This is a genomic window from Pantoea agglomerans (genome assembly GCF_021397715.1).
Lineage (GTDB): Bacteria > Pseudomonadota > Gammaproteobacteria > Enterobacterales > Enterobacteriaceae > Pantoea > Pantoea astica.
On the sequence record NZ_CP090207.1, the window covers coordinates 3,316,879 to 3,547,564 of the forward strand.

Genomic DNA, 230,686 nt, shown 5'->3' on the forward strand with positions numbered 1-230,686 from the left:
GCGCTCTACGTGATCCATCACATCCTCTTTCAGCAACTGCGGAACCTCACTGATATCCATTTTGCCGGAGGGAACAAATTTGGTTAGCGTCGTGCGATCGTAAGGGGCATCCTGCTCACGTTCGACCAGCACCACGCGGCCCTTAAAGCCGTCATGACGCAGACGCCACAGCGCGGCGCTGCCCGCCGCGCCGCCGCCCAGCACCACGAAGACCGGCGCGCTCGCCCCACTGCCGATCGGCGCGGCAGGCGACATCGCCTTAGGGTTAACCAGCACGTTGCCGTTTTCAATTCGCAGCGGATACTGCTTCAGATCGGCTAACGCCAGCGGCTCGCGCATTTTGCCATCCGCCAGGTTAAACGCTGCCTTATGCCACGGACAGACCAGACGGTCGCCGCAGATAGCGCCCTGTTCAAGCGGTGCGCCAGCGTGAGGACACTTCGCCTGGAAGGCACGTACGCTTTCACCGTCACGGATCAGCAACACTTCTGTCTCACCCAGCTTTTTTTTAACCGGCTGACGCTGCGGCAACTCATTCAGGGCTACGGTAAATTGATAGTTCACGACATGGCTCCTTTTGCGTTCTGGTTTTCGGATGCGCAGCAAAAAACGACCTGCCGCGCAAACCCCTACAAACAGTAAGTGTGGCAAAGGAATCGAGATGCTCATGTCGGAATGTTAACGAGGCGGTTAGTTGCCTGTTTTATCGGATATTTTAATCGGCAGGAACGGAGAGGAAAAGGCGGCCACCCAGGTGGCCGGCAGGCATCAGCTTTTTTTCAGGCACTGGCTCATAAAGGTCTTACGGGCATCGCCCGCCAGCTTCTTATTCCCGGCTTCGCTGTTACAGGTTTTCATTTTCATCTGCTGAGGCGACATGCCCGCCATTTTGCTGTCTTTCTTCAGGCAGTCGCTCATAAAACTTTTACGGGCGTCGCCTTTAAGGTCTTGTGAGGTGGCATGTTGATTACACATGGTCATTTTTTGCTGCTGCGGCGTTTTTTCCGCCGCATGGGGCATTCCGCTGACCAGCAGGCCCGCCATGACCATTGCCATTAAACCGATCTTCATTGCATCTTCTCCACAGTGAGTTACCCATCTTAATTCTGGCAGTGAATAAGCAAAGCGGGGGAATTTCAGGCTGAAGTGCCGCCAGGATCGCAAATGATGCCACCCCACCTTGCGCCGCCGCCATTATACGCGGGGATGTTTGAGCAGTTTATTGATGTAGTTACGCAGCAACAGAGCATTTTCATCGCTGGCGTCGGCAGCGTTGTCCATCGCCGTTTCAATCCCGGTGGTTATCGCCTGATGCTGTTGCGGGTCCAGCTTACGCACCAGCGCAGTCACGACGATCTCCAGCGCCTCAATCTGAGCGACCTGTTCTTTTGACGCTTCCTCTTTTTCAGCCAGTTTAACCAATAGTTCAGCAATCAGGTTTTTCATGCTGTCATCTCTGCAGAGAAGAAAAGCAGAAATTAGCACTGGTACAACAAAAAAAACAGAGGGTAATACCGCTTTTGTCACGCCACTAACCCTCTGATTACGCCTCGCTATTAACCGGCTTCCGGCTGTGGGTGCAGGCGAAACGTTTTGCCGGCAAAAAGTGACGCTGCGTAACGTTTCGCGCGCCTGAAATTGGCCGCTACGCCTTAACGCGGATCGACAAACCCGCGACCCGGTCCACCACCATGTCCACCGCCGTGTCCGCCCCAGCCGCCGCCCGGTGGAGGAAAAATACATCCGCTCAGCGCGGTAACCACTGCCACAACGGCCGCCAGCTTAATCATTCGAACCATATCAACCTCAGGATAAAGAAATCGCGCTGAGTGTAGGGAGCCGCCTGCAGGCCGACAAGTGAGAATCCTCCGTATCGGGCCGCTATTCATCTTTGCTGACCAGGCTTAACGTTTTACGGGCAGTACGACGTCACAATCTCAACATCCGCTGGCTTTTCGCCCTACCCTGATCCGCTTATTTTGTTCAAAACGTTAAGGCGGACTCTTTACAGCCTGGCTTTTTTTGCGCATTGTGAGCGCATTACATTTTAAGGATACCCTTATGACTCAGGCTGCTTTTCATGACATTCTTTCCCGCCGCGACTGGGAAAATCCGGTGATCACCGCACTGCATCGGCTCGATACGCATCCGCCGTTCGCCAGCTGGCGCGACGAAATCTCGGCGCGCGACGATCGCCCTTCACCTTCGCAAAAGAGCCTCAACGGGCAGTGGAAATTCAGTTATTTTTCGCAGCCTGAAGCGGTTCCGGCCAGCTGGCTATTGCAGGATCTGCCGGAGGCGGCCACGCTGCCGGTGCCGTCGAACTGGCAGATGCACGGCTATGACGCGCCGATCTATACCAATGTGCAATACCCGATCCCGGTCAATCCACCCTACGTGCCGCAGGAGAATCCAACCGGTTGTTACTCGCTCACATTCACCACCGACGCACAGTGGCAGGCCAGCGGCCAGACCCGCATTATCTTTGACGGGGTTAACTCGGCCTTTCATCTGTGGTGCAACGGCCACTGGATCGGCTATTCGCAGGATAGCCGTTTACCGGCGGAGTTCGACTTAACGCCGCATCTGCTGCCCGGCAATAACCGTCTGGCGGTGATGGTGCTGCGCTGGAGCGATGGCAGCTATCTGGAAGATCAGGACATGTGGCGAATGAGCGGTATTTTCCGCGACGTCACCCTGCTGCATAAACCCGCAGTACAACTGGCTGACGTGCTGCTGGAAACCCGACTGAGTCCGGAGTTCTCCAGTGCCGAGCTGCGGGCGGAAGTGAAGGTCACGCTGCCCGCCGTCACGCCGGCTGAATATCAGCTGCGCCTGACGCTGTGGCAGGGTGAACAGCAGATAGGCCAGTGCCAGCAGCCGCTCGGCAGCGCGATTATTGACGAACGCGGCCACTACCCGGAACGCGCGCTGTTGCATCTGCGGGTGGAGCAGCCCAGCTTGTGGAGTGCTGAAACGCCTCATCTCTACCGCGCCACGCTGGCGCTGCTGGATGAACACCAGCAGCTAATTGAGGTGGAAGCCTGGGACGTCGGCTTCCGTCAGGTCACTATCGATAATGGCCTGCTGTGCCTGAACGGCAAACCACTGTTAATCCGCGGCGTTAACCGTCATGAGCACCATCCTGAGCGAGGTCAGGTGATGGATGAGGCGACGATGCGGCGCGACATCATGCTGATGAAGCAGCACAATTTTAATGCGGTGCGCTGTTCACACTACCCAAACCATCCGCTGTGGTACCGGTTATGCGATCGCTACGGCCTCTATGTGGTGGATGAAGCCAATATCGAAACTCACGGTATGCAGCCGATGAACCGGCTTGCGGACGATCCCCGCTGGTTTGCCGCCTTTAGCGAACGCGTCACCCGGATGGTGCAGCGCGATCGCAATCATTGCAGCATCATCATCTGGTCGCTGGGTAACGAGTCTGGGCACGGCAGCACCCATGATGCGCTCTATCGCTGGATCAAAAGTGTCGATCCGACCCGCCCGGTGCAGTATGAAGGCGGCGGTGCCGATAGCGCCGCGACCGACATTATCTGTCCGATGTATGCCAGGGTGGATCAGGATCAACCCTTCCCTGCCGTGCCGAAATGGTCACTGAAAAAGTGGATTGGTCTGCCGGGCGAAACCCGCCCGCTGATCCTGTGCGAATACGCCCATGCGATGGGCAACAGTTTTGGTGGTTTCGCGAAATACTGGCAGGCCTTTCGTCAGTTTCCCCGCTTGCAGGGCGGCTTTGTCTGGGACTGGGTCGATCAGAGCCTGACCCGCTATGACCCGCAGGGCGAGCCGTGGCAGGCTTACGGCGGTGACTTTGGCGATAAACCCAACGACCGCCAGTTCTGCATGAACGGGCTGGTGTTTGCCGATCGCACACCGCATCCGGCGCTGTCTGAAGCACAGTGCGCTCAGCAGTTTTATCAGTTTGAAGCCGATGCAAACGATCCGTTTAGCTTTACCGTCAGCAGCGATTATCTGTTCCGCCGCAGCGACAATGAAGTGCTGCGCTGGCGCATCGAGCAGGCAGGCGAGGCCGTGGCAGAAGGTGAAGTGCGGCTGGACCTCGCTGCGCAGGGCCAGCAGCGCATCAGCCTGACCCCGCCCGCTGCGCTTCAGGGCGAGTGCTGGCTCAATCTGGCGGTACATCAGATTGAAGCCACCGACTGGAGTCCGGCAGACTGGCGCGTCGCCTGGCAGCAATGGCCACTGCCGTCAGCGCTGCTTCTGCCGACGCAGCCCGCCGCGGCAGCGACGCCTGTGATGAATGAGAATGACGATGAGATTATCGTGACCCATCAACAACAGCGCTGGTGCTTCTCACGCCAGAGCGGTGAACTGGTGCAGTGGTACACAGAAGATCAGCCGACGCTGCTGTCACCGCTGCGTGACTGCTTTATCCGGGCACCGCTGGATAATGATATCGGTACCAGCGAAGCCGAACGCATCGATCCCAACGCCTGGGCTGAGCGCTGGAAGGCCGCGGGTTATGATCAGATGCGCAGCAGCCTGATCGCCCTGGAAACCAGTGAACTGCCGCAGGCGGTAGAGATCGGGACGCTGCATGGCTGGTACGCCAATGACCAGCTGGCCTTTATCAGCCGCAAGCGCTATCGGTTTACGCCGCAGGGCGAGCTGCAGATCACGCTGTCGGTTGAACAGTCACGTGGCTTACCGCCGCCAGCGCGTATCGGTTTACGCTGTCAGCTGGCAACGGTACCGCAGCAGGTCAGCTGGCTGGGGCTGGGGCCACACGAAAACTACCCCGATCGTCAGCTCGCCGCGCAGTTCTCGCGCTGGCAACTGCCGCTGGCGCAGCTCTTTACGCCGTATGTCTTTCCAGGTGAAAACGGATTGCGTGGCGGTACCCGCCAGCTCGACAGCGGCAGCTGGCAGGTGAAGGGGGATTTCGCCTTCTCCCTCAGCCGCTTCAGCCTGGAGCAGTTGCGTGAGACCTCGCATCGTCACCTGCTGCAGCCCGAAGCGGGCTGCTGGCTGCATCTGGACCTGCATCATATGGGCGTGGGCGGTGATGATTCCTGGAGTCCGAGCGTCAGTCCTGAGTTTTTACTGACTCAGCAGCGCTGGCAGGCGGAGCTGACGCTTTGCCTACCGACGCCGGCAGCGGCGTTTTCGGACGCCGGTAAAAGCGCTTCAGAAATACCACGTTAATCAGCACCACCACGGCGGTGGCGAAGAAGACCCAGCGGAAGCCCGCCACCGCCGACACCGCTGCGCCAAGCAGCGGACCGGCAACGTTGCCCAGGTACATAAACGACTGGTTATAACCAAAGATACGGCCGGTGATGTTGTCGCGTGAGTGGCGCACCAGCAGCGTCTGCACCGCCGGCATCATCGCCCCATCGGCGAATCCCAGCAGAAAACGCAACACCCCAAGCTGGGTGGCGCTAGTAACAAACGACATGGCAACAAACAGCAGCAGCGAGATCACCATCGTGGCCAGCAGGATACGCTGGGTACCGATGCGATCGCCTAACCGCCCCAGCCGGGGTGCGGCCAGCAGCGCTGACACCCCAGGCAATGCGGCGATCACCCCGCTAAGGAAAGCGATATTTTCTGCGGTCGGTGCCAGTTCGCGCACAAACAGCGTCAGGATCGGGTTCACCGATCCGTTGCACATCTGAATCACCATGGTGGTGAAAAACAGACAGATCATCAGCTTCGGGTTGTCCAGCGAACGGAACACCTCGCGCCCGCTGAGCTTATCTTTCTTGCTGACCGGGGTATACCCGGTCTCTTTAATCAGAAACAGCGTGACCAGGAAACTGACCATCAGCAGTACGGCAGTAACGATAAAAACCGTGCGTAACCCGACCCAGTCCGCCAGCAGTCCGCCCAGCATCGGACCGAGGATCACCCCGCCAATCTGGCCGGTCGAGACGCAGCTCAGCGCCCAGCCGCTGCGTTCACGCGGCACCTGCGCCGCCACCAGCGCCATCGCATTGGGAATGTAGCCGGAGGTCAGCCCCATCAGCGCGCGCAGCAGTAGCAGTTGCCACGCTTCGGTGACAAACGCCTGCAGCAGGATCACCACGCCCATGCCAAAAGCGGCACGCAGCAGCATCAGTTTACGGCCTTTACGATCCGCCAGGCTGCCCCACAGCGGTGCGACTGCCGCCGAGATCACGAAGGTAATACTGAAGGTCAGACCCGACCAGAGGCTGAGCGACTCACCGCCGCTGACGCCAAGCTGTTCAAGGTAGAGCGGCAGAAACGGAATGATCTGGCTGATCGCCAGGCCAGTAAAAAAACAGCCAAACCAGACCGAAATCAGGTTAATTTTCCAGGGTTCTATTACGCGTGGCATGAGCGGATGGCTTGCAGGAGACAGAGGCTAAAGTCTACCGCGTGGTTGCTGTGGCTGACCGGCAAAACATGTTACAGCCGGTAAAACGCGGTTTTACGCTGCGATTCCGGCTGTAACCCGGCACAAATTTTCTCTGAACAGGCGTTCGCAGCAGCTTGCTGCGGCTGAACCGGCAGCGAAGCGAAGCGGTAAATCTCAGTATGAAAAAATATTTCAGCCTGTTACTGACAATCATCGCGCCCGGTTCTATGTTTAAAAAATCGCCAGTTGCGTGCGGTGCGCCGAGCCTTCTGCCAGCCGCAATAGCCTCACAATGAGGGTACCCACCCTTTGTGAGATGTGAGGTGACCCGACTCAATCGATAAACCGAGCCCTTATGCCTGTGCGTAAGGGATGTGTTGTTGTTTTAGCGGAGGTAGTGAATGAGAGTGCAACCTAACAGCGCCAGCCGAGCTATCACCGACTATTTCAATAGCCCGGACTGGCGGGTGCCGCCCGAGTCTGACCTGCTGGCGGTGATCCTGCGTGAACTGATGGAGACAGGTCAGCCCGCCACCACGAAAGCGATTGTCGCGCGGGTGATTGATAAACTGGAAGTTGAAGGCGATGAGACGCGACTACAGAACTACCGCACCCTGCTGGCTCAGCTGATCGAAACCCAGCCTGAGGAGTAGCGCGTTACCTGACCCAGCGCAGTCGATCCGCCTCGCTGACGCTGGCGCGTCCGCTGCTGCGCTGAAACAGGCAGAGCTCCCGTCCACGCTTATTTTTCATCTGCGGCTGCGGATAGCGGCCTTCCAGCAGCAGTGCGCTGTAGCCGACGCTGTCGTCATACGCTATCGGTTCACCCAGTACCCTGACTTTGCTCAGGGTACTGGCGTTAATGCAGGCCTGCGTCATGACCTGACGGCTCTGTTGCCAGGCCTCATCACTGGCGGCCTGCGCCAGCGTGGTGCTGAGTAATAAAGCGGGCAGCAATGCCCTTATCGTCCGTTTCATCTCTGCTCCTCTGCCGATTCTGAACAACGCAAAAAAAATTCCCGCCGCAGCGGGAATAAATAAGACGAGCATTGTCTATCGGGAGTGACGAGGAAGTCTCTTAAACGCCGCACTATCCTCGCCTGCCGTTGTGACAACGCTATGACAACACGCCTGATTTTCCGCTATCCGCAATAAACCTGACTGATATTGCCGCTTTTGTCGGCCAGGAAGTTAAGCCGGCTGAGGTTGAAATCCATCGTGACGGCCGAGTTATACGGAATAGCCCGCACCTTCTGATCGAAATGCTGACCCTGAAGTGACGTTAACGGTTTGCCGACATAATTCTGATACTGAGAAGCGCCACAGCGGTCCGCTTCCGGGTCCTTCGGCGCGCTGGCGGTGTCAGGTTTGCTGGCAGACTGACAGGCCGTGAGGGTCAACAGACCCAGCATAAGTAGCGCTTTTCCATAATGTTTCACGTTTGATCTCCTGTTGAACGGGGTAAACCCTGCTGCAAGAGTAGCAAAGCGGGCGCACTGAACTGAACCCAAAAAAAGTAAAGTTATCTTCGATGACCGGAAACCCACGCCGGAACGCCTGCCGTTTTTTAAGATTAATCGCACGTAGTGCGCAAAATTAACCCATTCAGACGCTACAATATTTTAAGAGCATTCCTAGCTACTGAGAGAGGTAACCATGGAACTTATTATCTTTATCGTCTGTGCCATGCTGATGACCGCCGTGGCTGTCAAAGTTCGTTAAGTCTGATCGGGCGGACTTTGCGTGGTTCTTTCCAGAAGCGTGCTGAATGCGGCCAGCGGCATCGGTTTACCGAGGAAGTAGCCTTGCCCTTCTTCACACGATAGCAGCTTGAGCTGATTCAGTTGCGCTTCTGTCTCAATGCCCTCGGCGGTAATGGTCAGCGCAAAGGCGCGCGCCAGGGCGATAATCCCGGCGACCACCGATTGTGCCTGTTGCGACTCCGGAAAATCTTTCATCCACGAGCGATCGATCTTCAGGCCGTTGAACGGGAAAGTTTTGAGATAACCGAGCGCGGCATAGCCAGTACCAAAGTCATCCACCGTCAGCCTCACCCCCAGCGAACGCAAGCCCTGCATCACTTCCAGCGCATGCTGCGGATGTTCAAAGGTCACGTTTTCGGTAATTTCCAGCTCCAGCCGCGTGGCGGGCAAGCCACTTTTTGCCAGCGTATCCGCCACCCGCTTCACCAGGTCACTGGTGCGAAACTCCATCGGGGAAATATTAACCGAGACGTAGCGGTCGCCGCCCCACGCCAGCGCATCTTCACAGGCGCGCATCAATACCCAGTCGCTGATGGTGGCAATCAGTCCGCTCTCTTCCGCCAGCGGAATAAAACGATCCGGCGTGATCCACTGATCGGGCGCGATCTGCCAGCGGATCAGCGCTTCAGCACCGGCCAGCTGACCGCTCAGCAGCTGATAACGCGGCTGATAGTGCAGACGAAACTCATTGTTCTTCAGCGCCTTCTCAATGCGTTGTGCCATATCACGTTTGCTGTTGCGCTGGCTGGCCATCTCATTGGCGTACCACACCCACTGATTGCGCCCGGCTTCCCGCGCCTCATTCAGCGCGATGTCTGACATGCGCAGCAGCGCTTCCGGATGGCAGGCATCCTGCGGCGCACAGGCGATACCGAGGCTGGCCGTCAGATAGTGAACGTGCTGGCCGGTAGTAACGGGCTGCTGAACGTCGTGCACCAGCTGGGCGCAGCGCTCATCGACCTTGTCACGGTTGCCTTCACGCAGCACCAGCACGAACTCATCGCCGCCCAGCCGGGCCGCCAGCTCATGCGGCCCGATGCAGCGTTTCAGCCGCTGCGCCATCTGATTCAGCACCCCATCGCCCGCCGCATGGCCCCAGGTTTCGTTGATTGGCCGGAACTGATCGAGGTCGAGGCTGATAATGGTCAGCGGGTGACTGTCGTCGGCCAGCTCAAGATGATGGGTAAGGAACTCCTGTAGCTGAACGCGGTTGGGTAACCCGGTTAATACGTCGTGACGTGACAGGAACTGAATACGCGCTTCCGCTTCCATGCCCTGGGTGATGTCGGAGACCGTGCCGCGAAAACCGATACAGCGCCGATCGTGCCAGACGGTTTTCGCCACCAGCTGGCCAATGCGGCGGTCACCGTGCGCCGACATAAACTGGCAGCGCAGCGGCATCTGTTGCGGCTCCTGCTCCTGGCGCAGCAGCCAGGTAACCAGCGAATGGCTGGGATGCGTCAGTAAGTGATCGATGTGACGTCCGAGCCACTGTGAGATTTCATGGCCGGTCACGGTGTGAAAACGCGCCGACAAATAGATCAGCCGGCCCTCTTCATCGGTCTCCCAGATCCAGTCCGACGCGGCTTCAGCCAGATCGCGGAAGCGGGCCTCGCTGTTTGCCAGCTCCTGCTGACTGATCGCCAGCATGGCAAAGCGTCGGTCGGAGAGAATGGCGTTATAGAGCGCATGGCGGCTGACGCGACGGGTAATTAAGGCGATGATAATCGCCATGATCACCAGCAGCGGCAGCAGAAACCAGATCAGCCCCATGCCCGGCATTTTGGGGGTCCAGCGCAGCACCAGCGGCGCGCTGCCGCTGATCGGCTGCAACATGCGCGGTTCACGTTCGGCATCCAGCGCGCTGTTGGCCATTCGCGGCCCGCGCACATCCAGCGCCGCACCCAACTCTTCCAGCTTGGCAGGAGTAAACAGGTTCACAAACACCATGATCGACGGCGGGCCCGCTTTCAGCGGCAGCGTAGCCACTTTACCCCGACTGATCGGCGCAGCCACCACAATCGCGGGCTGCCGATTAATGATGGCGTTACGGGCCAGAGCGGCGTTATTGAGCTGACGTGCTGCCGCGATCATCCCGTGGGTCTGGCTGCCCAGCCAGGCTTCCAGCGGCGTATCGGTCAGCTGACCGTTAATCACCGCATAGCTGGTGCGTCCCTGACCGTCGACGACGAAGACACCTTCGTAGTGATACTCCTCATACAGCCCCGGCCCGAAGTTCTCTTCGTCATAGGCCCAGACTTTATTCACTGTCAGATGCAGATTACGCCAGGCTTCGCCCCAGAACGCGTAGTCCCGGATATCAGTCACCATCGCGTCCTGACGGGTTTTCCACGTCTGTTGCATCAGCAACTGATCGTGCTCAATCGACGCGCTGTTCTGACGTTGCGCGATGGTCAGTACCATCAGCATCGACAGAAACAGCACGCCGAACAGCAGCAGCGAAAGCGTGCGCAGGCTGCGCCGCGTAAAGCGGACAGTGCGGTCTTCGGCGGCGTGCGCAAAAGAAGGTGACGGCGGTGCCGGAGGGTCAAAAGTCATTAAGCCTACTCACTACACGACATAAAGTCCGTTAGGAACAGCCGGTCCGTGACATAAAGCGTCGGGCCAGCCAGATTAGTTTCCTCAGTTATCGGCCCGTGACGTCGGGTGTTTAGCCTGCGGTTAAAATTTAGCGCTTAAATATTGTGTTATTGGCTGACTCGACAGCGATCAGGCGCATTGCTACTATGCGCTAACCTTCGCTGGCTGGGTCGTCTATGAATACCAATTCCGACAGAGTGACACTGACGCTGTTCTACGTCGGCAGCTTTGTGGTCTATTACCTTGTCACCATGCTGATCACCCTGTTCCCGAATTACGGCGTGCTGCGTAATGACGGCCTGCTGGTGCCGGTGCTCTGTCTGTTTGAATTTGCCGTGATCTATCCACTTTATCGCTTCTACTGTCAGCGCCGGACCGATTTGCCGCTGGGTGAACTGCGTCCGCTACAGACCCTGCTGTACACCGGCGGGCTGTTTGTGCTGATGGCGGCACAGATGCAGTTTATGCAGCCGGAAGGCTGGCTGGTGATGCAGGCGCAGCAGGGACGTAATTCGTTGCTGATTTTGCTGCTGACGGCGGTGCTGCTGGCACCGGTATTTGAAGAAGTCCTGTTTCGCGGCTTTCTGCTACAGGCTTTTTTGCTGTGGGCGCCACGCAGCCGCTTCGCCTGTATGCTGCTGACCTCGCTGCTGTTCGCGGTGATGCATACCCAATATGTTCACTGGCAGACCATCATCGCCCTGACGCTGTTTTCGCTGCTGCTCTGCTACGCGCGCCTACGCAGCAATAGCCTGGCGCTGCCGATCTTTCTGCACACTCTCAACAACCTGATCGCCCTGCTGCCTGCCTGGTATTTCGCGGGCTGATCGGCCCCTGTTGCCTGCCCGGCTCAGGGCGATAGCTCGGGCGGGTAATGCCGCCCCGACGCGTTTGACTATACTGGATCAAAAAAAGGGATAAAAAGCACTGCCGTCCGGACCACCAGACCGTGCAAAGGAGTCGATCTATGTTGATAGGATTTGTGTTATTAGTGAGCGCGTGCGGCTACGATGCCTGTGAGGCATTGCCGGTTTCTGAGCACATTTTTCCGACCAAAAGCGCCTGTGAAACCATGGCAAACCGTATTCATAAAGTCAGGCCCAACGTGGTCCTGCTGTGTGGTGAAGTGCATCGTTAAATCAGGGCCAGCAGCAATAAACCCGGCTGTAACGTTGCAAGCTGACGCATTAGCGTACAAAATATGAGCTGTTGTTGACCAATACCGTTGTGAATCCCATGAAAACATCACGTCCCCGTCGTCCAAACGGACGCTGGGTTTATTACATTTTGTATGATGGCATTCTGTGGCCCTGCCCCGTTCGCTGGGAATGGGAAAGCGGCTACGGCGGCTGGCTGCCATTTTACTATACGCCTACCTTTGAGTTCGTGGTCGGCGACCCACGCAAGGCGTATCGCATTGCGCGCAGCGACGTGCGTGCCCGGCGGCGTGAGGATGTCTGTGTCTGAAGGACATTACTGCCACGGCAGCCATGAAGCCGTCAGTAAGAAGTGAATCGCTTCCAGTACCAGTATCACCATTAATAAAATGCCCAGCGTATGGCGACCAATTCTGTTCATCCGGTCAGGCCCAAATCATTGCAGCCCAGCGTATCAGCAGCAGTGCGCCACAAATGCAAAACAGAACCAGCACCATTTTCCAGTGCTTTTTGGCCGCCCGATACCTCGTCACATCGAATCCCTCCCCGCCAGAATGCGAAGATGCGCCACAAGGCGCATCTGTTCCGGTCAACTGCAGGACCGGTACTGCGTAGCATAACGCCCAGGCCGCGAAAAGGCGACCTGTCGTCGGCCTCAGTTATTCAGGGTGTAATCCAGCGTGATTTCCGCATTCAGCACCTGAGAAACCGGGCAGCCCGCTTTCGCTTTATTGATGATTTCATCAAAGGTGGACGCATCAATGCCAGGCAGAGAGATGGTGCTGGTCAGCGCCACTTTCGTAATGGCAAAGCCATCGCCTTTCTTATCCAGCGAGACGTCTGCCGTGGTGTCGATGCTTTCTGGCGGATGGCCCGCCTGACCCAGCATCAGCGACAACGCCATGGAGAAACAGGCCGCATGCGCCGCACCAATCAGCTCTTCCGGGTTGGTGCCCTTCTCGCCTTCAAAGCGGGTGTTGAAACCGTAAGGCTGCTGGCTCAGCACGCCGCTCTCGGTGCTGACGGTGCCTTTGCCCTTGATATCGCCTTCCCAGTGCGCCGAACCTTTCTTATGAATGGTCATGTTATTCCTCCTGTTGGTAAAGAAGCTAAGTATAGACAACGCCTCCGTTTTCGCCGGTTAACTTACCGCGCGCGGCCGTGACGGGTTGCTCTGCGGACTGAGCACCGCCTCGGCCTGTACCAGCGAATCGCGGGTGATCTCGCTGATAGACTTCGCCCCGGTCAGAGTCATCGCAACCCGCATCTCTTTCTCGATCAGGGTCAGCAGGTTTTCTACGCCTCGCTGACCGTGGGTCGCCAGCGCATAGATAAAGGCCCGTCCCAGCAACACGCTGTCAGCGCCAAGTGCAATCATCCGCACCACATCCAGCCCGTTGCGAATGCCGCTGTCGGCCAGAATGGTGATGTCGCCTTTCACCGCATCGGCAATCGCTGGCAGCGCGCGCGCCGACGACAGCACGCCATCCAGCTGGCGTCCGCCATGATTGGAAACCACGATGCCGTCAGCACCAAAACGCACCGCGTCCCGTGCATCCTCCGGATCGAGAATCCCTTTGATCACCATCGGGCCGTCCCAGAATTCACGTATCCACTCCAGATCTTTCCAGCTGATAGAGGGATCGAAGTTGTTCGCCAGCCAGCCGATGTAATCTTCCAGGCCGGTCGGTTTACCCAGATAGGTCGAGATATTGCCCAGATCGTGTGGCCGTCCCTGCAACCCGACATCCAGCGCCCATTGCGGATGGGTGACCGCCTGCCAGTAGCGGCGCAGCGCCGCATGATTGCCGCTCATGCCGGAATGCGCATCGCGGTAGCGCGCCCCAGGCGTCGGCATATCCACGGTAAACACCAGCGTGGAGCAGCCCGCCGCTTTGGCGCGCTCCAGCGCATTGCGCATAAAACCGCGGTCGCGCAGCACGTAGAGCTGGAACCACATCGGGCGATTGATCTGCGGCGCGACCTCTTCTATCGGGCAGACTGACACCGTCGACAGCGTAAACGGAATGCCTTTCAGCGCCGCCGCGCGCGCCGCCTGCACTTCGCCACGGCGGGCATACATGCCGCACAAACCAACCGGTGCCAGCGCCACCGGCATCGACAGCGTCTCATTGAATAATGTCGTTTCCAGGCTCAGCTCAGACATGTTTTTCAGAATGCGCTGGCGCAGCGCCACATCAGAGAGATCCTCGACGTTGCGGCGCAGCGTGTGCTCGACATAGGCCCCGCCATCGAGATAGTGGAACAGGAAAGGTGGCAGGATGCGTTGCGCGGCGGCGCGATAGTCACTGGCAGCAGAGATAATCATCAATCAGATTCCTTACGGTTACGTGATTCAGTGTCCGGTAAGCGGGTGATACGCGCCTGACGCGCCTCATCCTCATGCAGATTTTTCATCGTGGTGTGAACAAAGCCGAGATGCTGCATCGCGGCCTGGCGTGCGCCTTCGGCATCCCCGGCCAGAATGGCGTCCAGCAGCGCCCGGTGCTGTTCGGTCAGCCGGGCGAAAATCGCGGGCTGGGTGTACATCCGCTGACGGCTCTGCATCACCGAGGATTGCAGCAGTTCGAAAAAACCGCGCATGGTTTGCAGCAGCACCAGATTGTGAGATGCCTCGGCAATTGCCAGGTGAAAGCGCACGTCAGCCTGTGCGGCAAGGTCAGGATCGTCACTCTCTTTCAGCTTCAGCGTGGCGTCAAAGGCGTACTGCAGCCGCTCGCGATCCGCCTCCGTGGCGCGCAGCGCGGCGTGCCAGGCGGTGCTGGCTTCAATCGCATGTCGCGCCTCCAGAATGTCGTAGCGGTAGTCCGGATCGTCGCGCAGTAACTGTCGAATCGGTTCAACGATGCGCTGTTCCGACCAGGGGCCCAGCTGCTGCCGGACCCAGGTGCCGCCGCCGCGACGGCTGATCAGCATACCGCCGCTGATCAGTTGCTGTAACGCTTCACGCAGCGACGAGCGCGATACGCCGAGTTCAGCCGCGAGTGTTCGCTCGGCAGGCAGGCGCATACCCGGCGTCAGTTGGTGTTCGGTGATATACGCCCTAAGGCGCGTCACCAGCGGATCGGAAACGGTGTTCATGGGATCATCCAGGGGAAGACGTATGCCTGCAGCGTGGTAATCACGCCGACCATACAGGTGAAAATCAGGCTGTGTTTAACGGTAAAGCGGAACAGGTCAGACTCTTTGCCAACCAGGCCGACCGCCGCACAGGCGATGGCGATCGACTGCGGCGAGATCATCTTGCCGGTAACGCCGCCGGTGGTGTTGGCCGCCACCAGCAGCACGTCCGACACGCCAATCTGTTGCGCGGTGGTAGCCTGCAACGCGGCAAACAGGGCATTCGAGGAGGTGTCCGAGCCGGTCAGGAACACCCCGAGCCAGCCGAGGAACGGCGAGAAAAAGGTGAAGGCGTGACCGGTGTGCGCCAGCGCTAACGCCAGCGTCGCTGACAGGCCGGAATAGTTAGAGATAAAGGCGAAGGCCAGCACCATGCCAATCGAGTAGATCGGCAGCGCCAGCTCTTTCAGCGTTTCACCAAAGGTCTGCAGCGCCGCCCTGGGCTTCATCTTCAGGTAAACGACGGCGACGATCGCCGCAATCAAAATCGCGGTGCCGGTGGCGGAGAAGAGATCGAACTTAAAGATGGCCGGATAAGGCGTGGCGCTGCTGACCACCGGCGGCATACGCGCCACCCCTTCGTTCAGCAACGGCACCGGCAGGTTAAGCACCCACTCCGCCAGCGCGCCGCCTTTAGCGAACAGCGCTTTAAACGGCGGGATGCTCCACAGCGTTACGGTGGCGGTGAGAAACAGGAACGGCATCCAGGCGCGCACCACCTGTCCCAGCCGATATTTTTGCCGGGGTACGGAGGGATCGACCGGCGCGGCATCGCCATTCTCAAAGCGGAAAATGCGCACCGGCTTCCAGACGCGCAGAAACAGCGTCAGCGAAATCAGCGAGGCGAGTGACGAGATGATATCCGGCAGTTCCGGGCCGAGAAAGTTGGAGCTGAGGAACTGGGCGATGGCAAATGACCCGCCCGCCACCAGCACCGCCGGCCAGGTCTCTTTGACGCCGCGCCAGCCATCCATGATCGCCATAATCCAGAACAGCACAATCAGGGTCAGCAAGGGTAACTGTCGTCCGGCCATCTGCCCGATAGCGAAACTGTCGAGCCCGGTCACCTGCCCGGCGACAATAATCGGAATACCCATTGCGCCAAAGGCGACCGGCGCAGTATTAACAATCAGGCAGAGTCCGGCGGCATACAGCGGGTTAAAACCCAGACCGACCAGCAGCGCGGCGGTGATCGCCACCGGCGCGCCAAAGCCAGCCGCTCCCTCAAGAAATGCGCCAAATGAGAAGCCGACGATCAGCATCTGCAGCCGCTGATCGGGGGTGATCGACAGAATCGAGGCGCGGATAATGTCGAACTGACCGGTTTTGACTGAAATTTTATAGACGAAAACGGCCGCGACAATGATCCAGGCGATGGGCCACAAGCCATAGAGAAAGCCGTAAACCACCGACGCTACTGCCTGCGCCACCGGCATCTGATAGAGAAACAGCGCCACCAGCAGCGCCAGTACCACGGTGACGCTGGCGGCCAGATACCCTTTCATCCTGAGCTTAATCAGCGCAAAGAAGAAAAACAGAATCGGGATCAGCGCCACCAGGCTTGAAAGCCAGATATTGCCTAACGGATCGTAATTTTGTTGCCACACCTGCATGCCGCTATCTCCAGAAGAAGAGGAAACGTGGTGCGCGTCCAGCCGTGTGCCGCGCACCATCAACCCGGCCGATGAGTGGTCTGACCAAAAATCGAATTATCGGGCTTTATGGCAACAGATAGTTAATTCTTTGTTAATCAGAGGCAACAAAAGCGGCGAAAATTTTCCCGATGTGTGAACTACAGAAAAATTTTGCCGCAATTGGTAGGACCAGATTCAGCCCTGCTGCTGCGGAAATGCCCGCGGATAGCTGCATGGATGAAACCGCAGGTTCAGCACGATCAACACCAGGGTCACCGTGGTCTGTAACAGCCAGACGCTGGTGAAATGATGAGTCAGCGCGTGAAGCTGTCCGGCGATAAACGGCATACTGCCGGCAATGATAAAACCGATACCCTGCATAAACGCCACCAGCCGCGCGCCCGCCTGCGGCTGCGCCAGATGATCCAGCGCCAGCACCAGGGCCAGCGGAAACGCGCCGCCGAGCCCGACACCGGCGATGCCCGCCCAGAGCCACGGCGCCGCCTGGGGTGCCAGCAGGAAACCGAGCATCCCGCACAGCTGCAGTGCCAGCGTCAGCAACAGCAGCGGCCGGCGATCGCTGCCGCGTGCCAGCAGCGGCAGCAGCAGTGCGCCCGCCACCTGACAACCGATCATCATGCCCAGCAGCGAGCCACCCGCCTGCGCGCTCCAGCCCAGCTGGTGATAGAAATCGGGCAGCCAGGCGACACAGATCGCATAGCCGCCGTTCACCAGCCCGAAGCTCAGCGCCAGCGTCCAGGCGCGGGTTTTACGCCATAACGCAGGCTGCGCCACCGCCGCCGCTTTTGCCGGCGCAGCGGTCGGAATAAACAGCCACAGCAGCAGTGCCAGCACCACCGGCAGCGTCCAGCTGCTCAGCGCGCCCTGCCAGCCGAAATGCGTATTAAGCCACGGCGTCAGCGCCGCGCCGATCCCGCCACCGCCCATCAGCGCGCCAGCCCACAGGCCGGTCACCGGCGCGCTGCGACGGCTGAAGCGCTGACGGATCAGACCCGGCATCGCCATCTGCACCACGCCAATCCCCGCTCCGCCCGGTATCGTGCTGAGCACCAGCCAGCGACCGTTGCTGATAAACAGCCGGCTCACCAGCGCCAGCAGCAGCAGAAACAATCCGCCCAGCAAAAGGTTACGCACCGAAAAGCGCTGCATCAGCCGGGCGCTGGTCAGCGCAATCGCGCCCATCATCATCATCGGCAGCGCGGGCAGCAGCGATGCCGCCAGCGGCGACAGGCCAATACTCTGTCGCAGCTGCTCCAGCAGCGGGCTGACCGAGGTCATCAGCGGGCGCATGTTCAGCCCGGCCAGCACCAGCGCCGCCAGCAGCAGCTTATTTTCTCTGTTCATCTGAAATCCGCAGAATTAAAAGTTGCCAGCCTGACACTCATCGCTACTATCTGGAAATGAAATATTACTCTGTCAGGTAGTGGGAAAATGAATCGTCAGCCGATGTTTACGCCGCAGCAACTGCTGAGCTTTGTGGCTGTGTGTGAAACGGCCAGCTTTACCCGCGCCGCTGAGCGGGTGCATCTGTCGCAATCCACCGTCAGTCAACAGGTGCGACGGCTGGAAGAGATGGTGGGTAAAGATTTGCTGGTGCGCTCGTCACATCAGGTTCAGATCACCGAAGAGGGTGAAAAATTGCTGGGCTATGCCCGCCGGATTATCGCCCTGAACGCTGAAGCGCACGACGTGCTGAGCGATCAGTGGCGCGAGGGCGTGCTGCGTCTCGGCGTGCCGGAAGATTTCGCCGCGCCGACCGCGGGCCTGCTGGCGAATTTCAGTCGTGCCCATCCTCAGCTGCGGCTGGATGTGATGAGCGGAATGCAGGTGGAGCTGCGGCGGGCCTGGCAGCGTGAAGAGCTGGATATCATGCTGATCAAACAGACCTATGGCGAGCGGCCGCTGGCGTCGCGTCCGGAACCGCTGCTGTGGCTCGACAGCGCCGCGTCACCCTGCTTTGAGCAGACGCCGGTGCCGCTGGTGCTGTTTCCGCAACAGGGATTGTACCGCGATGAGGTCTGCCAGACGCTCGACGCGCTGGGCCGTAGCTGGCGTATCAGCTACAGCAGCGCCAGTCTGGTGGCGCTTGCTGCCGCCAGCGCCGGGGGGCTCGGTCTGACGCTGCTGCCTGCCAGCTGTCGCCTGCCGCAGCATCGGGTATTGGGCAGCGAACAGGGACTGCCGGTGATTGATAGTTTCGAGCTGGCGCTGTTCTGCCGTCAGCCGCAGGATCCGTTGCAGCGTGAACTGGCTGAGGCGCTGGTAACATTTGGTCAGTTGCGCTGGCAGTGACATTTCGAATAGCCAGCAGTGGAAAATAGCGCAGCAAGCCGGGCTGCCGTTTGTCAGATTAGGGTCTTGTTCATTTTGCAGGAGCCTCTGATGCCCACTTCCCCTTCTCCGAGCCGTCGTGACTTCCTCGGCCAGAGCGTACGCTGGACCGCAGCCGGTGGTTTACTGGCCGCAGGCCTGAGCCAGGCCAGCGTGGCGACCCGCGTCGTATCCCCTGTTGCCGACCGCGCCGCTGCCCTGCCGCAAAAGGATCACTACCTGCTGCGTAATGTGCGGCTGGAAGAAGGATTTGAACGCGAGGGCGATGAGATTATTGCCACCCGGACTGCGCTGTATGACATCAGCGTGCGGAACGGAAAAATCGATCGACTGCAACCCGCAGGCCAGGGCGACGGCACGTTACCGGCGTGGGATGCAGAGGGCGCGCTGCTGCTGCCTTCGACCCAGGATATGCATATCCATCTTGATAAGACCTTTTATGGCGGCCCGTGGCAGGCACCGCGTCCGCGTCAGGGCAAAACCATCATGGATATGATCGCCCGGGAACAGGCGCTGATCCCGCAGTTGCTGCCACATTCTCAGGCTCGTGCCGAGGCCCTGATTGCGCTGCTACACGCCAAAGGCACCACCCGCGCCCGCAGCCACTGCAATATCGATCCGGTCAGTGGTCTGCAAAGCCTCGATCATCTGCAGGCCGCGCTGGCGAATCACCCCAATTTTCCCTGCGAAATCGTGGCGTTTCCGCAGCATGGATTGCTGCATTCTCAGGTCGATGGCCTGATGCGCGAAGCGATGCAGCGCGGCGTTCAGTATGTCGGCGGCCTCGATCCCACTAATGTGGATGGCGCAATGGAAAAGTCACTGGATGCGATGTTCCTGATAGCACTCGACTATCAGCGCGGCGTCGATATTCACCTGCATGAAACGTCCGCGGCCGGCGTGGCCGCGATTCAGTACATGATCGATACCGTGGCCCGCAACCCGGCGCTGAAGGGCAAAGTGACGCTGAGCCACGGTTTTGCGCTGGCCACGCTGGAGGGCAGCGCGCTGGACAGGATGATAGAGGGGCTGGCTGAGCAGCAGTTCAGCGTCGCCTCGACTTTGCCGATCGGTAAACTCACCATGCCGATTCCGCAGTTACAGGCAGCTGGCATTCACGTCATGACCGGGACCGACAGCGTGATCGATCACTGGTCGCCGTTTGGCACCGGCAGCATGCTGGAGAAAGCGAATCTGTACGCGCAGCTTTATCGGGGATCGGATGAGTTTTCGCTGTCACGGGCGCTGTCCATTGCCACCGGTAATCAACTGCCATTGTCAGCGACCGGCGAACGTCAGTGGCCGAAATCGGGTGATGAAGCCAGCATGATGCTGGTTGCAGCGAGCTGTTCTGCTGAAGCGGTGGCCCGCATTTCACCGGTAGTGGCGACCTTTTCGCGCGGCAAGCCGGTCTTTGCGCTGGCCTCTGCCTGAAACAACAGAGCCTCCGAATCGGAGGCTCTGCATTTACCTGAATGGACCAAACCGTCAGGCGGTTTTAGCCCATTTATCATTCGACATTAATTCCATTGCCAGCGCATATAAGCGACGATCTTCCTGATCACAGGGCTCATCTTCCGCATAACAGCCGATCATTGAAGCGATCTTATCGGCTGATAAGCTCTCTCCATGAACGTGCAGTGTCAGTACGGCGCGGCCTACTATTTTAAGCACATTCTCATGTGGTCCCTGGATGCTATTACTCAATGAAAATACCCTCTACCGGTCGTTGTACCAGGAATATGGCGCGCTAAATATAAAGCAATTAGCGCCAGATTTTTATCGGCATTAAGGGTGATATTTTTTAATGATTAATTCTTTTACTGGAGTCACTATTAAGGAGTTATCTGATTAACAATGAAATAAAGTTTTAAAAACGGTGAGTTATAAACTAATAACTGGCCTTGATGGATAACCGTAACGGCAGGTCGTTCTTTCACCAGCGATAAAGGATTAAAAAAAACCACCAATTTCAGCCCCACTTCGGCTAATTTTTAGTCGTTCCGCCATAAATTGTTTCATACTGCTAACCTCAAGGTTCCCGTTGCCGTCAGCCCGGCTTTCTGCCAGACTTGCGCGCGCAATACTGCCCTTCACTATTAGCCTCAGAGGCCGCGCCCGTGACCGCTTTTTCTACCCTCAATACCCTTCCCGACAGCCAGCTCGATAACCTGCGCGAGATGGGCTATACCAGCATGACGCCGGTTCAGGCCGCCACGCTGCCCGCCATTTTGCAGGGTCGTGACGTGCGCGCGCAGGCAAAAACCGGCAGCGGAAAAACCGCCGCCTTTGGTATTGGTTTACTGCACCATATCGACAGCGCCCGGTTTCAGACCCAGGCGCTGATTCTCTGCCCGACCCGTGAACTGGCGGATCAGGTCGGCAACGTGCTGCGTCAGCTGGCACGCTTCACCCGTAACATTAAAGTTCTGACCCTGTGTGGCGGCCAGCCGATGAGCGCCCAGCGTGATTCGCTGGTGCATCCGCCGCATATTGTGGTCGGTACGCCGGGTCGTATTCTGGACCACATCAAGCGTGAAAACCTGAAGCTGGAACAGCTGCGTACGCTGGTGCTGGATGAAGCTGACCGGATGCTGGAGATGGGTTTCCGCGACGACATGGAAACCATTATTGAGGCGACGCCAGCGTCACGCCAGACGCTGCTGTTTTCCGCCACCTGGCCCGAGGGCATTGCCGCCATCAGCAGCCGCTTCCAGCGCGATGCGCTGAGCGTGGTGACGGAAGAAGTCAGCGAACTGCCGTCGATTGAACAGCAGTTCATCGAGGCCAGTCACGGTGAAAAATTAGCGCTGCTGATCGCCCTGCTGAGCGAGCGCCAGCCCGCCTCATGCGTCGTCTTCTGTAACACCCGTCGTGAATGCGATGAGATTGCTGCAGCGCTGAACGCGCGTGATATCAGCGCCCTGCCGCTGCATGGCGATCTTGAGCAGCGCGATCGTGAGCGGGTGCTGATCCGCTTCGCCAACGGCAGCGGCCGGGTACTGGTCGCCACCGACGTGGCCGCCCGTGGTCTCGACATCAAATCGCTGGCGATGGTGGTGAACTATCAGCTGGCCTGGGACCCGGAAGTGCATCTGCACCGCATTGGCCGTACCGCCCGCGCCGGCGAGCACGGCGTCGCGGTGAGCCTGGTTGCGGCCGATGAGATGGCACGCGCCCATGCGCTGGAAGATTTCCTGCAGCAGAAACTGCCGTGGATCGCCGCCAGCACCCTGAAAAAGGGCAACAGCAAACCCTTGCCTGCCGCGATGATGACCCTGTGCATTGATGGTGGCCGCAAAGCCAAGATCCGTCCGGGGGATATCCTCGGCGCACTGACCGGTGAAGCGGGCTATCGCGCTGAGCAGATCGGTAAGATTGTGCTGACGCCGACTCACGCCTACGTCGCGATTGATGCCGCGCAGGCGAAAGGCGCACTGGTGAAGCTGAAGCAGGGGAAAATCAAAGGCAAAACCTGCCGGGCGATTCTGCTGAAGGATTAATATTCAGGGCGAGGCTGGCGCCTCGCCCGGTTTATTATGGCTCGTCAATCTGCGTGACGTGCAGCGTGGTTTTGTCCCCTTTACCCTGCACCTTGCCGCTGACGCGTACTTTGTCCTCAGCGCTGTAGGTTTTACCATCAAAGGTTTTCTTCGGCGCAATGATCGGTAATGTGCCGGTATTATCGCGGAACTGATAGGTATCACCCTGCTGTTTCTTTACGATATAACCTTCCAGCGTCACGTATCCGCCCTGACGGAAATCGCGAATCTGGTTGATATGAGTCTGCCCGGTATCTTCCGATCCCTTATAGCCTGCATCCTCTTTGTGCTGCGGCGGCGGTGCTTCACCCGCTTTGTATCCCCCCTCTTCGGCATACACGCCAGCACTCATTACCACCAACAGCGACGCTAAAATTACTTTTTTCATTTCACACTCCTGTATTGGAAAGGTGTCCATGTCGAACCTTCACCGATAAGCCTGGCACAATAATTGGCGTCCGTTTTATTTCACCCTTCTGTTCTCACCTTTTTCCTTTTGCTGCCGATAACCTGTTCACACCCTATTTCACCAGCTGCGTTAATGCAGAGGCAACGATGGATAATTTTCAAAAAGAGATTGATGAGAGAGCAAACCTCGCGTTATCGAACAAATTTGAACTGCTGCTGTTTCGCTTAGGCTCCGACCAGCTGAAAGGCAAGTCAGAACTGTTTGGCATTAACGTCTTCAAGCTGCGTGAAATTGTGCCGATGCCCGCCATCACCAAAGCCGCCGGGATGCGTTCACCGCTGCTGGGTATGGCCAGCATTCGCGGTCAGTTCATTCCGGTTATCGATCTGCCGGCGGTTGCCGGCTGCGTGCCGGAGACCGGCCTGAATCTGCTGCTGGTCACCGAGTATGCGCGTAACACGCAGGCCTTCGCGGTGGAGTCGGTGGAAAACATCGTGCGCCTCGACTGGAGCCAGGTACATACCGCAGAAGCCGGTATCGGTGGTCGCAACATCACCAGTATTGCCTGTCTCGACAGTGACAAACAGAGTAACGATCTGGCGATGGTGCTGGATGTTGAACAGATTCTGTATGACATCATTCCTTCTGTTCGCGGTGTGGAACCGGAAGCAACCAAAGCGCGTGAATTTAACTATCGCCCTGGCGCCGTCGCCATTGTGGCGGAAGATTCCAAAGTGGCGCGTCAGCTGCTGGAACAGGGCCTGAAGAGCATGGGCATCCCGTCGCTGATGTTCAATACCGGCCTGGAAGCATGGGAAAAACTCAAGCTGATGAGTCAGGAAGCGCAGGCAGCGGGCGAGTCGATTCACGACAAAATTGCCTTTGTGCTGACCGACCTGGAAATGCCAGAGATGGATGGCTTCACCCTGACCCGCAACATTAAGCGTGACGAAGTAATGAAGCGTCTGCCGGTGGTGATCCACTCTTCACTGTCAGGCAGCGCCAATGAAGACCACGTGCGCAAAGTGGGTGCCGACGGATATGTCGCTAAATTCGAATTAAACGAACTCTCTGATGTGATTTTTAACGTTCTCGAAGCAGCCCGCTAAGCAAAAGGCAGATTGAGGCGTTTCAGCATCGGTCTGCCGCTCTGGTCTGTTTCGTACTGCGTCTTTACTCTTTAGCCAGGAATTTACCCATGCACAGCGAAACCTTACCTGTTACCTCCCGTCAAAACGTGCTGCGTGGCCGTTTACGTCAGTTTGCCTGGATCAGCGCAGTGACCCTTAGCATTCTGTTCTGGGTCGGCCTCTATTTTTTAGTTTTCTAATCTTTCATCTCCCTGACGGTTCAGGCTGCCAGTGTCATGGCTGTCAGCCCAGCCGATCCCATCCGGCTTTCCTCTTTTATCGGGACGGTTTTGTTAAACACGATTAATCCAGGCGATTAATGGTGCGCTTTTCCCTGCCTGTTACTTCAAAAAAATTAAAGGTAAAGCTTAACGCTCCGATAACAGTGTGCGCGGGATCACCTTTTTTTCGGCGCCACGACGCCGGGCACAGCAGTGGAATCGCGCACAGCAGCAAGGAATCTGATTGCTGATAACAGAGTGATAAATAATAAAACGGGGAAAAGAACATGGTCAGTATCAGGAATATGAAGGTGGGTATGCGGCTCGGCGCAGCCTTCGGTATTGTTGTGACGTTACTGATAGTTATTGGTGTGACATCCATAACCAAAATTAACAGCATTAACACCGCCATTGCCTCGATCGTTGACGATCGGTACGTAAAAGTGCGACTGGCATTTGATGTGCGCGATGGTGTCAACGATCAGATCAAATACCTGCGCGGCATCGTGATCGACACCAACCGTCCGGAAATGAACGTTAAACGTTATGGTCAGCTGGATGAAGCCACTCAGCGGACTAACGCCGCGATGAAAAAGATCGCTGATATTCAGGTTACCGCGGTCGGTAAGAAAAAAATTGCCGGTTTGCTGGCTTCTGCTGAAGCGTTTGAAAAGGTTAAAGCGGAGTTGATTACTCTGGTGAAAAGCGGCAATTTCGATGCGGCCAGCGCCTATGTGCTGAAATCGATGACCGCGACCCAGAACAAATTCCTTGATGATGCTGTCGCTTTTGCCAATTCTCAGGATTCTCAGCTGCGCGGTGAAGGTCAGAGCATTGTGGCGAATGGTGAGTCGGCTATCACCATCACGCTGATTTTCTCTGCGCTGGCGATTCTGGCCTCCATCATGCTGGGTATTTTCCTGACGCGTTCGATCGTGCGCCCGCTGGTGGCCGCGGTGGATGTGGCCGAACGCGTTGCTGCTGGCGATCTGAGCTCAAAAATTCAGGTGACGTCACGCGACGAAACCGGCGTGCTGATGCAGGCGCTGCATCGGATGAACGATAACCTGCTCTCCATCGTGACGGAAGTGCGTACCGGTTCCGATACCATTGCGGTGGCATCAAACCAGATCTCCAGCGGCAACCTGGATCTCTCGACCCGCACCGAGCAGCAGGCCAGTTCGCTGGAAGAGACCGCATCTGCGATGGAGCAGATGACTTCAACCGTGAAGCACAACGCCGATAACGCCCGTGAAGCTAATCAGCTGGTGGCGAGTACCTCCAGCGTCGCGCGCGAAGGTGGCGTGGTGATGGAGCAGGTGATCGAGAAGATGGAGGCCATTGCCCTGTCGTCGAAGAAAATTGTCGATATTATCAGCGTGATCGATTCCATCGCCTTCCAGACCAACATTCTGTCACTCAACGCTGCCGTCGAAGCAGCGCGTGCCGGTGAACAGGGACGGGGTTTTGCGGTAGTTGCCTCTGAAGTGCGCAATCTGGCGCAGCGTTCGGCCTCTGCCGCCAAAGAGATTAAAGTGCTGATTGAAGATTCAGTGGCGAAAGTGGATGAAGGCAGCAAACTGGTGACTCACGCTGGCTCAACTATCGGCGAAGTGGTCAACAGCGTACAGAGCGTGGCAAACATCATGAGTGAAATCACCATCGCCAGCAGCGAGCAGAGCAGCGGCATCAGTGAGATCAACATGGCGATTACCCAGATGGAAGCGGTGACGCAGCAAAATGCCGCGCTGGTGCAGGAAGCGTCCGCGGCCTCACAGGCGTTGCAGGATCAGGCTGAGCGGATGGCGCAGGCGATGAGCGTGTTTAAAGTAGGACAGCTCTCGCTGAATGCTGCGCACACAGCATGATAGTCGGTTTCTGATCACCATCCAGCGGCCTGCTTCGGCGGGCCGTGACGATGTTATCCCGCCGCGTTGTGGCCGGATGAGTGCCTGAACTGGCGTTAATATCGGTGGCATTGAGAAACGATGACGTCAGGGCTTTCGCCAGCAACCCGCGGAGCCATGAGTAAGAAACGGAATAGCGGGAACATCAGAGGAAGAAGCAGAAGCAGAAGCAGAAGCAGAAGCAGAAGCAGAAGCAGAAGCAGAAGCAGAAGCAGAAGCAGAAGCAGAAGCAGAAGCAGAAGCAGAATGACAGAAACAAAAAAGGCTGCCAGTGGCAGCCTTTCATTACAGTCAATGCAACAACGCTATAAAGCTCAGTTAGCCTTAAATCAGAAAGCGCGAGGCTGGTTCTGAAGTGCAATCCTCGCCGCGTTCACCTGAACAACGACAGATTTGCAGAAAATGCATTTCGCTCCATGCGGATTGGCTCTTGTAACATCAAAGTGTGATGTACGAAACTGTGAGCCATTACAGTGAGGACATTTAAATGTAATTTTCAGTCCTTAGAGACCAACAACGTTCGCAGCAGCTGGGCCTTTGGCGCCATTTTCTACTGTAAACTCAACTTGTTGACCTTCATCTAATGAACGGAAATCAGTGCCCTGGATTGCAGAGAAATGTACGAATACATCTTTGCTGCCGTCCTGAGGAGAGATGAAACCGAAGCCTTTCTCTGCGTTAAACCACTTAACGGTACCGCGAATTTTGTTAGACATGCTTAAATCCTTAATATATCGAGCCTTCCGGCATAATGGCCTGAGAACAGATTTTAATCAGAACGTAAGAGAAGACTCAAAAAGAAGGGATGTCTCGCGACAAACTTAGAGATGAGAACTGCTTTGGATACTTACTTTGATAGTGTCTGTTAATCAAACCGACGATTCATTAGGCCACACTTCGCCGGGTGACGCAAGCAGCAATTCAAATTAATCGTCAGTAACCCTTAATTGAATCGCCGCCAGCGTAGTCTGAATGGCCCCGCAGGCGCCTCAGTGTGAAGCGCCACCATTCAATCGGTTAAACAGAATGCTGCGCATCTCTGCAGAGTCGGTCGGATTAAGGTTCATCCAGTTGAGCGTCTGGCGGTCGCTTTTCATATCGTACTCAGAGAAGAGACCATGAATAACCCCGTTATCAGGTGAATAAAGGATGGCGATAGATTGCACCGGGCAGTGATGAGGCTTACAACCTGAAAGAACCTGATACTTCACGCCTTTCATCACGACCTCATCGGCCGGAAAGCTGGTCCCGCCATTTCTGACCCATGCGGGCAACCTGTAGCGCTCAACCAGCCTGTTATAAGCCGCCCCACTCTCTTTAGCCTGAATAAAATCAAACAGGTAAGGCTTGTCAGCTGCATTCGCAAGAAATGACCCCATCGTCAGGGCAGCAGCCAGCAGAATTTTTTTCATCTCCGTTTCCTCGTTCAGGATGCTTCAGACGTCGGCCGATGGTCGTCCGGTACATCACTGCATCACTCCATCAGCGCCACGGGCTGAGAGCCAGCACGGGCGGTCAGGCTGAATATTACATCTGGCTGCAATTTTTATGGCCTCCTTAATAGAAGCAGGAGAACGGCTGTTGACGATCGGTTGTAGGGGATAAAAGTGAAGATACGGCTGGAAGGTAACTGACTGATATAACTGGTGCCGGTAAGAGGAGTCGAACCTCCGACCTTCGCATTACGAATGCGCTGCTCTACCAACTGAGCTATACCGGCAAACGGGTGGGATTAGCGGGGAAATACCTTAGAAAAAAAGCGGAAATGCGTCAAGAGAGCGGCCATTCAACTGCGGATTTTCGCACCACCTCATGCCAGAATGGGACCGCGGTGGGCGGGTTTCAGACAAAAAAGGGCGAGGCCGCCGCCTCGCCCAAAAAGTGCCGATCATCAATCGTAGTAAGGAACCTTGCGGTCAACACCGTTGATATTGATCAGCACAAACCCGGTTGGTGCCGTTTTGTTCGCCGGGGTTCCCGCCGCCGTGGCGAGCGTCACTACCCCTTTTTCATTGGCACCAATACCCGCCAGTCCGTTATGCATACCAAAGCGTGCCGCCGGTTTCAGCGTCCCGACTTTAGTGATATCGGTGACCACCGACATATCGGACTGGAACAGCGAACAGGAACCGGTATCGAAGCGGGTCGGCCCGGTGGTTTTGAGGTTGAACATGGTTTCGCCACTGTTGGCCCGCAGCTTAACCCAGACCACCGCATAGGTAGTGCCGACCCGGTTGTAACGGATATCCATCACCGACGGCTGGCCCATGTGATAGGCATCCGCCCACACCGTCTCCAGTCGCTGCAGATTAATCAGCGTTCTGCCGGTTCCCGGCAGGTTTACCGGCGATCCCGCCGTGCCGGAGGGCGTCGTGGTATCCGCTTTCCCGATCAGTTCCATAACCCACGCCTGATTAGGTGCCGGGAAATAGAGCTGCCCCAGCCGATACCAGTTATCAGTATCGGTATTGTTCACCACCTTATATCCGCTGAAATAGCCGACACGCAGCGAACCGGTTAAATAGCTGCCGTGGTTTTCATCACGACGATAACCATATTCAAAGGTCGACAGCCATTTACCGGCGGCCAGGTCATTACTGATTTTCGCCCCGGCCTGCAGGTTGATCTGACGCATGATGACGCGGGCATTGTTGAGATTGAGCGGCGTACCGCAATCTTCAATGTTCAGCGTATCGATGGTCCAGCCGCCATCCGACAGATCGCCGGGATTACGGGTATGCTCAATCCAGACATTACGCAGGATGCCCTGGGTCATACGCGGCATATAGAGCGTGGCGTCGCCATAACCCGACTGGAAGTTGGCATTGCTTAACTCAATAGCGGTGGAGTGATCCCAGACGCCATTCGGCGAGTTAGACCAGCCAACATCAAACACCCGTGAGAAGGTGCTGGTGGTGTAGATCTGGTCGAACTTGCTGTCGAGCGTATCCTGCAGTTTAAATACCGTGCCGCCGGTGCTTTGCGCCCGGAAGCAGCTGATATTGACGGTTTGCCCTTCGATACAGGTATTTTCGAAGAATGGCTGATTGTTGCTGCACTGCTCGGGTAAAATGGTGACTTTGGCAGTGGTATCGGCGCTGGCCTGCCCGTTCCAGACGATCCCTTTGATCGCGGTACGGCGGGCCTTTACTTTAAACACAGTATTGGCGCTTTTATCGGAAACAATGGTGGTGCGCGGCAGCGAGCCCAGCTCCAGATCGTCGCCTAACAGGCCAAAGAACGGGATTTCCGTGTCGCTGAGATCAATGGGTGAAATCAGGAAGCGGCCACCGGGAAAACGTACCGGCAATGCTTTGACGTAGGTGTTGTAGGTCTGGGTCCACGCCAGCATCCGCTTAAACGCGTCGGTATCATCGGTGACGCCATCCCCTTTCGCGCCAAAGTGCAGAATATTCACTTCAGTGGGATCGTTAATGGTGCGTTTCCAGTAAAAACCGTTGCCAATCGCCACCGTACCGCCATCATCCTTCAGGACGGTGGTGCTGAGAAAGCCGACAAAATCCGCGCCGCCACGAAAACTGGAATCTTTATCGTAATAGCGTTTCAGAATCGCAACTTCACCTGATTTTGACGGGACTGTGGTGCGCAGTTCAGCAAAAGAGTTAACTTCGATCATAGAATCCTCCTCAGGATTACTTAGATAAAACACTGATTATCAGCAGGTTACTTAGCAGTGGCCGGATGGCCGCAGAGGGTGTCCCACATGTCGTTGTGGGTGTTGATAGCGCGCACGGTGCGAACGTCCATCTTTTGTGCGTCATCGCCGTAGGTATAAAGAGGGGAAAACAGCACGCAGGCTGAATCGGTTATCGCTACCGGCTCAGGGTTTGTGGTATTTCGACTGCTGCAGCTTGTCGCGAGCAGCAGCGTCATCAAGGTTGTGATTGTCAGTCGCCACACGGTTGGCCTCCTCACGGTTACGTTGTTGTTGCTGCGCGACCGCTTCGACGCGGGACGCCTGTTGTTGCGCGTTATCGACGTCAGAACGGGCTTTTTGCTGCACTTTGCCGATTTTCTTTCCGCCAAAATAACTGGCGCCCAGTGCCGCAATCACCGCAGCCAGCGCCGCGATCCAGTGCCAGCCGCCGCCGAGTAAAGTGGTTAACAGGGTCATGATTTGGTTACCTCCGCCTGCTGCTTCTCATTCAGCAGGTTTTTCTGACGAACAAACTGGGCAATGACCCCCATCGCCACCATGAAGGCGCCGACCAGTCCGAGGTAGTTGTGCGGCAGTATTGATTTGACGTCTTCCGGCAACACGTTCCAGGCATCCACCGCCGCTGAGGGAAAGGATTGCGCCCAGGCGCTGAGCATTGACCCCAGCGACGCAAGCCAGACTGACCAGGTTTTGAATAACAGACGGGCATGGGAGACAAACTGCAGCGTGGTAAAGCGCTGAAGCAGCAGGAGAATAATGATCGCCGTCAGCACGGCGATGAGAAACATGAGCCATCTCATAGCAGCCCCCGATAAACGGCATAGGTGCCGCTGCGCATGACTTCGGCATGACGTCTGGCCCGGCCCGGCGTCTGACGCGCCCACAGGCTGTTCATCATGGCGTCAGCCGCCTCGTTGAAATTTTCACTGGTGATGGCGCTGAGCATGTTTCTGAACTGCAAGACGCCATCGACGCCCAGCTGATAAGCCATGCTCAGCAGCACATCGGTGCGGGCGTCATTACATTTCGCCAGCGCATTGCGCAGCAGCTCGCGGCTCTGCATCTCCTGCACCTTGCCTTCCACGATGCACTGCTTCCAGACATCTCCGACGCGTCGCGGCACCCGAAACGCATAGTTACTCAGCGAAGCCCCTTTCGGGCCGATGCGGATGCCGCCCGCGACGGTCGGGAAGCCCAGCGTGTCGAGATAAGGCACGTCGGCATACCCCTCTTCAAAGTTCAGCATTGCAATGATCTGGCTCATAACGATTCCTCAATGACGGGTCAGAGCGACTCAGCCCTGTGAAAAAAATACATAACGCCCGCTGATCAATACCCACCACCACGCCCGCCGCAGAGAGGGATAACCCTGCAGCAAAACTGAACAGTAATTAACCGGATTGCGGCCAGTTAAAAATGGAGGTGGCGGACGAAGAACGGAGGGTAAAACGGGGGATTTCTGACGCTATTCAGCGCACTGCGTAGAGATGCACATGCGGCAGACAGCAGTTGTCGAAACTGGGCGTTTCCTGATTTTTAGCGCGTGGCGCGGTGATAGCGCGATCCACGCGCGGAGTGACCTGACGCTGGCAGATTTGTTCCGCTCGCCGCAGGGTGGGTGTTTCCGGTGGGAAGTTCAGGGCCTGGTCAATGCTCTGTTTCAGGCTGCTGAGAGGTTGGCGCCGCCGATGGCGACGAGTACGTGCGTTGCCCATAAAAACGCTTTTGCCATAGTGAATTATCGCCATAACTCCTCCTGTGAATGAGTCTTTGGCGATGGGGTGGCAGGCGCGAGCTTTCGGCGAACCGAACGGGCCCGAATGTCGCGATTCACGCTCACACACTCACCGCCCGGCTGCGTGAGCAGCCAGGTGGAAAGTAGGCGAAGGGGAATAAACGGCATCTGACGACGCTGCATTTTGCGCATCCACCCCATCCCAAAGTTCACTGACTTTTGGGTGGTTTGATTCGCGCTTGTGCAGCGCCTCAATTGTTTAAGAGCGGCTCATCCCTGATAGAACTGCTTCGTTCATCCATGTTCAAATTATTAACAGGTTCTTATGCTTTATCAAACACTGTTGGTTAATTTTTTATTTACCGCTGGTTAAATTTTTGAATTTATGTCGATTATTTTTTTGCAGGCAATCGGATCCGGACCGCTGACAACGGGCTTAGCCGAGGATCTGATAGTCTCGCGCCTGGCTCATGATGACTTTGGCGAGTACCTTGAGGCTGGCCACGTCATCGTGGTTGAGATACCAGGTTTCGTAGCGCTTATTGTCTGATATAACAGCTATTTTCTTATGCTGAAGCTGCAGGCGTTTCAGGTAGAGCTGCTCGTCCAGCGTGAAAATGTAGATGCCGTCACCGTCAAACATCCGCACGCTGATGTCGACAAACAGCTGATCGCGGGGCGCGAAGGTGTCCGCCATCGAATCGCTGTTGATGGCAATTAAGCGGATATTTTCTGCCGGGCGGCCATTGAATAGCACCCGCGCCTCATCCTGACCATATTCGATCGCGTGGATGGTTTCGACAAACTCATCGCGCGCAGGCACGCCTGCCGCGCTTTTCTGGCCGATATCGAGGCTATCAACGCGAAACACGTTTTTATGGCTGGTCAGCGCGCTGAACGTCACCGGTTCAGCCGGATGATCCATACCGTACTGCAACCACTCGACCCGGACGCCCAGCAGCTGGCTGAGGGCCAGCAGGTTACCTCCATCGGGCACTGACTGGGCGTTAAACCACTTCCACACCCCCGGCGTTGAAATCTTACAGCCTTGCTGTTGCAGGGCCTTAGCAACCTGTTTGTTTCGTCCATGTCCGACAATGCCGGCACTCTCACAGGCCGCGATCAGCCTGGCGGTGAAAGCTTGTCTTGTACTTTCTTTTTTAACCATTAGTTAATAATCAGCCATAGAGGAGGTACTGGATGTTATTTTCATTATTGCTACCAGTTCATTTTATATTACCGTCCGTTTACTACCTAACCGCTTTATCAAGCATTTCTAATTATCATTATCCTCTGCCGTTTGCGCCTGAACAAAAAATATTGCCTCAGGCCGCGTATAGCACCGGCTTTCAGGAATCTTCCGTAAGGAATTGCGTGAAATTCAGTCAGCTTTTTCCGCTGAAGCGACCCGACAGCGGCAGAAAATTATCTTACAGGCGAGAAACTCTAACTTTGAATGGACCGGAATTGGTCGATAAAAAAAACGGGAGTCTGTAAAAAGACTCCCGTTTTGTTAAAGAAAAGAGGGGGATTATGCCCGCAGGGTGTCGTCGCCCCAGGCAATCCATTTGTAGGTGGTCAGCGCCTCTAATCCCATCGGGCCACGCGCGTGCAGCTTCTGGGTACTGACGGCAACTTCCGCTCCCAGCCCAAACTGTCCGCCATCAGTAAAGCGGGTGCTGGCGTTAACGTAGACCGCTGAAGAATCCACCTGACGAACAAAGCGGGTAGCATTGCGGGTGCTGCGGGTCAGAATGGCATCGGAATGCTGAGTGCCGTGTGTGCGGATGTGATCGATCGCCTCATCCATATTCGCCACCCGCTTCACATTGAGATCCAATGACAGCCATTCATCATCATACTGAGACGGATTAACCGGTTTAACCTGCGCCGGCCCCGGTTGCAGCTGCGCCAGCACGTTGCTGTCAGCGTGCAGCACAATATTTTCCTGCGCCATGCGAGCGCTGAAGGCGGGCAGAAAACGGTCGGCAATCGCCTGATCCACCAGCAAGGTCTCCAGCGAATTACAGGCGCTGGGACGCTGTTTCTTGGCGTTTACAATCACCTCAAGCGCCGGTTCGATCTCCATGGTTTCATCAATGTAGATGTGGCAGACGCCGATGCCGCCGGTGATCACCGGAATGGTGGAGTTTTCACGACACAGCTTGTGCAGCGCCGCGCCGCCGCGCGGGATCAGCATATCAACGTAACGATCCAGCCTGAGCAGCTGATTCACCAGTTCACGATCGGGATTTTCAATCGCCTGGATAATCGCCGCCGGTAAGCCGTGCTGCTGCAGGGCGTTCTGGATAACGCGCACCGTGGCGGCGTTGGTGCGCCACGTCTCTTTCCCGCCGCGCAAAATCGCCGCGTTGCCGGTTTTCAGGCACAGGCTGGCGACATCCACCGTCACATTGGGGCGCGCTTCATAAATCACCGCCACCACGCCGAGCGGCACACGGCGGCGCTCGATACGCAGCCCGCTGTCGAGCAGACCGCCATCAATCAGCTGCCCGACCGGATCGGCCAGCTGACAGACCTGACGGACGTCGCTGGCGATGCCGCTCAGCCGCTGCGGATTCAGCGTCAGCCGATCTAACAGGGCTGCGCTCATGCCGTTCTGGCGCGCATCGGCTAAATCCAGTTCATTAGCGGCCAGGATATCGGCACTTTCGTTTTCCAGACGATCGGCAATGGTCATCAGGACCTGGTTTTTCTCTGCGGTCGACAGATCGGCCACGCGATAGGCTGCTGCGCGGGCCGCTTTTCCCATCTCTTCAAGCATTGTTTGCTCCTTAACTGACGATCATGTCGTCGCGGTGAACCGCCACCGGGCCATATTCATAGCCGAGGATTTCACTGATCTGCTGACTGTGGTGTCCGGCAATCATCCGCATGGCGTCGCTGTTATAGCGCGATACGCCGTGGGCGATATCCCGTCCCTGCAGGCTGCGAATGCGGATCACTTCACCGCGGGAAAAATTACCCTGGATAGCGCGGATGCCTTTCGGCAGCAGCGAACTGCCCCGTTCGATAATCGCCGCCAGCGCGCCGTCATCCACCGTCAGTTCACCGGCAGGCGGTGCACCAAAAATCCAGCGTTTGCGGTTTTCCAGCGGCGACTGCTGAGCGTGAAACAGCGTCCCTACCGGCTTGCCATCAATCACATCACCGATCACGCCGCTGCGGCTGCCTGAAGCGATGATCACATCGATACCGGCACGACAGGCGACATCCGCCGCCTGCAGCTTGGTCGACATTCCACCGGTGCCCAGTCCCGAAACGCTGCCGCCTGCTAATGAGCGTAACGCATCGTCAATCACATGCACGTCGCTGATCAGCTCAGCGTCGGGATTACTGCGCGGATCGGCGGTAAACAGGCCCTGCTGATCGGTCAGCAGCAGCAGTTTGTCCGCGCCGCCGAGCATCGCCGCCAGCGCCGACAGGTTGTCATTGTCGCCCACCTTAATCTCGGCGGTTGCCACCGCATCGTTCTCATTGATCACCGGCACAATGTGGTTATCGAGCAGTGCGCGCAGCGTGTCGCGGGCATTCAGAAAACGCTCGCGATCTTCCATGTCGGCGCGGGTCAGTAACATCTGACCGATGTGAATGCCATAGATGGAGAATAACTGCTCCCACAGCTGGATCAGACGGCTCTGCCCCACCGCAGCCAGCAGCTGCTTTGAGGCGATGGTCGGCGGCAGTTCGGGGTAACCCAGATGTTCGCGTCCGGCCGCCATCGCGCCGGAGGTGACGATCACAATGCGGTGGCCTGCAGCATGCTGCTGAGCACACTGACGAACCAGCTCCACCATGTGCGCCCGATTCAGCCGGCGTGACCCGCCGGTGAGAACGCTGGTACCCAATTTGACCACTAAGGTCTGACTGCCACTCATATTTCCTGCCGTAGTGAAAAATTTTTACGAAAGGACGTTTTAACAGGAGTCGATAAGGAAGCCAACAGCCAGCGGGGGAAAAGCACGATTTTACGCGGACAAGGGCGTAGACCAAAAGTTCACGGTTAACAAGAAATCACGAAAAGTGTCATAAAAAGTTCATCGCCGACCGGTAAAAAGTCGGTGTTTTACAAAAACTTTCACAACTTTTTGACGTACACATTGGGATTGATAGCAAATGAAGAAAAGCACACTGGCAATGATCATCTCCGCTCTGGCGCTGGCGTCTACCGCACAGGCTGCCGAAGTCTATAACAAAGATGGCAACAAACTGGACTTTTACGGCAAAGTGAAAGCTGAACATTACTTCAGCGATAATGCCGGCTCAGATGGCGACAAATCCTACGTGCGTATCGGCTTCAAAGGCCAGACGCAGATCAACGACCTGATGACCGGTTACGGTCAGTGGGAATATCAGTACAACGTCAACAACTCCGAAGGCAGCGATGCCAACAACGGTAACAAAACCCGCCTCGGTTTTGCCGGTCTGAAATTCTCACAGTATGGATCTGTCGACTACGGCCGTAACTATGGCGTGCTGTATGACGTTGAATCCTGGACCGACGTGTTCCCGGAATTTGGCGGTGACGGCACCGCGCGTTCTGATAACTTTATGACCCAGCGCGCCACCGGCGTAGCGACGTACCGCAACAACAACTTCTTCGGCCTGGTGGATGGTCTGAAATTTGCACTGCAGTATCAGGGCAAAAATGACGCCAGCAGCGCCAACAGCCGTACCGACATCAACCGCCAGAACGGCGATGGTTACGGTGCGTCACTCGGCTATGCCCTGGGCGATAGCGGCGTGAGTCTGATGAGTGCCATTACCTCCTCTGACCGCACCAACCAGCAGCAGGCGCGTGCCTATGGCGGCGGTGACCGTGCAGATTCATGGGGCGCAGGCGTGAAGTATGATGCCAACAGCGTTTACCTGGCGGCTATCTATACCGACACCCGCAACATGACGCCAATCAGCGGCACCAACCGCAACACCGGTGCTGCCGTAGCCGGTGCCGCCAACAAAGCCCAGAACATCGAGCTGGTGGCGCAGTATCAGTTTGATTTCGGCCTGCGTCCGTCTATCGGCTATGTCCAGACCAAAGGCAAAGACATCGAGAACGGCATCGGCGATGCGGATCTGGTGAAATATATCGATGTGGGTGCCACCTACTACTTCAACAAAAACATGTCCGCTTTTGTGGATTACAAAATCAACCAGCTGGATGACGATAACGCCCTGTCAATCAACAACGATGACGTGGTTGCCGTGGGTATGACTTACCAGTTCTGATATCTGTCGCACCCGCGCCGTCCCTGTTGATTGCTGTGGCGGACGCGGGTACGCAGTGCGTTACCCTTAATCTGAATGTGTCTGCATAAAAAAAGGGGCGAGTGTTTAACTCGCCCCTTTTCTGTTATTAAACCCGCCGATCAGGCACTGAGCTTAACCGGTTTCTCATCGAAATCGCTGGCCGGAATCAGCCCAAGCTCAAATTCCTGCAGCATCGCTTTCAGGCGGGTGTGGAAATTCCGTAAGGTTTCTTCCACGCGCGCCGTGTTCTCTTTGCCTTTTACGGTTGCCACCGACCAGTCGCCCTCTTTATCGAACAAACCGATATGGTAGACGTAGGTAAAGTGATCGGCCTGCGCTTCCAGCTCCATCCACCAGCCCCAGAACTCACGCAGTTCCGGTGCCGGTTTCACATTGACGCAGGCAGCCAGGCAGTCGAAAAAGAAACGGGTTTCACCACATTTCCCATCGCGAATATACGGCCCCAGCTCAGTGAAGCGCTTAAGCAGGCGACTGCGGGGATGACCACTCGGTAACGTCATGCTAATTCTCCATAGGTTTTGACCGATATCGATCCTCAATCATCCGGACTGCCGCCGTCTGCTCCACGTCATGTCGCTGGCATCACAGCCTGAGGTGAGTGAAGTGCGGCACCGCAGTCGGAATAATTCAGGTAATAGTTGTAGCAAATACTGTAAATTTTGCCAGTTACCTTTTTAAACGCTTCTCCAGCCAGTCGCAAATTTCATTTAGCGCCCGGTCAAAACTGGCCATCATCGGTTTCACCGGGATCAGCAACGCTTTGCCCTCTGCCGAGGAGTTGGCAATCAGCTTGCTCTCCTCTTCCGGGCTGAACAGGTCGTTCTGCCAGTAGCCGGACAGCATCGGCGTCGGCGTGCGGCGGCCCAGCAGTCCCTGAGTTTTCAGCGAATAGCGGTTAAGTTCGGTTCGCAGGGAGCGGTCAGACGAGGAAGCCATTCCCAGCCGGCTCGCCAGCATATCCATGTACATATCCGGAATCTCATCCTGCAGCGCCGTCTGGGTCAGCAGCGCATGCACAATCGGGCCGAGACAGGCCACCGCGCGCAGCCGCTGTGATTCGAGGTAAGCCAGCCGCACCGCCACGTTAGCACCAAAGCGATAGCCAAAGGCCGCCACGCGAGTGTGATCGATCCACGGCACGGTTTCCAGCTGGCGCAGCACCTGCTGGTGCAAAAAGCTGGTGTCCTGATTCAGGGTCCACTTCACCGAGTTGCCAACGGACGGCACATCAATGGTCAGCATCGCGATACCGCGCGGCGCCAGATAGTCATGAAACAGACGATAGTGGTCACTCTGGAGTGAATCGAGCGCGCCGCAGAACAGCACGGTGGGATAAGGCGCCTCGACGCCAGCGGGCATATGCAGGAAACCGCTGACCGGGCTGCCGCCGCTGATGGCAAATGTCAGCGGCTTCAGCTCACCCGGCAGCCGCTGCGTCGCCTCTTCATAAGCGCGATTCGCCAGCGTCTGCGCCTGATCGGCCAGCTCATCGCCTTTAATATAGGGATAGGCGGCCACGCTATAGAGCTGCGCCGCGTGCAGCCAGTATTCGCCCGCTTCACTGTCGTCGCTGCACTCCAGCGCTTTCTGCTGCCAGATACCCGCCTGGCGACACCATTCAAAGTTCCAGTTGCCGCCACGGAAACCAATCACCGTGTCCAGCAACGTCTCGTCAGTATGCTCTACGTTGCTGATGGCGATGCGCGCCAGCACTTCGCTGATCTCCTGCGGCGTGAGGCCGCGCCAGGTCCACATCAGCTTGTTCAGCATACGATACCAGCCGCGCTGGCTGTCGCCATCCAGGGCGGAGTGCAGCTCGGGCGTCGTGTGATGCTGGCGACGAACTAAAGAAGAGGTTTCAGGATGTTTAAAGCGGGGTTTGAACAACTCCTCGCTGAGATTTTTGCTCGACATACTCACTTCTCCTGCGGCAGAAACGGCGATGGCTAAGTCTACTGTACGCCAGTTCAGGGTGCGAGGTGCAGAAAGCACAACGCCCGGAAAACCGGGCGTTGTTTGAGGCGCATCAATCAGCTTTTAACGATTGGCGGAATGTAAACCACGCCCATGTCCCACGGCTGCTCGATCCAGGTATTCTGCGGAATGTCGACGATGTAATCATCCACCAGCTGGCGTCCGGCCGGCTTGGCAAAAATGGTGCAGAAACGGGCTTTCGGGTACATCTCGCGGATCGCCTGCGCGGTGCCGCCGGTATCGACGAGGTCATCGATCACGATAAAGCCTTCGCCATCGCCTTCTGCGCGCTTCAGTACTTTCATTTCGCGCTGATGATCGTGGTCGTAGCTGGAGATGCAGACGGTATCGACATAGCGAATCCCCAGTTCACGCGCCAGCAGCGAAGCCGGTACCAGACCGCCGCGGCTGACCGCGATAATGCCTTTCCACTGTTCAACAGGAAGCAGGCGCTGAGCCAGTTTACGGGCATGAATCTGTAGCATGTCCCAGGTAACGACGTATTTTTCGCTCATAGAATAGGAATCCCAGCCAACCGGAGTGGCTTAAAAATGTGCAACGGGGAAAAGGTTGCGCGAGATTATAAGGAGTTGACGCGCTAAAAACCAGCACCCGCGCGTCGGTTGCGGCTTTTTAGCGCGTCTGAGTGCACACCCGACGAAAAACAGTGATATTCTCAGGCCATCTCGCCAGATTCTCTGGCGGCGATCTTTCACTGGAAACTCGCGATGTCCGGCTGGTCCGGCGCACTGACACAGGAGACTTGTCGTGTCTGAATTGTCTCAACTCTCTCCACAGCCACTGTGGGATATTTTCGCTAAGATTTGCTCTATTCCTCATCCCTCTTTTCATGAAGAAGCGCTGGCGAGTTACATCGTCGGCTGGGCCAAAGAGCAAGGCTTCTGGTGTGAGCGCGATCAGGTCGGCAATATCCTGATTCGTAAACCCGCCACTGCCGGGATGGAAAACCGCAAGCCCGTTGCGCTGCAGGCGCACCTCGATATGGTGCCGCAGAAGAATAACGATACCGTACACGACTTCACCAAAGATCCGATTCAGCCGTGGATTGATGGCGAATGGGTGAAAGCGCGCGGCACCACACTGGGCGCAGACAACGGCATCGGTATGGCCTCGGCGCTGGCGGTGCTGGCTGACAGCAGCCTGACTCACGGTCCGCTGGAAGTGCTGCTGACCATGACCGAAGAAACCGGCATGGATGGGGCTTTTGGTCTGCAACCGAACTGGCTGCAGGCTGACATCCTGATCAACACCGATTCGGAAGAAGAAGGTGAGATCTACATGGGCTGCGCGGGTGGTATTGACTTCGTCACTACCCTGCCACTGACCCGTGAAGCGGTGCCTGCTGCGTTCGAGACCCTGAAGCTGACGCTGAAAGGGCTGCGCGGCGGTCACTCCGGTGCCGATATTCATATGGGCCTCGGCAACGCCAACAAACTGCTGGCGCGTTTCCTGGCGGCGCACGCTGCCGAACTGGACCTGCGTCTGCTGGCGTTTAGCGGCGGTACGCTGCGTAACGCCATTCCGCGTGAAGCCTTTGCGACCGTTGCCGTCGAGAGCCACAAGGCCGATGCGCTGAAATCTGCTGCGGCGCATTTCCTGACCGCCATCCAGAACGAGCACGGCATTAAAGAGCCGAACATCGCGCTGGTCACCGAACCGCTGGCCCATCAGGGTGAAGCATTAACCACTGACAGCCGCGATCGCTTCCTGAATCTGCTGAACAGCACGCCAAACGGTGTGATCCGTAATTCAGATGTGGCGAAAGGCGTGGTCGAAACTTCGCTGAATATCGGCGTAGTGACGATGGACGCGGATAAAGCCGAAATCAACTGCCTGATCCGCTCGCTGATCGACACCGGACGCGATTATGTGGTGCAGATGCTGACCTCGCTGGGCCAACTGGCAGGCGCGCAGACCAAAGCGAAAGGCGGCTACCCAGGCTGGCAGCCGGACGCGGACTCGCCGATCATGGCGCTGACCCGTCAGACCTATATCGCGCTGTTCGACAAAACGCCCAACATTCAGGTGATTCATGCCGGTCTGGAGTGCGGTCTGTTCAAAAAACCTTATCCGCAGATGGATATGGTGTCGATCGGTCCGACCATCACCGGTCCACACTCACCGGATGAGCAGGTGCATATTGAAAGCGTCGGCCTTTACTGGAAATTGCTGACCACCTTGCTGAATGCGGTGCCAGAAAAGTAATCTCACCGCAAAAAGTTTAACCAGGCTCCGGCCTGGTTTTTTTATGCCTGCCGTGCCGCAATAGCATAATTCACCACCCTGAACGCCCTTCCCCACCTGAAACCGCCACGCTTTCGCGCTTCGCTGGTTATAGCCACCATTATGTCCAGATGTCTGGATGGCTAAGACCGTTTCGTGCTAGCTTATGCGCTTTCGGTCGTTGCCGCGCCTGAAGCTTCAGGAAAAAATGCGGCCAGTGATTCTTCAGGAGAATGGTGACATGGCTGCGTTAAACCGCCTTGAGATGCGTAACATCTCCATCGCTTTTGGCGGGTTCGCCGCGCTCACGTCGGTCGATTTTGTCAGCGAAGGCCACTCTGTTCACGCGCTGACCGGCGCGAATGGCGCAGGCAAATCGACCCTGATGGCGATACTGTCCGGTGCGCACAGCCACTACAGCGGCGAGATCCTGCTGGATGGTGAGCCGGTCTCCATCCGCACGCCGCGTGATGCTAAACAGCTCGGTATCCATCTGGTTCAGCAGGAAGTAGACGTGGCACTGGTGCCGCAGCTCAGCGTGGCGGAAAACATTCTGCTGGATCGGCTGGCGGAGCCGGGTCACGGCTATCACTGGGGCGAGATCCGTCGCCAGGCGCGCACTCTGCTGGCACAGCTGGAGGTGACGCTGGACGTTAACCGGCTGGTTGAGCGCTGCACTCTGGCTGAAAAGCAACAGATTCTGCTGGCGCGTGCGCTGTCGCATCATTGCCGCTTTCTGATTCTGGATGAGCCGACCGCCCCGCTGGATCAGCATGAGAGCGAACGCTTGTTCACCGTGGTGCGTCGCCTGCAGGCCAGCGGCATCGGCGTGATTTTTATCTCGCACCGTATTCACGAACTGAAAGCGATCTGCGATCGCCTGACGGTACTGCGCGACGGCCGGCTGATTGAGAGCGGGCCGATGGCGGCGCTGAGTGGCGAGCAGATCGTGGAAAAAATGCTTGGGCATCAGCTCACCGATATCTATCCCGCCCGACGTGAACCGCAACCGCAGCCGCTGCTGCTGGCGGTTGACGGGCTGCATGATGAACATCTGTTGCAGGATATCTCGCTGCGGCTGCACAAAGGGGAAATTCTCGGCATCGCCGGACTGGCCGGTGCCGGCAAAACCGAACTGTGTAAAGCGCTGTTTGGCGCCAGTAAAAGCCGCATCACTAAAGGCGAGCTGCACGGCCAGCCGTGGCGGCCGAAATCCCCGCACGATTCAGTCAGCCGGCGCATGGCGCTGGTGCCGGAAGAACGGCGTAAAGAAGGCATTTTTATTGATGAGTCGGTAGCGATGAACCTCAGCGTCAGTGCGGACGACAGTTTCTCTCGCTGGAGCCTGTTCGGGCATCGCCAGGCGTGGCGCTGGGCAGAACAGGTGATTCAGCGGCTTCAGGTGCGCACCACCGGCCCGGCCCAGCCGCTTCGTCGCCTCTCTGGCGGTAACCAGCAGAAAGTGGCGATTGGTAAATGGCTGCGCAACAACGCCGATGTCCTGATTTTCGATGAGCCGACCAAAGGCGTCGATATCAAAGCCAAAACCGAACTCTTCACCCTGATCGACAGCCTGGCGCGCGAAGGTAAAGGCATTATCTACGCGTCAGGTGAATTTTCTGAACTGGTCGGCTTATGCGACCGGATTTGCGTGCTGTGGGATGGACGCATCGTAGCCGAACTGGCCGCGCGCGACGTTACCGAAGAGACGCTTTTGCTTTATTCCACCGGAGGAACCCCTGCGTGAGCAGCAAAGAAACCAGCCTGAATCTGCCGTCCACGTCGTGGCGTCATCAACTGTTCGATTTCCTCTATAAATGGGGCATGTTACTGACGGTGGTGATCCTGATCGCTGCCTTTGGTCTGGCCTCAGACAGTTTTCTCGAACCCAATAACATCATCAATATTCTGCGATCGATTGCGATTGTCACGGTCATCGCGGTTGGCGTATCGATTTCACTCACCGTCGGCGGCTTTGATCTGTCGGTTGGCTCAACCGCTTCGCTGGCCAACGCGCTGGTGATATCGCTGTTTGTCTGGTACGGCATGGATACCACTCAGGCGATCCTGATCACCCTGGCGCTCTGCACCCTGGTCGGGCTGTGTAACGCCTTTCTGATTGTGATCCTGCGCATCCCCGACATGCTGGCGACGCTGGCAACGCTGTTTGTGATTCAGGGCGTGGCGATGACCTACAGCTTTGGCGGTTCCATCACCGAAAACATGGTGCTGCCAGGCGGCGATATGGCGGAAGGCACCATTCCGGCAGCGTTTGGCCTGCTGGGCCAGGTGCCGACCATCGTCATTATTATGCTGGTGGTCACGGTGGTGGCGCAGCTGGCGCTGTCGCTGACCAAACATGGCCGCCGGATGTATGCGCTGGGCGGCAATCCCGAAGCGGCGCGGCTCTCCGGTATCCGCACTACCCGCTATCGCGTGCTGGCCTATGTGATCGCCTCGCTGCTGGCCGGACTGGGCGGCATTCTGCTCGCCTCGCGTATCGGCTCATCGCAGGTTAACGCCGGCGGCGGCTATCTGATGGACGCGGTGGCGGCAGCGTGGATCGGCTTCTCGCTGGCGGGATCGGGCAAACCGAATGCGCTCGGCACGCTGGTCGGTGCGGTGATCCTCGGGGTGCTGCAGAACGGGCTGGTGATGCTCTCCGTCCCCTACTACGCCATGGACATTATTAAAGGACTGGTGCTGGCTCTGGCACTGGCCATGACCTATATTCAGCGCCGCTAAGGCGCATTACCCGGAGTTGATAATAATGCAAAAAATAACGCTCTCGCTGCTGGCACTGAGCCTGCTGAACGCCAGCGCCGCTTTCGCGGATACCGTCACCCCGGTACCGGCTGCCATCGCCAGCCATGACGGCCCGATCCGCATCGCGGTGATCCGTAACCTCGGTTCTGACGATAACACCACCCAGTTTGTCGCCGGTGCCATTCAGCAGGGTCGCCAGCTGGGCTTTAAGGTCAGCACCTTTCTGAGCAACGGCGACGATGCGCGTTTCCAGGATTTCGTTAACCAGGCGATCAGCCAGAAGTATGACGGTATCGTGCTGTCGCACGGCAAAGCGCCTTACGCCAGCGGCCTGGTCAAACGCATCGCCGACGCGGGCATTAAAGTGTCGGTGTTTGATACCCCGGTTGATAGCCCGATTGACGGTGTCACCGTCACCGCGCAGGATGACGCCTCTCTGGCGCAGCTGTCGCTGGGTCAGTTAATTAAAGATTTCAACGGCAAAGCCAATATCGTCAAACTGTGGGTCGCCGGTTTCCCGCCTATGGAACGCCGTCAGGTGGTGTACGAGAAACTGCTGAAGGAGAATCCAGGCATTCATCAGCTGGAGTCGATTGGCGCCGTCTCCACCGATGTTCAGGGCGATACCGCCAACAAGATTGGCGCCATTCTGGCTAAATACCCGAAAGGCAAAATCGATGCGATCTGGGGCGCGTGGGATGCGTTCAGCCAGGGCTCCTATAAAGCGCTACAGGAGAATGGCCGTACCGAGATCAAGCTCTACAGCATTGATGTCTCGAACCAGGATCTGCAACTGATGCGTGAGAAGAACAGCCCGTGGGTCCAGACCGTGGCGGTCGATCCTAAAACCATCGGCGCGGTGAACATGCGTCTGGTAGCGAAAAAGATTGCCGGTGAAGCGACGCCAGCCACGTATCAGTTTAAGGCGGCGTCGATCTCTCAGCAGCAGCTCAACAGCCAGCCCGGCGCGGTGAACGTTGCCTCGCTGAATAAAATCGTGCCTGGATGGGGCGGTAATGATGATTTCGTCGCGCCGTGGTTTGCCACGCTGGCGGCGAAATATAAGAAGTAATTGGATGTCAGCCTTACCGGTCGGTGAGGCTGACGGTTACAACCCCAGCAGCAGCTGCCGTTCCAGCTGCGGATCGAGCAGGGTGACGTGCAGCCCCACCAGCCTGACGCCCCGTCCGGCCCGGCGCTCATCCCAGGTTTTTCTGGCAATCGCGATCATGTCCTCTTTATTCAGCACCGGCCAGATATGCTCCTGGGTGGTCTGCTGAAAGTCGCTGAACTTGAGTTTCACCCCCTGACGCGCGACCTGCTTATCGGGTCGGATCTGGCCCAGCCGGCGATCCAGCTCGGCGTAGAGAAAATCGATGATCTCCAGGCAGGCGTCCCAGTCGTTAATGTCTTCTGCCAACGTACGCTCCACGCCGAGTGATTTACGTTCCCGCTCAACCACCACGTCACGCTCGTCGATGCCGTTGCTGCGCTCCCACAGCACCCGACCAAATTTACCAAAGCGCTTCAGCAGCTGGGCTAAATCTGCCTTCTGGACATCACCGCAGGTGACCAGCCCCATCTCTTCCAGCTTTTTTGCCGAGACCTTGCCGACGCCAGGGATTTTTGCCAGCGGCAGCGTCAGTAAAAATCCGGACATCTCCGCTGGCGTGATAACAAACTGCCCGTCCGGCTTATTCAGGTCGGAGGCGATTTTTGCCAGGAATTTAATCGGGGCGATACCGGCCGAGGCGGTGAGCCGGGTCTCACGCAGGATGGTGGCGCGAATATCCTGGGCGATCAGGGTGGCGGAGCCGTGACAGTGTGGACTGTCTGTCACATCCAGATAGGCTTCATCCAGCGACAGCGGTTCAATCAGCGGTGTGTAGCGCGAGAAGATCTCGCGGATCTGCGCCGAGGCTTCTTTATAGGCGTCAAAGCGTCCGGGCAGCAGCCGCAGATGGGGACATAACTTCAGCGCCATCCCGGTCGGCATGGCGCTGCGCACGCCATATTTGCGCGCCGGATAGTTAGCGGTACTGATGACGCCGCGACGTTCGCGGCTGCCACCGATGGCAATCGGGATGTCACGCAACAGGGGATTATCGCGCATCTCCACCGCAGCATAGAAGCAGTCCATATCGACATGAATGATTTTACGCATACCCCCTCCAGCACTGGATAAGTATACAGTTGGCGAAGGTAACTGCAATATTTGTCGCGACCGGCATTAAAGTTTACAAATTTCTGGCCGTATTCTGTTCAGGAAATTGCGAATTTCTGGCGTGCTGTCTTGCTAAAAAAACAGACAGTGTTTAATGTTGCGCTGCGGTAGCGGATAGTTCCGATAATGCAAGCAGAGACGCACGATGGCGTCATTGTTCTCTTCACCTCAAGGTACACACAGCATGGGCAAAATCGCACTCCTGTTTGCGATGATTTTACTGCCAGCCCTCAGCATGGCAATGACCCCCGAACCCGCGCAGCAAGCGGCACCGGTCAGTAAAGAATTAAAGAAACAGTTACTCGGCACGCCGGTCTATATTCAGATTTTCAAGGAAGAGCGTACCCTCGAACTGTACGGCAAAATTGGTAACGAATACCGCCTGCTGGATACCTACCGCATCTGTAATTTTTCTGGTGGCCTCGGCCCGAAACGTCGTGAAGGCGATTTCAAAAGCCCGGAAGGATTTTATAACGTCAGGCTGAACCAGCTGAAACCGGATAGCCGGTTTTATCGCGCGATCAACATCGGCTTTCCGAATCAGTACGATCGCAATCAGGGCTACAGCGGTAACTACCTGATGATCCATGGCGACTGCAAATCGATTGGCTGCTACGCCATGACTAACGCCTATATGGATGAGATTTTTACTTATGTGAATGCGGCGCTGCGTAACGGCCAGCAGGATATCAGCATCAGTATCTATCCGTTCCGCATGACCGACAGCAATATGCAGCGTCACCGTTACTCCACCTACGCCAGTTTCTGGCAGCAGTTGCAGCCGGGTTACGCTTATTTTGCGAAGTATCACCAGCCGCCGACGGTGAATGTCACCAGCGGTAAGTATGTGATGAACAGCAGCCCGGTCGTGACCAATCCCGATGCTGCTTCACGCTCATTCCTGGCGCTCTCCAAGGCAGAATAACGCCCACTCACCTGGCACAATCCGCTGCCAGGTTTCATTGGCCGTCAGCGGCTGCGTGGCAATCACCGTCACCACGTCGTGCGGCGTGGTGTGCTGCTGGAAATCAACTTCGACATCCTGATCGAGCAGCTGCGCGCGGCCAAACGGCGCGCGCCGGGTGATCCAGAACAGGTTGGTGGAGCAGAAAGCCATCAGATAACGCCCATCCGACAGCAGCATGTTAAACACCCCTTTCTGCCGCAGGCTGCCCGCCAGCTCGCCGATAAAGCGAAACACCGCGGGCCAGTTGCCCGGCGTGCGCGGATAACGCGTCGCCAGCTGATGCAGAATCCAGCAGAACGCTTTCTCGCTGTCGGTCTCACCGACCGGGCGAAAGGTGCCGGTCTCAAGCTGCCGGTAGCCTTTTAACTGTCCGTTATGGGCATAGGTCCAGTTGCGGCCCCACAATTCGCGGGTAAACGGATGGGTATTTTCCAGCGAGACCTGACCACGATTCGCCTGGCGGATGTGCGCCACCACCGAATGCGATTTGATCGGATACTCCTGCACCAGCCGCGCTATCGGTGAGTTGAAGCTCGGCAGCGGATCTTTAAAGGTACGACAGCCCTTATCTTCGTAAAAGGTAATGCCCCAGCCATCTTTATGTGGGCCGGTTCCGCCACCACGCTGCACCAGGCCGGTAAAGCTGAAACAGATATCCGTGGGAACATTGGCGCTCATCCCGAGCAATTCGCACATAGCCACCGCCTTAGAGTCAGACGCCTCCCGCCAGGCGAGAGGCTAACGAGTTACTTCACCATCTCTTTTTCAATCAGCAGCATCAGGATATGGATCACTTTAATGTGGATCTCCTGAATGCGATCGGCATAGCCAAAGTGCGGCACCCGGATTTCAATATCGGCACTGCCCGCCATCTTACCGCCATCTTTGCCGGTCAGGGTGATCACTTTCATCCCCTGCGCCCGTGCCGCCTCAATCGCCTTGATAATGTTGGCAGAGTTACCGGAGGTGGAGAGCCCCAGCAGCACGTCGCCCGGACGGCCTACCGCTTCAATGTAGCGTGAGAACACATAATCGTAGCCGAAGTCATTACTGACGCAGGAGAGATGGCTGACGTCTGAAATGGCGATCGCCGGATAGCCAGGACGATTTTCACGATAGCGGCCGGTCAGCTCTTCAGCAAAATGCATCGCGTCGCAGTGCGACCCACCGTTGCCGCAGGAGAGCACCTTGCCGCCCGCCTTAAAGCTGTCTGCCAGCAGCACCGCAGCACGCTGGATCGCATGGATATTGGCGTCATCGCTAAGGAATTTATTTAGCGTATCAGCGGCTTCGTTAAGCTCAGAGCGGATGATGTCCTGGTACATAGGCGTGTCCTTTTTTAGGAGAGGTTAATCGCAGCAAGTTTAACGGAATGGCCGGGCAGCGCAAAGCATCACGCCATCCCCACCCGACTGCCGCTGGCATTATCTCTGCACAGCCGGAAGCGAAACGGGTCGAAAAATTGATTTTGTGAGTCAGGTTGTAATTGCGATGTAAACGAATTGATAAAAACAGCCAACTATTCTAAACCTCTATGCATAACAGGTCAGACCTCTTACTTCTTATGGAGTGGTTCATTATGATGGTTGTTTCGATACTTGCCACGGTGGTGCTGATTGGCGCCCTGTTCTATCACCGCCTGTCATTGCGGCTGAGCAGCCTGATTCTGCTGCTGTGGACCGCAGCGATGGCGGCCGCACATCTCTGGACGCCGTGGCTGCTGCTGCCGCTGGCAATTATTCTGCTGCCGTTTAACCTGCCGTCGCTGCGCCGCAACCTGTTCTCAAAACCGATGTTGCAGCGTTTTCAGCAGGTGATGCCGCCGATGTCACGCACCGAGAAAGAGGCGATCGATGCCGGTACCACCTGGTGGGAAGGCGATCTGTTTCAGGGCAAACCGGACTGGCAGAAGCTGCACAACTATCCGCAGCCTCGCCTGACGCCAGATGAGCAGGCCTTCCTGGATGGTCCGGTTGAAGAAGCGTGCCGGATGGCGAATGATTTCCAGATTACCCATGAATTGGCCGATCTGCCGCCGGAACTGTGGGCTTATCTGAAACAGCATCGCTTCTTCGCCATGATCATCAAAAAAGAGTATGGCGGGCTGGAGTTTTCCGCCTACGCTCAGGCGCGCGTGTTGCAGAAACTGGCGGGCGTATCGGGCATTCTGGCGATTACCGTTGGCGTACCGAACTCACTCGGTCCGGGCGAACTGCTGCAGCACTACGGTACTGAAAAACAGAAAAACCACTATTTACCGCGTCTGGCGCGAGGTGAAGAGATCCCCTGCTTCGCCCTGACCAGCCCGGAAGCGGGTTCAGATGCCGGTGCGATTCCCGATACCGGCGTGGTCTGCATGGGTGAATGGCAGGGTCAGCAGGTGCTGGGTATGCGGCTGACCTGGAACAAACGCTACATTACGCTGGCACCGATCGCCACCGTGCTGGGGCTGGCATTTAAACTCTCCGATCCCGACCATCTGCTCAGCGACAACGCCAGTCCGGGCATTACCTGCGCGCTGATCCCGACTAACACCCCCGGCGTCGAGATCGGTCATCGTCACTTCCCGCTGAACGTGCCGTTCCAGAACGGTCCGACGCGCGGCAAGGATATTTTCGTGCCGATCGATTACATCATCGGCGGACCGGAAATGGCCGGACAGGGCTGGCGTATGCTGGTTGAATGTCTGTCAGTGGGTCGCGGCATCACTCTGCCATCCAACTCGACCGGCAGCCTGAAAAGCGCGGCGCTGGCGATTGGGGCCTATGCCCATATCCGCCGTCAGTTCAGACTGTCGATCGGTAAAATGGAAGGGATTGAAGAGCCGCTGGCGCGTATCGCCGGTAACGCCTACGTGATGGATGCGGCGGCGACGCTGATCACCGCGGGCATTATGCAGGGCGAAAAACCGGCGGTGCTGTCGGCGATTGTGAAATATCACTGCACCCATCGTGGTCAGCGGGCGATCATCGACGCGATGGATATTGCCGGGGGTAAAGGCATTATGCTCGGCAACAGCAACTTCCTGGCACGCACCTATCAGGGTGCACCGATCGCCATTACCGTTGAAGGGGCCAACATCTTAACCCGCAGCATGATCATCTTCGGTCAGGGCGCTATTCGTTGCCATCCTTATATTCTGCAGGAGATGGCGGCCGCGGCGAGTAACGACGTTAACGCCTTTGATCGGGCGCTGTTCAGCCATATCGGCCACGTCGGCAGTAATCAGGTACGCAGCCTGTGGCTCGGTTTAACTGGCGGACGCACCAGCGCGACCCCAACCCGCGATGCCACGCGCCGCTATTATCAGCAGCTCAACCGCATCAGCGCTAACCTCGCGTTGCTGTCGGATGTCTCAATGGCGGTGCTGGGCGGCAGCCTGAAACGCCGTGAACGCATTTCGGCGCGACTGGGTGATGTTCTGAGCCAGCTCTATCTGGCCTCTGCCACCCTGAAACGCTACGATGACGAAGGCCGCAATGAAGCGGACCTGCCGCTGGTGCACTGGGGCGTTCAGGATGCGCTGCATCAGGCGGAAGTGGCGATCGATGACCTGCTGCGCAACTTCCCTAACCGGATGGTGGCAGGCGCATTACGGCTGGTGATTTTTGCCGGTGGCCACCACTGCCCGGCCCCGTCCGATCGTCTGGATCATCAGCTGGCAAAAATACTGCAGCTGCCGTCTGCCACCCGTACCCGTCTGGGACGCGGACAGTATCTGGCGTCGGTGGAAAATAATCCGGCCGGTCAGCTGGAACAGGCGTTGCAGGATGTGATGGCCGCAGAAGTGATTCACGACAGACTGAGCAAACAGCACAAGCAGCATCTCTCCTTTACCCGGCTGGATGAGCTGGCAAAACGGGCGCTGGAGCAGGGCTGGATTGACGATAAAGAAGCAGAGATATTGCGCCGCGCTGAAACCAGCCGCCTGCGTTCTATCAATGTGGATGAGTTTGAAGCGGATGCGCTGGCAGTGCCGGTGCCGGAGAAGAAACCACAATCCGCTTCGCCACGCGCCAGCGAGGCGGCATAAGGTTGCGGGCCGATGTGATGTCGGCCCGTTAATTCAGCGACGCCCTCCGTAAAGAGGCAAAAAAGCCATCCCTGGCACGCTCAGCGCGAGCCAGGGATGGCTTTAACGTTTAATCTGATGGTGTTTCCGGCGCGGGCACACCCTCATCGCCGACAATCTTTGTTTTATCTCAAGGCCGACATCACGTCGGTCTTTTTTATCCTGCCTGACGGATGCGGGCAATCAGCGCATCGGCATCTTCAACGTGATCGGCCGCCAGAATCAGCGTGCGTCCAAGGTTAATCGCGTTACGGATGCAGTCAGTGCGCATCGCCGGATCGGCAATCAGCTTCATATCCGCCACGTGTGACATGCCTACCGTGCGGCGAATCAGTTCGGTTCCGCAGTAGCCGATAGTATCCGCCCATACTTTGCGCAGAAACGCCCCGACATAGCCGGGATAGGCCAGCGCCACGTCAGCCGTTTTCTCGGCAGCCAGCGCCTGGAAACGGCTGGAGAAGGTTGTCCAGACGCGATGCACATCGCTGAGGCGTTGTTCGCGCCCATCAGCCGCTTCACGCGGTGGCAGCAGGCCAGGCAAGCCACAGTAATTGATCAGCAGGTTGCCAAGCGCGGTGCCGACGTCAAAGCCTATCGGTCCGAAATAGCCAAATTCCGCATCAATCGCCTTCAGGCTGCCGTCTGCGACGAAAATCGATCCGCTGTGAATATCGCCATGCAGCAGAGCTTCGGCGTGGGCGAAGAAGCGGTGCTTGAGACCGGCCACCGCAATACGCAGCGCATCATCGTGACGCAGGCTGTCAACCAGCGGCTCCAGCGCTGCCGGATAGCTGTTGCGCGGATGATCGGTGTAGGGATCGTTAAAGAAGAGATCTTCGGTGATTTCGCACATTTCCGGATTAATAAAGCGCGCCACTTCCGCTTTCTTGTGATGCGGATGCAGCACGAAATCGGAGGTGTGAAACAGGGTCTGCGCCAGATACTCGCCCAGCTGCCGTGGCGCGTCAGGGTAGTGAACGCCCTTCACCAGCTCGCTGCGCCAGATATGATGGCTGGAGAGATCTTCCATTACCATCACCGCCAGATCCGCGTCGTAATGGGTAATCTGCACCGTGTGCTGCGGACAATATTTGTAATGCTCGACCAGGGTCTGCGCTTCAAGCCGCGCCCGATCCAGCGTCAGAGGCCAGGACTCACCGACACAGCGCACGTACGGCAGTGCCTGCTTGACCACCACCCGGCTGTTGCCCTGGTTATCATAAATTTTAAACACCAGGTTGAGGTTGCCGTCGCCAATCTCTTCGGCACGGCTCAGGACGGAGGGATCGTCCAGCCCGCCAAATTGTCGGGCATAGTCCACCGCGTCAGCAGCGGTGAAGGTACGGTATTGCGACATTGCCTGTTCCTCATCATTCGAAGGCGGAATAATCCCGGTGTAAAAGCCGTTCAGACGTCTATACATCCGCCGAGCATGTTGGCACAATAACCGACATTAACGCAACAGGGATTTAACCCACCATGCAGACTCTTCAGACCACCAGCTTACAGGTTCGTGACAATCAGCTCTGGATACTCGATCAGCAGGCATTACCGCAGCAAAAAAACTGGCTGCCGGCGCACAGCGTCGCGCAGCTGGTTGAGCATATTCACGCGTTGCGGGTACGCGGTGCGCCGCTGATTGGCCTTTCCGCCTCATTGCTGCTGGCGTTGCTGGCAGAACAGGGTCAGAGCCAGACGCAACTGGCAGAGTCGCTGGCGATCCTGCGTGCCGCCCGCCCTACCGCCGTCAATCTGATGAACAACCTCGATCGGATGAAACAGGCGCTGGCGCAGCCGGCGTTCGCGACCGCGCTGGCAGAAGAAGCCTGGCGGCTGGTCGAAGAAGATAAGCAACTGTGCGAAGCGATTGCCACCGCAGGCAGCGCGCTGGTGAAACCTGGCAGCCAGTTGCTGACCCACTGCAACACCGGCGGGCTGGCAACGGCGGGCGTCGGCACCGCGCTGGGAGTGATTGTTCGCGCTCATCAGCAGGGCCGGGTTAATAATGTCTGGGTGGATGAAACCCGCCCGCTGTTACAGGGTGGTCGGTTAACCGCGTGGGAGCTGGGCGAACTGGCGGTTCCTTATACCCTGATTACCGACAGCATGGCCGCCAGCCTGATGGCCACTAAACAGGTGGATGCAGTGTGGGTCGGCGCGGACCGGATTGCCGCCAACGGCGACGTTGCCAATAAGATCGGCACTTACAGCCTCGCGGTGCTGGCACACTACCATCAGATCCCGTTTTACGTTGCCGCGCCGCACACCACCCTAGATCGCGGATGCCCGAACGGCGCAGCGATCCCGATCGAGCAGCGCGCCGCCAGCGAAGTGACCGGCGTGGCTGGCAGTTTTGGTAGCGTGCAGTGGGCGCCTGAAGCGGCGAACGTCTATAACCCGGCGTTTGATGTGACGCCAGCCGCCCTGATCAGCGGCTGGGTGCTGGACACCGGCGTGGTGACACCTGAGCAGGTTCAGGCCGGGATTTTCCAGCCACAGTAAGTCAGCCGGTGATCCCGCTGCGCTCAGCGGGATCACCGATAGGATCTGACCGATTACGCCAGACGCGGATAAGCATCCGCAATCTTATCGCCGGTAAAGTTCGCCACCCAGCCTTCCTGATTATCAAAAATCCGGATGGCGGTGAAATGCGGTGACGATCCCATATCAAACCAGTGTGGCGTGCCGGCCGGCACTGAGATCAGATCGTTCTTTTCGCACAGGATCTGCAGGATTTCGCCATCCAGATGCAGGCAAAAGAGTCCGGCACCCTCAACAAAGAAACGCACCTCATCTTCGCCGTGGGTATGCTCGGAAAGAAACTTTTCGCGCAGCACGGTTTTCTGCGGATTATCGGCGCGCATGCTGATCACGTCCCAGCTCTGATAGCCCTTCTCCGCCACCAGCCGATCGATAGCGTGCTGATAGGCGTTGATCACCGTTTCGGGGTCCGGATTTTCACCCAAATCGCGATCGGCTTCCCAGCGCTCAAAACGAACGCCTTTGGCATTCAGTCGCTCACGAATCGCTTCTGCCTCGGTGCTGTGCCATATCGGCTGGCTGGCTTCGCTGTCGGTAAAAATAGTCAGTGCACTCATTCTAAATCGACTCCGGTTTAATCTCAGAAAAATCAGTGACCTGACGGTGGCGGCTTTCGCCATCCGCCTCACCGCGTATCAACTGCAGGGTATGCCAGCCGGCCTGAGCAGCCGCATCCAGTTCCTGATGGATATCCGACAGGAACAGCAGCTGTTCGGCTGGCAGGCCAATCTGTGCGGCAATGGTGTGATACGCTGTGACGTCACGTTTCGCGCCGACATGAGTATCGAAGTAGCCGCTAAATAAGCCAGTAATATCACCTTCGTCGCTGTAGCCAAATAACAATTTCTGCGCCGCCACCGAGCCTGAGGAATATACATAGAGTTTAAGGCCTTGCGCCTGCCAGGCGGTCAGCGCAGGCAGCACATCGGGATAGAGATGTCCGGTAAAACTGCCGTTGAGATAGCCGTCGCGCCAGATCATCCCCTGCAGCGCTTTCAGGCCGGTAGATTTGCGATCCTGATCCATAAAGCTGAACAGGATCTGCGTCAGGGTGGCGAGATCGGCCTGCGGCTGATCGACCTCATCCCGCACCGCCTGAAGCGCAGCCTGCACTTCTGGTTGCTGCTGCTGGTCACGCAGGAAAGTCGCCAGATGCTGACGCGCGTACGGAAACAGGATGTTATGGACAAAGCGGATATCGCTGGTGGTGCCTTCAATATCGGTAACAATGGCGCGGATCATGCGTTCTCCAGCAGGCGACGTTGACGTTCACATTCAAATAAAAATTCCAGCCCTTCCAGCTGGCGACGCGCTTCGCTGACATCACGGCCCCAGCAGGTTAAGCCGTGACCGCGCAGCAGGAAGCCATAGCGCAGCGGAAACCGGGCGGCGTAATCTTCAATTTCCGACGCCAGCGCCGGAATATCCTGACAGTTGTCGAACACCGGAATGGCCACAGTATCCAGATGATTATGCTGACCGGTGAGGGTTTTCTGCATCTCATAGCCGTGCAGCAGCAGCGCAGCGCCCTGCTCGACCCGCGATAACACCGTCGCATTGACGGTGTGGGTGTGCAGCACCGCGCCCGCCTCGGGGAAGAGCCGATAGATCAGCGTATGCAGGCCGGTTTCCGCCGACGGCTTACGGCCTGACAGCGCCTGGCTGGTAGCAATATCAACCTGAATAAAGTCATCGCGGGTCAGCGTGCCTTTATCTTTACCCGATTCGCTCAGCAGGCAGATCTGCGCATCCTGACGCACAGACATATTACCGCCGGTCGCGGGTGCCCAGCCCTTCGCGCCAATCCAGTGACAGGCGGCGACCAGTTGATCTAACGGGTGAATATCCGACATAGAGTTTCCTTGCGGTGGAATGTGATGTCTGGTGACTCAGATAACGGTAACGGCCTCTAAAATACAACAGGTTATGTTTGCTACATTCTTAATGAATAAGACTCACGCCCCTGCCAAATATTTCCTTGCGGTGGAATGTGATGCCTGGTGACTCAGATAACGGTAACGGCCTCTAAAATACAACAGGTTATGTTTGCTACATTCTTAAGGAGTAAGACTCACGCTCCTGCCAAATGATCCGTGTGTCAGCAAGGCGGTAAGTGCGCTTATCCCCGCGAGCTGACATCAGTCAGTGACCGGGGTAAGCAAGCGCAACCAACGCCGCTGACGCGCGGAGCATGACGGCAGGAGCAAACGCAGCCAACGCCGCTGAGGTGCGTAGCATGACGCATTTAGCCGTCTAAGCGTCTCGATTGCCAAATACTACCATCCTGTTTATAGTGGCACAAACACCGGGTGACTCCGCATCGACATTCGCGCTGAAGGCCAGATAACCATGACGCAGCACAACCTGATTCCCGAGAGCAAACTTCCGGCGCTTGGGACCACTATTTTTAGCCAGATGAGTGCGCTGGCGCAGCAGCACAACGCCATCAACCTTTCTCAGGGCTTCCCTGATTTTAACGGACCGGACTATTTGCAGCAGCGGCTGGCGTATCACGTTAGCCAGGGCGCGAACCAGTATGCGCCGATGACCGGTGCGTTGCCGTTACGCGAGGCGATTGCGGAGAAGACCGCGGCGCTTTATGACTATCGTCCGGATGTGGATCAGGAGATTACGGTCACGGCCGGGGCGACGGAAGCGCTGTATGCGGCGATTACCGCGCTGATCAGGCCGGGCGATGAGGTGATCTGTTTCGACCCCAGCTATGACAGTTATGCGCCGGCGGTTGAACTGTCGGGTGGCGTGCTGAAGCGCATCCCCCTGCAGCCACCGGCTTTTCGCGTTGACTGGACGGCTTTTAGTGCACTGCTGAGTGACAAAACCCGGCTGGTAATCCTGAATACGCCGCACAATCCGTCGGCCACCGTCTGGCAGCGCGAGGATTATGCCGCGCTGTGGCAGGCTATTGCCGGGCTGCCAGTCTATGTGCTGAGCGACGAAGTGTATGAGCATATCTGCTTCGATCCGGCCGGTCACGCCAGCGTGCTGGCCCATCCTGAACTGCGTCAGCGCGCCATTGCCGTCTCATCGTTTGGTAAAACCTTCCATATGACCGGCTGGAAAGTGGGTTACTGCATTGCGCCTGCGGCAATCAGCGCTGAAGTACGCAAGGTGCATCAGTATCTGACCTTTTCGGTGAATACCCCGGCGCAGCTGGCGATTGCCGATATGCTGCGCCACCAGCCGGAACATTATCGCGAGCTGCCAGCGTTTTATCAGGCACGGCGCGACCAGCTGATCGCCGGATTGCAGCACAGCCGCTTCAACGTGCTGCCGTGCGAAGGCACCTATTTTTTACTGGTGGATTACAGCGCGATCTCCGATCTGGACGATGTCAGTTTCTGCCAGTGGCTGACCAAAGAGGTGGGTGTGGCGGCGATACCGCTGTCGGTGTTCTGCGCCGATCCCTTTCCTCATAAACTGATTCGCCTCTGTTTCGCTAAACAGCCGGCGACGCTGGATGCCGCCGCGGAGCGCCTATGTCAGCTTTAAACATCACCCTATTGCAGGAAACACTGAGCTGGATGGATGGCGAAGCCAATCTGCGCCATTTTGATCAGCAACTGGCTGGCATCACCGGACGCGATTTAATTCTGCTGCCGGAGATGTTTACCACCGGCTTTGCGATGGAGGCGGCAAAAAATTCGCTGCCGCAGGCACAGGTAGTGGAGTGGCTGCAGCAGCACGCCCGGCAGACTGACGCCCTGATCGGCGGCAGTGCCGCGATCCAGACCGAAAACGGCGCGGTAAATCGCTTTTTACTGGTCGAGCCGGACGGCACGCTGCATCAGTATGACAAGCGGCATCTGTTTCGCATGGCGGACGAGCATCATCACTATCTGCCCGGCGAGCAGCGTCAGATTGTGGAATGGCGCGGCTGGCGCATTCTGCCGCAAATCTGTTACGACCTGCGTTTCCCGGTCTTTTCGCGTAATCGCAACGACTACGATCTGGCGCTGTACGTCGCCAACTGGCCTGCGCCGCGTGCGTTGCACTGGCAGGCGCTGCTGTTGGCGCGCGCGATTGAAAATCAGGCTTACGTGGCGGGCTGTAACCGGGTCGGCAGTGACGGCAACCAGCATCAGTACCGCGGCGACAGCCAGATTATTTCGCCGCAGGGTGAGATCCTCAGTGCCGCCGAGCCGTTCCAGCGCGCCCGGCTGGATGCGGAGCTGTCGCTGGAGGCGCTCAATGCCTATCGTGAACGCTTCCCGGCGTGGCAGGATGCGGATCGTTTTTCATTGTAAACGACCCGGCTGAGGTTCAGGGGAGACGATCAGCTGCCGCGATAGGTTGACCACGACCACGGCGAGATCAGGAACGGCAGATGGAAATGGCTGCCCGCCTCGGCAATGACAAAATCGATCTGGGCGCTGACGTAGAGCGCATCCCGACCGGCGGCGGCAAAATAGTCGCCAATCTCCGCCGTTAAGCGATAGTGGCCTGGCGCCAGAGGTTCCGGGGTTAAGGTTTTCAGACGACCGTCGCTGTCGGTCTCGCCCTGAGAAATCGGAAACCATCCTTCCGGGCTGTTTTGCTCCAGCGAAATCGCCACGCCGCTGGCCGGTTTGCCTAGCGCCGTATCAAGAATATGGGTGGTGACGGTGCTCATTCAATACTCTCCTCCAGGCGTAACAGGGTAATTTCCCGCAGCTGATCCAGCGCTTCCTGCTGCTCAGCCTGTTGATCATTCTGTAACCGACGCTGCAATTCCGCCAGCATCTGCTCTGCACTCCGTCCTTTGGCGCGGATTAAAAACACCCGGCCAAAACGCGCCTCATAAGCCTGATTGCCCTGCTGCATCGCCTGCTGCAGCGACCGATCGGCCTGCTGCATGGCGGACTGTTCACCGCGCGACAGGGTGGCCTGTTTGTCGCTGCCGCTGGCCCGCTCGCCGATACGCGGATGGGCAGCCAGCGCCGCCTGTAAATCATCGCTCTGCCACTGACGCGCCAGACTGTCGCCGGTGGCGAGCAGCGCCGCCACTGAAGGATAGGGCCGCGCCGCCACCAGCGCCTGCTGCCAGTGTGGGATCGCCACACAGTGGGCAATCGCCGCCAGCGCCTGCTCCGCCGGTAACTGATTAAAGAGGGTTAATTCCATGCTCAGCTCCGTTCAGCTATCAGACAAACCGCCTGCAGATAGGCCTGCAGCGCCGGGGCGACGTCGTTCACCGCTACCGACTCCGCCGGATGGTGGCTGATGCCGCGGTGATTACGCACAAACAGCATCCCGACCGGCCAGCGTTCGGCAATCGCGATCGCATCATGGCCCGCGCCGCTTGGCAGCGACAGGCTGCGTCCCTGTACCGTTTCCACCGCATGACTCAGCGCCTGTTGCAGCGCGGAGTCACAGGCGGTGGCCCCGATGCGGTAATATTCGTTCGCCTCAAAGTGGAGTCCGCGACGCAGCGCAATCGCCTCTGCCTGGGTTAACAGGCTGGAGAGCAGCGCTTCCAGCGGATTGTCCTGCGGCCCGCGCACGTCCAGCGACAGCGATACCTCGCCAGGGATGACGTTCACCGCACCCGGCGCGCAGTTAATTGTACCGACGGTGGCGACCAGCTGCGGGTCCTGCTCACGGGTCGCCTGCTCAATAAACACCATCCATTCGGCAGCGGCGGCCAGCGCATCTTTGCGGTGGGCCATCGGTACCGTGCCCGCATGACCGGCTTCGCCGATGAAACGGCAGTTGAGCCGACGCGCACCGTTGATCGCCGTCACCACACCCAATGGCAGATCCGCCTGCTCCAGGCAGGGTCCCTGCTCAATGTGCAATTCAAGGTAGCCGACAATATCCTCAACCCGACGCGCCGCTGAGGCGATTTCACGGCTGTCGAGCCCGACATCCGCCATCGCCTGCGCCACGGTAATGCCGTTGCCGTCAGGATGGGTTACCCAGCTCTGCGGCCAGCTGCCGGTAATGCCGCGACTGCCGAGCAGCGTAATGCCAAAGCGCGTACCCTCTTCATCGCAAAAACCGATCACCTCAATCGCCAGCGGCAAACGCTGCTGGTGCTGATGCAGCCACTGCACGGTTTCGATGGCGCTCAGCACGCCCAGCATCCCGTCGTAGCGACCGGCGTTACGCACCGTGTCGAGATGCGAGCCCAGCAGCAAGGCGGGCGCGCCGGCTTGCGCGGCTTCATAGCGACCACAGATATTGCCGACCGCATCCTGCCATACCTGCATTCCGGCGGCGGCCATCCACTCGCCTACGCAGGCGTTGGCGCGCAGATGCTCTGGCGACAGATAGACGCGCGTCAGTCCCTGCGCCGTTTCGCTGATCGCTGCCAGCGCATCACAGCGCGCCATGACGCGCTGCGCGGCGGCGTGGGCTTCGCTGGCATTCATCATCATGCCTGGCTCCCGTAGTAGTCCCAGGCCGCCTGCGGGGCAGCGCCCTGCGGCGTGCGATAGCCCAGATAGGTCAGCACCGTTTCCAGCGCCGCCAGCGTCTGCATCACGCAATCTTTACGCGCGTTATAACCCATGGTGCCGATGCGCCACACCTTACCGTGCAGCGGGCCAAACGAGGTGCCAATCTCAATGCCGAAATCTTCCAGCATCAGCTTGCGCACCTGGTCGCCGTTCACGCCGGACGGGATCATCACGCCCAGCACGTTATTCATTTTGTGTTGCAGATCGCCAAAGGTCTCCAGGCCCATGCCCTGAATCCCTTTCAGCAGCGCCTCTCCGTGCAGTTTGTGGCGGGCGATGCCGTTATCCAGCCCTTCCTGCAGGATCAGACGGGCACATTCGCGGGCGCCAAACAGCGCACTGGTCGCCTCTGTATGATGATTAAGCCGCTCCGGTCCCCAGTAATCCATGATCATGCCGAGATCAAAATAGTTGGAGTAGATCATCTCCTCTTCGCCATCCTGATGCGCGGCGGTGCGGATCCCCTGCTCGACGCACTTCCGCTTGCGGATCACCGCTTCCATCTGTTCGCTCAGGGTGATCGGCGAGGTGCCGGATGGCCCGCCGAGGCACTTCTGCATCCCGGCTGAGACCGCATCCAGCCCCCAGGCATCGGTTTCCAGCGCATTACCCGCCAGCGACGCGGTGGCATCGGTGTAGAACAGCACGCCATACTGTTTGCAAATCGCGCCCAGCTGCGCCAGCGGTTGCAGCATGGTGGTAGAGGTGTCGCCCTGCACCGTCAGCAGCAGCCGTGGCCGCACCTTTTTGATCGCATCTTCAATCTGATCCGGAGTAAAAACTTCGCCCCACGGCACCTCAATGGTGTGGACCTCGGCGCGGCAGCGGCGGGCGATTTCACACAGCAGATGACCAAAGCGGCCAAACACCGGCACCAGCACTTTGTCACCGGGCCGGATGGCGGAGAGCAGAATCGCCTCGATCCCGGCGCGTGAGGTGCCATCAATCAGCAGCGTCCAGCGGTTTTCAGTGCGAAACACGCCGCGATAGAGCGCCATTACCTCATTCATATAGTGGGTCATGGCGGGATCGTACTGGCCGAGCAGCTGGCTCGACATGGCGCGCAGCACGCGCGGATCGGCGTTGATCGGTCCAGGCCCCATCAGCAGACGTTGCGGTGGATTGAGTTGCGGGTAGCGAGTGATATCCATGATAAATTCCTTGTTGAAGACCTACAGGCGGACCGAGGAGATAAACTGTTTCAGCTCTGGCGATTGCGGCTGTGCAAACAGCGTTTTGCTGTCGCCCTGCTCCCAGACGCGCCCCTGATGCATAAAGACCACGCGATCGCCCACGTCGCGGGCGAAGTTCATTTCATGGGTGACGAGGATCAGCGTCATTCCTTCTGCTGCCAGCTGCTCCAGCACTTTGAGCACTTCGCCGACCAGCTCAGGATCGAGCGCAGAGGTGATCTCATCACAGAGTAAAACTTTCGGCGTCATCGCCAGCGCCCGGGCGATTGCTACCCGCTGCTGCTGGCCGCCAGAGAGGCTGGCGGGATAGTAATCGAGGCGTTCGCCCAGGCCGACCTTCTCCAGCATCTGCGTCGCCAGCGCCCGGCACTCCGCCTCGCTCTTTTTCAGTACCCGACGCGGTGCCAGCATCACGTTTTCCAGCGCGGTCATGTGCGGGAACAGATTGAAACTCTGAAACACCATGCCGACTGAACGGCTGATCTCGCGGGCCTGCGAATCGCGATCGGTAATGGTCATGCCGCCCAGTTTGATGCTGCCTTCCTGATAACCCTCCAGCCCATTGATGCAGCGCAGCAAGGTACTTTTGCCTGAGCCGCTGCGACCGATAATCGAGATCACCTCGCCCATGTCGATATCCAGATCCACGCCTTTCAACACATGGTTGTCGCCGTAATATTTTTGTACCTGATTAATGGTGATGAGCGGCATTGAATTTTTTCTCCAGATACTGGCTGTAGCGAGACAGCGGATAACACATCAGGAAGTAACCGAGCGCCACCAGCCCAAAGACTTTAAATGGCTGGTAGGTCACGTTGTTCAGAATGGTGCCGGCTTTGGTCAGCTCGATAAAACCGATAATCGACGCCAGCGCCGTGCCTTTGATCACCTGCACAGCGAAGCCCACGGTCGGGGCGATGCCGATGCGGATCGCCTGCGGCGCAATCACCCGCGCCAGGGTCTGACCGAAGCTCAGGCCAAGACAGCGTGACGCTTCCCACTGCCCTTTCGGCAACGCACGAATACTGCCGTACCAGATATCGACCAGAAAGGCGCTGGTGTAGAAGGTCAGCGCCAGCGAGGCCGCCGTCCAGGGCGCGACGTCAATCCCGAACAGGCCGACGCCAAAAAAGGCGAGAAACAGCTGCATCAGCAGCGGCGTGCCCTGGAACAGCGCGGTATAGCCGCGCACCCAGCGCGTCAGCCATTTACGCTGCAGCAGCCGCATAAACAGCAGCGGCAGCGTCACCAGCGTGCCGCCGACAAACGCCACCAGAGAGAGCAGCAGGGTCCAGCGCGCCGCCAGCAGCAGGTTGCGCACGATGTCCCAGTCGGTGAAGGTTGTCATCATGCCTGCACTCCAAACCATTTACGGCCAATGGCCAGCAGCAGCTGACGCATCGCAATCGACAACGCCAGGTAGATCAACGTGGTCACCAGATAGACCTCAAAACTTAAAAAGGTGCGCGACTGGATCAGGTTAGCGGCGAAGGTGAGCTCCTCGTAGGAGACCTGCGACACCACCGACGATCCGAGCATCACAATGATGCACTGACTCACCAGCGCCGGATAAATGCGCTGCAATGATGGTGGCAGCACCACCCGCAAAAAGGTCTGGCTACGGGTTAAGCCCAGCACCCGGCCCGCTTCCCACTGCCCTTTTGGCGTCACCTGAATACCGGCGCGGATGATCTCGGTGCTGTAGGCGCCGAGGTTGATCAGCATCGCCAGCAGCGCCGCTTCGCCAGCGGTGAGTTTCAGGCCCAGGTTAGGCAGACCAAACACGATGAAGAACAGTTGCACCACGAACGGCGTATTGCGGATCAGCTCGACGTAGACGCCCCACAGACGGCTCATCCAGCTCGGTTTGCCGCTGCGCAATGCTGCGCCGACAATGCCGAGGCTGACGCCGCCGACGGTGGCCAGCAGCGTCAACTGGATGGTGACCCACAGGCCGGAGAGCAGCTCCGGCCAGTAAGGCCACAGGGCGGGAAAGTTAAGTTGCCCGATCATTATCCGTTCCTCAGGCGCCGAGGCTGGCGGGCAGCGGGGCTTTCAGCCACTGTTCTGACAGGCTATTCAGGGTGCCATCTTTGATACCCTGCTCAATCAGCGCATCAATCTTCGCTTTCAGTGCCGGCTGGTCTTTCTTCAGGCCAATAAAGCAGGGCGAATCTTTCAGCATAAACTGCGCCACCGGGGCTTTGGCCGGGTTCTGGCGGGCAATCGCGGCCACGACCAGGTTACCGGTCGCCACATACTGCACCTGACCGGAGAGGTAGGCTGACAGCGTGGTGTTGTTATCTTCGTAGCGTTTTACCTGGGCGTCCTTCGGTGCCACCTCACTCAGCACCATATCCTCCACCGCACCGCGCGTGACGCCAATCGACTTGCCGCTGAGTGCCGCCGCCGATTTGATCTCTTCGCCCTTCGGCCCAAAGACGCCAAGGAAGAACGGCGCGTAGGCGCGGGTGAAATCGATCACTTTTTCACGTTCAGCATTTTTGCCCATGCTGGAGATCACCAGATCGACCTTGTCGGTTTGCAGATAAGGCACCCGGTTAGCACTGCTGACCGGCACCAGCTGTAACTTAAGTTTCATCTGCTTCGCCAGGTACTTCGCCATGTCGATGTCGTAACCCTGCGGTTGCAGATCCGTGCCGACTGATCCAAACGGCGGGAAATCCTGGGGCACAGCCACGCGGATCACGCCACGCTGCTGGATATCCTGCAGTTGATCGGCCAGCGCGCTGCCTGCCTGTGCCATCAGTAATGCCGCTGCGGCAACCGCCATCAAAACTTTTTTCATTATGCACCCCGGTGAGATTGTGTGAAACAAAAGATTCTTTAGCTTCCAATCTGCAACTAATGTGCCAATCAGCGCAGCGGGAGAAAAAAGGTGGAGTGGCAATGAGATGGTGAGAAAAGCGGCGTTATCCGCCGCGATACGCCGTCGGGAAAGGTTGTACTAAAATGGGGCAAGGCACCAAAACGGTGCCTGTTAGCGGTGCTCCAGCTCGTCAAACTGCTGGTAAAGGTCGGCAATCTGATGAATGCGCTGGCGGCCCTGCGCCAGCATTTCATGCAGCAGCGCGTTGGCGATCAGGTTGATCAGGCTCATTGCCGAGGCGTAGCTATCAAAGGCCGAGACGCTGTCGAGCGGCGCACAGAGCTGCCAGCGTGCCAGCGCAATCACCGTTTGCGCCTGCGGCTCACACAGCGCCAGCAGCGGGATGCCGGCGGTTTGTAGCTGCTGCATCAGCGGGCGAATCATCCGGGTGCGACGGCGGAACGCCATCACCACCACCATATCGTCCGGCGTAATATCCACCAGCTCCTCGGCCAGCGTCTGGCCTGGCTGCGGCAGAATATGCACCTGCGGCCGCGCCTGCATCAGCTGCTGACGCAGGTGCAGCGCCACCGGATAAGCGTTGCGCATCCCAATGATAAACACCCGTTTTGCCTGCGCCAGCTGCTGGATCACCTCGCCGAAATGCTGCGCGTCCAGGCTATTGACCCATTGCGTCAGGTTAGCCATCTCCTGCTTATAGTGGCGCGACAGCAAGGTGTTGCCCTGCACCGCATCGCGGTTATCGGTCAGCGGCATACCGCTCTGTCGCAGGGTACGCAGCTCATCGCGCATCTCTTTATACTTTTCATAGCCCAGCCGTTTGAACAACCGGCTGACGGTGGCTTTCGACACGCCGCTGAGCCGCGCCAGCTCGGCGCTGTTGTAGCTGATCAGATCGTCAAAATGGTCAAAAACAAAGTCAGCAATACGCTGCTCTTGCGGTGAGAGCTGGGAATAGTGGCTTCTGAGTCGTTCATCAAGCTGTTGCATAACAGGTCCTGTAACTTTTGTTTCAGCTGAAGCTAGCATAATTTGCGCCAGGTTAACGCGGCTGTCATAACGGCCGGAATGAAAACTGGAACAGCTCTTGCTTTGTATACCGTTCTGTCACCCGATAACAGAACGAGAAAAGCATGAATCAAAGCAATATGGCCCCGCAGGGGATGGCGGTGACGCCGCACCATCTGGCCAGTGAAAGTGCGCTGGCGGTGCTGCGTGACGGCGGCAACGCCATTGAAGCGATGGTGGCGGCGGCCTCAACCATCGCCGTGGTCTATCCGCACATGAATGGCCTTGGCGGCGACGGCTTCTGGCTGATTATGCCGCCGGGCGGCGATCCTGTCGCGATTGATGCCAGCGGCGCCGCCGGATCGCTGGCCCACTTCGACTTTTACGCCGATCATCAACAGATCCCGCATCGCGGTCCGAAAGCCGCATTAACCGTTGCCGGCACGGTCAGCGGCTGGCAGGAAGCGTTACAGCTGGGCGCGGAGCTGGGCGGTACGCCGCTGCCGCTGGCGCGTCTGTTGCGCGATGCCATTCGTTATGCCGCCGATGGCATTCCGGTCACCGCTTCGCAGACCGCCGCCACGACGACATTCCGCCACGAGTTGCAGCATCAGCCCGGCTTTGCCGCCACGTTTATGCCCGATGGCGATGTGCCGCAACCGGGCAGCCGCTTTACTCAGCCAGCGCTGGCGCAAACGCTGTGTCAGCTGACGGAACAGGGACTCGACAGTTTCTATCGCGGTCCGCTGGCGCGCCATCTCGCCAGTGAGCTGTCAGCGCTGGGTATGCCGATCACCCTTGAGGATCTGCAACAGCAGCGCGCCCGCCGCTGTACGCCGCTGCATCTGTCACACAGCGAAGGCGATATCTGGAATATGACGCCGCCGACCCAGGGCATGGTGTCGCTGGCGATCCTGGGCATCACCGACGTGCTGGAGATGGGCGACGCCACTGAAGCGCAGACTATCCACCGCATCGTTGAGGCGACCAAAAAAGCCTTTGCGCTGCGTGACAAACACATCACCGATCCGCGTCACGTTACCGAAGATTTGCAGGCGCTGCTCGACAGCGATCATCTTCGCACGCTCGCCAGCCAGATTGACGATCGCCAGGCGGCGCCCTGGGGCAACGGCCGCGGGCCGGGCGATACGGTCTGGATGGGCGTGATGGACAGCAGCGGCCTCGCGGTATCGTTTATTCAGAGTATCTATCACGAATTTGGCAGCGGCGTGGTGCTGCCCGGCACCGGTATCACCTGGCAGAACCGCGGTGCGGCCTTCAGTCTCGATCCCGATCATCTACTGGCGCTAGCCCCTGGCAAGCAGCCGTTCCATACCCTGAATCCGGCGGCTGCGCGGCTGAAAGATGGCCGCACGCTGGTTTATGGCTCGATGGGAGGCGACGGCCAGCCACAGACCCAGGCGGCGATTTTTACCCGTCATGTGATTCAGGGCCTGCCGCTGCAGCAGGCGGTGAGCGCGCCACGCTGGCTGCTGGGCCGCACCTGGGGCCAGTCTTCCGACTCGCTCAAACTGGAGAGCCGCCTGGCACCGGAAACGGTGGAGCAGCTGCGCCAGTGGGGACATCAGGTCGAACTGCTGCCGGCCTTCAGTGAATTTGTCGGCCATGCGGGCGCAATTGTGCGTCACAGCAATGGCATGTTTGAAGGCGCCAGCGATCCGCGCAGCAACGGCAGCGCCGCCGGTTTTTAACAGGAGCCCACCATGAACTCACCAGACTGGACCCACTACATCGCTCATATGGAGCAGATACTGCAACTGGAGCTGGATGACGCCCGGCGCGCAGAGTTATTAATCCAGCTCACGCGAATTGCGCAGATGGCGGAGCCGCTGATGGCTTATCCGCTCGACGATCGGCTGGACGTCGCGGGAGTGTATCAGGCATGAAATTGAGCGACGTTTCGATTCAGGCATTACGGCTGGCGATCCACAGCGGTGAGATCAGTGCCAGAGAGGTGGCTGAAACCACACTGCAGGCGATTGAGCAGCACAATCCACAGCTCAATGCATGGACTGAGGTGACCGGGCAGCGGATGCTGAAAGAGGCAGAGAGTATTGATGCAAAGCGGCAGCGCGGTGAAGATCTGCCGCCGCTGGCGGGCATTCCCTACGCGGTAAAAAACCTGTTTGACGTTGCAGGCTACAGTACGCTGGCCGGTGCCAGCCTGTTCAGCCAGCGGCCCGCGGCGCGTGCCGATGCCTTTGCCATCGACCGGCTGCGGCAGGCGGGCGCGACGCTGTCGGGTATGCTGAATATGGACGCCTACGCCTACGGCTTTACCACCGAAAACAGCCACTACGGCGCGACCCGTAATCCACGCGACCTGAGCCGCGTAGCTGGTGGCTCATCGGGCGGTTCAGCCGCGGCGGTGGCGGCCGGTCTGGTCCATTTTTCACTTGGCACTGACACCAACGGCTCGATCCGGGTTCCCGCCTCGTTGTGCGGCACCTTTGGCCTGAAGCCCACCTTTGGCCGCCTGTCGCGTAGCGGCAGCCATCCGTTTGTCGCCAGCCTTGACCACATCGGTCCCTTCGCCCGTCGGGTCGACGATCTGGCGCTGGTCTATGACCAGCTACAGGCCGCAGACAGCGCCGATGCGTTTCAGGCCAGTCGTCCTGCTGCCGCGACGCTGCCAGGCTTGTCCCGGGGTCTGGAAGGGCTACGCTGCGGCGTACTGGGCGGCTTTTTCAGTGAATGGTGTGATGAGGAGGCGCGGGCTGCGGTGGCCGTTGTTGCCGCCGCGCTCAACGCGCAGGACGAGGTGATGATGCCGGAAGCCGAGCTGGCACGCTCTGCGGCCTTTATCATGACGGCGGCGGAAGGCGGCACGCCTTATCTGCCCGCCTTGCGCCAGATGCCGGAACAGTTTGAGCCCAACTCGCGCGAGCGTTTACTGGCGGGAGCGATGATGCCCGCCGCCTGGTATCTGCAGGCGCAGCGTTTCCGCCGCCATTTCCAGCAGCAGGTGCTGCCGCTGTTCAGCAAGTTTGATCTGCTGATTGCCCCGGCGACGCCGTGCAGCGCGATCACCATTGGACAGCAAACGATCACCATTAATGGGGAGGAACTGCCCGCCAAAGCCAGCATGGGTATGCTGACGCAGCCGATCTCGTTCCTGGGATTGCCGGTCTGTACCGTGCCGCTGGCGACCCGAAGCGGTCTGCCGATTGGCCTGCAGTTAATCGCCCGTCCCTTTAATGAAGCCGCGGTGCTGCGGGCTGCCTGGGTACTGGAGCAGCAAGGGTTCACCGTGGCGCAAATCAACATGGCAGGAGCCTGATGGACATTCAACAGATCAATTTACCGCAGATAGTCAGTGAAGTGACGGCGCAGTTTACCCGCTACGAGCAGGCGCTGATCGGCAACGATATCGCCGAACTGGATGCGCTGTTCTGGCATGATCCCCGTACCGTGCGGCTGGGTGCCGGTGAGAATTTGTATGGCATTGATGAGATCCGCGCATTCCGGGCGGCCCGCCCTTCCGCCGGGCTGGACCGGACGCTGCGCAACACGGTGATCACCACCTTTGGCGAAGATTACGCGGTGTGCAGCACCGAATTTACCCGCGCCGGCAGCGATAAAATCGGCCGCCAGCAGCAAACCTGGGTGCGGTTGCCGCACGGCTGGTGCATCGTTGCGGCGCAGGTAAGCCTGATGAGTTAAGCGGGCTGGCGAGGCGTTTCATCCGGCCTGACGGCTGAATGAAACGCCTTGCAGTCATCAGGACGCGTCGGGTGCCGGATGCGTTTTGATCCAGTGATCGGCAATCTGCTGACGGCTGCAAATCCAGACGTCATCGTGCTGCTGGATATGGTCGAGGAAATTCTGTAAGGCACGGAATTTTCCCGGACGGCCCAGCAGGCGGCAATGCATCCCCACCGACATCATTTTCGGTGCGGTTTCGCCCTCTTCATACAGCACGTCAAAGGTATCACGCAGATAAGTGAAGAACTGTTCAGCGGTGTTGAAGCCCTGTGGCGAGGCAAAGCGCATGTCGTTGCACTCCAGGGTATAAGGGATGATCAGATGCGGTTTGACCGTACCATCCTGGCAGGTGACCTGGGTCCAGAACGGCAGGTCGTCGCCATAGTAATCACTGTCGTAGCTGAAACCGCCCTGCTCCACCACCAGACGTCGGGTATTCGGGCTGTCGCGCCCGGTATACCAGCCGGTCGGCGCTTTACCAAACAGGTCGAGCAAAACGTCCACCGCCTGCTGCATGTGCTGGCGTTCGGTTTTTGCGTCCATGCCCTGATAGTGGATCCAGCGCCAGCCGTGGCTCACTACGTCGTAATCCGCCTGTTTGATCGCCTCAACGATTTCCGGATGACGCGCCAGCGCCATCGCCACGCCAAAGACGGTTAATGGCAGACCGCGCTTCTGAAATTCGTTATGGATGCGCCAGAAACCCGCGCGTGAGCCGTACTCATACAGCGACTCCATCGACATGTGGCGATCCGGATAACTGGCCGCGCCAATGATGTCGGAAAGGAATTGCTCTGAGCCGGCATCGCCGTGCAGCACGCTATTTTCCGCCCCTTCTTCGTAATTCAGGACAAACTGCACCGCCACGCGGGCGTTGTTAGGCCAGGCGGCGTGCGGCGGGTTAGCGCCATAACCGATTAAATCGCGCGGATAGTTTTTGTTAAAGCTGTACTCTTTTTTCTCTGCAGCGTCAGTCATTACTCGCTTCCTGTGATCAATCGGGAGAGTTCCGTTAGTTTAGATGCTGAAACGCACCTGAGAGAGGTTTCTGCAAAGGCCAGGCCAGATCGCCATGTTTACTGGTGCCAAAGCCCAGCGCCACCAGCGACTCCACCATTTTGACCGCCGCACCCACGCCATCAATCACCGGCAAACCGAGTTCCTGCGTCAGCGAAGCGGCCAGCGTTGCCATGCCGCCACAGCCCAGCACAATCGCCCCGCTGCCATCTTCACGCTTCGCCTGAATGCAGCGCTGACGTACCTTCTCCTGCGCAACACCGCTGCCATCTTCCAGCGCCAGTACCGGCAGATCGATGGCGTGCAGCGCCGCGCAGTGATGGGTAAAGCCATATTGCTGCAGCAGATGACGCGCAATGACCAGGGTGCGTGGCAGCGTGGTGACAATCGAGAAACGCGTCGCCAGCAGCGTCGCGGTGTGCATCGCTGCTTCCGCTATCCCCACCACCGGCCCGCTGGCCAACTCCCGCGCCGCCAGTAAGCCCGGATCGCCGAAGCAGGCAATGACATGACCGCTGACACCCTGCGCTTTACCCAGTTTGATCTGCTCCAGCACGCCGATAGCGGCTATCGCTTCATCGAAGTGCCCCTCAATCGACGGTACGCCGTGTGCCGGACAGACGGCCAGAATGTCGGTGCCGGGTGCCGCCACGGCGCGGGCCGCCTGACCGATGGTTTCGGTCATTGCCAGGCTGGTATTCGGGTTGATGACCTGAATCAGGCTCATGATGCGTTTCCTTTGTCGCTGCCAAACAGCCGGCTGAAATCGGGCAGCGTCTCGCCACTGCGCTCAAAGTGCAGGCTGGAGACGATATGATCAAAATGGTGTTGCAGGGCCTGGGTCAGCGGCGCTAAGGCGCGTTCCCGCAGCAGGCTGAGCAACCGGCTGTGATCGTCGCAGCGACAGCCGTGCTGCCACGGCGCGCCATAGGCGGCAATCACCAGCGATGAGCGCTGCGTCAGGCGGGTTACGATCCCGGTCAGCACCTGGTTACCTGAGATCGCCTGCAGCTGTATATGAAAGGCCGCCGATAACCGAATCGCGGCCGCGCCGTCACGATCGGCGTGCGCCTGATTCTCCTGCTCAATCAGTTGTGCCAGCGCCGCCAGATGCGGGGCCTGCAGATGCGCCAGCACCGCAGGCAGATTGGCGCACTCCAATAAGCTGCGGGTACGAAAAATATCGCGCGCCTCATCGACGCCTGGGGTGGTGACCTGTGCACCGCGTTTGGGCGTCAGCGTGACCATTTGCACCGCGGCGAGGCGTTGCAGCACTTTACGAATCCCGGTCCGACTGACGCCAAACACCGCAGAAAGGGCCTCTTCCGGCAACTTACTGCCGGGCGGCAACTGATGTTCAACGATGGCGTTCATCAACGCCTGGTAGATAACCTCATCTTTATCATGCCGTTCGGTAGCCTGTCTCTGGCCTGTTTCACTCTTCATTACCCGCTCCGGTAGGTGACTGTGCGCACTCATATCGTATACGTGAACAATAATTTTTGTATACAAGAAATCAAATCTGGCCTGAATCCTGCAGTAGCGTTTCACGCAATTATTCATTCCATTCCCGGGTAGAGGAGCAGGTTTCATGCCAAATCATTCAACGGTGGCCAGCAAGGCCTCTGAAGCCAACGCCAGCTACAGCCCAAGGCTGTGTAACGACGACCTGGCACCGACCCGCGATCAGAACTGGTCGTGGTACAACATCTTTTCGTTCTGGATGTCAGATGTGCACAGCATGGGCGGATATGTGGTGGCTGCCAGCTTCTTTACGCTGGGGTTAGCCAGCTGGCAGGTGCTGCTGTGTCTGCTGGTCGGCATCTGTATTGTGCAGCTCTGCGCCAATCTGGTGGCGAAACCGAGTCAGATGGCGGGCGTACCTTACGCGGTGATCTGCCGCCAGGCGTTTGGCGTGTTTGGCGCCAATATTCCGGCGGTGATTCGCGGCCTGATCGCCTTTGCGTGGTATGGCATTCAGACCTATTTAGCCGCCAACGCCCTGATGCTGGTGCTGCTGAAGTTTGTGCCGTCGCTGTCATCCATGACTGAAAGCAGCTGGCTGGGCCTGTCGCTGCTGGGCTGGTGCTGCTTCGGTACGATGTGGCTGCTGCAGGCGATGGTGTTCTGGCACGGCATGAGCGCCATTAAGCGTTTTATTGATGTTGCCGGACCGGCAGTTTATGTCGTGATGGTGGCGCTGGCGGGCTGGATTGTATACAAGACCGGTTTTGATGGTATCTCATTCACCCTTGCCAGCAAGTCGCTGTCGGCGGGTGAGCAGACCTGGCAGATGATTACCGCCACCGCATTGGTGGTCTCTTACTTCTCCGGTCCGCTGCTGAACTTTGGTGATTTCTCTCGCTACGGTAAAAGCATGTCGGAGATCCGTCGCGGCAACCGCTGGGGTTTACCGTTCAACTTCCTGCTGTTTTCGATTGTGACGGTGGTGATTGTCTCAGGTACGCAGTCCCTGTTCGGCAAAATGATCACCGACCCGATCGAAACGGTCAGCCGGGTCGGCAACGATCTGGCGGTGGCGATTGGCCTGCTGACCATGATCATCGCCACCATCGGCATCAACATCGTTGCCAACTTTGTTTCACCCGCCTTTGACTTCTCTAACTGTTCGCCGCAGAAGATCAGCTTCCGGACGGGCGGGATGATCGCCGCGGTGGGTTCGGTGCTGCTGACGCCGTGGAACCTGTTCCAGTCACCGGAACTGATTCACTACACGCTCGACGTGCTGGGCTCCTTTATCGGGCCACTGTTCGGCATCCTGCTGACTGATTTTTATCTGATTAAACGTGGCCGGATCGATGTCGACGATCTCTTCAATGATACTCCGGCAGGCCGTTACTGGTATCGCGGCGGCTTTAACCCGAAAGCCATTGGCGCCCTGCTGCCGTCGGTGGCGATCTGTCTGGTGATCAGTTTTATTCCGTCACTGCATGAGGTTGCGAACTTTAGCTGGTTTATCGGTGCAGGTCTGGCAGCCGGCTGTTATCGCTTTATTGCCCGTGACGAGCGTGAAGGAGAAGACGTTGCAGCCTGGCGCAGTGATGTGGCGGTGCAGAAGGATTAAGCACGCCTAAAGGCCTGGCGCGCAGACAGCAAAAAGCCGATTCATTTCTGAATCGGCTTCTTTAAAGAGATTGGCGGAACGGACGGGGCTCGAACCCGCGACCCCCTGCGTGACAGGCAGGTATTCTAACCAACTGAACTACCGCTCCGCGCTTTGTTCCCCGTCGAGAACGAGGCGAATATTAATGGCAGGCTGTTAACACGTCAACGCTTTTTCCGGCAGCAGAAATCGTTTGCTGGTTTTTTCACCTTCTCGTTGATTTTACCCGCAAAATCATCGATCTCAGCCGCGCCACAGGCAGCTACCGCCCTTCTTCATTACTAAATCGAGACGCGATTCATGCGCAACGATCTCCTCATCGCTGGCGGTCACTACCCGTAAGGCGGATGCCGGACGCACGATACGCTGAATGCTTTCGCCCTGCGCCTGGCGTGCGCTTTCACTCTCCGATAAAAATGAGAGTGAAGTCTGCCCGCCGGTCATGGTCAGAAAGACGTCAGCCAGGATCTCAGCATCGAGCAGTGCGCCGTGCAGGGTTCGTTTGCTGTTGTCGATCTCATAGCGTGAGCAGAGCGCGTCAAGGCTGTTGCGCTTGCCCGGGAACATCCGGCGCGCCAGCGCCAGGCTGTCGGTAATTTTGCAGAAGGTTTCGGTTTTTTCGATGCCGCGCTGCAGTTTGGCAAATTCGTAATCCATGAAGCCGATATCAAACGGCGCGTTGTGAATTACCAGCTCAGCGCCGCGGATGTAGTCGAGAAACTCATCGGCGATCTCGCTGAACGTCGGTTTGTCAGCAAGGAACTCATCCGCAATGCCGTGCACGCCAAAGGCTTCCGGATCCACCAGCCGATCGGGCTTCAGATACATATGAAAGTTGTTACCGGTCAGGCGGCGGTTAATCACTTCGACCGCACCAATCTCAATGATGCGGTGACCCTCATAATGCACCCCGATCATGTTCATGCCGGTGGTTTCAGTATCGAGTACGATCTGGCGGTTATTTGCAGTGCTCATAAGACCCGTTTTATGTCAGACTTAGCGTTTTTGAGAGGAAGTCTACCAGAGATGCGCAAACAGGTAGAAATATTCACCGATGGATCCTGTCTTGGAAATCCCGGCCCCGGTGGTTACGGTGCCATTTTACGTTACGGCCAGCATGAGAAAACCTTCAGCGCCGGTTATCACCTTACCACTAATAACCGGATGGAACTGATGGCGGCGATTGTCTCGCTGGAGGCGCTGAAACAGCCGTGCGACGTGGTGCTCAGCACCGACAGTCAGTATGTCCGTCAGGGTATTACCAGTTGGATCCACAACTGGAAGAAACGCGGCTGGAAAACGGCCGACAAAAAACCGGTGAAGAATGTCGATCTCTGGCAGCGTCTCGATTTGGCGCTCAGCACCCATAAAATCCAGTGGGAGTGGGTTAAAGGCCATGCCGGTCACCCGGAAAATGAGCGCTGTGATGAACTGGCGCGCAGTGCCGCTGAGAATCCCGCCTTTGATGACATCGGTTATAAAACCGAATCCTGATCCTCTTTCTGCCGGAACTGGCGCGTGGCGTTGACCGTCTGACGAATTTTACTGGTGCTGAGGCTTTTCTTCGCCCGGGTCGGAATCAGCGGGAAGGTGCGTTTACGCGCCACCACAATATTCAGACATCCCAGCGCCGGCAGATGGGCGCTGATCAATTTCCCGCCCTGCCGGTGCCACGGCAGCACCTGAAAGCGGGTGCGGTAGACCACTTCGTAATTGAGCAATCCCAGCCAGTCCAGTAGCCGCATCTGGCTGAACATCCTGCCGCTCCACGGCGCTTTGCGCGGTAAACCCGGCACGATTTTACTGACGCCGAGCAGGCTGAATGGGTTAAAGCCACTGATGATCATCCAGCCATCGTCAATTAACACCCGATCGACTTCACGTAATACCCGATGCGGGTCCTGACTCCATGCCAGAGTGTGCGCCAGTAAACAGGCATCAATGGATTTCGATTCAAACGGCAGCTGCATCGGATTGGCCAGCACCTGTAACAGCTCGCCCTCACTGCCGACGTTGACCTGATGTGAAATAGCGCAGTTTTCGGTGTTGATTTCTGCGCTCAGGTTGCCAAGCTTAAGCATATGAAAGCCATATAGCTTTCCGAGGTAAGGCTGAAGCTGCTGCGTCAGCGCGTCACGAAAATAGTCTCCCCATGGCATATCGCGCCATGAGAGCGGCGCATTCAGAATCTGGCGTGTTTTAGCGGGCTTCATGCGTTACCCTCTTCCTTTTCCTTCGGCCTGCGAGAGGTGATGATGAATCTTACCAGTATTCCTGCGTTGCAGGATAACTACATCTGGACACTGACAGATGATGACGGGAAATGCCTGATTGTCGATCCCGGCGAGGCACAGCCGGTGTTGGAAAAAATGGCCGCCAACGGCTGGCAACCGGTCGCCATTCTGTTAACCCATCACCATAACGATCACACCGGTGGGGTAAAAGCGCTGTGTGAGCAGTTCCCGCAGCTTGAGGTTTTCGGTCCAGAGGAAACCGTCAGTAAAGGGGCAAAAACCCGGGTTCGCGAAGGTGATCGGGTCGAGGTAATGGGTTTGTCCTTTGAGGTGATCGCCACGCCAGGACACACTTTAGGACATATCTCATATTACAGCGCACCTTATCTTTTTTGTGGTGATACGCTGTTTTCAGGCGGCTGTGGACGTCTTTTTGAAGGGACCGCCGAGCAAATGTACCATTCCTTTCAAAAGCTTAATCAGTTACCGGGCGAAACACTGGTCTGCTGCGCACATGAATATACTTTATCCAATTTGAAGTTTGCTGCGGCTATTCTGCCCCATGACCCGCAAATAACGGCTGAATATCAGAAAATTAAGGACTTACGCGCCGAAAATGGCATTAGTTTGCCAACAAAACTGGCGCACGAACGGTCAATAAATTTATTTCTTCGTACGCAAGATCCTGATTTGCAAAGGGCTTTAAGCGTTAATTCGCCTGCAGAGCCGGTATGGCAAACATTTGCCGTTCTACGCGAGAAGAAAGACGCTTTTTGATTTTTCGGGTTGTGTTGTGAAAAGTCGTCACGTATAGTTGCTCGTCTTTTAAGCGAACTATTGACACACACATGAAGGCTAAAGCGATATTACTCGCCTCGGTCTTGCTGGTGGGATGTCAGGCATCACGGAATGACGCCAATATCCCCGAACAGCATGCCCAGAGTCTGTCTTCAGCTGGTCAAGGTGAAAATGGAAAGTACGGAGACGAGTTTTTGTCGCCGCGTTGGCAGGAAGATGGAACTGGCCTCGCAGCAGACGCAGATCTCTGGAGTTTCATTAGTGACGAGTTGAAGATGGGGATTCCGGAAAACCCGGCAATCCGCGAACAAAAAAGAAAATTTTTAAAAAATAAGAGCTATCTCCACGATGTAACATTACGGGCAGAGCCGTACATGTACTGGATAGTCGAGCAGATACAGAAACGTAAAATGCCGATGGAACTGGTACTGCTACCCATAGTGGAGAGCGCTTTTGATCCTCATGCAACCTCATCCGCCAATGCCGCTGGTATCTGGCAGATTGTTGCGGCAACGGGTCGAAACTATGGTTTGAAACAGAACCAATATTACGATGGGCGACGCGATGTGGTCGCATCCACCAAAGTTGCGCTGGATATGATGCAGCGTCTTAACACCATGTTTGACGGTGACTGGTTACTGACCATTGCCGCCTACAACAGTGGTGAAGGGCGGGTGCTCAAGGCGATTAAGCAGAATAAGGCGCGCGGTAAGCCGACGGACTTCTGGCACTTATCGCTGCCACGCGAAACGACGGTGTATGTGCCGAAAATGTTAGCCCTGAGTGAGCTGCTCAAGAATAACAAGCGTTACGGTATCAAACTGCCGACACCGAACGAAAGCCGTGCTCTGGCACGGGTGGAAGTGGGTCAGCAGATTAAACTGACGCAGGCTGCCGAAATGGCGGGTATGTCGCTCACTAAGTTAAAGAGCTTCAATACTGGCTACAAAGGCGGTGCAACAGCGCCAAACGGACCGCACTATATTATGGTGCCCAAGTCCAACGTCGCGAAGTTGCGTAACTCACTGGCATCGGGTGATATCGCAGCCGTGCAACCGACCCAGTTGGCGAAAGCCAGCGCCAGTGGCGGTTACAAAGTGCGACGGGGTGATACCCTGTCAGGGATTGCCTCGAAACTTGGCGTTAGCGTGAGCACACTGAAGCAGGATAACAACCTGCGCGGTGCTGATATCCGACCGGGTCAGACTCTGACTATCGGTTCGAATGGCACCCGACTGGCTGATAACGGCAACAGCATCACCTATCGTGTTCGTAAGGGTGATTCTCTTGCCAGTATTGCACGGCATCACGGCGTCAATATCAAAGACGTGATGCGCTGGAACAGTGTGCTGGACAATGCGAAAGATATTCAGCCCGGCGATAACTTAACGCTGTTTGTGAATAATAACGCGAATCCTGATACCTGATACGTTGAAAAGGCTGACAATTGTCAGCCTTTTTCTTTTATTTGCCCCGCTTGTTCACCCTTCCTGCCCTGCCGCGACAGCCGGATTAACTTACGCCATCCGCACCGATTAGCCTCTTGGGTTAAACTCCACCAGTAACGGATTATGGTCAGACGCACGCGTGACCAGCACCGAGGCTTCACTCACCGCCAGATCGCGATAAAAGACGAAGTCCAGCGGACGGCCAAACGCTTTACGACGATGATCGGCGGTAAACATTACCTCCTCCAGCTTCATCCGATGGGCAAAGCGATAGAGCGCATTAATGCGCTGGCGGCTCCAGGCATTGAAATCCCCTGCCATAATCACCGGTCCGCGATGGTGCATGATCTGTTCGCCAATCGGTCCCAGCTGCTTGCTATAGACATCGATGCCTAAACTAAAGTTGACCGCATGGATGTTCACCACCATCAGCATATCGCCGGTGGGTAACGGGTAGGCGGTGACCAGCGCCGATTTTGCCAGCCTGAGAAGCGGCTCACGCTCGCGCAGTGGACAACAGTAGACTGGGTGAGCCGAAGCCAGCGTCATCACGCCTGAGGGGTGCTGAGGCAGCACAAAGGCGGGCACCTGATCGGCAGCCAGATAATTGCTGGTGGCGAACTGCACCAGCTCCGGAGTGGTCTGCGCCTCCTGCAACAGCACCAGATGAGCGTCTTTGCCGAATCCTTCCAGTACTGACATCCAGTCGGCACGCTGCTGTTTGAAGATATTCCATACCAGAACTTTCAGGTTGGGATGAGCGGGCAATGGCGCGCCGGGTGGCAGTCCCTGACCGAGATGTAGCATCGCGCCCGGCGGAAAAATCTGTTCCGCTGGTTGTCCCGCAACATATCGCATTGCATAAGTTTTTTTGCGCACTTTCCCGCCTGGCTGATGATTCAAAAACAGATAACACTGATCTGTTATAGGGATTTTAGACCGGGGTTTCAATGGATGCTGATCAATGTCGGAATCCATGCCGCTTTTCGTCAGCAAATCCGCCTTTTTTGTCCGGTCTGGCTCTGTTACCCCGCTAAAAGGCACCGCGCTATTCGGCCAGAGGTTGAACAAGCCCCTATAATGATGACAAATAATGGCCTCACACCCCAGTCTATCGGTCCGGTAACCGATTTTACGTCACTATACGGAGAGGAGTCATGAAGGCGTCTTCCGACGAGCTGAAAGTGTTTGTCAGTGTAGTAGAAAGTGGCAGCTTCAGTCGTGCTGCTGAGCAGATGCAGATGGCGAACTCTGCTGTCAGCCGGACGATAAAAAAGCTTGAGGGCAAGCTGGGCATTGCGTTACTGACCCGGACTACTCGTCAACTGGCGCTGACTCAGGAGGGCGAGCGCTATTTCCGTCATGTGCAACGCTTTTTGCAAGAGATGACCCGTGCGGAGAGCGAGTTGATTGAGAGCCTGCAGGCACCTAAAGGGTTGTTGCGTATCGATGCCGCGACGCCGGTGATCCTGCATTTACTGATGCCGATGATCAAACCGTTCCGTGCGCGCTATCCGGAAATTACGCTCTCTCTGATCTCTTCAGAGAGCTTTATCAACCTTATTGAACGCAAAGTTGATGTGGCCATTCGCGCAGGCAGCCTGACGGATTCTACGCTGCGCGCACGACTGCTGTTTAATAGCTACCGCAAGCTGGTTGCGTCGCCAGCCTATCTGGCTGAATACGGCATGCCGAAAACAGTCGCGGATCTGGCTCAACATCGCTGTCTCGGCTTCGCTGACCCGTCACGTCTCAACCGCTGGCCTGTCGCCCAGGAAAATGGCGAACTTTACGATATCAGGTGGGAAATTGCGTCTAACAGCGGTGAAACCATCAAGCAGTTGAGCCTGAACGGTAACGGCATTGCCTGCCTGTCTGACTATATGATCGATCGCGAAATTGCTGAGGGGGAACTGATTGAGGTGCTGGCAGAGCAGCGTTTGCCGGTTGAGATGCCCTTTAATGCCGTTTATTACAGTGACACTGGTCTGAGTCAGCGGGTACGCGCCTTTATCGATTTTCTCAGTGAGTGGACCGCCGATCAACCCTGGCGGATCGAGGATCGTTCGGCGACAGAATCACCTTAACTGGCCCGATTGTACGTGCGATTGCAGATTTTCGCAGCGCTGCCGTAAGACCACGCCAGCTTTCTTCGCCGCAATGGAAAAAGCCCTGACCGTTAAGTCAGGGCTTTCCAATTAAGTGGCGGAACGGACGGGGCTCGAACCCGCGACCCCCTGCGTGACAGGCAGGTATTCTAACCAACTGAACTACCGCTCCACCGATTCTTTCACAGCTGTCAGCAACTGGCTGATGGCCGTCTGTTCCTGTTTTTTCCTTGTCAGGGGAAAAGGAACGAATTTGATGCCTGGCAGTTCCCTACTCTCGCATGGGGAGACCCCACACTACCATCGGCGCTACGGCGTTTCACTTCTGAGTTCGGCATGGGGTCAGGTGGGACCACCGCGCTACAGCCGCCAGGCAAATTCTTTGTGCATGAAACGAACCTTTTCCGCCGTGACCGCGCTGCCATCGCTCAGCCGCACCGGTCACATACTTCCGTATGCTCCCGCTGACGTCATCGCTCTGCGCCCTGTCTCGCCGCAAAATCTTTCGTTTCCGCAAATAATTATCCGGAAAACAAGCTGAAAATCGTGTCTCTTAAAAACGCCTCTGGCGTTGTAAGGTTAAGCCTCACGGGTCATTAGTACCGGTTAGCTCAACGCATCGCTGCGCTTACACACCCGGCCTATCAACGTCGTCGTCTTCAACGTCCCTTCAGGACTCTCAAGGAGTCAGGGAGAACTCATCTCGGGGCAAGTTTCGTGCTTAGATGCTTTCAGCACTTATCTTTTCCGCACTTAGCTACCGGGCAATGCCATTGGCATGACAACCCGAACACCAGTGGTGCGTTCACTCCGGTCCTCTCGTACTAGGAGCAACCCCCCTCAATTCTCCAGCGCCCACGGCAGATAGGGACCGAACTGTCTCACGACGTTCTAAACCCAGCTCGCGTACCACTTTAAACGGCGAACAGCCGTACCCTTGGGACCTACTTCAGCCCCAGGATGTGATGAGCCGACATCGAGGTGCCAAACACCGCCGTCGATATGAACTCTTGGGCGGTATCAGCCTGTTATCCCCGGAGTACCTTTTATCCGTTGAGCGATGGCCCTTCCATTCAGAACCACCGGATCACTATGACCTGCTTTCGCACCTGCTCGAGCCGTCACTCTCGCAGTCAAGCCAGCTTATGCCATTGCACTAACCTCACGATGTCCGACCGTGATTAGCTGACCTTCGTGCTCCTCCGTTACGCTTTAGGAGGAGACCGCCCCAGTCAAACTACCCACCAGACACTGTCCGCACCCCGGATCACGGGGCCACGTTAGAACATCAAACATTAAAGGGTGGTATTTCAAGGTTGGCTCCACGCAGACTGGCGTCTGCGCTTCAAAGCCTCCCACCTATCCTACACATCAAGGCTCAATGTTCAGTGTCAAGCTGTAGTAAAGGTTCACGGGGTCTTTCCGTCTTGCCGCGGGTACACTGCATCTTCACAGCGAGTTCAATTTCACTGAGTCTCGGGTGGAGACAGCCTGGCCATCATTACGCCATTCGTGCAGGTCGGAACTTACCCGACAAGGAATTTCGCTACCTTAGGACCGTTATAGTTACGGCCGCCGTTTACCGGGGCTTCGATCAAGAGCTTCTCCTTGCGGATAACCCCATCAATTAACCTTCCGGCACCGGGCAGGCGTCACACCGTATACGTCCACTTTCGTGTTTGCACAGTGCTGTGTTTTTAATAAACAGTTGCAGCCAGCTGGTATCTTCGACTGGCTTCGGCTCGGGGAGCGAGTCCCTCCACCTACGCGCCAGCGTGCCTTCTCCCGAAGTTACGGCACCATTTTGCCTAGTTCCTTCACCCGAGTTCTCTCAAGCGCCTTGGTATTCTCTACCTGACCACCTGTGTCGGTTTGGGGTACGATTTTGTGTTACCTGATGCTTAGAGGCTTTTCCTGGAAGCAGGGCATTTATCACTTCAGCACCGTAGTGCCTCGTCGTCACGCCTCAGTGTAAAGTGAACCGGATTTGCCTGGAACACACACCTACACGCTTAAACCGGGACAACCGTCGCCCGGCCGATATAGCCTTCTCCGTCCCCCCTTCGCAGTAACACCAAGTACAGGAATATTAACCTGTTTCCCATCGACTACGCCTTTCGGCCTCGCCTTAGGGGTCGACTCACCCTGCTCCGATTAACGTTGAACAGGAACCCTTGGTCTTCCGGCGAGCGGGCTTTTCACCCGCTTTATCGTTACTTATGTCAGCATTCGCACTTCTGATACCTCCAGCATGCCTCACAGCACACCTTCGACGGCTTACAGAACGCTCCCCTACCCAACAACGCATAAGCGTCGCTGCCGCAGCTTCGGTGCATGGTTTAGCCCCGTTACATCTTCCGCGCAGGCCGACTCGACCAGTGAGCTATTACGCTTTCTTTAAATGATGGCTGCTTCTAAGCCAACATCCTGGCTGTCTGTGCCTTCCCACATCGTTTCCCACTTAACCATGACTTTGGGACCTTAGCTGGCGGTCTGGGTTGTTTCCCTCTTCACGACGGACGTTAGCACCCGCCGTGTGTCTCCCGTGATAACATTCTTCGGTATTCGCAGTTTGCATCGGGTTGGTAAGCCGGGATGGCCCCCTAGCCGAAACAGTGCTCTACCCCCGAAGATGAGTTCACGAGGCGCTACCTAAATAGCTTTCGGGGAGAACCAGCTATCTCCCGGTTTGATTGGCCTTTCACCCCCAGCCACAGGTCATCCGCTAATTTTTCAACATTAGTCGGTTCGGTCCTCCAGTTAGTGTTACCCAACCTTCAACCTGCCCATGGCTAGATCACCGGGTTTCGGGTCTATACCCTGCAACTTAACGCCCAGTTAAGACTCGGTTTCCCTGCGGCTCCCCTATACGGTTAACCTTGCTACAGAATATAAGTCGCTGACCCATTATACAAAAGGTACGCAGTCACCCCATAAAGAGGCTCCCACTGCTTGTACGTACACGGTTTCAGGTTCTGTTTCACTCCCCTCGCCGGGGTTCTTTTCGCCTTTCCCTCACGGTACTGGTTCACTATCGGTCAGTCAGGAGTATTTAGCCTTGGAGGATGGTCCCCCCATATTCAGACAGGATACCACGTGTCCCGCCTTACTCATCGAGCTCACAGCATGTGTGTTTTTGTGTACGGGAGTATCACCCTGTACCCTGCGACTTTCCAGACGCTTCCACTAACACACAAGCTGATTCAGGCTCTGGGCTGCTCCCCGTTCGCTCGCCGCTACTGGGGGAATCTCGGTTGATTTCTTTTCCTCGGGGTACTTAGATGTTTCAGTTCCCCCGGTTCGCCTTGCAGCACTATGTATTCATGCTGCAATGATGCACTGAGTGCACCGGGTTTCCCCATTCGGACATCGACGGCTGTAGCGGTTCATATCACCTTACCGTCGCTTTACGCAGATTAGCACGTCCTTCATCGCCTCTGACTGCCAGGGCATCCACCGTGTACGCTTAGTCGCTTAACCTCACAACCCACAGGCGTTTTTCAACGCTGCGTGTTGCAAGCATTTGAGAGACTCGAACATATCGTGTTTTTCATTCTTATTACGGAGAATGAAAACGACATGTCGTTTCAATTTTCAGCTTGTTCCGGATTGTTAAAGAGCAAATATCTCAAACGCGGCTCCGCTGCTTACGCAGCCGAATCGGTTTTGAGATACTTCGTGGAGACACCTTTCACCTGTCACCAAGCAAGTGGCGTCCCCTAGGGGATTCGAACCCCTGTTGCCGCCGTGAAAGGGCGGAGTCCTAACCGCTAGACGAAGGGGACACGATAGTGTCACGACTTCGCAGCCGTCTTGCTCATTACTTTTCTATCAGACAATCTGTGTGGACACTGCGCGGGAAGGTATCTTCAGGTAAGGAGGTGATCCAACCGCAGGTTCCCCTACGGTTACCTTGTTACGACTTCACCCCAGTCATGAATCACAAAGTGGTAAGCGCCCTCCCGAAGGTTAAGCTACCTACTTCTTTTGCAACCCACTCCCATGGTGTGACGGGCGGTGTGTACAAGGCCCGGGAACGTATTCACCGTGGCATTCTGATCCACGATTACTAGCGATTCCGACTTCACGGAGTCGAGTTGCAGACTCCGATCCGGACTACGACGCACTTTGTGAGGTCCGCTTGCTCTCGCGAGGTCGCTTCTCTTTGTATGCGCCATTGTAGCACGTGTGTAGCCCTACTCGTAAGGGCCATGATGACTTGACGTCATCCCCACCTTCCTCCGGTTTATCACCGGCAGTCTCCTTTGAGTTCCCGACCGAATCGCTGGCAACAAAGGATAAGGGTTGCGCTCGTTGCGGGACTTAACCCAACATTTCACAACACGAGCTGACGACAGCCATGCAGCACCTGTCTCAGCGTTCCCGAAGGCACCAATCCATCTCTGGAAAGTTCGCTGGATGTCAAGAGTAGGTAAGGTTCTTCGCGTTGCATCGAATTAAACCACATGCTCCACCGCTTGTGCGGGCCCCCGTCAATTCATTTGAGTTTTAACCTTGCGGCCGTACTCCCCAGGCGGTCGACTTAACGCGTTAGCTCCGGAAGCCACTCCTCAAGGGAACAACCTCCAAGTCGACATCGTTTACGGCGTGGACTACCAGGGTATCTAATCCTGTTTGCTCCCCACGCTTTCGCACCTGAGCGTCAGTCTTTGTCCAGGGGGCCGCCTTCGCCACCGGTATTCCTCCAGATCTCTACGCATTTCACCGCTACACCTGGAATTCTACCCCCCTCTACAAGACTCAAGCCTGCCAGTTTCAAATGCAGTTCCCAGGTTAAGCCCGGGGATTTCACATCTGACTTAACAGACCGCCTGCGTGCGCTTTACGCCCAGTAATTCCGATTAACGCTTGCACCCTCCGTATTACCGCGGCTGCTGGCACGGAGTTAGCCGGTGCTTCTTCTGCGGGTAACGTCAATCGACGCGGTTATTAACCACATCGCCTTCCTCCCCGCTGAAAGTACTTTACAACCCGAAGGCCTTCTTCATACACGCGGCATGGCTGCATCAGGCTTGCGCCCATTGTGCAATATTCCCCACTGCTGCCTCCCGTAGGAGTCTGGACCGTGTCTCAGTTCCAGTGTGGCTGGTCATCCTCTCAGACCAGCTAGGGATCGTCGCCTAGGTGGGCCATTACCCCGCCTACTAGCTAATCCCATCTGGGTTCATCCGATAGTGAGAGGCCCGAAGGTCCCCCTCTTTGGTCTTGCGACGTTATGCGGTATTAGCCACCGTTTCCAGTGGTTATCCCCCTCTATCGGGCAGATCCCCAGACATTACTCACCCGTCCGCCACTCGTCACCCAAGGAGCAAGCTCCTCTGTGCTACCGTCCGACTTGCATGTGTTAGGCCTGCCGCCAGCGTTCAATCTGAGCCATGATCAAACTCTTCAATTTAAGTTTGATTTGCTTAAACAAGTTAAGCGGTGCTCATCTGTAAAACGTCATAATGAATTTCATTATGTGTTCACTCGTGAGGCTTGATATTTTTTACGTCCGGAGACGCTGATATCAATCCTGCGAGTGCCCACACAGATTGTCTGATAAATTGTTAAAGAGCAGTGCGAGCAGCGGGTTAACCGTCTGTCGCGAGGTGGCGTATATTACGCTTTCCTCCTTCAGAGTCAACCTCTATTTCAGAAGTTTTTCTCCGGCGGCGCAGTCTCCTGTGCCTGCTGACCCGTTACTCCGTAAGCCGGTGTTCCGTGTCAGTGGAGGCGCATTATAGGGGACGCTTCAGATAGCGCAAGTGCAAATTTAAACTTTTTTGCTGTTCGTCTGAAATTTGCACAAAAGCGCCGTTTTAGCCCTGTTTGATGCGTGCTGGCAGCGCGGCGAGGCTATCAATCACCCAGTCTGCTGCAGCTTCGCCTTCAGCGGTGACCGGCTTACCACTACGGACCAGTACTTTCTTACCCACGCCTGCAGCCTGACCCGCCAGCATATCTTCCAGCTTATCGCCCACCATATAAGAAGCCGCCATATCAATGTGCAGTTCCAGCTGCGCCGTTAACAACATCCCCGGCTGTGGTTTGCGGCAATCACACACCTGGCGAAACTCTTCAACAGTCGCCTCAGGATGATGCGGACAGAAATAGATGCCATCGAGATCCACATCACGATCGGCTAATGACCAGTCCATCCATTCGGTCAGCCGCATAAAGGTATCTTCGGTAAACATGCCGCGCGCAATACCAGACTGATTGGTCACTACGACCAAAGCAAAACCCATCTGCTTCAGTTGTTGTAGCGCCTCAATCGTGCCGTCAATGAACTGGAAGTTATCAATTTCATGGACATAGCCATGGTCGACGTTGAGGGTGCCATCGCGATCAAGAAAAATGGCTGGGACTTTATTCGCCACGTAGAAACTCCTGCTGTAAAAATTGCCGATCAGTATCGCATGATTGCTATAAAAGGGAGAATGCCAGATTGAATCACTTCCATTGATTTAGACGTCTGGATGCCTTACCATCCATCCAGCTTTGACAGCATATCAGGCTTAACCGCCTGCCACACCACGGACAACGCAACACGATAATAAATAACGTAATGATTAAATTAGAAAATATCACTAAGGTGTTCCAGCAAGGCAACCGCACCATTCAGGCGTTATCTGACGTCAGTCTGCACGTGCCTGCCGGACAAATTTATGGCGTCATCGGGGCTTCCGGTGCCGGCAAAAGTACATTGATCCGTTGCGTTAATCTGCTTGAGCGCCCGACTTCAGGCCGGGTACTGGTAGATGGTGCTGACCTGACTGCACTTAGTGAACGCCAGTTAACCCAGGCGCGTCGTCAGATCGGTATGATCTTTCAGCACTTTAACCTGATGAACTCCCGTACCGTCGCCGGCAACGTTTCACTGCCGCTGGAGCTGGGTAACCTGTCACGCGAGCAGATTAAGGCGCGGGTCGCTGAATTGCTGGAGCTGGTCGGCCTGTCCGATAAGCATGATGCCTGGCCCGCAAACCTTTCAGGCGGCCAGAAGCAGCGCGTCGCCATTGCCCGCGCTCTGGCCAGTAATCCTAAGGTGCTGTTGTGCGATGAAGCCACCAGCGCGCTCGATCCGGCCACGACCCGCTCGATTCTGGAGCTGCTGAAAGACATTAACCGCCGTCTCGGCCTGACCATCCTGCTGATCACTCATGAAATGGATGTGGTGAAACGCATCTGTGACCAGGTCGCGGTTATCAGTCAGGGCGAACTGATCGAGAAAGACAGCGTCAGTGAAGTCTTCTCGCATCCGAAAACGCCGCTGGCGCAGCAGTTCATTCAGTCAACGTTGCATCTGGATATCCCGGATGACTATCAACAGCGTCTTTCCGCCGTCGCCAGCCATGACAGTGTGCCGCTGCTGCGTCTGGAGTTCACCGGTAAATCGGTCGATGCGCCACTGTTGTCGGAAGCGGCCCGCCGTTACAACGTCAATAACAACATTATCAGTGCCCAGATGGATTATGCCGGCGGTGTGAAGTTCGGCATTATGCTGGCCGAAATGCACGGCACAGAAAGCGATACCCGTCAGGCCATCGCCTGGCTGCAGGAGAATCACGTGAAAGTAGAGGTGTTAGGTTATGTCTGAGGCGATGATGTGGTTGCTGGGGCGCGGCGTATGGGAAACGCTGATGATGACCTTTGTCTCGGGCTTCTTTGGCTTTGTGCTGGGGCTGCCGGTCGGCGTGCTGCTGTATGTCACCCGTCCAGGCCAGATTCTGCAGAATCAGGGACTCTACCGGGTGCTCTCGGCGCTGGTGAATATTTTCCGTTCGATTCCCTTCATTATTCTGCTGGTCTGGATGATTCCGTTCACCCGCGTCATCGTCGGCACTTCAATTGGCTTACAGGCCGCCATCGTGCCGTTAACCGTCGGTGCCGCACCTTTTATTGCGCGTATGGTGGAAAACGCCCTGCTGGAGCTGCCAACCGGACTGATTGAAGCGTCACGCGCGATGGGCGCCACGCCAATGCAGATCGTCCGTAAGGTTCTGCTGCCGGAAGCGATGCCAGGCCTGGTCAACGCCGCGACGATTACCCTGATTACGCTGGTCGGTTACTCAGCAATGGGTGGTGCAGTCGGCGCTGGCGGTCTGGGTCAGATCGGTTATCAGTACGGTTATATCGGCTACAACGCCACCGTGATGAATACGGTATTGGTGTTGTTAGTGGTTTTGGTGTATCTCATTCAATTCTGTGGCGACCGCATCGTACGTGCGGTGTCCCATAAGTAAGCCAGCAATAACACTATTAAGGAAAGGATATGTCTTTCAGATTTAAAAAAATTGCCGCTGTGGGTGCACTGATTGGCGCGATTGCGCTGGCAGGATGCGATCAAAAAGAGAAAGATCCCAATCATATCAAAGTGGGCGTGATTGTCGGTGCTGAGCAGCAGGTAGCTGAAGCGGCACAGAAAGTCGCGAAAGAGAAGTATGGCCTCGACGTTGAGCTGGTGACGTTTAACGATTACGTGCTGCCTAACGAAGCGCTGAGCAAAGGCGATATCGACGCGAATGCCTTCCAGCATAAACCGTATCTGGATCAGCAGATCAAAGATCGTGGTTATAAGCTGGTCTCCGTCGGTAACTCCTTCGTCTACCCAATCGCGGGCTATTCGAAAAAGATTAAATCACTGGATGAGCTGCAGGACGGCGCTCAGGTGGCGATTCCCAACGATCCGACCAACCTGGGCCGTACCCTGCTGCTGCTGCAGAAAGTGGGTCTGATCAAACTGAAAGATGGCGTGGGCCTGCTGCCGACCTCGCTGGACATCACCGAGAACCCTAAGCATCTGAAAATTGTTGAGCTGGAAGCACCGCAGCTGCCGCGTTCACTCGACGATCAGCAGATTGCGCTGGCGGTCATCAACACCACCTACGCCAGCCAGATTGGTCTGACACCAGCCAAAGACGGTATCTTTGTCGAAGATAAAGATTCCCCTTACGTGAACCTGATTGTGGCGCGTGAAGACAATAAAGATGCGGAAAACGTGAAGAAATTCGTTGAGGCTTATCAGTCTGACGAAGTCAGCGAAGCCGCGAATAAAGTCTTCAACGGCGGCGCCGTTAAAGGCTGGTAATACGGTTACTCATTTCTACCAGGGCGGCGCGATGCCGCCCTTTCTGTTATTGGGTCTCCTGCCCGACTTGTTATTTATTCTGGTCCTTGTTTCAATAACGCCACTTTTTGAAACCTGAGGATGTTGCCATGCGTTTTTTACCGCTCTGCTTGTTAGCATTGATGCTGACCGGGTGTGTCCATGAATATCACCCGATAAGCAGCGCACCTTCTCGTCCGCAGCAATCCAGCGAACCGGCCCGCAAACCTGCGTCGCGTCCTGCACCGGTTAAGCTCTACACCGATGCGGCTGACCTGGTCAGCAAACCGTTCCGCGATTTGGGCGAAGTCTCGGCTGAAGATTGCCAGATCAGTAACCAGAACTCGCCGGCTAACATCGCCACCGCGCGTAAACGCCTGCAGATCCGCGCCTCGCAGATGAAAGCCAACGCGGTGCTGCTGCATAAATGTGAAATTGTGACCGGAACGCCAGGCTGCTACCGCCAGGCGGTATGCCAGGGTTCGGCGCTGAAAGTCAGTAATCAATGAGTGAATTCGCCTTTGCGCAAATTGGGGTAATCCGCTCACCGTGGAAAGAGAAGTTTGCCGTACCGCGCCAGCCCGGTCTGGTGCAGGACGGCGGCGGCGAGCTGCACCTGCTGGCACCCTATAACCAGCCGGAAGCGGTACGCGGGCTGGAAGCCTTCAGTCATCTCTGGCTGCTGTTCGTGTTTCATCAGACCATGGCCGGTGGCTGGCGACCGACGGTCCGTCCGCCCCGGCTCGGCGGCAATGCGCGCATCGGGGTGTTCGCGACCCGCTCAACCTTCCGCCCTAATCCGATTGGCATGTCGCTGGTTGAGCTCAAGGGCATTCATGTCGACAAACAGCAGGTGATCCTGCAGCTTGGCAGTCTGGATCTGGTCGACGGAACGCCGGTGGTTGATATCAAACCCTATCTGCCGTTTGCGGAAGCGATACCGCACGCCGAGGCTGGTTTTGCTCAGGCCGCACCGGCGGCTGATATGCCGGTCCGCTTCTCGGCTCAGGCGCAGCAGCAACTGCAACAGCAGCAGGTGCGCTACCCGCATCTGGCGCGCTTTATCAGTGAGGTGCTGGCGCAGGACCCTCGTCCCGCTTACCGTAAAGGTGAAGTGGAGCAACGGGAATATGCCGCCTGGCTGATCGATTTTAATGTGCGCTGGCGCATCGACGAGGCCGGAACGGAAGTGATCGCCATCGACCCGCGTTAAAACCCGCTTTTGAGCCGGTGATCTCACTGGTACACTAGCCGCCAGCAAAATTCTGTCTGTGACTTTCCGATCAACTGGAATCGTAATCAATGCGTACTACTCAATATCTGCTCTCTACTCAGAAAGAGACGCCTTCCGACGCTGAAGTGATCAGCCATCAGCTGATGCTGCGCGCCGGAATGATCCGCAAACTGGCTTCTGGCTTGTACACCTGGTTGCCGACCGGGGTGCGCGTGCTGAAAAAAGTCGAAAACATCGTGCGTGAAGAGATGAACAACGCCGGCGCGATTGAGATTTCAATGCCGGTGGTGCAGCCTGCCGACCTGTGGCAAGAGAGCGGTCGCTGGGAAGAGTATGGCCCGGAACTGTTACGTATTGCCGATCGCCACGATCGTCCATTCGTGCTGGGTCCGACGCATGAAGAAGTGGTCACTGATCTGATCCGCAACGAGCTGAGCTCTTATAAGCAGTTGCCGCTGAATCTGTATCAGATTCAGACCAAATTCCGTGATGAAGTGCGCCCGCGTTTTGGCGTGATGCGTTCACGTGAATTCATCATGAAAGATGCTTACTCGTTCCACGTTTCGCAGGAGTCACTGCAGGAAACGTACGAGGCGATGTATCGCGCTTACAGCCAGAGCTTCACCCGCATGGGACTCGATTTCCGTGCGGTGCAGGCGGATACCGGCTCGATCGGCGGCAGCGCGTCACATGAGTTCCAGGTGCTGGCGCAGAGCGGCGAAGATGATGTGATCTTCTCTACTGACTCTGACTATGCGGCTAACATTGAACTGGCCGAAGCCGTTGCCCCAGCTGGCGAACGCGCCGCGCCGACCCAGGAAATGCGCATCGTTGATACCCCAGATGCCAAAACCATCGCCGAACTGGTTGAGCAATTCCAGCTGCCGATTGAGCAGACGGTGAAGACGCTGATCGTCAAAGGTGCGGAAGAGAGCGGCCATCCGCTGGTTGCCCTGCTGGTCCGCGGCGATCATCAGTTGAATGAGATCAAAGCGGAAAAAGCGGAGATCGTCGCTGCGCCGCTGGTGTTCGCCACCGAAGAAGAGATCCGGGCTGCCGTCGGTGCGGGTCCGGGTTCTATCGGTCCGGTCGGGCTGAAGATGCCAATCATCGCCGACCGTACCGTGGCGAAGATGAGTGATTTCAGCGCTGGCGCAAACGTCGACGGTAAACACTATTTTGGCATCAACTGGGAGCGCGATCTGCCGCTGGCCAGCGTGGCGGATATCCGTAACGTGGTCGAAGGCGATCTCAGCCCGGATGGCAAAGGCACGCTGCAGATTAAACGCGGCATCGAAGTGGGTCACATCTTCCAGCTCGGCACCAAATATTCTGACGCGATGAAAGCCTCGGTTCAGGGTGAAGATGGCCGCAATCAGGTGATGAGCATGGGCTGCTACGGCATCGGCATCACCCGTGTCGTCGCGGCGGCGATTGAACAGAACCATGATGAACGCGGCATTATCTGGCCTGCGGCGCTGGCACCGTTCGAAGTGGCGATTCTGCCAATGAACATGCAGAAATCGTTCCGGGTTAAAGAGCTGGCGGAAGAGCTCTACGCGACGCTACGCGCCAAAGGTGTGGATGTCATTCTGGATGACCGTAAAGAGCGTCCGGGCGTGATGTTTGCCGACATGGAACTGATTGGTGTGCCGCACACCATCGTGATTGGCGATCGCAATCTCGACAATCAGGAGATTGAATATAAAGCGCGCCGTGCCGGTGAGAAGCAGATGATTAAGCAGGATGAGATCGTCGACTTCCTGCTGAAGGCTCTGAATAAGTAAGTTCTTAGCGATAGTCAAAGCGGGCTGAATCTGGCCGCAACGGATGAACTCAACGCGAAGGAAACCGGATCAGAATAGGAAAGCGTCCCGCCGCCCGGATAAAAACGCCGGGAGCGTTTTGAACAACGCATAGCGTTGGCCCGTCTATGGGCGCACCTCAGGGATGAGGTGCGTAATTGTGCGGGCCGAGCGGCCATAGATGGCTTTAGCGACTTTCCGATCTGACCTTGTTCTCTGAGCAGGCTCGATTTCATCGCCGCACGAACCTGACTTTTTCAGCTCTCAAACGCCCCGCTTGCGGGGCGTTTTTTATTGTACTTTGCCGCGCATCGACTTAGTGGTACTGCGCCGTGCTTTCCCCTCCAGCCGTCGCTCTTTAGAAGCGCGGGTCGGCCGCGTCGCGCGTCGGGCCTTTTCCACCGTACTCAGTTCCCGAATCAGATTCACCAGACGCTGAAGCGCGGCTTCACGGTTCATCTCCTGACTGCGATGCTCCTGCGACTTAATCACCACGATTCCTTCGCGGGTAATCAAATGATGACTGGCGCTCAGCAATCGCTGTTTATAAAAGTCCGGCAACGAGGACGCGGCGATATCGAACCGCAAATGTATCGCCGTGCTGGCTTTATTGACATGTTGTCCTCCGTTGCCTTGCGCACGAATCGCGGTCAGCTCAATTTCACTTTCCGGGATTTCAACACTGCGTGACAGCATAATCATCTGCCACCTTCCCCTGCGCTTATGGCGCTTACTGCCGATAACCTGTTCATCAACTTAACCTTTTGTGCTTTGACTCTTTCCGCGTCAGACAGCGGAATCTGTCACTTTAGCAGTGATTTGCGCGCTGTTCCTGCTTTAAGCGGGCTGATTTCCTGCAAATGGCTGTGATATAGTCGCCAGTTAACCAGAGTATTGACGCTCTGCTGAGGAGGGCCACGTGCAAAATTATTGTGAGTTAGTTCGCCGAAAATATGCCGAAATCGGCAGCGGGGATTTAGGTTACATACCCGATGCGATTGGCTGCGCATTGAAGGCGCTTAATGATATTGCCGCAAATACTGCGCTAAACTCTTCTGTCAGGGAACAGGCGGCCTACGCCGCTGCTAACTTATTGGTGAGCGACTATGTTGATAAATGAAGCGTACCAACCCATCAATTGCGATGATTACGACAATCTGGAACTCGCCTGCCAAAATAACTGGATGCTGTCGCTGGAGATGAAAAATGGCGAGCAGCTCAAGGCGAAGGCCGGCGAGATATTTTCACGCAAGAATGTGGAATATCTGTCCATTGATCTTGCCGGTGAAACCCGCGAGTTACGCCTCGACCATATCGCCAGCTTCAGTCACCCTGAACTGGGAACGGTCGTTGTCAGCGCAGAATAATCCACGTTTTCCGGGCGGGACTTTCCCGCCCTCTTCCGTTTCAGGGTTGTAACGACCCGTAGTAGGCCGCCAAATCTGCCATATCGGCATCACTTAATCCCGCGACGAACGCTTTCATCACTTCAGCCTGCCCCCCGTTACGCTCACCTTTCTTATAAGCCTGCAGGGCATGTTCAAGATATTCAGCGTGTTGCCCGGCCAGATTGGGATAGAGCGGCACCGTGGCTTTTCCTGCTGCACCGTGACAGGCCATGCAGCTGGCTGCCTTCTGCGCCCCACTCTGCGCATCACCCGCCGCCCAGGCCGGTAGCGCGGCGGCCACTAAACACGCCGCGATCCACGTTTTCATCATTGCTCTCCTGCGTTTCTATTTCGAATGCCAGACAACCTGCCAGCCATCCGAATCGATGGCCGCGCCCTCACGGGTAATGAAAAGATCCGGCGCGCAGATCAGCGTCTGGTTGTAAAAAATTAATGGAATCCGTTCGCGTTGCCACGGCGGAATGTGCAACGCCTGCCACAGCTTCTTCATTTCCCGTCCGCCGCTACGCCCTGCCAGATGAACCTGGCCCTGCGCATGGAACCGCACGCTGATCTGCTCATCCGGCTGGGGAAGACGTAACGGGCGCTGGGCCTGGCTGGCCTGCAGCAGGCCAAGATTGTCCGGCAACGCCAGCGGCTGGCTAATATCGGGCCACGCCAGCTGGATATCGCGTAGTGAGCTGAGCCGCGGCAGCCAGTAGAGCTGCTGGCGATAGCGTCGCAGTTCAGCCTGACCAGACTGCAGCCGCGGCTGGGCATCTTCGCGACTCGCCATCACTTCATGACGGATACGGTTCAGCGCATCGCGTGACGGCATCGATCCACCCTGCCCGGCAATCCAGCGGCGCAGCAGCGCATTGGCGCGCGCCTCACTCATCGTCAGTAAAGGTGGAAAGTGTAAGCTGCCGTCGGGCTGAGTCAGTGCGGCGAGCTGTTCGGCCAGCAGCTCATCCAGCAACTGCTCCTGCTCAGCACAGAGTGCCGCGCTGCGCGCCGTCGCCTCGGCAAAATGGGGCCAGCGCTGACTCAGTTCCGGCAGCAGACGCTGGCGCAGAAAGTTACGGTCGTAGCGCAAATCCTGGTTGCTCTCATCCTCAACCCACACCAGTTGATGCGTTCGGGCATAGTGCTCCAGTGACTGGCGGGAATGATTAAGCAACGGACGTAGCAGGCGATGCGCGCCCAACATGCGGGATGGCGGCATCGCGGCTAAGCCCGCCGGACCACTGCCGCGCTTCAGCGCCAGCAAAAAGGTTTCGCACTGATCGTCGAGATGCTGGGCAGTGAGTAACGTTTCGCCAGGCTGTAGCGCCGCGCTCAGTGCCTGATAGCGGGCAGTGCGGGCGGCGGCTTCAATGCCGCTGTCGCGGCTATCGATCCTGACCCGCAGCACCTCGCAAGGTAGCTGCCATTGCTGGCAGAGCGCCAGACAGTGCGCCGCCCAGCGATCGGCATTAGGACTCAGGCCGTGATGAACATGCAGCGCCCGCAGGCGGGATTGAGGAGAGTGCTGCTGCCAGCGCCATGCCTGATGCAGCAGGACGGTGGAATCGAGTCCGCCACTGAACGCCACCACCAGCGCGGCATCCGGTTGCAGCAAAGAATCAAGAGCGGACAAAGACATGGTGCAATCCAGACAATCGGGCCACCGGATGTGGCCCACTGAGCGCGCTATTTTACGCCTGATAAAGCTCCAGCGGCAAACCATCTGGATCGGCAAAGAAGGTGCACTGTTTACCGGTCAGCTCATCAATTCGGATCGGTTCGCACACCACGCCTTTCTCCGCCAGCGTTGCGGCGGCGGCGGCGACATCCGGCACGGTAAACGCGAGGTGACGCAATCCGCAGGCTTCAGGATGACTGACCCGTGCCGGCGGCTCAGGGAAAGAGAAGAGTTCGATGGTGTACTGGCCCTGTAACGCCAGGTCCCCTTTCCAGGAGTCGCGCGCTTCGCGGTAATATTCGCCCATCAGGCTGAAGCCCAGCACGTCACAATAGAACGCTTTGCTGCGCTGATAATCTGACGCGATGATCGCAATGTGGTGGATAGCCGTTAACTGCAGCATTTCAATTCCTTAATTTCAGACGAGCGCCTACCTTACGCAGGCACCCGATAGCTGACAATCTACAAAGTTCTTAACTGGCGTCGTTTTTCAGCACCCGAACGCGATATTCCCCTTCGTCGGTCAGCGTGGCACCATGGATATCGGTTTCAAAGCCCGGATAGTGGCGGCCAATGCTGCACAGCATTAACAGGAAATCGAGTACCGCACGGCTCTGTTCCGTGATCATCTCACCCGGCATCACCAGCGGCACGCCCGGCGGATAGGGTAAAATCATGTTGGCTGACACCCGCCCGACCAGCTCGCTGATATCGACGGTTTCAATATTGCCTTTCACCTGCTGCTGGAAAGCCTGATGCGGCGTCATTTTCATCTCCGGCAACACATCAAACGCCTGCAGCATCAGACGCGGCAGATCGTGATGGCGGATCAGCTGATGGATGCCCTGCGCCAGCGTCTGGATCCGCATATTGCGATAGAAGTCGGGATCTTCAGCGTAGAGATCCGGCAGCATATTTTTCACCCGCAAATTGAGATCGTAAGCGCGCTTGAACTCAGTCAGTCCGCGCAGCACGCTCATCGCTTTGGTTTTGTCGATGCCAATACTGAACAGGAACAGCAGGTTGTAAGGGCCGGTTTTCTCTACCACGATGCCGCGTTCATCCAGAAACTTCGCCACCAGCGCAGCCGGGATCCCCTCTTCGGCCATCTCACCCAGTTCGCTCATACCCGGCGTCAGGATGGTGACCTTGATCGGATCGAGATACATGTGATCGCGATCGGCCTGGGTAAAGCCGTGCCACGCCTCGTCGCCAGGCTGGATCGGCCAGCACTGCGCCTCATCGATCTGTTCCGGCTGCCAGATATCAAAGAACCAGCTGTCAGACTCTTCACGCAGACGCTGGATCTCGCGGCGGAAATGCAGCGCGCGCTCTACCGAACGGTTGATCAGCCGCTTGCCCGGATTACCGCGCAGCATCGCCGCCGCGGTTTCAATCGACGAGACAATGGCGTAGTTCGGCGAAGTGGTGGTATGCATCATGTAGGCTTCGTTAAAGGTCTGCTCGTCGTAGTCGCCTTTAATATGAATCATCGACGCCTGTGAAAAGGCCGCCAGCAGCTTGTGGGTCGACTGGGTTTCGTACACCACTTTGCCCGGAATACGTTCGCCGCTCATGCCGCTTTTACCGGCGTAAATCGGGTGAAAATTGGTATAGGGCACCCAGGCGGAATCAAAGTGAATCGACGGCACATCCAGCGTCTCTTTAATGTACTGGGTGTTATAGAGCAGGCCGTCATAGGTCGAGTTAGTGATCACCGCATGGACCGGCCAGCTGGCACGTTCCGTGGCCGCGACTTTCTGTGTGATGCTGGCGCGGGTAAATTCCTGTTTTGGAATCCCGCCAAGAATACCCAGCGCGTTGCGGGTCGGCTTCAGCCAGATCGGGATCAGATCGCTCATCATCAGCAGATGCGTCAGAGACTTGTGGCAGTTACGGTCGATCAATACCGTGCTACCGGCCGGTGCCGCATACATGCCGACAATTTTATTTGAGGTCGAGGTGCCGTTGGTCACCATGTAACTTTGCTCCGCGCCAAAGGTGCGCGCCACATACTCTTCCGCTTCCAGATGCGGACCGGTGTGATCGAGCAGCGAGCCCAGTTCAGTCACTGAGATCGAGATATCGGACTTCAGGGTATTCGCGCCGAAGAAATCGTAGAACAGGCAGCCGACCGGACTTTTCTGGAAGGCGGTCCCCGCCATGTGACCGGGCGTGCAGAAGGTATATTTCCCCTCTTTGACATAGGTGAACAGCGCTTTGGTCAGCGGCGGCGTAATGTGGTCAATGTAGTCATCGGTGTACTGGCGGATATGCAGCGCGATATCGTCGGCGGCATTGAGCGCGTATTCAAAGAAGTGCAGCGGCATCCGCATCTCATTGATGCTGATATCCATCTGCGAATGGGTGTTGATGAAAGCATAGAGCGGCAGGTATTCGTTGAGCTGATTGATCTCGCCACAGAGTTCCGGGCTGTTATGCGCGTCCCAGTCGAAGATCACGCCGCTGATACGCGGATTGTGTTCAATCAGTTTCAGAAGATCGTCGCTGTTTTTTGGGTAAAGTAGCTGAAAACCCTGCAGATTTAATGCCGCGTCGAGTTCACGCAACGGCTCATCTTTATAAAACACGCCGTGCGCGCCCATGATCGCCAGAATATTCAATGCTCACCTCCCTTTGTCGTGGCATCGGATAAGCATATACGCTAACCGATTGAAGGTGTAGCCAGCCGGCAAGCCACCTGCCGGATGAACAGCATGAAGGCGCAACGGTGGGCATTAAACAGACAGGAGAGGCTGGCGGCATAAAAAAAGCGGACCGGAGTCCGCTTTTTTAGCTATCTACCTAATCAGAATCAGGCGTAGCCGTAGCTCATCAGGCGCTGATAACGACGATCCAGCAGCTCTTCCGTGCTCAGGCCGTCGAGATCGGCCAGGTCGGCCAGCAGCTGCTGTTTCAGCGACTGCGCCATATCGACCGGATGACGGTGCGCTCCACCCAACGGCTCAGGAATTACCGAGTCGATCAGCTTCAGTTCTTTCAGACGGTGAGCGGTAATGCCCATCGCTTCCGCAGCCAGAGGCGCTTTATCGGCGCTCTTCCACAGAATCGAGGCGCAGCCTTCCGGTGAAATCACTGAATAGGTGCTGTACTGCAGCATGTTAACTTTATCGCCCACGCCAATCGCCAGCGCACCACCAGAACCGCCTTCACCAATTACGGTACAGATGACCGGCACTTTCAGGCCAGACATCTCACGCAGGTTGCGCGCAATAGCTTCTGACTGACCACGCTCTTCGGCACCCACGCCCGGATAGGCGCCAGGAGTATCGATGAAAGTGATGATGGGCATTTTAAAGCGTTCAGCCATCTCCATCAGGCGCAGCGCTTTGCGGTAGCCTTCCGGTGCTGGCATGCCGAAGTTACGGCGAATTTTCTCTTTGGTTTCACGCCCTTTCTGGTGACCGATGATCATCACCGGACGGCCATCAAGACGCGCAATACCGCCGACAATCGCTTTGTCATCCGCATAAGCACGGTCGCCCGCCAGCTCATCGAAATCGTCGAACGCGTTACGGACGTAGTCAAAGGTATAAGGACGCAAAGGATGGCGCGCCAGTTGGGCGATTTGCCATGCGCCTAAGTCGGCGAAGATTTTACGGGTCAGCTCAACGCTTTTTTCGCGCAGGCGCTGAACTTCTTCGTCCAGATTAACGTGTTTATCATCCTGACGGCCAATCGAGGTCAGCGAATCGATCTTCGCTTCCAGTTCTGCGATCGGCTGTTCAAAATCCAGGTAATTAAGACTCATAATGTTCCTGTTTTAGTCAAACTCCAGTTCCACCTGCTCCGATCCAATCAACGAGCGCAGATCGTTAAGTAAACGATCGCTGGGCGAAATTCGCCACGCTGCACCAAAGCGCAGCTTCGCTCGCGCGTCGGCTCTCTGATAGTAGAGATGCACCGGAATGGTCCCTGAGCGATGAGGTTCCAGGGACTGACGGAGTCGGTTTAATAGCTGGTCATCAATTTGCCTGTCCGTCAGCGAGATAGCAAGTCCGCGCGCGTATTTTTCGCGCGCTTCGTCGATGTCCATGACTTCCCGGGCGGTCATTTTAAGGCCGCCGCTGAAGTCATCAAAGCTGACCTGTCCGCTGACGATCAGGATACGGTCTTTCTCCAGCAACTGCTGGTATTTGTCTAACGCATCGGTAAATAACATCACCTCAAGACGGCCGGAACGGTCGTCCAGAGTACAGATACCAATTCGGTTGCCGCGTTTGGTCACCATTACGCGTGCAGCGATCACCAGACCGGCCGCGACGGTAATTTTACCGCGATCGGTAGGATGCATATCTTTCAGCCGTACCCCGCCGACATAACGCTCAATTTCTTTCAGATACTGATTGATCGGGTGGCCGGTCAGATATAACCCCAGCGTTTCCCGTTCGCCATCGAGCTGAACCTGTTCTGGCCACGGCGTCACGCTGGCGTAGGATTTCTCAACCTGCTCCGGCTCCTCGGCCAGCACGCCGAACATGTCAGCCTGACCAATCGCTTCCGCTTTGGCGTGCTGATCGGCGGCTTTCAGCGCGTCACTGAGTGAACTCATCAGCGCGGCGCGGTGCGGTCCGAGACGATCGAAGGCGCCAGACATGATCAATTTTTCCATCACCCGGCGGTTGATCTTTTTGGTGTCGGTTCGGGCGCAGAGATCAAACAGTTCGCGGAAGTAACCGCCTTCGTTACGGGCATCAATGATCGCTTCGATCGGGCCTTCGCCGACGCCTTTGATCGCGCCGATACCGTAGACGATCTCGCCCGCTTCATTGACGTGGAACTGATAGAGACCGGAGTTGATGTCTGGCGGCAGCACTTTCAGTCCCATGCGCCAGCATTCATCCACCAGACCCACCACCTTCTCGGTGTTGTCCATGTCAGCGGTCATGACCGCCGCCATAAATTCGGCCGGATAGTGCGCTTTCAGCCACAGCGTCTGATAAGAAACCAGCGCATAGGCGGCGGAGTGTGACTTGTTAAAGCCATAGCCTGCAAATTTTTCTACCAGATCGAAGATTTTCATCGACAGTTCGCCGTCGATGCCCATTCTTTCCGCACCGTCCCGGAATACCGAACGCTGCTTGGCCATCTCTTCCGGTTTCTTTTTACCCATCGCACGGCGCAACATATCCGCGCCGCCCAGGGTATAACCGGAGAGAACCTGGGCGATCTGCATCACCTGTTCCTGATAGAGGATGATGCCGTAGGTTGGTTCCAGTACCGGCTTCAGGCTTTCGTGCTGCCACTGAATATCCGGATAGGAGATCGCTTCACGACCATGTTTACGGTCGATGAAGTTATCCACCATGCCGGACTGCAGCGGACCGGGACGGAACAGCGCCACCAGGGCGATCATATCTTCGAAGCAGTCAGGCTTCAGACGCTTGATCAGATCCTTCATGCCGCGTGATTCCAGCTGGAACACCGCGGTGGTTTCCGAGCGCTGCAGCATGTCGAAGCTTTTCTTGTCATCCAGCGGGATGGCGGCGATATCGATCGGCTCCAGGCCCTGCTTTTCCCGGCGCGGGTTGATCATCTTCAGCGCCCAGTCGATGATGGTCAGCGTACGCAGGCCGAGGAAGTCAAACTTCACCAGCCCGGCATATTCCACATCATTCTTATCGAACTGGGTGACCGGAAACTGGCCGTGCTCATCGCAATATAGCGGTGCGAAATCGGTAATTTTGGTCGGCGCAATCACCACGCCACCGGCATGTTTACCGGCGTTACGCGTGACGCCTTCCAGCTTACGCGCCATATCAATCAGCGCTTTCACCTCTTCATCCGCGTCATACATGGCCGGCAGCTGCGGCTCCGCGATAAAGGCTTTTTCCAGCGTCATGCCCGGATCGGGTGGGATCAGTTTTGAAATGCGATCGACGAAACCGTAAGGATGCCCCAGTACGCGGCCCACATCGCGGATCACCGCTTTCGCCGCCATAGTACCAAAGGTGATGATCTGGGAAACCGCTTCGCGTCCGTACATGTCAGCGACATGCTCAATCACCTGATCGCGCTTTTCCATACAGAAATCGACGTCGAAATCGGGCATCGACACACGTTCCGGGTTAAGGAAACGTTCGAACAGCAGGTCAAATTCCAGCGGATCGATATCCGTGATCTTCAGGGCGTACGCCACCAGCGAGCCGGCACCAGAGCCACGGCCCGGTCCGACCGGTACGCCGTTATCTTTCGACCACTGGATAAACTCCATCACGATCAGGAAGTAGCCTGGGAAACCCATCTGGTTGATAACGTTGAGTTCAATCTCCAGACGTTCATCATATTCCGGGCGTTTCTCTGCGCGTTCCGCTTCATCGGGGAACAGGAAAGCCAGACGATCTTCCAGTCCTTCACGCGACTTCACCACCAGATAATCTTCGGTGGTCATGTCGCCGGTCGGGAATTGTGGCAGGAAATACTCACCCAACCGGACGGTAACATTACAACGCTTAGCAATCTCTACGCTGTTTTCCAGCGCTTCGGGGATGTCCGAAAACAGCTCGCACATCTCCGCTTCGCTGCGCATATATTGCTGAGGACTGTAGTTGCGTGGACGTTTTGGATCGTCCAGCGTGTAGCCATCGTGGATGGCAACGCGGATTTCATGGGCGTCGAAATCCTCTTCATTAATGAAGCAGACTTCGTTGGTGGCGACGACCGGTACGCCTTCTGCGATTGCCAGTTCAACCGCCGCATGCAGGTAGCTCTCTTCATCCTGACGACCGGTGCGCACCAGTTCCAGATAGTAGCGATCGGCAAAATGCTGCTGATAAAACGCCAGACACTGCGAAACCAGCGCCGTATTGCCACGCAGCAGGCTGCGTCCCACATCGCCGCGACGTCCGCCCGACAGCAGGATCAATCCCTCGTTTAACTCCACCAGCCAGTCACGATCGATGATCGGTCCGGCCACGCCATAACCTCGCTGATAGGCGCGGGAAATCAATAGCGTCAGGTTCTGATAACCGGTGTTGTTAGCGGCCAGTACCGTCAGCTGGGTTAACTCATCCCCCATCAGTTCGCTGGCGACGTTGAAGTCGGCGCCAATGATCGGCTTGATCCCTGCGCCGTGCGCGCCACCGTAGAATTTCACCAATCCACACAGGTTAGTAAAATCGGTAATCGCCATCGCCGGCATACCCAGGGCAGCCGCCTTCTTGATCAGCGGCCCGGTTTTCGCCAGGCCATCAACCATCGAATAGTCACTGTGGACACGCAGATGTATAAAACGGGGTTCAGCCATATCAGTTTCCGGTTAAAACAGTGTCAGGCTATTTAAGCGTAAGGGGCTGGCGGGCTGCCAGTACGTCGGCATCAATCAGCGCGTTGCGTACCGGAGCAAAACTGCGACGGTGGTGCGGCGTGGCGCCATACTGCGTCAATTTTTCCATGTGCAGCGCCGTCGGATAACCTTTGTGCTGCGCGAAACCATACTGCGGGAACAGCAGATCGAGTTCCGCCATCTCACGGTCACGCGTCACTTTGGCGATGATGGAGGCGGCGCTAATCTCTGCGACCAGGCTATCCCCTTTCACCACCGCCTGCGACGGCATCGGCAGCGCCGGACAGCGGTTACCGTCAATCAGCACGTAGTCCGGCAGAATGTGCAGACCGGCGACCGCGCGCTGCATTGCCAGCATGGTGGCGTGCAAAATGTTCAGCTGGTCAATTTCTTCCGGTTCCGCACGACCCAGACTCCAGGCCAGCGCTTTTTCTTTAATTTCGTCATACAGCGCCAGCCGGCGTTTTTCTGACAATTTTTTCGAATCCGCCAGGCCAACGATCGGCTTCGCCGGATCGAGGATCACTGCGGCAGTGACGACCGCGCCGACCAGCGGCCCGCGCCCTACTTCGTCCACGCCGGCAATCAGCCCGGCAGCAGGATAGATAAAATCAGGCATTGGCCAGCTCCAGTACCGCATCCGCCGCTTGTTCATCGGCGTTCCAGCGGATCTGTTGATGTAATTCATGAAACGTCTGCAGCAGAGTGTCGCGCTCAGGCCCGGCGTGCAGCAGCGGATCTAAGGCGGCTGCCAGCGCATCCGGCTGACATTCATCCTGCAGCAACTCGGTCACCAGCTCGCGCCCGGCCAGCAGGTTGGGGAGCGAAACGTAGGGCGTTTTCACCAGCCGCTTCGCCAGCCAGAAGGTAGCAGGCTTCATCCGGTAACCGACCACCATCGGGCATTTTGCCAGCATGCATTCGAGTGCGGCAGTGCCGGACGCCAGTAATGCGGCGTCGCTCGCAATCATCGCTTCACGCCCGTGACCATCTAACAGATGCATCGGGAGTTCAGGTGCCACTTCGGCTTTGATTTTCTCAAACTGCTCGCGGCGTCGGGCGTTAACCAGCGGCACCACAATCTCCAGCGCCGGATAGTGCTGACGCAGTCGCTGGGCGGTTCTGAGAAAATCACCGCTGAGCATCTCCACTTCTGCACCGCGACTGCCAGGCAGCAGCGCCAGGCAGAGCGCATCATCGGCAATCGCCAGGTGACGGCGCGCGGCCAGCTTATCGGGTTGCAGCGGCATTGCATCCGCCATGGTATGGCCGATAAAGCGACAGGGGACGTTATAACGATCGTAGAAGGCTTTTTCAAACGGCAGAAACGCCAGCACCAGATCGGTGTTACGGCCAATCTTAAACACGCGCTTTTGCCGCCATGCCCAGACGGACGGGCTGACGTAGTGGATAGTGCGAATGCCCGCGCGCTTGAGGTTGCCTTCCAGCGTGATATTGAAATCGGGCGCATCGATACCGACGAACACATCCGGTTGCAGTTCGGTAAAGCGCTGAGTCAGATCGCGGCGGATGGTCAGCAGGCGTCGCAGCCGGCCCAGCACTTCAACAATGCCCATCACCGCCAGTTCTTCCATCTCGTACCAGGCTTCGCAGCCTTCCGCCTGCATCAGCGGACCGGCTACGCCGACAAAGCGAGCCTCAGGATGGCGCGCTTTTAACGCGCGGATCAGACCGGCACCAAGAATATCGCCGGAGGTTTCTCCGGCGACCAGGGCAATCGTTAAGGGACGCGCTGACATGGATTAACGAATTAATCCACGGGTTGAGCGGGCAAAGAAATCGTAGAAAGGCTGCACTTCGCTGTGCTGCTTCGCGATCGCTTCAATCTCCGGCTTCACTTCATCCAGCGTTCTGCCGCTGCGATAAAGCAATTTGTAGGCATTACGAATCGCGTGTAGTGACTCTTTGCTAAAGCCACGACGCTTCAGACCTTCAATGTTGATCCCGAACGGCGTGGCGTGGTTGCCCTGAGCAATCACGTAAGGCGGGACATCCTGCGCTACGCCGGAACAGCCGCCAACCATCACATGCGCACCAATTGTGCACCACTGATGTACCGCCGTCATGCCGCCAATAATGGCGAAATCATCGACCGTGACGTGACCACCCAGGGTCGCGTTGTTGGCGAAGATGCAGCGGTTACCGATCACGCAGTCATGCGCAATGTGCGCATTCACCATCAGCAGATTATCGCTGCCCACCTGGGTGACATGGCCGCCCTGCGTCGTGCCGCGATGAATCGTCACGCTTTCACGGATGCGGTTGCGATCGCCGATTTCAACCCGCGTCGGTTCACCGGCATATTTCAGATCCTGGTTCACTTCACCAATCGAGGCGAACTGATAGATCTGATTATCTTTGCCGATACGCGTATGGCCGTTAATCACGACGTGTGATTTCAGGACCGTTCCCTCACCGATTTCAACGTTGGCCCCAACAAAGCAAAACGGACCAATGTGAACGTTAGCGCCAATAATGGCGCCTTCTTCGATGACAGAACTGGCATGGATAGTGGCGGTAGGATCAATCACGAATTATGCCTCCCGGCTACGGGCACACATCATGGTCGCTTCACAAACGATTTTGCCATCGACGGTCGCCACGCCTTTAAAGCGGGTCAGACCACGGCGGGTTTTCTCGAAAGTGACTTCCATGATCATTTGATCGCCCGGCACGACCGGACGCTTGAAGCGGGCATCGTCGATACCGGCAAAGTAGTAGAGTTCACCCGGTTCCAGTTTACCCACGCTTTTGAACGCCAGAATACCGGTGGCCTGCGCCATCGCTTCCAGGATCAGAACGCCAGGAAAAATCGGTTTACCAGGGAAGTGCCCCTGGAAAAACGGTTCATTAACAGAAACGTTCTTTACTGCGCGCAGGTATTTGTGCTCTTCAAATTCCAGCACACGGTCTACCAGCAGAAACGGATAGCGGTGCGGCAGCAGCTCTAAAATCTCTTCAATTTTCAGAGTATGAGTTTCAGTAGTCAAAATACTCTTCCCGTCCTAAAAATCTGATGACATCAATAACACGGCCTGCACAGATCAATATGATCGTCCGCAGGCCGCAAATAGGTTCTGTGGCGCCTGGCTTCCCTGCTTAACACTTTTATTATGAAAGCCGGTCAGTTTTGGGATGGCGGTTAGTCGTCTTTACCGACCTTGCGCTCGATGGCTTTTAAGCGTTTGCTCATGTCATCGATGTTCATCACCAGCGCTGCAGTTTTGCGCCAGGTTTTGTTGGGTTGTAGCGGAATGCCCGACGAGTATACACCAGGCTCTGTGATCGGACGCATGACCATGCCCATACCGGTCACCGTCACTTTGTCACAGATTTCCATATGACCGTTAATGACGCTGGCACCGCCAATCATACAATAACGACCAATTTTTAAACTACCCGCCATGATCACACCGCCTGCAACCGCAGTATTGTCACCAATAACCACGTTGTGGGCGATCTGACACTGGTTGTCTATGATAACACCATTGCCGATCAGAGTGTTATCCAGCGCACCGCGATCAATGGTGGTACAGGCACCTATTTCCACACGATCGCCGATAATGACAGCACCTAACTGGGGGATTTTCACCCAGTTACCGCGATCGTTGGCATAACCAAAGCCATCAGAACCAATGACGGTACCGGACTGAATCAGACAATCCTGACCGATCTGAATTTCATGATAAACCGAGACATTGGCCCACAAACGCGTGCCGCTGCCGATGCGGGTTTTTTTGCCAACAAAGCATCCCGCGCCGATCACCACATTGTCGCCCAGTTCAACATCCGCTTCGATCACTGCATTCGCGCCAATGGCGACATTCGCGCCGAGTCGGGCGCTGGGATCGATAACGGCGCTGGGCGCAATATTGCTGGCCGGTTGAGGCGTAGTATCGAGTATTTGCGCCATACGCGCATACGTCAGGTAAGGGTTTTTCACTACCAGCGCTGCGGTGTGGCACCACTCCAGATCCGCTTCCGTCAGCACCACGGCTGAGGCCTTAATCAGGGCGAGTTGCTCGCGGTAACGGCTGTTTGCAAGAAAAGTGATTTGGCCAGTTGTGGCGGATTGCATAGAAGCAATGCCGGAGATGACGATATCGCCATCTCCGTGCAATTCTGCATCCAACTGCTGGGCTAAATCAGCCAGTCGAATAGATGACATCAATTATTTAACCTGTTTCAGCACGTCGGCAGTGATGTCTTTTGCGTTTGATGCATAAGCCACCGCGTTAGCGTCGATTACGACGTCGTAGCCATCGCTGTCAGCGACTTTCTTCACGGCATCCTGAATACGGCTCAGCAGCTTGTTACGCTCTTCCATCTGACGACGGCGATTATCCTGCTCGAAAGCCTGCGCTTTAGAGGAGAAGGCTTCACGCTGCGACATCACGTCTTTTTCCATACGGCTGCGTTCGCTGGCCTTCATGGTAGAACCGTCACGCTGCAGACGCTGCATTTTGGTTTGCAGATCGCGTTCCTGGCTCTGCAGTTCGGTGGCGCGGCCTTTGAACTCATTTTCCAGCTGTTTAGCAACAGTCGCACGTTGCGGTAACTGTTGGAAAATGCTGGACACGTTTACCACTGCAATTTTGTCAGCAGCCTGAACACCAGCGGAAACCGCTAAAGCAAGACCCAGACCTGCGGCACACAACAACTTTTTCACTATAAACTCCTTACCATCAACGTTTGTGTCAGCGACACAGTGTTTGCCCCGGAACAGCAACATGAGCTGCCCGGTAGCAAGACTTCAGCTATGCATCCTTGCTCAGAACATTACCAGGTTTTACCAATGTTAAACTGGAACTGCTCTGACTTGTCTCCATCAATTTTCTTGATCGGCTGGGCGTAAGAGAACACCAGTGGGCCGAGCGGCGACATCCACTGCAGCGCAACACCGCTTGATACGCGGATATTGTTTGGATCGCTGTAGTCCGGAATACCCGCTGCACGCGTTTCCGCCGTATTTTCCCACTTGGTATCCCACGCCGTACCGGCATCGACAAACACCGAGGTACGGACCGAGTTAGCATACTTCTCGCTCAGGAACGGCGTTGGCGTAATCAGCTCCAGGCTGGCTATCGCCATGGCGTTACCGCCCACCGCATCATCCGACTTACAGACACCGTTTGGATCGGCGATCCGGCAGTTGGACGAGTTATTATTGTAGTACGCAGCCTTCGGACCAATGGTATTGGACTGGAAGCCACGAACGGTGCTGGAACCACCGGCATAGAAGTTCTCATAGAACGGCATCTCTTTGCCGTCGAGACCATCGCCATAACCGACACGACCACGGCCTAACAGCACCCAGGTGCGATCCTGGTTAATCGGCACATATTGCTGAGTATCCAGCGTGGCCTTGTAGAAGCTGTTATCCGAGCCTGGAATGGTGACCTTACCGTTCAGGTTGGTCCGGTTACCGGAGGTCGGGAAGAAACCGCGATCCAGGGTGTTATAGGTCCAGCCGTAGTTGAAGGTGAAGTCATCTGCTGAGAAATCCCCTTCGTCATTGAGCTGCTGCGGCTTGCCGACCGAATTAAGATAACGCCACATCGCAACCTGCGGCTGCATGTTTGACAGGTCATTATGGACATAGCCCAGACCGACACGCAGGGTGTTGTTTTCATTAATCGGGAAGCCAAGCGTTCCGTCTACACCATAACTTTTGTTGGTATAGTCAGAAAGGTCAGCGTTGTCTGCTTTAAAGTCGTTATAGAACAGACGACCACCCAAACTGACACCGTCAACGGTGAAGTAAGGGTCAGTCAGCGAGAACTCGGCATAGGTCTGGTAGTCGTTTTTGGTACCGCTGATGCCAACGGTATTACCGGTGCCCAGCCAGTTGTCCTGCGTAACGCCGACCTGGAAGCTGACGCCACTTTCGGTGCCGTAACCGACGCCGAAGTTAAAGGTACCGGTGTTACGCTCTTTAACTTTGTAGACCACGTCAACCTGATCAGGCGAACCGGGCACACGCTGCGTATCGACATCGACGGTTTCGAAGTAGCCGGTACGGTTCAGACGCTCTTTGCCCTGCTCAACCAGATCGCTGCCCAGCCATGCCCCTTCCATCTGACGCATTTCGCGACGCAGCACCGAATCTTTCGAGGTGTCGTTGCCTTCGAAACGGACGTTACGGACATAGTAGCGGTTGCCGGCATCCACGTTGATATGCAGTTTTACCGTCTTATCGGCATCGTTGATCTCTGGCTGAGAAACCACGCGCGGATAGGCGTAGCCATAGCGACCCAGCAGCTTCTTGATGTCATCTTCCATCTTCGTGACTTTCGCGCCGTTATACAGCTCGCCCGCCGGAATCTTGGTCAGATGTTCAATTTCTGCTGAATGGCCTGCCATGCTGCCATTGACGATCACGCCAGCGATTTTGTACTGATCGCCTTCGGTGATGTTGACCGTAATGTAGATGCCCTTCTTGTCCGGCGTCAGGCTGACCTGCGTGGAGTCGATGTTGAAGCGGGCATAACCGCGATCGAGATAGAAGCTGCGCAGGGTTTCAAGGTCGCCCGCCAGTTTCTGTTTCTGGTATTTACGATCGCCGACCACGTTCCACCACGGCACTTCATCGCGCAGCTGGAAACGGGAGATCAGTTCATCGGAACTGAAGGCTTTGTTCCCGACGATGTTGATCTGCTGAATCTTGGCAGAGACACCTTCGGTGAACACCAGTTTCAGATCGACACGGTTACGCGGCAGCGGCGTAACGACCGCTTTCACGCTGGCAGTATATTTACCGACGCTGTAGTAGAAATCTTCCAGTCCCTTCTCAATGGAAGAGAGCATGGTACGGTCCAGCGCTTCGCCGACGCGTACACCAGAGGCTTCCAGATTTTGTTTAAGCTGATCCTCTTTCACCGCTTTGTTACCGGTGAAGGTAATGCTGGCAATGGTAGGACGTTCTTTGACCTGGACAATCAGCGTTGTACCGTCTCGCAGGACCTGAACATCCTCAAAGTTGCCAGTAGCGAACAGCGAGCGAATGGTATTTCTGACATCATCGTCATTCACCGTATCGCCAACCCGTACTGGCATGCTCAGCAGAGCCGCGCCGACGGCGACTCGCTGCAGCCCTTCGAAATGAATATCCTTCACCACGAAATCGTCTGCACCGTAAACGGTGGCGCTGCTAAACAGCAGCGACGCTATGAGCAACTTTTTCATCGCCATCGTTATTATGCGTTTTCCTAACACATCCCTCGAATGTTCGCGTTTCCGCGATTACAGACGGGAGAAATCATTGAAAAGTGCAAGCCCCATTAACAGCACCAGTAAAATCGAACCGATGCGATAACTAAAGTCCTGAACTCGCTCGGACACCGGTCCACCTTTGATCTTTTCGATCGCCAGGAAGAGCAAGTGCCCACCATCTAAAACCGGCAGAGGAAACAGATTGATGATGCCCAGGTTGACGCTAATCAACGCCAGAAACATCAGGTAGTAAATCAACCCATACTCTGCTGACAATCCTGCACCCTGCGCAATTGAAATTGGTCCGCTCAGGTTGTTCAGCTTTACATCACCGGTTATTAACTTGCCCAGCATAGAAACGGTGAGCTTCATCAGTTGCCAGGTTTTTACACTGGCTTCGCCGATTGCCGCAAACGCGCCATACTGTCTTACCGTTTTATACTCTTCTGGCAGTGGAACAATTCGGGGAATGACGCCCGCAAACCCTTCCGCTTCGTTGCCAGGTTTCGCCTCTGGCGTCATCGTCAGCGTGATGTTGTCACCGCCGCGATCCACCTCAAGCGCCATGCTTTTGCCGGGATTATCCCGGACCTGAGCGACAAAAGCCTGCCACTGCGATAATGGCTGACCATCGACTTTAACGATCCTGTCGCCTGCTTGCAAACCGGCTTCACTGGCTGGCGAGTTCGCCTGAACTTCGGCGAGGGTGGTTTCTATCTGCGGACCGCGCGGACGAATACCCAATGCCACCACCGGGTCCTGCTTATCAGGTTCAAACTGCCAGTTACGTAAATCCAGCGGCTTCTGTTGCGTGGCCTCTTCGCCGAAACGCGCCACGGTTAAGGTGGCAGTGCTGTCGCCGATTTTACCGACCAGCGCCATGCGTACAGCATCCCAGTCAGGCGTTTCGATACCGTCAACCGCCTTTAGTTCCATGCCAGGCTTAATTTGCGCTTCTGCAGCCACCGAACCGTTTAAAATTTCGCCAACGACCGGACGTACGCCAGGCACGCCGTGAATAAACACAACCCAGTAAGCAAAGATGGCGAAAAGGAAATTGGCGATGGGACCGGCCGCAATGATCGAGGCTCGTTGCCAGATAGCTTTGTTATTGAACGCCTGATGGCGCAGCTCAGCCGGTACGCTTTCAACGCGTTCGTCGAGCATTTTGACGTAGCCGCCGAGTGGGATCAGCGCGATAACAAATTCGGTGCCGTGACGGTCGCGGCGCTGCCAGAGTGACTTACCGAAACCGATGGAGAAGCGCTCGACTTTGACACCGCAGCGGCGAGCGACCCAGAAGTGGCCAAACTCATGTACGGTAATCAACACGCCCAGCGCGACGATAAAGGCGACAAAACTCCAGATTATACTCAACATCGTTGCCTGTCCTTAAAGGGTGCGGAACACCAGCAGCAGTAAACAGGCAAACACCGGCACTGCCGCCGTCAGACTATCGATGCGATCCAGAATGCCGCCGTGACCGGGAATCAGGTTGCCACTGTCTTTAATCCCCGCTTCACGTTTGAACATGCTCTCGGTCAGGTCACCCAGCACCGAGGCCAGCGTGGCAATAATCGCGCAGATCACCAGCGTGCCGGCTGATACCGTCAGCGGTGCCAGCGTGGCAAAAAGCAGTGCAATCAGCGCCGACGACACCAGACCGCCAAGAAAACCTTCCCAGGTTTTACCTGGAGAGACTTTCGGTGCCAGCTTGTGCTTACCAAACATTTTGCCAAACATGTAGGCACCCGAATCGGCGCCCCACACCAGCAACATCACAAACAGCAGCCACCAGGCACCGGCGAAATGGTCGGTATCGTAATGATACTGACGCAGCGCCATCATGCCCCAGAAGAAAGGCACCAGCGTTAACACGCCAAACAGTAAGCGGAGCGGACGCGAATGGCGCCAGAACGACGCCGAAGCAGGATAGGAGAGCACCAGCAACAGCGCAACAACCCACCACACCAGCGACGCCCAAAGCGAGGTCGCGACCTGCGGCAGATGCACATCATGTTGATAAGGTGGCAAGGTAAACAGCATCAGCGCCAGCAGCAGCCCACAGAGCACGGCCAGCCAGATGCGTTGTTGACGGGACGCCATGCCAGCCAGTTGCCCCCATTCCCAGGCAGCCAGCATGCAGATAACGATGGTGGTAATAGCAAAACCCACCGGCGGTAACCAGAACAGAGCAGCAATTACCAGCGGAATTAATATCAACGCGGTAATCAGACGAGACTTCAGCAAAGGTTACCCCCAGATTGCTCAGGCGCCGCCTGGTGCAGCGCCGCCAAAACGACGCTCCCGCAGAGAGAATGCATTCAGTGCACCTTCAAAAACGTGTTCATCGAAATCCGGCCAGAGCACATCGGTAAAATAGAATTCAGCATAGGCAATTTGCCACAGCAGGAAGTTGCTAATCCGATGCTCTCCCCCGGTCCTTATCACTAAATCCACTGGCGCCAGCTCATGCATACAGAGCTGCGACGTCAGGCTCTCTTCGGTAATCTGGTCAGGACGCAGTAAACCTTCCTGTACCTGTTCTGCCAGTTTTTTCACGCCTTCGATAATATCCCAACGGCCGCCGTAGTTCGCAGCGATGTTGAGCGTCAGGCCATCATTATTTGCGGTCAGCGCCTCAGAACGACGAATCCGCTCCTGAATACGCGGGCTGAACCGGCTGGTATCGCCAATGATGCGTAAACGGACATTGTGCTTGTGCAGGCTCTTTACTTCACTGTCGAGCGCCCAGACAAACAGCTCCATTAATGCGGTGACTTCCTGCGCCGGACGGCTCCAGTTTTCACTACTGAAAGCATAGAGCGTCAGCGCCTCAAGGTTATTACTCACGGCAAAACTGACCGCGCGGCGAACCGATTTCACGCCCGCTTTGTGGCCGGAAATACGCAATTTTCCCTGATTTTTGGCCCAGCGACCATTGCCATCCATGATGATAGCGACGTGGCGCGGACCGGTTTCCTGCTGGTCATCAGTGTTGTTGTGATTGTTAGACGACATAACGCGTACTCTATTCCTTTCATCAGAAATGCTGTGGTTTCTGAATACATTGCGCCCGATCTAAATCCTGACACCTTATGTCAGGCTACACCGAATCCGGTGACAGACCGTGAAACGCGAGCCAGCGACTATACCATTTTCACCTGAAGCGAACAAATGGCCTCATAACGATCGGCGTCACGACGTGAAGCGCGACAACATTTCTGTCGCCAGCGCGCGTGCGGTGCGATCGATTTCAAGGACAGCGTCCACCGAATCCGGTTCCGGACACGCCTGTGCCGCCAGCACAGCGCTGTTCAGCGCGGCGATGTCGGTAAAGCGAATCTGGTGATTCAGGAAAGCCGCAACGGCAACCTCGTTGGCAGCATTGAGCGTGGTGGTCGCCGCCTGCCCTGCTTCACAAGCGTCAATCGCCAGCTTCAGACAGGGGTAGCGACCAAAATCAGGTTCTGCAAACGTCAGCGCCGACATGCGGGTGAAATCCAGCGGCGTGACGCCAGCGTGAATACGCGCAGGCCAGGCCATGCTGTGGGCAATCGGCGTACGCATATCGGGAGAACCCAACTGAGCCAGCACGCTGCCATCGCAGTATCGCACCATGGAGTGAATCACCGATTGTGGGTGCAGTATCACTTCCATCTGCGCTGCGCTGGCATTAAACAGCCAACGGGCTTCAATGTATTCAAGACCTTTATTCATCATGGTGGCCGAATCAACGGAGATTTTTCGCCCCATTGACCAGTTCGGATGTGCACAGGCCTGATCCGGCGACATGGCGCTAAGATCCGCTAAATCTGTGTCACGAAAAGGACCACCTGATCCCGTAAGGATAATCGACTCAATGCCGTTATCCTGCAGGTCAGCGTAACCTAACTGATGCTGGATGGTAGCCGGTAAACTCTGAAAAATGGCGTTATGCTCGCTGTCGACCGGCAGTAATTGAGCATTATGATGGCGCACCGCCTCCATAAACAAACGGCCGCAGGTGACAAGCGATTCTTTATTCGCCAGCAGCACGGTTTTGCCGGCGCGGATCGCTGCCAGCGTCGGCAGCAGACCGGATGCGCCGACAATTGCCGCCATCACCTGATCGACCTCATCCAGCGCTGCCAGCTCACAGGCTGCCTGAACGCCGGAGAGCACTTCAGTGTTTACCTTGAGTGCTCTCAGTCGCTCACGCAACGCGGCTGCTGACGTTTCGTCGGCCATTGCGGCATAGCGCGGATGGAAAGTGGCACACTGTTCGGCCATCAGCGCTACGTTTTGGCCGGCAACCAGCGCCGTAATCTGGTAACGCTCCGGATTGGCGCGCACCACCGCCAGGGTACTGGTGCCGATCGACCCGGTTGAGCCCAGCAGAGTTAATCGCTTCATGATGCTATCCATGTGAAGTCAACAGACGTGCCCGCAGGCACAATGTAAAACGCCGCCAGATGTCGCATTCATACGAATACCTCTCTGTACGGCGTTTTGTCCGGCAGTGATGGGATTAGAAATCCATCAGCTCCGTCTCTTTTTCTGACAGTGCAGCATCAACTTTCTTGATGTGTGCATCGGTCATTTTCTGAATTTCATCCTGCGCACGACGCTCGTCGTCTTCGCTGATCTCTTTATCTTTCAGCAGCGCTTTGATTTTATCGTTGGCATCGCGACGGACGTTACGTACCGACACGCGGCCCTGCTCGGCTTCGCCGCGCACGATTTTGATCAGGTCTTTACGGCGCTCTTCCGTCAGTGCAGGCAGCGGAACACGAATATCCGTGCCGGCTGAACTTGGGTTCAGGCCCAGATCGGAGGTCATGATCGCCTTTTCGACTGCCGGACCGAGGGAGCGATCAAACACGTTGATTTTCAGCGTGCGTGAATCTTCCACGGTGACGGAGGCGAGCTGACGCAGCGGCGTTGGCGTACCGTAATATTCGACGACGATGCCGTCGAGCAGCGAAGGTGAAGCACGACCGGTGCGCACTTTGCTGATGGTGGTTTTGAATGCTTCGACGCATTTGTCCATGCGCGTATCAGCATCTTTTTTGATGTCGTTAATCACGTTGAAACCCTTGGATTCGGTTTGACCTGGCCAGTTCCGGCATAACCGGAAGCGGGATCGATAATCATCGATAATCCTGACTGGTGCGCGATGCGTTATCATCGCGCTGACAGAATATACCTTATTTTATCTCGCCTCGGGTATTAATGCGTAATCAGGGTGCCTTCTTTTTCACCCATCACTACGCGACGCAGTGCGCCAGGTTTATTCATGTTGAAGACGCGGATCGGCAATTTATGGTCACGCGCCAGAGTGAAGGCGGCAAGATCCATCACTTTCAGCTCCTGATCCAGCACTTCAGCGTAGGTGAGCTGTTCATACAGCGTCGCGTCCGGGGTTTTCACCGGGTCGGCAGAGTAAACGCCGTCAACCTTGGTTGCTTTCAGTACCACGTCGGCTTCAATCTCAATGCCGCGCAGACAGGCAGCAGAGTCAGTGGTGAAGAACGGGTTACCGGTACCGGCAGAGAAAATCACCACGCGGTTGTTGCGCAGCAGGCTAATCGCTTCCGCCCAGCTGTAGTTGTCACAGACGCCGTTCAGTGGAATTGCCGACATCAGGCGTGCGTTCACATAGGCGCGGTGCAGTGCATCACGCATTGCCAGGCCGTTCATCACGGTCGCCAGCATTCCCATGTGGTCGCCCACGACGCGGTTCATGCCCGCCTGTGCCAGGCCTGCGCCACGGAACAGGTTACCCCCGCCAATCACAACGCCAACCTGGATGCCCAGTTCAACCAGTTCTTTTACCTCTTGTGCCATACGGTCAAGCACACTCGCGTCAATACCAAAACCTTCAGCGCCTTGCAGGGCTTCGCCGCTCAGTTTCAGCAGGATACGTTGATAAACAGGTTTTGCGTTGGTCGCCATGGTCAGTTCTTCCTGGAAGATAGGGTGATAAGGAGAAGTAAAATCTGATCGATCATCCGCTTACCGCAATCAAATTGCTATTGGGATGAAACTGAAAACGTGTCTGTTGCGGTTCACAGACAAAAAAGAACCGCCTTCTGGCGGTTCTTTCAGAGCATTAAGACTGTTTGGACATGGCTGCAACTTCTGCAGCGAAGTCAGACTCAACTTTCTCGATGCCTTCACCCACTTCGAAGCGGATGAAATTGATGACGTCAGCGCCCTGCTCTTTCAGCGCCTGGCCAACGGTTTTGCTTGGGTCGATAACGAAAGCCTGACCGGTCAGAGAAACTTCGCCGGTGAATTTCTTCATACGGCCTTCAACCATCTTCTCTGCAATCTCTTTTGGCTTGCCAGACTGCATCGCGATGTCCAGCTGAACCTGGTACTCTTTCTCTACCACGTCGGCAGAAACGTCTTCTGGCTTAACAAACTCAGGCTTGCTCGCCGCAACGTGCATCGCGATCTGCTTGATCAGATCTTCGTTTGCGCCAGTGGTTGAAACCAGTACGCCGATACGTGCGCCGTGCAGGTAGCTGCCCAGCTCTGCGCCTTCCAGGATTGCCACACGGCGGATGTTGATGTTCTCACCGATTTTAGCAACCAGCGCAACGCGCTCTTCTTCGAATTGCGCTTTCAGGACTTCAACGTCGGTAACGCGATCCGCTGCAGCCGCATCCAGAACTTTGTCTGCGAATGCCTGGAAACCACCATCTTTCGCAACGAAGTCAGTCTGGCAGTTCACTTCCAGAATCACGCCGTAGTCACCAACGATTTTGGTTTTGATTACGCCATCAGCAGCAACGTTGCCTGCTTTTTTCGCTGCTTTGATTGCGCCAGACTTACGCATGTTCTCAATCGCCAGCTCAATGTCGCCGTTCGCTTCAGTCAGCGCTTTTTTGCAATCCATCATGCCCGCGCCAGTACGTTCGCGCAGTTCTTTTACCAATGCAGCGGTAATGTCAGCCATTCCAGAATCCTCGGTTCGTGCCCCGGTACGTTTGCACCCACAGACACTTATTTGCGGAAAATTTACTCTGTCCCGCTGTCCCGAAGGGAGCGTGACAGACTTAGATAAAATAAAGGGGCCAGCATTGGCCCCTTACAGATCACATCTGAATACTAAGGGCTCTTATGCAGAGCAAACCTTATTAAGCGTTTTCTAAAGACGCTTCTTCAGCTTGCTCAGCCAGGTCCTGAGAACGGCCTTCGCGCACGGTGGTCGCAACGGCAGTCAGGTACAGGTTTACAGCACGGATCGCATCGTCGTTACCTGGGATAACGAAATCAACGCCATCTGGATCTGAGTTGGTATCAACGATAGCAAATACCGGGATACCCAGGTTGTTTGCTTCTTTGATTGCGATGTGTTCGTGGTCGGCATCAACAACAAACAGCGCGTCTGGCAGACCGCCCATATCTTTGATACCGCCCAGGCTGTTTTCCAGCTTGGCCAGCTCACGCCCACGCATCAGCGCTTCTTTTTTGGTCAGTTTGTCGAAAGTACCATCCTGAGACTGAGTCTCAAGATCTTTCAGACGTTTGATTGACTGACGTACGGTTTTCCAGTTGGTCAGCATGCCACCTAACCAGCGGTGGTTTACGAAGAACTGGTCGCAGCTCAGTGCAGACTCTTTTACCGCTTCAGCAGCAGCGCGCTTAGTACCTACGATCAGGATCTTACCTTTACGGGAAGCGATCTTGTTCAGTTCAGCCAGAGCTTCGTTGAACATAGGGACAGTTTTTTCCAGGTTGATGATGTGAACCTTGTTACGAGCACCAAAGATGAATGGCTTCATTTTTGGGTTCCAGTAACGGGTCTGGTGACCGAAGTGAACACCAGCCTGGAGCATGTCGCGCATGGAAACAGTTGCCATGATAACCTCTAAAAGTTTGATTGGGGTTGGGCCTCCATGTATCCCATACGACCGACCTCTTTCAAGGCACCCCGGCGTATGTGTCGATACATGTGTGTTTTATTACACATAATGAGAGTTATGCGTTTCCTGCCGACCGATAGACCCAGCCTGCAGAGAATCGTCGGCGCGCTTTATACCATAACCGCGCCCTGGACGCCAATAAATGATCGCTGACGGAGGCCAGCGCGTTCTCTATTTGGCAGCCCATTTACTGGCTGCTAACATGACAGCACAGAACTTATTATTGTCGAAAATTTCGACAAATGCGGATTAATTTAATGGCAATTTCAATTAAAACCCCTGAAGAAATCGAAAAAATGCGCGTTGCGGGCCGTCTGGCTGCCGAGGTGCTGGAGATGATCGAGCCACACGTTCAACCGGGTGTCACCACCGGTGAGCTGGACCGCATCTGCCACGACTACATCACGCAGCATCAGCAGGCAGTTTCTGCCTGCCTCGGCTACCACGGCTTTCCGAAGTCGGTCTGCATTTCGGTCAATGAGGTGGTCTGTCACGGTATCCCCAGCGATGACCGCCAGTTAAAAGATGGCGACATCATCAATATCGATGTCACCGTGATTAAAGATGAATACCACGGTGATACCTCGAAGATGTTTATCGTGGGTAAGCCGACCATTCAGGGCGAGCGTCTGTGCCGCGTCACGCAGGAGAGCCTCTATCTTTCATTGCGCCTGATTAAGCCAGGCATCCGTCTGCGTGAGCTGGGCCGCGCGATTCAGAAATATGTGGAGGCGAATGACTTCTCGGTGGTGCGTGAGTATTGCGGTCACGGCATCGGCAAGGGCTTCCATGAAGAGCCACAGGTGCTGCATTACGATGCGGACGATGGCGGCGTGGTGCTGCAGGCGGGCATGACCTTTACCGTAGAACCGATGGTCAATGCGGGCGATTACCGCATCCGCACCATGAAAGATGGCTGGACGGTAAAAACCAAAGATCGCAGCTTGTCCGCGCAGTATGAGCATACTATTGTGGTGACGGAAAACGGCTGTGAGATCTTAACCCTGCGCAAAGATGACACCCTGCCTGCGGTGCTGGTTGCTGAAGGGTAATTCCCCCACTACAGAATCAAGCCGGCGCTATGCCGGCTTTTTTTTGGCTGAAGAAGAGAAGAGCTGCATGAGCGTGAGCCTGTCGGAAGAGGTACAAAACGGTCTGGTCGATTCCCCGGCCGAATGGGATGACGATCAGCTCACCCGCGACATCCTGAAACAGCGGCTGGAGCAGTTTCATCAGTACCTGTCCACCGCGTTCGACGCCGGTGAACCGGTCGAGCCGCTGATTGACGCCCGCACGCTGTTTATCGATCGCCTGCTGCGTCGCCTGTGGCGCTTCTTCGGCTTTGACCCGATGAGTGATATCGCCCTGGTGGCCGTCGGCGGTTATGGCCGTGCCGAACTGCATCCGCTGTCGGACATCGACGTGCTGATCCTCAGCCGTCAGCCGCTGGATGACCAGGCGGCACAGCGCACCAGCGCGCTGCTGACCCTGATGTGGGATCTGAAGCTGGAAGTCGGCCACAGCGTGCGCACTCTGGAAGAGTGTCTGCTGGAAGGCTTATCGGATCTGACCGTTGCGACCAACCTGATTGAGTCACGGATGCTGACCGGTGATGTGGCGCTGTTTCTTGAACTGCAGAAAAACGTCTTCAGCGACGGATTCTGGCCCTCGTCATCCTTTTTCGCCGCCAAAATCGAAGAGCAGCAGGAGCGCCATAAACGCTATCACGGCACCAGCTATAACCTTGAGCCAGACATCAAAAGCAGCCCTGGCGGTCTGCGCGATATCCACACTCTGCAATGGGTGGCGCGCCGCCATTTTGGAGCCACCACGCTGGATGAGATGGTCGGCTTCGGTTTCCTCACCGAAGTGGAGCGCAGCGAGCTGAACGAGTGCCAGGAGTTTCTCTGGCGCATCCGCTTCGCCCTGCACCTCTCCCTGCCCCGCTACGACAACCGTCTGCTGTTCGATCGTCAGCTCAGCGTGGCGCAACGCCTCAACTATCAGGGCGAAGGCAACGAGCCGGTCGAGCGGATGATGAAAGATTTTTACCGGGTCACGCGGCGGATCGGTGAACTGAATCAGATGCTGCTGCAGCTGTTTGATGAAGCCATTCTGGCGCTGCCGACCAGTGAAAAGCCCTGCCCGATCGACGATGACTTTCAGCTGCGCGGCGACCTGATTGACCTGCGCGATGCCACCCTGTTTGAGCGTGAGCCGCAGGCGATTCTGCGCATGTTCTACGTTATGGTGCGCAACGACGCCATTAAAGGCATCTACTCCACCACGCTGCGTCATCTGCGCCATGCGCGCCGCCATCTGAAACAGCCGCTGTGTCAGATCCCGGAAGCGCGTCGCACCTTTATGTCTATTCTGCGTCATCCTGGCGCCGTCAGCCGGGCGCTGGTGCCGATGCATCGTCACAGTGTGTTATGGGCTTACACGCCGCTGTGGGGTCATATTGTCGGCCAGATGCAATTCGATCTGTTCCACGCCTATACCGTTGATGAGCACACCATTCGCGTCCTGCAGAAGCTGGAGAGTTTCGCCAGCGAAACGACCCGATCGCAGCACCCGCTATGCGTTGAGCTCTGGCCGCGCCTGCCGCAGCAGGAGCTGTTGCTGATGGCTGCGCTGCTACATGACATCGCCAAAGGGCGCGGCGGCGATCACTCGATTCTCGGCGCCCAGGATGCGCTCGACTTCGCTGAAATGCACGGCCTGAACTCGCGTGAAACCCAGCTGGTCGCCTGGCTGGTGCGCCATCATCTGCTGATGTCAGTCACCGCGCAGCGCCGCGATATTCAGGACCCGACGGTGATCCAGCAGTTCGCCGAGGTGATGCAGAATGAAAACCGGCTGCGCTATCTGGTCTGCCTGACCGTGGCGGATATCTGCGCCACCAACGAAAGCCTGTGGAACAGCTGGAAGCAGAGCCTGTTGCGCGAACTGTTTTTCGCCACCGAGAAACAGCTGCGGCGCGGTATGGAGAATAGCCCGGACCTGCGCGAACGGGTGCGCCACCATCGTCTGCAGGCGCTGGCGCTGCTGCGGATGGACAATATCGATGAAGAGCGGTTGCACCAAATCTGGAACCGCTGCCGCGCCGACTATTTCCTGCGGCATACGCCGAATCAGATCGCCTGGCATGCCCGGCATCTGATGGGCCACGATCTGACAAAACCGCTGGTACTGGTCAGCCCGCAGGCGACGCGCGGCGGCACCGAGATTTTTATCTGGAGTCCGGATCGACCGCACCTGTTTGCCGCCGTGGCGGGCGAGCTGGATCGCCGCAACCTCAGCGTGCACGATGCGCAAATCTTTACCAGCCGCGACGGCATGGCGATGGATACCTTTATTGTGCTGGAGCCCGATGGCAGTCCGCTGTCACCCGACCGCCATCCGATGATTATTCAGGCGCTGGAACAGGCGATTACCCAGTCAGACTGGGTGCCGCCGCGAACCCGTCGTCCGTCGGCCAAACTGAAGCACTTCAGCGTGGATACCGAAGTCAATTTCCTGCCAACCCACACCGACCGCCGCAGCTACCTGGAACTGGTGGCGCTCGATCAGCCTGGCCTGCTGGCGCGGGTCGGTGAAGTGTTTGCCGATCTCGGCGTCTCGCTGCACGGCGCGCGCATCAGCACCATCGGCGAGCGGGTCGAAGATTTGTTTATTCTCGCCAACAGTGAGCGCCAGGCGCTGAGTGAAGAAATGCGTAAAGCGTTGCAACAACGGTTGACAGAAGCCCTTAATCCAAACGATAAAGTGTGACCAAAGTCGATTTGTGAATCTTAAACTTTTTACTGGTGTCGGGGGATTGCCCGGCACTGCACATGACAGATCAGGAAAAAAATATGCAACAGTTACAGAGCGTTATTGAATCCGCCTTCGAACGTCGTGCTGATATCACCCCAGCCAGCGTCGACAACGAAACCCGTGATGCCATCAACCAGGTGATCTCTCTGCTGGACAGCGGTGCACTGCGCGTTTCCGAGAAGATCGACGGCGAGTGGGTAACGCATCAGTGGCTGAAGAAAGCGGTCCTGCTCTCTTTCCGCATCAACGACAACCAGGTAATGGAAGGCGCGGAAACCCGTTTCTACGACAAAGTACCCATGAAATTTGCTGGCTGGGATGAGACGCGTTTCAAAGAAGCGGGTTTCCGTGTCGTGCCACCTGCGGCGGTGCGTCAGGGTGCCTATATCGCCCGCAACACCGTGCTGATGCCTTCTTACGTCAACATTGGTGCCTTTGTGGATGAAGGCACCATGGTGGATACCTGGGCGACCGTGGGTTCCTGTGCGCAGATCGGTAAAAACGTTCATCTCTCTGGCGGCGTGGGTATCGGTGGCGTGCTGGAACCGCTGCAGGCAAACCCCACCATCATCGAAGATAACTGCTTCATTGGCGCGCGCTCTGAAATCGTTGAAGGCGTCATCGTTGAAGAAGGTTCGGTGATCTCGATGGGCGTTTACATCGGCCAGAGCACCAAAATTTATGACCGCGAAACCGGTGAAGTGCATTATGGCCGCGTGCCGGCGGGATCGGTGGTGGTTTCCGGTAACCTGCCCTCTAAAGATGGCAGCTACAGCCTCTACTGTGCCGTTATCGTCAAGAAAGTAGATGCGAAAACGCTTGGCAAAACAGGTATCAACGAACTGCTGCGTACCATCGACTGATGTCACTGACGGGCTGGAAACCGGCCCGTCATCTTTTCTTTACAGCCATTCCCAAATAACATGCTTCGCGCCGCGAATTAACTGGTGCGTTTAGTTTTTATTCAGGTCATAATCCGCGCCAGTTAAATCCCGTCGCGCAATGTTCATCCAGCTTATTTATGTCTACAGTTGTTTAACGTCATGAACACGACTGCGCGCTTCTCACTTTTTGATGGAAACAACGCTATGTATGACAATCTGAAAAGCTTAGGTATCAGTAATCCGGACGATATTGATCGCTACAGCCTGCGTCAGGAAGCCAATAACGATATTCTCAAGATCTACTTCCGCAAAGACAAAGGGGAGTTTTTCGCCAAAAGCGTAAAATTCAAATATCCGCGTCAGCGCAAAACCGTAGTAGCCGATCACGCCACGCAGGGCTACAAAGAAGTGCAGGAAATCAGTCCTAATCTGCGCTATGTGATCGACGAGCTGGACCAGATTTGCCAGCGCGACCAGGTTGAAGTGGACCTGAAACGCAAAATCCTTGATGACCTGCGTCATCTGGAAAGCGTGGTATCACACAAGATTACCGAAATTGAATCTGATCTGGAAAAGCTGACCCGCAGCGGTCGTTAATTCCCTGCCAGACCAGCGATGAAAAAGGCTAGCACTGCTGGCCTTTGCTTTTTCTGCCGCGCCGTTTCTCTCAGCCCTGCTCATCCAGCTGCAGTGCCACGTAGAGCAGCAGCCGATCGTCAAAATGGCTGAGATTCAGCCCGGTTAACTCCGAAATCCGGTTCAGTCGATATTCCAGCGTATTGCGGTGGATAAACAGCGCACGTGCAGTCGCACTCGGCTGCACATTATGCGTAAACCACGCAATCAGCGTCCGTCGCAGCAAGCCGTTGTTATCCATGCTCTTGAGCTTCGCCAGCGGCCGCGCCAGTTCATTGGCCTGCCAGCCGCCGCGCAGGCTGTCGAGCAGCACCGGCAGCACCAGATCCTGATAAAAATAGCTGCGCACGTCCGGCATCCGCTGTTTACCAACCATCATGGTGGTGCGGGCAGTTCGGTAAGAACGTGCAATGCTGCCAGGGCCGGTGAAGAAGTTCCCCAGCGCAATCCGCATCCGCAGATGACCACTCTCTTTCATCCGCTGCAACAGCTGCTCTACCCGTCGGCGGTGATCCTCCTGATCGTAACGTCCATGCCCGTTCAGGGCCGGTTTCAGCACCACCATTTCGGTTAGCGAAACAATGGCGATCAGATTGTCACGCTCCGGCGTGGTCAGCAGCGTTTGAAGCTGTTGCAGTTCTGACATGGCGCTATCCACACCGAGCTGGCCGCTATCGACCTCAACCACAGCGACCACCCGCGGCTGGTTAAGATCGATGCCGAGCCGCTGCGCCCATTCGGTTAGCTGGGGCGACAGGGTATCGCTGCGAATCAGGTTCAGCACCAGCTCTTCACGCAGGCGGCTGTCCTGCGCCAGCATATGCAGCAACCGCGCCTGCTCCAGCATCATCTCTGCCGTCATACAGACCAGTTCACCATAATGGCGCAGCGCCAGCGGCTCACCGGTCAGACCGATCACCCCGACAATATCGCCATCAATCCGCAACGGCAGGTTAATGCCCGGCCGTACCCCGTGCAGATGTTTCGCCACCGCTTCATCAATATCGACCACCCGTCCCTGAGAGAGCACCAGCAGCGCGCCTTCGTGCAATTCCCCAATCCGCTCGCGATCGCCGCTGCCGATAATCCGGCCACGCGCGTCCATCACGTTGACATTGCTGTCAATAATTTTCATGGTGCGCGCCACGATATCCTGCGCCAGCCGGGCATCAAGATGATAGGTAGCCATCCATTACTCCAGAAAAAGAGGGGGAGAGATAGAATACGCATGGATGGCGGCCAGAACATTGTGCAACTGCACAGAGCCAGCCGTGCATTTAGCGAATTTGCGGTCAGCATCACATTCTGCCCGGTGACGGACAGAGGAAATAAAAAAGGCGGACCGAAGTCCGCCTGATAGCCTTGCGTTATCGCTTACTGCATCAGCAGGTAGATGCTGCTGTCGCCGCGCTTGACGTTCAGCGCCAGTACCGACGGTTTAGAATCAAGGATCTTACGCAGTTCGCCCAGATTGGTCACCGGCTGCTGGTTCACGCCCTGAATCACATCGCCCTTTTTCAGGCCGATACGCGCAGCAGCGCTGCCCGCTTTGACGTTATCCACGCGAACCCCTTTATCGCCGACTTCGCTGTTGCTGAGGTCCGCGCCTTCAATACCGGTGTAGATGGTGGCGGATTGCACTTTCGCCTGGCTGCTCTGCTGCAACTGAACCGAAACATCCACTGGCTTACCGTCGCGCAGCAGGCCCAGCTTCAGGGTGGTGCCGATGGGCAGCGAACCCACTTCGGCACGCAGCGCCGCAAAGCTGGTCAGTGGTTTACCGTTCATTGACACCACCACATCGCCCGCTTTGATACCGGCTTTCGCCGCCGCCGAACCTGGCAGCACCTGACTGACAAAGGCACCGCGCTGCGCATCGACTTTCATCGCTTTCGCCAGCTCAGAGTTCAGCTCGGTACCCAGCACACCCAGCTCACCGCGCTTAACCTGACCAAACTCCACCATCTGCGCAGTCAGGTTTTTCACCATATTACTCGGGATGGCAAAGCCGATACCGATGTTGCCGCCATCCGGTGCCAGAATCGCCGTATTGATACCGATCAGCTCACCGTTAAGATTAACCAGCGCGCCGCCGGAGTTACCCCGGTTGATCGCCGCATCGGTCTGGATAAAGTTCTCGTAATTTTCCACGTTCAGGCCGCTGCGGCCCAGCGCGGAGACGATGCCCGAGGTCACGGTTTCACCCAGGCCATACGGGTTACCGATCGCCACGGTGTAGTCACCGACCCGCAGATTGTCAGAGTCGGCCATTTTCACTGCGGTGAGGTTTTTCGCATCCTGCAACTGAATCAGGGCAATGTCAGAGCTTGGATCTTTGCCGATCACTTTCGCGTCATAGCGACGGCCATCGCTCAGCTGAACCTGAATTTTGGTGGCGTTATTCACCACATGGTTGTTGGTGACCACATAGCCTTTTTCAGCGTTGATCACCACACCCGATCCCAGCGCACGGAATTTTTCCTGCTGCGTATTCGGGCCAGGCGCGCCGCCCTCAGCACCGCCGCCGCTCTGGCACATCGGTGAACTCTGGAACGGTGAGCCATCCTGGCAGAAAGGCGAATTATCGCCAAAGAACTGCTGGAACTGCTGCGGCATACGCGGTGTTTTTACCGTGGTGGTGCCTTCTACACTAATACTGACCACTGAAGGCATCACCTTCTCCAGCATCGGTGCCAGACTTGGCAGTTGCTGACTATCAGAAGAGGCGGTTTGCGCAGCGGAAACGGTCACGGGCGCCAGTGCCATACTCAGGCTCAGGGCCAGCGCACTTAACATTAAGCTCTTTTTTTTCATTTTTTGGTTTCTCTTGAGGATAACTGTCCAGACCATTGCTGTGGTCGATGAGTGAGATAATTGTTTTAGCGCGAAGTTCCTTTTAAAGTTTCAACCAAAGGTAAAAATTTATTCCCGACCTTTACAATTGACGATTATTCGACGGCCATTAAACGCCGGTACTCATCCCAGGCGTAGAGATCGGTCATCCCGCTAATATAATCCTGAATCAGGCGAAAACGATAATAACGTTCCCACAACAGCCGCTCATATTTATGCTCTACCACCAGCGTACGCATTTTATGCAGATAGGCTTTACGGTGTTTGCCGGAGAGTTTATGAAACAGCCGGGTCTCTATCGGGTGCTGCCGCAAAAAGTCCTCGTTTATCAGGGTAGTAAAGGCTTCGTAATTGAGACGCATCAGCGGTTGATAAATTTCCAGCAATCCCTTGATCACCCGGTAGCCCTGTAATTCAAGCTGTTCTACTTCGGAATGATTAAATACCTGCTGGCGCGCTACCGTTTTGAATAACTGCAGCAGACGGCCCTCTTCGCCATCATCTTCCAGCAGCGCATGATTGAAGTGACCGTCGAATATCGCGGGCAGATTATCAACAAAACGCTTCACGGCATAGGTCACTAACACACTCTGAACATTTACGCGTAATGACATAAAAAATTGATCGCTGCGGCTGCGGCGTTTTTTACTGCAGGCTTCACGCCAGGCTTCGCCAATGGTGCGGCTGAATGCGTCATTATTTTTAACCGGACCCCAGGCTTTATTGAGAAATTCATACAAACTCTCAACATTAAATATATCTTTTTCTACAGCGTCGTCCAAATCGGCAATACAATAGGAGATGTCATCGGCCGCTTCCATTATATAGGTCAGCGGAAAACGGTGATGTTCGGCCATATTGGTCGCAGCGCGCAGGTCGCTAATATAGTCCTGCTCGGAAAGATAAAAGCCCGGCTTCTTCATTAATACGCTAAATTCAGCGGGCTTCTCGCCCTGCCACCAGGCTGGCGCGGTATATTTGAGAATGCAGGCCACCTGCGAATAGCTGAGGTTGAGTTGCAACAGGCTATGAACCATCCGTATCGCCTGTGCATTGCCTTCGAAATGACACAAGTCCTGACGGATCATCGCATTTAACTGGTCGAAGGCGCGGCGTTGCGTGTCGCCTTCCACGCCCGCCACCAGCGGATCGACCAGCTCAGCGGGAAGATTATCTTCAAACCAGTCGTTGATTGCCGCCTCGCCGAAATGACCAAACGGCGGATTACCCACGTCATGCAGCAGGCACGCCATCTCGATCAGGCTTTCAAATGCGCCTTCCAGCTCGTCCAGCCCATACTGCGCCAGCCCGCCCTGCATTTTCAGGGTCTGCAGGATCTCCTTGGTGATGTAGCGACCGGTCTGCTGCACTTCCAGCGAGTGGGTCAGCCGTGAGCGCACCGCGGCGTTACGCTCCAGCGGAAAGACCTGGGTTTTCTGCTGCAACCGGCGGATGGCCGCGGAATTAATGATCCGTCCGCGGTCGCTCTCAAAGTGGCGGGTAATGTAATATTCCCCCTCCGGATCTTTTCGACTGGTATAAGGGCGTGAGAAGCTGATCTTCTTCCTGAAATTGATCGCTGACATTGATTACCCCTTATTTTTTCGTGAATTAATCCCCTGTTAGCCATGCTAGACTATGCCCTAAATTTCGACCTTTTACATTAGCGGGACTCACTATGAAAGCAGGCATTATTGGTGCGATGGAGCAGGAAGTTACCCTGCTGCGCGACAAAATCGAAAACCGTCAAACTTTATCGCTGGCTGGCTGTGAAATTTATACCGGCATCCTGAACGGCGTTGAGGTTGCACTGCTGAAATCGGGCATTGGTAAAACCTCCGCCGCGCTGGGTACCACCCTGCTGCTGCAGCTGTGTAAGCCAGACGTGGTGATCAATACCGGTTCTGCCGGTGGCTTAGCCTCTTCGCTGAGCGTGGGCGATATCGTGGTATCGGAAGAAGTGCGTTATCACGATGCTGATGTCACCGCCTTTGGTTATGAGCCAGGCCAGATGGCCGGCTGCCCGGCAGCCTTTGTCGCCGACAGTGGTCTGATTGCCGCCGCCGAAGCCTGCATTCAGCAGCTCGATCTCAATGCGGTACGTGGCCTGGTGGTCAGCGGTGACGCCTTTATCAACGGTGCCGGGCCGCTGGAACGCATTCGTCAGCAGTTCCCGCAGGCGATCGCCGTAGAAATGGAAGCCGCGGCCATCGGTCACGTCTGTCACCAGTTCCAGGTGCCTTTTGTGGTGGTTCGCGCTATCTCTGACGTCGCTGACCAGGCTTCGCATCTGAGCTTTGATGAGTTCCTCAGCGTTGCGGCTAAGCAGTCGTCGCTGATGGTGGAGAACCTGCTGGCGCGCCTGGCGCGTGGCTAAATCGCTACTGCTCTGCTGGCTGCTGCTGATCAGCGGCAGCCTGCTGGCTTCCCCACCGCGTGTTATCACCCTCGCTCCCCACCTGACTGAACTCGCCTTTGCCGCCGGGATTACCCCGATTGCGGTCAGCGCCTGGTCTGACTATCCGCCGCAGGCGAAACCGATTGAGCAGGTTGCCAACTGGCAGGGAATTAACCTCGAACGTATTCTGCAACTGAAGCCGGATCTGATTTTAGCCTGGCGTGGCGGCAACCCGCAGCGGCAGATCGATCAGCTACAGCAGCTCGGAATGAAAATAGAATGGGTCGATCCGGTTACGCTGGATCAGATGATCGCCACGCTGGACAAGCTGGCGCAGTGGAGCCCGCATCCCGAACAGGCCGTGAAAGCCGCACAGCAATTGCGACAGCAGGAAGCCGGGCTGCGTCAGCGCTACGCTCACCTGCCGGTGGTGCCGCTGTTTTTACAGTTTGGTCAGCAGCCGCTGTTTACCGCCGCCAGATCGACCTTACAAAACGAGATCATTGAACTCTGCAGCGGTCGGAATATCTTTGCTGACAGCCGTGTCAGCTGGCCGCAGGTCAGCCGCGAACAGGTGCTGATGCGTCATCCGCAGGCGATTGTGATCGGCGGGACTGCCCGCCAGGCTGAGAACGTCCGGACATTCTGGCAGCCGCAGCTCAGCGTGCCGGTGATCGCGATTAATGATGACTGGCTCAGCCGTCCCGGCCCACGGCTGATACTGGCGGCCGGACAGCTGTGTGCCGCCCTGCATCCCGCACAAAAATCCAACTAATCGGTTAAAGAAACAGCCTTTTTTGCCGTTAATCAAGATATGAGACGCGCGCGCCACGTATGCTCGCCGTCCTTTTAGCGCTTAGCGCTTTTTGAACAACACCAGGAACCTTACATGACCAGAGCACTGCTACTGGCGATGGGGCTGCTGATCCCGGCGTACACGCTGGCGGGATCGGTGAGCGGCTCTATTGGCGTCAGGCTTGTCATCTTTTCACGCTGTGAAATTCAGCGTCCTGAAGCGCGGTCTGTGCCGCAGATCGACTGCGGCGGACAGGCAAGTGCGCAACCGCGGGTGACGCGCAGCGTCATTCAGTCAGAGGGGAGTGAAAGAAAAAACCATCAGCTGGTAACGATAGAGTGGTAAGCGAGGCCGTCAGGAAGACGGCCTGCATCATCAGATACTGAACGAAGAACCACAGCCACAGGTGGTTTTGGCGTTCGGGTTAGTGACGATAAAACGTGAGCCTTCCAGCCCTTCGGTGTAATCCACCGAACCGCCCACCAGATACTGCAGGCTCATCGGATCGACCACCAGCGAAACGCCCTGTTTCTCGATAGTCATATCGCCGTCGTTCATCTGGTCATCAAAAGTAAAACCGTACTGGAAGCCGCTGCAACCTCCGCCGGTGATATAAACGCGTAATTTCAGCGCCGGGTTCTCTTCGTCGGCAATCAGGTTCTTCACCTTGGTGGCTGCTGCGTCGGTAAACTGCAACGGCAGTGCTGCTACATCATCACTCATGTTTTACTCCGCTAAACGTCCAGGTCAGAAAACGACCTTAATACCGCTATTATCTGCCAGCACCTCAGCGCAATCAAGCTCTGCCCTTCGCACTCTGTGCCGCTTTCACTAAGGTTAAGTATAGCGGCTGGTGAAACCGGCTTTCGTCTGCTGCGCCTCTTCCGTAGAATGGCGCGATATTTTTATGAACCGCTGGAGCCGAAAATGAGTAAGTCCGAACAACTGTTTGCCGAGGCACAACGCCTGATTCCGGGTGGCGTAAACTCGCCGGTACGCGCATTTACCGGTGTGGGCGGCGTTCCGCTGTTTATCGAACACGCCAATGGCGCCTACCTGTATGACGCCGATGGCAAAGCCTACATTGATTATGTCGGATCATGGGGCCCGATGGTGCTGGGGCACAATAACGCCGGGATTCGCAACGCAGTGATTGAAGCCGCTGAGCGCGGCCTGAGCTTTGGCGCGCCAACCGAAATGGAAGTCACCATGGCACAGCTGGTGTGCGAACTGGTGCCGAGCATGGAGATGGTGCGCATGGTCAACTCCGGCACCGAAGCCACCATGAGCGCCATTCGCCTGGCGCGAGGCTTTACCGGCCGCGATAAAATCATCAAGTTCGAAGGTTGCTATCACGGTCACGCCGATCATCTGCTGGTCAAAGCCGGCTCGGGCGCATTAACTCTCGGTCAGCCTAATTCACCAGGCGTGCCGGCCGATTTTGCGAAGCATACCCTGACCTGCACCTATAACGATCTCGATTCAGTCCGCACCGCCTTTGAACAGTATCCCGCAGCGATCGCGGCGATCATCGTCGAGCCGGTCGCCGGCAATATGAACTGCATTCCGCCGCAGCCAGACTTCCTGCCCGGCCTGCGGGCGTTGTGTGATGAGTTCGGCGCGTTGTTGATCATTGATGAAGTGATGACCGGTTTCCGCGTGGCGCTGGGCGGCGCGCAGGAGTATTACAACGTCCGTCCGGACCTGACCTGCCTTGGAAAGATTATCGGTGGCGGGATGCCGGTTGGCGCGTTTGGCGGCCGTCGTGAAGTGATGGCGGCGCTGGCCCCGACCGGTCCGGTCTATCAGGCGGGTACGCTGTCGGGCAACCCGATCGCGATGGCGGCCGGTTACGCCTGTCTGACTCAGATTGCGCAGCCTGGTACCCATCAGACGCTGGATGCCCTGACCCGCAAACTGGCGACCGGCCTGCGTGACGCGGCGCAGCAGCAAAACATTCCGCTGGTGGTTAACCACGTCGGCGGCATGTTTGGCCTTTTCTTCACCGATGCTGACAGCGTGACCTGTTACGCCGACGTCACCCGCTGCGATGTGGAGCGCTTTAAAACCTTCTTCCACCTGATGCTGGAAGAAGGCGTCTACTTTGCGCCGTCGGCCTTTGAAGCGGGCTTTATGTCGCTGGCCCATAGCGAAGAAGATATTCAGCGCACCATCGACGCCGCGCGTCGTTGTTTCGCGAAGCTGTAATCGCCAGTAATAGCAATCTCAGACCGGCAAGCGCCGGTCTTTTTTTTAGCCTGAACGCCGCAGCAGCCAGATAAAGTAAGGTGCGCCTAAAAAGGTCGCCATCAGCCCGGCCGGGATTTGATCCGGAAACGCCAGCATCCGCCCGCACCAGTCCGCCAGCACCATCAATCCCGCCCCCAGCAAGCCTGACAGCAGCAACTGCGGTAAGGCCCGCCGGAAGCCCAGCATCCGGGCCATATGCGGTGCCATGAGTCCGACAAAGCTCAGCGGTCCGATAGTCAGCGTGGCGCTGGCAGTCAGCGCCGCAGCCAGCAGCAGCAGGCTGAGCCGGGCCGGGGTTAATGCCATGCCAGCCGAGCGTGCCGTTGCGCTACCGAGCGGCAGCAGCGTCAGCCAGCGGCTGGCCAGCGGGGCCAGCGCCACCAGCAGCAGCGCACAGATCGCGCTCTGTATCGCCTGACTGCCGCTGATGTTATAGGTGGAGCCGGAAATCCAGCTCAGCAGGCCGCCCATGCGCGGATCGCCACTGGCCAGCAGCAGCATCAGCAGCGTGACAAAGGCGCTGTTAAGCGCCATCCCCGCCAGCAGCATCCGCTCCGGCGAGAAGCCGCCGCGGCTGGCTACAGCCATGATCACCAGCAGGGTCAGCGCTGCGCCGATCGCGCCAGCGGGCAGCAGCCACATCAGCGCATCGTTCGGCACGAAGAACATCATCACCACCACACCACAGGCGGCACCGGAACTGATGCCGAGCACTTCCGGGCTGGCCATCGGATTACCGGTCAGACGCTGGATCAGACTGCCCGCCACGCCGAGCATCAGCCCGGTCACCAGCGCGGCCAGCACGCGCGGGGCGCGCCACGGCAGCAGCTGATGCAGCATCTCGCCCGCAGACCAGATCCAGCCCTGCGCATTGCGGCCAAACGCCAGGCCGCCCCACGCCAGCAGTGCCAGCACCAGCAGGCCAGCCAGCGCCCAGCGCAGCAGATGCTGTCGCTCAGCCGGAACCTTATCGCCCTGGTTCAGCGCCGGTGCCACCGAGCCGGTCCGCAGTCGTGGCAGCAGCCACAGCAGAATCGGCACGCCCAGCAGCGCGGTGGCGGTGCCGGTCGGGATATCGCGCCAGTGGACGCTCAACCACTGCACGCAGCCATCCGCCAGCCACAGCAGCAGCGCGCCGATCAGCGGTGCCAGCATCATCCGGCTGATTAACCGGCGTCCACCCAGCAACTTCGCCAGCAACGGCGCAAACAGCCCGATAAAACCGATAATCCCGGCGACATTGACCAGTTGCGCGCTGAGCAGGATCGCCAGCGCCAGCGCGCCGATACGCGCCAGCGACAGCGCCAGCCCCAGATTCTTCGCCACGCCATCATCCAGCCCCATTAGCGTCAGCGGACGCAGCAGCGCCAGCGCCAGCAGCAGTGCCAGCAGCAGACGCGGCCAGAGTTGCAGCACGTTTTCCCAGCTCATCTGATTCAGCGCGCCGGTGCTCCACAGGAACATGTTCTGCAACTGATCGTGATTGAAGATGGCAAAAATCTGGTTCACCGCGCCGCTGTAGAGACTCAGCACCAGGCCAGCCAGAATCAGGGTGACCGGTGACAGACGCTTGCGCCACGCCACGCCAAACACCAGCACGCCAACCCCGACGGCCCCGATCAGGGCAGCGAACTGCTGAGTGATCGCGCCGCCGGGCAACTGCCACAAGGTCGCCACGGTGATGCCGAGCTGTGCGCCAGAGGAGACACCCAGCGTGGTCGGTTCGGCCAGCGGATTACGCAGCACCTGCTGGAACAGCAAACCGGCTAAGCCCAGCCCGGCCCCAACCAGCAGCGCCAGCGCCAGACGCGGCAGCAGGCTGTAGTGAAACACCATCTGCGCCACGTTATCGGTGACAGGCGACCACAGCGCCTGCGACCACTGCGCCGGCGGTAACGCCTGCTGCAGGTTAACCAGCGTCAGGCCCGCCGCCAGCAGAAACAGCAGGCTGAGCAGCGCCGTGGGAAACAGAGCATGGCGCATCAGTACGTCTCCAGCGCGCGTTCCAGCACGCGCACAAAGTGCAGCGCCGACAGCGTCGCGCCGTAATACCAGACCGCCGGTACGCGCTGAAAGCGCCCGGCCCGTACAAACGGCATTGACTGCCACAGCGGGCTACGCATCAGTTGCTGCATATCCGCCTCGTTATCATGATCAAAGCAGATGACATCCACCTCGCCCAGCGAGGCCAGCTGTTCGATACCCACCACCGCGCTGCCCCAGAAGTTGGTTTCGCCCTGCCAGCCATTTTTCAGGCCCAGCAAGGTCATGACTTCAAGAAACAGGCTGTTTTTGCCGAAGGTAATAGCGTGGCGACTGTCGAGCAGCGACATCAGCAACAGCGTCCGTCCGGCATAAGGTGCCAGACGCTGGCGCGCCGCAGCCAGTTCATTGTCGACCTCGCGCAGATGCTGCCCGGCCACAGCGCTTAATCCAAGGCGTGATGCCAGCTGACGTAGCGAGGCGCGCGCGGTGCTAAAAGGTTTACCGTCACCGCTGTTCAGATCGAAACCCATAATGGGCGCAATACGCGTCAGCTTCTCTTTCGACGGACCGTAGCCGTTAGAACAGAGGATCAGCGACGGCTGCATCTGCGCCATCAGTTCCAGATTCGGTTCAGTGCGCAGGCCCACATCCACCACCGCGTCGGGCAGTGACGGCTCGCCGACCCAGATGTTGTAATTGTGCAGATCCGCTACCCCATAGGGCGTGACGCCAAGCGCCAGCAGCAGTTCGGTGGGTAGCCATTCCAGGGCAATAATGCGCGACAGATCTGGCGTGGCAGCGCCCAGCGGCAGGCTGCGGAGCAAGGGTGCAGCCGCCAGCGCCAGCATCAACCTGCGGCGTAACAGATCGGGCATGAGGCCATCCTTAGTAGACAAAACTGACCGGGGCGCCGCCCTGCGGATGCGGTAAAATGCCCATCGGGATGCCGTAAATCTCGCCGAGCACCTCAGCCTGCATGATCGTCTCCGGCCCGCCCTGGGCGATTAACGCACCCTGACGTAGCGCCACCAGATGATCACAGTAGCGTGCCGCCATATTGATATCGTGCAGCACCGCAATCACGGTCAGCCCGCGCTCACGGCTCAGGGTCTGAATCAGCGCCAGGACCTCGACCTGATGGGCGATATCCAGCGCCGAGGTCGGCTCATCCAGCAACAGACAGCGGCTGTTCTGCGCCACCATCATCGCCAGCCAGGCGCGCTGACGTTCACCGCCCGACAGGCTATCAACTAACCGTCCGGCGAAGGCGTTCAGCCCGACGCGCGCAATCGCATCCTCGACCCGGTCGCGATCGTCCTGACCAAAACGCCCCAGCGCACCGTGCCACGGATAGCGACCAATCGCCACCAGCTCGCGCACCGTCATGCCTTCCGCGGCCGGTAACTGCTGCGGCAGATAGGCCACCTCACGGGCAAAAGCCTTGCTGTTCCAGCGTTCAACCGGCTGCTGGTTGAGCAGCACCTGGCCGGTGCTGGCGCTCTGATGACGACCCAGCATTTTCAGCAGCGTCGATTTACCCGAGCCGTTGTGACCAATCAGCGCGGTGACTTTGCCAGGCGGAAAGGTCAGCGACAGCGGCTGAAGGAGAGTACGACCCGGTACCTGAAAACTGGCGTTATCCAGTGTAAAGGTCGCGTCTTCTGCGTGCGGATGCGGCATGGTTATCCCTGTGAACGGGCGCCGCAGCGCCCGGATAAATCAAAATCTGAAAGTGGCAGTACCCACAATCTGGCGTTCCGCGCCCCAGTAGCAGGCGTAGTCACGGTAGCAGCTGGCGACATATTCACGGTCAAACAGGTTGTTGACGTTGACGCCCACTGTCGAGCCCGGCAAACCGAAACGCGCGAGATCGTATTTCAGCGCGGCATCGACCGTGGTGTAACCGGCCACCTTAAAGTTCTGGTTCGAGAGTCCAGCAGCGCTATTATCTGTGGTTTCAGCATACAGCCCCTGACTTTCACCCACGTAGCGAACCCCAGCGCCGATCGTTACCCCTGACAAAGCGGTCTCGTGGAAGGTGTAATCACTCCACAAGGAGGCCATGTGCTTCGGCACCTGTACCGGCGTTTTGCCTTTCAGCAGCGTATCTTCGGTATATTCCGCATCGGTATAGGTCTAGGACGCGGTCAGGTTGACGTTGGCATTGAGCGCCGCTTTGGCTTCCAGTTCCACACCGCGCGACCGGATTTCACCGCCCTGCACGCTGAAATTGAGATTACCGGGTTCAGCCGTCAGGTTTTTGGTTTTGGTCAGCTGGTAAACGGCGGCGGTAAGCACCACTGGACGATCTTTGGGAACATATTTCACGCCAGCTTCATATTGCTTTGCGCGTGAGGGATCAAAGGGTTGACCGCCGGACGTAGTGCCGGTGTTGGGAATGAATGATTCGCTGTAGCTAAAGTAGGGAGCCACACCATTATCAAACACATAGTTCAGACCACCGCGCCAGGTGAATGCCTGGTCGTGATTTTTCACTTCGGTACTGCTGCTGCGGTTAAGCGCAGAGGTCGTGGCGTAATCGTAACGGCTGCCTAACGTCAGTACCCAGCGATTCCACTCCATCTGATCCTGTGCATAAAGGCCGGTTTGTTCTTGTTTATTGAGATAGTGATAAGGGTATGGCGTACCGATTGCAGTGTCATTGCCATATTGGGGGTTGATCGCATTAAGTGGCGTAACAGTGCCGAAGGCAGCATCAATATCGTTACGGGTCCGTTGATAATCGACGCCCAGCAGCAGCGTGTGATCCAGCTGGCCGGTGGCAAATTTCGCCTGCGCCTGAGTATCGACCGCAAACTGATTGAGCTTCTCTTCAGAAATGGCGGAGCCGCGATTAATCTCCTGGGTTTGCGGATTAAAACCGCTGCCATAAATACTGCGGTAATCGGTGCGCAGGTCGGCATAACGCAGGTTCTGGCGCACCGTCCAGGTGTCATTAAAGCTGTGCTCGGCGTTATAACCAACCATTTTGGTGTTACGCGAAATCTTGTTGCTCTGCTCGCCTTCATCAAAATTGGTTGGCAGTTTGTACTCGCTGCCATCAGGACGGGTAATCGGCACCACTGTGCCCTGGCGCGGCAGCCAGCCGTAATAGCCGGTTTCCGGCTCGTTCTGGAAATAGGTCAGCAGATCAATGCGGGTACGGTCATCCGGACGCCAGCTGAATGCCGGCGCGAGGGTGTAACGCTTCTCTTTGTTCATCGCCTGCTGCGCATCCTGACTGCGCGCCTGACCGGTCAGACGATAGCTGTAGACGCCATCATCATCCAGCGCGCCACCAAAGTCGAAGCCGGTTGAGAACAGGTTATCGTTGCCCATCTGGAACTGCACTTCACGCAGGGTTTCCTGAGTCGGACGCTTACTCACCAGCGAGACCACACCGCCGGGATTGCTCTTGCCGTACAGCACCGACACCGGACCACGCAGCAGTTCAGCGCGCTCCAGGAAGTAAGGATCGATGGCGAACTCAGAGTAGTTATCCCCCTGCAGTTTCAGGCCATCCAGGTACTGGTTGGTATTGGTTTCGCTGAAGCCGCGAATCGACAGGGCATCAATCACGTCTGAACTGCCGCGGTTGCCGGTCAGCACGCCAGGCGTGTAGTTAAACGCCCCTTTGACGCTGGTGACGTTACGCATTTCCATCTCTTCGCGTGTCACCACGGAAACAGACTGCGGATTTTTTTCGATCGGCGTATCGGTTTTGGTCCCGGTGGCGCTCTGTTTCGCCGCGATAGTCGCCGCTGGTCCCCACGCGCTTTCGGCTGGCGCGCTGGCACCGCCGTCTGCTGACACCACCAGGGTCTCCTCCGCCAGCAGGTTACTGCTCAGGCTGGTCAAAGCCAGCGCAATCATGATTCCCAAAGGCTGGCGGTAAAACTGTTTTTTTACAGAACAAGGAAAAGTCGTTCGCGCATTCATAAAGGTGTCTCTTAACTATGAGGGATCGGCAGGCGAATCGAAACGATAATGATTATTATAACGGTCGGATAATATGCGAAACGCCGCCGGGACTGCAAGGATAAATCCCAGGCGTGACGCCGTTTGTAGCGCGATTAACCGGTATTGATCAGGCACAAAAAAAGGGCGCCGAAGCGCCCTTTTTAACCAGTCTGGTGAAATTATTTACCAAACATATCTTTTATCCATCCCGCTACGCCGTCGCTGTCTTTCTGCTCCTGCGGTTGCTGAGCCGGTTGTTGCTGTTGCTGCTGCTGTTGTTGCTGTTGCTGATCAAACAGCTGTTGCTGCTGCTGGACCTGTTGCTGCTGCTGCTGACACAGCGCATTCGGGTCCAGCGCCCAGACCGGCAGTGAACGCCAGGTGCTGCTGCCACTGCCGCAGACAAAGTTGCCGGCCGAGTCGATGTTCATCAGTGATACATCTTCCGGTGGCGTCAGCTGCAACGGCATCGGTGCCTGGTTGTCAAGGTAGCGGCGATAGAGCTGCATCGCCCCGCTGGCGCCATAGAGTTTGGTCGGCTGGTTGTTGTCACGACCGACCCAGGTAATTGCCACTTCTTTACCATCGATACCGGCAAACCAGCTGTCGACCAGATCGTTGGTGGTTCCGGTCTTGCCCGCCAGGTGGGCATTCGGGAAACGCGCCCCCAGCGCACGCGCCGTACCGTGATCCGCCACCTGCTGCATGGTGTAGAGCGTCAGATAGGCCGCCTGAGCCGGCTCAACGCGCTGCGCCTGCGGATAGCTCTGATAGAGCACGCTGCCATCTTCCGCGATCACCGAGCGCACCGCCGACAGCGAAGCGCGGTTGCCGCCGCTGGCGATCGACTGGAACGCCTGCGCCACTTCAACCGGCGTCAGGTTCAACGCGCCCAGTAACATCGCGGGCACCGGATGCAGCTGATCTTTCGGCACGCCCAGCTTGTTCCAGGTATCAACCACCGCATCCAGACCCAGCGTCATCCCCAGATTCACCGTAGGCACGTTCATCGAGTTGGTCAGCGCATCCACCAGCATCACTTTGCCGCTGAAGCGACGGTCGTCGTTCATCGGTTTCCAGACGCTGCCGTTGGGCTGCTTCAGCGCAATCGGCTCATCGGCGATCCAGCTGTTCAGGCGATAGCTGTTCGGCTGACTCAGCGCGGTGAGATAGGTCGCCGGTTTGGCCAGTGAACCGATCGAGCGGCGCGCCTGCAGCGCACGGTTGTAACCGGCATACTGCGGATCGGCACCGCCGACCATGGCGCGCACTTCACCGCTGAAGCGGTCAACCACCACCATCGCGGTTTCCAGATCTTTCAGGCCACGCTGTTTTTTCAGCGTGGGAATGCCGTCGATCACCGCTTTTTCCGCCGCATCCTGCGAGACCGGATCGAGGGTGGTGAAGATCTTCACGCCGGAGAGATCTTTCACCTTGTCGCCGAGCTTCGCCTGCAGTTCATTACGCACCATCTGCATAAAGGCTGGCTGCGGCGTAATCACCCCGCCTTTCGGCTGCACGCCCAGCGGACGCGCCGACAGCATGTCATACAGCTCCTGGTCGATCACTTTCTGCTGCTGCAACAGGCGCAGCACCAGATTGCGGCGTTCCAGCGCCAGTTTCGGGTTACGCCACGGGTTATAGAGTGACGCGCCTTTCACCATGCCGACCAGCATCGCCTGTTGATCCAGACTCAGCTCATCAACCGGGCGACCAAAGTAGTAGAGACTGGCCAGCGGGAAGCCGCGAATCTGATCGCTGCCAGCCTGACCGAGATACACCTCGTTCAGGTAGAGTTCCAGAATGCGGTCTTTGCTGTAGCGCGCATCCATGATCACCGCCATGTAGGCTTCACGCGCTTTACGCCACAGCGAACGCTCGTTGGTGAGGAACAGGTTTTTTACCAGCTGCTGGGTCAGCGTACTGCCGCCCTGCACCGCTTTCCCGGCCGTGATGTTGGCGAGGAAGGCGCGACCAATCGAATAGGGGCTGATGCCGTCATGTTCGTAGAAGTGGCGATCCTCGGTGGCAATCAGCGTATCGACCAGCAGATCCGGGAAACCGGCGCGCGGTACGAACAGACGCTGTTCACCGTTCGGCGATTGCAGCATGGTGATCAGTCGCGGATCGAGGCGGAAAAAGCCAAAATCGCGGCCAGTATCGAGGTTTTTAATCTCGCTCAGCTCATCTTTGCTGAAGCTCATCCGTGCGTGGATCTGCCCCTCTTTACTGTCGGGGAAATCGAACGGACGACGCAGCAGATCAATGGTGTTGCCTTTGACCGAAAACTCGCCAGGCCGGGTGATGCGTGACACCTCGCGGTATTGCGTCCCTTCCAGCAGCGCGACCATTTCACTTTTGTTGTAGGCCATCCCCGGTTCAAGGCTGACCATACGGCCATAAACGGTGGCGGGCAGTTGCCACACTTTACCGTCTATCCGGCTGCGAATTTCCGAGTCGAGGTAGACGCCCCACGCGGCCATGACCACCACAAACACCAGGAACAGCTTAATTAACCATCCCAGCCAACGGCGTTTGCCGCGCGGCGGTTTTCCACCTTTACCTTTACGTGGCACCGGCGCTTCCTCCTCGTCATCATTAAAATCGTCCTGATCGATATCCTGTTCGATATCCCTGCGGCGTCCCCGGCGCGCGCTGCTGCGCGGCGGCAACGGTTTACCTTTGCGCCCAATAGGTTCGCGATCGTTCCCAGACATTGCTTTTATTCTCCAGGCATAGCTTACGGCTGCGCCGCTACTCTAACTGCTTTCTGGCGTTCCGCATGGCAGAACCCTCTGAATTCGATCCAGCGGTCTCAACCCTGCGGGGACATTTTTTTGGTGCGCCTTGTTGGCAAGGCGGTGGCCGGATCGTCTGGCCAGGGATGTTTAGGATAGCGTCCTTTCATCTCTTTGCGGACCTCCGGGTACGCGCCGCGCCAGAACGCCGCCAGGTCACGGGTAATCTGTAACGGGCGCTGCGCCGGTGATAACAGCTCCAGCACCAGCGGCACCTGACCTTCCGCAACGGCAGGATTGGTGGCTTCGCCAAACATCTCCTGAATCCGCACCGCCAGCGCCGGTGGCTTGTCTGCATCATAGCGGATCGGCAGCCGGCTTCCGGTCGGCACAGTGTAATGAGTTGGCAGCGCACTATCCAGCCGCTGACGTTGTGACCATGTGAGTAAATGTAATAGCGCGTTGACAAGGTCTACCGATTGCAGCGTTTTCAGATCGCGCACGGCGGACATCTGCGGCAATAGCCACTGCGAGAGGCTGTCGAGCAGCGCGGCGTCATCCACCGCCGGCCACGACTCTTCCGGCAACCACTGTGCGGCACACTGGATGCGCAGCCGCAGCTGCTCCGCCTGCGGCGTCCAGCCCAATACCGCCAGACCTTTTTCGGCGATCCAGCGCAGCATCGCTGCGTGCAGCACCGCCGGTTCCGGGCGGGCCAGCGGCTGGGTTTTCAGCACCAGCGCGCCAATCTGCTCACGCCGGAAAGCGCGCAGCGTGCCTTTCTCCTCATCCCATTCCACTTCGGTCCGGCGTTCAATCAGCGCTGGCTGCTGCTGACACAGCGCCTCAATATCGACCGGCAGCGCCAGTAGCATTCGTGCGTCCGGCGTGGCGCTGACCTGCAACAGCGCCGGGGCGATCAGCCACGCGTTGCGGGTCAGGCCATCCTGCTGATCCAGCCGGGCGCCCAGTCCATTGGCCAGCTGATAACGGCCGCTCTCGTCTCGCCGTCGCGCCAGTCGATCGCCAAATCCTGCCGCCAGCAAGCTGGCGAAGCGATCCTCATCCACCCGACCGCCGCTGACCTTGATCCGTCGCTGCCACTGCTGCGCCCGACGCAGCCACTGCGGTTGCGGCCGGTGCAGCGCATCACGCAGATCGGCACCGCCGCTGCGCGGCGGATCTTCCAGAATCGCCACCAGCAGCGCCGCGCTGGCGACCGCATCAGCATCCTGCCCGGCGGCGCACAGCATCGCCGCCAGCCGGGGATCGCAGCCCAGCGCGGCCATCCGCCGTCCCTGCGGATTGAGCAGTCCATGATTGTCCAGCGCGCCGAGGCGGGTTAACTGTTGCTGCGCCGCTGCCAGATGTCTGGCCGGCGGCAGATCAAGCCACTGCAGCTGTTGCGGCTGGGTACAGCCCCACTGCAGCAGATCGAGCCACAGTGAGGAGAGATCGCTGTGCAGGATTTCCGCTTCGCTCTGTGCCGCCGCGCGTGACGCCTGCTCCTGCGGCAGCAGATGCAGGCAGATGCCCGGCATTAAACGTCCGGCACGTCCGGCGCGCTGGGTCATCGAGGCCTGACTGATGCGCTGAGTCTGCAGACGCGTCACGCCGCTGCGGGCATCAAACAGCGCACTGCGTTCCAGCGCACTGTCAACCACCAGCCGAATCCCCTCAATGGTCAGGCTGGTCTCGGCGATATTGGTGGCGAGCACCACTTTGCGTCTTCCCTGTTCGGCGGGCAGAATCGCCCGACGCTGTGCCGCCAGCGGCAGTGCGCCATACAGCGGCGTCAGGTCGACGTCGTCACTGATGCGTGATTCCAGCTCGCGCTTAACCCGTTCGATTTCCGCCACGCCAGGCAAAAACAGCAGCAACGAGCCCTGCTCCTCGCGCAGCAGCTGCGCCACTTCACGCGCCACCGCCTCTTCAAAACGTACGTTAGCGTTCAGTGAGGCGTAGCGCCGTTCAACCGGGTAGCTGCGCCCTTCTGAGACGATCAGTGGCGCATCCGGCAGCAGCGCCGCCAGCCGGGCGTTGTCCAGCGTGGCGGACATCAGCATAATCTTCAGGTCATCGCGCAGTCCCTGCTGGACATCCAGCAGCAGCGCCAGTGCCAGATCGGCCTGCAGGCTGCGCTCGTGGAACTCATCGAGGATCACCAGCGCAACCCCGTCCAGCATCGGATCGTGCTGTAACATCCGGGTCAGCATTCCTTCGGTCACCACTTCCAGCCGGGTCTGTGGCCCGACGCAGCTTTCGCCGCGCATCCGGAACCCGACCGTGACACCCGGCTGTTCGCCCAGCTGCTCCGCCAGCCGCTGCGCCACGTTGCGCGCCGCCAGCCGTCGCGGCTCCAGCATAATGATCCGGCCTGGCAACTCCGCCTGCTGCAACAGCTGTAGCGGCAGCCAGGTTGATTTGCCTGCGCCGGTCGGTGCCGCCAGCAGGATTTGTGAGGCGCGGCTCAGCGCTGCCAGAATGTCAGGCAGCACCGCGCTGACCGGTAAATCGCTCACAGCAAACTCCGCTTCTGCCTGTGCTAAGATGGCGCGCATTGTAGCATTCATCCGTGATATTTGCCGGAGAGCGCCATGGCGACACAACGCTTATTTTTTGCCCTCAGCCTGCCTGACGCGATGCAGCAACAGCTGGTGCGCTGGCGGGCCGAAACCTTTCCCGCCGAGGCGGGCCGACCGGTCGCCGCCGCCAATCTGCACCTGACGCTGGCGTTTCTCGGTGAGGTGACGCCAGAGACCGCGCAGCGGCTGCAAACCCTGGCATCGCGCATTGTGCAGCCGGCGTTTGATCTCGATCTGGATGATGCCGGTCACTGGCCGCGTCCCGGCGTGGTGTGGCTCGGCTGCCAGCGCGCGCCGCGCGGTCTGTTGCAACTGGCCAGCCTGTTGCGGGCGCAGGCCGCCCGGCACGGCTGTCACCAGAGTCCGCAGCCGTTTCATCCGCACATTACCCTGTTGCGCCATGCAACCCAGCCGGTGGCCCTGCCGCCACGCGGCTTTCACTGGCGCTTTCGCGTCAGCCAGTTTTCTCTGTTCGCCTCCGACTACGTGCAGGGCCGGACCCGCTATCGCGCGCTGGCCAGCTGGCCGTTACAGCCTTAATCCAGGAACCTTATGCACTTCTCTCCCCCCCTCAAACCTGCCCGTTTGATCGCCCGTTACAAACGCTTTCTGGCCGATGTTGAGACGCCGGAGGGTGAAATCCTCACCATCCACTGCGCCAATACCGGCGCCATGACCGGTTGTGCCACGCCTGGCGATCGGGTCTGGTACTCCACCTCAGACAGTCTGACGCGAAAATACCCGCACAGCTGGGAGCTGACCGAAACGCAACAGGGCCACTGGATCTGCGTCAATACGCTGCGCGCCAATCAACTGGTGGCTGAAGCGCTCGATCAGCAACGGCTGCCCGAACTGGCCGGTTATTCGCAGCGACAGGCCGAAGTGAGATATGGCAGTGAAAAAAGCAGAATTGATTTTCTGCTCAAGGCGCAGGACCGACGCAACTGCTATATTGAGGTGAAATCCGTAACCCTTTTACATGAAGGAAAAGGTTATTTTCCGGATGCGGTGACGGTTCGGGGACAGAAACATCTGCGCGAGCTGGCTATGGTCGCGGCAGAAGGTCATCGGGCCGTTTTGTTGTTTGCCGTTCTGCACTCGGGGATTGAGGACGTTTCCCCGGCGCGTCACATTGACGTGGCTTACGCAGAGCAACTGGTCCAGGCGCAGCGGGAAGGCGTGGAGGTTTTAGCGTATCGGGCGGACTTATCCGCAGCGGGCATGTTTCTTAAAACGCCGCTGAACGTAACCTTGTAATATCTTTTGCAATTTTATGTGGTAAGAATGTTCTGAGCTAAGGCCCAATTACGCTGTTCCTCACAGGCTTGTCAAGGTGTGTTCACGAATAATTGCCAACCCTGACTGCTTCTGTTATTTATAGCGGCCTGTTTTTTTCCCCAATGGGGGATCGATGTACCCCGTAGATGTCAAACAGCAGGCTAGCAGCAACGCACCTGCAAGACGAAAGTCGAAGGGTATAGTGCGTGTTATCCAGGAGAAACAACATGCAAGAAGGGCAAAACCGTAAAACATCGTCCCTGAGTATTCTCGCCATCGCTGGGGTGGAGCCTTATCAGGAGAAGCCGGGCGAAGAGTATATGAACGACGCGCAGCTGACCCATTTTCGCAAGATTCTGGAAGCCTGGCGTAATCAATTGCGGGACGAGGTCGATCGCACCGTATCGCACATGCAGGATGAAGCTGCTAACTTCCCCGACCCGGTTGACCGTGCCGCGCAGGAAGAGGAGTTCAGCCTGGAGCTGCGTAACCGCGATCGCGAACGTAAACTGATTAAAAAGATCGAGAAAACACTGAAGAAAGTTGAAGATGACGACTTCGGTTATTGCGATTCCTGTGGCGTTGAGATTGGTATTCGCCGTCTCGAAGCACGTCCTACTGCCGATCTTTGCATCGACTGTAAGACGTTAGCAGAAATTCGTGAGAAACAAATGGCCGGCTAATGCCGCGTCCAGCACGTTGCCACGCAGTGGAACAACAACCGTTTTTTCCGCTGCGTGGTCACGTTTACTGCCTATGACCACCTCCTGTATTGGCCGCTTCGCCCCTTCCCCGTCTGGTGAACTTCACTTTGGCTCGCTGATTGCTGCATTAGGCAGCTACCTGAGTGCGCGTGCGCAGCAGGGTCTCTGGCGAGTGCGAATTGAAGATATCGATCCGCCGCGTGAAGTCCCGGGCGCAGCAACCCGCATCCTGCATCAGCTGGAGCACTACGGTTTAACCTGGGATGGTGAGGTTCTGTGGCAGTCACAGCGCCACGATGCCTACCGCGAGGCGCTGGCCTGGCTACAGCAGCATCGACAGAGTTACTTCTGTACCTGCACCCGTCGCCGCATTCAGCAGATTGGCGGCTTTTATGATGGCTACTGCCGCGATCGGCAGCGCGGGCCGGAGAATGCGGCGCTGCGCCTGCGGCAGCACAACCCGGTACTGGCGTTTGACGATCGGTTACGCGGCAACGTGCAGGTGGACCCACGACTGGCGCAGGAAGATTTTATCATTCACCGCCGCGATGGGCTGTTTGCCTATAACCTGGCGGTGGTGGTTGACGATCATTTCCAGGGCATTACAGAAGTAGTGCGCGGCGCGGACCTGATTGAGCCCACGGTACGGCAGATTGCGCTCTATCAGCAGTTTGGCTGGCCGCAGCCCGATTATCTGCATCTGCCACTGGCGCTGAATCACGATGGCAATAAGTTATCGAAGCAGAACCATGCGCCGTCCTTGCCCGATGGCGATGCGCGACCGCTGTTGGTTGCGGCGTTACGCTTCCTCGGCCAACCTGTTTCCAGCGGCTGGCAGGACTTAACGCAGGACAAACTGCTGTCTGAGGCGGTGTCGCAGTGGAATATCGCTTTGATGCCCCATGACAACGCCCTGAAACCGGATGCAGAGACAACAGCATTCTCAAATCGTTCTCAACAGGCTATGATTAGCCGCTGATTTTACCTACACCCTTTTACGCCACTGTCGAGGTGTCCCATTTTTACCCGAGTAGCTAATTTTTGCCGGAAAGTCCTGAAGCGTGATGAAGAGGAAGCCCCTGCAGAGGTTGAACCAGAGCGTCTTATGACCATCATTCCTCGTGAAAGCCACACCATCTCACGCAAAGACATCAGCGAAAATGCCCTCAAAGTGCTCTATCGCCTGAATAAAGCCGGTTATGAAGCCTATCTGGTAGGCGGTGGCGTGCGCGATTTGCTGCTGGGGCAAAAACCCAAGGATTTCGATGTCACGACCAACGCCACGCCAGAGCAGATGCGCAAGCTGTTCCGCAACTGTCGCCTGGTGGGTCGCCGTTTTCGTCTGGCGCACGTGATGTTTGGTCCGGAAGTGATCGAAGTTGCGACCTTCCGCGGTCATCATCAGGTGGAAGAGAGCGAGGACGATCGCAACAATTCGCAGCGCGCCCAGAGCGGTATGCTGCTGCGCGATAACATCTTCGGTACTATCGAAGATGATGCCCAGCGCCGCGATCTCACCATCAACAGTCTTTACTACAGCGTCGCCGATTTCAGCGTGCGCGACTATGTCGGCGGCCTGAACGACCTGCAACAGGGCATCATTCGCCTGATTGGCGATCCGGAAACCCGCTATCGCGAAGATCCGGTGCGGATGCTGCGCGTAGCGCGCTTTGCCGCCAAGCTCAATATGAGCATTGCGCCGGAAACGGCCGAGCCGATCCCGCGTCTGGCGTCGCTGCTGCGTGATATTCCGCCTGCGCGCCTGTTCGAAGAGTCGCTGAAGCTGCTGCAGGCGGGTTACGGTTACAGTACCTACCTCAAGCTGTGTGAATATCAGCTGTTCCAGCCGCTGTTCCCGACGCTGGCGCGCAACTTCACCGAGCAGAGTGACAGCCTGATGGAGAAGATGCTGGCACAGGTGCTGAAAAACACCGATAACCGCATCCATAACGACATGCGCGTTAATCCGGCCTTCCTGTTCGCCGCCATGTTCTGGTATCCGCAGCTCGAAACCGCGGAGCGCATTGCGCAGGAGAGCGGCCTGACCTATTTCGAAGCCTTTGCGATGGCGATGAACGATACGCTGGATGAAGCCTGCCGCGCGCTGGCGATCCCGAAACGGATTACCTCGCTGATTCGTGATATCTGGCTGCTGCAGTTACGCATGTCGCGTCGCCACGGTAAACGCGCCTGGAAGCTGATGGAGCATCCTAAGTTCCGTGCCGCCTATGACCTGCTGGCCCTGCGCGCGGAAGTAGAGAACAACCCGGAACTGCTGCGCCTGAGCCAGTGGTGGGGAGAGTTTCAGGTGGCGGCTCCGCCCCATCAGAAAAACATGCTGAACAACCTGGGTGACGATCCGGCACCGCGTCATAAATCGCGCCGTCCACGCCGTCGTCCATCAGCTCCGCGTCGCGACAATCAAAACGCCTCATGACCCGGGTTTACCTGGCATTAGGCAGTAATCTTGCCGATCCGCTGCATCAGGTTGATGCAGCGCTGACCGCACTGGATGCGTTGCCGCACACGCAACGCATTGCCACCTCCCCGTTCTACCGCACGCCACCTTATGGCCCACCCGATCAGCCTGATTTCCTCAACGCCGCCGTGGCGCTGGAGACCTCACTGAGTGCGGACGCGTTGCTGGATCATACCCAGCAGATTGAACGCGAACATGGCCGGGTCCGCAAGGCGGAACGCTGGGGCCCGCGCACGCTGGATATTGATGTGATGCTGTTTGGCGAAGCGGTGATTAACAGCGATCGGCTGATCGTCCCGCATTATGACCTGCTGAACCGCGCCTTTATGCTGGTGCCGCTGCTGGCGATTGCCCCTGACGCCACGCTGCCGGATGGCCGGGCGCTGAGCGCTATTCTGGCGACGCTCGATAGCCGCGATATCCGTCTCTGGCACGCCTGAGCACACAATCTCACTTCTTCGATTCCGCTCCTGAACGCTATCCAGTAAACTGCGCCCATCAGAATTTCTGAGTAGAGAGCGCCATGAAACCCACCACAATGTCACATCTGCGTCAGTGGAAAGCCGACGGCAAAAAATTTGCCACGCTGACCGCCTACGATTTCAGTTTTGCCCGCCTGTTTGCCGATGAAGGCATTCAGGTGATGCTGGTTGGTGATTCCCTTGGCATGACGGTACAGGGTCACGATTCCACCCTGCCGGTCACGGTCAGCGATATCGCCTATCACACTGCCGCCGTACGGCGCGGCGCGCCTCAGGCGCTGCTGCTCGCCGATTTGCCGTTTATGAGTTACGCCACGCCACAGCAGACCTTCGACAACGCCGCTCAGCTGATGCGTGCCGGAGCCAACATGGTGAAGCTGGAAGGCGGAAGCTGGCTGGCAGAGACGGTGCGGATGCTGACCGAGCGTGCCGTGCCGGTTTGCGGTCACCTCGGGCTGACGCCGCAGTCGGTCAATATCTTTGGCGGTTATAAGGTGCAGGGCCGCGATGAAGCGGGCGCAGAGCAGCTGGTGAAAGATGCGCTGGCGCTGGAAGCGGCAGGTGCGCAGCTGATGGTGCTGGAGTGCGTACCGGTTTCGCTGGCTCAGCGCGTGACCGCTGCGCTCTCTATTCCGGTGATCGGCATTGGTGCCGGTAACGTCACCGATGGACAGATCCTGGTGATGCACGATGCGCTGGGCGTGACCGGTGGCCATATTCCCAAATTTGCCAAAAACTTTCTGGCCGCGACCGGTGATATCCGCGCCGCGATTCGCCACTATATCGCCGACGTCGAAGCCGGAACCTATCCGGCGGCAGAGCACAGTTTCCAGTAATTCAGGAGAGTCACCGTGTTGATCATTGAAACGCTGCCCATGCTGCGCCGGGAAGTGCGTCGCTGGCGGCAGCAAGCTAAGCGCATTGCGCTGGTACCGACGATGGGCAACCTGCATGAAGGCCATTTAACGCTGGTGGATGAAGCGCGTGCGCGCGGCGATATCGTGATTGTTTCGATCTTCGTCAACCCGATGCAGTTTGATCGTCCTGACGATCTGGCGCGCTATCCGCGTACTCTGCAGGAAGATTGCGAGAAGCTGAACCGTCATCAGGTTGATGTGGTGTTTGCCCCGTCGCCGGCTGAAGTCTACCCGCACGGCCTGAAGAATCAGACCTTTGTTGAAGTCCCGGTGCTCTCTTCGCTGCTGGAGGGCGAGACGCGTCCCGGCCATTTTCGCGGCGTGGCGACCATTGTCAGCAAGCTGTTTAACCTGGTGCAGCCGGACATTGCCTGTTTCGGTGAAAAGGATTTTCAGCAGTTGGCTATCATTCGCAAGATGGTGGCGGATATGGGCTTCGACATTGAGATTGTCGGCGTGCCAACGGTGCGCGCCAAAGATGGCCTGGCGCTGAGTTCGCGCAATGGCTACTTAACCGCTGACGAACGTAAGCTGGCACCTGCGCTGAGTCAGGTTATGAATCAGATGGCGGCGCGGCTGGCTGACGGCGAACGCCACATTGAAGAGATTATTGAACAGGCGAATCAGACGCTGCTGGAGCGGGGATTGCGCCCGGATGGTTTGGCCATCTGCGACGCGGAAACGCTGCAACCCCTGACGGTTGATAGCCAGCGCGCCGTGGTGCTGATGGCGGCCTGGCTGGGTAATGCCCGTTTAATCGATAATCAAACTGTGGACCTGACGCAGTAAGCTGCAGGTCATTTTATTCCTCGTCTGACAAGGTTTCTGGCTATGATCCGTACCGTTCTACAAGGCAAATTGCATCGCGTGAAGGTGACACAGGCGGACCTCAACTATGAAGGTTCCTGTGCCATCGATCAGGACTTTCTCGATGCGTCCGGCATTCTGCAATATGAAGCGATTGATATTTATAACGTCACCAACGGCCAGCGCTTTTCCACCTACGCCATTGCCGCTGAACGGGGTTCAAAAATCATCTCGGTCAACGGGGCAGCAGCGCGTTGCGCCTGTGAAGGCGACATTCTGATCATCTGTTCTTACGTGCAGGTCGAGGATGCAGAAGCGCGCCAGTGGCAGCCTAAAGTGGCCTATTTTGAAGGCGATAACCAGATGAAGCGGCTGGCTAAAGCTGTCCCCGTCCAGGTTGCCTGACCTAAAAAGGGCGCCGATCGACCATCGGTGCCCCTCTTTTCACCTCACCCGCCGTGTTACACCGGTTTAGTGGCAAGCGTTTTAGACGGTTTTTTCATGGTAAACAGGAAGTTGAACCAGCCACGTTTCCTGAGCAGACACAGCGTCCACGGCAGCGCCAGCGCCACCAGAAAGGCCGATATAAATTTCAGATCGTTGACCCAGGCTGACGGGCTTTCAAACTTCACCATCTTGCTGAAGAACTGAATCGCCAGATAGTGCGACAGGTAAAAGACGATAGAATTGACCCCGATATAGTAGACCAGCCCCGACTTTAACTTCAGCGCAATCCAGACAAAAAACGGTACTGACAACAGCGCCAGCGGCGACAGTAACGCCGGGGAGTGGGTTTCCAGCATAAAGATATTTAAGCAGGAGAGCAGCACAAAGCTCAGCAGTGAAAGAATGAGCGTCGGCCCATGCTGCACCTTATCAGCGATATCAACCTGTTTTCTGACGATGTAATCACCCAGGTAGAAGAAGACGAACAGATAGAACGCCTTATTGACGTGGGTATTATCAAAGCTGGCAAAGACGCTGTCAGGATCGATCGCCGGTAATCCCCAGCTCAGCCCCATGCAGACCGCGAATACCAGCAGGAACGGCAGGTGACGGGCAAAAATAATCACCACGAAGAAAATAAACAGCGACTGCAGGAACCAGGTCATATCTCCCCCGCCCGTCAGGTGGGAAAGAATAATATTCAGCGGTGATTGCGGGGTATTGGCCATTGAGCTGAAGACGATCTTTAACCCGCCATAAATAATCACCCAGACCACGAACGGATAGAGAATACTGCGGATCTTATTATTAAAAAAAGGACCCAGCCCTTTTCTGAGGCCCGCATCAACAAATAAGCCTGAAACGAAAAACATCAGTCCTAGTCGAACGGGTGCAAGCATTTCATTTAACAGGTTACTGAAGACGGTAAAGTGTCCGGCATTATTATGTACGGCGATGGTGCTATGCAAAAAAATGATGGCGAGAATACTTAATCCCCGCAGATTATCGATCCACGTAATACGATTCATCTTTTCCTGCCTTGTATTTAATAGTGGCCCTGATTGCAGACCATTTTCTTATTGAATACTCAACATTCCCACTTTCTGTCCGTGAGCAGAGGAACAACGTTAATCTGGCGATATCCTGATCACTATTGTACAAATAAACAACAGTCAGCATTTAATCCAATTCCTAAAAAAATTTAAGATTTTTAAAATCATGATGATATAAATTAAAAAGAAATTATTATCAGATAATACTCAAGGTTATCAGCCAGTAGCCGGAATCAGTTCTGCCGCAGCGGAAAGCTAATAATGAAGGGGGAATTTATGATGTCACTAAAACGTTAAAATTAATACTATCAACCAGATTAAGGCGGATGATTTCCAGGCGGACAAAAAAAAGCCACGCTGTTATCACCGCGTGGCTTTAATTTTATTTTATTGATCAGGTACGTAATCCGCGCCCGCGCTGAATCAGGGTATAGACCAGCCCGTAGAACACCACGATAAAGGCGATCAATACCGACAGCGTAAATACCAGCGGCACGTCGTTAATGCCGAGGAAGCCGAAACGGAAGCCGCTGATCATATAAACAATCGGATTCAGTTTTGAAACGGCCTGCCAGAATGGAGGCAGCAGCGTCAGGGAATAGAACACCCCACCGAGGTAGGTTAACGGCGTCAGCACAAACGTCGGGATCAGGCTGATATCATCAAAGGTTCGGGCAAACACCGCATTCAGCAGACCGGCCAGCGAAAACAGCACGGCGGTCAGCAGCAGCGTCACCGCCACCATCGTCCAGGAGTGGACATGGAACGGCACAAAGAACAGCGAAATGGCGGTGACCAGAATGCCGACGCAGACGCCACGAGCCACGCCGCCGCCCACGTAACCGGCAATGATAATGTGGGTTGGCACCGGCGCCACCAGCAGCTCTTCAATATTGCGCTGAAACTTGGCGCTGAAGAACGATGAGGCCACGTTCGCGTAGGCATTGGTGATCACCGCCATCATGATCAGACCCGGCACGATAAACTGCATATAGCTGAAACCGTGCATCTCACCAATCCGGGAGCCGATCAGGTTACCGAAGATGATGAAGTAAAGCGTCATGGTGATCACCGGCGGCACCAGCGTCTGGATCCAGATGCGGGCGAAACGGTTAATCTCTTTGGCCCAGATGCTCTTCAGCGCCACCCAGTACAAATGTGTCATGCTTTTGCTCCTGTTTTTCCCTGCGTCAGGCCGACGAACAACTCTTCCAGACGGTTGGCTTTGTTACGCATACTCAGCACCTGCACGCCCTGCGCACTGAGCTGGCTGAACACGCTGTTCAGACCCTGCTCGCGCAACACTTCCACTTCCAGCGTCGAGGTATCCACCAGACGGTACTGAAACCCTTCCAGCGTCGGTAATGGGCTGCGCGGTGCCAGATCGAGAATAAAAGTTTCCGATTTGAGTTTGGAAAGCAGTTCTTTCATCGAGGTGTTCTCGACCAGTTCCCCGCTCTGGATAATGCCGATATTGCGGCACAGCATCTCGGCCTCTTCCAGATAGTGAGTGGTGAGAATAATGGTGGTGCCTTTGGCATTGAGATCTTTCAGGAACACCCACATTGAGCGGCGCAGTTCAATATCAACGCCAGCAGTCGGCTCATCGAGGATCAGCAGCTTAGGTTCGTGCATCAGCGCCCGGGCGATCATCAGACGGCGCTTCATGCCACCGGAGAGCATCCGCGCGCGTTCGCTGCGTTTGCCCCACAGATCGAGCTGTTTCAGGTACTTTTCTGCCCGTTCATTGGCTTCGCGGCGTTCAACGCCGTAGTAACCCGCCTGGTTGACGACGATTTGCATCACCGTCTCAAACGGGTTGAAGTTAAATTCCTGCGGCACCAGGCCGAGCTGACGTTTGGCGTTGACCACATCTTTTTCCAGATCGTAGCCAAACACCCGGACGCTGCCGTCAGATTTGTTCACCAGCGAGCTGATAATGCCGATGGTGGTCGATTTACCGGCGCCGTTCGGTCCCAGCAGTGCATAAAAATCACCGGCTTCAACATTAAGATCGATACCCTTCAGCGCCTGCACGCCGCCGGGATAGGTCTTGGTCAGCCGGGAAAGTTCCAGTGCATATGTCATTCCGAATCCATACCCTGTATTGATGGCAATCTGATGCCGTTTAAATTTGTGAAGCCTTCGCCTATAGTACGCCCACGCACTCTGCGCAGTAACCGGTCGCTCAACGCCATGACAGATATCGATACCCTGATCAGTAATAACCGTGAATGGTCTAAATTACTGGTCGAAGAAGATCCCGGCTTTTTTGAGCGGCTCGCCCAGGCACAAAAACCGCGCTTCCTGTGGATTGGCTGTTCTGACAGCCGCGTCCCCGCCGAACGTCTGACCGGACTGGAACCGGGTGAACTCTTTGTCCACCGCAACGTTGCCAATCTGGTGATTCACACCGATCTCAACTGTCTTTCCGTGGTGCAGTACGCCATCGAAGTGCTGGAAGTTGAACACGTCATCGTGTGCGGTCACTACGGCTGCGGCGGCGTGCAGGCGGCGATGGATAACCCGGAACTGGGGTTGATCGACAACTGGCTGCTGCACATCCGCGACCTCTGGTACAAGCATAGCGTGTTGCTGGGGGAACTCCCGCCGGATAAACGTCTGGATAAACTGTGCGAAATCAACGTTGTTGAACAAGTCTATAACCTGGGACACTCAACCGTGCTGCAATCTGCCTGGAAACGCGGGCAAAATGTCTCACTGCATGGCTGGGTTTACGGCATTCATGACGGCTGTCTGCGTAACCTTGACGTTACGGCAAACAGCCGCGAAATCCTTGAACAACGTTACCGTCACGGCATCGCTAATCTGCTGTATAGCGAGAAATAAGCGGCATCAGGCGCGACACAGCCTACACGAAGCCGGCGCGGCTGGCCTTGGAAGAATGTGCGGTGCGGTGTGCGCGACTCAGGATTCGGTCGGCACCACTTTGCCGATATAGGGCAGATGACGATAGTGCTGCGCATAATCGATCCCGAACCCGACCACGAACTCGTCCGGAATCGCAAAGCCGACGTACTCCACGTTGACCTCCACTTCCCGGCGTTCCGGCTTGTCCAGCAGGGTACAGATGGCGAGTGACTTCGGCTGACGCAGCTGCAGAATTTCACGCACCTTGCTCAGGGTGTTACCGGAGTCGATGATATCTTCGACGATCAGCACATCTTTGCCACGAATATCTTCATCCAGATCTTTCAGGATTTTCACATCGCGGCTGCTGGACATGCCGCTGCCGTAACTGGACGCGGTCATAAAATCGACTTCGTGCGGGACGTCAATGGCACGGCACAGATCGGCCATAAACATAAAAGAGCCGCGCAGCAGCCCCACCAGCACCATGTCACTGCCGCTGTCACGGTAGTGGTCATTAATCTCTTTGCCCAGTTCAGCGATGCGCGCGGCGATTGCCTGTTCAGGGATCATCACTTCAACAGTGTGTTTCATTGCTTTCAGCCCGGTTACGTCAGAAAAGCCACGAAGTCTATCATAGTCATCAGCGTGGCGGCTGCGATCGGCGCGAAGCAAACGATACCGTAGCGAAATTTATTGCCGCCCGCCGCGGGGTCGTTGCAATGCGCATTACCTTAGAACTTTCTGGCATTTACCAGCATGATTCGCTGCATGGTAGCCTTTATCCAACATATCATTACTCCACTCGCGCCGCAGGCCGGAGATCTCAATGACGTCATCAAGCAAGAAAACTCACATCGGCGATCGCCCGCTGCATCCTGAAACTCAGATGCTCAATTACGGCTACGATCCCCGTCTCTCTGAAGGTGCGGTCAAGCCACCGGTGTTCCTGACCTCAACCTTTGTCTTTGACAGCGCCGAAGAGGGACGGGATTTCTTCGATTACGTCTCAGGCCGGCGTGAACCGCCCGAAGGGAAAACGGGCGGGCTGGTCTATTCGCGCTTTAACCATCCCAACAGTGAAATCGTTGAGGATCGGCTGGCGGTCTATGAGCAGGCGGAGAGCTGTTCACTGTTCTCTTCCGGCATGGCGGCGATCGCCACGGCGCTGCTGACCTTTGCCCGACCAGGCGAGGTGATCCTGCATTCGCAGCCGCTGTATGGCGGCACCGAAACCCTGCTCAGCAAGACGATGCACAATCTGGAGATTAAGGCGGTCGGCTTTAGCGACGGGAATGACGAGAACCGGGTGCGTGAAGCGGCGCAGCAGGCGATGACGCTGGGCCGGGTCGCGATGATCCTGATCGAGACGCCAGCCAATCCGACTAACAGCCTGGTGAACATCCGCCTGATGGCGCGCATCGCCGATGAGATTGACCAGCAGCAGGGCTCTCGCCCGATTATCGCCTGCGACAATACGCTGCTCGGCCCGTTGTTTCAACAGCCGCTGACGCTGGGTGCCGATCTGTCGCTCTACTCCCTGACCAAATATGTAGGCGGTCACTCCGACCTGATTGCCGGGGCAGCGATGGGCAGTAAAAAGTTAATGGCGCAGGTCCGCGCGCTGCGCAGCGCTATCGGCACACAACTCGATCCGCACTCCAGCTGGATGCTCAGCCGCTCGCTGGAGACGCTGTCGCTGCGCATGGAGAAAGCGTTTCACAATGCCGAGGCGGTGGCCGCCTTCCTGCGCGATCATCCGAAGGTGGCCAAGCTGCACTGGCTGCCCTATCTGGATGCAGAGAGTGCCGAAGGCAAAACCTACCACGAGCAGTGCAGCGGCGCCGGTTCGACCTTCTCGTTTGATATTGTCGGAGGTCAGCCCGCTGCATTTCGTTTTCTCAATGCGCTGGCGCTGTTCAAGCAGGCGGTGAGCCTCGGCGGTACCGAGTCGCTGGCCAGCCATCCCGGCAGCACCACCCACTCTGGCGTGCCGCAGGCAGTGCGTCAGCGTATCGGGATCACTGATGCCACGGTGCGGCTGTCGATCGGCATCGAGAACGCGGGCGACCTGATTGAAGATATCCGGCTGGCGCTGGATCAGGCCTGATTTCAGCTGACGGTGAACCCGAGCATCATGCCGGTATCTTCATGCTCCAGCAGATGACAGTGGGCCATGTAAGCATGTTCGGCGGCGGCGACGTAATTGAAGCGCACCAGGACTTCGCTGCGCCAGCCGTCGACATTCACCATATCTTTCCAGCCCTGACGATGCGGTGCCGGTGGCTTGCCGTTCTCTGACAGAATACGGAACTGGGTGCCGTGAATGTGGAACGGATGCAGCATCGCGTCGCCCTCGCCGGAAATCGTCCATTTCTCAAACTCGCCCAGCTTCACCGCAAAGGACGGTTTCGTCATGTTGAACGCCTGGCCGTTGATCTTATTGCCGTTTCGGAAATCATAACCGGCCGGTTGTGCCATGCCGTGCATACTGTGATCCATACCTTCCATCGGCGGCATCGGCTCTGCCGTCTTTTTCTCCTGCATCTGCGGCATCGCGTGGTGGCCGCCCTTGCCCATCGCCTTGTCACCGTAGCGCTGCATCAGCGCCTGCATACCCCGTTGATCCAGTTGCGGGTCCATCATCAGTTGCAGCCAGCGCGTGTTCAGCCCCTCGGTTTTCGGCACTGGCGGCAGCGTTGCCAGCTGATCCGGCAGCGTGGCGCTGGCCATCACCCGCAGCGGCAAAATCTGCACCAGCGGCAGCGGCTGGTCGAACGGTGCCAGCGTCATGCCCATCTGCCCGACCGGCAGCGTCACCAGATCAAAGGCTTTCCCATCCGAGGTATCGATCATCACTTCAAAACGTTCGCCCGGCAGCATCGGCAGTGACGCCAGCTTCACCGGCTCGGTCAGCAGCCCGCCGTCGCTGGCGATGACATAGAGCGGACGCTGGTCACTGGCGGCAACCTGTAGCGAACGGGCATTGCAGCCATTCAGCAACCGCAACCGCAGCCAGCCGCGCGGCACCGCATGTTGCGGGTACTGCACGCCATTGGTCAGCATCATGTCGCCAAACCAGCCAACCGCTGCGCGCATCACATCCAGCTGGTAATCAATCTGACTGCCATCTTTGGTCAGCTGTTTATCCTGAAAGATCAGCGGCACGTCATCCACGCCCCATTGGGTCGGCAGCCGCAATTTACCCATTTCATCATCTTCCAGCAGGATCAGCCCGGCCAATCCCTGCGCCACCTGATGCCCGGTTTTCCCATGCAGATGCGGATGATACCAGCAGGTCGCAGCCGGTTGATCGGGAGTAAAAGAGACCTGTCGCGAGCCGCCAGCCGCGATGCTGGCCTGTGGACCGCCATCGACGGCGCCAGGGATCTCCAGCCCATGCCAGTGCAGCGTAGTGGCTTCGCTGAGCCGGTTATGAATGTTCACCGTGGCGGGCTTGCCACTTTGCAGCTTTATCGCCGGCCCGAGTAAGCTGCCGTTATAACCCCAGGTCGGCACCGCCTTACCGTTCCACTCCGTAGTGCCCTGCATAGCGGTCAGCGTGTACTGGCCTCTGGCATCCGGCAACAGCAGTGACGGAATCGGTAACAGCGGCCGGCTGGCAGCCATCAGCGAGCGGCTCCAGAGCGGCAGCGCCCCGGCCGCACTCAGGGCGGCCGTGAGTTTCAGGAATTGGCGACGTTGCATGGTAATCATCCTTGTAGCATGAGAGCAGACAGCCTAAACCCTGACCTTATGGGAAGGTCAAGCGTTACGCACCGGAATCAGCCGAAAAAAGGCGGAGAGCCGCACGGTACGGCAAATTAATCGAAAACCTGATAGTAACTGTGCTAACGTCATTAACAATATCCATTGAAGAGAACGATTATGAAGCAAAGCTTTAAGATCCTGCTGCTGACGGGACTCCTTGGCTTCTCCTCCACCAGTTTTGCCCTGAGCGAATCCGAAGCGGAAGATCTGGCCGATCTGACGGCGGTGTTCGTCTATCTGAAAAATGATTGCGGCTATCAGGATCTGCCGGATGCGCAGATCCGTAAGGCACTGGTCTTTTTTGCTCAGCAGAACCGCTGGGATTTAAGCAACTACAGCAATTACAACATGAAGGCGCTGGGCGAAGAGAGCTATCGTGACCTGAGCGGCATCGCCATCACCAACGATAAAAAATGTAAGTCGCTGGCACGCGATTCGCTGAGCCTGCTGGCTTACGTCCGCTAATCCTCCTCTCTCTTCTGCTGGACATTTGACCGTGCAACCACGGTCAGAGTTAGCTATGATGTGCCGCCCATTTTCATGGCGATGTCATCAGAGGAGAGCCCCACCATGGCCCAAAATGAAATGTGGTATGAAACCCTTCATGCCGGTTTTGGTCAGTATTTCACCATCGATAAACAGCTCTATCGTGAGAAAACTGCGCATCAGGATTTAATCATTTTCGAAAATGCCGCGATGGGTCGCGTCATGGCGCTGGACGGCGTGGTGCAGACCACCGAGCGCGACGAATTTATCTATCATGAAATGATGACCCACGTTCCTCTGCTGGCGCACGGCGCGGCGAAAAGCGTGCTGATCATTGGCGGCGGCGATGGTGCCATGCTGCGTGAAGTGTCGCGTCATCCGCAGATCGAAAAGATCACCATGGTGGAAATCGACGCTGGCGTGGTCACCTTCTGCCGCCAGTACCTGCCGAACCACAGCGCCGGTGCCTATGACGATCCGCGCTTTACCCTGGTGATCGACGACGGCGTTAACTTCGTCAATCAGACCACCGAAAAATTTGATGTCATCATCTCTGACTGCACCGATCCCATCGGTCCCGGTGAAAGTCTGTTTACCTCAGAATTTTATGCCGGCTGCAAAGCGGCCCTTAATGAAAATGGCATCTTTGTGGCGCAGAATGGCGTCTGCTTCCTGCAACAGGATGAAGCGGTTAACAGCCATCGCAAACTGGGCCACTATTTTTCCGATGTCAGCTTCTATCAGGCGGCAATTCCGACCTATTACGGCGGCATCATGACCTTTGCCTGGGCGAGTGACAATCCGGCGCTGCGCCAGATCGATAGCGCTACCCTGCAGGCGCGTTTTGAGGCCGCTGGCCTGACCTGCCGTTACTATACACCGGCAATCCATACCGGCAGTTTTGCCCTGCCGCAATATCTGTTGAATGCGTTATCCGCCACACGCTGATGGCACATTTCTAAGGGGGTGAATAAAATTGCAAAAGCTAAAACTACATGGCTTCAACAACCTGACTAAGAGCCTGAGTTTTTGTATTTACGATATTTGCTATGCGAATACTGAAGCTGAACGCGATGGTTATATTGCCTACATTGATGAGCAATATAACGCTAATCGTCTGACCGAAATTCTGACCGAGACCTGCTCGATCATTGGTGCCAACGTGCTGAACATTGCGCGCCAGGATTATGAGCCGCAGGGTGCCAGCGTCACCATTCTGGTCAGCGAAGAACCGATCGATCCGAAAGATATCGATAACTCGGAACACCCTGGCCCGTTGCCAAATTCGGTGGTGGCCCATCTGGATAAGAGCCATATCTGCGTACACACCTATCCGGAAAGCCATCCGGAAGGCGGACTCTGTACCTTCCGCGCCGATATTGAAGTCTCAACCTGCGGCGTGATTTCACCGCTGAAAGCGCTGAATTACCTGATTCACCAGCTGGAATCTGACATCGTGACGGTCGATTACCGGGTGCGCGGTTTTACCCGTGACGTAAAAGGGATGAAGCACTTTATCGATCATGAAATTAATTCGATCCAGAACTTCATGTCGGATGATATGAAGGCGATGTATGACATGGTGGATGTGAACGTTTATCAGGAGAACATCTTCCATACCAAGATGTTGCTGAAAGAGTTCGATCTCAAGCACTACCTGTTCAACACCCAGCCTGAAGATCTCAGCCCGCAGGAACACAAGCGAATCACCGACCTGCTGTGGAAAGAGATGCGTGAAATTTATTACGGCAGAAATATCCCGTCAGTGGGCTTAAAGACGCTGTAATCGTAGGTGGCGGCGCGCTGACTGCAGCATCGGGCGCGCCTTCCCTCCCTGTCACTTCAACTTCCCCATCATCGCAACGTCTCCAATACCCGATCGCCAACAATAATTTTTCCGTCTGAGGATGATATTTTCAGCGCTGGACGCTTCTCTTTCATCCCATGACAGGCAAAAAAATGGCAAGAATTAACGTAATGGATTTCGATGCCGTACCGGACGCCACCTCTCTTTCTACCCAGGCGATTCAACGCGCCATCGACAGCGCAACCGACGGCGATACCGTACTGATTCCGGCAGGACGCTTTCTCAGCGGAGCACTTTTTTTAAAGAGCAACATGACGCTGGAGCTGGCTGACAATGCGGTGCTGCTTGGCAGTCAGCAGCTGGAAGATTATCCACAAATCGACAGCCGCGTGGCGGGGATTGATATGGTCTGGCCGGCGGCGCTTCTTAACATCAATCATTGCCGAAACGTCACGCTGTGCGGCAATGGCACAATTGATGGGCAAGGCGCCGTCTGGTGGCATAAATTCTGGGGCGATGATGAAAACAGTGGGATGCTGGCGGAATACAGTCAGCGCGGCCTGCGCTGGGTGGTGGATTACGACTGCCAGCGGCCGCGTAACCTGGTGGTGTATCACAGTGAGAACGTGACGCTGGCGGACTTTACCTCACGGGATTCCGGCTTCTGGAATGTTCACATCTGTTATTCAACGCAGGTTATTTTGCAGGGTCTGCGGGTGCTGAACCAGACAGGCCCCAGTACCGACGGCATCGATATTGATTCCAGCCAGCAGGTTCGCGTCGAAGGCTGTACCGTTTCCTGCAATGACGACAATATCTGCGTGAAATCGGGACGCGGTGCCGAAGCGCAACAGCTGGGCAGAACGGCGCGCGATATTATTATTCGCGACTGTACGCTGCTGAAGGGCTCGGGCATTACGCTGGGGAGCGAAACCTCTGGCGGTATTGAAAACGTCATAATCGAGCACAATCGTTTTTCCGGTACCGGAGTCGGATTTCGCATTAAGTCAGCCCGCAACCGCGGGGGATGGATCAGCAATATTATTGTCCGCCACCTGACGCTTGAGGATGTTTGCTATCCCTTTATGCTCCAGCTGAACTGGTTCCCGCAGTACAGCTACAGCGCACAGTCAGCCGACGCAGAACAGCCGCCGCACTGGCGAAAACTGGCATCGGGCGTAGAGGGGCTGGCCGGGCTGACGCGAGTGGAGAATATTACCATCAGCCACATTACCAGTAGCCTGAGTCAACCCGCCCTGTTTTCACGCGCGTTTTTTATTGAAGGCGCGGCGGAACAGCCGATTGATCAGTTACGTTTCAGTGATATCCGGCTACAGGCGCAGGAATTTGGCAAGATAGCCGGCGTCAGTAATCTGATCTTTGAACGGGTCAGCGTTGATGCACCCGCCGCAACGCTGACAGAGAATGATGCTTATCATCGCTAGCGATACCTCTGACGACAGATGGCTGCGGGACAAGCCCATTGAAACGTCTTCAGGTTGAAGTCAGTGCGAGCGTAATCCCGCGCTCGCGCAGGGCGAGGCCGACCTCTTCCTCTAACCGGCAGTCAGTGACCACATCGGTCAGGCTTTCCAGCGGCACGGCGCAAAACAGCGACCAGGAACCATATTTGCTGCTGTCTGCCAGCAATATCCGGCGAGAAGCATTGGCCAGCAGATCGTGTTTCAGTCCGGCTTTTTCCTCCGTTGGCGTGGTAATACCGCGCTCCAGGCTCCACGAGTTACAGCTGACAAAAGCGATATCGGGATTGATGCCGCGCAACAGCCGGCGGCCGTGCTCGCCAATACAGGACTGGCTGGAATCATCAATGCGACCCCCGATAATCGTCACCTCAATCTGCCTGAATTCCGACAAAAACAGCGCAATGTGCAGATCGGCGGTAATCACCCGCAGCGGCAGATGGGTCAGCTGCCGTGCCAGCTCCAGCATGGTGGTACCGGCATCCAGCACCACCGAATCGCCCGCCTGAACAAAACGGGCAGCACAGGCCGCAATCGCCTGCTTTTCGGCCAGGTTACGCTGCATTTTCTCCAGCGTCGTCGGTTGCGTGGGAATAAAGCGGTTGAGGGTAACGCCGCCATGACTGCGGCTGATGACCCCTTCTTTATCCAGCTTAATCAAATCACGTCGAATGGTAGCCGGTGAGGCGGAGATGGCACTGACTAGTTGCTCAACAGTCACCAGATTATGACTTTTTAGGTAATCCATAATCTGGTCAAGACGGCTCTGTCCCTTCATATATCCCTATGCGAGCTGCATCGCGAGTTTAATAGAGATCGCCATGCTGTCAGACTTCGCTTTACCTGTCCAGGCGATATCAAATGCGGTGCCGTGGTCCGCCGAGGTGCGGATAAACGGCAGGCCCGCCGTGATGTTAACCCCGTCGTAGAATCCCAGCAGTTTAAGCGGAATATGCCCCTGATCGTGGTACATCGCGACCACCATGTCATACCGTCCATCCTGGCACTGCAGGAACACCGTGTCCGGCGGACAAGGCCCGTAGACATCAATCCCCTGCGCTTTCATTGCCGCAATGGCTGGCGCAACCGTGGTGATCTCCTCATCGCCAAACAGGCCGTTTTCACCGGCGTGCGGATTAACGCCCGCCACGGCAATGCGCGGCTGGGTATAACCGACCCGACGCAGGAAAGTGTCCGCCATACCAATCACGGTTTTGATGCGCGTCTGGTTCAGCGTATCGAGGAACTTACGCAGCGCAATGTGGGTCGTGACATGAATCACTTTCAGCTTATCGGTATAGAGGACCATGGCGTAATCTCTGGTCCCGGTAAGATGCGCCAGCAGTTCAGTGTGACCAGGATAGAGATGGCCCGCCGCATGCAGCGCCTCTTTGTTCAGCGGCGCGGTGGCTATGGCATGCACGTCGCCCGCCAGTGCCAGCTCTGTAGCACACTTCACGCAACGCCATGCCAGATCTCCCGCCTCTTTCTGCACCACGCCAGGTTTCAGCGCGTCGGGATCGGCCAGGGGCTCATCGATTACGTTGATGATGCCGGGTGCAAACCGCGCATCCTGCACCCGGTCCAGCACCCGCAGCTCGGCCTGTGGCGTAATATTCATCGCCATAATGCGGCGCAGCGTACTGGCACAGCCTATCACCACCGCAGGAATGCCATTCAGCTCACCTTCAGAGAGTGACTTAATGATGATTTCCGGGCTGATGCCCGCCGGATCGCCCATGGTGATCGCAATAATTTTACTCACTCGACTTCTCCTCAATAAAACCAATGGCTGCTACCAGGGTATTTTCATCACCAAAGCCACCCGCTTTGGTCATCACCGGCAGAGTAAATTCACTGTTAAGCAGAACCCCGTGCGGCACACAGCCCGCCACCAGACCCTGAATTTTAAAGCCGCTGGCCCCCAGTGCCTGGGCAACGGCAATCGCCACGTCGCCTCCCGACAGATAGAGCGCATGCGGCAGCTGTGTCCGGCACAGGCTGTGGGTTATTTCGCCCAGCAACTGACTGATCGCTTCACCCAGCTGCTGGCGGGTCACGCTGTGCTGCTGGCTGAGATGCCCGATATCGTGACGCTGGGATTCTTGCTGGCAGGTGCGGATCACCGTATGGCGACCGGCACGCAGTGCGGTTTCAGCCTGTTGGATCCAGCGATCCCGGTCGGGCCAGGCGGGCTGCTGAAACAGCTGACGGATATCGACATCCACTATCTCAACTGCCCGCTGTTTAAGCAGCGTGGCGATCTGCTGCTGCGCGCTGCTGCTCATCGATCCTACTACTGCCAGCACGGGCCGCGACGGGCGAACAGAGAGCGCTGCGCCCAGCGCATCGCTTAATCCGGCGGCTCCCACCAGCAGCGGCTTCTCTGCCAGCCGCGCCGCAGCGGTTATCAGTCGCGCCAGATCGGCTTCATTTTCGGCATCCACCACCACGACGCCATGCACCGCCGCTAACACCGCATCAAGCCGATCGCTGCGCAGCGTCGGGAGATCGATCTCCGTGCCGTCGATCTGCATCTGATCGAGTACGCGGGGGCTGAGGATCGGGGTTTTCGGATCGCTGGCAAATTCGGTGTCTGTCAGTAAATGCTGATTGACCCACACTTTACCCTCGCGTGTGGTGCGGCCCAGTCGTGGCACGGCTGGCGCAACCAGCGCCAGCCTTTTGCCGCTGGCGTGCAGCGCAGCCGCGGTTTCAGCACCGACGTTGCCGCGCAGCGTGGAGTCGATCTTTTTAAACAGCCAGCCCTGCTGAAGCTCTGCGGCGAAGTGCTGCACCACCTGAGCGACGCGCTCTGCGGCCTGGCTGGCGCTGGCTGCCCTGCTGTCGGTGCTGATGACCAGCACATCCGCAGCGTCGTCTGGCAACGGTGCCTTAGTGCCAAACAGCACATGTACGCGGGCGCCAGCCTGTGCCAGTCCGCTACCCGCATCGTTGGCACCGGTAAAGTCATCGGCGATGACCAGCACCGGGGTTTTCCATAATGATGAGCCCATCCTCACTCCTGTCAGGCGATTGTCGCTGCATTTGATTATATTCAATCATGATTGATTATATGTGAGCAAGTTCAAATTAATCGAAATCGATATGCCTTATAAAATTAGCCACTGAGAGTGACTGACTTCGCATTGCGCTGAGCAAGATTAATCATCTGCTCAGACAGGACAGAAATAAGGGTATGAAATGAACATTAACAGCACGGTGATTAGCGGTTATCAGGCGTTAAACGACATGCGCTATCTGCTGAAGGGGATATCGACAGCAGTCGTGGTCACTGACCGGAACATTGAGGCTATTCCGGCAGTGCAGGCGCTGATGGTTCAACTTCGGGATCAGATTCCGGGTATCAGCGTGGTCAACAGCGTCCCGCCTGAACCAAGCCAGCATGATGTGGCAGCGATTATCGCGACGCTCTCCCGGCCCCATGTCGATATGGTGATTGGCATCGGCGGCGGCAGCGTGCTGGATGTGGCGAAGCTGCTCTCAGTACTGTGCATCGACGCCGCGCCTTCGCTGGACGCCCTGCTGGCAGGCGAAAAACCGCAGCGCCGTACCCGTTCAATACTGATCCCTACCACCGCAGGCACGGGTTCTGAGGCGACGCCCAATGCGATCCTGGCGATCCCGGAGAAAGAGACCAAAGTCGGCATTATTTCACCAGTGATGCTGCCCGATGTGGTGGCCCTGGTGCCGGAACTGACCACCAGCATGCCGGCCCACATCGCCTCTTCAACCGGTATTGACGCCCTCTGCCATCTGATTGAGTGCTTTACCGCCAATGTCGCCAACCCGGTCAGCGACAACTATGCGCTGACTGGGATGAAGAAACTGTTCGCTAATCTCGAAACCACCCTGCGCGAGCCAGAAAATTTGCAGGCACGCCTGGAGATGCTCTGGGCCTCTTATTATGGCGGTGCATCGATTGCCCATGCCGGGACACATCTGGTGCATGCCCTCTCTTACCCGCTCGGCGGCAGATATCATCTGCCACACGGCGTCGCCAACGCCATCCTGCTGGCTCCCTGCATGCGCTTTGTCCGTCCGGCGGCGGTGAGCAAATTCGCTCAGGCCTATGATCTGCTGCCCGACGCCGACGTCCGTTTAAGCGATGAAGAGAAATCACACGCGCTGGTCGACTACTTCACCGCGCTGGTAGCGCGGCTGCAGCTGCCTGCCAGCCTGGAAGCCCTGGGCATCAGCCCGGATCACCTGCCCTGGTTAGTGGAAGCCGCGCTCGACGTCCAGCGTCTGATGAACAACGTGCCGATGGCGGTCACCGCCGACGATGTGCGCGCCGTCTACCTGACGCTTTTCCCTTCCTGCCAGGCGTAATGAGGATTGTCATGAATAAGAAAATAAACGGCGTACTGACCGCCATCGTCACCACTTTTGACCGGGAAGGTGCCTTTGATCCGGAGAGGCAGCGCGAACAGGTCAGACGCCAGATCAACGCCGGTAACGGCATCTTCTGCGGCGGTACCAACGGCGAATTCTTTGTGCTGAACGAGCAGGAGAAGATCGCGGTTACCACCACCTGCGTCGATGAAGTTAACGGCCGGATGCCGGTGGTGGCGCACATCGGAGAGATTTCGACCCGTGAAACTATCCGGCTAGGCAAACAGATTGCCAATCTTGGCGTAGATGCTGTCTCCGCGATCACGCCGTGGTTTGTTCCGCTTAAACAGCAGGAGCTGATCGACCACTATCAGCGCGTGGCTGACGCGCTTACGGTGCCGCTGTTCCTCTACAACATCCCGGCGCGTACCGGCAATACTTTGCAGCCAGAGACCGTTCATACGCTGGCCGCGCACCCGAACATCATCGGCATTAAAGATTCAGCAGGCAGCTATGAAAGTCTGAGCGGCTTTCTGCAGGCTACCGCCGACTGCCAGGACTTTGATGTGCTGAACGGCCCGGATTCGCTGATCCACCAGGGTTTCGTGGATGGCTGCTCCGCCTCAATTTCCGGGCTGGCAAACGTGGCGCCAGAGGCGATTAACGCCATCTGGGCGCGCTTCCATGCGGGCGATATTGCCGGTTCGCATCAGGCACAGGAGAACGTCACCGGCCTGCGCACCGCGCTTTACAGCATCGGTTTCTCACCGGCCGCCGTGAAAAAAGCGGTCAGCCTCCAGGGCTTTGAGGTGGGTGAAAGCCGCTATGCGGTGCAGTTCAGCGCCGAAGAGCAGCAGCAGATCCGTCAAATCGTGAACCACTACCTGCGATAACGTCCATCACCTTTGCACCCTACCGGTCAGATGAGAACGAACCTGATGGTCGCCATCTGCCAGAACAATCGAGGTCATGATGAAAGCATTTTCAACTGAGAGCACCTTACTGATCGTCGGCATGGTGGTCGCCTATATCCTGTTCACCACCTGGCTCACCTGGCGGCTGCGCAGTAAAACCAGCGGCGACTTTATGGAAGGCTCGCGCGCCATGCCTGCTTTTATCGTCGGCATTATGCTGATGTCTGAATATATCGGGGCAAAATCCACCATCGGCACCGCGCAGGCGGCGTTTGAAGATGGCTTCGCCGCCTCATGGTCGGTGATTGGCGCGGCTATTGGTTTCCCGCTGTTTGGCCTGATTCTGGTTAAGCGCATCTACAACACCGGAAAGATCACTATCTCCGGTGCTATCGCCGAGAAATATGGCAGTTCGACCAAAAATATTATCTCGCTGATCATGATCTATGCGCTGCTGCTGGTGAACGTCGGCAATTACATCAGCGGCGCGGCGGCAATCTCCACCGTACTCAAGATCGACCTGACCCAGGCTGCTTTTATCACTGCGGTGGTCAGCACCTTCTACTTTGCGTTTGGCGGCATGAAAGGCGTGGCCTGGGTCACGCTGCTGCACAGCGCCATCAAGTATATGGGGATCCTGATTATCCTCTATGTGGCGCTGAAGATGACCGGGGGCGTCGCCCCAATGATGGAGAAAATGCCGGCGTTCTACTGGACATGGGATGGTCATGTCGGTGCCAGTACGATTGTGGCCTGGCTGATTGGGACCGTGGGTTCGATCTTCTGTACCCAGTTTGTGATCCAGGCAATCTCCTCCACCAAAGATGTAAAGTCAGCGAAGCGTGCCACCTGGGTCGCCTTTTTCTTCTGCCTGCCGATCGGTCTGGCGATGGCGCTGATTGGCGTGGCAGCGAAGTTTGCTCACCCGGATATCAAGAGCCTCTATGCGCTGCCGGTGTTTCTGCAGGATATGTCACCGTGGCTGGCGGGCATTGTCACTACCTCGCTGGTAGCCTCGATTTTCGTCAGCGTCGGTACCGTGGCGCTGGCCATCGCTTCGCTGGTGGTGAAAGACTTTTACGTGCCTTATCGTAACCCGACCCCAGAACGCGAATTTAAAATGACGCGCTGGATCTCGATTGGCATCGGCTTCTTCCCGCTGCTGTTTGTTCTGTTCTTCCCGGAAGTGCTGAAGCTCTCGTTCTTTACCCGTGCGATTCGCCTGTCAATTACCGTTGTGGCGATCATGGCCTTCTACCTGCCGTGGTTTAAGAGCACACGCGGCGCCAATGCCGGTCTGATTGGCGCCTGCGTTGTCACCTCCGTCTGGTTCCTGATGGGTAACCCGTTTGGTATCGACAATATGTACGTGGCGCTGATCACCCCGGCAATCATTATGGTGATTGACCGCTGTATCCCGTCACGCCAGTCTCAGCCTCAATCGCAACACAATGCACAAAACAGTGGAGCCTAAAATGACTCAGGAAACCGTCACCGTAGAACGCACCGGCCTGCTTGCGCCTCACCCGCAGGATAGCGCTCAGCAGATTGCGATGCTGCCCTCCTCCTGCCCGCAAAACCACGCGGCTAACCTGCTGCCACTGCCCGATGGCGATCTGCTTTGCGTCTGGTTTGGCGGCACGCAGGAAGGGATCGCCGATATCTCTGTCTGGTGTTCACGACTGCAAAAAGGCAGCGATCGCTGGAGTGAAGCCCAAAAACTCTCTGACGATCCGGGCCGTTCAGAACAGAATCCGGTGCTGTTTCTCGATCCCGACCAGGTACTGTGGCTGCTGTGGACGGCGCAGAAATCGGGCAATCAGGACACCGCGATTGTTCGCTATCGCCAGTCGCACGATCTGGGCCGCAGCTGGGGTGCCATCGGCACACTTTTGGATAAGCCTGGCACCTTTATTCGCCAGCCGATTGTGGTGCTGCCCAACGGTAACTGGTTGCTGCCGGTGTTTTACTGCCTGACGCAGCCCGGCGAAAAGTGGGTCGGCAGCTATGACGTGAGCGCGGTAAAAATCTCAGAAGATAAAGGCCAGAGCTGGCGCGACGTCAGCGTGCCTGACAGCACCGGCTGCGTCCACATGAACGTCACGCTGCTGGATGACGGTACGCTGCTAGCACTCTATCGCAGCCGCTGGGCCGATCATATTTACCAGAGCCGCTCATTTGATCAGGGTGAAAGCTGGAGTGCCCCACAGCCGTTGTCGCTGCCTAACAATAACTCATCGATTCAGGTCACCACGCTGCGCAATGGTCATCTGGCGCTGGTGTTTAATGCGATGAGCGCGGAAGGCGCGAGTGAGCGGCGGCTGTCGCTGTATGACGAAATTGAAGATGAGGATGATGATGAGGTAGCTGTCGCCGTGCAGCCAGTGGCACACGGCGCGCGAACGGCCTTCTGGGGTGCACCGCGCGCGCCTATGACGCTGGCGATTTCACATGACGGCGGCATAAGCTGGCCGCTGCAGCGTAATCTGGATGAAGGCGATGGCTACTGCATGACCAACAATTCACAGCAGAAGCTGAACCGTGAATTCTCTTATCCAAGCATCAAACAGGGAGCCGGCGGTGAACTGCATATCGCCTACACCTTTTATCGTCAGGCAATCAAGTATGTTCGCGTTGAAGAGTCGTGGGTGGCGGGAGGTCGCGCGTGATTCACCAAATGGCGCTGGTCACTGGTGCCAGCTCAGGTATCGGCCAGGCGATTGTTGACCGCTTGCTGGCGGAGGGCTGGCAGGTGATCGGTCTGAGTCGCTCGGCGCTGACGCGGCAACATCCGGCACTGCAGAGCTATCAGGTGGATATCAGCGATGCCGCCGCCTTACAGAAGGTGTTAGCCCGACTGCCGGTGCCCCAGGCGCTGGTACATGCGGCAGGCATGATGCAGGCTGCGCCGCTGGGTGAACTCGATCTCAACGCCAGCGCGCGCTTATGGCAGTTGCATGTGGCAGCGGCGGAGCAACTGACTAATCACTGCGCGCCACGGATGACCAGTGGCGGCAGGATTGTGCTGCTGGGCAGCCGCACCTCAGGCGGAGCGGCGGGCCGCAGTCAGTATGTGGCGACCAAATCCGCAATGATCGGGATGGTGCGCAGCTGGGCTGCAGAACTGGCACCACGCGGCATTACCGCCAATATTGTGGCGCCTGGCGCAACCGACACGCCGATGCTGCAACAGCCGGGTCGGGCCAGTTCACCACCGAGGCTGCCGCCAATTGGCCGCTTTATTCAACCGGAGGAAGTGGCCGGGCTGGTGCATTTTCTGCTCACGCCGGCTGCGGCGGCGATGACCGGACAGCAGCTAGTGCTGTGTGGCGGGGCGTCTCTCAGTTAACCGGCCGGGCGGCTCAGGTCGCCCGGCTTTTATTACCATACTGATTGACGAACTGGCGATAGGCGGCGATCACCAGCAGGAAATCTTCAATGCCGCAGAACGAGAGGCTCTCTTCGTCGTAGTAGTTCATCCCCTCTTCCATGCCGTCATCTTCCAGCGCCAGCAGGTTGGCGCGGATCATCACCTCTTCCTCATCCAGCAGGATGGTGTACTCGCTGCCGACGCGCTGCCATTGCCGCACGCTGCCTTTCACATCTTCGATTGCGGCTTCGACTTCGTCCAGCAGGCCAGGATCGTCTCTGACCTCTTCATTAAACCAGTGGCCGACCGCTTCGTGATCCATCGACATGCGCACCTTAATCTGGCCGGTCACATCGCGTAAAAATTCATATTCCATCGCCCGTTCCTCTCTACATCATCGCGTCACGTTATCAGTGTCAGCGCTGCCTCAACGGCAAAGTGTGACAAGTGGCGCATTATTGCAGGCTGTCCGGCGAAATGCAGCTTTTCATCGCGCCGGTTGCCGTCGCACAGACGAAAAAAAGGGGCGAATCATCGCCCCTTTTTACGGCTATCGGTCAGTGAATCAGACTGCAGTCTGGAAAATCACGCCGTCAGCTTTGTCGGTGTACTGCGTCAGCTGGTCGAAGTTGAGATAGCGATAAGTGTCGCTGGCGGTTTTATCCACCTGCGCCATAAATTGCTGATACTCATCCGGCGTTGGCAGACGGCCTAACAGTGAGGCCACTGCCGCCAGCTCGGCTGATGCCAGATAGACGTTCGCGCCGGTACCCAGACGGTTCGGGAAGTTACGGGTTGAGGTGGAGACCACCGTCGCACCGTCCGCCACGCGTGCCTGGTTACCCATGCAGAGTGAACAGCCTGGGATCTCGATACGCGCCCCGCTCTTACCGAATACGCTGTAGTAGCCTTCTTCGGTCAGCTGCGCCGCATCCATCTTGGTTGGCGGTGCCACCCACAGACGAGTCGGTAACTGCCCTTTATGGCTATCCAGCAGCTTACCGGCTGCACGGAAGTGACCGATGTTGGTCATGCACGATCCGATGAAGACTTCATCGATCTTCTCGCCCTGCACATCAGAGAGCAGACGGGCATCATCCGGATCGTTTGGTGCGCAGAGGATCGGCTCTTTAATATCTGCCAGATCGATCTCAATCACCGCGGCATATTCCGCATCCGCATCCGCTTCCAGCAGCTGTGGATCCGCCAGCCATTTCTCCATCCCTTCAACACGACGCTCCAGCGTACGACGATCGCCATAGCCTTCAGCAATCATCCACTTCAGCAGAACGATGTTGGAGTTCAGGTATTCAATGATCGGGTCTTTATCCAGCTTGATGGTACAGCCCGCCGCTGAACGTTCCGCTGACGCATCTGACAGCTCAAACGCCTGCTCGACTTTCAGATCCGGCAGACCTTCAATCTCCAGGATGCGGCCAGAGAAGATGTTTTTCTTACCTTTCTTCTCAACGGTCAGCAGACCCTGTTTGATGGCATACAGCGGGATGGCGTGAACCAGATCGCGCAGCGTAATACCTGGCTCCATTTTACCTTTGAAGCGCACCAGCACCGATTCCGGCATGTCGAGCGGCATCACGCCGGTCGCGGCGGCAAACGCCACCAGGCCTGAACCCGCCGGGAAAGAGATACCGATCGGGAAACGGGTATGTGAATCACCGCCGGTGCCGACGGTATCCGGCAGCAGCATACGGTTCAGCCAGCTGTGGATGATGCCGTCACCCGGACGCAGCGACACACCGCCACGGTTCATGATGAAGTCGGGCAGCGTATGGTGCGTATTCACATCCACTGGCTTAGGATAAGCTGCGGTGTGACAGAATGATTGCATCACCAGATCGGTTGAGAAACCGAGGCACGCCAGATCTTTCAGCTCATCACGCGTCATCGGACCGGTGGTATCCTGCGATCCTACTGAGGTCATTTTCGGTTCGCAATAGGCGCCCGGACGAACACCCTCAACGCCACAGGCGCGGCCGACCATCTTCTGTGCCAGCGAGAAACCGCGGGTGCTCTCCGCGACATCTTTCGCCTGACGGAATACGGTGCTGTGCGGCAGACCCAGCGACTCACGCGCTTTGGTGGTCAGGCCACGACCGATGATCAGCGGAATACGGCCACCGGCACGCACTTCGTCAATCAGCACTTCAGTTTTCAGTTCGAAGCTGGCCAGCAGTTCGTTGGTCTGATGGTTGCGCACTTCGCCTTTGAATGGATAGATGTCGATGACATCGCCCATGTTCAGGTTGTTCACATCCACTTCTATCGGCAGTGCGCCCGCATCTTCCATGGTGTTGAAGAAGATTGGAGCAATTTTGCTGCCCAGCACCACGCCGCCGCCTTTTTTGTTCGGCACGTTCGGGATGTCGTCGCCCATAAACCACAGCACCGAGTTGGTGGCGGATTTACGTGAGGAACCGGTACCGACGACGTCACCGACGTACGCCAGCGGGAAGCCTTTAGCCTGCAGCGCCTGGATCTGTTTGATCGGGCCAACGTTGCCTGGCTCATCCGGCTCAATGCCTTCACGGGCATTTTTCAGCATCGCTAACGCGTGCAGTGGGATGTCAGGACGTGACCAGGCATCCGGAGCCGGAGAGAGATCATCGGTGTTGGTTTCGCCGGTGACTTTGAACACCGTAACGGTAATTTTTTCAGCCAGTTCAGGGCGTGACAGATACCATTCCGCATCGGCCCACGATTGCATCACCTGCTTCGCGTATTCATTGCCCGCTTTCGCTTTCTCTTCCACGTCATAGAAGCTGTCGAACATCAGCAGCGTGTGTGAAAGAGCTTTGGCCGCGATCGGTGCCAGTTTCTGGTCTTCCAGCGCATCGATCAGCGGATGAATATTATAACCGCCCTGCATGGTGCCGAGCAGTTCAACCGCTTTTTCAGGAGAGATCAGAGGAGAGGTGGCTTCGCCTTTGGCGACAGCGGCCAGGAAACCCGCTTTAACGTACGCCGCTTCATCGACGCCCGGTGGAACACGGTTGACCAACAGATCGGTCAGAAATTCTTCTTCACCCGCAGGTGGATTTTTTAGCAGTTCAACCAGCGCGGCCATTTGGGAAGCATCTAAAGGCTTAGGTACGATCCCTTCTGCGGCACGCTCGGCAACGTGCTTACGGTATTCTTCTAGCACGACGTTATCCTCGCTCTCATTATGTAGGGCTTTCCGACCACCTTGCTCACTTATGGAGAACAACCTTACCTTATGATGTCCAGGTTGAGGTGCCCGGTTTCGCGGAGGGCAGAATAGCAGGATTTCGGGTGTTTGTTAATCTGTTTACAAAAATACAACATTAAATGCATAACCGTTTCTGCCGGTTTCCTGCCTGCTGGCAGCGGGCATCTGAACCACAAACAGGCCAGCAAAGCAGGCGATCGCGCGGCAGAAAAGCGTCACGACTGAATAACGCGCCGGTCAGGGTTAATCAGGCAGTGAATTGTCTGAAATGCATAACGCGCAGGAATAGAAGACGCGGCAGGATTAACGTTTTGGCGGGAATGGCCCGGATTGGGTCGTGGCCGTTAAGGCCAGCCTGAACCGGCCTGATAGCGTAACGGCTAGAGCGTGGTTTTCATTTCGCGCAGTGATTCAGGCCAGTCACCAGGCCAGACATAGTGATCTTTCAGAATTCTGGCGCTGTAGTCGAGGCAGATTTTCACCGGCAGGTTGGGATAGATTCTCTCCATCTCCGCGATCAGCTCCTCGCTGTTGTTAACCCGATGCAGCGCATTAATAAAATCGTTGATATAGCGGCGGGTAAAGCCAATTGCTGACGGACTCAACGTTGGCGTGGTGCAGGAGTGACCGGGGATCACCACTTTCGGTGCCAGCGCTTCCAGCGTATCCAGGCTCTGCATCCACTTCGCCATCCGTTCCGGCGTGCGCATGTCGGCAATCCAGACGTGGGCATCGGCAAACACCACATCGGAGGCGATCAGCGTGCGGGTCGAAGGGATCCAGAGCGGTGTCACCCGGATACAATCGCCGCTGAGCAGTCCGAGGATGTTAATCGGCTGGCCTTCCAGATAGAGCGTCTCCTCCTCAATCTCGGTAATCGGATAGGTGGTGCGAGCCCCATTCGCTTTCAGAACCTGCCTGCCCCAGTAATCAATTTTGAAGTCAAAAGCGTCGTTAACGTCTTCCGCCACCTGCTTGTAAGAGAGGATTTCAGCGTGTGGGAAAACAGACTTAATGACTTCAAGACCAAGAAAGTGATCGGGATGCAGGTGGGTAATGAATATCCGTTTTAGCTCAAGACCGGTTTCAATAATCTCTGCCACCAGTCGATGCGCATTTGCCAGGGTAAACTGCGCATCCACCAGCATCACCTCTTTTTCGCCCATGATAAGAGTGGAGCTGACCCCGAATCCATCATGGGCATCACTGCTGATAAAAACCTTTGTCGATAATTCCATTTTTCGTCCTCGCAAAACAGATCAGAAGCTACAAGACAGAAACTGCTATTAAGAAGAGGTCGTCATGACCTCTTCTGTGCAGGTTTAATTTTTCAGGTTGTCCGGAAAATTCGCTGGCAACTGGTCAGGTGGGCAGTCGATCACGCTTTCGTTATTTTCACCCACATCGCGGATTACGGTCAGCGTTGCGAACTCATCAATCACTTCGGTTGGATAAGCCGGACCCGCTTCCCGGAATTTTGCCATCTCTTCCAGATGATCATTCTGGAAGCAGACGGTTTTTTCCGGGTTGTTCATGACCCAGCGTGGGAAGAAGATGGTGCCATGGAAAATTTTATCAGCCAGATTAACGGCCAGGCTGACATCGGTGCCGGTTGGTTCAGTCCAGGAAACTTTATAGACATCCTGCGCCAGACGAACAACATAGACATGCTGATTTTTAACCCAGCGATTACCGACCATACCGCTGTGAATGCGATAGTCGATGGTGCTGGCATTTTTGATGTAGAGCTCGTAATTCCAGCCGTTGTCATAGGTGTAAACCAGATGTTTGCCGACGATGCCTGACAGGTCATGTTTATCAAAAGTGCTCATGATTAATTCCTCATTTGTTTTCCTTGAGGAGATTATTGCGCGTTACAAAAACGATTAATAACGCTATTTTTAACGCTAATTCATTCAAATTTTCGATGAGTATCCATGCATAAAACGACACTCGAACAGTGGTTCCTGCTCGACTCGGTAGTAAAGGAAGGCAGTTTTGCGCTGGCGGCAGAAAAAAATAACCGTAGCCAGTCCTCAGTCAGCTATCAGATTGGCCTGTTGCAGCAGCGACTGGACATCGCGCTACTGCAACAAGAAGGACGACGCGCGGTACTGACGGCGGAGGGCGAGCAGTTGCTGGCGCAGGCGCGTCCGCTGCTGACCGGTTTTAGCAGCCTGGAAGCGCAGGCTGCCGCCTTGCAGCGCGGTGAACCCTCGCGTGTCGACCTGATGGTCGATGCCATTGCGCCCAAGCCACTGCTGTTTACGGTGCTGCATCAGTTTCAGCAGCGTTATCCGCACGTCCGCGTCTGGTTCAGCGAAATCGTCCGCAGCGAAACGCCCGCCAGACTGGCGGAGCAGCAGGCCGATCTCTGGCTGGTAGCGCGCAGTGATGACGAACCGTTAGCCGGGGAAAGTCTGATGAGCGTTGACTTTATTGCGGTCGCTCATCGCGATCATCCTCTGCACAGCGAGCCGGCACCGCTCAGTGCCGCCGCTCTGGCGCGCTGGCCCTGCATCACCATCCTCGATCGCCAGCAACAGCAGCAGTCAGAGGTCAGCGGTGAGCAGGCCGAGAACTGGTCGTTCACCACCCTGTCGGCAGCCATTGAGGCGGTGCAGCATCAGCTGGGCTATGGCTGGTTGCCGGAGAAGAACATTGCCGCGCTACTGGCCAGCGGCGAGCTGCGCCCGCTCCCGCTGCTGCAGGGCCGTAGACGCTCAACCTCGCTGATGCTGCGCATTAATGAAGAGAGATTGCCAGGCAATGCGGCGATCGCCGTACTGGCGCAGATGTTTATCGACCAGGTGGCGGTTGATCGGCAGAGTTGATGGGTTGTGGATGGTTTGCGCGAGAGGATGAGTAAGGGTTGAGGTGGTTTTTCCCGGTTGGTGTGGGGAACACGATTAGGGCCGGACCGGATTCTGGCTCAGGCACGGTTTATCCCCGCTCGCGCGGGGAACACTCTAAAATTATCCGTTTGATTACTAACTACTTTTCAGCCACCACTGATTCTACCGAATTTTACACCCAGACTTAACCCAAATGCACACTTAATCGCCAGCACAAAATTCAGGCAAAAAAAAGCTCCCGTAAAGGGAGCTTTTCTATTGGGCAATGAGGCTTATTTCTTTTTCGCTTTCGCGTTAGGCAGATCGGTGATGCTGCCTTCAAAGATTTCTGCCGCCAGACCCACAGACTCGTGCAGCGTCGGGTGAGCATGGATGGTCAGCGCAATATCTTCCGCATCACAACCCATCTCGATCGCCAGACCGATTTCACCCAGCAGCTCGCCGCCGTTGGTGCCGACAATCGCGCCACCGATCACCCGGTGCGTCTCTTTGTCGAAAATCAGTTTGGTGATGCCGTCTGCACAGTCAGAAGCGATAGCACGACCTGAGGCTGCCCACGGGAAGGTGGCGGTCTCGTAGCTGATGCCTTTCTCTTTCGCTTCTTTCTCGGTCAGACCAACCCAGGCAACTTCTGGCTCGGTATAGGCGATGGATGGGATCACTTTCGGATCGAAGTAGTGCTTCAGACCGGAGATCACTTCCGCCGCGACGTGGCCTTCATGCACGCCTTTGTGCGCCAGCATTGGCTGACCGACGATGTCGCCGATAGCGTAGATGTGCGGCACATTGGTACGCATCTGCTTGTCGACGCGAATGAAGCCGCGATCGTCCACTTCCACGCCCGCTTTGCCGGCATCCAGACCTTTGCCATTCGGTACACGACCGATAGCCACCAGCACCGCATCGTAACGCTGTGCTTCGCCTGGTGCTTTTTTGCCTTCCATGGAAACGTAAATGCCATCGTCTTTTGCTTCAACGGCGGTCACTTTGGTTTCCAGCATCAGGTTAAATTTCTTGCTGATTTTTTTGGTGAAGACTTTCACCACATCTTTATCCGCAGCCGGGATAACCTGATCGAACATCTCGACCACATCGATCTCTGAACCCAGCGCATGGTAGACCGTCGCCATTTCCAGACCGATGATACCGCCACCCATAACCAGCAGGCGCTTCGGTACTTCTTTCAGCTCCAGCGCATCGGTTGAGTCCCAGACGCGTGGATCTTCATGTGGAATGAACGGCAGTTCGATTGGGCGTGAACCCGCAGCGATGATGGCGTTATCGAAGTTGATGGTGGTCGCGCCGCCTTCTCCTTCAACCACCAGCGTGTTAGCACCGGTGAATTTGCCCAGGCCGTTAACCACTTTCACTTTACGACCTTTTGCCATACCTGACAGGCCGCCAGTTAACTGGTTAATTACCTTTTCTTTCCAGCTGCGAATTTTGTTGATATCAGTCGATGGCTGACCAAACACAATGCCGTGCTCTTCAAGGGCTTTCGCCTCTTCAATCACTTTAGCAACGTGCAGCAGCGCTTTAGATGGGATACAACCGACGTTCAGACAAACACCGCCAAGGGTGCTGTAACGCTCTACCAGTACGGTTTCCAGACCTAAATCCGCGCAACGGAAGGCTGCAGAGTAACCTGCAGGACCCGCCCCAAGTACTACGACCTGGGTTTTAATCTCTGTACTCATCATGACCTCTTATTTGATATCCGGCGGGTCAGACGTTCTTATGATGCCCTTGTTCCACCGGGACTTTCACCGCAAGAGTTTACAGAATTGTTAACAAACTGCCAACCGCGGTGCGACGAATCGTTACAGGAAGGCCGGCTTTCGCCGGCCTTCTTCACATTTACATAACTAAACGACGAATGTCGGACAGCATATTGCCGATGAGAGTGATGAAACGCGCACCATCAGCACCGTCGATAACACGGTGATCGAAGGAAAGAGAAATTGGCATCATCAGACGCGGCGCAAACTCTTTACCATTCCAGACTGGCTCCATCGCCGACTTCGAGACGCCAAGGATAGCCACTTCCGGCGCGTTGACGATCGGCGCGAAGTGCGTGGTACCCAAACCGCCAAGGCTGGAGATAGTGAAGCATCCGCCCTGCATGTCGCCTGCCGTCAGCTTACCGTCACGCGCTTTCTTCGAAATCGCCATCAGTTCACGCGACAGCTCGGTAATGCCCTTTTTGTTCACGTCTTTGAAGACCGGAACCACCAGGCCATTTGGCGTATCAACCGCCACACCGATGTTGATATATTTTTTCAGCGTCAGCTTCTGCGCATCTTCTGACAGCGAGCTGTTGAAGCGTGGCATCTGCTCAAGTGCCGCAGCGACCGCTTTCATGATGAACACCACCGGGGTGTACTTCACGTCCATCTTACGCTTCTCGGCTTCCGCATTCTGCTGCTTACGGAACGCTTCCAGATCGGTGATATCGGTTTTGTCGAAATGCGTAACGTGCGGGATCATCACCCAGTTACGGCTCAGGTTCGCGCCAGAAATTTTCTGGATGCGTCCCAGTTCGACTTCTTCGATTTCGCCAAACTTACTGAAGTCCACTTTCGGCCATGGCAGCATGCCAGGCAGACCGCCGCCGCTGGCAGCAGCCGGTGCTGCTTCAGCGCGTTTCACGGCCTCTTTAACGTAGCTCTGCACGTCTTCTTTCAGGATGCGACCTTTGCGGCCGGTGCCTTTGACTTTCGCCAGGTTAACACCGAACTCACGCGCCAGACGACGGATCACCGGGGTCGCGTGAACATAGGCATCGTTCTCTGCGAACTCGCCTTTGCTCTCCGCTTTGGCGGCGGCTGGTGCCGCGGCTTTAGCTTCGGCCTTCTCTGCCGGTGCCGGGGCATCCTGTTTCGCTGCTGCAGGAGCGGCGGCTGGCGCAGCACCTTCAACTTCAAACACCATGATCAGCGAGCCGGTGCTGACTTTGTCGCCAGTCGCCACTTTCAGCTCTTTCACGGTGCCCGCGAACGGGGCCGGGACTTCCATCGAGGCTTTGTCGCCTTCCACCACAATCAGTGACTGCTCAGCTTCAACTTTGTCGCCGACTTTCACCAGCACTTCAGTGACTTCAACTTCGTCACCGCCGATGTCCGGAACGTTAACCTCTTTTGCGCCCGCAGCCGCAGCCGGAGCCGTTGCCGCTTCTTCTTTAACTTCAGGTTTCACGTCAGCGGCCGGCGCTGCGCCTTCCGCTTCAAACACCATAATGTGTGAACCGGTGCTGACTTTGTCGCCGGTCGCGATTTTGATCTCTTTCACGGTACCCGCGAACGGGGCCGGGACTTCCATCGAGGCTTTGTCGCCTTCCACCACGATCAGGGACTGTTCGGCTTCAACTTTGTCGCCAACCTTCACCAGAATCTCAGTGACTTCGACTTCGTCACCGCCGATATCCGGAACATTGACATCTTTGCTGGCGGTAGCAGCGGCAGCCGCCGGGGCCGCGTCTGCTTTTTTCTCTGCGGCCGGTGCCGGTGCGGCTTCTGCCGCACCTTCCGCGTCAAACATCATGATCAGCGAGCCGGTTTCTACTTTGTCACCGGTGGCGATTTTGATCTCTTTGACCACGCCAGCCTGCGGCGAAGGCACTTCCATTGAGGCTTTGTCGCCTTCCACGGTGATCAGCGACTGTTCGGCTTCCACCTTGTCGCCAACTTTCACCAGAATCTCGGTGACTTCAACTTCGTCAGACCCGATATCCGGTACCTTAATTTCGATAGCCATTACTCTATTACCTCTTAAGCCAGACGCGGGTTAACTTTATCGGCATCGATACTGAATTTGGTGATCGCGTCGGCCACCACTTTCTTCTCGATCTCGCCGCGTTTAGCCAGCTCACCCAGCGCGGCAACCACCACATAAGATGCATCCACTTCGAAGTGATGACGCAGATTCTCACGGCTGTCAGAGCGACCAAAGCCATCGGTACCCAGTACGCGATAATCGCTGGCTGGGACATAGCTACGAACCTGCTCAGCGAACAGCTTCATGTAGTCGGTTGAAGCGACGGCCGGTGCATCGTTCATCACCTGCGCGATGTAAGGCACGCGCGGTTCTTCGGTCGGATGCAGCATGTTCCAGCGCTCACAATCCTGGCCATCACGAGCCAGTTCGGTGAACGAGGTGACGCTGTAGACGTCAGAGCCGATACCGTAGTCATTCGCCAGGATCTGCGCAGCTTCACGTACGTGACGCAGGATAGAGCCTGAACCCAGCAGCTGGACTTTGCCTTTGCTGCCCTCGACCGTTTCCAGCTTGTAGATACCCTTACGGATACCCTCTTCCGCACCCTGCGGCATCGCTGGCATGTGGTAGTTTTCGTTCAGCGTGGTGATGTAGTAGTAGACGTTTTCCTGCGCTTCGCCATACATCCGCACCAGACCGTCATGCATGATCACCGCGACTTCATACGCGTATGAAGGATCGTAGGAGATACAGTTCGGGATGGTCAGCGACTGAATGTGGCTGTGACCATCTTCATGCTGCAAACCTTCGCCGTTCAGTGTGGTACGACCGGAGGTGCCGCCGACCAGGAAGCCGCGCGCCTGTTGGTCGCCCGCCAGCCACATCAGATCGCCGATACGCTGGAAGCCGAACATCGAGTAATAGATGTAGAACGGGATCATCGGCAGGTTGTTGGTGCTGTAAGAGGTCGCCGCCGCCAGCCAGGATGAACCTGCGCCCAGCTCGTTGATCCCTTCCTGCAGAATCTGGCCTTTCTCGTCTTCTTTGTAGTAAGCCACCTGCTCGCGGTCCTGCGGGGTGTACTGCTGACCGTTCGGGCTGTAGATACCGATCTGACGGAACAGACCTTCCATACCAAAGGTACGCGCTTCATCGGCGAGGATCGGAACCAGACGATCTTTGATCGACTTGTTCTTCAGCATCACGTTCAGAGCACGCACAAAGGCGATGGTGGTTGAGATCTCTTTGTTCTGCTCTTCCAGCAGCGCACTGAACTCTTCCAGCGCTGGCATCTCCAGCTTTTCGGTGAACTTCGGCTGACGCGTCGGCAGGTAGCCGCCCAACTTCTCACGCTGACCGTGCAGATAGTTGTACTCTTCAGAGCCTTTGTCGAAGGTCACGTATGGCAGAGATTCAATCTTGTCATCCGCTACCGGCACGTTGAAGCGATCACGGATATAGCGCACGCCATCCATGTTCATCTTCTTCACCTGGTGAGCAATGTTTTTGCCTTCCGCGGTGTCGCCCATACCATAACCTTTGATGGTATGCGCCAGGATCAGCACCGGTTTGCCTTTGGTGTCCTGCGCTTTTTTCAGTGCCGCGTAGATTTTCTTCGGATCGTGGCCGCCACGGTTCAGTGCCCAGATTTCATCATCGGACATATCTTTAACCAGCGCGGCGGTTTCCGGATATTTACCAAAGAAGTGCTCGCGCACATAGGCACCATCACGGGATTTAAAGGTCTGGTAATCGCCGTCAACGGTTTCGTTCATCAGCTGAATCAGCTTGCCGCTGGTATCTTTACGCAGCAGCTCATCCCAGCGACCGCCCCAGATGACTTTGATCACTTCCCAGCCAGCACCGGCAAAGATGCCTTCCAGCTCGTTGATGATCTTACCGTTACCGGTGACCGGGCCATCCAGACGCTGCAGGTTGCAGTTGATGATGAAGACCAGGTTATCCAGTTTTTCACGGGTGGCGATGGTGATTGCGCCTTTTGATTCCGGCTCATCCATCTCGCCATCACCCAGGAAGGCATAGACGGTCTGTGCAGAGGTATCTTTCAGGCCACGGTGTTCCAGATATTTCAGGAACTTCGCCTGATAGATAGCCGACAGCGGACCCAGACCCATAGAAACGGTCGGGAACTGCCAGAATTCCGGCATCAGTTTCGGGTGCGGATAAGATGAGAGGCCTTTACCGGCCACTTCCTGACGGAAGTTGTTCATCTGCTCTTCGGTCAGACGACCTTCAAGGAACGCACGGGCGTAGATGCCTGGGGAAATGTGGCCCTGGAAGTAAACCAGGTCGCCGCCATCCTTCTCACTGCGCGCGCGGAAGAAGTGGTTAAAGCACACTTCATAAATGGTGGCAGAAGACTGGAAGGAGGACATATGGCCACCCAGTTCCAGATCTTTCTTCGATGCGCGCAGCACCGACATGATGGCGTTCCAGCGGATCGCGGAACGGATACGACGTTCAAGAGAGGTGTTGCCCGGATAGTCCGGTTCATCTTCAACGGCAATAGAGTTGATATAGTTGCTGATTGCAGAAGATCCTGCAGCAACGTTCACGCCGCCTTTGCGGGCTGCACCCAGTACCTGATCAATCAGATACTGCGCACGTTCAACACCTTCTTCACGGATGACCGATTCGATCGCCTGTAGCCAGTCACGAGTTTCAATCGGATCCACGTCATTGTGTAAACGTTCTGACATGGGTGTGTTCCTTATCTGTGTCTAATACGTTGAATAATCGGGAGCCTGTTACAGCACATGCAGGCAGGCTCGTCGCACATGTCCGTACGATCTTTGTCGCACGTTATTCCTTACGTTGCTGTAAACGACGCAGGGAGCGTTCTCGACGGCTCTGCTCCCGACTTCTGTCCAGCAAGATTTCCTCAATGAACGCCAGGTGACGGTGTGAAGCCTCGCGCGCTTTTTCCGGCTCACGAGCCACAATCGCCTCAAAGATTCTGGCGCGGTGACCGCTCACTTTCGCCAGCATTTCCCGGCGCGAGTAGAGCAATTCGAAATTCTGACGGACGTTTTGTTCCAGCATAGGGCCCATAGAGCGTAGCAAATGCAAAAGCACGACATTATGGGCTGCTTCTGTGACAGCGATCTGATACTGCATCACTGCGTCCGCTTCGGCGTCTAAGTCGCCGCTGTCCTGTGCCTGCTGGATCTGCAGATGGCAATCACGAATCCGCAGCAGATCCTCTTCGGTGCCGCGCAGTGCCGCATAATAAGCGGCGATGCCTTCTAAGGCGTGGCGCGTTTCCAGCAGATCAAATTGTGATTCCGGATGGTCGGCGAGAAGCTCTACGAGTGGATCGCTCATGCTTTGCCAGAGATGCTCCTGTACGAACGTTCCGCCACCCTGACGGCGTAGCAGTAATCCTTTGGCTTCTAAGCGCTGGATTGCTTCGCGGAGGGACGGACGTGAGACATCGAATTGTTTGGCGAGTTCGCGCTCGGGGAGCAGCTTCTCTCCCGGACGCAGCGTCCCTTCCATGATCAGGGATTCGAGCTGTTGCTCGATGGCGTCGGAGAGCTTGGGTTGGCGAATCTTACTGTAAGCCATCTTCCCTTCTTATTAGCCAATCGTCCGGAGTAAATTGGTAATACCAATTGTCAAAAGGTGCCGGTAAAGTAACAAAGTATTCACCTTGTGTCTATATGGTCCCGGTCACATTCCGCAACGGTGAAAGCCAGTGGTGACGCTAACTTGCGGTTAAAAAAATGAAAAATTACCCTGGAAGTAAATGTTAAATAACTTCACTTTTACCAAACCTTACACCCGTTTAGCCGCTAACCGCAGCGGCTACCATAAGCGAAACCTATTCGTCATCGGCATCATTTCATGGCAGAAATTTGCCTGTCACAGACGTGAGCTGGCGCTGTTTTTTCAGTCAATGCCCAGCACGAAAAGCGAAAGCAGGTGCAAAGCGATTCGCTTATCACTATTCTTGTCGCCAGGGTAGCGCCTGGCAGCAGACAGCACGCCGGATACCGTAAAATAATCAATACGTTAATGTAACCACTTCCTTACAGCGGACTGCGCTGCGAACGAAGAATAAAAACATCACGAGGTTTGTATGGAACAACAGCAAGGCGAAGCGCTGAAACGCGGTCTGAAGAACCGCCATATTCAGCTCATCGCGCTGGGTGGTGCGGTGGGGACCGGCCTGTTTCTCGGCAGTGCGTCGGTCATTGAATCCGCCGGACCGGCAGTCATTCTGGGGTATGCCATTGCCGGTTTTATTGCCTTTTTAATCATGCGTCAGTTGGGCGAAATGGTCGTAGAGGAGCCGGTTGCCGGCAGCTTCAGCCACTTCGCCTATAAATACTGGGGCAACTTTGCTGGCTTCGCATCGGGCTGGAACTACTGGGTGCTCTATGTGCTGGTAGCGATGGCAGAGCTGACCGCTGTCGGTAAATATATCCAGTTCTGGTGGCCTGACTTCCCGACCTGGGCCTCGGCCGCCATCTTCTTTGTGATGATCAACGCCATTAACCTGACCAACGTGAAAGTGTTTGGTGAGATGGAGTTCTGGTTCGCCATTATTAAAGTGGTCGCGGTGATTGGCATGATCCTGTTCGGCGGCTGGCTGCTGTTCAGCGGTCACGGCGGCCCGCAGGCCACCGTACGCAACCTGTGGGAACAGGGCGGATTCTTCCCGCATGGCCTCGGCGGGCTGGTGATGGTGATGGCGATCATCATGTTCTCGTTTGGTGGTCTGGAGCTGGTGGGGATCACCGCGGCAGAAGCGGATAATCCGGAAACCAGCATTCCTAAAGCGACCAATCAGGTGCTGTGGCGCATCCTGATTTTCTATATCGGTTCGCTGGCGGTGCTGCTGTCACTGATGCCGTGGACCCGCGTTACCGCAGACGTCAGCCCGTTCGTCTTCATCTTCCACGAACTGGGTGATGCGATGGTGGCTAATGCGCTGAACGTGGTGATCCTGACGGCGGCGCTGTCGGTCTATAACAGCTGCGTGTACTGCAACAGCCGTATGCTGTTTGGTCTGGCGCAGCAGGGCAACGCGCCGAAAGCGCTGCTGAAAGTGGACCGCCGCGGCGTGCCGGTGCTGACCATTCTGGTGTCAGCCGTCGCCACTGCGCTCTGCGTGTTAATCAACTACCTGATGCCGGGCGAGGCTTTTGGCCTGCTGATGTCACTGGTGGTTTCGGCGCTGGTGATCAACTGGGCGATGATCAGCCTGGCGCACCTCAAGTTCCGTCGTAAGAAAGATCAGCAAGGGGTGACTACCCGCTTCAAAGCGCTGCTCTATCCGGTAGGTAACTGGATTTGCCTGATCTTCCTGGCGGCGATTCTGGTGCTGATGGCAACCACGCCGGGCATGGCGATCTCCGTCTGGCTGATTCCGGTCTGGCTGGTGATTCTGGGGATTGGTTACTTCATTAAGAATCAGGCCCAGAAAGCCTGATAAGCCCTGACCTGCTGCAGCGCCGTGGCGTGCTGCAGCAGGCATTCCGCCTCATCCGCCGCCTGGCGCTAAAGCCCGATCCAGTTCACACTTCTCCCCGCGCACCTGTTTTGTCCATCTTCATGGCGATTTACTCCCAGTCATCTCTCTGATTTAGCGACAATAATTCCTGTTCACACCGGATGCGCAGGAGAGAACCATGAAAGGTGCAGCCCTCTCGTTTCGAGAAAAACTGGGTTATGGCATGGGCGATGCCGGATGCAACATGATTGGCGGTGCCATCATGCTGTTCCTCAACTACTTCTATACCGATGTTTTTGGTTTAGCCCCGGCGCTGGTCGGCACACTGCTGCTGTCGGTGCGGGTGCTGGACGCGGTGACCGATCCGATTATGGGCGCGGTTGCCGATCGCACCCAGAGCCGCTGGGGCCGCTTCCGCCCGTGGCTGCTGTGGGTCTCGGTTCCCTATGTGCTGTTCAGCGTGCTGATGTTTACCACGCCGGACTGGACCTACCATAACAAGGTCATCTGGGCGTTCGTCACCTACTTCCTGATGTCGCTGACCTACACCGCCATCAACATTCCTTACTGCTCGCTGGGCGGCGTGATTACCAACGATCCCGGCGAACGCGTCTCCTGTCAGTCTTACCGCTTCGTGATGGTCGGCATCGCTACGCTGATCCTGTCGATGTCGCTGCTGCCGATGGCGGAATGGTTTGGCGGCGAAGACAAGGCGCGCGGCTATCAGATGGCGATGACCGTGCTGGCGACTATCGGTCTGGCGATGTTCCTGTTCTGCTTTGCCACGGTGCGTGAGCGTATTCACCCCGCCGTTCCCAGCAATGACGACCTGAAGAAAGATCTGCGCGACGTCTGGAAAAACGATCAGTGGGTGCGCATTCTGCTGCTGACCTTCTGCAACGTCTGTCCCGGCTTTATCCGTATGGCCGCCACCATGTATTACGTCACCTGGGTGATGGGGCAATCGACCCATTTCGCCACGCTGTTTATCAGCCTCGGCGTGATTGGCATGATGTTCGGCAGTACGCTGGCAAAAGTGCTGACCGATCGCTGGTGTAAGCTCAAGGTCTTCTTCTGGACCAACATTGCGCTGGCGCTGTTCTCCAGTGCGTTTTACTGGATCGATCCGCACGCCACGCTGATGGTGGTGATCGCTTACTTTGTGCTGAATATCCTGCATCAGATCCCGTCGCCGCTGCATTGGTCGCTGATGGCCGATGTTGATGACTATGGCGAATGGAAAACCGGCAAGCGCATCACCGGTATCAGCTTCTCCGGTAACCTGTTCTTTCTCAAAGTGGGACTGGCGGTCGCCGGGGCGATGGTCGGCTTCCTGCTGTCGATCTACGGCTACAATGCCGGGGCTAAACAGCAGTCGCCGGAGGCCATTAACGGCATCATGCTGCTGTTTACCGTGATCCCGGGCATTGGCTATCTGATTACGGCAGGTGTGGTACGGCTGATGAAGGTCGACCGTAAAATGATGCTCACTATTCAGCAGGATCTCGCGCTGCGTCGCGAAAATTTCCGTGATTTACAGACTGTTCGCACACGCGACGGCGTTGTCCCGCAAACCGGAGAAGTAAAATGACCGCTATCCTGCCTAACCCTTTTATCGAGCAGCGCGCCGACCCGTTTATTCTGCGTCATGATCAACACTACTACTTTATCGCCTCAGTGCCGGAATATGACCGGCTGGAGATCCGTCGTGCCGATACGCTGGCCGGTCTGCGCACTGCCGAACCGGTAGTGGTATGGCGCAAGCCGGACAGCGGTCCCTGCAGCGAGCTGATCTGGGCGCCGGAACTGCACTTTATCGACGGCCAGTGGGTGATCTATTTCGCGGCTGCGCCGACACGCGACATCAAAGATGGCCTGTTTCAGCACCGGATGTATGCGCTGGTGTGTGATGCGGCCGATCCGCTGCAGGGTGAATGGCAGCCGTGTCGTCGGGTATTCAGCCAGTTCGACAGTTTCTCGCTGGATGCCACCCACTTCGTGCATCAGGGCAAGAACTGGTATCTGTGGGCGCAGAAAGATCCGTCGATTCCCGGCAACTCCAACCTCTATCTGGCCGAGCTGCTCAACCCCTGGACGCTGAAAGGGACGCCGGTGATGCTGAGCCGGCCTGAATATGAGTGGGAATGTGCCGGGTTTAGCGTTAACGAAGGCGCGGCGGTGATCCGCCACGGTGACCGGCTGTTTGTCACCTACTCGGCCAGCGCCACCGATGAGAATTACTGTCTGGGCCTGTTGTCGATTGCGATGGATGCCGATCCGCTCGACGTCACGGCATGGCAGAAATCTGCCCGGCCGGTGTTTGTGTCGAGCTGGGATAATCATCAGTATGGGCCGGGCCACAACAGTTTTACCCAGGATGAGGCGGGACGCGACGTGCTGGTTTACCACGCGCGCAACTACACCGAAATTGAGGGCGACCCGTTATGGGACCCGAACCGCCATACCCGGCTGAAGTATTTTGACTGGCGGGCAGATGGCACACCCGATTTTGGCGTGCCGCCCGCCGATCACACCAGCGTGCCGTAGATCGTCAGCAACGCCACGGCCACGACCAGCACCAGTGAAGTTCGTTTTGCTAACGCCACGGCAACCCGTGGCGTTTCGACTTTATCGGTGTGTGGATCGCGCGACAGCGAGAACTGCGCCAGGCTGGTCAGCACCTGATACTGCGAACGATGACGGTCGGTGAGCGAGGCAAACCACGCCGGCAACGCTTTCTCGCCGTGCCCCAGCAAGGCGTAGGCCACACCGGCCAGTCGCACCGGGATCCAGTCGAGCACATGCAGTATGCCATCGACGCCAGACTGCGCACGCGCCATCGGCGTGCCCTGTTTTGCCAGCCAGCCCTGCCAGGCACGCAGGAAGGCGTATCCCACCAGCAGCACCGGACCCCAGGCCCCGCCGACCACCAGCCAGAACATCGGCGCGAGGTAGAAGCGGAAGTTAATCCAGATCAGCGCATTCTGCAGTTCGCGCAGAAATTCGCGCTCGCTGCACTCTACCGGCACACCGTGTATCAGAGTCAGCTCGGCCGCCATCGCCTGATGCGCAGCCGCATCATCATGGCTGGCCGCTTTCAGGTAGGTGTGATAATGCTGTCGCACCGACCCCGCGCCGATACACAGCAGCCCGACGACGATCCAGAACAGCAGTTGCAGTACGCCAAACAGCAGGCCTTTCAGGCTCCAGACCACCAGCGCCGTCACGGCCATCACTAGTAGCGTCATCAGCAGGGTACGCACCATTGAGACATGCTGGCGGCGACGAAAAAACGGCTCCAGCCGGTGTTCCAGCTGCCAGTGCTCGCCCAGCTTAAACAGGCGTTCCCAGCCTAAAACCAACAACAAGGTAAACAACGTCATACTGACTCCGCAAAAATCAGGATTTTTGCTGCGTTAACAGCTGCTTATAGTAGCCCCAGTCAAAAGCAGGTCCGGGATCGGTTTTGCGCGCCGGTGCGATATCACTGTGTCCGGTAATGCGCGCAGGCGTCAGCGGGTAGTGCTGCAACAGCAGTTGCGTGACCCGTTGCAGCGACTGGTATTGCGCTTCGGTATAGGGATCGCTATCCGTACCTTCCAGTTCAATACCGATGGAGAAGTCGTTGCAGTTCTCACGGCCTTCAAACTGCGACACGCCAGCATGCCAGGCACGTTTATCAAAGGAAACGTACTGTACGATCTCGCCATCACGACGAATCAGGCAGTGCGCCGCCACGCGCAGTGCGGCAATGTCTGCGAAATAAGGATGCGCATCCGGCGGCAACGTGCCGGTGAACAATTTATCGATCCACGGGCCACCAAATTCGCCTGGCGGTAAGCTGATATTGTGGATCACCAGCAGCGAAGGCGCCTCATCGTCGGGTCGCTCATTACAATGCGGCGAGGGGACCTGACGTACCCCGGTCAGCCAGCCATGTTCAATTTTCATGCTGCATTTCCTTATTCAATCAGGCTGAGAATAGCATGAATAGTAAGGGATTATTGCCTCTAAATGCGTCGCTGAGCCGCCAGACGAGCGGCGCGTGTTAAGGATACTAAACAAAATTACGTCCATCGCTGGTACGCGATTACGGTTCAGGCTATTGTGGACACCTTACTCACCATCCCATTTTGGAGTTCAACGCTTATGTCTTCGCGTGGTTATGATCCAGACAGCCGCCGTCAGGCTTTGATTAGACGCATCGAAGGTGATATTCCCGAGGCGGTTGCGCGTGCGTTACAGGAAGATCTTGGCGGCGAAATTGATGCCGACCGTGATATCACCGCTCAGCTGTTACCGGCTGAAACGCAGGCCCATGCTCAGGTGATTACCCGTGAAGCGGGTGTTTTCTGTGGTAAACGCTGGGTCGAGGAGGTGTTTATTCAGCTCGGCTCACACGCAACCCTGACCTGGCATGTCGCGGATGGTGATCGGATCGAAGCTGACCAGCCGCTGTTCGATATCAAGGGTCCGGCACGATTGCTGTTGACCGCTGAACGTACCGCGCTCAATTTTGTTCAGACCCTCTCGGGCGTTGCCACCGAAGTCAGCCGCTATGTGGCGCTGCTGGCGGGCAGTCAGACGCAACTGCTGGACACGCGAAAAACCCTGCCCGGCCTGCGCACCGCACTGAAATATGCCGTCCTGTGCGGCGGCGGCAGTAACCATCGCCTGGGCCTCTCCGATGCCTATCTGATTAAAGAGAATCACATTATTGCCAGCGGATCGATCCGTCAGGCGGTGGAAAAGGCGCAATGGCTGCAGCCGGATGTGCCGGTAGAGGTAGAAGTGGAATCGCTGGATGAGCTGAGTCAGGCGCTGGAGGCAGCAGCAGATATTGTGATGCTGGATAACTTCAGCCTGGAGCAGATGCGTGCGGCGGTAGCGCTGAATCAGGGGCGCGCGCTGCTGGAAGTCTCGGGCAACGTCACGGAAACCACGCTCCCCCAGATTGCGCAGACCGGCGTCGATTATGTCTCGGTGGGTGCGCTGACCAAACATGTGCGTGCACTCGATTTATCGATGCGTTTTCAGCAGCAGTAAGCTCGCGCGCCGTGCCGCCAGCACGGCGCTTTATGCGATCCCGCTTCCATAACGATTTCGGCTGCACTGCAAGCCATGACTCTCTTCTCGTCTTCTTTTCCATTGTTTCACTCTGCGTCTGTGATTCCTCAAGCCCCTTTTTTAGTCTGTCGGCTTCTTAAACTGGAGAAGACGAAATGGATTATCAACGTGGATTTACCCTGGTCGAACTGATGATTGTGGTGGGCATTGTGGCGATCCTCAGCGCCATTGGCCTGCCTGCTTACCAAAACTATCTGCAGCGCGCAGCGCTCACCGACATGCTGCAAACGATGGTGCCGTATAAAACCGCAGTGGAGCTCTGTGCGCTGGAGCGCGGCGGCCCGACGCCCTGTCAGGCTGGCGAACACGGCATTCCTGCTGCCAGAAGCTCGCGCTATGTTTCCGCCCTAAGCGTCACCAATGGCGTCATCACCCTGACCGGCCAGGAGAGCCTGAATGGGTTAAGCGTCGAGATGCTGCCGGTATGGGACAGCACCGAAGGCGGCATCAGCTGGCAACGTAGCTGCACCAGCAGCAACAGCAGCCTGCGTGACAATTGCCTTGAGCAGTTCCGCTTTGCCGATAAAGGAGCCGCCGATGAAGCCTGATGCGGCGATTGCGGCATTATGCCAGCGCTATCGCGCCCTGGTGCTGCACCATGATGCCGGCCAGCTACGGGTTGCCGTGGCGGAAACGGTGCCGCCGGGGCTGGCTGAGGCTCTGCATTTTGCCAGCCAGTGCCAGATTGAGATTGAGTGCTGGCCCCAGGCGCGTCTCGACCAGTTGCAGCACAGTGAAAAACCGCTGTCAGCACGCGAAGATGCTCCTTCAGAGTCAGCCATTGAGGCAACGCAGCAGATACTGCAGCAGGCGCTGGAGCGTCGCGCATCAGACATTCACATTGAACCCTGGCGGGATGGGCTAAGAGTCAGGCTGCGGATTGATGGTGTCCTGCATCCGCTCTCAGCACTGCCAGCCATCCCGCCCGCCGCATTGCTGGCTCGTCTTAAAATCCTTGGCGGCCTGGATATTGCCGAACGCCGGTTACCGCAGGATGGTCAGTTCAGCCTGGAGATTGCCGGCAAACCGGCCTCGTTTCGCCTTGCCACGCTACCGATTCACGGCGGGGAAAAAGCCGTGGTCCGGCTGTTGCAGAGTGAAAGCGCCGCACTATCGCTGGATAAGCTGGGGCTTCCCGCCGCCCAGTTACGCCTGCTCTGCTCGGCGCTGGCGCAGCCACAAGGGCTGATCCTGGTGACCGGACCGACCGGCAGCGGCAAAACCTTCACGCTCTATAGCGGGCTTAGTGCGCTGAATACGCCCGACAAAAACCTCTGTAGTGTTGAAGATCCGATAGAGATACCGTTACCCGGCATCAATCAGACGCAGATTCACAGTAAAAACGGGCTCGACTTCCATCGCGTGCTGCGTGCGCTGCTGCGTCAGGATCCGGATGTAATTATGGTCGGCGAGATCCGCGATGCAGAAACCGCCGAGATTGCGGTTAAGGCCGCACAGACCGGGCATCTGGTGCTCTCGACCCTGCATACCAACTCAACCGCCGAAACCCTGACGCGCCTTCGACAGATGGGTATTCCCGGTTACCTGCTGGGGTCGGCGCTACGGCTGATCGTGGCGCAGCGCCTGGTACGGCGTCTCTGCCCGCACTGTCGTCAGCCGGCTCAGGCGGTAGCGCACTACCCTGCCGAATTCTGGCCCGGGACCTTACAGACCTGGCGCGCGCCCGGCTGCGATCACTGCTTCTCCGGCTACTTTGGCCGGCTGGCGCTGTTTGAACTGCTGCCGGTGAACGCCAGGCTGCAAAACGCCATTGCGGCAGAGATGCCGCTTGAGAATCTGCTTGCTCTGGCAAAGCAGCAGGGGCTGCGTACCCTGCTTGCCTCCGGGCTGGAGGCGGTGAGCCGGGGCGATACCTCGCTGGAAGAGATGCAGCGGGTTATCGGACTGGAAGATGGCTAATCCGGCGCTGTTTCGCTGGCAGGCCGTCGATAGCCAGGGCGAGCTGCAAAGCGGTCAGCTGCTGGCTATCGACAGTGAAAACCTGTTGCTGATGCTGGCACAGCGCGATCTGCTGCCGGTCAGCTGGAAACGTGACAAGGTCTGGCGCCAGGCGGACTGGAAATGGCAGCACAAAACCGATCTGATTCGCCAGCTGGCTACCCTGCTTAAAGCCGGTTTGCCGCTGGCCGAGAGTCTCGCCCTGCTGGCTGAAGGCCATCCCCATGCTGGCTGGCGTGCACTGATGATGGCGCTACATCATCGGGTCATCAGCGGTCAGCCCTTTTCACAGGCGCTGCGTGAGTGGCCGCAGATCTTTCCGGCCCTTTACCCGGCTTTGATGGAGGTCGGTGAACTGACCGGACAACTGGATGTTTGCTGCAATGAACTGGCCCGGCAGCAGACCCGCCAACATCAGTTATGGCGTCAGGTCGTGAAGGCGCTTCGCTATCCCCTGTTCATTCTGCTGGTGGCGCTGGCCGTCAGCTGCGGCATGCTGCTGTTCGTTCTGCCGGAGTTTGTCGCGGTCTACGCCTCGTTTGACGCGCCCTTACCAGCCTTTACCGCCGCAGTGATACAGCTTTCTGCCGCGTTGCAGCAATGGGGGTTGCTGATAGCCAGCGTACTGTTGCTGACGCTGGTGAGCTGGCAGCAACTGCGGCGGCGCTCAGCAGACTGGCAGCGATGGGAACAGCGACTGTTTTTACGTCTCCCGCTGCTCTCCGGGCTCTGGCGCGGTTCACAGTTAACCCAGATTTACACCATTCTGCATCTGACACAGCATGCCGGATTAACCCTGTTACAGGGGCTTGCCGCCGTCGAGGTGACACTCTCTTCACTGTTATGGCGGGAAGCGATTGCCGGTTTGCAGCAGCATATCGCCGAAGGGAAACCGCTGCATCAGGCGCTGGCACAGCATCCACTATTTACCGCGCTCTGTGGTCAGTTGATTCGCGTCGGTGAAGAGGCGGGTGCATTGGATTTGATGCTGGCACGGCTGGCTGAATGGCATGAGGGGCAAACCCGTGAACGGGCTGACACGCTGGCCGCCTCGCTGGAACCCATGATGATGGTCGTGATTGGCGGCATTGTCGGCACGCTGGTGATCGCGATGTATCTGCCGGTATTCGGATTAGGTGATGCGATGCATTAAGGCGCGCATTTTGCGCGCCTTAATGTGAAGTCAGATAAGTAAGATGTGACACCCGCTGAGGAGCCTCAGATGGAGGTCGATCGATGGATGAGCAACCCTAAACCACGCCTGGTGCGTCGGTATCGGAACTGACGGTCAAAGCCTGACCGCCGGTAACCGATCAACCATCATTAACTCGCCATCATCTGCCATCTGCCATCTGCCATCTGCCATCTGCCATCTGCCATCTGCCATCTGCCATCTGCCATCTGCCATCTGCCATCTGCCACTGACCATCTATCACTGATCATCTGTCACTGACTATTAATCACTGACTCTCGCTGGATCATTAACGATTAAAAACGCGGTTTTCCTGCTCGGCTACCCGAATAAAGGTCGTGCGTTTCGTCAGCTCTTTCAGACGCTCGGCACCTACATAGGTGCAGGCTGAACGCAGGCCGCCCAGAATATCACGCGCGGTTTCAGCCACCGGGCCGCGCAACGGCAACTTCACGGTTTTCCCTTCCGCTGCACGATACTCTGCCACACCACCGACATGACGCTTCATTGCCGACTCTGAACTCATGCCATAAAACAGCATGAAACTTTCGCCATTTTCTTCGACGACTCGCCCTTCGCATTCATCGTGTGCGGCCAGCATTCCGCCCAGCATCACGAAATCAGCGCCGCCACCAAAGGCTTTGGCAATATCGCCCGGCACCGAACAACCGCCGTCGCTGACAATCTGACCGCTCAGGCCGTGCGCCGCATCAGCACACTCAATCACCGCTGAGAGCTGCGGATAACCCACGCCGGTCTTCACCCGTGTGGTACAGACCGATCCGGGTCCTATGCCCACTTTGACAATATCGGCACCTGACAGAATCAGCTCTTCTACCATTTCTCCGGTCACCACATTTCCGGCACAGATCGTTTTGCCAGGAAAGGCTTCGCGGGCACGCTGCAGAAAATCGACAAAATGCTGGGAATAGCCGTTGGCAACGTCAATGCAGATAAACTGCAGTTTCTCTGACAGCGCCATAATGGCGTTCAGCTTAGTGAAATCAGCTTCAGAGGTACCGGTAGAGACCATTACCGAGTTCAAAACCGTCTCGGGCACGCGCTGAATGAAGGCACGCCAGTCATCTACGCTGTAATGCTTATGTACCGCCGTCAGAATATTAAAGCTGGCCAGCGCTTCCGCCATCAGAAAGGTGCCGACGGTATCCATGTTAGCGGCAATCACCGGCACGCCGCTCCAGCTCAGGCCGGAGTGCTTAAAGGTAAAACTGCGCTCCAGCTCAACCTGTGAGCGGCTTTTCAACGTAGAACGTTTTGGCCGGATTAAGACGTCTTTAAAGCCCAGTTTCAAATCTTCTTCAATACGCATCTGTTATGTCCTGGTGAGTGGCAACGAACCGCGGTCCGCGAAGCCAGCACGGCTCCAGTGACCTTATGATACGCGCGTATCGTCCGGCGACAAGACTGCGAATTTCACTTTATTTACGCTACAATCCGTTAAATTTAGCTGAGCGTTATCGTTGTGATCTGGCGCGCATTTTTGCCTTTGTGAACCAGACCTTTAACATGAACCTGTGTCCAAAAGAGAAGTCAGATGGGAAATAGGCCCTATACCATAGCGCTGACAGGGGGAATCGGTAGCGGTAAAAGCTCGATTGCCCGGCAGTTTGCTGCGTTCGGGGTCAACATTATCGATGCTGACCTGATTGCACGGGAAGTCGTTGAGCCCGGAACGCCCGCGTTACAGGCGATAGAAGCGCGTTATGGCGCCGCTATCCTGACCGAACAGGGCAGCCTGGATCGTGCGCGGTTACGCGATATTATTTTTCAGACGCCGGAAGAGAAAAACTGGTTAAACGCCCTGCTGCATCCGCTGATTAACGCCCGCACCCAACAGCTGATCGCCGAAGCCACTTCGCCTTATGTGCTGTGGGTAGTGCCATTACTGGTAGAAAATCAGCTACAGCACCAGGCTGATCGGGTACTGGTGATTGATGTCGACGAAGCGACGCAGATCGCCCGCACCCGGCAGCGCGACCAGATTTCACTTGCTCAGGCGCAACGTATTCTTGCGGCACAGGCCACGCGGCAGCAACGCCTCGCCTGTGCCGATGACATTATTGATAACAGTGGCGAGCCTGAAGACGCATTGCCACAGGTTGCCGAACTTCATCAGCGCTATCTCAGGCTGGCGGCAACGAAACAGGATTAACACCATGAGCACACCCGTTCTGTTTGAACATCCCCTGAATGAAAAAATGCGCACCTGGCTACGGGTTGAGTTTCTGATTAATCAGTTAGATGAGACCATCCCGCTGGATAAAACCGTCAACGCCCTGACCTTTTTTCGTCTGATCGGCGAACTGCTCGATATTTTTGAGCGCGGCGATATGCGCACCGAGTTACTGAAAGAGCTGGAGCGCCAGCAGCAGAAGCTCCGCGCCTGGGCGGATGTGCCCGGCGTGGATATGACGCTGGTCGATGCCCTGCGTGACAAGTTAAAAATGCAGGCAACCCAGCTGATGAATGCGCCACGGATGGGGCAGCAACTGCGTGAGGATCGCCTGATTGCGCTGGTGCGCCAGCGTCTGAGTATCCCAGGCGGCTGCTGTAGTTTTGATTTGCCTGGCCTGCACATCTGGCTGCACCTGCCGCAGGAAGCGCGCGATGCTCAGGTCGAGGCCTGGATGCAGACGCTGGTGCCGCTGCATCATGCGCTGGCGATGATCCTCGATCTGATCCGTCAGTCAGGCACATTTCGTACCCAGACCAGCCTGAATGGCTTTTATCAGGACAATGCTGAAGGTGCGGACCTGCTGCGCCTGCAGCTGTCGCTGGAGGATGCGCTCTATCCACAGGTCTCCGGACATAAAAGCCGTTATGCCATTCGTTTTATGCCGCTTGATAGTGAGCGTGGCGAGGTTCCGGCCCGACTCAATTTTCAACTGGCCTGTTGTTAGAGGTGAATATGCAGCAAGAAGTGATGACCGTCGCCTGTCCACAGTGCGGCAAAGATGTGATTTGGGATGAGCTCAGCCCGTGGCGGCCGTTTTGCAGCAAGCGCTGCCAGCTGATCGATTTAGGGGAATGGGCCGCTGAAGAGAAACGTATTCCCAGCAGCGGCGACCTGAATGACAGCGATAACTGGAGTGAAGAGGACCATTAATCGTCAGGTGGAGCCCACGGCTCCGCCCTGTCAGAGCTCGCCGGCGACCAGGCGAGCAATCAGTGGGTGATTGGCCGGCGGAAACTCCTCGGCGACCAACGCCTGCTGATCAACCCAACGTTGCGGCTGCCCCTCTTTGCCCCACGGCTCGCCCTTCCAGCCTTCGACCAGGAAGAAGTGCAGCGTTACCCGTAAATCCTCATAACTGTGGTCAGCCTGTCCAATCGGATGCGCCTCGGTAACCTCGATGCCGGTCTCTTCATGCAACTCGCGAATCAGCCCCTGTTCAGCGCTCTCACCCGCTTCGATCTTGCCGCCGGGAAATTCCCATTTATTGGCCATATAGGAGGTTGCTGCGCGCTGAGCAAGGAAAATCTGTTTATCGGCATTGCGGATAATACCAACCGCGACCTGCAGGTGCTTCATGAAGAATATCCTGGTAATGTTGGATGAATGAAGGATGAGTGTAAAACAGGGTGTGACGGATGTTAATCGCTTTGGCCTGCCGCCCTCATCCGGCTCAACGCTGCGGCAATAAAAAAGGAGCCAGAGGCTAACGCTCGTCAGTTAAGCGACAGGTGATAACGCAGTCTGGTGCCGAGCCGGGGCTGGCGCGGTCCTCGCGCCGCTGCGCGGTGCCTTCACTTCATTTCTCTGCCTCACGGCCCGGCAGCAGCAGAGGTGCGCAGGCCCGCACTCCGGCACGCCTGCACAAAAAAAAGCTGCCACGTTTAACCGTGACAGCCTTTGCAAATCTAACCTTAACTGATCAGCATTGAGCCAAAGGCTCCTTTTTCATCAGTGCTTAATCTCAGGCCAGACGACCGTGGCACTGCTTATACTTTTTACCTGAACCACATGGGCAGGGATCGTTGCGGCCGACTTTGCGTTCGCCACTCTGCTGCGCCAGCGCTTCTGCCGCCAGCGTCTCTTCTTCAACGTGACTCAGTTGCTGCTGCTGGGCCAGACGTTCAGCCTCTTCGCGACGTTGCTGCTCCATCGCTTCAACCTCTTCCGGCATCCGCACCTGCACTTTGCTCAGCGTACTGATCACTTCATATTTCAGTGACTCCAGCATGGCGGCAAACATGGCGAACGACTCACGTTTGTACTCCTGCTTCGGATCTTTCTGCGCGTAACCACGCAGATGGATACCCTGACGCAGGTAGTCCATCGCTGCCAGATGCTCTTTCCACAGCGAATCCAGCGTCTGCAACATCACGCCTTTTTCGAAGTTACGCATCATCTCAGCGCCAACCACCTCTTCTTTGGCGGCATAGTTCTCCATCGCATGCGTCATGATGCGCTCACGTAGCACCTCTTCATGCAGATCCGGCTCTTTATCCAGCCATTCCGCAATCGGCAGGTTAAGATCGAAATCGGTACGCAGACGCTCTTCCAGACCCGGCACATCCCACATCTCTTCCAGTGACTGCGGCGGAATGTAGGTATCGATGGTCGCTTTATAGACGTCATGGCGAATGCTATTGATGGTTTCGCTCACATCCGACACATCCAGCAGTTCGTTACGCTGGCTGTAGATGGCGCGACGCTGATCGTTGGCTACATCATCATATTCCAGCAGCTGCTTACGAATATCGAAGTTACGGCTTTCCACTTTACGTTGCGCGTTGGCAATAGCTTTGGTGACCCACGGGTGCTCAATCGCTTCACCTGGCTTCATCCCCAGTTTACGCATCATGTTTGAGACGCGATCCGAGGCAAAAATACGCATCAGCGCATCTTCCATTGACAGGTAGAAGCGTGAAGAACCGGCATCACCCTGACGACCAGCACGACCACGCAGCTGGTTATCAATACGACGCGATTCGTGACGCTCGGTACCGACAATGTGCAAACCACCGGACGCCAGTACTGCATCATGGCGAATCTGCCATGCGGCTTTGATCTCTTCGATTTGTGCTTCGGTCGGGTTTTCCAGTTCAGCGACTTCAGCGTGCCAGCTGCCGCCGAGCATAATGTCGGTACCACGACCGGCCATGTTGGTGGCGATGGTGACCGCACCAGGCTGACCCGCCTGGGCCACGATCTCCGCTTCGCGGGCGTGGAATTTGGCGTTCAGAACGTTGTGTTTGATACCGGCACGCGTCAGTTCGTTCGATACCACTTCCGATTTTTCAATCGAAATAGTCCCGACCAGTACCGGCTGGCCGTTGGCGGTCCGCTCACGGATATCTTCGATGATCGCATCGATCTTCTCTTTCTCGGTCATGTAGACCAGATCGGCCAGATCTTTACGCACCATCGGGCGGTTGGTCGGCACCACAATGGTGTCGAGCTTGTAGATAGAGCTGAATTCGAACGCTTCGGTGTCTGCCGTACCGGTCATACCGGCCAGTTTTTCGTAAATACGGAAGTAGTTCTGGAAAGTGATAGAGGCCAGCGTCTGGTTCTCGTTCTGGATCTCAACGCCTTCTTTGGCTTCAATCGCCTGATGCAGACCGTCAGACCAGCGACGACCCTGCATGGTACGACCGGTGTGTTCATCCACGATCACCACTTCGCCATCTTTCACGATGTAATCGACATCGCGGGTAAACAGTGCATGGGCGCGCAGTGCCGCGGTAACGTGGTGCATCAGCATGATGTTGGTCGGCGAATAGAGGGATTCGCCCGCTTCCATGATGCCCTGGCTGACCAGCAGCTCTTCCACTTTGACCAGACCGCGTTCAGACATATGCGCCTGACGCGCTTTTTCATCGACCCAGAAGTCGCCTTCACCCTGATAGGTTTCCGTATCTTCTTTATCCTGGCGAACCAGATGCGGGATGATCTTGTTCACTTTGGTGTAGAGCTCAGAACTGTCTTCCGCGGGTCCTGAAATGATCAGTGGCGTACGCGCTTCATCGATCAGGATGGAGTCAACTTCATCCACCAGCGCGTAATGCAGTTTACGCTGCACGCGCTCTTCCGGGCTGAAAGCCATGTTGTCGCGCAGGTAATCGAAGCCATATTCGTTGTTGGTGCCGTAAGTGATGTCAGCCGCGTACGCTTCGCGCTTCGCCACCGCAGGCAGGCCCGACATGTTGATGCCGACGGTCAGGCCGAGGAATTCAAACAGTGGGCGGTTATTCTCGGCATCACGCTGTGCCAGATAGTCATTGACGGTAACGACGTGTACGCCTTTACCCGAGAGCGCATTCAGATAGGCTGGCAGCGTTGCGGTCAGGGTTTTACCTTCACCGGTACGCATCTCCGCGATGCAGCGGTCGTTCAGCACCATACCGCCAATCAGCTGGACGTCGAAGTGACGCATACCGAACACACGCTTACTCGCTTCACGCACGGTAGCAAACGCTTCCGGAATCAGGCTTTCCAGCGTCTCGCCTTTTTTCAGACGTTCGCGGAACAGTTCGGTTTTGCCTTTCAGTTCATCATCAGAGAGCTTTTCAAAGTCCGGCTCCATCTTGTTGATGACGTCTACCACTTTACGCATGCGACGCAGAGTACGATCGTTACTGCTACCAAAAACCTTGGTTAACATTTTGATTAACATAGTAAATATATTCTCAATTCAGCCGGAGCATTCCGGCCTGCAAAATCTAAACAGAGTGAATAAAACCAAAAATATTAGCAGAACAATCGGGCGGGTCCGGCGCGAATACCATGCACGCGGGCATGCCATTCAACCCATGAGCGGGTTGGCGCGGTAAACAGAGGCGGCGTTGAGAGCGTCTGCGGCGCAGCGCGCAGCGCAGAGTGAGATGTCAGTAAATCATGCAGCGAATCGATCAACGCCAGCTTTTGAGCCGCCAGCGGCAACGTCTGCTGTTCCGCCTGCGCCTGGGGCGTGAGCGTGAAAGAGAGGTGGCGAATAACAGTGCGGATGGCGTGCTGGTGCCAGTAGTCGACATTGAAACTGGGACGGCGTGCCGCTTCCTGAAGGCGAATCAGGTGATCAAAGCGCGCGGCGTTACCCATAAACAGGCTACTGGCTGGCGATTCAGACGAGGTATTGAGTTCAGAACTTTGCGCGCAGGCAGGTAAGCCGAGACTGGCCGCGACCATCCCTAACAGGAGATGAGGCCAGAAATAGCGTCTACCTAATTGTCGCCAGCGCAGAAGAATTCCGATCACAACCTTTCCATCGCGCATGCTCTGTTGCGCTTCCGTTTTTGTTCGTCCGCCGCGAGCCGCAGCGGTATTCAGCCTGTAAAAGCGCCAGAGATAGTATCACTAATGTGGGGCATCCACACCTGGGATTAAAGTGGCGGTGCGAGAAATCGCGCGCGATTGTACATCAATTCAGCAAATAAAGCGGTGTGATGCGAGCCGTGTCGCAATAGCCGGGAACGGGAATGAAGGCAATAAAAAAACGGCTGGCGCCGCTGACCGGAGAGGGTGTCAGCATAACCAGCCGTTTCACGTTCTGAGGTAATTAAGCCAGAACCAGATTCGGTGCTTTGAATGCCAGCGGCAGTTCAGCTTCGTCTTCGAAGGTTGCCCATTCCCAGGCTTCCTGCTTAGCCAGAACCGCTTGCAGCAGCTTGTTGTTCAGTGCGTGGCCCGATTTGAACGCAGTAAATGCGCCAATGATGTTATGACCACACATAAACAGGTCGCCGATAGCGTCCAGCATTTTGTGACGGACAAACTCGTCTTCAAAACGCAGGCCTTCTTCATTCAGTACGCGGAAATCATCCAGACCTATCGCACAATCTAAGCTACCGCCCAGGCACAGGCCTTTAGACTGCAGATATTCGATTTCACGCATAAAGCCAAATGTACGCGCCCGGCTGATTTGACGAACAAAGGCGTCAGCAGAGAAGTTCATCGCATAACGCTGCGAGCTGGAATCGATCGCCGGGTGTTTGAAGTCGATGGTGAAGTCGAGCGAGAAACCGTTGTACGGTTTGATCTCGGCCCATTTGTCACCCTCTTCCACACGCACGGTCTGCTTAACGCGCACAAATTTCTTCGCGCTGTTGAGCTGCTCGATACCCGCATCCATCAGCAGATAGATAAACGGTGCTGCGCTGCCATCCATGATCGGGATTTCCGGTGCATCGACTTCAACAATAATGTTATCGATACCCAGACCCGCCAGGGCGGCATTAAGGTGTTCGACCGTTGAAATACGCACGCCTTCATCATTCACCAGGCAGGTACTCAGCATGGTGTCGCGCACGTATTTTGCATCAGCCGGAAAATCTACCGGTGGATTCAAGTCGGTGCGACGATAGATGACCCCGGTATTAGCCGACGCAGGGCGTAATGTCAGGGTGACTTTCTTGCCGGTATGCAAACCGACGCCAGTCGCCTGAACAATACGTTTTAGTGTCCTTTGTTTGATCATCGTATTATCTCGCAATATTACCTTTCCGACCGCCAGTATACTTTACCAGCGGGCAGACACTTTAGCACAAAGAGCGGAGAAACCCAATTATAGGGTTAATCCTAGTCGGCCTGCTTACGCAAAAATGCCGGAATATCAAGGTAGTCTGGCTCTTTGTTCGATTGCGCAGCCTGGTCGTTAACCACTTTGGCCGCCGGTTTCTGCTCCTGCGGCAGCGGTGACATACCGTGCTGCTGATAGCGATGATCCATCACTGGCTGGCTGGCAGGCTTGTTAGTCACCAGCGTAATTTCTGGACGTTTGTCCATGCCGATACCGGTTGCCACCACGGTGACGCGCAGTTCGTCGTTCATTTCCGGATCGAGTGAGGTACCGATTACAACGGTCGCGTTGTCAGAAGCGAAGGCGCGGATAGTGTTACCCACGGTTTCGAACTCATCCAGACGCAGGTCGAAACCAGCCGTAATGTTGACCAGCACGCCGCGCGCGCCAGAGAGGTCGATATCTTCCAGCAGTGGGCTGGAGATCGCCATTTCAGCCGCTTCTTCCGCACGGTCTTCGCCACAGGCAACGCCTGAACCCATCATCGCGTAGCCCATTTCGGACATCACGGTGCGCACGTCAGCGAAGTCGACGTTCATCAGACCCGGACGGGTAATCAGTTCGGCAATACCCTGAACCGCACCTTTCAGCACGTCGTTAGCCGCGCCAAAAGCATCCAGCAGAGAGATACCACGACCCAGAACTTTCAGCAGCTTGTCGTTTGGAATAGTAATCAGTGAATCGACATGCTTAGAGAGTTCCGCGATCCCCTGCTCGGCAAACGCCATGCGCTTTTTGCCTTCGAAGTTGAACGGCTTGGTGACAACAGCAACGGTCAGGATACCGAGATCCTTCGCCACTTCCGCCACCACAGGTGCTGCACCGGTACCGGTACCGCCGCCCATGCCCGCTGCGATAAACACCATGTCTGCCCCTTCCAGCGCAGAACGCAGTGCTTCGCGATCTTCTTCTGCAGAGTTACGGCCGACTTCCGGGTTCGCACCCGCACCCAGACCTTTGGTAATGTTATTACCGATCTGAATCGTCTGGCCGACAGCTGTTTTACGCAGCGCTTGCGCGTCGGTATTCACAGCGAAGAATTCTACACCTTCGATACGCTCGCGTACCATGTGCTCTACGGCGTTACCGCCGCCACCGCCGACGCCGATGACTTTAATCACCGCGTCATTGGTTAATTCCATAGGTTCAAACATGATTTCTCTCCGTTATGTGCCTGTCGCCTGGAGATCACTAAAGAAAACAGCATGATCCCCTTTCACAAAAATTAAAACTCTTTTTTCAACCAACTATTGATGCGCTTGAACCAGTTGCCTACAGAGACCCGTTTTTCGGTCTCGGCATCGCCGTTCATGTGCGACTCTTTGCCGTAATGCAACAGTCCCACCGCGGTGGAGTAGTATGACTCCTGCGCATAGTCAGTTAAGCCGGTAATATTCAGCGGTTGTCCAATGCGCACCTGCGTATGGAATACGCGTTGCGCACAGGCCGCCAGTCCTTCAATTTGCGCCGCACCGCCGGTCAGGACTATGCCCGCGGCCAGGTGGTGCTTCACGCCCTGCTGACGCAGTTGTTCCTGTAACTGCAGAATCTCGTCATTGACCAGATTCAAAAGCTCGGTATAACGCGGCTCAATCACTTCGGCCAGCGTCTGACGTTGCAGGCTGCGCGGTGGACGTCCACCGACGCTTGGCACCTCAACGTTTTCATCTTTGCCGACAATCGATCCCAGCGCGCAACCGTGACGCACTTTGATCGCTTCTGCATCGGTCGGCGGTGTGCCAAAGGCATAGGCGATGTCGCTGGTGACCACGTTGCCTGCATAAGGAATAACCTTAGTGTGCCGTAAAGCGCCGCCGGTATATACGGCAATGTCCATTGTACCGCCACCGATGTCGACAACACAGACACCCAGCTCACGTTCGTCTTCGGTCAGGACCGCAAAACTGGACGCCAGGCCGGCAAAAATCAGTTGGTCAACTTTCAGGCCACAACGTTCAACGGCTTTTACAATATTTTTCGCCATATCGTTGTGGCAGGTGATCAGGTGCACTTTTGCCTGCATGCGCACGCCGGACAGTCCGACCGGGTTTTTGATCCCTTCCTGATAATCGATGGCGTATTCCTGAGGAATAACATGCAGGATGCGATGCTCGTCACGCACACGCACCGACTTAGCGGTATGCACTACGTTCTCCACATCATCCTGAGTCACTTCCTCTTCGGAAATCGGAACCATCCCGATTTCGTTCTGACAACTAATATGTTTGCCCGATAACGCAAGGTAGACGGAGGAAATCTGGCAGTCCGCCATCAGCTCAGCCTGATCGATGGCGCGCTGAACGCATTTCACCACCGACTCAAGGTCATTCACGCCACCTTTATCCATACCGCGGGACGGGCAGCTGCCCACCCCAATAATGTTGACCATACCATCGGGCAGAATTTCCCCAACCAGGGCGGCAACCTTCGCGGTGCCAATTTCGAGTCCAACTACCAGTTTTCTGTCCGTTGCCTTGATCATTGTTGTTTAGCCTGTGCCTGGTTCTGTTGCTGATTACTGTCCTGTGGCTCCATCACGACCGGCGTCCAGCCAACAGAGGCGCCCGAGTCGTATCGTAAATCCACGTAGCTGATACGTTTGCTCTCGTTCTGACCTTGCTGTTGCAGCACCGGGTAGAGCTCAATAAAGCGGTTCAGGCGCTTCATGGTGTCGCTGCGCCCCAGTTCGATGCGCACATCGTCGCTGGTGACCAGCTGCCATGAACGCCGGGCCGTCATCGACGCGACCTTCAGGGTAAACTTTCTCGCCTTCAGGACATCGTCCATGCTGTGAAAACCCGCCAGCACCTCTTTCTCGCTGCCTTCCGGCCCATACAGCATCGGCAGAGTCTCCTTGCCGATATGGTTGGCCGGCACGCTGAAGGAGACGCCATCCGCGTCTACCATGTGCAGATCGTTCCAGCGCGCCACCGGCGTATACTCCACCAGATGTATCTTCAGTTCGTCCGGCCACTGTTTACGCACGCTGACCTGCTTAATCCACGGCAGCCGCTCGATCTGCTGCTGCAGAATATCCACATCCTGCGACATAAAGGTGCCCGGCGCGCCAAGTGACAAAATCGCCTGGCGGATGTCATCGTGGGTGGTGTAATGGGTTTGTCCCGTCACCACCAGTTTCGACAACGGCAGCCGCGATGCATCGTTCATCCACTTCAGCACCACCAGCCCGCCAGAAATCATAATCCCGATTACGATCAGCAAAAAAACGATGCCGAACAGTCGGGCTCCGTTACTGCGCCCGGTGCGTATACGCTCCTGCGGTTCACGGTTTCGAACTCTCATCGCCGCCTGTGACATATCAGTCGGCCAACTCCAGAATATGGGCAACCAGCTGCGCGAAGCTCATTCCGGCCTGTTTCGCTGCCATCGGCACCAGGCTGTGGCTGGTCATTCCCGGTGAGGTATTAGCTTCCAGCAACTGGAAGTTGCCTGCACCGTCGGCCATCACATCCACCCTGCCCCAGCCGCGACAACCCAGCGCATGCCAGGCTGCCAGTACCAGCTGCTGCAATTCCGCTTCACGCGCCGGGCTCAGATCGGCCGGACAGACGTACTGAGTATCGTCAGAAATATATTTTGCTTCATAGTCATAGAACTCGCTGGCGCTCTTTATTTCAATCGACGGCAGGATGCGATCGCCGACAATCGCCACCGTGTACTCCGCACCGCTGAGAAACGCTTCAACCAGCACGTTATCGTCGTGTTGAAACGCCGTCGCCAGCGCGTCAGGCAAATCACTCAGCGTGTTGACCCGGCTGATCCCGACGCTGGAGCCTTCACAGGCGGGCTTGACGAATAAGGGCAGACCCAGCGCCGCGATGGCGGCATCGGTCGTGGTATCCAGTCCGGCATCGAACTGCTGGCGCGTGAGCCAGACAAACTGACCCGACGGCAAGCCGCGTCCCTGCCACAGCAGTTTGGTGCGGAGCTTGTCCATGGTCACTGCGGATGCCATCACGCCGCTGCCGGTATAGGGCAGTTGCAGGAACTCCAGCACCGCCTGCAGCGTGCCATCTTCGCCGCCGCGGCCATGCAGGGCGATAAAGGCTTTGGTAAAGCCCAGCTCTTTTAGTGTCAGCACTGACACATCGCGGGTGTCGACGGCGTGCGCATCAATACCGCTTTCACGCAGTCCGGCCAGTACAGCCTGACCCGACATCAGTGAAACCTCGCGCTCGGCGGATGTACCGCCCATCAATACGGCGACTTTGTCAGCCATGACGGTCCTCCGCTTTGCGTTCCGGCTGCAGTTTGCAGTCCGCCAGCTTGCGGGCGACCTTGCCGACGTTGCCGGCACCCTGCACCAGAATCAGATCGTTGCCAGAGAGCAGTGGCGCCAGCATTTCCGGCAGTGCGTTATGTTCCGGCACCAGAATCGGATCCACTTTGCCGCGATTGCGAACCGCGCGGCACAGCGAGCGGCTGTCCGCGCCTGGAATCGCCGTTTCACCCGCAGAATAGACATCCAGCATCAGCAGCACATCGACCTGCGACAGCACGTTCGCGAAGTCATCAAACAGATCGCGGGTACGGGTGTAGCGATGTGGCTGAAACACCATCACCAGCTTTTTATCCGGCCAGCCGGCGCGCGCCGCTTTGATCGTTGCGTCCACTTCGGTCGGATGATGGCCATAGTCGTCAACCAGCATCGCACTGCCAGTCTGACCGTTAACCGGTTCTGTCGGAAATTCACCCAGCAGATCAAACCGGCGACCGGTGCCCTGGAAACTCTCCAGCGCAGCCAGAATTGCGTTGTCCTCAATGCCCTCTTCGCTGGCTACGGCCACTGCCGCCGCCGCGTTCAGCGCGTTATGACGACCCGGCGCATTCAGGGTTATCTGCAGCAGCGGTTTGTCCTGACGAACCAGGGTAAAGTGCCCTTGCGAGCCGCGCTGATGGTAATTTTCAATGCGGAAGTCGGCGTCATCGCTGAAACCGTAAGTGGTAATTTGACGCCCCACTCGCGGGATCAGGTCGCGGATCACCACATCATCCACACACATCACGGCACGGCCGTAAAACGGCAGGTTGTGCAGGAAGTTAATAAACGTCTGCTTCAGATTCTCGAAGTCACCCTGATAGGTATCCATATGGTCGGCTTCGATGTTGGTGACAATCGCCACCATCGGCTGCAGATGCAGGAACGACGCATCGCTCTCATCCGCTTCCGCAATCAGATAACGGCTGCTGCCCAGACGTGCATGAGTGCCTGCGGCTTTTACCAGGCCGCCGTTAACAAAGGTCGGATCGAGGCCGCCCTCTGCATAAATACTCGATACCATCGCCGTGGTAGTGGTTTTGCCGTGGGTGCCGGCAACGGCAATGCCATGACGGAAACGCATCAGCTCGGCCAGCATTTCGGCCCGGCGGATCACCGGGATACGCTGCTCGCGCGCCGCCACCAGCTCAGGGTTGTCCTGCGCAACGGCGCTGGAGACCACCACCACACTGGCGTCGGTGACATTTTCAGGGCGATGGTTGAAATAAATGGTGGCACCCAGCGCAATCAGGTTCTGGGTCACCGGGTTAGGGGCCAGATCTGAACCACTGATATGGTAGCCTTCATTTGCTAACACTTCGGCAATACCGCCCATGCCTGCACCGCCGATGCCGACAAAGTGGATGTGCCGGACGCGACGCATCTCGGGCACGATAGTTCGCAGTTTTGCCAATTGTTGTGTATTCATCGCTCTCAATTACCTGCTCTTTCAGTTTGTGCTCAACCTGAGCACGGGTCAGACGCGCTGACCGGAATGATTACTTTGCGGCGCGAGCCACTTCCTGCGCGACCCGATCGGTCGCATCGGGAATCGCAACCTGACGGGCCTGTTCAGCCATCGTCAGTAACGTCGGGCGATCCCAGTGGCGCAGCAGATCCGCAACCGCCTCCGCCGTAAACTGCGGCTGCTCAAAAATTCGGGCCGCGCCGGCTTTTTCCAGCGGCAGCGCGTTCCAGTACTGCTGGCGATCTTTGTGCTGAAACGGCACGAAAATCGCGGGTAATCCTGCGGCGGCGACTTCGCTCACCGTTAAGGCACCGGAGCGACAGACCACCACATCAGCCCAGGCATAGGCGGCGGCCATATCATCAATAAACTCGGTGACCTTGTGCTGGGGCTGACCCGCCTGCTGATAGGCTTTTTCCACCACCGGCAAGCCGCCTTTACCGGTCTGGTGCCACAGCGTGATCGCCTCGCCCAGCTCCGCAGCAACCTGCGGCAGTGTCTGGTTGAGTACCCGCGCGCCCTGACTGCCGCCAATCACCAGTACCCGGATCGGACCCGTGCGACCGGCCAGACGCTCAGCCGGCAGCGGCAGAGCCAGCACATCGGTACGCACCGGATTGCCGACCACATCAGCTCGGGGAAAGGCACCGGGAAACGCCTGCAGCACTTTGGTGGCGATCTTCGCCAGCCACTTGTTGGTCAGGCCGGCAATGCCGTTCTGCTCATGCAGCACCACCGGGATGCCACAGCTCCAGGCCGCTAAACCGCCGGGTCCGGAAACATAGCCGCCCATTCCTAACACCACATCCGGTTGCCAGGCTTTCATGATGCGGCGCGCCTGACGCCAGGCGTTAAAGATGCGCAGCGGAGCCAGCAGTAACGCCTTAAAGCCTTTGCCACGTAGTCCGCTGATGCGGATAAAATCGATGTCGATGCCGTGCTTTGGCACTAAATCCGCTTCCATACGGTCGGCGGTGCCTAACCAGCGGACCTGCCAGCCCTGTTCCATCAGATGATGGGCGACAGCCAGACCGGGAAAGACATGCCCACCGGTTCCGCCCGCCATCACCATCAATCGCTTACTGCTCATCGACCACCTCGGGTAAACGCCTGCGCTTTTGCCAGTCGCGTTTCATAATCTATGCGTAACAAAAAGACGATGGCGGTCGACATGATAATCAGACTCGACCCGCCATAACTGATCAGTGGCAGCGTCAGACCTTTGGTCGGTAACATACCGGCTGCCGCGCCGACGTTGACCAGCGCCTGGAAGCTAAACCAGACACCGATTGAACAGGCCAGAAAGCCGGAAAAACGCTGATCCAGCTCCAGGGCACGGCGGCCAATCGACATCGCACGAAAAGCGACGAAGAATACCATTAACAGCGCCATAACCACACCGATGTAGCCGAGTTCTTCACCGATAATCGAGAAAATAAAGTCGGTGTGTGCTTCCGGCAGATATTCCAGTTTCTGCACCGAGTTACCCAGCCCCTGGCCCCAGAATTCACCGCGACCAAACGCCATCAGCGACTGAGTCAGCTGGTAGCCGCTGCCAAACGGATCTTCCCACGGGTTCCAGAAGGAGGTGACGCGGCGCATACGGTACGGTTCCGCGATGATCAACAGCACCACAGCAAAGATGCCGGAGCCGATAATCGCCAGGAACTGCCACAGCTTGGCCCCCGCCAGGAACAGCATCGCCAGTGTGGTCACGAACAGCACCACCACGGTACCGAGGTCCGGCTGCGCCAGCAGCAGCACTGCCAGCACCACCATCACGCCCATCGGCTTACAGAAGCCCCAGAAGTTGTTACGCACCTCTTCCACTTTGCGCACCAGATAGCTGGCGAGATAGCAGAACAGGGTTAACTTGGAGAGTTCTGCTGGCTGAATACGCAGCGGTCCGAGCGCGATCCAGCGCGACGCGCCGTTAACCGAGCTACCCACTACCAGTACAATCAGCAGCATCGCCACCGAGGCCATCAGCATGACGTTGCTGTAGCGCTGCCAGAAATCCATCGGCACCCGCAGCGTCACCAGCGCCATGCCGATTGCCAGCGCGATATAAAACGCATCACGCTTGGCGAAGTAAAACGGATCGTCATTAAGACGCTGACCCACCGGCATAGAGGCGGAAGTCACCATCACAAAACCAATTACCGCCAGGCCGAGCGTCAGCCACAGCAGCGTGCGGTCATACAGCACCAGCGAGGTGTCATCGCTTTCGCGCGCCCCCATCACCCAATCCTGCAGGCGGCCTGAGAAGAAACGCGCCAGTCCGGCGCCAGGAATACGCATCAGCTCAGCTCCTTCACCAGTTGCGCGAACTGTTCGCCACGCTGCTCAAAATTACGGAACTGATCGAGACTGGCGCAGGCCGGTGACAACAGCACCATGTCGCCTGACTTCACCTGCGGGGCGATCTGCTCCATCGCCTCACGCAGCGTTTCGGTGCGTACGGCAATCTCCGGACGCAGCGCGGCCAGCGCATCGCCATCACGGCCAAAGCAGTAGATCCGCAGATTATCGCCCTGCAGATAAGGCGTCAGCGGGGAGAAATCGGCTGATTTGCCGTCGCCGCCCAGCAGCAGCCATAAGGTGCCGCTGACCTGCAGGCCATTCAGCGCGGCTTCGGTGCTGCCGACGTTGGTGGCTTTGGAGTCATTGATCCAGCGCACGCCCTGATGTTCATGTACCAGCTGGAAGCGATGCGCAAGACCGTTGAAGCTGGTGAGCGCCGCCAGGCTGGAGGCGCGTGGCAGGCCGACCGCATCGGCCAGCGCCAGCGCAGCCAGCGCATTGGTATAGTTATGTTGCCCCACCAGCTTCATTTCAGCGGTGTTCAGCACCTTCTCGCCCTTCACCCGCAGCCAGACGCTGCCCTGCTGCTTGTTGAGGTGATAGTCACCAAAGTCGATACCAAAGCTGATGCAGCGCGCATCCGCGCCACGAACCGGCATGGTCAGGGCATCATCGGCATTGACCACACAGACCTGCGCATTTTCATAGATGCGCAGCTTGGCGGCGCGATACTGCTGCATACCGAGCGGATAGCGATCCATGTGATCTTCGGTGACGTTAAGCACGGTCGCCGCCGCCGCTTTCAGGCTGTGGGTAGTCTCAAGCTGGAAGCTGGAGAGCTCCAGCACATAGAGTTGCGCCGGCGATTGCAGCAGGCTCAGCGCCGGCAGACCAATATTCCCGCCTACGCCCACCTGCCAGCCAGCGGCTTTCGCCATCTCGCCGACCAGCGTGGTGACGGTGCTTTTGCCGTTGGAGCCGGTAATCGCCACAATCGGTGCCTGCGCTTCACGGCAGAACAGCTCGATATCACCGACGATTTCAATCCCGGCGTCGACCGCCTCGCTGAGAATCGGATGCGCCAGCGCGACGCCCGGGCTGGCGACAATCAGGTCAGCATCCAGCAGCCAGTCAGCATTAATGCCGCCCAGATGGCGTTCCACCTGCGCTGGCAATTTCTCCAGCCCCGGCGGCGACACACGGGTGTCCATCACGCGAGGCGTTACGCCCTGCGCTAAAAAGAAATCAACACAGGAGAGACCGGTGAGGCCTAACCCGATGATGACGACTTTTCTACCCCGATAGTCAGCCATGATTAACGCACCTTCAGCGTGGCCAGGCCAATCAGCACCAGCATTAGCGAAATAATCCAGAAGCGCACAATGACGCGCGGTTCCGGCCAGCCCTTCAGTTCATAGTGGTGATGGATCGGCGCCATGCGGAAAATACGCTGGCCGCGCAACTTAAACGATCCCACCTGCAGGATCACCGACAGCGTTTCAACCACAAATACGCCGCCCATGATCACCAGTAAAAACTCCTGACGCAGCAACACCGCAATGGTGCCCAGCGCGCCGCCTAACGCCAGCGATCCCACATCGCCCATAAAGACCTGGGCTGGATAGGTGTTGAACCACAGGAACCCCAGCCCTGCCCCGACGATGGCGGTACAGACGATCACCAGCTCACCGGCATGACGCAGATAAGGAATGTGCAGGTACTCAGCAAACTTCACGTTACCGGTTGCCCAGGCGACCAGCGCGAAGCCCGCCGCGACAAATACCGTCGGCATAATCGCCAGCCCATCAAGACCATCGGTGAGGTTGACGGCGTTGCCGGTACCGACAATCACAAAGTAGGCCAGCACCACATAGAACAGACCAAGCTGCGGCATGATGTCTTTGAAAAACGGCACCACCAGCTGCGTGGCGGGCGTATCTTTTCCCGCCACATAAAGCGCAAACGCAACGCCCAGCGAAATCACCGACATCCAGAAATATTTCCAGCGGGCGATCAGGCCTTTGGTGTCTTTGCGCACCACCTTGCGGTAGTCGTCGACAAAACCGATGATGCCGAATCCGATCAGAACCACCAGCACGCACCAGACATACGGGTTAGACGGGTAAGCCCACATCAGCACCGAGATGGTAATAGAGGTGAGGATCATGATGCCGCCCATGGTCGGCGTACCGCGCTTACTGAAGTGCGATTCCGGGCCATCGTTACGCACCACCTGGCCAATCTGCAATTTTTGCAGCCAGGCAATCAGGCGCGGTCCCATCCACAGCGAGATAAATAACGCGGTCAGCAGGCTGACAATGGCGCGAAACGTCAGATACGAAAAGACGTTAAAGCCGGAATAAAAAGCGACCAGATGCTCGGCCAGCCAAACTAACATGTTCCTTTCTCCTGTAAGCTCTGTACTACCTGCTCCATGGCGGCACTACGCGAACCCTTAATCAAGACAGTCATTTCTTTGTGTTCGGACAACAGCTGACGCAAACGTTCAGTCAGCGCAGTTTTATCGCTGAAATGTTCGCCAGCACCACTGCTCTCGCTGATCAATTGACTCACGCTACCCACGCTCAGTACCCGATCGATACCCGCGGCACGCGCCGCCAGTCCGACTTCACGGTGACACTGCTCGCTCTCATCACCCAGTTCCGCCATATCGCCGGTCACCATCACCCGGTAACCCGGCATTTCTGACAACACCTGGGCCGCGGCGGTCATCGATCCGACGTTGGCGTTATAGCTGTCATCCAGCAGCAGCTGGTGCGCATTTAAGCGTATCGGGAATAAACGCCCCGGTACCGACTGCAAGGTTTTCAGACCCTGCTGGACCGCGCTCAGCGGCGCATCAACCGACAGCGCCAGGGCCGCGGCGGCCAGCGCGTTGGCAATGTTATGCCGTCCCGGTAGCGGCAGCGTAATCGCCACTTCACCGCGCGGCGTGACCATCACAAAATGGGTGCCATCCTGCGCAATGGTGATGTCGCGGGCAGCGAAGTCACATCCCGCCGCGTCAGGCGAGAAGCGCCAGACCGTCTGGCCCTGCAGATGTGCCTGCCAGTTCGGCCAGTCGTTGCTATCCGCGTTGAGGATTGCCGTGCCGTTGGCGGGCAAGCCCATAAAAATCTCGCCTTTAGCTTTGGCGACACCGGCCAGCGAACCAAAGCCTTCCAGATGCGCCGCCGCCAGGTTATTCACCAGCGCACTTTCCGGCCGCACCAGATCGGTGGTGTAGGCGATTTCGCCCTGATGATTGGCACCCAGCTCAATCACCGCATACTCATGGTCTGTCGTCAGACGCAGCAGCGTCATCGGAACACCAAAATCGTTATTCAGGTTACCGGCGGTATAGAGCGTTTCACCACACTGACGCAGGATCGACGCGGTCATCTCTTTAACCGAGGTTTTACCGGATGAACCGGTCAGTGCCACCACGCGGGCGGTCGACTGCTGACGAACCCAGGCCGCCAGCTTGCCAAAACCGAGTCGGGTGTCGGCAACCACCACCTGAGGGACCGCGACGGGTAAATGCTTACTCACCAGCAATGCCTGCGCGCCGTTAGCAATCGCGTCGCCGACGAAGTCATGGGCATCGAAACGCTCACCCACAATCGCGATAAACAGGCTGCCCGCCGTCACCTTGCGGGTGTCGGTGGTGACGTCAGTTACGGTTAAATCACTGCCATACAGCGTGCCGCCGGTGATTTCCGCGAGCGTATGTAAGGAGACCGGAATCATGCCGCGCCTCCCAGCAGCGCCGCTACCGTGGCGCGATCGGAGTAGTCCAGCCGGCGATTGCCGATGATCTGGTAATCTTCGTGACCTTTACCCGCCACCAGCACAATATCTTCCGGCTTCGCCTGCATAATGGTGCTGGTGACCGCCTGCGCGCGGCCCGCAACGACGCGGGCACGGCCTGGGTCCAGCAAGCCGGTCAGAATGTCCTGCACAATTGCCTGCGGATCTTCACTGCGTGGATTGTCGTCGGTGATCACCACCCGATCGGCGAACTGCTCAGCGATGGCCCCCATCAATGGACGTTTGCCTTTGTCGCGATCGCCGCCGCAGCCAAACAGGCACCACAGCTGACCTTTGCAGTGCAGCCGCGCCGCTTCCAGCGCTTTTTCCAGCGCATCCGGCGTATGGGCATAATCCACCACCACCGTTGGTTTGCCGGCAGCGCTGAACACTTCCATCCGGCCATTGACCGGCTGTAACTGCGGCGCGGTGTTGATCAGCGCATCAAGCGGATAGTCGAGCGCCAGCAGCGTCGCCAGCGCCAGCAGTAAATTGCTGACGTTGAACGCGCCCATCAGACGGCTGTCGATTTCGCCTTCGCCCCAGCTGGAGCTGAAACGGATATGCGCGCCGTTATCGTGATACTGCACCGCGTCGGCTTTCAGCCAGCGACCGTGACAGCCAGGCTGTAAATTATTTTCCATCGTTACGGCGACCGCATCAGGCAGATTTGCCAGCCAGCGACGGCCGACTTCATCATCGGCGTTCAGAATCGCCTGTCCGACCTGATGCTCAGAGAACAGCAGCCATTTAGCGGACTCATAACGCTGCATATCACCGTGGTAATCGAGGTGATCGCGACTGAGATTGGTAAACACAGCGGCTGCAAACGGCAGCGCCGCCACACGATGCTGCACCAGCCCGTGCGACGAGACTTCCATCGCAGTCAGCGTAGCGCCCTGTTCTGCCAGATCGTGCAGCAGATGCTGCACATCGACCGCCGAGCCGGTGGTGTTTTCAGCCGGGATAAGCTGACCGATCAATCCGTTACCTACTGTACCCATGACCGCACTGGTTTCGCCCAGCAGGCTGGCCCACTGCGCCAGCAGCTGGGTAGTAGTGGTTTTACCGTTGGTGCCGGTGACGCCAATCAGCGTCTGTTTTTCACCCGGCTGCTGGTAAAAACGGCCAGCCAGTGCCGAAAGACGCTGATGCAGCTGCGTCAGATAGATAACCGGTACGCCGTGCATTTCACGGATTTCGCCGTCGGCCGCCTCTCCTTCCGCTTCCGCGATCACGGCGGCTACGCCCTGTGCAATCGCCTGCGGAATGAAACGGCGTCCATCGGCCTGATGGCCTGCAACAGCGACAAACAGATCGCCGGATGCCGCAATACGGCTATCCAGTGTCATGTCACGCAGTGGACGCGCCGGCGCGCCTGGCACCCAGGGGCTGAGTAAGTCGCGCAGGTTACGATCTGTCACTTGATTCCTCACTTCTGTTAGTCACCAACTCGTTCTTGTCATTGGTCGGTAACGCATCCGGCTCGATGTTCATGGTGCGTAATACGCCGCCCATGATGGCACCAAACACCGGCGCAGAGACCGCACCACCGTAATACTTGCCGGCCTGGGGATCGTTGATCACCACCACCAGCGCGAATCGAGGATGACTGGCAGGCGCGACACCTGCGGTATAAGCAATGTATTTATTGACGTAGCGTCCATCCGGCCCGACCTTTTTCGCCGTACCGGTTTTGATCGCGATGCGATAGCCTTTAATCGCCGCTTTAACACCACCGCCACCGGGCAGCGCCACGCTTTCCATCATATGCATCACGGTTTTAACCAGTGACTCATCGAAAACGCGTTGTCCCGCGACCGGCGGATCGACTTTGGTAATCGACAGCGGGCGATTAATGCCATAGCTGCCAATGGTTGCGTAGACTCGCGCTAACTGTAACGGCGTTACCATTAGCCCGTAGCCGAAAGAGAAGGTGGCCCTCTCTATGTCAGACCACCGTTGTTTTTGAGGGTATAAGCCACTGCTTTCCCCGACCAGCCCCAAATTGGTCGGTTTGCCCAGTCCAAAGCGCGCGTAAGTATCTACCAGCGCTGAGGATGGCATCGCTAACGCCAGACGTGAAACCCCGACGTTACTCGACTTCTGTAAGACCCCTGTCAGGGTCAGTTCGCTGTAGCGCGCCACATCTTTGATCTCATGACCATTAATGCGGTACGGCACGGTATTCAGTACGCTGTTCTCTTTAACCACGCCGCGTTGCAGTGCGGTCATTACCACCATGGGCTTGACGGTAGAGCCAGGTTCAAAGATGTCGGTGATGGCGCGGTTACGCATCAGATCTTTTGGCGTGTTGCTGAGGTTGTTCGGGTTGTACGCCGGGCTGTTGGCCATCGCCAGCACTTCACCGGTATTCACATCCACCAGCACTGCCGTGCCCGATTCCGCTTTGTTAAAGGCCACCGCGTTGTTCAGTTCGCGATAGACCAGCGCCTGCAAGCGCTCATCAATACTCAGCGTCAGGTTATGCGCGGCGCGACTGTCGACCGAGGAGATATCTTCAATCACCCGGCCAAAACGATCTTTACGCACCGTACGTTCGCCCGGTGCGCCGGTCAGCCACTTATCGAAACTTTTCTCAACGCCTTCAATGCCCTGACCGTCGATGTTGGTAAAACCAATCAGATGGGACGTGACCTGTCCGGCCGGATAGTAGCGACGCGACTCTTCGCGCAGATGGATACCGGGCAGCTTGAGTTTTTTGACATATTCGCCAATAGCCGGATTGACCTGGCGCGCCAGATAGACAAAGCGGCCTTTCGGATTGGCGTTTACTCGTGCGGCCAGCTGGTCGAGAGGAATGGAGAGCGCATCTGACAGCGCCTTCCAGCGGCTGTCCAGCGTCACGCCACCCCCGGCATGAAGTTCTTTAGGATCGGCCCAGATGGCGTTAACCGGCACGCTCACCGCCAGCGGACGGCCAGCGCGATCGCTGATCATGCCGCGCGAGGTCGGCACCGCCTGCACGCGCAGCGAGCGCAGATCGCCCTCTTTCACCAGCTTGTCAGGGTTAATAACCTGCAGCCAGGCCACACGCGACAGTAAGCCTCCCAGCGCCAGCAAAATACAGCCGCACAGCAACGCAAAACGCCAGCTTACAAAGCTGGCTTTATCTTCCGGTTTCTTCAACTTCAGCGTTCTGCCTGCGCCGCTCATTCGCTATCTGAGGTCCTTATTTCTGCACCACAATATTTTCTTGTGAAGGATCAACGTGCTGCAATTGCAGCTTCTCGGTTGCGATTCGTTCAACACGGCTGTGATCGCCCAGCGCGTTCTCTTCCAGGATCAGGTTGCGCCACTCGATATCAAGCGCATCACGCTCCAGCACCAGTTGCTCACGCTGTGCGGTCAGCAACCGCGTTTTATGCGTGGTGGTAACCACCAGTACCGCAGAAACCAGCACGGCGATCAGCAGCAGAAACGGGATCTTGCCTTTTCGCAGTAGATCCCCGCCAATTACGGCGGGCAGGCTGTGGCGCTCATTACCGATCATGCGTCGGTCTTCTCCGCAATACGTAATACCGAACTGCGCGCGCGTGGGTTCTCAGCGACTTCCGCGTCGCCCGGCGACAGTTTGCCCAGCAACTTCAGTTCACGTCCGCCCAGCGCACGTAACTGCTGTTCGGTCATGGGTAATCCGGCCGGCACTTGTGGTCCGCGGCTCTGATCGCGCATAAAGCGCTTCACCAGCCGATCTTCTAGCGAGTGGAAGCTGATCACCGACAGCCGTCCCTGCGGCGCCAGTACCTCAACCGCGCCTTTCAGCGCAATGTCGATCTCTTCCAGTTCACTGTTGATCCAGATGCGAATCGCCTGGAAACTGCGCGTCGCCGGATGTTTGAACTTATCTTTGATCGGCGTAGCGGCGGCGATCACCTCTGCCAGTTCTCTGGTCCGGGTCATCGGCTGCTCGCGGTTGCGCTCGACAATGGCGCGGGCGATACGTTTAGCAAAACGTTCTTCACCGTAGGTCTTCAGCACGAAAGCGATGTCCGCTTCTTCGGCGTGGAGCAACCATTCCGCGGCAGAATGGCCGCGCGTCGGGTCCATCCGCATATCCAGCGGTCCATCGCGCATAAAGGAAAAGCCGCGTTCGGCATCATCCAGTTGCGGCGATGAGACGCCCAAATCGAGCAAAATGCCGTCAATTTTACCGACTAATTCACGCTCAGAAACGTACTCTGCCAGCGCGGAAAAAGGACCATGAATAATTGAGAAACGCGGGTCGGTGATCTCAGCGGCCGCGGCAATAGCTTGCGGGTCACGATCGATAGCGATCAGCTTTCCCTCCGCGCCAAGGTGCGAAAGAATTAAGCGCGAGTGACCGCCACGACCAAACGTGCCGTCGATGTAGATGCCGTCTTCCCTGATGTTGAGGCCGTTAACCGCCTCATCTAACAGCACGGTGGTATGTTTAAAATTTTCCTGCATAGCTATAGCGACAAGTCCTGCAACCGCTCAGATAAAGGTTCCTGAGCCGACTGTTCTGCGTCAATATCTTCCCTGACTTGTTGATACCAGGTCTGTTCATCCCACAGTTCAAACTTGTTGAACTGTCCAACCAGCATCACTTCTTTGGTTAATTTGGCGTGCTGACGAAGCGTATTCGCCAGCAACAAGCGGCCTGCATTGTCCATCTGACACTCACTGGCATGCCCCAACAACAGGCGCTGCACGCGGCGCTCAAGCGGGTTCATACTGGATAAGCGAGCAAGCTTTTTTTCAATGATTTCCCATTCGGGCAGGGTATAAAGCAACAGGCATGGCTGGTGGAGGTCGATGGTACAGACCATCTGCCCCTGCGACTCACCGTTCAGTAAATCGCGATATCGCATTGGTACAGCGAGCCGCCCTTTACTGTCGAGATTGACTAACGTTGCTCCACGGAACATGTCAGCCTTACCCCCTGGTTACCCATTTACGCCACTTTATCCCACTTTTTACCACGAAACGAGTTTAAGGACCCGATGAAATCCTTGTCAAGCCGGAGCGGCAGTTGAATATCACTCTTTACAGGCCGGAAAATTAGCCTCCGGTGTCGATATATTCAAAAAAGGGGGAAAAATAAAAATTAAACCGATGAATACCTGAATAAAAATAGCGGCGCGCAAAAAAATGGCTAAAAATGAAACAATGTAAAGCGCTAAATATTTATCGTGGTTTCTGAGACGGCGGCGGCATTTTAGGGGATTTCCGAAAGGAAGCCCAGCGGCTTCAGGCAAGACGGGGAAGAAGGTTTGTTGAAGATATAAACAAATAATATAAATAAAGCTTTTTGATTTGTTAGATTCAATGAGCAGAATTTACGCTTTTTTACCTCAAGTGATTTTTTTGTCGATGTCAGAACAGCAATTTAAAACGGCGGGCAGCAGTAATACTGCCCGTGACTCATTTAACTTTCCGGCTTAATTGTCCACGGCGGTATAAATTACGCCGGATGCGGGTTAAACCCGGTTTAGGTTTTCTCGGTTCGTCTAACGACGCTAAAACCAATTCCAGTACCCGCTCTGCCACATCCCGGTGACGCTGACCGACCGCCAGTACCGGACACTCCAGAAAGTCCAGTAATTCGTGGTCGCCAAAAGTGGCAATAGCCAGCTCGGTGGGAAGCCGCCCGTCACGTTTCAGCGTGACATCCATTACGCCCTGCAGCAGACCAAACGAGGTGGTGAACAGCGCTTCAGGCATCGGGTGATCTTCAAGATACTGTTCGAACAGTGCGGCCGCTGCGCTGCGCTCAAAACTGTTGCAGTAGATGTAGTCAATCGGACGGGTATCCTCTTTCCACGCCTCGCGGAATCCCATCTCGCGCAGGAAACTGACCGAAAGCTCAGGCAATGCGCCGAGGAACAGCACATTCTTCACCTCAAGCTGCCGTAATTCCGCCGCCAGCATATAAGCGTCATCCTGATCGGCGCCCACCACGCTGGTGAAGTGCTCACGATCGAGCGCGCGGTCTAAGGCGATAATCGGTAGCGGATCGTTGATCCAGCGCTGGTAAAACGGATGCTCTGGCGGTAACGAGGTTGAGACGATAATCGCATCAACCTGCCGCTGGAGCAGATGTTCAATGCAGCGCATCTCATTATCAGGCTGGTCTTCCGAACAGGCGATCAGCAGCTGATAGCCACGCTGGCGTGCCTGACGTTCAAGATAATTTGCGATGCGGGTATAACTTGTATTCTCAAGATCGGGAATAACTAAGCCAATGGATCGCGTACGCCCGGCACGCAGGCCAGCCGCCACCGCGTTAGGGTGGTAATTGTGCTCACGCACCACCGCCATCACTTTCTCAACGGTTTTGTCGCTGACACGATACTGCCGCGCTTTGCCATTAATGACATAACTGGCCGTGGTGCGCGACACGCCTGCCAGGCGCGCAATTTCATCCAGTTTCACGATAACCCTCAATCAAGGCCGCTCGAACGACAAAAATAGCCGCAGTTAAGCTATGGACAACTCATGGTTATCATCTAACAGCAGAAAAGTGCGCGGAGCAACCGCTTTTCTGAATGTAACCCGCCTGGCGCATAAAAAATAAAAAAACCCGGCATTTCGCCGGGTTAGAGACATCCTGAGTGATGACGTAGCGTGATTAACGCATGATGCGATCGCCGCGTGACACGCCGACGATACCGGAGCGTGCGACTTCAACAATTTCCGCCACGTCACGCACCGTCGCCAGGAAAGCGTCCAGTTTGTCACTGGTGCCCGCCAGCTGAACCGTGTACAGCGTTGGCGTCACGTCGATGATCTGACCCCGGAAGATCTCCGCGTTGCGCTTTACCTCTTCCCGGCCGTAGCCACTGGCCTGAATCTTCACCAGCATGATCTCGCGTTCAACGTAAGCGCCCTGCCCCAGCTCGGTGACGCGCAGCACGTCTACCAGCTTGTGCAGTTGCTTCTCAATCTGCTCCAGCACCTTCTGATCGCCGACCGTCTGAATGGTCATCCGCGACAGGGTCGGATCGTCGGTTGGCGCAACGGTCAGACTTTCGATGTTATATCCGCGCTGTGAGAACAGGCCGACGACGCGGGATAATGCGCCGGATTCGTTCTCCAGCAGAACCGATAAAATGCGACGCATAGTTATGTCCTCTCCGTTTTGCTTAACCACATCTCATCCATGCTGCCACCGCGAATCTGCATCGGGTAAACGTGCTCGCTGCCGTCGACGGTGACATCCACAAACACCAGACGGCCCTGCGCCAGCGTTTCCAGCGCCAGCGCCAGCTTCTCTTCCAGCTCAGCCGGATGCTCAATGGCGATCCCCACATGGCCGTAGGCTTCAGCCAGACGGACAAAATCGGGCAGCGACTCCATATAAGACTGGGAGTGACGGCCAGAATAGATCATATCCTGCCACTGTTTCACCATGCCAAGGAAACGGTTGTTGAGGTTCAGCACCAGCACTGGCAGATTGTACTGCAGCGCGGTGGAGAGCTCCTGAATGTTCATCTGGATACTGCCGTCACCGGTGACACAAATAACGGTTTCATCCGGCAATGCCATTTTCACACCCAGCGCCGCCGGCAGGCCAAAGCCCATGGTGCCGAGGCCACCGGAGTTGATCCAGCGGCGTGGCTTATCAAACTGGTAGTAGAGCGCTGCGAACATCTGATGCTGACCAACGTCAGAGGTGACATAGGCGTCACCTTTTGTCAGGCGGCAGATGGTTTCGATGACCGCCTGCGGCTTGATTTTCGCGCTGGTGCGATCAAACTCCAGGCAGTGACGACTGCGCCAGCCCTCTATCGACTGCCACCAGTCGCGCAGGCTATCGAGCGGCTGTTTGCTGTCGGTTTGAGCCAGTAACTCCAGCATCTGCTGCAGCACCTGGCGGGCATCACCCACGATGGGAATATCGGCCGCCACCGTTTTCGAAATGGAGGTCGGATCGATATCGATGTGCATCACCGTGGCATCCGGGCAATATTTTGCCAGGTTATTGGTGGTACGGTCATCAAAGCGCACCCCGACGCCAAAAATCAGGTCAGCATTGTGCATCGTCATGTTGGCTTCGTAAGTGCCGTGCATCCCCAGCATCCCCACGCACTGACGATGAGTGCCAGGAAACGCACCCAGCCCCATCAGCGAGGTGGTCACCGGAATATTCAGGCTCTCCGCCAGCTGCAGCAGCTCCGCCTCACAGCCTGCGGTAATGGCACCCCCGCCGACATACATCACCGGTTTGTGCGCGGCCAGCAGCGTATTCAGTGCGCGCTTGATCTGCCCTTTATGCCCCTGAATCGTCGGGTTATAAGAGCGCATGCTCACTTCTTCCGGCCAGTGATAAGGCAGTTTGTTGGCCGGATTCAGAATGTCCTTCGGCAGATCGATCACCACCGGTCCCGGACGTCCCGTGGAGGCCAGCCAGAATGCTTTTTTCAGCACCGTCGGGATCTCTTCGGTGTTTTTCACCAGGAAACTGTGTTTCACCACCGGACGGGAGATGCCAACCATGTCGCACTCCTGAAAGGCGTCATAGCCGATCAGCGACGACGGCACCTGGCCCGACAGAATCACCAGCGGGATTGAATCCATATAGGCGGTTGCGATACCGGTAATCGCATTGGTGGCACCGGGTCCGGACGTCACCAGCACCACGCCGACTTCGCCGGTCGCGCGCGCCAGGCCATCAGCCATGTGCACCGCGCCCTGTTCATGGCGCACCAGAACGTGGTCGATACCTCCGACGGTTTGCAGCGCGTCGTAAATATCTAATACCGCGCCACCCGGATAACCGAATACCTGCTTAACGCCCTGATCGATTAACGAACGGACGACCATTTCGGCTCCTGACAACATCTCCATCTTCTGCCTCCAGGCGTGAGGACCGGGCTGCGCTAACGTGCCTTGCGCGTTACGTCACCCCGATACCTGCTTTGCCAATGTAAGATCAAAACCTTATGTTTATGCCCGCACGACGGAAACGCATTCCGCTGTCCGGATACAGAGAATTCTGTTGAGTTCATTGTTTTGAGAGTAGGTCGATTACCATAACCGCAGTTAACCTGGCAGGCAAACCGCAAACTCGCGCAAATTAAACCGTGCGAACGTAAAGGCTCTGCGCGATAAGAAAGGGCTACGCCGATTAAACTAATTACGCCGCAGAACCGCAGAGGAAAATGCTGGCGATGAAATTATTTTCAGCGCGATCTAAGAAATAGCGAAAAGTTATTGCCGCCTGACACAGCCCACAATTTCCTGTCTCATTTCTTTTCTGGCGTAATTAACCTTAAAACCATAAAAGTTCATACGATTATGCTGAACAGGCGAAAATAATTGTCACCAGGCTGCGTGACAGAGAAATCGAATAACTTTTTATTTTCAATAAATTAAAAAACAACAGGCGTCATCACACCGCCCACAGCAACCCGTTTTAACCCGCACCGCGTAGGCTGCTGTGCATTACGCTGCTTCACCGATATCTGACAGAATATTTTCCTTCATCGCCGCAAAAAATAGCCCTTCATTCAAGGTTGACATCGCTGGGGGATTCCAGTACCAATATGTGCAGCACAAAATTTTATGAGGTTTGAATCCATGTTTCGTTCTTCTCGCCTACTCGGTCTACTACTAAACGCATTCAGTTTGCGCGGTAGACTTGTGGGCGGAATCAAACACTGATTCAAACCTGCTGAAAGTTAAAAACCCGCGCCTGTCGCGGGTTTTTTTATGCTCGTTGCAAGGCAAGAGAAATGCATAAGGATGATTACGATGAGCCAGCAAGTCATTATTTTCGATACCACTCTGCGCGACGGTGAGCAGGCATTACAGGCCAGCCTGAGTGTGAAAGAAAAATTGCAGATCGCATTAGCGCTGGAGCGCATGGGCGTTGACGTTATGGAGGTTGGTTTTCCGGTCTCTTCTCCCGGTGATTTTGAATCCGTACAGACTATCGCTCGCACCATTAAAAACAGCCGGGTCTGCGGTCTGGCGCGCTGTGTAGAGAAAGATATTGACGCCGCTTACGAATCACTGCGCGTTGCCGAAGCCTTCCGTATTCATACTTTCATCGCGACGTCGCCGATGCACATCGCCACTAAACTGCGCAGTACGCTGCCAGAGGTGATTGAGCGTGCGGTGAAGATGGTGAAACGCGCCCGCAATTATACCGATGACGTCGAGTTCTCCTGTGAAGATGGCGGCCGGACCCCGATTGATGATCTGTGCCGGATGGTTGAAGCGGCGATTAACGCCGGTGCCCGCACCATCAACATCCCCGACACCGTTGGCTATACCCTGCCAGGCGAATATGCGCACATCATCAGCCAGTTAATTCAGCGCGTGCCAAACATCGATAAAGCGATTCTCTCTGTGCATACCCATGATGACCTGGGCATGGCGACCGGTAACGCCCTCGCCGCCGTGCAGGCAGGCGCGCGTCAGGTTGAAGGAACGCTGAATGGCCTGGGCGAACGTGCCGGTAACTGTGCGCTGGAAGAGGTGATCATGGCGATCAAAACCCGCCAGCAGATCATGAACGTCCACACCAATATCAATCATCAGGAAATCTACCGCACCAGCCAGATGGTCAGCCAGATCTGCAATATGCCGATCCCGGCGAACAAAGCGGTGGTCGGCTCTAACGCTTTCGCCCACTCCTCCGGTATTCACCAGGATGGCGTGCTGAAGAACCGCGAAAACTATGAAATCCTGACGCCTGAATCGATTGGCCTGCACAAAATTCAGCTCAACCTGACCTCGCGCTCAGGCCGTGCGGCGGTCAAACACCGCATGGAAGAGATGGGCTACGCAGAACGTGATTACAACCTGGATACCCTGTACGACGCCTTCCTGAAGCTGGCGGATAAGAAAGGTCAGGTATTTGATTACGACCTGGAAGCGCTGGCCTTTATCAATAAACAGAATGAAGAACCGGAACACTTCCAGCTGCACGAATTTAATGTCCAGACCGGCTCCAGCATTACCGCCACTGCCTCGGTCAATCTGGGCTGTGGCGACGAGAATAAATCGGATGCCGCAACCGGCAATGGCCCGGTGGATGCCGTCTACCAGGCGATCAATCGCATCACCCAGCTGGATGCAGAGCTGGTGAACTACAAACTGACCGCCAAAGGCCACGGCGAAAATGCGCTGGGTCAGGTGGATATCGTCGTGAGCTACAACGGCCGTAAGTTCCACGGCGTCGGTCTGGCGACCGATATCGTCGAATCCTCCGCCAAAGCGATGGTGAACGCCCTGAACAACATCTGGCGCGCCAGACAGGTTGAGCAAGAATTGCAGCGCAAATTTAAAGATCAGAAGGAAACGGTATAACTATGTCCAGTTCTTCCCATATCGCAGTGTTACCGGGTGACGGTATCGGCCCTGAAGTGATGGCGCAGGCAATGAAAGTGTTAGACGCGATTCGTCAGCGCTTCGACATGCGCATCACCACCAGCGAATACGCCGTCGGCGGCATCGCCATCGACCAGCATGGCGAACCGTTACCGCCAGCCACCGTTGCTGGCTGTGAGCAGGCGGACGCCATTCTGTTCGGTTCAGTTGGCGGACCTAAGTGGGAACACCTGCCGCCCGCCTCGCAGCCTGAGCGTGGTGCGCTGCTGCCGTTGCGTAAACATTTCCGTCTGTTCAGCAACCTGCGTCCGGCAGCGCTCTACAGCGGGCTGGAAGCCTTTTGTCCGCTGCGCAGCGACATCGCCGCTAAAGGTTTCGACATTCTGTGCGTGCGCGAACTGACCGGCGGCATCTACTTCGGCCAGCCGAAAGGCCGTGAAGGCAGCGGTCCGCACGAGCGGGCCTTTGATACCGAGGTTTACCACCGTTTCGAAATTGAACGCATCGCCCGCATCGCCTTTGAGTCAGCGCGCAAGCGTCGTCATAAAGTGACCTCCATCGACAAAGCCAACGTGCTGCAGACCTCAGTGATGTGGCGTGAGATCGTCAATGAGATCGCTAAAGAGTATCCGGATGTCGAGCTGAGCCACATGTACATCGACAATGCCACCATGCAGCTGATCAAAGACCCGTCGCAGTTTGATGTACTGCTCTGCTCTAACCTGTTCGGTGACATTCTCTCTGATGAGTGCGCCATGATCACCGGCTCAATGGGCATGCTGCCTTCCGCCAGCCTGAACGAAGAAGGTTTTGGTCTGTTTGAACCGGCGGGCGGCTCTGCGCCTGATATCGCCGGTCAGAATATCGCTAACCCGGTGGCGCAGATCCTGTCACTGGCGCTGCTGTTACGTTACAGCCTGAATGCCGATGACGCCGCCGACAGCATTGAGCGCGCCATCAGCCGGGCGCTGGAAGAGGGCTACCGCACCAAAGATTTAGCCGGTGACGGCCCAGCGATCAGCACAGATGAGATGGGCAGCATCATCGCCCGCTTTATCGCCGAGGAAAAATAAAATAATGAAAACGTTATACCAGAAGTTATTTGATGCACATGTCGTCCACGAAGCGCCGAACGAAACGCCGTTACTCTACATCGATCGCCACCTGATCCATGAAGTGACGTCACCTCAGGCGTTCGACGGTCTGCGCGCGCACGGGCGTAAAGTCCGTCAGCCCGAAAAGACCTTCGCCACCATGGATCACAACGTCTCTACCCAGACCAAAGACATTAACGCCTCGGGTGAGATGGCCCGTATTCAGATGCAGGAGCTGATGAAAAACTGCGCCGAGTTTGGCGTCCAGCTCTATGACCTGAACCACCCGTTCCAGGGCATCGTCCACGTTATCGGTCCTGAGCAGGGTATGACGCTGCCGGGCATGACCATCGTCTGCGGCGACTCACACACCGCCACGCACGGCGCCTTTGGCTCGCTGGCCTTTGGTATCGGCACCTCAGAAGTGGAACATGTGTTCGCGACCCAGACGCTGAAACAGGGTCGGGCGAAAACCATGAAAATTGAAGTTCTGGGCGAAGCCGCAACCGGCATTACCGCCAAAGATATCGTGCTGGCGATCATCGGTAAAACCGGCAGCGCGGGCGGCACCGGTCATGTGGTGGAGTTCTGCGGTCCGGCGATTGAAGCGCTGAGTATGGAAGGCCGCATGACCCTGTGTAATATGGCGATTGAGATGGGTGCCAAAGCGGGTCTGGTTGCGCCGGATGACACTACCTTCAACTACCTGAAGGGTCGTCAGTTCTCGCCGAAAGATGAGAAATGGGAACAGGCTGTCACGTACTGGCGCACGCTGAAGTCCGATGAAGGCGCGAAATTTGATGCAGTCGTCACTCTGCACGCAGAAGAGATCGCTCCTCAGGTTACCTGGGGTACCAATCCGGGTCAGGTGATTGCCGTCGATCAGGTGATCCCGAATCCCGCCTCGTTCGCCGATCCGGTCGAGCGTGCTTCAGCGGAGAAAGCGCTGGCCTACATGAATCTGCAGCCGGGCATTAAGCTGACCGATGTGGCGATTGATAAAGTCTTTATCGGCTCCTGCACCAACTCACGCATTGAAGATCTGCGTGCCGCAGCCGCCATCGCCAAAGGTCGTAAAGTTGCGCCAGGCGTGATCGCCATGGTGGTGCCGGGTTCCGGCCCGGTCAAAGCCCAGGCCGAAGCGGAAGGTCTGGATAAAATCTTCCTGGAAGCGGGTTTTGAATGGCGTCTGCCAGGTTGCTCAATGTGTCTGGCGATGAACAATGACCGCCTGAATCCGGGCGAGCGCTGCGCCTCAACCAGCAACCGCAATTTTGAAGGTCGTCAGGGCCGCGGTGGCCGGACGCATCTGGTCAGCCCGGCAATGGCTGCGGCAGCTGCCGTCACCGGCCATTTTGCTGACATCCGTCAACTGACAGGAGCCTGAGTCATGGCGAATAAATTTACCCAACACACCGGCATTGTTGCGCCACTGGATGCGGCTAACGTTGATACTGACGCCATCATTCCTAAGCAGTTTTTACAGAAAGTGACCCGTACCGGTTTCGGCCAGCATCTGTTCCACGACTGGCGCTTTGAAGATGATGCCGGTACGGTGCCGACACCCGGTTTTGTACTCAACAAGCCGGAGTTCAAAGGCACCAGCATTCTGCTGGCGCGCGAAAACTTCGGCTGCGGCTCTTCTCGTGAGCATGCGCCGTGGGCGCTGACCGATTTCGGTTTTCACGTGGTGATTGCGCCGAGCTTCGCTGACATTTTTTACGGCAACAGCTTCAATAACCAGCTGCTGCCGGTGAAATTAAGCGAACAGGAAGTGGATGAGATGTTTAAACTGGTGGCGGCCCAGCCCGGCATTCGCTTTACGGTCGATCTGGAAGCGCAGACGGTCACTGCGGGGGATAAGGTCTATCCGTTTGAGCTCGACAGCTTCCGCCGTCACTGCATGATCAACGGCCTCGACAGCATCGGCCTGACGCTGCAGCATGAAGCGTCAATCTCGCAGTATGAGCAGAATCAACCAGCCTACCTGCGCTGATCATCATGACAGGGCGACGCTGACGTCGCCCTGCTTCTTTATACGTCGCGCACCCGCGCCGACATCACCAAAGCCACTATCGCCAGCCCAAACGCCAGCCAGTAAACCGCCTCATGTCCCAGCCGCTCACTCAGGGTTCCCTGAATCACTCCCGCCAGAATCATGCCGGTTGAAATGGAGTTAGTGAACATCGTTGTCGCCGCACCTGGCCGCCCCGGCATTAAATCCTGAAACCACAACATGCCGATCCCGGCGATAATCCCGACAAAGACCGCATTAAACAGCTGCAGCACCATCAAAGAGGTACGCGAATTAAACAGCACCAGCCCGAGGTAGAACAGCACACCGGCCGCCACGGCCAGCAACATCAGCCGCCGTTTGCCCACTTTACGGGCGTAATGTCCGGCCAGCAGCATCACCGGGATCTCCAGCCCGGCGGCGGTGCCCATCAGCAGCCCGGCCAGCTTTTCCGGCAATCCCAGCGTGGTACTGATGTAGAGCGGCATATCGATGATATACATGGTATTGCAGGTCCACATGGTCACCGAGGCGATGAACAGTAAACGCACATCCCGGTCGCGCCAGCCGCTCAGCGGCAGGCCGCCGCTTTGCAGCAGCGGTGTGGCACGCGGTACCGACGGCAGAGTAAACCACACCAGCAGAATGCAGATCAGAAACAGTGCTGCCGCCACCATAAACAGCGTTACGAAGCCGTAGTTCAGCGCCAGCGCGAATGACAGCGGCGGTCCGATTACCCACGCCAGCGATAGCTGCGCACGCATCACTGAACTGAACATCACCGCTTCCCGCGCCGACTGATCGGCATATTCACGCGCCAGCGCGAACAGTTGCGGCATCGACACGCTGGCCAGCGCCGACAGTAGCACCCCAAGGGTAATCAGCGTCAGATAATGGCGGGTAAAAGCAAACAGCAGCGCATTGACCAGCGCCATCAGGCAGCAAAACAGAATGATGTTACGGCGATCGCCGACGCTGTCCGATCGCTTCGCCACCAGCATACTCACCACGATACCGGCCACCGCGTTGATGGTGAAAAACAGCCCGACCCAGAATGGGCGAGCCTGCACCTCGCGGGTTAAAAACAGGCTGAGCGTCGGTGCCTGCAGCGCACCGGCCACGCCCAGCATGAACGAGGCGACCATAAAAGCGAGATAGATCGGATTGATGCGGCGCTGCCGCGTTAACAGCGATTTCATACCGAAATCCCTTACAGGATGAACAGGGGAAGAGAAGAAGGGTAGACGATACCGTGCAGCATGAAAAAAGCCAGCAGAGATCATCTGCTGGCGGTGTAAATGCACCCTACTCAGAAAAGCATCCCGCTGAACAGCGGCATGAGGGTCGAACGCCATTCATTGCTGAATGCCTCCCGCTCTTCCCATAAGGGAAAGTTTGCTCTTAAAATAGGGCAAGAAAAACAGAGCGCTTTTCAGCAGGAGTTCCTCTTTTATGTCCTCATCTCGTCTGAAGCAGCAGTTTATTCGCCTGTGGCAAAGCTGTCAGGGTCAGACGCAGGAGATCACCCTCAGTGAACTGGCTGACCTGCTGCACTGCTCGCGTCGTCATATGCGTAATTTACTCAACCGGATGCAGGCTGCCGGCTGGTTGATCTGGCAGGCTGAGGCCGGACGCGGTAAGCGCTCGCAGCTCACTTTTTGCTACACCGGCCTGGCGCTACAGCAGCAGCGGGCGGAGGATCTGCTGGAGCAGGATCGCATCGATCAGCTGGTGCAGCTGGTCGGCGATAAAAATCAGGTCAGGCAGATGATTGGCGCCCACCTTGGCCGCAGCTTCCGCCAGGGCAAACACATTCTGCGGGTGCTTTACTACCGTCCGCTGCTTAATCTTCAACCCGGCTCCGCCCTGCGCCGCTCCGAAACCCATATTGCCCGCCAGATTTTCAACGGCCTGACGCGCATAAATGAGGAAAACGGGGAAATCGAGGCTGATATCGCCCACCACTGGCAGCAAACCTCCCCGCTACACTGGCGCTTCTTTCTGCGTCCGGCGATTCGCTTTCATCATGGTCGCGAGCTGGAGATGGCCGACGTGATCGATTCGCTGGGACGTCAGCGCCAGCAGCCGCTGTTTTCCCACATTCAGCAGATCGACTCGCCCGCGCCCTGGACGCTGGATATCACCTTAAACCAGCCCGACGACTGGTTACCCTGGTTGCTGGCCAGCGTCAGCGCCATGATCCTGCCGCGCGAGTGGCCGACGCTGCGCGACTTTGCCCGCCAGCCGATTGGCACCGGCCCGTACAGCGTGATCCGCAATCAGGAAAGCCAGCTGAAGATTGAAGCCTTTGATGATTACTTCGGCTTTCGCGCCCTGATTGATGACGTCTCTATCTGGGTCTTGCCGGATATCAGCGACGAACTGGTCTATGCGGGCGTACGTCTGCAGGGCGACGGCGCAGATGAGGTGCAGGAAGAGAGCCGCCTCGAAGAGGGTTGCTACTATTTGCTGTTCGATCAGCGCTCAGAGAAGGGCCGCGACGAGGCGATACGGCGCTGGGTCAGCTATCTGTTTAACCCTATCGCCCTGCTCAATCATGCTGGCGTGGGTTATCAGCGCTACTGGTTTCCAGCCTATGGCCTGCTGCCGCGCTGGCATCACCGGCGCGATCTGACGCCGGTAGAAAAGCCGCCCGGCCTGACCCATCTGACGCTGACCTGGTATAGCCAGCACGTCGAGCACGAAGGGATCGCCAATGCGTTGCGTCCGCTGCTGGCGCAGCACGGCGTCACGCTGGAGACCCGCGAGATCAGCTACGAAAGCTGGTATCAGGGTGAAGCGGAAAGTGACATCTGGCTCG

The 230,686-nt window shown here is 56.7% G+C and carries 209 protein-coding genes, 4 tRNA genes, 3 rRNA genes and 1 pseudogene (2 of these 217 running past the window's edge); 83 read left to right on the forward strand and 134 right to left on the reverse strand.

The annotated features are described in order from the left end of the window. From LZU96_RS15930 to LZU96_RS15945, 4 genes are all read right to left on the reverse strand, one after another. Positions 1–564 carry the 5' portion of an FAD-dependent oxidoreductase gene (locus tag LZU96_RS15930; RefSeq protein ID WP_233985161.1) on the reverse strand. 963 nt of this gene lie to the left of the window's left edge, so the window shows 564 of its 1,527 coding nt (coding positions 1–564); it begins with the start codon at positions 562–564; its stop codon lies off the left edge, out of view. 204 nt (positions 565–768) lie between these two features. Next, positions 769–1,071 (reverse strand): PsiF family protein, encoded by a 303-nt coding sequence (locus LZU96_RS15935; RefSeq protein WP_233985162.1) that lies wholly within the window; start codon positions 1,069–1,071, stop codon positions 769–771. A gap of 123 nt (positions 1,072–1,194) precedes the next feature. After that, entirely contained in the window at positions 1,195–1,446 is a 252-nt protein-coding gene (gene iraP / locus LZU96_RS15940; protein WP_233985163.1) for an anti-adapter protein IraP, read from the reverse strand. 206 nt (positions 1,447–1,652) lie between these two features. Next, entirely contained in the window at positions 1,653–1,799 is a 147-nt protein-coding gene (locus tag LZU96_RS15945) for a hypothetical protein (RefSeq protein WP_233985164.1), read from the reverse strand. Between the two features lie 262 nt (positions 1,800–2,061). Here LZU96_RS15945 and LZU96_RS15950 point away from each other — a divergent pair, with 262 nt between their 5' ends. Next, positions 2,062–5,193: a beta-galactosidase gene (locus LZU96_RS15950; RefSeq protein ID WP_233985165.1), complete on the forward strand. Its 3,132-nt coding sequence runs from the start codon at positions 2,062–2,064 to the stop codon at positions 5,191–5,193. Here the strand turns inward: LZU96_RS15950 and LZU96_RS15955 are convergent. After that, complete coding sequence (locus tag LZU96_RS15955) at positions 5,075–6,349, reverse strand: multidrug efflux MFS transporter (protein ID WP_293001136.1); 1,275 nt, start codon at positions 6,347–6,349, stop codon at positions 5,075–5,077. The genes LZU96_RS15950 and LZU96_RS15955 overlap by 119 nt on opposite strands. Before the next feature lie 422 nt (positions 6,350–6,771). Here LZU96_RS15955 and LZU96_RS15960 point away from each other — a divergent pair, with 422 nt between their 5' ends. Next, on the forward strand, positions 6,772–7,023 hold the full coding sequence (locus LZU96_RS15960; RefSeq protein ID WP_233985166.1) for a biofilm development regulator YmgB/AriR family protein: 252 nt from the start codon (positions 6,772–6,774) through the stop codon (positions 7,021–7,023). Positions 7,024–7,027: 4 nt separating this feature from the next. Here LZU96_RS15960 and LZU96_RS15965 read toward each other — a convergent pair whose 3' ends face one another. The 3 genes from LZU96_RS15965 to LZU96_RS15975 all read right to left on the reverse strand — a co-directional run bounded on the left by LZU96_RS15965 (position 7,028) and on the right by LZU96_RS15975 (position 10,692). Beyond that, positions 7,028–7,348, reverse strand: a complete 321-nt coding sequence (locus LZU96_RS15965; RefSeq protein ID WP_233985167.1) for a hypothetical protein — start codon at positions 7,346–7,348, stop codon at positions 7,028–7,030. 164 nt (positions 7,349–7,512) lie between these two features. Next, positions 7,513–7,809, reverse strand: coding sequence for an I78 family peptidase inhibitor (locus LZU96_RS15970; protein WP_233985168.1), 297 nt, complete (start codon positions 7,807–7,809; stop codon positions 7,513–7,515). A 279-nt stretch (positions 7,810–8,088) separates the two neighbouring features. Beyond that, positions 8,089–10,692, reverse strand: coding sequence for an EAL domain-containing protein (locus LZU96_RS15975; RefSeq protein ID WP_233985169.1), 2,604 nt, complete (start codon positions 10,690–10,692; stop codon positions 8,089–8,091). A 218-nt stretch (positions 10,693–10,910) separates the two neighbouring features. On the opposite strand from LZU96_RS15975, the gene LZU96_RS15980 reads away from it, so the two are divergent. From LZU96_RS15980 to LZU96_RS15990, 3 genes are all read left to right on the forward strand, one after another. After that, entirely contained in the window at positions 10,911–11,561 is a 651-nt protein-coding gene (locus tag LZU96_RS15980) for a CPBP family intramembrane glutamic endopeptidase (protein WP_233985170.1), read from the forward strand. A 140-nt stretch (positions 11,562–11,701) separates the two neighbouring features. After that, the gene (locus LZU96_RS15985; protein WP_089562355.1) at positions 11,702–11,872 is read left to right on the forward strand and encodes a hypothetical protein; all 171 of its coding nucleotides are present in this window, start codon (positions 11,702–11,704) and stop codon (positions 11,870–11,872) included. Between the two features lie 98 nt (positions 11,873–11,970). Next, positions 11,971–12,201, forward strand: a complete 231-nt coding sequence (locus LZU96_RS15990; RefSeq protein ID WP_233985171.1) for a hypothetical protein — start codon at positions 11,971–11,973, stop codon at positions 12,199–12,201. Positions 12,202–12,316: 115 nt separating this feature from the next. Here the strand turns inward: LZU96_RS15990 and yniD are convergent, their stop codons facing one another. From yniD to LZU96_RS16020, 6 genes are all read right to left on the reverse strand, one after another. After that, the gene (yniD, locus tag LZU96_RS15995) at positions 12,317–12,424 is read right to left on the reverse strand and encodes a small membrane protein YniD (RefSeq protein ID WP_233985172.1); all 108 of its coding nucleotides are present in this window, start codon (positions 12,422–12,424) and stop codon (positions 12,317–12,319) included. A 122-nt stretch (positions 12,425–12,546) separates the two neighbouring features. Continuing rightward, positions 12,547–12,975 carry an OsmC family protein gene (locus LZU96_RS16000; protein ID WP_233985173.1) on the reverse strand — a complete coding sequence of 143 codons (429 nt, stop codon included), beginning with the start codon at positions 12,973–12,975 and terminating at the stop codon, positions 12,547–12,549. 57 nt (positions 12,976–13,032) lie between these two features. Then, the gene (lldD, locus tag LZU96_RS16005) at positions 13,033–14,220 is read right to left on the reverse strand and encodes an FMN-dependent L-lactate dehydrogenase LldD (RefSeq protein ID WP_233985174.1); all 1,188 of its coding nucleotides are present in this window, start codon (positions 14,218–14,220) and stop codon (positions 13,033–13,035) included. Then, the gene (gene lldR / locus LZU96_RS16010; RefSeq protein ID WP_233985175.1) at positions 14,220–14,993 is read right to left on the reverse strand and encodes a transcriptional regulator LldR; all 774 of its coding nucleotides are present in this window, start codon (positions 14,991–14,993) and stop codon (positions 14,220–14,222) included. The genes lldD and lldR overlap by 1 nt, the downstream gene beginning before the upstream one ends. Then, on the reverse strand, positions 14,990–16,645 hold the full coding sequence (gene lldP / locus LZU96_RS16015; protein ID WP_233985176.1) for an L-lactate permease: 1,656 nt from the start codon (positions 16,643–16,645) through the stop codon (positions 14,990–14,992). The genes lldR and lldP overlap by 4 nt, the downstream gene beginning before the upstream one ends. Positions 16,646–16,861: 216 nt before the next feature. Then, the gene (locus LZU96_RS16020; protein ID WP_233985177.1) at positions 16,862–18,031 is read right to left on the reverse strand and encodes a cyanate transporter; all 1,170 of its coding nucleotides are present in this window, start codon (positions 18,029–18,031) and stop codon (positions 16,862–16,864) included. 87 nt (positions 18,032–18,118) lie between these two features. On the opposite strand from LZU96_RS16020, the gene LZU96_RS16025 reads away from it, so the two are divergent. Together LZU96_RS16025 and LZU96_RS16030 are read left to right on the forward strand one after the other, a co-directional pair. Then, on the forward strand, positions 18,119–18,979 hold the full coding sequence (locus LZU96_RS16025; protein ID WP_233985178.1) for a LysR family transcriptional regulator: 861 nt from the start codon (positions 18,119–18,121) through the stop codon (positions 18,977–18,979). A 90-nt stretch (positions 18,980–19,069) separates the two neighbouring features. Continuing rightward, positions 19,070–20,452, forward strand: a complete 1,383-nt coding sequence (locus tag LZU96_RS16030) for an amidohydrolase (RefSeq protein ID WP_233985179.1) — start codon at positions 19,070–19,072, stop codon at positions 20,450–20,452. A gap of 54 nt (positions 20,453–20,506) precedes the next feature. Here LZU96_RS16030 and LZU96_RS16035 read toward each other — a convergent pair whose 3' ends face one another. Next, complete coding sequence (locus LZU96_RS16035; RefSeq protein ID WP_031375001.1) at positions 20,507–20,725, reverse strand: hypothetical protein; 219 nt, start codon at positions 20,723–20,725, stop codon at positions 20,507–20,509. A gap of 413 nt (positions 20,726–21,138) precedes the next feature. Between LZU96_RS16035 and dbpA the strand changes: the two genes are divergently transcribed. Further along, complete coding sequence (gene dbpA, locus LZU96_RS16040; RefSeq protein ID WP_233985180.1) at positions 21,139–22,521, forward strand: ATP-dependent RNA helicase DbpA; 1,383 nt, start codon at positions 21,139–21,141, stop codon at positions 22,519–22,521. Between the two features lie 34 nt (positions 22,522–22,555). On the opposite strand, the gene LZU96_RS16045 is transcribed toward dbpA, so the two are convergent. Next, positions 22,556–22,948: a YgiW/YdeI family stress tolerance OB fold protein gene (locus LZU96_RS16045; RefSeq protein ID WP_233985181.1), complete on the reverse strand. Its 393-nt coding sequence runs from the start codon at positions 22,946–22,948 to the stop codon at positions 22,556–22,558. A gap of 167 nt (positions 22,949–23,115) precedes the next feature. Here LZU96_RS16045 and LZU96_RS16050 point away from each other — a divergent pair, with 167 nt between their 5' ends. From LZU96_RS16050 to LZU96_RS16055, 3 genes are all read left to right on the forward strand, one after another. Continuing rightward, complete coding sequence (locus tag LZU96_RS16050) at positions 23,116–24,078, forward strand: chemotaxis protein (protein WP_233985182.1); 963 nt, start codon at positions 23,116–23,118, stop codon at positions 24,076–24,078. An 89-nt stretch (positions 24,079–24,167) separates the two neighbouring features. Then, on the forward strand, positions 24,168–24,299 hold the full coding sequence (locus tag LZU96_RS23505; protein WP_262287833.1) for a hypothetical protein: 132 nt from the start codon (positions 24,168–24,170) through the stop codon (positions 24,297–24,299). 308 nt (positions 24,300–24,607) lie between these two features. Further along, a complete protein-coding gene (locus tag LZU96_RS16055; RefSeq protein WP_233985183.1) occupies positions 24,608–26,188 on the forward strand; it encodes a methyl-accepting chemotaxis protein in 1,581 nt (526 codons plus the stop codon). A gap of 368 nt (positions 26,189–26,556) precedes the next feature. Here LZU96_RS16055 and LZU96_RS16060 read toward each other — a convergent pair whose 3' ends face one another. The 12 genes from LZU96_RS16060 to proB form a co-directional block, all read right to left on the reverse strand. Continuing rightward, positions 26,557–26,727, reverse strand: a complete 171-nt coding sequence (locus LZU96_RS16060; RefSeq protein ID WP_143807302.1) for a cold-shock protein — start codon at positions 26,725–26,727, stop codon at positions 26,557–26,559. Between the two features lie 3 nt (positions 26,728–26,730). Continuing rightward, positions 26,731–26,943 carry an RNA chaperone/antiterminator CspA gene (gene cspA / locus LZU96_RS16065; protein WP_009091867.1) on the reverse strand — a complete coding sequence of 71 codons (213 nt, stop codon included), beginning with the start codon at positions 26,941–26,943 and terminating at the stop codon, positions 26,731–26,733. A 273-nt stretch (positions 26,944–27,216) separates the two neighbouring features. Next, complete coding sequence (locus tag LZU96_RS16070) at positions 27,217–27,639, reverse strand: Ivy family c-type lysozyme inhibitor (RefSeq protein ID WP_233985184.1); 423 nt, start codon at positions 27,637–27,639, stop codon at positions 27,217–27,219. Positions 27,640–27,871: 232 nt separating this feature from the next. Beyond that, a tRNA-Thr gene (locus LZU96_RS16075) sits at positions 27,872–27,947 on the reverse strand. 171 nt (positions 27,948–28,118) lie between these two features. Next, positions 28,119–29,864 carry a glycosyl hydrolase family 28-related protein gene (locus LZU96_RS16080; RefSeq protein WP_233985185.1) on the reverse strand — a complete coding sequence of 582 codons (1,746 nt, stop codon included), beginning with the start codon at positions 29,862–29,864 and terminating at the stop codon, positions 28,119–28,121. Positions 29,865–30,068: 204 nt separating this feature from the next. Then, entirely contained in the window at positions 30,069–30,362 is a 294-nt protein-coding gene (locus LZU96_RS16085) for a hypothetical protein (protein WP_233985186.1), read from the reverse strand. Continuing rightward, positions 30,359–30,706 carry a hypothetical protein gene (locus LZU96_RS16090; RefSeq protein WP_233985187.1) on the reverse strand — a complete coding sequence of 116 codons (348 nt, stop codon included), beginning with the start codon at positions 30,704–30,706 and terminating at the stop codon, positions 30,359–30,361. The genes LZU96_RS16085 and LZU96_RS16090 overlap by 4 nt, the downstream gene beginning before the upstream one ends. Further along, complete coding sequence (locus LZU96_RS16095) at positions 30,703–31,170, reverse strand: glycoside hydrolase family protein (RefSeq protein WP_233985188.1); 468 nt, start codon at positions 31,168–31,170, stop codon at positions 30,703–30,705. Before LZU96_RS16095 ends, LZU96_RS16090 begins: the two co-directional genes overlap by 4 nt. A 205-nt stretch (positions 31,171–31,375) precedes the next feature. Continuing rightward, positions 31,376–31,654 carry a hypothetical protein gene (locus tag LZU96_RS16100; protein WP_031374992.1) on the reverse strand — a complete coding sequence of 93 codons (279 nt, stop codon included), beginning with the start codon at positions 31,652–31,654 and terminating at the stop codon, positions 31,376–31,378. A 423-nt stretch (positions 31,655–32,077) separates the two neighbouring features. Next, entirely contained in the window at positions 32,078–32,809 is a 732-nt protein-coding gene (locus tag LZU96_RS16105; protein ID WP_233985189.1) for a S24 family peptidase, read from the reverse strand. A gap of 363 nt (positions 32,810–33,172) precedes the next feature. Further along, positions 33,173–34,426, reverse strand: coding sequence for a glutamate-5-semialdehyde dehydrogenase (gene proA / locus LZU96_RS16110; protein ID WP_233985190.1), 1,254 nt, complete (start codon positions 34,424–34,426; stop codon positions 33,173–33,175). A gap of 10 nt (positions 34,427–34,436) precedes the next feature. Next, on the reverse strand, positions 34,437–35,540 hold the full coding sequence (gene proB / locus LZU96_RS16115) for a glutamate 5-kinase (protein WP_233985191.1): 1,104 nt from the start codon (positions 35,538–35,540) through the stop codon (positions 34,437–34,439). 238 nt (positions 35,541–35,778) lie between these two features. On the opposite strand from proB, the gene ompC reads away from it, so the two are divergent. After that, positions 35,779–36,891 carry a porin OmpC gene (gene ompC / locus LZU96_RS16120; protein WP_233985192.1) on the forward strand — a complete coding sequence of 371 codons (1,113 nt, stop codon included), beginning with the start codon at positions 35,779–35,781 and terminating at the stop codon, positions 36,889–36,891. A gap of 140 nt (positions 36,892–37,031) precedes the next feature. On the opposite strand, the gene crl is transcribed toward ompC, so the two are convergent. The 3 genes from crl to gpt form a co-directional block, all read right to left on the reverse strand. Further along, positions 37,032–37,433, reverse strand: a complete 402-nt coding sequence (gene crl, locus LZU96_RS16125; RefSeq protein WP_094120461.1) for a sigma factor-binding protein Crl — start codon at positions 37,431–37,433, stop codon at positions 37,032–37,034. A 166-nt stretch (positions 37,434–37,599) separates the two neighbouring features. Further along, positions 37,600–38,847 carry an esterase FrsA gene (frsA, locus tag LZU96_RS16130; protein WP_233985193.1) on the reverse strand — a complete coding sequence of 416 codons (1,248 nt, stop codon included), beginning with the start codon at positions 38,845–38,847 and terminating at the stop codon, positions 37,600–37,602. A 116-nt stretch (positions 38,848–38,963) separates the two neighbouring features. Beyond that, on the reverse strand, positions 38,964–39,422 hold the full coding sequence (gene gpt, locus LZU96_RS16135; protein WP_233985194.1) for a xanthine phosphoribosyltransferase: 459 nt from the start codon (positions 39,420–39,422) through the stop codon (positions 38,964–38,966). A gap of 253 nt (positions 39,423–39,675) precedes the next feature. On the opposite strand from gpt, the gene pepD reads away from it, so the two are divergent. From pepD to LZU96_RS16155, 4 genes are all read left to right on the forward strand, one after another. After that, positions 39,676–41,133: a beta-Ala-His dipeptidase gene (pepD, locus tag LZU96_RS16140; RefSeq protein WP_233985195.1), complete on the forward strand. Its 1,458-nt coding sequence runs from the start codon at positions 39,676–39,678 to the stop codon at positions 41,131–41,133. A 259-nt stretch (positions 41,134–41,392) separates the two neighbouring features. Continuing rightward, the gene (locus tag LZU96_RS16145) at positions 41,393–42,898 is read left to right on the forward strand and encodes a sugar ABC transporter ATP-binding protein (protein WP_233985196.1); all 1,506 of its coding nucleotides are present in this window, start codon (positions 41,393–41,395) and stop codon (positions 42,896–42,898) included. Continuing rightward, a complete protein-coding gene (locus tag LZU96_RS16150; protein ID WP_233985197.1) occupies positions 42,895–43,896 on the forward strand; it encodes an ABC transporter permease in 1,002 nt (333 codons plus the stop codon). The genes LZU96_RS16145 and LZU96_RS16150 overlap by 4 nt, the downstream gene beginning before the upstream one ends. Before the next feature lie 25 nt (positions 43,897–43,921). Further along, complete coding sequence (locus LZU96_RS16155) at positions 43,922–44,989, forward strand: sugar ABC transporter substrate-binding protein (protein WP_233985198.1); 1,068 nt, start codon at positions 43,922–43,924, stop codon at positions 44,987–44,989. Between the two features lie 36 nt (positions 44,990–45,025). On the opposite strand, the gene dinB is transcribed toward LZU96_RS16155, so the two are convergent. Further along, entirely contained in the window at positions 45,026–46,081 is a 1,056-nt protein-coding gene (gene dinB, locus LZU96_RS16160) for a DNA polymerase IV (RefSeq protein ID WP_233985199.1), read from the reverse strand. 244 nt (positions 46,082–46,325) lie between these two features. Here dinB and dpaA point away from each other — a divergent pair, with 244 nt between their 5' ends. After that, the gene (dpaA, locus tag LZU96_RS16165) at positions 46,326–47,066 is read left to right on the forward strand and encodes a peptidoglycan meso-diaminopimelic acid protein amidase (RefSeq protein WP_233985200.1); all 741 of its coding nucleotides are present in this window, start codon (positions 46,326–46,328) and stop codon (positions 47,064–47,066) included. Here the strand turns inward: dpaA and LZU96_RS16170 are convergent. After that, on the reverse strand, positions 47,037–47,804 hold the full coding sequence (locus tag LZU96_RS16170; RefSeq protein WP_031374981.1) for a class II glutamine amidotransferase: 768 nt from the start codon (positions 47,802–47,804) through the stop codon (positions 47,037–47,039). The genes dpaA and LZU96_RS16170 overlap by 30 nt on opposite strands. A gap of 50 nt (positions 47,805–47,854) precedes the next feature. After that, positions 47,855–48,433: a D-sedoheptulose 7-phosphate isomerase gene (gene lpcA, locus LZU96_RS16175; RefSeq protein WP_003851153.1), complete on the reverse strand. Its 579-nt coding sequence runs from the start codon at positions 48,431–48,433 to the stop codon at positions 47,855–47,857. Positions 48,434–48,687: 254 nt separating this feature from the next. Between lpcA and fadE the strand changes: the two genes are divergently transcribed. Continuing rightward, entirely contained in the window at positions 48,688–51,141 is a 2,454-nt protein-coding gene (fadE, locus tag LZU96_RS16180) for an acyl-CoA dehydrogenase FadE (RefSeq protein ID WP_233985201.1), read from the forward strand. A gap of 196 nt (positions 51,142–51,337) precedes the next feature. Here fadE and mtnK read toward each other — a convergent pair whose 3' ends face one another. Continuing rightward, on the reverse strand, positions 51,338–52,537 hold the full coding sequence (gene mtnK, locus LZU96_RS16185; RefSeq protein ID WP_233985202.1) for an S-methyl-5-thioribose kinase: 1,200 nt from the start codon (positions 52,535–52,537) through the stop codon (positions 51,338–51,340). Positions 52,538–52,659: 122 nt separating this feature from the next. Between mtnK and mtnA the strand changes: the two genes are divergently transcribed. Continuing rightward, complete coding sequence (mtnA, locus tag LZU96_RS16190; protein ID WP_233985203.1) at positions 52,660–53,682, forward strand: S-methyl-5-thioribose-1-phosphate isomerase; 1,023 nt, start codon at positions 52,660–52,662, stop codon at positions 53,680–53,682. A gap of 53 nt (positions 53,683–53,735) precedes the next feature. Here the strand turns inward: mtnA and LZU96_RS16195 are convergent, their stop codons facing one another. The 3 genes from LZU96_RS16195 to LZU96_RS16205 are packed head-to-tail and all read right to left on the reverse strand — an operon-like array spanning position 53,736 to position 55,574. Beyond that, a complete protein-coding gene (locus LZU96_RS16195; RefSeq protein WP_233985204.1) occupies positions 53,736–54,278 on the reverse strand; it encodes a 1,2-dihydroxy-3-keto-5-methylthiopentene dioxygenase in 543 nt (180 codons plus the stop codon). Position 54,279: 1 nt separating this feature from the next. Continuing rightward, the gene (gene mtnC, locus LZU96_RS16200) at positions 54,280–54,963 is read right to left on the reverse strand and encodes an acireductone synthase (protein ID WP_233985205.1); all 684 of its coding nucleotides are present in this window, start codon (positions 54,961–54,963) and stop codon (positions 54,280–54,282) included. Then, complete coding sequence (locus tag LZU96_RS16205) at positions 54,960–55,574, reverse strand: methylthioribulose 1-phosphate dehydratase (protein WP_233985206.1); 615 nt, start codon at positions 55,572–55,574, stop codon at positions 54,960–54,962. Before LZU96_RS16205 ends, mtnC begins: the two co-directional genes overlap by 4 nt. Before the next feature lie 496 nt (positions 55,575–56,070). Between LZU96_RS16205 and LZU96_RS16210 the strand changes: the two genes are divergently transcribed. Continuing rightward, positions 56,071–57,231: a pyridoxal phosphate-dependent aminotransferase gene (locus LZU96_RS16210; protein WP_233985207.1), complete on the forward strand. Its 1,161-nt coding sequence runs from the start codon at positions 56,071–56,073 to the stop codon at positions 57,229–57,231. Then, positions 57,219–57,986 (forward strand): amidohydrolase, encoded by a 768-nt coding sequence (locus LZU96_RS16215; RefSeq protein ID WP_233985208.1) that lies wholly within the window; start codon positions 57,219–57,221, stop codon positions 57,984–57,986. Before LZU96_RS16210 ends, LZU96_RS16215 begins: the two co-directional genes overlap by 13 nt. A 29-nt stretch (positions 57,987–58,015) precedes the next feature. On the opposite strand, the gene uraH is transcribed toward LZU96_RS16215, so the two are convergent. The 9 genes from uraH to hpxU form a co-directional block, all read right to left on the reverse strand. Then, positions 58,016–58,351 (reverse strand): hydroxyisourate hydrolase, encoded by a 336-nt coding sequence (uraH, locus tag LZU96_RS16220; RefSeq protein ID WP_233985209.1) that lies wholly within the window; start codon positions 58,349–58,351, stop codon positions 58,016–58,018. After that, positions 58,348–58,842 carry a 2-oxo-4-hydroxy-4-carboxy-5-ureidoimidazoline decarboxylase gene (uraD, locus tag LZU96_RS16225; protein ID WP_233985210.1) on the reverse strand — a complete coding sequence of 165 codons (495 nt, stop codon included), beginning with the start codon at positions 58,840–58,842 and terminating at the stop codon, positions 58,348–58,350. The genes uraH and uraD overlap by 4 nt, the downstream gene beginning before the upstream one ends. Before the next feature lie 2 nt (positions 58,843–58,844). After that, positions 58,845–60,098, reverse strand: coding sequence for an allantoate amidohydrolase (hpxK, locus tag LZU96_RS16230; RefSeq protein WP_233985211.1), 1,254 nt, complete (start codon positions 60,096–60,098; stop codon positions 58,845–58,847). Next, complete coding sequence (locus LZU96_RS16235; protein ID WP_233985212.1) at positions 60,095–61,330, reverse strand: pyridoxal-phosphate-dependent aminotransferase family protein; 1,236 nt, start codon at positions 61,328–61,330, stop codon at positions 60,095–60,097. The genes hpxK and LZU96_RS16235 overlap by 4 nt, the downstream gene beginning before the upstream one ends. A 21-nt stretch (positions 61,331–61,351) precedes the next feature. After that, a complete protein-coding gene (locus tag LZU96_RS16240; protein ID WP_233985213.1) occupies positions 61,352–62,083 on the reverse strand; it encodes an amino acid ABC transporter ATP-binding protein in 732 nt (243 codons plus the stop codon). Beyond that, positions 62,064–62,720 carry an amino acid ABC transporter permease gene (locus LZU96_RS16245; RefSeq protein WP_233988218.1) on the reverse strand — a complete coding sequence of 219 codons (657 nt, stop codon included), beginning with the start codon at positions 62,718–62,720 and terminating at the stop codon, positions 62,064–62,066. The genes LZU96_RS16240 and LZU96_RS16245 overlap by 20 nt, the downstream gene beginning before the upstream one ends. Beyond that, positions 62,720–63,385 carry an amino acid ABC transporter permease gene (locus LZU96_RS16250; RefSeq protein ID WP_233985214.1) on the reverse strand — a complete coding sequence of 222 codons (666 nt, stop codon included), beginning with the start codon at positions 63,383–63,385 and terminating at the stop codon, positions 62,720–62,722. The genes LZU96_RS16245 and LZU96_RS16250 overlap by 1 nt, the downstream gene beginning before the upstream one ends. A 10-nt stretch (positions 63,386–63,395) precedes the next feature. Beyond that, positions 63,396–64,181, reverse strand: coding sequence for a transporter substrate-binding domain-containing protein (locus tag LZU96_RS16255; protein ID WP_233985215.1), 786 nt, complete (start codon positions 64,179–64,181; stop codon positions 63,396–63,398). A 192-nt stretch (positions 64,182–64,373) separates the two neighbouring features. Then, positions 64,374–65,213, reverse strand: a complete 840-nt coding sequence (hpxU, locus tag LZU96_RS16260) for a MurR/RpiR family transcriptional regulator HpxU (protein WP_031374964.1) — start codon at positions 65,211–65,213, stop codon at positions 64,374–64,376. A gap of 143 nt (positions 65,214–65,356) precedes the next feature. Between hpxU and LZU96_RS16265 the strand changes: the two genes are divergently transcribed. From LZU96_RS16265 to hpxZ, 4 genes are read left to right on the forward strand one after another with little or no spacing between them, the layout of a single operon-like run. Continuing rightward, the gene (locus LZU96_RS16265; protein ID WP_233985216.1) at positions 65,357–66,943 is read left to right on the forward strand and encodes a gamma-glutamyltransferase family protein; all 1,587 of its coding nucleotides are present in this window, start codon (positions 65,357–65,359) and stop codon (positions 66,941–66,943) included. A 12-nt stretch (positions 66,944–66,955) separates the two neighbouring features. Then, positions 66,956–67,138, forward strand: coding sequence for an oxalurate catabolism protein HpxX (gene hpxX / locus LZU96_RS16270; protein ID WP_233985217.1), 183 nt, complete (start codon positions 66,956–66,958; stop codon positions 67,136–67,138). Beyond that, entirely contained in the window at positions 67,135–68,532 is a 1,398-nt protein-coding gene (locus LZU96_RS16275) for an AtzE family amidohydrolase (protein ID WP_233985218.1), read from the forward strand. Before hpxX ends, LZU96_RS16275 begins: the two co-directional genes overlap by 4 nt. Continuing rightward, positions 68,532–68,915 carry an oxalurate catabolism protein HpxZ gene (gene hpxZ / locus LZU96_RS16280; protein ID WP_094120435.1) on the forward strand — a complete coding sequence of 128 codons (384 nt, stop codon included), beginning with the start codon at positions 68,532–68,534 and terminating at the stop codon, positions 68,913–68,915. The genes LZU96_RS16275 and hpxZ overlap by 1 nt, the downstream gene beginning before the upstream one ends. Before the next feature lie 57 nt (positions 68,916–68,972). Here hpxZ and puuE read toward each other — a convergent pair whose 3' ends face one another. From puuE to LZU96_RS16295, 3 genes are read right to left on the reverse strand one after another with little or no spacing between them, the layout of a single operon-like run. Beyond that, positions 68,973–69,935, reverse strand: coding sequence for an allantoinase PuuE (gene puuE, locus LZU96_RS16285; protein WP_233985219.1), 963 nt, complete (start codon positions 69,933–69,935; stop codon positions 68,973–68,975). A 34-nt stretch (positions 69,936–69,969) separates the two neighbouring features. Next, the gene (gene hpxA / locus LZU96_RS16290; protein WP_094120433.1) at positions 69,970–70,701 is read right to left on the reverse strand and encodes an allantoin racemase; all 732 of its coding nucleotides are present in this window, start codon (positions 70,699–70,701) and stop codon (positions 69,970–69,972) included. Further along, the gene (locus LZU96_RS16295; RefSeq protein WP_233985220.1) at positions 70,698–71,420 is read right to left on the reverse strand and encodes a GntR family transcriptional regulator; all 723 of its coding nucleotides are present in this window, start codon (positions 71,418–71,420) and stop codon (positions 70,698–70,700) included. Before LZU96_RS16295 ends, hpxA begins: the two co-directional genes overlap by 4 nt. A 145-nt stretch (positions 71,421–71,565) precedes the next feature. On the opposite strand from LZU96_RS16295, the gene LZU96_RS16300 reads away from it, so the two are divergent. Then, complete coding sequence (locus LZU96_RS16300) at positions 71,566–73,059, forward strand: NCS1 family nucleobase:cation symporter-1 (RefSeq protein ID WP_233985221.1); 1,494 nt, start codon at positions 71,566–71,568, stop codon at positions 73,057–73,059. Between the two features lie 71 nt (positions 73,060–73,130). On the opposite strand, the gene LZU96_RS16305 is transcribed toward LZU96_RS16300, so the two are convergent. Both LZU96_RS16305 and dnaQ read right to left on the reverse strand, forming a co-directional pair. Next, positions 73,131–73,207: transfer RNA gene (locus LZU96_RS16305), tRNA-Asp, on the reverse strand. 134 nt (positions 73,208–73,341) lie between these two features. Beyond that, positions 73,342–74,073 (reverse strand): DNA polymerase III subunit epsilon, encoded by a 732-nt coding sequence (gene dnaQ / locus LZU96_RS16310; RefSeq protein ID WP_069727889.1) that lies wholly within the window; start codon positions 74,071–74,073, stop codon positions 73,342–73,344. Between the two features lie 51 nt (positions 74,074–74,124). Between dnaQ and rnhA the strand changes: the two genes are divergently transcribed. After that, positions 74,125–74,592, forward strand: coding sequence for a ribonuclease HI (rnhA, locus tag LZU96_RS16315; RefSeq protein ID WP_233985222.1), 468 nt, complete (start codon positions 74,125–74,127; stop codon positions 74,590–74,592). Here the strand turns inward: rnhA and LZU96_RS16320 are convergent. Then, positions 74,574–75,311, reverse strand: coding sequence for a class I SAM-dependent methyltransferase (locus tag LZU96_RS16320; RefSeq protein ID WP_233985223.1), 738 nt, complete (start codon positions 75,309–75,311; stop codon positions 74,574–74,576). The two genes, rnhA and LZU96_RS16320, sit on opposite strands and share 19 nt — an antisense overlap. A 42-nt stretch (positions 75,312–75,353) precedes the next feature. Between LZU96_RS16320 and gloB the strand changes: the two genes are divergently transcribed. Then, positions 75,354–76,109 (forward strand): hydroxyacylglutathione hydrolase, encoded by a 756-nt coding sequence (gene gloB, locus LZU96_RS16325; protein ID WP_233988219.1) that lies wholly within the window; start codon positions 75,354–75,356, stop codon positions 76,107–76,109. 71 nt (positions 76,110–76,180) lie between these two features. After that, positions 76,181–77,557 (forward strand): murein transglycosylase D, encoded by a 1,377-nt coding sequence (gene mltD / locus LZU96_RS16330; protein ID WP_233985224.1) that lies wholly within the window; start codon positions 76,181–76,183, stop codon positions 77,555–77,557. 108 nt (positions 77,558–77,665) lie between these two features. Here mltD and LZU96_RS16335 read toward each other — a convergent pair whose 3' ends face one another. Next, a complete protein-coding gene (locus LZU96_RS16335; RefSeq protein WP_094120479.1) occupies positions 77,666–78,457 on the reverse strand; it encodes an endonuclease/exonuclease/phosphatase family protein in 792 nt (263 codons plus the stop codon). 278 nt (positions 78,458–78,735) lie between these two features. Here LZU96_RS16335 and yafC point away from each other — a divergent pair, with 278 nt between their 5' ends. Beyond that, complete coding sequence (gene yafC, locus LZU96_RS16340; RefSeq protein WP_233985225.1) at positions 78,736–79,665, forward strand: DNA-binding transcriptional regulator YafC; 930 nt, start codon at positions 78,736–78,738, stop codon at positions 79,663–79,665. 116 nt (positions 79,666–79,781) lie between these two features. On the opposite strand, the gene LZU96_RS16345 is transcribed toward yafC, so the two are convergent. The 6 genes from LZU96_RS16345 to gmhB form a co-directional block, all read right to left on the reverse strand. Then, positions 79,782–79,858: transfer RNA gene (locus tag LZU96_RS16345), tRNA-Asp, on the reverse strand. 86 nt (positions 79,859–79,944) lie between these two features. Further along, positions 79,945–80,060, reverse strand: a 5S ribosomal RNA gene (rrf, locus tag LZU96_RS16350). A gap of 201 nt (positions 80,061–80,261) precedes the next feature. After that, positions 80,262–83,166 (reverse strand): 23S ribosomal RNA (locus LZU96_RS16355). Positions 83,167–83,396: 230 nt separating this feature from the next. Beyond that, positions 83,397–83,471 (reverse strand) — tRNA-Glu (locus tag LZU96_RS16360). Positions 83,472–83,560: 89 nt separating this feature from the next. Beyond that, a 16S ribosomal RNA gene (locus tag LZU96_RS16365) occupies positions 83,561–85,102 on the reverse strand. The 16S, 23S and 5S rRNA genes sit together here with 2 tRNA genes alongside, the layout of an rRNA operon. Positions 85,103–85,508: 406 nt before the next feature. After that, entirely contained in the window at positions 85,509–86,069 is a 561-nt protein-coding gene (gene gmhB, locus LZU96_RS16370) for a D-glycero-beta-D-manno-heptose 1,7-bisphosphate 7-phosphatase (RefSeq protein ID WP_233985226.1), read from the reverse strand. A 188-nt stretch (positions 86,070–86,257) separates the two neighbouring features. Here gmhB and metN point away from each other — a divergent pair, with 188 nt between their 5' ends. The 6 genes from metN to proS all read left to right on the forward strand — a co-directional run bounded on the left by metN (position 86,258) and on the right by proS (position 91,819). Next, positions 86,258–87,289: a methionine ABC transporter ATP-binding protein MetN gene (gene metN / locus LZU96_RS16375; protein WP_233985227.1), complete on the forward strand. Its 1,032-nt coding sequence runs from the start codon at positions 86,258–86,260 to the stop codon at positions 87,287–87,289. Continuing rightward, positions 87,282–87,935, forward strand: a complete 654-nt coding sequence (locus LZU96_RS16380) for a methionine ABC transporter permease MetI (RefSeq protein WP_009091958.1) — start codon at positions 87,282–87,284, stop codon at positions 87,933–87,935. Before metN ends, LZU96_RS16380 begins: the two co-directional genes overlap by 8 nt. 29 nt (positions 87,936–87,964) lie before the next feature. After that, on the forward strand, positions 87,965–88,780 hold the full coding sequence (locus LZU96_RS16385) for a MetQ/NlpA family lipoprotein (protein WP_233985228.1): 816 nt from the start codon (positions 87,965–87,967) through the stop codon (positions 88,778–88,780). Between the two features lie 128 nt (positions 88,781–88,908). After that, positions 88,909–89,307 (forward strand): Rcs stress response system protein RcsF, encoded by a 399-nt coding sequence (gene rcsF / locus LZU96_RS16390; protein WP_233985229.1) that lies wholly within the window; start codon positions 88,909–88,911, stop codon positions 89,305–89,307. Then, positions 89,304–90,011, forward strand: a complete 708-nt coding sequence (gene tsaA, locus LZU96_RS16395) for a tRNA (N6-threonylcarbamoyladenosine(37)-N6)-methyltransferase TrmO (protein WP_233985230.1) — start codon at positions 89,304–89,306, stop codon at positions 90,009–90,011. Before rcsF ends, tsaA begins: the two co-directional genes overlap by 4 nt. Before the next feature lie 89 nt (positions 90,012–90,100). Beyond that, positions 90,101–91,819 (forward strand): proline--tRNA ligase, encoded by a 1,719-nt coding sequence (gene proS / locus LZU96_RS16400; RefSeq protein ID WP_233985231.1) that lies wholly within the window; start codon positions 90,101–90,103, stop codon positions 91,817–91,819. A gap of 309 nt (positions 91,820–92,128) precedes the next feature. On the opposite strand, the gene arfB is transcribed toward proS, so the two are convergent. Further along, complete coding sequence (arfB, locus tag LZU96_RS16405) at positions 92,129–92,539, reverse strand: alternative ribosome rescue aminoacyl-tRNA hydrolase ArfB (RefSeq protein ID WP_094120992.1); 411 nt, start codon at positions 92,537–92,539, stop codon at positions 92,129–92,131. A gap of 217 nt (positions 92,540–92,756) precedes the next feature. Here arfB and LZU96_RS16410 point away from each other — a divergent pair, with 217 nt between their 5' ends. Both LZU96_RS16410 and rof read left to right on the forward strand, forming a co-directional pair. Then, the gene (locus LZU96_RS16410; protein WP_031375293.1) at positions 92,757–92,957 is read left to right on the forward strand and encodes a YaeP family protein; all 201 of its coding nucleotides are present in this window, start codon (positions 92,757–92,759) and stop codon (positions 92,955–92,957) included. After that, positions 92,944–93,204: a Rho-binding antiterminator gene (gene rof, locus LZU96_RS16415; RefSeq protein WP_233985232.1), complete on the forward strand. Its 261-nt coding sequence runs from the start codon at positions 92,944–92,946 to the stop codon at positions 93,202–93,204. Before LZU96_RS16410 ends, rof begins: the two co-directional genes overlap by 14 nt. 40 nt (positions 93,205–93,244) lie before the next feature. On the opposite strand, the gene LZU96_RS16420 is transcribed toward rof, so the two are convergent. The 21 genes from LZU96_RS16420 to rpsB form a co-directional block, all read right to left on the reverse strand. Beyond that, a complete protein-coding gene (locus LZU96_RS16420) occupies positions 93,245–93,553 on the reverse strand; it encodes a c-type cytochrome (RefSeq protein WP_233988220.1) in 309 nt (102 codons plus the stop codon). Positions 93,554–93,571: 18 nt separating this feature from the next. Then, positions 93,572–94,870, reverse strand: a complete 1,299-nt coding sequence (tilS, locus tag LZU96_RS16425) for a tRNA lysidine(34) synthetase TilS (protein ID WP_233985233.1) — start codon at positions 94,868–94,870, stop codon at positions 93,572–93,574. Positions 94,871–94,922: 52 nt separating this feature from the next. Beyond that, positions 94,923–95,312, reverse strand: coding sequence for a VOC family protein (locus tag LZU96_RS16430; protein ID WP_233985234.1), 390 nt, complete (start codon positions 95,310–95,312; stop codon positions 94,923–94,925). Between the two features lie 70 nt (positions 95,313–95,382). Then, entirely contained in the window at positions 95,383–97,533 is a 2,151-nt protein-coding gene (locus LZU96_RS16435) for a lysine decarboxylase LdcC (protein WP_233985235.1), read from the reverse strand. Between the two features lie 191 nt (positions 97,534–97,724). Beyond that, complete coding sequence (gene accA / locus LZU96_RS16440) at positions 97,725–98,681, reverse strand: acetyl-CoA carboxylase carboxyl transferase subunit alpha (protein ID WP_031375289.1); 957 nt, start codon at positions 98,679–98,681, stop codon at positions 97,725–97,727. Positions 98,682–98,693: 12 nt separating this feature from the next. Further along, complete coding sequence (gene dnaE, locus LZU96_RS16445; RefSeq protein WP_233985236.1) at positions 98,694–102,176, reverse strand: DNA polymerase III subunit alpha; 3,483 nt, start codon at positions 102,174–102,176, stop codon at positions 98,694–98,696. 28 nt (positions 102,177–102,204) lie between these two features. Beyond that, positions 102,205–102,834: a ribonuclease HII gene (gene rnhB / locus LZU96_RS16450; protein ID WP_233985237.1), complete on the reverse strand. Its 630-nt coding sequence runs from the start codon at positions 102,832–102,834 to the stop codon at positions 102,205–102,207. Next, positions 102,827–103,975, reverse strand: a complete 1,149-nt coding sequence (gene lpxB / locus LZU96_RS16455; protein ID WP_233985238.1) for a lipid-A-disaccharide synthase — start codon at positions 103,973–103,975, stop codon at positions 102,827–102,829. The genes rnhB and lpxB overlap by 8 nt, the downstream gene beginning before the upstream one ends. Before the next feature lie 3 nt (positions 103,976–103,978). Continuing rightward, positions 103,979–104,767, reverse strand: a complete 789-nt coding sequence (gene lpxA, locus LZU96_RS16460; protein WP_233985239.1) for an acyl-ACP--UDP-N-acetylglucosamine O-acyltransferase — start codon at positions 104,765–104,767, stop codon at positions 103,979–103,981. 3 nt (positions 104,768–104,770) lie between these two features. Further along, positions 104,771–105,226 (reverse strand): 3-hydroxyacyl-ACP dehydratase FabZ, encoded by a 456-nt coding sequence (gene fabZ, locus LZU96_RS16465; RefSeq protein ID WP_031375286.1) that lies wholly within the window; start codon positions 105,224–105,226, stop codon positions 104,771–104,773. A gap of 152 nt (positions 105,227–105,378) precedes the next feature. Beyond that, on the reverse strand, positions 105,379–106,404 hold the full coding sequence (lpxD, locus tag LZU96_RS16470; protein WP_233985240.1) for a UDP-3-O-(3-hydroxymyristoyl)glucosamine N-acyltransferase: 1,026 nt from the start codon (positions 106,402–106,404) through the stop codon (positions 105,379–105,381). Between the two features lie 3 nt (positions 106,405–106,407). Then, positions 106,408–106,905 carry a molecular chaperone Skp gene (skp, locus tag LZU96_RS16475; protein WP_003852644.1) on the reverse strand — a complete coding sequence of 166 codons (498 nt, stop codon included), beginning with the start codon at positions 106,903–106,905 and terminating at the stop codon, positions 106,408–106,410. A gap of 110 nt (positions 106,906–107,015) precedes the next feature. Further along, complete coding sequence (gene bamA / locus LZU96_RS16480) at positions 107,016–109,427, reverse strand: outer membrane protein assembly factor BamA (protein ID WP_233985241.1); 2,412 nt, start codon at positions 109,425–109,427, stop codon at positions 107,016–107,018. 51 nt (positions 109,428–109,478) lie between these two features. Next, positions 109,479–110,828 carry a sigma E protease regulator RseP gene (rseP, locus tag LZU96_RS16485; protein ID WP_233985242.1) on the reverse strand — a complete coding sequence of 450 codons (1,350 nt, stop codon included), beginning with the start codon at positions 110,826–110,828 and terminating at the stop codon, positions 109,479–109,481. Between the two features lie 12 nt (positions 110,829–110,840). Beyond that, the gene (gene cdsA, locus LZU96_RS16490; protein WP_233985243.1) at positions 110,841–111,698 is read right to left on the reverse strand and encodes a phosphatidate cytidylyltransferase; all 858 of its coding nucleotides are present in this window, start codon (positions 111,696–111,698) and stop codon (positions 110,841–110,843) included. An 18-nt stretch (positions 111,699–111,716) separates the two neighbouring features. Further along, the gene (ispU, locus tag LZU96_RS16495) at positions 111,717–112,469 is read right to left on the reverse strand and encodes a (2E,6E)-farnesyl-diphosphate-specific ditrans,polycis-undecaprenyl-diphosphate synthase (RefSeq protein WP_233985244.1); all 753 of its coding nucleotides are present in this window, start codon (positions 112,467–112,469) and stop codon (positions 111,717–111,719) included. 177 nt (positions 112,470–112,646) lie between these two features. After that, positions 112,647–113,843, reverse strand: a complete 1,197-nt coding sequence (ispC, locus tag LZU96_RS16500; protein ID WP_233985245.1) for a 1-deoxy-D-xylulose-5-phosphate reductoisomerase — start codon at positions 113,841–113,843, stop codon at positions 112,647–112,649. 115 nt (positions 113,844–113,958) lie between these two features. Then, entirely contained in the window at positions 113,959–114,516 is a 558-nt protein-coding gene (frr, locus tag LZU96_RS16505) for a ribosome recycling factor (protein ID WP_031375279.1), read from the reverse strand. 143 nt (positions 114,517–114,659) lie between these two features. Next, entirely contained in the window at positions 114,660–115,385 is a 726-nt protein-coding gene (gene pyrH, locus LZU96_RS16510) for a UMP kinase (protein ID WP_031375278.1), read from the reverse strand. A gap of 157 nt (positions 115,386–115,542) precedes the next feature. Next, the gene (tsf, locus tag LZU96_RS16515) at positions 115,543–116,394 is read right to left on the reverse strand and encodes a translation elongation factor Ts (RefSeq protein ID WP_094120979.1); all 852 of its coding nucleotides are present in this window, start codon (positions 116,392–116,394) and stop codon (positions 115,543–115,545) included. A 181-nt stretch (positions 116,395–116,575) separates the two neighbouring features. Further along, positions 116,576–117,301, reverse strand: a complete 726-nt coding sequence (gene rpsB, locus LZU96_RS16520) for a 30S ribosomal protein S2 (protein ID WP_233985246.1) — start codon at positions 117,299–117,301, stop codon at positions 116,576–116,578. A 320-nt stretch (positions 117,302–117,621) separates the two neighbouring features. Between rpsB and map the strand changes: the two genes are divergently transcribed. The 4 genes from map to LZU96_RS16540 all read left to right on the forward strand — a co-directional run bounded on the left by map (position 117,622) and on the right by LZU96_RS16540 (position 122,664). Next, positions 117,622–118,416 carry a type I methionyl aminopeptidase gene (gene map / locus LZU96_RS16525; RefSeq protein WP_233985247.1) on the forward strand — a complete coding sequence of 265 codons (795 nt, stop codon included), beginning with the start codon at positions 117,622–117,624 and terminating at the stop codon, positions 118,414–118,416. Between the two features lie 67 nt (positions 118,417–118,483). Then, complete coding sequence (glnD, locus tag LZU96_RS16530; RefSeq protein ID WP_233985248.1) at positions 118,484–121,138, forward strand: bifunctional uridylyltransferase/uridylyl-removing protein GlnD; 2,655 nt, start codon at positions 118,484–118,486, stop codon at positions 121,136–121,138. An 83-nt stretch (positions 121,139–121,221) separates the two neighbouring features. Further along, entirely contained in the window at positions 121,222–122,046 is an 825-nt protein-coding gene (dapD, locus tag LZU96_RS16535) for a 2,3,4,5-tetrahydropyridine-2,6-dicarboxylate N-succinyltransferase (RefSeq protein ID WP_233985249.1), read from the forward strand. A 225-nt stretch (positions 122,047–122,271) separates the two neighbouring features. Next, positions 122,272–122,664 carry a DUF3461 family protein gene (locus tag LZU96_RS16540; RefSeq protein ID WP_193585240.1) on the forward strand — a complete coding sequence of 131 codons (393 nt, stop codon included), beginning with the start codon at positions 122,272–122,274 and terminating at the stop codon, positions 122,662–122,664. 70 nt (positions 122,665–122,734) lie between these two features. Here the strand turns inward: LZU96_RS16540 and LZU96_RS16545 are convergent, their stop codons facing one another. The 3 genes from LZU96_RS16545 to dgt all read right to left on the reverse strand — a co-directional run bounded on the left by LZU96_RS16545 (position 122,735) and on the right by dgt (position 127,142). Beyond that, positions 122,735–123,892: a CdaR family transcriptional regulator gene (locus tag LZU96_RS16545; protein WP_233985250.1), complete on the reverse strand. Its 1,158-nt coding sequence runs from the start codon at positions 123,890–123,892 to the stop codon at positions 122,735–122,737. A 185-nt stretch (positions 123,893–124,077) separates the two neighbouring features. Beyond that, positions 124,078–125,517 carry a serine endoprotease DegP gene (degP, locus tag LZU96_RS16550; RefSeq protein ID WP_233985251.1) on the reverse strand — a complete coding sequence of 480 codons (1,440 nt, stop codon included), beginning with the start codon at positions 125,515–125,517 and terminating at the stop codon, positions 124,078–124,080. Positions 125,518–125,651: 134 nt separating this feature from the next. Beyond that, positions 125,652–127,142, reverse strand: coding sequence for a dGTPase (gene dgt / locus LZU96_RS16555; protein ID WP_233985252.1), 1,491 nt, complete (start codon positions 127,140–127,142; stop codon positions 125,652–125,654). A gap of 92 nt (positions 127,143–127,234) precedes the next feature. On the opposite strand from dgt, the gene mtnN reads away from it, so the two are divergent. The 3 genes from mtnN to LZU96_RS16570 all read left to right on the forward strand — a co-directional run bounded on the left by mtnN (position 127,235) and on the right by LZU96_RS16570 (position 129,095). Continuing rightward, complete coding sequence (gene mtnN, locus LZU96_RS16560) at positions 127,235–127,933, forward strand: 5'-methylthioadenosine/S-adenosylhomocysteine nucleosidase (protein ID WP_233985253.1); 699 nt, start codon at positions 127,235–127,237, stop codon at positions 127,931–127,933. Beyond that, a complete protein-coding gene (btuF, locus tag LZU96_RS16565; protein WP_233985254.1) occupies positions 127,926–128,729 on the forward strand; it encodes a vitamin B12 ABC transporter substrate-binding protein BtuF in 804 nt (267 codons plus the stop codon). The genes mtnN and btuF overlap by 8 nt, the downstream gene beginning before the upstream one ends. 114 nt (positions 128,730–128,843) lie before the next feature. Further along, positions 128,844–129,095 carry a hypothetical protein gene (locus LZU96_RS16570; protein ID WP_233985255.1) on the forward strand — a complete coding sequence of 84 codons (252 nt, stop codon included), beginning with the start codon at positions 128,844–128,846 and terminating at the stop codon, positions 129,093–129,095. Between the two features lie 30 nt (positions 129,096–129,125). Here the strand turns inward: LZU96_RS16570 and erpA are convergent, their stop codons facing one another. Next, a complete protein-coding gene (gene erpA / locus LZU96_RS16575) occupies positions 129,126–129,473 on the reverse strand; it encodes an iron-sulfur cluster insertion protein ErpA (RefSeq protein WP_031375266.1) in 348 nt (115 codons plus the stop codon). Between the two features lie 204 nt (positions 129,474–129,677). Between erpA and hemL the strand changes: the two genes are divergently transcribed. Further along, positions 129,678–130,958 carry a glutamate-1-semialdehyde 2,1-aminomutase gene (gene hemL / locus LZU96_RS16580; RefSeq protein WP_233985256.1) on the forward strand — a complete coding sequence of 427 codons (1,281 nt, stop codon included), beginning with the start codon at positions 129,678–129,680 and terminating at the stop codon, positions 130,956–130,958. 45 nt (positions 130,959–131,003) lie between these two features. On the opposite strand, the gene fhuB is transcribed toward hemL, so the two are convergent. From fhuB to hrpB, 6 genes and pseudogenes are all read right to left on the reverse strand, one after another. Beyond that, on the reverse strand, positions 131,004–132,983 hold the full coding sequence (gene fhuB, locus LZU96_RS16585) for a Fe(3+)-hydroxamate ABC transporter permease FhuB (protein WP_233985257.1): 1,980 nt from the start codon (positions 132,981–132,983) through the stop codon (positions 131,004–131,006). Further along, on the reverse strand, positions 132,983–133,861 hold the full coding sequence (fhuD, locus tag LZU96_RS16590; RefSeq protein WP_233985258.1) for a Fe(3+)-hydroxamate ABC transporter substrate-binding protein FhuD: 879 nt from the start codon (positions 133,859–133,861) through the stop codon (positions 132,983–132,985). Before fhuD ends, fhuB begins: the two co-directional genes overlap by 1 nt. Positions 133,862–133,871: 10 nt before the next feature. Then, on the reverse strand, positions 133,872–134,666 hold the full coding sequence (fhuC, locus tag LZU96_RS16595; protein WP_233985259.1) for a Fe3+-hydroxamate ABC transporter ATP-binding protein FhuC: 795 nt from the start codon (positions 134,664–134,666) through the stop codon (positions 133,872–133,874). A gap of 39 nt (positions 134,667–134,705) precedes the next feature. Next, positions 134,706–136,925 (reverse strand): annotated as a pseudogene (fhuA, locus tag LZU96_RS16600) (ferrichrome porin FhuA). A gap of 200 nt (positions 136,926–137,125) precedes the next feature. Beyond that, on the reverse strand, positions 137,126–139,663 hold the full coding sequence (gene mrcB, locus LZU96_RS16605; RefSeq protein ID WP_233985260.1) for a bifunctional glycosyl transferase/transpeptidase: 2,538 nt from the start codon (positions 139,661–139,663) through the stop codon (positions 137,126–137,128). 98 nt (positions 139,664–139,761) lie between these two features. Further along, positions 139,762–142,245, reverse strand: coding sequence for an ATP-dependent helicase HrpB (gene hrpB / locus LZU96_RS16610; RefSeq protein ID WP_233985261.1), 2,484 nt, complete (start codon positions 142,243–142,245; stop codon positions 139,762–139,764). Positions 142,246–142,281: 36 nt separating this feature from the next. Here hrpB and thpR point away from each other — a divergent pair, with 36 nt between their 5' ends. From thpR to panD, 9 genes are all read left to right on the forward strand, one after another. Continuing rightward, complete coding sequence (thpR, locus tag LZU96_RS16615; RefSeq protein ID WP_233985262.1) at positions 142,282–142,809, forward strand: RNA 2',3'-cyclic phosphodiesterase; 528 nt, start codon at positions 142,282–142,284, stop codon at positions 142,807–142,809. A gap of 12 nt (positions 142,810–142,821) precedes the next feature. Continuing rightward, entirely contained in the window at positions 142,822–143,526 is a 705-nt protein-coding gene (gene sfsA, locus LZU96_RS16620; RefSeq protein WP_233985263.1) for a DNA/RNA nuclease SfsA, read from the forward strand. 248 nt (positions 143,527–143,774) lie between these two features. Then, entirely contained in the window at positions 143,775–144,230 is a 456-nt protein-coding gene (gene dksA, locus LZU96_RS16625) for an RNA polymerase-binding protein DksA (RefSeq protein WP_031375735.1), read from the forward strand. Positions 144,231–144,303: 73 nt separating this feature from the next. Continuing rightward, positions 144,304–145,230 (forward strand): tRNA glutamyl-Q(34) synthetase GluQRS, encoded by a 927-nt coding sequence (gene gluQRS, locus LZU96_RS16630; RefSeq protein ID WP_233985264.1) that lies wholly within the window; start codon positions 144,304–144,306, stop codon positions 145,228–145,230. A 39-nt stretch (positions 145,231–145,269) separates the two neighbouring features. After that, on the forward strand, positions 145,270–146,688 hold the full coding sequence (pcnB, locus tag LZU96_RS16635) for a polynucleotide adenylyltransferase PcnB (protein ID WP_233988221.1): 1,419 nt from the start codon (positions 145,270–145,272) through the stop codon (positions 146,686–146,688). Next, positions 146,685–147,170: a 2-amino-4-hydroxy-6-hydroxymethyldihydropteridine diphosphokinase gene (gene folK / locus LZU96_RS16640; protein ID WP_233985265.1), complete on the forward strand. Its 486-nt coding sequence runs from the start codon at positions 146,685–146,687 to the stop codon at positions 147,168–147,170. The genes pcnB and folK overlap by 4 nt, the downstream gene beginning before the upstream one ends. An 83-nt stretch (positions 147,171–147,253) precedes the next feature. Next, complete coding sequence (panB, locus tag LZU96_RS16645; RefSeq protein ID WP_233985266.1) at positions 147,254–148,048, forward strand: 3-methyl-2-oxobutanoate hydroxymethyltransferase; 795 nt, start codon at positions 147,254–147,256, stop codon at positions 148,046–148,048. A 15-nt stretch (positions 148,049–148,063) separates the two neighbouring features. After that, on the forward strand, positions 148,064–148,918 hold the full coding sequence (gene panC, locus LZU96_RS16650) for a pantoate--beta-alanine ligase (protein WP_233985267.1): 855 nt from the start codon (positions 148,064–148,066) through the stop codon (positions 148,916–148,918). Between the two features lie 42 nt (positions 148,919–148,960). Next, a complete protein-coding gene (gene panD, locus LZU96_RS16655; RefSeq protein ID WP_031375740.1) occupies positions 148,961–149,341 on the forward strand; it encodes an aspartate 1-decarboxylase in 381 nt (126 codons plus the stop codon). A gap of 56 nt (positions 149,342–149,397) precedes the next feature. On the opposite strand, the gene LZU96_RS16660 is transcribed toward panD, so the two are convergent. From LZU96_RS16660 to LZU96_RS16670, 3 genes are all read right to left on the reverse strand, one after another. Further along, positions 149,398–150,411, reverse strand: coding sequence for an acyltransferase family protein (locus LZU96_RS16660; RefSeq protein ID WP_233985268.1), 1,014 nt, complete (start codon positions 150,409–150,411; stop codon positions 149,398–149,400). A 418-nt stretch (positions 150,412–150,829) separates the two neighbouring features. Further along, positions 150,830–151,600, reverse strand: coding sequence for an ABC transporter permease (locus LZU96_RS16665; RefSeq protein ID WP_089561393.1), 771 nt, complete (start codon positions 151,598–151,600; stop codon positions 150,830–150,832). Next, a complete protein-coding gene (locus LZU96_RS16670) occupies positions 151,597–152,523 on the reverse strand; it encodes an ABC transporter ATP-binding protein (protein ID WP_031375742.1) in 927 nt (308 codons plus the stop codon). The genes LZU96_RS16665 and LZU96_RS16670 overlap by 4 nt, the downstream gene beginning before the upstream one ends. A 108-nt stretch (positions 152,524–152,631) precedes the next feature. On the opposite strand from LZU96_RS16670, the gene can reads away from it, so the two are divergent. Further along, positions 152,632–153,285, forward strand: coding sequence for a carbonate dehydratase (gene can / locus LZU96_RS16675; RefSeq protein ID WP_233985269.1), 654 nt, complete (start codon positions 152,632–152,634; stop codon positions 153,283–153,285). 78 nt (positions 153,286–153,363) lie between these two features. Here can and hpt read toward each other — a convergent pair whose 3' ends face one another. Next, positions 153,364–153,900: a hypoxanthine phosphoribosyltransferase gene (gene hpt, locus LZU96_RS16680; RefSeq protein ID WP_233985270.1), complete on the reverse strand. Its 537-nt coding sequence runs from the start codon at positions 153,898–153,900 to the stop codon at positions 153,364–153,366. 235 nt (positions 153,901–154,135) lie between these two features. On the opposite strand from hpt, the gene LZU96_RS16685 reads away from it, so the two are divergent. Next, positions 154,136–155,416, forward strand: a complete 1,281-nt coding sequence (locus LZU96_RS16685) for a cystathionine gamma-synthase family protein (protein WP_233985271.1) — start codon at positions 154,136–154,138, stop codon at positions 155,414–155,416. 2 nt (positions 155,417–155,418) lie between these two features. On the opposite strand, the gene cueO is transcribed toward LZU96_RS16685, so the two are convergent. After that, positions 155,419–157,014: a multicopper oxidase CueO gene (gene cueO, locus LZU96_RS16690; RefSeq protein ID WP_233985272.1), complete on the reverse strand. Its 1,596-nt coding sequence runs from the start codon at positions 157,012–157,014 to the stop codon at positions 155,419–155,421. Positions 157,015–157,194: 180 nt separating this feature from the next. Here cueO and LZU96_RS16695 point away from each other — a divergent pair, with 180 nt between their 5' ends. From LZU96_RS16695 to LZU96_RS16710, 4 genes are all read left to right on the forward strand, one after another. Next, the gene (locus LZU96_RS16695) at positions 157,195–157,542 is read left to right on the forward strand and encodes a YacC family pilotin-like protein (protein WP_094119295.1); all 348 of its coding nucleotides are present in this window, start codon (positions 157,195–157,197) and stop codon (positions 157,540–157,542) included. A gap of 105 nt (positions 157,543–157,647) precedes the next feature. After that, positions 157,648–158,511, forward strand: coding sequence for a polyamine aminopropyltransferase (speE, locus tag LZU96_RS16700; RefSeq protein WP_233985273.1), 864 nt, complete (start codon positions 157,648–157,650; stop codon positions 158,509–158,511). A 28-nt stretch (positions 158,512–158,539) separates the two neighbouring features. Further along, positions 158,540–159,349 (forward strand): adenosylmethionine decarboxylase, encoded by an 810-nt coding sequence (speD, locus tag LZU96_RS16705; RefSeq protein ID WP_094119293.1) that lies wholly within the window; start codon positions 158,540–158,542, stop codon positions 159,347–159,349. A gap of 173 nt (positions 159,350–159,522) precedes the next feature. After that, positions 159,523–160,815, forward strand: coding sequence for a glycoside hydrolase family 28 protein (locus LZU96_RS16710; RefSeq protein WP_233985274.1), 1,293 nt, complete (start codon positions 159,523–159,525; stop codon positions 160,813–160,815). Positions 160,816–160,864: 49 nt separating this feature from the next. On the opposite strand, the gene LZU96_RS16715 is transcribed toward LZU96_RS16710, so the two are convergent. Genes LZU96_RS16715 through dtnK form a run of 3 tightly spaced genes read right to left on the reverse strand, consistent with a single transcriptional unit; the run spans position 160,865 to position 163,868 of the window. Then, positions 160,865–161,629 (reverse strand): DeoR/GlpR family DNA-binding transcription regulator, encoded by a 765-nt coding sequence (locus LZU96_RS16715; protein WP_233985275.1) that lies wholly within the window; start codon positions 161,627–161,629, stop codon positions 160,865–160,867. Positions 161,630–161,635: 6 nt separating this feature from the next. Continuing rightward, the gene (locus LZU96_RS16720) at positions 161,636–162,616 is read right to left on the reverse strand and encodes a D-threonate 4-phosphate dehydrogenase (RefSeq protein WP_233985276.1); all 981 of its coding nucleotides are present in this window, start codon (positions 162,614–162,616) and stop codon (positions 161,636–161,638) included. After that, a complete protein-coding gene (gene dtnK, locus LZU96_RS16725; RefSeq protein ID WP_233985277.1) occupies positions 162,609–163,868 on the reverse strand; it encodes a D-threonate kinase in 1,260 nt (419 codons plus the stop codon). The genes LZU96_RS16720 and dtnK overlap by 8 nt, the downstream gene beginning before the upstream one ends. A gap of 187 nt (positions 163,869–164,055) precedes the next feature. Here dtnK and LZU96_RS16730 point away from each other — a divergent pair, with 187 nt between their 5' ends. The 5 genes from LZU96_RS16730 to LZU96_RS16750 all read left to right on the forward strand — a co-directional run bounded on the left by LZU96_RS16730 (position 164,056) and on the right by LZU96_RS16750 (position 169,470). Continuing rightward, a complete protein-coding gene (locus LZU96_RS16730; protein ID WP_233985278.1) occupies positions 164,056–165,204 on the forward strand; it encodes an iron-containing alcohol dehydrogenase in 1,149 nt (382 codons plus the stop codon). Between the two features lie 11 nt (positions 165,205–165,215). After that, positions 165,216–166,100, forward strand: coding sequence for a dihydrodipicolinate synthase family protein (locus LZU96_RS16735; RefSeq protein ID WP_233985279.1), 885 nt, complete (start codon positions 165,216–165,218; stop codon positions 166,098–166,100). A 79-nt stretch (positions 166,101–166,179) separates the two neighbouring features. Next, a complete protein-coding gene (locus LZU96_RS16740; RefSeq protein ID WP_031292876.1) occupies positions 166,180–167,595 on the forward strand; it encodes a sodium:solute symporter family protein in 1,416 nt (471 codons plus the stop codon). Position 167,596: 1 nt separating this feature from the next. Then, complete coding sequence (locus LZU96_RS16745; RefSeq protein WP_233985280.1) at positions 167,597–168,790, forward strand: sialidase family protein; 1,194 nt, start codon at positions 167,597–167,599, stop codon at positions 168,788–168,790. A gap of 8 nt (positions 168,791–168,798) precedes the next feature. Then, entirely contained in the window at positions 168,799–169,470 is a 672-nt protein-coding gene (locus LZU96_RS16750) for an SDR family NAD(P)-dependent oxidoreductase (RefSeq protein WP_233988222.1), read from the forward strand. A gap of 13 nt (positions 169,471–169,483) precedes the next feature. On the opposite strand, the gene yacL is transcribed toward LZU96_RS16750, so the two are convergent. The 4 genes from yacL to LZU96_RS16770 all read right to left on the reverse strand — a co-directional run bounded on the left by yacL (position 169,484) and on the right by LZU96_RS16770 (position 174,531). After that, a complete protein-coding gene (yacL, locus tag LZU96_RS16755) occupies positions 169,484–169,867 on the reverse strand; it encodes a protein YacL (RefSeq protein WP_031376684.1) in 384 nt (127 codons plus the stop codon). Positions 169,868–170,056: 189 nt separating this feature from the next. Further along, positions 170,057–172,654, reverse strand: a complete 2,598-nt coding sequence (gene acnB / locus LZU96_RS16760; RefSeq protein WP_233985281.1) for a bifunctional aconitate hydratase 2/2-methylisocitrate dehydratase — start codon at positions 172,652–172,654, stop codon at positions 170,057–170,059. Between the two features lie 425 nt (positions 172,655–173,079). Next, positions 173,080–173,937, reverse strand: a complete 858-nt coding sequence (locus LZU96_RS16765; RefSeq protein ID WP_233985282.1) for an MBL fold metallo-hydrolase — start codon at positions 173,935–173,937, stop codon at positions 173,080–173,082. Between the two features lie 84 nt (positions 173,938–174,021). Then, on the reverse strand, positions 174,022–174,531 hold the full coding sequence (locus tag LZU96_RS16770) for a phenolic acid decarboxylase (protein ID WP_039391324.1): 510 nt from the start codon (positions 174,529–174,531) through the stop codon (positions 174,022–174,024). Positions 174,532–174,636: 105 nt separating this feature from the next. Between LZU96_RS16770 and LZU96_RS16775 the strand changes: the two genes are divergently transcribed. After that, the gene (locus LZU96_RS16775) at positions 174,637–175,533 is read left to right on the forward strand and encodes a LysR family transcriptional regulator (protein WP_233985283.1); all 897 of its coding nucleotides are present in this window, start codon (positions 174,637–174,639) and stop codon (positions 175,531–175,533) included. Between the two features lie 293 nt (positions 175,534–175,826). Here LZU96_RS16775 and lpdA read toward each other — a convergent pair whose 3' ends face one another. The 4 genes from lpdA to pdhR form a co-directional block, all read right to left on the reverse strand. Continuing rightward, positions 175,827–177,251 (reverse strand): dihydrolipoyl dehydrogenase, encoded by a 1,425-nt coding sequence (lpdA, locus tag LZU96_RS16780; RefSeq protein ID WP_031376687.1) that lies wholly within the window; start codon positions 177,249–177,251, stop codon positions 175,827–175,829. A 160-nt stretch (positions 177,252–177,411) separates the two neighbouring features. Next, a complete protein-coding gene (gene aceF, locus LZU96_RS16785) occupies positions 177,412–179,307 on the reverse strand; it encodes a pyruvate dehydrogenase complex dihydrolipoyllysine-residue acetyltransferase (protein WP_233985284.1) in 1,896 nt (631 codons plus the stop codon). Between the two features lie 14 nt (positions 179,308–179,321). After that, a complete protein-coding gene (gene aceE / locus LZU96_RS16790) occupies positions 179,322–181,988 on the reverse strand; it encodes a pyruvate dehydrogenase (acetyl-transferring), homodimeric type (protein ID WP_233985285.1) in 2,667 nt (888 codons plus the stop codon). Between the two features lie 103 nt (positions 181,989–182,091). After that, positions 182,092–182,856, reverse strand: coding sequence for a pyruvate dehydrogenase complex transcriptional repressor PdhR (gene pdhR / locus LZU96_RS16795; RefSeq protein WP_233985286.1), 765 nt, complete (start codon positions 182,854–182,856; stop codon positions 182,092–182,094). 514 nt (positions 182,857–183,370) lie between these two features. On the opposite strand from pdhR, the gene aroP reads away from it, so the two are divergent. From aroP to LZU96_RS16810, 3 genes are all read left to right on the forward strand, one after another. Next, a complete protein-coding gene (gene aroP / locus LZU96_RS16800) occupies positions 183,371–184,726 on the forward strand; it encodes an aromatic amino acid transporter AroP (protein ID WP_233985287.1) in 1,356 nt (451 codons plus the stop codon). Positions 184,727–184,925: 199 nt separating this feature from the next. Continuing rightward, the gene (locus LZU96_RS16805; RefSeq protein WP_233985288.1) at positions 184,926–186,338 is read left to right on the forward strand and encodes a glycoside-pentoside-hexuronide (GPH):cation symporter; all 1,413 of its coding nucleotides are present in this window, start codon (positions 184,926–184,928) and stop codon (positions 186,336–186,338) included. Next, complete coding sequence (locus tag LZU96_RS16810; RefSeq protein WP_233985289.1) at positions 186,335–187,294, forward strand: family 43 glycosylhydrolase; 960 nt, start codon at positions 186,335–186,337, stop codon at positions 187,292–187,294. The genes LZU96_RS16805 and LZU96_RS16810 overlap by 4 nt, the downstream gene beginning before the upstream one ends. Here the strand turns inward: LZU96_RS16810 and ampE are convergent. Both ampE and ampD read right to left on the reverse strand, forming a co-directional pair. Beyond that, positions 187,276–188,130, reverse strand: a complete 855-nt coding sequence (ampE, locus tag LZU96_RS16815) for a beta-lactamase regulator AmpE (protein ID WP_233985290.1) — start codon at positions 188,128–188,130, stop codon at positions 187,276–187,278. The genes LZU96_RS16810 and ampE overlap by 19 nt on opposite strands. A 16-nt stretch (positions 188,131–188,146) precedes the next feature. Then, the gene (ampD, locus tag LZU96_RS16820) at positions 188,147–188,698 is read right to left on the reverse strand and encodes a 1,6-anhydro-N-acetylmuramyl-L-alanine amidase AmpD (RefSeq protein WP_233985291.1); all 552 of its coding nucleotides are present in this window, start codon (positions 188,696–188,698) and stop codon (positions 188,147–188,149) included. A gap of 198 nt (positions 188,699–188,896) precedes the next feature. On the opposite strand from ampD, the gene nadC reads away from it, so the two are divergent. The 4 genes from nadC (at position 188,897) to hofC (ending at position 192,986) form a co-directional block, all read left to right on the forward strand. Next, positions 188,897–189,793 carry a carboxylating nicotinate-nucleotide diphosphorylase gene (gene nadC / locus LZU96_RS16825; protein ID WP_233985292.1) on the forward strand — a complete coding sequence of 299 codons (897 nt, stop codon included), beginning with the start codon at positions 188,897–188,899 and terminating at the stop codon, positions 189,791–189,793. 176 nt (positions 189,794–189,969) lie between these two features. Beyond that, entirely contained in the window at positions 189,970–190,422 is a 453-nt protein-coding gene (gene ppdD, locus LZU96_RS16830; RefSeq protein WP_233985293.1) for a prepilin peptidase-dependent pilin, read from the forward strand. Beyond that, positions 190,412–191,794, forward strand: a complete 1,383-nt coding sequence (gene gspE / locus LZU96_RS16835; RefSeq protein ID WP_233985294.1) for a type II secretion system protein GspE — start codon at positions 190,412–190,414, stop codon at positions 191,792–191,794. The genes ppdD and gspE overlap by 11 nt, the downstream gene beginning before the upstream one ends. Beyond that, the gene (gene hofC / locus LZU96_RS16840; RefSeq protein ID WP_233985295.1) at positions 191,787–192,986 is read left to right on the forward strand and encodes a protein transport protein HofC; all 1,200 of its coding nucleotides are present in this window, start codon (positions 191,787–191,789) and stop codon (positions 192,984–192,986) included. Before gspE ends, hofC begins: the two co-directional genes overlap by 8 nt. A gap of 328 nt (positions 192,987–193,314) precedes the next feature. Here hofC and LZU96_RS16845 read toward each other — a convergent pair whose 3' ends face one another. Next, entirely contained in the window at positions 193,315–194,355 is a 1,041-nt protein-coding gene (locus LZU96_RS16845) for a GMP reductase (RefSeq protein ID WP_233985296.1), read from the reverse strand. A gap of 225 nt (positions 194,356–194,580) precedes the next feature. Between LZU96_RS16845 and coaE the strand changes: the two genes are divergently transcribed. The 3 genes from coaE to yacG are packed head-to-tail and all read left to right on the forward strand — an operon-like array spanning position 194,581 to position 196,152. Then, positions 194,581–195,198 (forward strand): dephospho-CoA kinase, encoded by a 618-nt coding sequence (gene coaE, locus LZU96_RS16850; RefSeq protein WP_233985297.1) that lies wholly within the window; start codon positions 194,581–194,583, stop codon positions 195,196–195,198. Positions 195,199–195,202: 4 nt separating this feature from the next. Further along, positions 195,203–195,946: a cell division protein ZapD gene (gene zapD, locus LZU96_RS16855; RefSeq protein ID WP_233985298.1), complete on the forward strand. Its 744-nt coding sequence runs from the start codon at positions 195,203–195,205 to the stop codon at positions 195,944–195,946. A gap of 8 nt (positions 195,947–195,954) precedes the next feature. Continuing rightward, positions 195,955–196,152, forward strand: coding sequence for a DNA gyrase inhibitor YacG (yacG, locus tag LZU96_RS16860; RefSeq protein WP_031376700.1), 198 nt, complete (start codon positions 195,955–195,957; stop codon positions 196,150–196,152). Positions 196,153–196,182: 30 nt separating this feature from the next. Here yacG and mutT read toward each other — a convergent pair whose 3' ends face one another. The 22 genes from mutT to ilvI all read right to left on the reverse strand — a co-directional run bounded on the left by mutT (position 196,183) and on the right by ilvI (position 222,267). After that, positions 196,183–196,578 (reverse strand): 8-oxo-dGTP diphosphatase MutT, encoded by a 396-nt coding sequence (mutT, locus tag LZU96_RS16865; RefSeq protein ID WP_233985299.1) that lies wholly within the window; start codon positions 196,576–196,578, stop codon positions 196,183–196,185. A gap of 385 nt (positions 196,579–196,963) precedes the next feature. Continuing rightward, positions 196,964–199,669, reverse strand: coding sequence for a preprotein translocase subunit SecA (gene secA, locus LZU96_RS16870; protein ID WP_233985300.1), 2,706 nt, complete (start codon positions 199,667–199,669; stop codon positions 196,964–196,966). A gap of 74 nt (positions 199,670–199,743) precedes the next feature. Further along, on the reverse strand, positions 199,744–200,250 hold the full coding sequence (secM, locus tag LZU96_RS16875; protein ID WP_233985301.1) for a secA translation cis-regulator SecM: 507 nt from the start codon (positions 200,248–200,250) through the stop codon (positions 199,744–199,746). Between the two features lie 301 nt (positions 200,251–200,551). Continuing rightward, entirely contained in the window at positions 200,552–201,469 is a 918-nt protein-coding gene (gene lpxC, locus LZU96_RS16880) for a UDP-3-O-acyl-N-acetylglucosamine deacetylase (protein WP_031376704.1), read from the reverse strand. 101 nt (positions 201,470–201,570) lie between these two features. Continuing rightward, the gene (gene ftsZ / locus LZU96_RS16885; protein WP_009092127.1) at positions 201,571–202,725 is read right to left on the reverse strand and encodes a cell division protein FtsZ; all 1,155 of its coding nucleotides are present in this window, start codon (positions 202,723–202,725) and stop codon (positions 201,571–201,573) included. Positions 202,726–202,796: 71 nt separating this feature from the next. Further along, entirely contained in the window at positions 202,797–204,053 is a 1,257-nt protein-coding gene (gene ftsA, locus LZU96_RS16890) for a cell division protein FtsA (protein ID WP_003854739.1), read from the reverse strand. Next, complete coding sequence (gene ftsQ, locus LZU96_RS16895) at positions 204,050–204,889, reverse strand: cell division protein FtsQ (protein ID WP_233985302.1); 840 nt, start codon at positions 204,887–204,889, stop codon at positions 204,050–204,052. The genes ftsA and ftsQ overlap by 4 nt, the downstream gene beginning before the upstream one ends. A 1-nt stretch (position 204,890) precedes the next feature. Then, positions 204,891–205,811 carry a D-alanine--D-alanine ligase gene (locus LZU96_RS16900; protein ID WP_233985303.1) on the reverse strand — a complete coding sequence of 307 codons (921 nt, stop codon included), beginning with the start codon at positions 205,809–205,811 and terminating at the stop codon, positions 204,891–204,893. Continuing rightward, positions 205,804–207,279 carry a UDP-N-acetylmuramate--L-alanine ligase gene (gene murC, locus LZU96_RS16905; RefSeq protein ID WP_233985304.1) on the reverse strand — a complete coding sequence of 492 codons (1,476 nt, stop codon included), beginning with the start codon at positions 207,277–207,279 and terminating at the stop codon, positions 205,804–205,806. The genes LZU96_RS16900 and murC overlap by 8 nt, the downstream gene beginning before the upstream one ends. A 70-nt stretch (positions 207,280–207,349) precedes the next feature. Continuing rightward, complete coding sequence (gene murG / locus LZU96_RS16910; RefSeq protein WP_233985305.1) at positions 207,350–208,408, reverse strand: undecaprenyldiphospho-muramoylpentapeptide beta-N-acetylglucosaminyltransferase; 1,059 nt, start codon at positions 208,406–208,408, stop codon at positions 207,350–207,352. Continuing rightward, positions 208,405–209,619, reverse strand: a complete 1,215-nt coding sequence (ftsW, locus tag LZU96_RS16915) for a cell division protein FtsW (RefSeq protein WP_233985306.1) — start codon at positions 209,617–209,619, stop codon at positions 208,405–208,407. Before ftsW ends, murG begins: the two co-directional genes overlap by 4 nt. Next, positions 209,619–210,935: a UDP-N-acetylmuramoyl-L-alanine--D-glutamate ligase gene (murD, locus tag LZU96_RS16920; protein WP_233985307.1), complete on the reverse strand. Its 1,317-nt coding sequence runs from the start codon at positions 210,933–210,935 to the stop codon at positions 209,619–209,621. The genes ftsW and murD overlap by 1 nt, the downstream gene beginning before the upstream one ends. A gap of 2 nt (positions 210,936–210,937) precedes the next feature. Beyond that, a complete protein-coding gene (mraY, locus tag LZU96_RS16925) occupies positions 210,938–212,020 on the reverse strand; it encodes a phospho-N-acetylmuramoyl-pentapeptide-transferase (RefSeq protein ID WP_094119262.1) in 1,083 nt (360 codons plus the stop codon). Further along, on the reverse strand, positions 212,014–213,372 hold the full coding sequence (gene murF / locus LZU96_RS16930) for a UDP-N-acetylmuramoyl-tripeptide--D-alanyl-D-alanine ligase (protein ID WP_233985308.1): 1,359 nt from the start codon (positions 213,370–213,372) through the stop codon (positions 212,014–212,016). The genes mraY and murF overlap by 7 nt, the downstream gene beginning before the upstream one ends. After that, the gene (murE, locus tag LZU96_RS16935) at positions 213,369–214,856 is read right to left on the reverse strand and encodes a UDP-N-acetylmuramoyl-L-alanyl-D-glutamate--2,6-diaminopimelate ligase (protein ID WP_233985309.1); all 1,488 of its coding nucleotides are present in this window, start codon (positions 214,854–214,856) and stop codon (positions 213,369–213,371) included. Before murE ends, murF begins: the two co-directional genes overlap by 4 nt. Then, positions 214,843–216,609, reverse strand: coding sequence for a peptidoglycan glycosyltransferase FtsI (locus LZU96_RS16940; RefSeq protein WP_094119259.1), 1,767 nt, complete (start codon positions 216,607–216,609; stop codon positions 214,843–214,845). The genes murE and LZU96_RS16940 overlap by 14 nt, the downstream gene beginning before the upstream one ends. A 16-nt stretch (positions 216,610–216,625) precedes the next feature. Continuing rightward, a complete protein-coding gene (ftsL, locus tag LZU96_RS16945) occupies positions 216,626–216,946 on the reverse strand; it encodes a cell division protein FtsL (protein WP_094119258.1) in 321 nt (106 codons plus the stop codon). Further along, entirely contained in the window at positions 216,943–217,884 is a 942-nt protein-coding gene (gene rsmH / locus LZU96_RS16950) for a 16S rRNA (cytosine(1402)-N(4))-methyltransferase RsmH (RefSeq protein WP_233985310.1), read from the reverse strand. The genes ftsL and rsmH overlap by 4 nt, the downstream gene beginning before the upstream one ends. A gap of 2 nt (positions 217,885–217,886) precedes the next feature. Further along, positions 217,887–218,345, reverse strand: a complete 459-nt coding sequence (mraZ, locus tag LZU96_RS16955) for a division/cell wall cluster transcriptional repressor MraZ (protein WP_094119257.1) — start codon at positions 218,343–218,345, stop codon at positions 217,887–217,889. Positions 218,346–218,841: 496 nt separating this feature from the next. Continuing rightward, a complete protein-coding gene (cra, locus tag LZU96_RS16960) occupies positions 218,842–219,852 on the reverse strand; it encodes a catabolite repressor/activator (protein WP_233985311.1) in 1,011 nt (336 codons plus the stop codon). A 196-nt stretch (positions 219,853–220,048) separates the two neighbouring features. Next, complete coding sequence (ilvN, locus tag LZU96_RS16965) at positions 220,049–220,540, reverse strand: acetolactate synthase small subunit (RefSeq protein ID WP_233985312.1); 492 nt, start codon at positions 220,538–220,540, stop codon at positions 220,049–220,051. A 2-nt stretch (positions 220,541–220,542) separates the two neighbouring features. After that, positions 220,543–222,267 carry an acetolactate synthase 3 large subunit gene (ilvI, locus tag LZU96_RS16970; protein ID WP_233985313.1) on the reverse strand — a complete coding sequence of 575 codons (1,725 nt, stop codon included), beginning with the start codon at positions 222,265–222,267 and terminating at the stop codon, positions 220,543–220,545. Positions 222,268–222,999: 732 nt separating this feature from the next. Here ilvI and leuL point away from each other — a divergent pair. From leuL to leuD, 5 genes are all read left to right on the forward strand, one after another. Further along, on the forward strand, positions 223,000–223,083 hold the full coding sequence (gene leuL / locus LZU96_RS23620) for a leu operon leader peptide (RefSeq protein ID WP_122983613.1): 84 nt from the start codon (positions 223,000–223,002) through the stop codon (positions 223,081–223,083). 90 nt (positions 223,084–223,173) lie between these two features. Further along, positions 223,174–224,736, forward strand: coding sequence for a 2-isopropylmalate synthase (gene leuA, locus LZU96_RS16975; RefSeq protein WP_233985314.1), 1,563 nt, complete (start codon positions 223,174–223,176; stop codon positions 224,734–224,736). Positions 224,737–224,738: 2 nt separating this feature from the next. Then, a complete protein-coding gene (gene leuB / locus LZU96_RS16980; protein ID WP_233985315.1) occupies positions 224,739–225,830 on the forward strand; it encodes a 3-isopropylmalate dehydrogenase in 1,092 nt (363 codons plus the stop codon). 4 nt (positions 225,831–225,834) lie between these two features. Then, complete coding sequence (gene leuC, locus LZU96_RS16985) at positions 225,835–227,238, forward strand: 3-isopropylmalate dehydratase large subunit (RefSeq protein ID WP_233985316.1); 1,404 nt, start codon at positions 225,835–225,837, stop codon at positions 227,236–227,238. A 3-nt stretch (positions 227,239–227,241) separates the two neighbouring features. Then, complete coding sequence (gene leuD, locus LZU96_RS16990; protein WP_094119250.1) at positions 227,242–227,847, forward strand: 3-isopropylmalate dehydratase small subunit; 606 nt, start codon at positions 227,242–227,244, stop codon at positions 227,845–227,847. 38 nt (positions 227,848–227,885) lie between these two features. Here leuD and LZU96_RS16995 read toward each other — a convergent pair whose 3' ends face one another. After that, positions 227,886–229,064: an MFS transporter gene (locus tag LZU96_RS16995; RefSeq protein ID WP_233985317.1), complete on the reverse strand. Its 1,179-nt coding sequence runs from the start codon at positions 229,062–229,064 to the stop codon at positions 227,886–227,888. Between the two features lie 253 nt (positions 229,065–229,317). On the opposite strand from LZU96_RS16995, the gene sgrR reads away from it, so the two are divergent. Then, positions 229,318–230,686, forward strand: the 5' portion of a protein-coding gene (gene sgrR, locus LZU96_RS17000) for an HTH-type transcriptional regulator SgrR (RefSeq protein WP_233985318.1). It continues 293 nt past the right edge of the window; 1,369 of the gene's 1,662 nt are visible here — the first part of the coding sequence; it begins with the start codon at positions 229,318–229,320; its stop codon lies beyond the right edge, outside the window.

Excerpts from the sequence above, each read along its gene's own strand:
- LZU96_RS15935 (WP_233985162.1), bottom strand. The coding sequence starts at position 1,071 with ATGAAGATCGGTTTAATGGCAATGGTCATGGCGGGCCTGCTGGTCAGC.
- iraP (WP_233985163.1), bottom strand. The coding sequence starts at position 1,446 with ATGAAAAACCTGATTGCTGAACTATTGGTTAAACTGGCTGAAAAAGAG.
- LZU96_RS15945 (WP_233985164.1), bottom strand. The coding sequence starts at position 1,799 with ATGGTTCGAATGATTAAGCTGGCGGCCGTTGTGGCAGTGGTTACCGCG.
- LZU96_RS15950 (WP_233985165.1), top strand. The coding sequence starts at position 2,062 with ATGACTCAGGCTGCTTTTCATGACATTCTTTCCCGCCGCGACTGGGAA.
- LZU96_RS15955 (WP_293001136.1), bottom strand. The coding sequence starts at position 6,349 with ATGCCACGCGTAATAGAACCCTGGAAAATTAACCTGATTTCGGTCTGG.
- LZU96_RS15960 (WP_233985166.1), top strand. The coding sequence starts at position 6,772 with ATGAGAGTGCAACCTAACAGCGCCAGCCGAGCTATCACCGACTATTTC.
- LZU96_RS15965 (WP_233985167.1), bottom strand. The coding sequence starts at position 7,348 with ATGAAACGGACGATAAGGGCATTGCTGCCCGCTTTATTACTCAGCACC.
- LZU96_RS15975 (WP_233985169.1), bottom strand. The coding sequence starts at position 10,692 with ATGACTTTTGACCCTCCGGCACCGCCGTCACCTTCTTTTGCGCACGCC.
- LZU96_RS15980 (WP_233985170.1), top strand. The coding sequence starts at position 10,911 with ATGAATACCAATTCCGACAGAGTGACACTGACGCTGTTCTACGTCGGC.
- LZU96_RS15985 (WP_089562355.1), top strand. The coding sequence starts at position 11,702 with ATGTTGATAGGATTTGTGTTATTAGTGAGCGCGTGCGGCTACGATGCC.
- LZU96_RS15990 (WP_233985171.1), top strand. The coding sequence starts at position 11,971 with ATGAAAACATCACGTCCCCGTCGTCCAAACGGACGCTGGGTTTATTAC.
- LZU96_RS16000 (WP_233985173.1), bottom strand. The coding sequence starts at position 12,975 with ATGACCATTCATAAGAAAGGTTCGGCGCACTGGGAAGGCGATATCAAG.
- lldD (WP_233985174.1), bottom strand. The coding sequence starts at position 14,220 with ATGATTATCTCTGCTGCCAGTGACTATCGCGCCGCCGCGCAACGCATC.
- lldR (WP_233985175.1), bottom strand. The coding sequence starts at position 14,993 with ATGAACACCGTTTCCGATCCGCTGGTGACGCGCCTTAGGGCGTATATC.
- lldP (WP_233985176.1), bottom strand. The coding sequence starts at position 16,645 with ATGCAGGTGTGGCAACAAAATTACGATCCGTTAGGCAATATCTGGCTT.
- LZU96_RS16020 (WP_233985177.1), bottom strand. The coding sequence starts at position 18,031 with ATGAACAGAGAAAATAAGCTGCTGCTGGCGGCGCTGGTGCTGGCCGGG.
- LZU96_RS16025 (WP_233985178.1), top strand. The coding sequence starts at position 18,119 with ATGAATCGTCAGCCGATGTTTACGCCGCAGCAACTGCTGAGCTTTGTG.
- LZU96_RS16030 (WP_233985179.1), top strand. The coding sequence starts at position 19,070 with ATGCCCACTTCCCCTTCTCCGAGCCGTCGTGACTTCCTCGGCCAGAGC.
- LZU96_RS16045 (WP_233985181.1), bottom strand. The coding sequence starts at position 22,948 with ATGAAAAAAGTAATTTTAGCGTCGCTGTTGGTGGTAATGAGTGCTGGC.
- LZU96_RS16050 (WP_233985182.1), top strand. The coding sequence starts at position 23,116 with ATGGATAATTTTCAAAAAGAGATTGATGAGAGAGCAAACCTCGCGTTA.
- LZU96_RS23505 (WP_262287833.1), top strand. The coding sequence starts at position 24,168 with ATGCACAGCGAAACCTTACCTGTTACCTCCCGTCAAAACGTGCTGCGT.
- LZU96_RS16055 (WP_233985183.1), top strand. The coding sequence starts at position 24,608 with ATGGTCAGTATCAGGAATATGAAGGTGGGTATGCGGCTCGGCGCAGCC.
- cspA (WP_009091867.1), bottom strand. The coding sequence starts at position 26,943 with ATGTCTAACAAAATTCGCGGTACCGTTAAGTGGTTTAACGCAGAGAAA.
- LZU96_RS16070 (WP_233985184.1), bottom strand. The coding sequence starts at position 27,639 with ATGAAAAAAATTCTGCTGGCTGCTGCCCTGACGATGGGGTCATTTCTT.
- LZU96_RS16080 (WP_233985185.1), bottom strand. The coding sequence starts at position 29,864 with ATGATCGAAGTTAACTCTTTTGCTGAACTGCGCACCACAGTCCCGTCA.
- LZU96_RS16085 (WP_233985186.1), bottom strand. The coding sequence starts at position 30,362 with ATGACCCTGTTAACCACTTTACTCGGCGGCGGCTGGCACTGGATCGCG.
- LZU96_RS16090 (WP_233985187.1), bottom strand. The coding sequence starts at position 30,706 with ATGAGATGGCTCATGTTTCTCATCGCCGTGCTGACGGCGATCATTATT.
- LZU96_RS16095 (WP_233985188.1), bottom strand. The coding sequence starts at position 31,170 with ATGAGCCAGATCATTGCAATGCTGAACTTTGAAGAGGGGTATGCCGAC.
- LZU96_RS16100 (WP_031374992.1), bottom strand. The coding sequence starts at position 31,654 with ATGGCGATAATTCACTATGGCAAAAGCGTTTTTATGGGCAACGCACGT.
- LZU96_RS16105 (WP_233985189.1), bottom strand. The coding sequence starts at position 32,809 with ATGGTTAAAAAAGAAAGTACAAGACAAGCTTTCACCGCCAGGCTGATC.
- proA (WP_233985190.1), bottom strand. The coding sequence starts at position 34,426 with ATGCTTGAAGAGATGGGAAAAGCGGCCCGCGCAGCAGCCTATCGCGTG.
- proB (WP_233985191.1), bottom strand. The coding sequence starts at position 35,540 with ATGAGTGGCAGTCAGACCTTAGTGGTCAAATTGGGTACCAGCGTTCTC.
- ompC (WP_233985192.1), top strand. The coding sequence starts at position 35,779 with ATGAAGAAAAGCACACTGGCAATGATCATCTCCGCTCTGGCGCTGGCG.
- crl (WP_094120461.1), bottom strand. The coding sequence starts at position 37,433 with ATGACGTTACCGAGTGGTCATCCCCGCAGTCGCCTGCTTAAGCGCTTC.
- frsA (WP_233985193.1), bottom strand. The coding sequence starts at position 38,847 with ATGTCGAGCAAAAATCTCAGCGAGGAGTTGTTCAAACCCCGCTTTAAA.
- gpt (WP_233985194.1), bottom strand. The coding sequence starts at position 39,422 with ATGAGCGAAAAATACGTCGTTACCTGGGACATGCTACAGATTCATGCC.
- LZU96_RS16145 (WP_233985196.1), top strand. The coding sequence starts at position 41,393 with ATGGCTGCGTTAAACCGCCTTGAGATGCGTAACATCTCCATCGCTTTT.
- LZU96_RS16155 (WP_233985198.1), top strand. The coding sequence starts at position 43,922 with ATGCAAAAAATAACGCTCTCGCTGCTGGCACTGAGCCTGCTGAACGCC.
- dinB (WP_233985199.1), bottom strand. The coding sequence starts at position 46,081 with ATGCGTAAAATCATTCATGTCGATATGGACTGCTTCTATGCTGCGGTG.
- dpaA (WP_233985200.1), top strand. The coding sequence starts at position 46,326 with ATGGGCAAAATCGCACTCCTGTTTGCGATGATTTTACTGCCAGCCCTC.
- LZU96_RS16170 (WP_031374981.1), bottom strand. The coding sequence starts at position 47,804 with ATGTGCGAATTGCTCGGGATGAGCGCCAATGTTCCCACGGATATCTGT.
- lpcA (WP_003851153.1), bottom strand. The coding sequence starts at position 48,433 with ATGTACCAGGACATCATCCGCTCTGAGCTTAACGAAGCCGCTGATACG.
- fadE (WP_233985201.1), top strand. The coding sequence starts at position 48,688 with ATGATGGTTGTTTCGATACTTGCCACGGTGGTGCTGATTGGCGCCCTG.
- mtnK (WP_233985202.1), bottom strand. The coding sequence starts at position 52,537 with ATGTCGCAATACCGTACCTTCACCGCTGCTGACGCGGTGGACTATGCC.
- mtnA (WP_233985203.1), top strand. The coding sequence starts at position 52,660 with ATGCAGACTCTTCAGACCACCAGCTTACAGGTTCGTGACAATCAGCTC.
- LZU96_RS16195 (WP_233985204.1), bottom strand. The coding sequence starts at position 54,278 with ATGAGTGCACTGACTATTTTTACCGACAGCGAAGCCAGCCAGCCGATA.
- mtnC (WP_233985205.1), bottom strand. The coding sequence starts at position 54,963 with ATGATCCGCGCCATTGTTACCGATATTGAAGGCACCACCAGCGATATC.
- LZU96_RS16205 (WP_233985206.1), bottom strand. The coding sequence starts at position 55,574 with ATGTCGGATATTCACCCGTTAGATCAACTGGTCGCCGCCTGTCACTGG.
- LZU96_RS16210 (WP_233985207.1), top strand. The coding sequence starts at position 56,071 with ATGACGCAGCACAACCTGATTCCCGAGAGCAAACTTCCGGCGCTTGGG.
- LZU96_RS16215 (WP_233985208.1), top strand. The coding sequence starts at position 57,219 with ATGTCAGCTTTAAACATCACCCTATTGCAGGAAACACTGAGCTGGATG.
- uraH (WP_233985209.1), bottom strand. The coding sequence starts at position 58,351 with ATGAGCACCGTCACCACCCATATTCTTGATACGGCGCTAGGCAAACCG.
- uraD (WP_233985210.1), bottom strand. The coding sequence starts at position 58,842 with ATGGAATTAACCCTCTTTAATCAGTTACCGGCGGAGCAGGCGCTGGCG.
- hpxK (WP_233985211.1), bottom strand. The coding sequence starts at position 60,098 with ATGATGATGAATGCCAGCGAAGCCCACGCCGCCGCGCAGCGCGTCATG.
- LZU96_RS16235 (WP_233985212.1), bottom strand. The coding sequence starts at position 61,330 with ATGGATATCACTCGCTACCCGCAACTCAATCCACCGCAACGTCTGCTG.
- LZU96_RS16240 (WP_233985213.1), bottom strand. The coding sequence starts at position 62,083 with ATGCCGCTCATCACCATTAATCAGGTACAAAAATATTACGGCGACAAC.
- LZU96_RS16245 (WP_233988218.1), bottom strand. The coding sequence starts at position 62,720 with ATGACAACCTTCACCGACTGGGACATCGTGCGCAACCTGCTGCTGGCG.
- LZU96_RS16250 (WP_233985214.1), bottom strand. The coding sequence starts at position 63,385 with ATGATCGGGCAACTTAACTTTCCCGCCCTGTGGCCTTACTGGCCGGAG.
- LZU96_RS16255 (WP_233985215.1), bottom strand. The coding sequence starts at position 64,181 with ATGAAAAAAGTTTTGATGGCGGTTGCCGCAGCGGCATTACTGATGGCA.
- hpxU (WP_031374964.1), bottom strand. The coding sequence starts at position 65,213 with ATGCAACAGCTTGATGAACGACTCAGAAGCCACTATTCCCAGCTCTCA.
- LZU96_RS16265 (WP_233985216.1), top strand. The coding sequence starts at position 65,357 with ATGAATCAAAGCAATATGGCCCCGCAGGGGATGGCGGTGACGCCGCAC.
- hpxX (WP_233985217.1), top strand. The coding sequence starts at position 66,956 with ATGAACTCACCAGACTGGACCCACTACATCGCTCATATGGAGCAGATA.
- LZU96_RS16275 (WP_233985218.1), top strand. The coding sequence starts at position 67,135 with ATGAAATTGAGCGACGTTTCGATTCAGGCATTACGGCTGGCGATCCAC.
- hpxZ (WP_094120435.1), top strand. The coding sequence starts at position 68,532 with ATGGACATTCAACAGATCAATTTACCGCAGATAGTCAGTGAAGTGACG.
- puuE (WP_233985219.1), bottom strand. The coding sequence starts at position 69,935 with ATGACTGACGCTGCAGAGAAAAAAGAGTACAGCTTTAACAAAAACTAT.
- hpxA (WP_094120433.1), bottom strand. The coding sequence starts at position 70,701 with ATGAGCCTGATTCAGGTCATCAACCCGAATACCAGCCTGGCAATGACC.
- LZU96_RS16295 (WP_233985220.1), bottom strand. The coding sequence starts at position 71,420 with ATGAAGAGTGAAACAGGCCAGAGACAGGCTACCGAACGGCATGATAAA.
- LZU96_RS16300 (WP_233985221.1), top strand. The coding sequence starts at position 71,566 with ATGCCAAATCATTCAACGGTGGCCAGCAAGGCCTCTGAAGCCAACGCC.
- dnaQ (WP_069727889.1), bottom strand. The coding sequence starts at position 74,073 with ATGAGCACTGCAAATAACCGCCAGATCGTACTCGATACTGAAACCACC.
- rnhA (WP_233985222.1), top strand. The coding sequence starts at position 74,125 with ATGCGCAAACAGGTAGAAATATTCACCGATGGATCCTGTCTTGGAAAT.
- LZU96_RS16320 (WP_233985223.1), bottom strand. The coding sequence starts at position 75,311 with ATGAAGCCCGCTAAAACACGCCAGATTCTGAATGCGCCGCTCTCATGG.
- gloB (WP_233988219.1), top strand. The coding sequence starts at position 75,354 with ATGAATCTTACCAGTATTCCTGCGTTGCAGGATAACTACATCTGGACA.
- mltD (WP_233985224.1), top strand. The coding sequence starts at position 76,181 with ATGAAGGCTAAAGCGATATTACTCGCCTCGGTCTTGCTGGTGGGATGT.
- yafC (WP_233985225.1), top strand. The coding sequence starts at position 78,736 with ATGAAGGCGTCTTCCGACGAGCTGAAAGTGTTTGTCAGTGTAGTAGAA.
- metN (WP_233985227.1), top strand. The coding sequence starts at position 86,258 with ATGATTAAATTAGAAAATATCACTAAGGTGTTCCAGCAAGGCAACCGC.
- LZU96_RS16380 (WP_009091958.1), top strand. The coding sequence starts at position 87,282 with ATGTCTGAGGCGATGATGTGGTTGCTGGGGCGCGGCGTATGGGAAACG.
- LZU96_RS16385 (WP_233985228.1), top strand. The coding sequence starts at position 87,965 with ATGTCTTTCAGATTTAAAAAAATTGCCGCTGTGGGTGCACTGATTGGC.
- rcsF (WP_233985229.1), top strand. The coding sequence starts at position 88,909 with ATGCGTTTTTTACCGCTCTGCTTGTTAGCATTGATGCTGACCGGGTGT.
- tsaA (WP_233985230.1), top strand. The coding sequence starts at position 89,304 with ATGAGTGAATTCGCCTTTGCGCAAATTGGGGTAATCCGCTCACCGTGG.
- proS (WP_233985231.1), top strand. The coding sequence starts at position 90,101 with ATGCGTACTACTCAATATCTGCTCTCTACTCAGAAAGAGACGCCTTCC.
- arfB (WP_094120992.1), bottom strand. The coding sequence starts at position 92,539 with ATGATTATGCTGTCACGCAGTGTTGAAATCCCGGAAAGTGAAATTGAG.
- rof (WP_233985232.1), top strand. The coding sequence starts at position 92,944 with ATGTTGATAAATGAAGCGTACCAACCCATCAATTGCGATGATTACGAC.
- LZU96_RS16420 (WP_233988220.1), bottom strand. The coding sequence starts at position 93,553 with ATGAAAACGTGGATCGCGGCGTGTTTAGTGGCCGCCGCGCTACCGGCC.
- tilS (WP_233985233.1), bottom strand. The coding sequence starts at position 94,870 with ATGTCTTTGTCCGCTCTTGATTCTTTGCTGCAACCGGATGCCGCGCTG.
- LZU96_RS16430 (WP_233985234.1), bottom strand. The coding sequence starts at position 95,312 with ATGCTGCAGTTAACGGCTATCCACCACATTGCGATCATCGCGTCAGAT.
- accA (WP_031375289.1), bottom strand. The coding sequence starts at position 98,681 with ATGAGTCTTAATTACCTGGATTTTGAACAGCCGATCGCAGAACTGGAA.
- dnaE (WP_233985236.1), bottom strand. The coding sequence starts at position 102,176 with ATGGCTGAACCCCGTTTTATACATCTGCGTGTCCACAGTGACTATTCG.
- rnhB (WP_233985237.1), bottom strand. The coding sequence starts at position 102,834 with ATGCCTGATTTTATCTATCCTGCTGCCGGGCTGATTGCCGGCGTGGAC.
- lpxB (WP_233985238.1), bottom strand. The coding sequence starts at position 103,975 with ATGTCAGCGCGTCCCTTAACGATTGCCCTGGTCGCCGGAGAAACCTCC.
- lpxD (WP_233985240.1), bottom strand. The coding sequence starts at position 106,404 with ATGTCATCTATTCGACTGGCTGATTTAGCCCAGCAGTTGGATGCAGAA.
- bamA (WP_233985241.1), bottom strand. The coding sequence starts at position 109,427 with ATGGCGATGAAAAAGTTGCTCATAGCGTCGCTGCTGTTTAGCAGCGCC.
- rseP (WP_233985242.1), bottom strand. The coding sequence starts at position 110,828 with ATGTTGAGTATAATCTGGAGTTTTGTCGCCTTTATCGTCGCGCTGGGC.
- ispU (WP_233985244.1), bottom strand. The coding sequence starts at position 112,469 with ATGTCGTCTAACAATCACAACAACACTGATGACCAGCAGGAAACCGGT.
- ispC (WP_233985245.1), bottom strand. The coding sequence starts at position 113,843 with ATGAAGCGATTAACTCTGCTGGGCTCAACCGGGTCGATCGGCACCAGT.
- pyrH (WP_031375278.1), bottom strand. The coding sequence starts at position 115,385 with ATGGCGACCAACGCAAAACCTGTTTATCAACGTATCCTGCTGAAACTG.
- tsf (WP_094120979.1), bottom strand. The coding sequence starts at position 116,394 with ATGGCTGACATTACCGCTGCATTGGTAAAAGAACTGCGCGAACGTACT.
- rpsB (WP_233985246.1), bottom strand. The coding sequence starts at position 117,301 with ATGGCAACTGTTTCCATGCGCGACATGCTCCAGGCTGGTGTTCACTTC.
- map (WP_233985247.1), top strand. The coding sequence starts at position 117,622 with ATGGCAATTTCAATTAAAACCCCTGAAGAAATCGAAAAAATGCGCGTT.
- glnD (WP_233985248.1), top strand. The coding sequence starts at position 118,484 with ATGAGCGTGAGCCTGTCGGAAGAGGTACAAAACGGTCTGGTCGATTCC.
- dapD (WP_233985249.1), top strand. The coding sequence starts at position 121,222 with ATGCAACAGTTACAGAGCGTTATTGAATCCGCCTTCGAACGTCGTGCT.
- LZU96_RS16540 (WP_193585240.1), top strand. The coding sequence starts at position 122,272 with ATGTATGACAATCTGAAAAGCTTAGGTATCAGTAATCCGGACGATATT.
- LZU96_RS16545 (WP_233985250.1), bottom strand. The coding sequence starts at position 123,892 with ATGGCTACCTATCATCTTGATGCCCGGCTGGCGCAGGATATCGTGGCG.
- degP (WP_233985251.1), bottom strand. The coding sequence starts at position 125,517 with ATGAAAAAAAAGAGCTTAATGTTAAGTGCGCTGGCCCTGAGCCTGAGT.
- dgt (WP_233985252.1), bottom strand. The coding sequence starts at position 127,142 with ATGTCAGCGATCAATTTCAGGAAGAAGATCAGCTTCTCACGCCCTTAT.
- mtnN (WP_233985253.1), top strand. The coding sequence starts at position 127,235 with ATGAAAGCAGGCATTATTGGTGCGATGGAGCAGGAAGTTACCCTGCTG.
- LZU96_RS16570 (WP_233985255.1), top strand. The coding sequence starts at position 128,844 with ATGACCAGAGCACTGCTACTGGCGATGGGGCTGCTGATCCCGGCGTAC.
- erpA (WP_031375266.1), bottom strand. The coding sequence starts at position 129,473 with ATGAGTGATGATGTAGCAGCACTGCCGTTGCAGTTTACCGACGCAGCA.
- hemL (WP_233985256.1), top strand. The coding sequence starts at position 129,678 with ATGAGTAAGTCCGAACAACTGTTTGCCGAGGCACAACGCCTGATTCCG.
- fhuB (WP_233985257.1), bottom strand. The coding sequence starts at position 132,983 with ATGCGCCATGCTCTGTTTCCCACGGCGCTGCTCAGCCTGCTGTTTCTG.
- fhuD (WP_233985258.1), bottom strand. The coding sequence starts at position 133,861 with ATGCCCGATCTGTTACGCCGCAGGTTGATGCTGGCGCTGGCGGCTGCA.
- fhuC (WP_233985259.1), bottom strand. The coding sequence starts at position 134,666 with ATGCCGCATCCGCACGCAGAAGACGCGACCTTTACACTGGATAACGCC.
- mrcB (WP_233985260.1), bottom strand. The coding sequence starts at position 139,663 with ATGTCTGGGAACGATCGCGAACCTATTGGGCGCAAAGGTAAACCGTTG.
- hrpB (WP_233985261.1), bottom strand. The coding sequence starts at position 142,245 with ATGCGCGCCATCTTAGCACAGGCAGAAGCGGAGTTTGCTGTGAGCGAT.
- thpR (WP_233985262.1), top strand. The coding sequence starts at position 142,282 with ATGGCGACACAACGCTTATTTTTTGCCCTCAGCCTGCCTGACGCGATG.
- sfsA (WP_233985263.1), top strand. The coding sequence starts at position 142,822 with ATGCACTTCTCTCCCCCCCTCAAACCTGCCCGTTTGATCGCCCGTTAC.
- dksA (WP_031375735.1), top strand. The coding sequence starts at position 143,775 with ATGCAAGAAGGGCAAAACCGTAAAACATCGTCCCTGAGTATTCTCGCC.
- gluQRS (WP_233985264.1), top strand. The coding sequence starts at position 144,304 with ATGACCACCTCCTGTATTGGCCGCTTCGCCCCTTCCCCGTCTGGTGAA.
- folK (WP_233985265.1), top strand. The coding sequence starts at position 146,685 with ATGACCCGGGTTTACCTGGCATTAGGCAGTAATCTTGCCGATCCGCTG.
- panB (WP_233985266.1), top strand. The coding sequence starts at position 147,254 with ATGAAACCCACCACAATGTCACATCTGCGTCAGTGGAAAGCCGACGGC.
- panD (WP_031375740.1), top strand. The coding sequence starts at position 148,961 with ATGATCCGTACCGTTCTACAAGGCAAATTGCATCGCGTGAAGGTGACA.
- LZU96_RS16660 (WP_233985268.1), bottom strand. The coding sequence starts at position 150,411 with ATGAATCGTATTACGTGGATCGATAATCTGCGGGGATTAAGTATTCTC.
- LZU96_RS16665 (WP_089561393.1), bottom strand. The coding sequence starts at position 151,600 with ATGACACATTTGTACTGGGTGGCGCTGAAGAGCATCTGGGCCAAAGAG.
- LZU96_RS16670 (WP_031375742.1), bottom strand. The coding sequence starts at position 152,523 with ATGACATATGCACTGGAACTTTCCCGGCTGACCAAGACCTATCCCGGC.
- can (WP_233985269.1), top strand. The coding sequence starts at position 152,632 with ATGACAGATATCGATACCCTGATCAGTAATAACCGTGAATGGTCTAAA.
- hpt (WP_233985270.1), bottom strand. The coding sequence starts at position 153,900 with ATGAAACACACTGTTGAAGTGATGATCCCTGAACAGGCAATCGCCGCG.
- LZU96_RS16685 (WP_233985271.1), top strand. The coding sequence starts at position 154,136 with ATGACGTCATCAAGCAAGAAAACTCACATCGGCGATCGCCCGCTGCAT.
- cueO (WP_233985272.1), bottom strand. The coding sequence starts at position 157,014 with ATGCAACGTCGCCAATTCCTGAAACTCACGGCCGCCCTGAGTGCGGCC.
- LZU96_RS16695 (WP_094119295.1), top strand. The coding sequence starts at position 157,195 with ATGAAGCAAAGCTTTAAGATCCTGCTGCTGACGGGACTCCTTGGCTTC.
- speE (WP_233985273.1), top strand. The coding sequence starts at position 157,648 with ATGGCCCAAAATGAAATGTGGTATGAAACCCTTCATGCCGGTTTTGGT.
- LZU96_RS16710 (WP_233985274.1), top strand. The coding sequence starts at position 159,523 with ATGGCAAGAATTAACGTAATGGATTTCGATGCCGTACCGGACGCCACC.
- LZU96_RS16715 (WP_233985275.1), bottom strand. The coding sequence starts at position 161,629 with ATGAAGGGACAGAGCCGTCTTGACCAGATTATGGATTACCTAAAAAGT.
- dtnK (WP_233985277.1), bottom strand. The coding sequence starts at position 163,868 with ATGGGCTCATCATTATGGAAAACCCCGGTGCTGGTCATCGCCGATGAC.
- LZU96_RS16730 (WP_233985278.1), top strand. The coding sequence starts at position 164,056 with ATGAACATTAACAGCACGGTGATTAGCGGTTATCAGGCGTTAAACGAC.
- LZU96_RS16735 (WP_233985279.1), top strand. The coding sequence starts at position 165,216 with ATGAATAAGAAAATAAACGGCGTACTGACCGCCATCGTCACCACTTTT.
- LZU96_RS16740 (WP_031292876.1), top strand. The coding sequence starts at position 166,180 with ATGAAAGCATTTTCAACTGAGAGCACCTTACTGATCGTCGGCATGGTG.
- LZU96_RS16745 (WP_233985280.1), top strand. The coding sequence starts at position 167,597 with ATGACTCAGGAAACCGTCACCGTAGAACGCACCGGCCTGCTTGCGCCT.
- LZU96_RS16750 (WP_233988222.1), top strand. The coding sequence starts at position 168,799 with ATGGCGCTGGTCACTGGTGCCAGCTCAGGTATCGGCCAGGCGATTGTT.
- yacL (WP_031376684.1), bottom strand. The coding sequence starts at position 169,867 with ATGGAATATGAATTTTTACGCGATGTGACCGGCCAGATTAAGGTGCGC.
- LZU96_RS16765 (WP_233985282.1), bottom strand. The coding sequence starts at position 173,937 with ATGGAATTATCGACAAAGGTTTTTATCAGCAGTGATGCCCATGATGGA.
- LZU96_RS16770 (WP_039391324.1), bottom strand. The coding sequence starts at position 174,531 with ATGAGCACTTTTGATAAACATGACCTGTCAGGCATCGTCGGCAAACAT.
- LZU96_RS16775 (WP_233985283.1), top strand. The coding sequence starts at position 174,637 with ATGCATAAAACGACACTCGAACAGTGGTTCCTGCTCGACTCGGTAGTA.
- lpdA (WP_031376687.1), bottom strand. The coding sequence starts at position 177,251 with ATGAGTACAGAGATTAAAACCCAGGTCGTAGTACTTGGGGCGGGTCCT.
- aceF (WP_233985284.1), bottom strand. The coding sequence starts at position 179,307 with ATGGCTATCGAAATTAAGGTACCGGATATCGGGTCTGACGAAGTTGAA.
- aceE (WP_233985285.1), bottom strand. The coding sequence starts at position 181,988 with ATGTCAGAACGTTTACACAATGACGTGGATCCGATTGAAACTCGTGAC.
- pdhR (WP_233985286.1), bottom strand. The coding sequence starts at position 182,856 with ATGGCTTACAGTAAGATTCGCCAACCCAAGCTCTCCGACGCCATCGAG.
- aroP (WP_233985287.1), top strand. The coding sequence starts at position 183,371 with ATGGAACAACAGCAAGGCGAAGCGCTGAAACGCGGTCTGAAGAACCGC.
- LZU96_RS16805 (WP_233985288.1), top strand. The coding sequence starts at position 184,926 with ATGAAAGGTGCAGCCCTCTCGTTTCGAGAAAAACTGGGTTATGGCATG.
- LZU96_RS16810 (WP_233985289.1), top strand. The coding sequence starts at position 186,335 with ATGACCGCTATCCTGCCTAACCCTTTTATCGAGCAGCGCGCCGACCCG.
- ampE (WP_233985290.1), bottom strand. The coding sequence starts at position 188,130 with ATGACGTTGTTTACCTTGTTGTTGGTTTTAGGCTGGGAACGCCTGTTT.
- ampD (WP_233985291.1), bottom strand. The coding sequence starts at position 188,698 with ATGAAAATTGAACATGGCTGGCTGACCGGGGTACGTCAGGTCCCCTCG.
- nadC (WP_233985292.1), top strand. The coding sequence starts at position 188,897 with ATGTCTTCGCGTGGTTATGATCCAGACAGCCGCCGTCAGGCTTTGATT.
- ppdD (WP_233985293.1), top strand. The coding sequence starts at position 189,970 with ATGGATTATCAACGTGGATTTACCCTGGTCGAACTGATGATTGTGGTG.
- gspE (WP_233985294.1), top strand. The coding sequence starts at position 190,412 with ATGAAGCCTGATGCGGCGATTGCGGCATTATGCCAGCGCTATCGCGCC.
- hofC (WP_233985295.1), top strand. The coding sequence starts at position 191,787 with ATGGCTAATCCGGCGCTGTTTCGCTGGCAGGCCGTCGATAGCCAGGGC.
- LZU96_RS16845 (WP_233985296.1), bottom strand. The coding sequence starts at position 194,355 with ATGCGTATTGAAGAAGATTTGAAACTGGGCTTTAAAGACGTCTTAATC.
- coaE (WP_233985297.1), top strand. The coding sequence starts at position 194,581 with ATGGGAAATAGGCCCTATACCATAGCGCTGACAGGGGGAATCGGTAGC.
- zapD (WP_233985298.1), top strand. The coding sequence starts at position 195,203 with ATGAGCACACCCGTTCTGTTTGAACATCCCCTGAATGAAAAAATGCGC.
- yacG (WP_031376700.1), top strand. The coding sequence starts at position 195,955 with ATGCAGCAAGAAGTGATGACCGTCGCCTGTCCACAGTGCGGCAAAGAT.
- mutT (WP_233985299.1), bottom strand. The coding sequence starts at position 196,578 with ATGAAGCACCTGCAGGTCGCGGTTGGTATTATCCGCAATGCCGATAAA.
- secA (WP_233985300.1), bottom strand. The coding sequence starts at position 199,669 with ATGTTAATCAAAATGTTAACCAAGGTTTTTGGTAGCAGTAACGATCGT.
- lpxC (WP_031376704.1), bottom strand. The coding sequence starts at position 201,469 with ATGATCAAACAAAGGACACTAAAACGTATTGTTCAGGCGACTGGCGTC.
- ftsZ (WP_009092127.1), bottom strand. The coding sequence starts at position 202,725 with ATGTTTGAACCTATGGAATTAACCAATGACGCGGTGATTAAAGTCATC.
- ftsA (WP_003854739.1), bottom strand. The coding sequence starts at position 204,053 with ATGATCAAGGCAACGGACAGAAAACTGGTAGTTGGACTCGAAATTGGC.
- ftsQ (WP_233985302.1), bottom strand. The coding sequence starts at position 204,889 with ATGTCACAGGCGGCGATGAGAGTTCGAAACCGTGAACCGCAGGAGCGT.
- LZU96_RS16900 (WP_233985303.1), bottom strand. The coding sequence starts at position 205,811 with ATGGCTGACAAAGTCGCCGTATTGATGGGCGGTACATCCGCCGAGCGC.
- murC (WP_233985304.1), bottom strand. The coding sequence starts at position 207,279 with ATGAATACACAACAATTGGCAAAACTGCGAACTATCGTGCCCGAGATG.
- murG (WP_233985305.1), bottom strand. The coding sequence starts at position 208,408 with ATGAGCAGTAAGCGATTGATGGTGATGGCGGGCGGAACCGGTGGGCAT.
- ftsW (WP_233985306.1), bottom strand. The coding sequence starts at position 209,619 with ATGCGTATTCCTGGCGCCGGACTGGCGCGTTTCTTCTCAGGCCGCCTG.
- murD (WP_233985307.1), bottom strand. The coding sequence starts at position 210,935 with ATGGCTGACTATCGGGGTAGAAAAGTCGTCATCATCGGGTTAGGCCTC.
- mraY (WP_094119262.1), bottom strand. The coding sequence starts at position 212,020 with ATGTTAGTTTGGCTGGCCGAGCATCTGGTCGCTTTTTATTCCGGCTTT.
- murF (WP_233985308.1), bottom strand. The coding sequence starts at position 213,372 with ATGATTCCGGTCTCCTTACATACGCTCGCGGAAATCACCGGCGGCACG.
- LZU96_RS16940 (WP_094119259.1), bottom strand. The coding sequence starts at position 216,609 with ATGAGCGGCGCAGGCAGAACGCTGAAGTTGAAGAAACCGGAAGATAAA.
- ftsL (WP_094119258.1), bottom strand. The coding sequence starts at position 216,946 with ATGATCGGTAATGAGCGCCACAGCCTGCCCGCCGTAATTGGCGGGGAT.
- rsmH (WP_233985310.1), bottom strand. The coding sequence starts at position 217,884 with ATGCAGGAAAATTTTAAACATACCACCGTGCTGTTAGATGAGGCGGTT.
- mraZ (WP_094119257.1), bottom strand. The coding sequence starts at position 218,345 with ATGTTCCGTGGAGCAACGTTAGTCAATCTCGACAGTAAAGGGCGGCTC.
- ilvN (WP_233985312.1), bottom strand. The coding sequence starts at position 220,540 with ATGCGTCGCATTTTATCGGTTCTGCTGGAGAACGAATCCGGCGCATTA.
- ilvI (WP_233985313.1), bottom strand. The coding sequence starts at position 222,267 with ATGGAGATGTTGTCAGGAGCCGAAATGGTCGTCCGTTCGTTAATCGAT.
- leuL (WP_122983613.1), top strand. The coding sequence starts at position 223,000 with ATGTTTCGTTCTTCTCGCCTACTCGGTCTACTACTAAACGCATTCAGT.
- leuA (WP_233985314.1), top strand. The coding sequence starts at position 223,174 with ATGAGCCAGCAAGTCATTATTTTCGATACCACTCTGCGCGACGGTGAG.
- leuB (WP_233985315.1), top strand. The coding sequence starts at position 224,739 with ATGTCCAGTTCTTCCCATATCGCAGTGTTACCGGGTGACGGTATCGGC.
- leuC (WP_233985316.1), top strand. The coding sequence starts at position 225,835 with ATGAAAACGTTATACCAGAAGTTATTTGATGCACATGTCGTCCACGAA.
- leuD (WP_094119250.1), top strand. The coding sequence starts at position 227,242 with ATGGCGAATAAATTTACCCAACACACCGGCATTGTTGCGCCACTGGAT.
- LZU96_RS16995 (WP_233985317.1), bottom strand. The coding sequence starts at position 229,064 with ATGAAATCGCTGTTAACGCGGCAGCGCCGCATCAATCCGATCTATCTC.